231 protein-coding genes, 2 tRNA genes and 1 pseudogene (2 of these 234 running past the window's edge) are annotated in these 230686 nt (G+C 50.2%); 72 read left to right on the forward strand and 162 right to left on the reverse strand.

The annotated features are described in order from the left end of the window. Window positions 1–111 carry the 5' end (the start) of a hypothetical protein gene (locus ACNA05_RS02010; RefSeq protein ID WP_415809702.1) on the reverse strand. The gene continues 405 nt to the left of window position 1, outside the view, so the window shows 111 of its 516 coding nt (coding positions 1–111); the start codon lies at window positions 109–111; the stop codon falls past the left edge of the window. A gap of 2 nt (window positions 112–113) precedes the next feature. After that, window positions 114–2174, reverse strand: coding sequence for a conjugal transfer protein TraG (locus ACNA05_RS02015; RefSeq protein WP_415809703.1), 2061 nt, complete (start codon window positions 2172–2174; stop codon window positions 114–116). 277 nt (window positions 2175–2451) lie between these two features. Here ACNA05_RS02015 and ACNA05_RS02020 point away from each other — a divergent pair, with 277 nt between their 5' ends. Then, on the forward strand, window positions 2452–3714 hold the full coding sequence (locus ACNA05_RS02020) for a Y-family DNA polymerase (protein WP_415809704.1): 1263 nt from the start codon (window positions 2452–2454) through the stop codon (window positions 3712–3714). Then, window positions 3711–3962, forward strand: coding sequence for a hypothetical protein (locus ACNA05_RS02025; protein ID WP_415809705.1), 252 nt, complete (start codon window positions 3711–3713; stop codon window positions 3960–3962). Before ACNA05_RS02020 ends, ACNA05_RS02025 begins: the two co-directional genes overlap by 4 nt. A gap of 52 nt (window positions 3963–4014) precedes the next feature. Here the strand turns inward: ACNA05_RS02025 and ACNA05_RS02030 are convergent, their stop codons facing one another. Both ACNA05_RS02030 and ACNA05_RS02035 read right to left on the reverse strand, forming a co-directional pair. Next, the gene (locus ACNA05_RS02030) at window positions 4015–5889 is read right to left on the reverse strand and encodes a hypothetical protein (RefSeq protein ID WP_415809706.1); all 1875 of its coding nucleotides are present in this window, start codon (window positions 5887–5889) and stop codon (window positions 4015–4017) included. Window positions 5890–5900: 11 nt separating this feature from the next. After that, window positions 5901–6131, reverse strand: coding sequence for a hypothetical protein (locus ACNA05_RS02035; RefSeq protein ID WP_415809707.1), 231 nt, complete (start codon window positions 6129–6131; stop codon window positions 5901–5903). 306 nt (window positions 6132–6437) lie between these two features. Between ACNA05_RS02035 and ACNA05_RS02040 the strand changes: the two genes are divergently transcribed. Both ACNA05_RS02040 and ACNA05_RS02045 read left to right on the forward strand, forming a co-directional pair. After that, entirely contained in the window at window positions 6438–7025 is a 588-nt protein-coding gene (locus ACNA05_RS02040) for a hypothetical protein (RefSeq protein ID WP_415809708.1), read from the forward strand. Beyond that, entirely contained in the window at window positions 7018–7854 is an 837-nt protein-coding gene (locus ACNA05_RS02045; protein WP_415809709.1) for an SEC-C domain-containing protein, read from the forward strand. Before ACNA05_RS02040 ends, ACNA05_RS02045 begins: the two co-directional genes overlap by 8 nt. A 47-nt stretch (window positions 7855–7901) precedes the next feature. Here ACNA05_RS02045 and ACNA05_RS02050 read toward each other — a convergent pair whose 3' ends face one another. The 15 genes from ACNA05_RS02050 to ACNA05_RS02120 form a co-directional block, all read right to left on the reverse strand. Next, on the reverse strand, window positions 7902–9671 hold the full coding sequence (locus ACNA05_RS02050; protein ID WP_415809710.1) for a DUF2326 domain-containing protein: 1770 nt from the start codon (window positions 9669–9671) through the stop codon (window positions 7902–7904). A gap of 249 nt (window positions 9672–9920) precedes the next feature. Beyond that, window positions 9921–10736 carry an HNH endonuclease gene (locus ACNA05_RS02055; protein WP_415809711.1) on the reverse strand — a complete coding sequence of 272 codons (816 nt, stop codon included), beginning with the start codon at window positions 10734–10736 and terminating at the stop codon, window positions 9921–9923. A gap of 101 nt (window positions 10737–10837) precedes the next feature. Continuing rightward, complete coding sequence (locus tag ACNA05_RS02060) at window positions 10838–11494, reverse strand: hypothetical protein (protein WP_415809712.1); 657 nt, start codon at window positions 11492–11494, stop codon at window positions 10838–10840. A 13-nt stretch (window positions 11495–11507) separates the two neighbouring features. Beyond that, window positions 11508–13427: a DUF3363 domain-containing protein gene (locus ACNA05_RS02065; RefSeq protein ID WP_415809713.1), complete on the reverse strand. Its 1920-nt coding sequence runs from the start codon at window positions 13425–13427 to the stop codon at window positions 11508–11510. Between the two features lie 187 nt (window positions 13428–13614). Next, window positions 13615–14169: a S26 family signal peptidase gene (locus ACNA05_RS02070; RefSeq protein WP_415809714.1), complete on the reverse strand. Its 555-nt coding sequence runs from the start codon at window positions 14167–14169 to the stop codon at window positions 13615–13617. Further along, the gene (locus ACNA05_RS02075; protein ID WP_415809715.1) at window positions 14159–14641 is read right to left on the reverse strand and encodes a DUF2840 domain-containing protein; all 483 of its coding nucleotides are present in this window, start codon (window positions 14639–14641) and stop codon (window positions 14159–14161) included. The genes ACNA05_RS02070 and ACNA05_RS02075 overlap by 11 nt, the downstream gene beginning before the upstream one ends. Next, window positions 14611–14847 (reverse strand): helix-turn-helix domain-containing protein, encoded by a 237-nt coding sequence (locus ACNA05_RS02080; RefSeq protein ID WP_415809716.1) that lies wholly within the window; start codon window positions 14845–14847, stop codon window positions 14611–14613. The genes ACNA05_RS02075 and ACNA05_RS02080 overlap by 31 nt, the downstream gene beginning before the upstream one ends. 122 nt (window positions 14848–14969) lie before the next feature. After that, window positions 14970–15770 (reverse strand): DNA -binding domain-containing protein, encoded by an 801-nt coding sequence (locus ACNA05_RS02085; protein ID WP_415809717.1) that lies wholly within the window; start codon window positions 15768–15770, stop codon window positions 14970–14972. Window positions 15771–15886: 116 nt separating this feature from the next. After that, window positions 15887–16213: a DUF736 domain-containing protein gene (locus tag ACNA05_RS02090; RefSeq protein WP_415809718.1), complete on the reverse strand. Its 327-nt coding sequence runs from the start codon at window positions 16211–16213 to the stop codon at window positions 15887–15889. 758 nt (window positions 16214–16971) lie between these two features. Beyond that, complete coding sequence (locus ACNA05_RS02095; RefSeq protein ID WP_415809719.1) at window positions 16972–18741, reverse strand: ParB/RepB/Spo0J family partition protein; 1770 nt, start codon at window positions 18739–18741, stop codon at window positions 16972–16974. A 45-nt stretch (window positions 18742–18786) separates the two neighbouring features. Continuing rightward, window positions 18787–19068 (reverse strand): hypothetical protein, encoded by a 282-nt coding sequence (locus ACNA05_RS02100; protein ID WP_415809720.1) that lies wholly within the window; start codon window positions 19066–19068, stop codon window positions 18787–18789. Then, window positions 19065–19541 carry a hypothetical protein gene (locus tag ACNA05_RS02105; RefSeq protein ID WP_415809721.1) on the reverse strand — a complete coding sequence of 159 codons (477 nt, stop codon included), beginning with the start codon at window positions 19539–19541 and terminating at the stop codon, window positions 19065–19067. The genes ACNA05_RS02100 and ACNA05_RS02105 overlap by 4 nt, the downstream gene beginning before the upstream one ends. Further along, the gene (locus ACNA05_RS02110; RefSeq protein ID WP_415809722.1) at window positions 19538–19732 is read right to left on the reverse strand and encodes a hypothetical protein; all 195 of its coding nucleotides are present in this window, start codon (window positions 19730–19732) and stop codon (window positions 19538–19540) included. Before ACNA05_RS02110 ends, ACNA05_RS02105 begins: the two co-directional genes overlap by 4 nt. A gap of 1 nt (window position 19733) precedes the next feature. Next, window positions 19734–20336: an antirestriction protein ArdA gene (locus ACNA05_RS02115; protein WP_415809723.1), complete on the reverse strand. Its 603-nt coding sequence runs from the start codon at window positions 20334–20336 to the stop codon at window positions 19734–19736. Window positions 20337–20674: 338 nt separating this feature from the next. Next, window positions 20675–21019, reverse strand: a complete 345-nt coding sequence (locus ACNA05_RS02120; RefSeq protein ID WP_415809724.1) for a DUF3703 domain-containing protein — start codon at window positions 21017–21019, stop codon at window positions 20675–20677. 115 nt (window positions 21020–21134) lie between these two features. Between ACNA05_RS02120 and ACNA05_RS02125 the strand changes: the two genes are divergently transcribed. Beyond that, entirely contained in the window at window positions 21135–21311 is a 177-nt protein-coding gene (locus ACNA05_RS02125) for a hypothetical protein (RefSeq protein ID WP_415809725.1), read from the forward strand. Window positions 21312–21529: 218 nt separating this feature from the next. Then, a complete protein-coding gene (locus ACNA05_RS02130; RefSeq protein ID WP_415809726.1) occupies window positions 21530–22792 on the forward strand; it encodes a hypothetical protein in 1263 nt (420 codons plus the stop codon). 20 nt (window positions 22793–22812) lie between these two features. On the opposite strand, the gene ACNA05_RS02135 is transcribed toward ACNA05_RS02130, so the two are convergent. From ACNA05_RS02135 to ACNA05_RS02160, 6 genes are all read right to left on the reverse strand, one after another. Further along, on the reverse strand, window positions 22813–24840 hold the full coding sequence (locus tag ACNA05_RS02135; RefSeq protein WP_415809727.1) for a heavy metal translocating P-type ATPase: 2028 nt from the start codon (window positions 24838–24840) through the stop codon (window positions 22813–22815). A 54-nt stretch (window positions 24841–24894) separates the two neighbouring features. After that, the gene (locus ACNA05_RS02140; protein ID WP_415809728.1) at window positions 24895–28020 is read right to left on the reverse strand and encodes an efflux RND transporter permease subunit; all 3126 of its coding nucleotides are present in this window, start codon (window positions 28018–28020) and stop codon (window positions 24895–24897) included. Between the two features lie 11 nt (window positions 28021–28031). Beyond that, window positions 28032–29348 (reverse strand): efflux RND transporter periplasmic adaptor subunit, encoded by a 1317-nt coding sequence (locus ACNA05_RS02145; protein WP_415809729.1) that lies wholly within the window; start codon window positions 29346–29348, stop codon window positions 28032–28034. After that, entirely contained in the window at window positions 29345–30640 is a 1296-nt protein-coding gene (locus tag ACNA05_RS02150; RefSeq protein WP_415809730.1) for a TolC family protein, read from the reverse strand. Before ACNA05_RS02150 ends, ACNA05_RS02145 begins: the two co-directional genes overlap by 4 nt. 66 nt (window positions 30641–30706) lie before the next feature. After that, a complete protein-coding gene (locus tag ACNA05_RS02155) occupies window positions 30707–31063 on the reverse strand; it encodes a hypothetical protein (RefSeq protein ID WP_415809731.1) in 357 nt (118 codons plus the stop codon). Window positions 31064–31113: 50 nt separating this feature from the next. Continuing rightward, entirely contained in the window at window positions 31114–31566 is a 453-nt protein-coding gene (locus tag ACNA05_RS02160) for a MerR family transcriptional regulator (RefSeq protein WP_415809732.1), read from the reverse strand. Between the two features lie 74 nt (window positions 31567–31640). Here ACNA05_RS02160 and ACNA05_RS02165 point away from each other — a divergent pair, with 74 nt between their 5' ends. Together ACNA05_RS02165 and ACNA05_RS02170 are read left to right on the forward strand one after the other, a co-directional pair. Next, entirely contained in the window at window positions 31641–32273 is a 633-nt protein-coding gene (locus tag ACNA05_RS02165; RefSeq protein WP_415809733.1) for a cation efflux transmembrane domain-containing protein, read from the forward strand. Next, window positions 32260–32820 (forward strand): methyltransferase family protein, encoded by a 561-nt coding sequence (locus ACNA05_RS02170; RefSeq protein WP_415809734.1) that lies wholly within the window; start codon window positions 32260–32262, stop codon window positions 32818–32820. Before ACNA05_RS02165 ends, ACNA05_RS02170 begins: the two co-directional genes overlap by 14 nt. Before the next feature lie 41 nt (window positions 32821–32861). Here ACNA05_RS02170 and ACNA05_RS02175 read toward each other — a convergent pair whose 3' ends face one another. The 5 genes from ACNA05_RS02175 to ACNA05_RS02195 form a co-directional block, all read right to left on the reverse strand. Beyond that, on the reverse strand, window positions 32862–33650 hold the full coding sequence (locus ACNA05_RS02175) for a glutaredoxin family protein (protein WP_415809735.1): 789 nt from the start codon (window positions 33648–33650) through the stop codon (window positions 32862–32864). 24 nt (window positions 33651–33674) lie between these two features. Continuing rightward, window positions 33675–34202 (reverse strand): DUF305 domain-containing protein, encoded by a 528-nt coding sequence (locus ACNA05_RS02180; RefSeq protein ID WP_415809736.1) that lies wholly within the window; start codon window positions 34200–34202, stop codon window positions 33675–33677. 220 nt (window positions 34203–34422) lie between these two features. Beyond that, entirely contained in the window at window positions 34423–35268 is an 846-nt protein-coding gene (locus tag ACNA05_RS02185) for a copper resistance D family protein (protein WP_415809737.1), read from the reverse strand. Between the two features lie 8 nt (window positions 35269–35276). Continuing rightward, complete coding sequence (locus ACNA05_RS02190) at window positions 35277–35636, reverse strand: copper resistance CopC family protein (protein WP_415809738.1); 360 nt, start codon at window positions 35634–35636, stop codon at window positions 35277–35279. Window positions 35637–35647: 11 nt separating this feature from the next. Next, entirely contained in the window at window positions 35648–35920 is a 273-nt protein-coding gene (locus ACNA05_RS02195) for a metal-sensitive transcriptional regulator (protein WP_415809739.1), read from the reverse strand. A gap of 148 nt (window positions 35921–36068) precedes the next feature. On the opposite strand from ACNA05_RS02195, the gene ACNA05_RS02200 reads away from it, so the two are divergent. The 7 genes from ACNA05_RS02200 (at window position 36069) to ACNA05_RS02230 (ending at window position 45175) form a co-directional block, all read left to right on the forward strand. Continuing rightward, window positions 36069–36443 (forward strand): hypothetical protein, encoded by a 375-nt coding sequence (locus ACNA05_RS02200; RefSeq protein WP_415809740.1) that lies wholly within the window; start codon window positions 36069–36071, stop codon window positions 36441–36443. 69 nt (window positions 36444–36512) lie between these two features. Next, window positions 36513–37856, forward strand: a complete 1344-nt coding sequence (locus ACNA05_RS02205; RefSeq protein WP_415809741.1) for a TolC family protein — start codon at window positions 36513–36515, stop codon at window positions 37854–37856. Continuing rightward, the gene (locus tag ACNA05_RS02210; RefSeq protein ID WP_415809742.1) at window positions 37853–39736 is read left to right on the forward strand and encodes an efflux RND transporter periplasmic adaptor subunit; all 1884 of its coding nucleotides are present in this window, start codon (window positions 37853–37855) and stop codon (window positions 39734–39736) included. The genes ACNA05_RS02205 and ACNA05_RS02210 overlap by 4 nt, the downstream gene beginning before the upstream one ends. After that, on the forward strand, window positions 39733–42927 hold the full coding sequence (locus ACNA05_RS02215; RefSeq protein ID WP_415809743.1) for an efflux RND transporter permease subunit: 3195 nt from the start codon (window positions 39733–39735) through the stop codon (window positions 42925–42927). Before ACNA05_RS02210 ends, ACNA05_RS02215 begins: the two co-directional genes overlap by 4 nt. Continuing rightward, window positions 42924–43343 carry a copper-binding protein gene (locus ACNA05_RS02220; RefSeq protein WP_415809744.1) on the forward strand — a complete coding sequence of 140 codons (420 nt, stop codon included), beginning with the start codon at window positions 42924–42926 and terminating at the stop codon, window positions 43341–43343. Before ACNA05_RS02215 ends, ACNA05_RS02220 begins: the two co-directional genes overlap by 4 nt. A gap of 57 nt (window positions 43344–43400) precedes the next feature. After that, window positions 43401–44132, forward strand: coding sequence for a PepSY domain-containing protein (locus ACNA05_RS02225; protein WP_415809745.1), 732 nt, complete (start codon window positions 43401–43403; stop codon window positions 44130–44132). Between the two features lie 2 nt (window positions 44133–44134). Continuing rightward, the gene (locus tag ACNA05_RS02230) at window positions 44135–45175 is read left to right on the forward strand and encodes an acyltransferase family protein (protein ID WP_415809746.1); all 1041 of its coding nucleotides are present in this window, start codon (window positions 44135–44137) and stop codon (window positions 45173–45175) included. Window positions 45176–45375: 200 nt separating this feature from the next. Here the strand turns inward: ACNA05_RS02230 and ACNA05_RS02235 are convergent, their stop codons facing one another. Together ACNA05_RS02235 and ACNA05_RS02240 are read right to left on the reverse strand one after the other, a co-directional pair. After that, on the reverse strand, window positions 45376–45570 hold the full coding sequence (locus tag ACNA05_RS02235) for a hypothetical protein (protein ID WP_415810104.1): 195 nt from the start codon (window positions 45568–45570) through the stop codon (window positions 45376–45378). Between the two features lie 116 nt (window positions 45571–45686). After that, window positions 45687–45935 carry a VOC family protein gene (locus tag ACNA05_RS02240; protein ID WP_415809747.1) on the reverse strand — a complete coding sequence of 83 codons (249 nt, stop codon included), beginning with the start codon at window positions 45933–45935 and terminating at the stop codon, window positions 45687–45689. Window positions 45936–46109: 174 nt separating this feature from the next. Between ACNA05_RS02240 and ACNA05_RS02245 the strand changes: the two genes are divergently transcribed. The 4 genes from ACNA05_RS02245 to ACNA05_RS02260 are packed head-to-tail and all read left to right on the forward strand — an operon-like array spanning window position 46110 to window position 53627. Further along, a complete protein-coding gene (locus tag ACNA05_RS02245; protein ID WP_415809748.1) occupies window positions 46110–48404 on the forward strand; it encodes an acyl-CoA dehydrogenase in 2295 nt (764 codons plus the stop codon). Then, window positions 48401–49687: an acetyl-CoA C-acetyltransferase gene (locus ACNA05_RS02250; protein ID WP_415809749.1), complete on the forward strand. Its 1287-nt coding sequence runs from the start codon at window positions 48401–48403 to the stop codon at window positions 49685–49687. Before ACNA05_RS02245 ends, ACNA05_RS02250 begins: the two co-directional genes overlap by 4 nt. Window positions 49688–49689: 2 nt before the next feature. Further along, complete coding sequence (locus ACNA05_RS02255) at window positions 49690–51771, forward strand: 3-hydroxyacyl-CoA dehydrogenase NAD-binding domain-containing protein (RefSeq protein WP_415809750.1); 2082 nt, start codon at window positions 49690–49692, stop codon at window positions 51769–51771. 11 nt (window positions 51772–51782) lie between these two features. Then, window positions 51783–53627 carry an acetyl-CoA hydrolase/transferase C-terminal domain-containing protein gene (locus ACNA05_RS02260; protein WP_415809751.1) on the forward strand — a complete coding sequence of 615 codons (1845 nt, stop codon included), beginning with the start codon at window positions 51783–51785 and terminating at the stop codon, window positions 53625–53627. Window positions 53628–53649: 22 nt separating this feature from the next. Here ACNA05_RS02260 and ACNA05_RS02265 read toward each other — a convergent pair whose 3' ends face one another. After that, window positions 53650–53871, reverse strand: coding sequence for a hypothetical protein (locus ACNA05_RS02265; protein ID WP_415809752.1), 222 nt, complete (start codon window positions 53869–53871; stop codon window positions 53650–53652). Between the two features lie 352 nt (window positions 53872–54223). Here ACNA05_RS02265 and ACNA05_RS02270 point away from each other — a divergent pair, with 352 nt between their 5' ends. The 3 genes from ACNA05_RS02270 to ACNA05_RS02280 are packed head-to-tail and all read left to right on the forward strand — an operon-like array spanning window position 54224 to window position 60107. Further along, window positions 54224–55444, forward strand: a complete 1221-nt coding sequence (locus ACNA05_RS02270) for an efflux RND transporter periplasmic adaptor subunit (RefSeq protein ID WP_415809753.1) — start codon at window positions 54224–54226, stop codon at window positions 55442–55444. A 32-nt stretch (window positions 55445–55476) separates the two neighbouring features. Next, window positions 55477–58659 carry a multidrug efflux RND transporter permease subunit gene (locus ACNA05_RS02275; protein ID WP_415809754.1) on the forward strand — a complete coding sequence of 1061 codons (3183 nt, stop codon included), beginning with the start codon at window positions 55477–55479 and terminating at the stop codon, window positions 58657–58659. Beyond that, a complete protein-coding gene (locus ACNA05_RS02280; protein WP_415809755.1) occupies window positions 58656–60107 on the forward strand; it encodes an efflux transporter outer membrane subunit in 1452 nt (483 codons plus the stop codon). The genes ACNA05_RS02275 and ACNA05_RS02280 overlap by 4 nt, the downstream gene beginning before the upstream one ends. Window positions 60108–60139: 32 nt before the next feature. On the opposite strand, the gene maiA is transcribed toward ACNA05_RS02280, so the two are convergent. Genes maiA through hppD form a run of 4 tightly spaced genes read right to left on the reverse strand, consistent with a single transcriptional unit; the run spans window position 60140 to window position 63450 of the window. Next, complete coding sequence (gene maiA / locus ACNA05_RS02285) at window positions 60140–60778, reverse strand: maleylacetoacetate isomerase (RefSeq protein ID WP_415809756.1); 639 nt, start codon at window positions 60776–60778, stop codon at window positions 60140–60142. A gap of 3 nt (window positions 60779–60781) precedes the next feature. Next, window positions 60782–61801: a fumarylacetoacetate hydrolase family protein gene (locus tag ACNA05_RS02290; RefSeq protein ID WP_415809757.1), complete on the reverse strand. Its 1020-nt coding sequence runs from the start codon at window positions 61799–61801 to the stop codon at window positions 60782–60784. 6 nt (window positions 61802–61807) lie between these two features. Next, window positions 61808–62353 (reverse strand): VOC family protein, encoded by a 546-nt coding sequence (locus ACNA05_RS02295; RefSeq protein WP_415809758.1) that lies wholly within the window; start codon window positions 62351–62353, stop codon window positions 61808–61810. After that, window positions 62353–63450, reverse strand: a complete 1098-nt coding sequence (gene hppD, locus ACNA05_RS02300) for a 4-hydroxyphenylpyruvate dioxygenase (protein ID WP_415809759.1) — start codon at window positions 63448–63450, stop codon at window positions 62353–62355. The genes ACNA05_RS02295 and hppD overlap by 1 nt, the downstream gene beginning before the upstream one ends. Window positions 63451–63541: 91 nt before the next feature. On the opposite strand from hppD, the gene ACNA05_RS02305 reads away from it, so the two are divergent. After that, window positions 63542–64015, forward strand: a complete 474-nt coding sequence (locus tag ACNA05_RS02305; protein ID WP_415809760.1) for a MarR family winged helix-turn-helix transcriptional regulator — start codon at window positions 63542–63544, stop codon at window positions 64013–64015. A gap of 114 nt (window positions 64016–64129) precedes the next feature. Then, window positions 64130–64729, forward strand: a complete 600-nt coding sequence (locus ACNA05_RS02310) for a thymidine kinase (RefSeq protein ID WP_415809761.1) — start codon at window positions 64130–64132, stop codon at window positions 64727–64729. 4 nt (window positions 64730–64733) lie between these two features. Here ACNA05_RS02310 and ACNA05_RS02315 read toward each other — a convergent pair whose 3' ends face one another. Further along, on the reverse strand, window positions 64734–65675 hold the full coding sequence (locus ACNA05_RS02315; RefSeq protein WP_415809762.1) for a nucleoside hydrolase: 942 nt from the start codon (window positions 65673–65675) through the stop codon (window positions 64734–64736). A 155-nt stretch (window positions 65676–65830) separates the two neighbouring features. Between ACNA05_RS02315 and ACNA05_RS02320 the strand changes: the two genes are divergently transcribed. Continuing rightward, window positions 65831–66394 (forward strand): phosphoribosyltransferase, encoded by a 564-nt coding sequence (locus ACNA05_RS02320; RefSeq protein ID WP_415809763.1) that lies wholly within the window; start codon window positions 65831–65833, stop codon window positions 66392–66394. Here ACNA05_RS02320 and ACNA05_RS02325 read toward each other — a convergent pair. After that, the gene (locus tag ACNA05_RS02325) at window positions 66384–67250 is read right to left on the reverse strand and encodes a ribokinase (protein WP_415809764.1); all 867 of its coding nucleotides are present in this window, start codon (window positions 67248–67250) and stop codon (window positions 66384–66386) included. The two genes, ACNA05_RS02320 and ACNA05_RS02325, sit on opposite strands and share 11 nt — an antisense overlap. A gap of 111 nt (window positions 67251–67361) precedes the next feature. On the opposite strand from ACNA05_RS02325, the gene ACNA05_RS02330 reads away from it, so the two are divergent. Further along, complete coding sequence (locus tag ACNA05_RS02330) at window positions 67362–68300, forward strand: isopenicillin N synthase family dioxygenase (protein WP_415809765.1); 939 nt, start codon at window positions 67362–67364, stop codon at window positions 68298–68300. 2 nt (window positions 68301–68302) lie between these two features. Here ACNA05_RS02330 and ACNA05_RS02335 read toward each other — a convergent pair whose 3' ends face one another. Together ACNA05_RS02335 and ACNA05_RS02340 are read right to left on the reverse strand one after the other, a co-directional pair. After that, window positions 68303–69535, reverse strand: coding sequence for a NupC/NupG family nucleoside CNT transporter (locus ACNA05_RS02335; RefSeq protein WP_415809766.1), 1233 nt, complete (start codon window positions 69533–69535; stop codon window positions 68303–68305). A gap of 21 nt (window positions 69536–69556) precedes the next feature. Continuing rightward, on the reverse strand, window positions 69557–70204 hold the full coding sequence (locus ACNA05_RS02340) for a uridine kinase family protein (RefSeq protein ID WP_415809767.1): 648 nt from the start codon (window positions 70202–70204) through the stop codon (window positions 69557–69559). Between the two features lie 279 nt (window positions 70205–70483). Here ACNA05_RS02340 and ACNA05_RS02345 point away from each other — a divergent pair, with 279 nt between their 5' ends. The 4 genes from ACNA05_RS02345 to ACNA05_RS02360 all read left to right on the forward strand — a co-directional run bounded on the left by ACNA05_RS02345 (window position 70484) and on the right by ACNA05_RS02360 (window position 78255). After that, on the forward strand, window positions 70484–73510 hold the full coding sequence (locus ACNA05_RS02345; protein WP_415809768.1) for a TonB-dependent receptor: 3027 nt from the start codon (window positions 70484–70486) through the stop codon (window positions 73508–73510). Between the two features lie 90 nt (window positions 73511–73600). Further along, a complete protein-coding gene (locus ACNA05_RS02350) occupies window positions 73601–75160 on the forward strand; it encodes an alkaline phosphatase D family protein (protein WP_415809769.1) in 1560 nt (519 codons plus the stop codon). 171 nt (window positions 75161–75331) lie between these two features. Then, window positions 75332–76753 carry an AMP nucleosidase gene (locus ACNA05_RS02355; protein ID WP_415810105.1) on the forward strand — a complete coding sequence of 474 codons (1422 nt, stop codon included), beginning with the start codon at window positions 75332–75334 and terminating at the stop codon, window positions 76751–76753. Window positions 76754–76848: 95 nt separating this feature from the next. Continuing rightward, window positions 76849–78255, forward strand: coding sequence for an alkaline phosphatase (locus tag ACNA05_RS02360; RefSeq protein ID WP_415809770.1), 1407 nt, complete (start codon window positions 76849–76851; stop codon window positions 78253–78255). A gap of 85 nt (window positions 78256–78340) precedes the next feature. Here ACNA05_RS02360 and ACNA05_RS02365 read toward each other — a convergent pair whose 3' ends face one another. Genes ACNA05_RS02365 through ACNA05_RS02400 form a run of 8 tightly spaced genes read right to left on the reverse strand, consistent with a single transcriptional unit; the run spans window position 78341 to window position 84144 of the window. Then, entirely contained in the window at window positions 78341–78796 is a 456-nt protein-coding gene (locus tag ACNA05_RS02365) for a hypothetical protein (RefSeq protein ID WP_415809771.1), read from the reverse strand. Then, window positions 78793–79890: an EscU/YscU/HrcU family type III secretion system export apparatus switch protein gene (locus ACNA05_RS02370; protein ID WP_415809772.1), complete on the reverse strand. Its 1098-nt coding sequence runs from the start codon at window positions 79888–79890 to the stop codon at window positions 78793–78795. Before ACNA05_RS02370 ends, ACNA05_RS02365 begins: the two co-directional genes overlap by 4 nt. Window positions 79891–79898: 8 nt before the next feature. After that, a complete protein-coding gene (locus tag ACNA05_RS02375) occupies window positions 79899–80681 on the reverse strand; it encodes a flagellar biosynthetic protein FliR (protein WP_415809773.1) in 783 nt (260 codons plus the stop codon). Continuing rightward, window positions 80681–82765, reverse strand: a complete 2085-nt coding sequence (locus ACNA05_RS02380) for a flagellar biosynthesis protein FlhA (protein WP_415809774.1) — start codon at window positions 82763–82765, stop codon at window positions 80681–80683. Before ACNA05_RS02380 ends, ACNA05_RS02375 begins: the two co-directional genes overlap by 1 nt. Before the next feature lie 2 nt (window positions 82766–82767). Next, a complete protein-coding gene (locus tag ACNA05_RS02385) occupies window positions 82768–83031 on the reverse strand; it encodes a flagellar biosynthetic protein FliQ (RefSeq protein WP_415809775.1) in 264 nt (87 codons plus the stop codon). Continuing rightward, window positions 83031–83345, reverse strand: a complete 315-nt coding sequence (fliE, locus tag ACNA05_RS02390) for a flagellar hook-basal body complex protein FliE (RefSeq protein WP_415809776.1) — start codon at window positions 83343–83345, stop codon at window positions 83031–83033. Before fliE ends, ACNA05_RS02385 begins: the two co-directional genes overlap by 1 nt. Window positions 83346–83357: 12 nt before the next feature. Then, window positions 83358–83753: a flagellar basal body rod C-terminal domain-containing protein gene (locus tag ACNA05_RS02395; protein ID WP_415809777.1), complete on the reverse strand. Its 396-nt coding sequence runs from the start codon at window positions 83751–83753 to the stop codon at window positions 83358–83360. Window positions 83754–83781: 28 nt separating this feature from the next. Then, the gene (locus tag ACNA05_RS02400) at window positions 83782–84144 is read right to left on the reverse strand and encodes a flagellar basal body protein (protein WP_415809778.1); all 363 of its coding nucleotides are present in this window, start codon (window positions 84142–84144) and stop codon (window positions 83782–83784) included. Window positions 84145–84258: 114 nt separating this feature from the next. On the opposite strand from ACNA05_RS02400, the gene ACNA05_RS02405 reads away from it, so the two are divergent. Continuing rightward, window positions 84259–85599, forward strand: a complete 1341-nt coding sequence (locus tag ACNA05_RS02405) for a FliI/YscN family ATPase (RefSeq protein WP_415809779.1) — start codon at window positions 84259–84261, stop codon at window positions 85597–85599. On the opposite strand, the gene ACNA05_RS02410 is transcribed toward ACNA05_RS02405, so the two are convergent. The 6 genes from ACNA05_RS02410 to ACNA05_RS02435 all read right to left on the reverse strand — a co-directional run bounded on the left by ACNA05_RS02410 (window position 85596) and on the right by ACNA05_RS02435 (window position 89529). Then, the gene (locus ACNA05_RS02410) at window positions 85596–86441 is read right to left on the reverse strand and encodes a DUF1217 domain-containing protein (RefSeq protein WP_415809780.1); all 846 of its coding nucleotides are present in this window, start codon (window positions 86439–86441) and stop codon (window positions 85596–85598) included. The genes ACNA05_RS02405 and ACNA05_RS02410 overlap by 4 nt on opposite strands. A 1-nt stretch (window position 86442) precedes the next feature. Next, complete coding sequence (locus ACNA05_RS02415; protein ID WP_415809781.1) at window positions 86443–86913, reverse strand: flagellar biosynthesis repressor FlbT; 471 nt, start codon at window positions 86911–86913, stop codon at window positions 86443–86445. 1 nt (window position 86914) lies between these two features. After that, entirely contained in the window at window positions 86915–87328 is a 414-nt protein-coding gene (flaF, locus tag ACNA05_RS02420; RefSeq protein ID WP_415809782.1) for a flagellar biosynthesis regulator FlaF, read from the reverse strand. Between the two features lie 84 nt (window positions 87329–87412). Beyond that, window positions 87413–88630 carry a flagellin N-terminal helical domain-containing protein gene (locus ACNA05_RS02425; protein WP_415809783.1) on the reverse strand — a complete coding sequence of 406 codons (1218 nt, stop codon included), beginning with the start codon at window positions 88628–88630 and terminating at the stop codon, window positions 87413–87415. A 181-nt stretch (window positions 88631–88811) separates the two neighbouring features. Beyond that, entirely contained in the window at window positions 88812–89189 is a 378-nt protein-coding gene (locus ACNA05_RS02430) for a hypothetical protein (protein WP_415809785.1), read from the reverse strand. Next, window positions 89176–89529 (reverse strand): hypothetical protein, encoded by a 354-nt coding sequence (locus ACNA05_RS02435; RefSeq protein ID WP_415809786.1) that lies wholly within the window; start codon window positions 89527–89529, stop codon window positions 89176–89178. The genes ACNA05_RS02430 and ACNA05_RS02435 overlap by 14 nt, the downstream gene beginning before the upstream one ends. Window positions 89530–89602: 73 nt before the next feature. Here ACNA05_RS02435 and ACNA05_RS02440 point away from each other — a divergent pair, with 73 nt between their 5' ends. Both ACNA05_RS02440 and ACNA05_RS02445 read left to right on the forward strand, forming a co-directional pair. After that, entirely contained in the window at window positions 89603–91042 is a 1440-nt protein-coding gene (locus ACNA05_RS02440) for a flagellar hook-length control protein FliK (RefSeq protein WP_415809788.1), read from the forward strand. 9 nt (window positions 91043–91051) lie between these two features. Then, window positions 91052–91474, forward strand: coding sequence for a flagellar hook assembly protein FlgD (locus ACNA05_RS02445; RefSeq protein ID WP_415809789.1), 423 nt, complete (start codon window positions 91052–91054; stop codon window positions 91472–91474). 8 nt (window positions 91475–91482) lie between these two features. Here the strand turns inward: ACNA05_RS02445 and ACNA05_RS02450 are convergent, their stop codons facing one another. The 8 genes from ACNA05_RS02450 to ACNA05_RS02485 form a co-directional block, all read right to left on the reverse strand. Further along, window positions 91483–92055, reverse strand: a complete 573-nt coding sequence (locus tag ACNA05_RS02450) for a hypothetical protein (RefSeq protein WP_415809790.1) — start codon at window positions 92053–92055, stop codon at window positions 91483–91485. A gap of 34 nt (window positions 92056–92089) precedes the next feature. Then, window positions 92090–92836, reverse strand: a complete 747-nt coding sequence (locus ACNA05_RS02455; protein ID WP_415809791.1) for a flagellar basal body L-ring protein FlgH — start codon at window positions 92834–92836, stop codon at window positions 92090–92092. Then, window positions 92833–93204: a flagellar basal body P-ring formation chaperone FlgA gene (gene flgA, locus ACNA05_RS02460; RefSeq protein ID WP_415809792.1), complete on the reverse strand. Its 372-nt coding sequence runs from the start codon at window positions 93202–93204 to the stop codon at window positions 92833–92835. The genes ACNA05_RS02455 and flgA overlap by 4 nt, the downstream gene beginning before the upstream one ends. Before the next feature lie 61 nt (window positions 93205–93265). After that, window positions 93266–94051: a flagellar basal-body rod protein FlgG gene (gene flgG, locus ACNA05_RS02465; protein WP_415809793.1), complete on the reverse strand. Its 786-nt coding sequence runs from the start codon at window positions 94049–94051 to the stop codon at window positions 93266–93268. A gap of 36 nt (window positions 94052–94087) precedes the next feature. Continuing rightward, window positions 94088–94825, reverse strand: coding sequence for a flagellar hook-basal body complex protein (locus tag ACNA05_RS02470; RefSeq protein ID WP_415809794.1), 738 nt, complete (start codon window positions 94823–94825; stop codon window positions 94088–94090). After that, complete coding sequence (locus tag ACNA05_RS02475; RefSeq protein WP_415809795.1) at window positions 94818–96740, reverse strand: hypothetical protein; 1923 nt, start codon at window positions 96738–96740, stop codon at window positions 94818–94820. The genes ACNA05_RS02470 and ACNA05_RS02475 overlap by 8 nt, the downstream gene beginning before the upstream one ends. Next, window positions 96737–97606, reverse strand: coding sequence for a flagellar motor stator protein MotA (motA, locus tag ACNA05_RS02480; protein WP_415809796.1), 870 nt, complete (start codon window positions 97604–97606; stop codon window positions 96737–96739). The genes ACNA05_RS02475 and motA overlap by 4 nt, the downstream gene beginning before the upstream one ends. Before the next feature lie 88 nt (window positions 97607–97694). Then, window positions 97695–98666, reverse strand: a complete 972-nt coding sequence (locus ACNA05_RS02485) for a flagellar motor switch protein FliM (RefSeq protein WP_415809797.1) — start codon at window positions 98664–98666, stop codon at window positions 97695–97697. A 153-nt stretch (window positions 98667–98819) separates the two neighbouring features. Between ACNA05_RS02485 and ACNA05_RS02490 the strand changes: the two genes are divergently transcribed. The 5 genes from ACNA05_RS02490 to ACNA05_RS02510 all read left to right on the forward strand — a co-directional run bounded on the left by ACNA05_RS02490 (window position 98820) and on the right by ACNA05_RS02510 (window position 104661). Beyond that, complete coding sequence (locus tag ACNA05_RS02490) at window positions 98820–99605, forward strand: flagellar motor protein MotB (RefSeq protein WP_415809798.1); 786 nt, start codon at window positions 98820–98822, stop codon at window positions 99603–99605. Between the two features lie 105 nt (window positions 99606–99710). Next, window positions 99711–101003: a flagellar hook protein FlgE gene (locus ACNA05_RS02495; RefSeq protein ID WP_415809799.1), complete on the forward strand. Its 1293-nt coding sequence runs from the start codon at window positions 99711–99713 to the stop codon at window positions 101001–101003. Between the two features lie 57 nt (window positions 101004–101060). Beyond that, window positions 101061–102530: a flagellar hook-associated protein FlgK gene (gene flgK / locus ACNA05_RS02500; RefSeq protein ID WP_415809800.1), complete on the forward strand. Its 1470-nt coding sequence runs from the start codon at window positions 101061–101063 to the stop codon at window positions 102528–102530. 8 nt (window positions 102531–102538) lie between these two features. Then, window positions 102539–103543, forward strand: coding sequence for a flagellin (locus ACNA05_RS02505; RefSeq protein ID WP_415809801.1), 1005 nt, complete (start codon window positions 102539–102541; stop codon window positions 103541–103543). Between the two features lie 5 nt (window positions 103544–103548). Beyond that, window positions 103549–104661, forward strand: a complete 1113-nt coding sequence (locus tag ACNA05_RS02510; RefSeq protein WP_415809802.1) for a flagellar basal body P-ring protein FlgI — start codon at window positions 103549–103551, stop codon at window positions 104659–104661. Between the two features lie 63 nt (window positions 104662–104724). On the opposite strand, the gene ACNA05_RS02515 is transcribed toward ACNA05_RS02510, so the two are convergent. From ACNA05_RS02515 to fliF, 5 genes are read right to left on the reverse strand one after another with little or no spacing between them, the layout of a single operon-like run. Continuing rightward, window positions 104725–105840 (reverse strand): FliG C-terminal domain-containing protein, encoded by a 1116-nt coding sequence (locus ACNA05_RS02515; RefSeq protein WP_415809803.1) that lies wholly within the window; start codon window positions 105838–105840, stop codon window positions 104725–104727. Further along, entirely contained in the window at window positions 105840–106664 is an 825-nt protein-coding gene (gene fliP, locus ACNA05_RS02520) for a flagellar type III secretion system pore protein FliP (RefSeq protein ID WP_415810106.1), read from the reverse strand. The genes ACNA05_RS02515 and fliP overlap by 1 nt, the downstream gene beginning before the upstream one ends. A gap of 11 nt (window positions 106665–106675) precedes the next feature. Continuing rightward, a complete protein-coding gene (locus ACNA05_RS02525; protein ID WP_415809804.1) occupies window positions 106676–107020 on the reverse strand; it encodes a FliM/FliN family flagellar motor switch protein in 345 nt (114 codons plus the stop codon). Continuing rightward, a complete protein-coding gene (locus tag ACNA05_RS02530) occupies window positions 107017–107718 on the reverse strand; it encodes a FliH/SctL family protein (protein WP_415809805.1) in 702 nt (233 codons plus the stop codon). Before ACNA05_RS02530 ends, ACNA05_RS02525 begins: the two co-directional genes overlap by 4 nt. Further along, the gene (gene fliF / locus ACNA05_RS02535; RefSeq protein WP_415809806.1) at window positions 107718–109313 is read right to left on the reverse strand and encodes a flagellar basal-body MS-ring/collar protein FliF; all 1596 of its coding nucleotides are present in this window, start codon (window positions 109311–109313) and stop codon (window positions 107718–107720) included. Before fliF ends, ACNA05_RS02530 begins: the two co-directional genes overlap by 1 nt. A 141-nt stretch (window positions 109314–109454) precedes the next feature. Here fliF and ACNA05_RS02540 point away from each other — a divergent pair, with 141 nt between their 5' ends. From ACNA05_RS02540 to ACNA05_RS02550, 3 genes are read left to right on the forward strand one after another with little or no spacing between them, the layout of a single operon-like run. After that, window positions 109455–109994, forward strand: a complete 540-nt coding sequence (locus ACNA05_RS02540) for a flagellar basal body-associated FliL family protein (protein ID WP_415809807.1) — start codon at window positions 109455–109457, stop codon at window positions 109992–109994. An 8-nt stretch (window positions 109995–110002) separates the two neighbouring features. Continuing rightward, a complete protein-coding gene (locus tag ACNA05_RS02545) occupies window positions 110003–110755 on the forward strand; it encodes a hypothetical protein (protein WP_415809808.1) in 753 nt (250 codons plus the stop codon). Beyond that, window positions 110752–111333 carry a MotE family protein gene (locus ACNA05_RS02550; protein ID WP_415809809.1) on the forward strand — a complete coding sequence of 194 codons (582 nt, stop codon included), beginning with the start codon at window positions 110752–110754 and terminating at the stop codon, window positions 111331–111333. Before ACNA05_RS02545 ends, ACNA05_RS02550 begins: the two co-directional genes overlap by 4 nt. 35 nt (window positions 111334–111368) lie before the next feature. Here ACNA05_RS02550 and ACNA05_RS02555 read toward each other — a convergent pair whose 3' ends face one another. Continuing rightward, window positions 111369–112118, reverse strand: a complete 750-nt coding sequence (locus ACNA05_RS02555; protein WP_415809810.1) for a Crp/Fnr family transcriptional regulator — start codon at window positions 112116–112118, stop codon at window positions 111369–111371. Window positions 112119–112304: 186 nt separating this feature from the next. On the opposite strand from ACNA05_RS02555, the gene ACNA05_RS02560 reads away from it, so the two are divergent. Further along, window positions 112305–113927 (forward strand): alpha-D-glucose phosphate-specific phosphoglucomutase, encoded by a 1623-nt coding sequence (locus ACNA05_RS02560; protein ID WP_415809811.1) that lies wholly within the window; start codon window positions 112305–112307, stop codon window positions 113925–113927. A 24-nt stretch (window positions 113928–113951) separates the two neighbouring features. On the opposite strand, the gene ACNA05_RS02565 is transcribed toward ACNA05_RS02560, so the two are convergent. The 11 genes from ACNA05_RS02565 to ACNA05_RS02615 form a co-directional block, all read right to left on the reverse strand. Then, window positions 113952–115172, reverse strand: a complete 1221-nt coding sequence (locus ACNA05_RS02565; RefSeq protein ID WP_415809812.1) for an NAD(P)/FAD-dependent oxidoreductase — start codon at window positions 115170–115172, stop codon at window positions 113952–113954. Between the two features lie 3 nt (window positions 115173–115175). Further along, complete coding sequence (gene acs, locus ACNA05_RS02570; protein WP_415809813.1) at window positions 115176–117134, reverse strand: acetate--CoA ligase; 1959 nt, start codon at window positions 117132–117134, stop codon at window positions 115176–115178. Then, entirely contained in the window at window positions 117127–118884 is a 1758-nt protein-coding gene (locus ACNA05_RS02575) for a sodium:solute symporter family protein (protein WP_415809814.1), read from the reverse strand. Before ACNA05_RS02575 ends, acs begins: the two co-directional genes overlap by 8 nt. A gap of 4 nt (window positions 118885–118888) precedes the next feature. Next, on the reverse strand, window positions 118889–119152 hold the full coding sequence (locus ACNA05_RS02580; protein ID WP_415809815.1) for a DUF4212 domain-containing protein: 264 nt from the start codon (window positions 119150–119152) through the stop codon (window positions 118889–118891). Between the two features lie 353 nt (window positions 119153–119505). After that, a complete protein-coding gene (locus ACNA05_RS02585) occupies window positions 119506–122778 on the reverse strand; it encodes an error-prone DNA polymerase (protein WP_415809816.1) in 3273 nt (1090 codons plus the stop codon). Next, entirely contained in the window at window positions 122775–124262 is a 1488-nt protein-coding gene (locus ACNA05_RS02590) for a Y-family DNA polymerase (RefSeq protein WP_415809817.1), read from the reverse strand. Before ACNA05_RS02590 ends, ACNA05_RS02585 begins: the two co-directional genes overlap by 4 nt. Further along, the gene (locus ACNA05_RS02595; protein WP_415809818.1) at window positions 124219–124860 is read right to left on the reverse strand and encodes an ImuA family protein; all 642 of its coding nucleotides are present in this window, start codon (window positions 124858–124860) and stop codon (window positions 124219–124221) included. The genes ACNA05_RS02590 and ACNA05_RS02595 overlap by 44 nt, the downstream gene beginning before the upstream one ends. A 595-nt stretch (window positions 124861–125455) precedes the next feature. Further along, entirely contained in the window at window positions 125456–126052 is a 597-nt protein-coding gene (locus tag ACNA05_RS02600) for an SDR family oxidoreductase (RefSeq protein WP_415809819.1), read from the reverse strand. A 143-nt stretch (window positions 126053–126195) separates the two neighbouring features. Next, the gene (locus tag ACNA05_RS02605) at window positions 126196–126870 is read right to left on the reverse strand and encodes a type 1 glutamine amidotransferase domain-containing protein (RefSeq protein WP_415809820.1); all 675 of its coding nucleotides are present in this window, start codon (window positions 126868–126870) and stop codon (window positions 126196–126198) included. Window positions 126871–127002: 132 nt separating this feature from the next. After that, on the reverse strand, window positions 127003–127353 hold the full coding sequence (locus tag ACNA05_RS02610) for an integrase arm-type DNA-binding domain-containing protein (protein ID WP_415809821.1): 351 nt from the start codon (window positions 127351–127353) through the stop codon (window positions 127003–127005). 140 nt (window positions 127354–127493) lie between these two features. After that, a tRNA-Leu gene (locus ACNA05_RS02615) sits at window positions 127494–127580 on the reverse strand. Between the two features lie 150 nt (window positions 127581–127730). Between ACNA05_RS02615 and lipB the strand changes: the two genes are divergently transcribed. Continuing rightward, window positions 127731–128399, forward strand: coding sequence for a lipoyl(octanoyl) transferase LipB (lipB, locus tag ACNA05_RS02620; RefSeq protein ID WP_415809822.1), 669 nt, complete (start codon window positions 127731–127733; stop codon window positions 128397–128399). 48 nt (window positions 128400–128447) lie between these two features. Here lipB and ACNA05_RS02625 read toward each other — a convergent pair whose 3' ends face one another. From ACNA05_RS02625 to ACNA05_RS02730, 22 genes are all read right to left on the reverse strand, one after another. After that, on the reverse strand, window positions 128448–128957 hold the full coding sequence (locus tag ACNA05_RS02625) for a DUF805 domain-containing protein (protein ID WP_415809823.1): 510 nt from the start codon (window positions 128955–128957) through the stop codon (window positions 128448–128450). A gap of 72 nt (window positions 128958–129029) precedes the next feature. After that, the gene (locus tag ACNA05_RS02630; RefSeq protein ID WP_415809824.1) at window positions 129030–129539 is read right to left on the reverse strand and encodes a DUF805 domain-containing protein; all 510 of its coding nucleotides are present in this window, start codon (window positions 129537–129539) and stop codon (window positions 129030–129032) included. A gap of 54 nt (window positions 129540–129593) precedes the next feature. Beyond that, a complete protein-coding gene (locus tag ACNA05_RS02635) occupies window positions 129594–131432 on the reverse strand; it encodes a monovalent cation:proton antiporter-2 (CPA2) family protein (RefSeq protein WP_415809825.1) in 1839 nt (612 codons plus the stop codon). A gap of 2 nt (window positions 131433–131434) precedes the next feature. Further along, window positions 131435–132124 (reverse strand): ATP12 family chaperone protein, encoded by a 690-nt coding sequence (locus ACNA05_RS02640; RefSeq protein WP_415809826.1) that lies wholly within the window; start codon window positions 132122–132124, stop codon window positions 131435–131437. Further along, the gene (locus ACNA05_RS02645; RefSeq protein ID WP_415809827.1) at window positions 132124–133140 is read right to left on the reverse strand and encodes an RluA family pseudouridine synthase; all 1017 of its coding nucleotides are present in this window, start codon (window positions 133138–133140) and stop codon (window positions 132124–132126) included. Before ACNA05_RS02645 ends, ACNA05_RS02640 begins: the two co-directional genes overlap by 1 nt. Beyond that, window positions 133110–133496, reverse strand: coding sequence for a fluoride efflux transporter CrcB (crcB, locus tag ACNA05_RS02650; RefSeq protein WP_415809828.1), 387 nt, complete (start codon window positions 133494–133496; stop codon window positions 133110–133112). Before crcB ends, ACNA05_RS02645 begins: the two co-directional genes overlap by 31 nt. Window positions 133497–133580: 84 nt before the next feature. Next, a complete protein-coding gene (locus tag ACNA05_RS02655) occupies window positions 133581–134885 on the reverse strand; it encodes a replication-associated recombination protein A (RefSeq protein WP_415810107.1) in 1305 nt (434 codons plus the stop codon). A 3-nt stretch (window positions 134886–134888) separates the two neighbouring features. Further along, complete coding sequence (locus ACNA05_RS02660) at window positions 134889–136322, reverse strand: Do family serine endopeptidase (RefSeq protein ID WP_415809829.1); 1434 nt, start codon at window positions 136320–136322, stop codon at window positions 134889–134891. 112 nt (window positions 136323–136434) lie between these two features. Beyond that, window positions 136435–137517, reverse strand: a complete 1083-nt coding sequence (locus ACNA05_RS02665; RefSeq protein ID WP_415809830.1) for a hypothetical protein — start codon at window positions 137515–137517, stop codon at window positions 136435–136437. After that, window positions 137501–138445: a M56 family metallopeptidase gene (locus ACNA05_RS02670; RefSeq protein ID WP_415809831.1), complete on the reverse strand. Its 945-nt coding sequence runs from the start codon at window positions 138443–138445 to the stop codon at window positions 137501–137503. Before ACNA05_RS02670 ends, ACNA05_RS02665 begins: the two co-directional genes overlap by 17 nt. Beyond that, window positions 138442–138810 (reverse strand): BlaI/MecI/CopY family transcriptional regulator, encoded by a 369-nt coding sequence (locus ACNA05_RS02675; RefSeq protein ID WP_415809832.1) that lies wholly within the window; start codon window positions 138808–138810, stop codon window positions 138442–138444. Before ACNA05_RS02675 ends, ACNA05_RS02670 begins: the two co-directional genes overlap by 4 nt. A gap of 76 nt (window positions 138811–138886) precedes the next feature. Beyond that, window positions 138887–139360 carry a hypothetical protein gene (locus ACNA05_RS02680; protein ID WP_415809833.1) on the reverse strand — a complete coding sequence of 158 codons (474 nt, stop codon included), beginning with the start codon at window positions 139358–139360 and terminating at the stop codon, window positions 138887–138889. Window positions 139361–140362: 1002 nt separating this feature from the next. Beyond that, window positions 140363–143341 (reverse strand): isoleucine--tRNA ligase, encoded by a 2979-nt coding sequence (gene ileS / locus ACNA05_RS02685; RefSeq protein WP_415809834.1) that lies wholly within the window; start codon window positions 143339–143341, stop codon window positions 140363–140365. Window positions 143342–143477: 136 nt separating this feature from the next. After that, a complete protein-coding gene (locus tag ACNA05_RS02690; protein ID WP_415809835.1) occupies window positions 143478–144035 on the reverse strand; it encodes a hypothetical protein in 558 nt (185 codons plus the stop codon). A 51-nt stretch (window positions 144036–144086) separates the two neighbouring features. Next, window positions 144087–144467 (reverse strand): hypothetical protein, encoded by a 381-nt coding sequence (locus ACNA05_RS02695; protein ID WP_415809836.1) that lies wholly within the window; start codon window positions 144465–144467, stop codon window positions 144087–144089. A gap of 66 nt (window positions 144468–144533) precedes the next feature. Further along, entirely contained in the window at window positions 144534–145106 is a 573-nt protein-coding gene (gene folE, locus ACNA05_RS02700) for a GTP cyclohydrolase I (protein ID WP_415809837.1), read from the reverse strand. Between the two features lie 52 nt (window positions 145107–145158). Then, window positions 145159–145587, reverse strand: a complete 429-nt coding sequence (locus tag ACNA05_RS02705; protein WP_415809838.1) for a DUF1499 domain-containing protein — start codon at window positions 145585–145587, stop codon at window positions 145159–145161. 64 nt (window positions 145588–145651) lie between these two features. Next, window positions 145652–146692 (reverse strand): YheT family hydrolase, encoded by a 1041-nt coding sequence (locus ACNA05_RS02710; RefSeq protein WP_415809839.1) that lies wholly within the window; start codon window positions 146690–146692, stop codon window positions 145652–145654. A 167-nt stretch (window positions 146693–146859) separates the two neighbouring features. Next, window positions 146860–147495, reverse strand: a complete 636-nt coding sequence (locus tag ACNA05_RS02715) for a hypothetical protein (protein WP_415809840.1) — start codon at window positions 147493–147495, stop codon at window positions 146860–146862. Window positions 147496–147868: 373 nt separating this feature from the next. Then, the gene (locus ACNA05_RS02720) at window positions 147869–149893 is read right to left on the reverse strand and encodes an acetyl-CoA carboxylase biotin carboxylase subunit (protein WP_415809841.1); all 2025 of its coding nucleotides are present in this window, start codon (window positions 149891–149893) and stop codon (window positions 147869–147871) included. Beyond that, on the reverse strand, window positions 149890–150540 hold the full coding sequence (locus tag ACNA05_RS02725; protein WP_415809842.1) for a hypothetical protein: 651 nt from the start codon (window positions 150538–150540) through the stop codon (window positions 149890–149892). The genes ACNA05_RS02720 and ACNA05_RS02725 overlap by 4 nt, the downstream gene beginning before the upstream one ends. 4 nt (window positions 150541–150544) lie before the next feature. Beyond that, window positions 150545–152077, reverse strand: a complete 1533-nt coding sequence (locus ACNA05_RS02730) for an acyl-CoA carboxylase subunit beta (RefSeq protein ID WP_415809843.1) — start codon at window positions 152075–152077, stop codon at window positions 150545–150547. A 235-nt stretch (window positions 152078–152312) separates the two neighbouring features. Between ACNA05_RS02730 and ACNA05_RS02735 the strand changes: the two genes are divergently transcribed. Next, the gene (locus tag ACNA05_RS02735) at window positions 152313–153407 is read left to right on the forward strand and encodes an efflux RND transporter periplasmic adaptor subunit (RefSeq protein ID WP_415809844.1); all 1095 of its coding nucleotides are present in this window, start codon (window positions 152313–152315) and stop codon (window positions 153405–153407) included. Further along, on the forward strand, window positions 153404–156694 hold the full coding sequence (locus tag ACNA05_RS02740; RefSeq protein WP_415809845.1) for an efflux RND transporter permease subunit: 3291 nt from the start codon (window positions 153404–153406) through the stop codon (window positions 156692–156694). The genes ACNA05_RS02735 and ACNA05_RS02740 overlap by 4 nt, the downstream gene beginning before the upstream one ends. Before the next feature lie 8 nt (window positions 156695–156702). Here the strand turns inward: ACNA05_RS02740 and ACNA05_RS02745 are convergent, their stop codons facing one another. Next, entirely contained in the window at window positions 156703–157704 is a 1002-nt protein-coding gene (locus ACNA05_RS02745; RefSeq protein ID WP_415809846.1) for a hypothetical protein, read from the reverse strand. 62 nt (window positions 157705–157766) lie between these two features. On the opposite strand from ACNA05_RS02745, the gene ACNA05_RS02750 reads away from it, so the two are divergent. Then, on the forward strand, window positions 157767–158414 hold the full coding sequence (locus ACNA05_RS02750) for an LOG family protein (protein WP_415809847.1): 648 nt from the start codon (window positions 157767–157769) through the stop codon (window positions 158412–158414). Between the two features lie 7 nt (window positions 158415–158421). Here the strand turns inward: ACNA05_RS02750 and ACNA05_RS02755 are convergent, their stop codons facing one another. Together ACNA05_RS02755 and ACNA05_RS02760 are read right to left on the reverse strand one after the other, a co-directional pair. Further along, window positions 158422–158883 carry a GAF domain-containing protein gene (locus tag ACNA05_RS02755; RefSeq protein WP_415809848.1) on the reverse strand — a complete coding sequence of 154 codons (462 nt, stop codon included), beginning with the start codon at window positions 158881–158883 and terminating at the stop codon, window positions 158422–158424. Window positions 158884–158927: 44 nt separating this feature from the next. Next, window positions 158928–159920, reverse strand: coding sequence for an NAD(P)/FAD-dependent oxidoreductase (locus ACNA05_RS02760; RefSeq protein ID WP_415809849.1), 993 nt, complete (start codon window positions 159918–159920; stop codon window positions 158928–158930). Between the two features lie 306 nt (window positions 159921–160226). On the opposite strand from ACNA05_RS02760, the gene gap reads away from it, so the two are divergent. From gap to ACNA05_RS02775, 3 genes are all read left to right on the forward strand, one after another. Further along, window positions 160227–161237 (forward strand): type I glyceraldehyde-3-phosphate dehydrogenase, encoded by a 1011-nt coding sequence (gap, locus tag ACNA05_RS02765; RefSeq protein ID WP_415809850.1) that lies wholly within the window; start codon window positions 160227–160229, stop codon window positions 161235–161237. Window positions 161238–161261: 24 nt separating this feature from the next. After that, on the forward strand, window positions 161262–164087 hold the full coding sequence (locus ACNA05_RS02770) for a phosphoenolpyruvate carboxylase (protein ID WP_415810108.1): 2826 nt from the start codon (window positions 161262–161264) through the stop codon (window positions 164085–164087). 108 nt (window positions 164088–164195) lie between these two features. Next, window positions 164196–166037 carry a DUF885 domain-containing protein gene (locus ACNA05_RS02775; protein WP_415809851.1) on the forward strand — a complete coding sequence of 614 codons (1842 nt, stop codon included), beginning with the start codon at window positions 164196–164198 and terminating at the stop codon, window positions 166035–166037. A 13-nt stretch (window positions 166038–166050) separates the two neighbouring features. Here the strand turns inward: ACNA05_RS02775 and ACNA05_RS02780 are convergent, their stop codons facing one another. Beyond that, complete coding sequence (locus ACNA05_RS02780; RefSeq protein ID WP_415809852.1) at window positions 166051–166716, reverse strand: ChrR family anti-sigma-E factor; 666 nt, start codon at window positions 166714–166716, stop codon at window positions 166051–166053. Next, entirely contained in the window at window positions 166713–167396 is a 684-nt protein-coding gene (locus ACNA05_RS02785; protein ID WP_415809853.1) for an RNA polymerase sigma factor, read from the reverse strand. Before ACNA05_RS02785 ends, ACNA05_RS02780 begins: the two co-directional genes overlap by 4 nt. Before the next feature lie 153 nt (window positions 167397–167549). On the opposite strand from ACNA05_RS02785, the gene uvrB reads away from it, so the two are divergent. Both uvrB and ACNA05_RS02795 read left to right on the forward strand, forming a co-directional pair. After that, window positions 167550–169688 (forward strand): excinuclease ABC subunit UvrB, encoded by a 2139-nt coding sequence (uvrB, locus tag ACNA05_RS02790; RefSeq protein WP_415809854.1) that lies wholly within the window; start codon window positions 167550–167552, stop codon window positions 169686–169688. Further along, window positions 169688–170242 carry a rhodanese-like domain-containing protein gene (locus tag ACNA05_RS02795; RefSeq protein ID WP_415809855.1) on the forward strand — a complete coding sequence of 185 codons (555 nt, stop codon included), beginning with the start codon at window positions 169688–169690 and terminating at the stop codon, window positions 170240–170242. Before uvrB ends, ACNA05_RS02795 begins: the two co-directional genes overlap by 1 nt. Here the strand turns inward: ACNA05_RS02795 and ACNA05_RS02800 are convergent. Continuing rightward, window positions 170239–170985, reverse strand: coding sequence for a sterol desaturase family protein (locus ACNA05_RS02800; protein ID WP_415809856.1), 747 nt, complete (start codon window positions 170983–170985; stop codon window positions 170239–170241). The genes ACNA05_RS02795 and ACNA05_RS02800 overlap by 4 nt on opposite strands. An 85-nt stretch (window positions 170986–171070) precedes the next feature. Between ACNA05_RS02800 and glpK the strand changes: the two genes are divergently transcribed. Together glpK and ACNA05_RS02810 are read left to right on the forward strand one after the other, a co-directional pair. Then, window positions 171071–172546: a glycerol kinase GlpK gene (glpK, locus tag ACNA05_RS02805; protein ID WP_415809857.1), complete on the forward strand. Its 1476-nt coding sequence runs from the start codon at window positions 171071–171073 to the stop codon at window positions 172544–172546. A gap of 57 nt (window positions 172547–172603) precedes the next feature. Next, window positions 172604–172680 (forward strand) — tRNA-Ile (locus tag ACNA05_RS02810). Between the two features lie 14 nt (window positions 172681–172694). Here the strand turns inward: ACNA05_RS02810 and ACNA05_RS02815 are convergent. The 34 genes and pseudogenes from ACNA05_RS02815 to ACNA05_RS02985 all read right to left on the reverse strand — a co-directional run bounded on the left by ACNA05_RS02815 (window position 172695) and on the right by ACNA05_RS02985 (window position 194906). Next, window positions 172695–173402, reverse strand: a complete 708-nt coding sequence (locus tag ACNA05_RS02815; RefSeq protein ID WP_415809858.1) for a DUF547 domain-containing protein — start codon at window positions 173400–173402, stop codon at window positions 172695–172697. Between the two features lie 215 nt (window positions 173403–173617). Then, entirely contained in the window at window positions 173618–174532 is a 915-nt protein-coding gene (locus ACNA05_RS02820) for a DUF547 domain-containing protein (RefSeq protein ID WP_415809859.1), read from the reverse strand. 173 nt (window positions 174533–174705) lie between these two features. Further along, window positions 174706–175119: a 50S ribosomal protein L17 gene (rplQ, locus tag ACNA05_RS02825; protein ID WP_415809860.1), complete on the reverse strand. Its 414-nt coding sequence runs from the start codon at window positions 175117–175119 to the stop codon at window positions 174706–174708. A gap of 29 nt (window positions 175120–175148) precedes the next feature. Further along, window positions 175149–176165, reverse strand: a complete 1017-nt coding sequence (locus tag ACNA05_RS02830) for a DNA-directed RNA polymerase subunit alpha (protein WP_415809861.1) — start codon at window positions 176163–176165, stop codon at window positions 175149–175151. A 112-nt stretch (window positions 176166–176277) separates the two neighbouring features. Next, window positions 176278–176667, reverse strand: coding sequence for a 30S ribosomal protein S11 (gene rpsK, locus ACNA05_RS02835; protein ID WP_415809862.1), 390 nt, complete (start codon window positions 176665–176667; stop codon window positions 176278–176280). A gap of 10 nt (window positions 176668–176677) precedes the next feature. Then, complete coding sequence (rpsM, locus tag ACNA05_RS02840; protein WP_415809863.1) at window positions 176678–177046, reverse strand: 30S ribosomal protein S13; 369 nt, start codon at window positions 177044–177046, stop codon at window positions 176678–176680. A gap of 175 nt (window positions 177047–177221) precedes the next feature. Continuing rightward, window positions 177222–177839 carry an adenylate kinase gene (locus ACNA05_RS02845; protein WP_415810109.1) on the reverse strand — a complete coding sequence of 206 codons (618 nt, stop codon included), beginning with the start codon at window positions 177837–177839 and terminating at the stop codon, window positions 177222–177224. 13 nt (window positions 177840–177852) lie between these two features. Further along, window positions 177853–179217, reverse strand: a complete 1365-nt coding sequence (gene secY / locus ACNA05_RS02850; protein WP_415809864.1) for a preprotein translocase subunit SecY — start codon at window positions 179215–179217, stop codon at window positions 177853–177855. A 68-nt stretch (window positions 179218–179285) separates the two neighbouring features. Then, window positions 179286–180242 (reverse strand): 50S ribosomal protein L15, encoded by a 957-nt coding sequence (rplO, locus tag ACNA05_RS13865; RefSeq protein WP_462937951.1) that lies wholly within the window; start codon window positions 180240–180242, stop codon window positions 179286–179288. Window positions 180243–180285: 43 nt separating this feature from the next. Next, the gene (rpmD, locus tag ACNA05_RS02865; RefSeq protein ID WP_415809865.1) at window positions 180286–180474 is read right to left on the reverse strand and encodes a 50S ribosomal protein L30; all 189 of its coding nucleotides are present in this window, start codon (window positions 180472–180474) and stop codon (window positions 180286–180288) included. A gap of 11 nt (window positions 180475–180485) precedes the next feature. Next, the gene (rpsE, locus tag ACNA05_RS02870) at window positions 180486–181055 is read right to left on the reverse strand and encodes a 30S ribosomal protein S5 (RefSeq protein WP_415809866.1); all 570 of its coding nucleotides are present in this window, start codon (window positions 181053–181055) and stop codon (window positions 180486–180488) included. Between the two features lie 10 nt (window positions 181056–181065). Further along, window positions 181066–181416 (reverse strand): 50S ribosomal protein L18, encoded by a 351-nt coding sequence (rplR, locus tag ACNA05_RS02875; protein ID WP_415809867.1) that lies wholly within the window; start codon window positions 181414–181416, stop codon window positions 181066–181068. A gap of 2 nt (window positions 181417–181418) precedes the next feature. After that, the gene (gene rplF / locus ACNA05_RS02880; RefSeq protein ID WP_415809868.1) at window positions 181419–181952 is read right to left on the reverse strand and encodes a 50S ribosomal protein L6; all 534 of its coding nucleotides are present in this window, start codon (window positions 181950–181952) and stop codon (window positions 181419–181421) included. A 9-nt stretch (window positions 181953–181961) separates the two neighbouring features. Further along, window positions 181962–182360, reverse strand: coding sequence for a 30S ribosomal protein S8 (gene rpsH, locus ACNA05_RS02885; RefSeq protein ID WP_415809869.1), 399 nt, complete (start codon window positions 182358–182360; stop codon window positions 181962–181964). 12 nt (window positions 182361–182372) lie between these two features. After that, entirely contained in the window at window positions 182373–182678 is a 306-nt protein-coding gene (gene rpsN, locus ACNA05_RS02890; RefSeq protein WP_415809870.1) for a 30S ribosomal protein S14, read from the reverse strand. 85 nt (window positions 182679–182763) lie between these two features. After that, window positions 182764–183318 carry a 50S ribosomal protein L5 gene (gene rplE / locus ACNA05_RS02895; protein ID WP_415809871.1) on the reverse strand — a complete coding sequence of 185 codons (555 nt, stop codon included), beginning with the start codon at window positions 183316–183318 and terminating at the stop codon, window positions 182764–182766. Beyond that, the gene (gene rplX / locus ACNA05_RS02900; protein ID WP_415809872.1) at window positions 183311–183631 is read right to left on the reverse strand and encodes a 50S ribosomal protein L24; all 321 of its coding nucleotides are present in this window, start codon (window positions 183629–183631) and stop codon (window positions 183311–183313) included. Before rplX ends, rplE begins: the two co-directional genes overlap by 8 nt. A 2-nt stretch (window positions 183632–183633) precedes the next feature. Next, a complete protein-coding gene (rplN, locus tag ACNA05_RS02905; protein ID WP_121100254.1) occupies window positions 183634–184002 on the reverse strand; it encodes a 50S ribosomal protein L14 in 369 nt (122 codons plus the stop codon). A 49-nt stretch (window positions 184003–184051) separates the two neighbouring features. Continuing rightward, window positions 184052–184282, reverse strand: a complete 231-nt coding sequence (rpsQ, locus tag ACNA05_RS02910) for a 30S ribosomal protein S17 (protein ID WP_415809873.1) — start codon at window positions 184280–184282, stop codon at window positions 184052–184054. Between the two features lie 11 nt (window positions 184283–184293). Next, window positions 184294–184494 (reverse strand): 50S ribosomal protein L29, encoded by a 201-nt coding sequence (rpmC, locus tag ACNA05_RS02915; protein ID WP_415809874.1) that lies wholly within the window; start codon window positions 184492–184494, stop codon window positions 184294–184296. A gap of 9 nt (window positions 184495–184503) precedes the next feature. Then, entirely contained in the window at window positions 184504–184920 is a 417-nt protein-coding gene (gene rplP / locus ACNA05_RS02920) for a 50S ribosomal protein L16 (protein ID WP_415809875.1), read from the reverse strand. A gap of 17 nt (window positions 184921–184937) precedes the next feature. Further along, window positions 184938–185675, reverse strand: a complete 738-nt coding sequence (gene rpsC, locus ACNA05_RS02925) for a 30S ribosomal protein S3 (RefSeq protein WP_415809876.1) — start codon at window positions 185673–185675, stop codon at window positions 184938–184940. Window positions 185676–185779: 104 nt separating this feature from the next. Beyond that, window positions 185780–186151 (reverse strand): annotated as a pseudogene (rplV, locus tag ACNA05_RS02930) (50S ribosomal protein L22); the annotation flags it as partial. 6 nt (window positions 186152–186157) lie between these two features. Next, the gene (gene rpsS / locus ACNA05_RS02935; protein ID WP_415809877.1) at window positions 186158–186436 is read right to left on the reverse strand and encodes a 30S ribosomal protein S19; all 279 of its coding nucleotides are present in this window, start codon (window positions 186434–186436) and stop codon (window positions 186158–186160) included. 12 nt (window positions 186437–186448) lie between these two features. Then, window positions 186449–187285 carry a 50S ribosomal protein L2 gene (gene rplB / locus ACNA05_RS02940; protein ID WP_415809878.1) on the reverse strand — a complete coding sequence of 279 codons (837 nt, stop codon included), beginning with the start codon at window positions 187283–187285 and terminating at the stop codon, window positions 186449–186451. A 9-nt stretch (window positions 187286–187294) separates the two neighbouring features. Then, the gene (locus ACNA05_RS02945) at window positions 187295–187591 is read right to left on the reverse strand and encodes a 50S ribosomal protein L23 (RefSeq protein WP_415809879.1); all 297 of its coding nucleotides are present in this window, start codon (window positions 187589–187591) and stop codon (window positions 187295–187297) included. Then, window positions 187588–188208, reverse strand: a complete 621-nt coding sequence (rplD, locus tag ACNA05_RS02950; RefSeq protein ID WP_415809880.1) for a 50S ribosomal protein L4 — start codon at window positions 188206–188208, stop codon at window positions 187588–187590. The genes ACNA05_RS02945 and rplD overlap by 4 nt, the downstream gene beginning before the upstream one ends. Beyond that, window positions 188209–189024: a 50S ribosomal protein L3 gene (rplC, locus tag ACNA05_RS02955; RefSeq protein WP_415809881.1), complete on the reverse strand. Its 816-nt coding sequence runs from the start codon at window positions 189022–189024 to the stop codon at window positions 188209–188211. Window positions 189025–189026: 2 nt separating this feature from the next. Further along, window positions 189027–189341, reverse strand: a complete 315-nt coding sequence (rpsJ, locus tag ACNA05_RS02960) for a 30S ribosomal protein S10 (protein WP_271558963.1) — start codon at window positions 189339–189341, stop codon at window positions 189027–189029. A gap of 81 nt (window positions 189342–189422) precedes the next feature. After that, window positions 189423–190598, reverse strand: coding sequence for an elongation factor Tu (gene tuf, locus ACNA05_RS02965; RefSeq protein ID WP_415809882.1), 1176 nt, complete (start codon window positions 190596–190598; stop codon window positions 189423–189425). Between the two features lie 58 nt (window positions 190599–190656). After that, complete coding sequence (fusA, locus tag ACNA05_RS02970; protein WP_415809884.1) at window positions 190657–192741, reverse strand: elongation factor G; 2085 nt, start codon at window positions 192739–192741, stop codon at window positions 190657–190659. 24 nt (window positions 192742–192765) lie between these two features. After that, the gene (gene rpsG / locus ACNA05_RS02975) at window positions 192766–193236 is read right to left on the reverse strand and encodes a 30S ribosomal protein S7 (RefSeq protein WP_415809885.1); all 471 of its coding nucleotides are present in this window, start codon (window positions 193234–193236) and stop codon (window positions 192766–192768) included. A gap of 11 nt (window positions 193237–193247) precedes the next feature. Next, window positions 193248–193619, reverse strand: coding sequence for a 30S ribosomal protein S12 (rpsL, locus tag ACNA05_RS02980; RefSeq protein ID WP_121103013.1), 372 nt, complete (start codon window positions 193617–193619; stop codon window positions 193248–193250). A gap of 291 nt (window positions 193620–193910) precedes the next feature. Then, window positions 193911–194906, reverse strand: a complete 996-nt coding sequence (locus ACNA05_RS02985; protein ID WP_415809887.1) for a TerC family protein — start codon at window positions 194904–194906, stop codon at window positions 193911–193913. Window positions 194907–195083: 177 nt separating this feature from the next. Between ACNA05_RS02985 and ACNA05_RS02990 the strand changes: the two genes are divergently transcribed. Next, a complete protein-coding gene (locus ACNA05_RS02990; protein WP_415809888.1) occupies window positions 195084–195296 on the forward strand; it encodes a YnbE family lipoprotein in 213 nt (70 codons plus the stop codon). Between the two features lie 9 nt (window positions 195297–195305). Then, window positions 195306–195695: a YdbL family probable chaperone protein gene (locus ACNA05_RS02995; RefSeq protein ID WP_415809889.1), complete on the forward strand. Its 390-nt coding sequence runs from the start codon at window positions 195306–195308 to the stop codon at window positions 195693–195695. A 75-nt stretch (window positions 195696–195770) separates the two neighbouring features. Here ACNA05_RS02995 and ACNA05_RS03000 read toward each other — a convergent pair whose 3' ends face one another. Further along, window positions 195771–196265 carry a DUF2141 domain-containing protein gene (locus ACNA05_RS03000; RefSeq protein WP_415809890.1) on the reverse strand — a complete coding sequence of 165 codons (495 nt, stop codon included), beginning with the start codon at window positions 196263–196265 and terminating at the stop codon, window positions 195771–195773. Window positions 196266–196398: 133 nt separating this feature from the next. Between ACNA05_RS03000 and ACNA05_RS03005 the strand changes: the two genes are divergently transcribed. From ACNA05_RS03005 to ACNA05_RS03015, 3 genes are read left to right on the forward strand one after another with little or no spacing between them, the layout of a single operon-like run. Then, window positions 196399–197019, forward strand: coding sequence for a hypothetical protein (locus tag ACNA05_RS03005; protein WP_415809891.1), 621 nt, complete (start codon window positions 196399–196401; stop codon window positions 197017–197019). Beyond that, window positions 197012–197332 (forward strand): winged helix-turn-helix domain-containing protein, encoded by a 321-nt coding sequence (locus tag ACNA05_RS03010; RefSeq protein WP_415809892.1) that lies wholly within the window; start codon window positions 197012–197014, stop codon window positions 197330–197332. The genes ACNA05_RS03005 and ACNA05_RS03010 overlap by 8 nt, the downstream gene beginning before the upstream one ends. Window positions 197333–197384: 52 nt before the next feature. Next, window positions 197385–198734 carry an MATE family efflux transporter gene (locus ACNA05_RS03015; protein ID WP_415809893.1) on the forward strand — a complete coding sequence of 450 codons (1350 nt, stop codon included), beginning with the start codon at window positions 197385–197387 and terminating at the stop codon, window positions 198732–198734. 7 nt (window positions 198735–198741) lie between these two features. On the opposite strand, the gene ACNA05_RS03020 is transcribed toward ACNA05_RS03015, so the two are convergent. Beyond that, window positions 198742–199800: a quinone-dependent dihydroorotate dehydrogenase gene (locus tag ACNA05_RS03020; RefSeq protein WP_415809894.1), complete on the reverse strand. Its 1059-nt coding sequence runs from the start codon at window positions 199798–199800 to the stop codon at window positions 198742–198744. After that, window positions 199800–200147 (reverse strand): DUF952 domain-containing protein, encoded by a 348-nt coding sequence (locus ACNA05_RS03025; protein ID WP_415809895.1) that lies wholly within the window; start codon window positions 200145–200147, stop codon window positions 199800–199802. Before ACNA05_RS03025 ends, ACNA05_RS03020 begins: the two co-directional genes overlap by 1 nt. A 169-nt stretch (window positions 200148–200316) precedes the next feature. Here ACNA05_RS03025 and ACNA05_RS03030 point away from each other — a divergent pair, with 169 nt between their 5' ends. Further along, a complete protein-coding gene (locus tag ACNA05_RS03030) occupies window positions 200317–201630 on the forward strand; it encodes an ammonium transporter family protein (protein WP_415809896.1) in 1314 nt (437 codons plus the stop codon). Window positions 201631–201836: 206 nt separating this feature from the next. Further along, window positions 201837–202463, forward strand: a complete 627-nt coding sequence (locus ACNA05_RS03035; RefSeq protein WP_415809897.1) for a S24 family peptidase — start codon at window positions 201837–201839, stop codon at window positions 202461–202463. A 37-nt stretch (window positions 202464–202500) separates the two neighbouring features. Here the strand turns inward: ACNA05_RS03035 and ACNA05_RS03040 are convergent, their stop codons facing one another. Further along, window positions 202501–203403, reverse strand: a complete 903-nt coding sequence (locus ACNA05_RS03040) for a tetratricopeptide repeat protein (protein WP_415809898.1) — start codon at window positions 203401–203403, stop codon at window positions 202501–202503. A gap of 15 nt (window positions 203404–203418) precedes the next feature. On the opposite strand from ACNA05_RS03040, the gene ACNA05_RS03045 reads away from it, so the two are divergent. After that, window positions 203419–204237 carry a hypothetical protein gene (locus ACNA05_RS03045; RefSeq protein ID WP_415809899.1) on the forward strand — a complete coding sequence of 273 codons (819 nt, stop codon included), beginning with the start codon at window positions 203419–203421 and terminating at the stop codon, window positions 204235–204237. Window positions 204238–204278: 41 nt separating this feature from the next. Here the strand turns inward: ACNA05_RS03045 and ACNA05_RS03050 are convergent, their stop codons facing one another. The 3 genes from ACNA05_RS03050 to ACNA05_RS03060 all read right to left on the reverse strand — a co-directional run bounded on the left by ACNA05_RS03050 (window position 204279) and on the right by ACNA05_RS03060 (window position 208817). Further along, window positions 204279–205877: a lysine--tRNA ligase gene (locus ACNA05_RS03050; RefSeq protein ID WP_415809900.1), complete on the reverse strand. Its 1599-nt coding sequence runs from the start codon at window positions 205875–205877 to the stop codon at window positions 204279–204281. 82 nt (window positions 205878–205959) lie between these two features. Further along, window positions 205960–206685, reverse strand: a complete 726-nt coding sequence (locus tag ACNA05_RS03055; protein ID WP_415809901.1) for a hypothetical protein — start codon at window positions 206683–206685, stop codon at window positions 205960–205962. Between the two features lie 257 nt (window positions 206686–206942). Continuing rightward, window positions 206943–208817 (reverse strand): ribonucleoside-diphosphate reductase subunit alpha, encoded by a 1875-nt coding sequence (locus ACNA05_RS03060; protein WP_415810111.1) that lies wholly within the window; start codon window positions 208815–208817, stop codon window positions 206943–206945. 573 nt (window positions 208818–209390) lie between these two features. Between ACNA05_RS03060 and ACNA05_RS03065 the strand changes: the two genes are divergently transcribed. Further along, window positions 209391–210542 (forward strand): glycosyltransferase family 4 protein, encoded by a 1152-nt coding sequence (locus ACNA05_RS03065; RefSeq protein ID WP_415809902.1) that lies wholly within the window; start codon window positions 209391–209393, stop codon window positions 210540–210542. 8 nt (window positions 210543–210550) lie between these two features. Here the strand turns inward: ACNA05_RS03065 and ACNA05_RS03070 are convergent, their stop codons facing one another. Genes ACNA05_RS03070 through ACNA05_RS03085 form a run of 4 tightly spaced genes read right to left on the reverse strand, consistent with a single transcriptional unit; the run spans window position 210551 to window position 211982 of the window. Further along, on the reverse strand, window positions 210551–210727 hold the full coding sequence (locus ACNA05_RS03070) for a DUF4177 domain-containing protein (protein WP_415809903.1): 177 nt from the start codon (window positions 210725–210727) through the stop codon (window positions 210551–210553). A gap of 9 nt (window positions 210728–210736) precedes the next feature. Further along, window positions 210737–210916 (reverse strand): DUF4177 domain-containing protein, encoded by a 180-nt coding sequence (locus tag ACNA05_RS03075; protein ID WP_415809904.1) that lies wholly within the window; start codon window positions 210914–210916, stop codon window positions 210737–210739. Then, window positions 210909–211106 (reverse strand): type II toxin-antitoxin system antitoxin, encoded by a 198-nt coding sequence (locus ACNA05_RS03080; RefSeq protein WP_415809905.1) that lies wholly within the window; start codon window positions 211104–211106, stop codon window positions 210909–210911. Before ACNA05_RS03080 ends, ACNA05_RS03075 begins: the two co-directional genes overlap by 8 nt. Window positions 211107–211121: 15 nt before the next feature. Further along, window positions 211122–211982, reverse strand: a complete 861-nt coding sequence (locus ACNA05_RS03085) for an SPFH domain-containing protein (RefSeq protein WP_415810112.1) — start codon at window positions 211980–211982, stop codon at window positions 211122–211124. Window positions 211983–212158: 176 nt separating this feature from the next. Between ACNA05_RS03085 and ACNA05_RS03090 the strand changes: the two genes are divergently transcribed. From ACNA05_RS03090 to ACNA05_RS03110, 5 genes are all read left to right on the forward strand, one after another. Continuing rightward, complete coding sequence (locus ACNA05_RS03090) at window positions 212159–212788, forward strand: ribonuclease D (RefSeq protein ID WP_415809906.1); 630 nt, start codon at window positions 212159–212161, stop codon at window positions 212786–212788. 143 nt (window positions 212789–212931) lie between these two features. Then, a complete protein-coding gene (gene lptC, locus ACNA05_RS03095; protein ID WP_415809907.1) occupies window positions 212932–214119 on the forward strand; it encodes an LPS export ABC transporter periplasmic protein LptC in 1188 nt (395 codons plus the stop codon). A gap of 26 nt (window positions 214120–214145) precedes the next feature. Beyond that, window positions 214146–214688: an LptA/OstA family protein gene (locus ACNA05_RS03100; protein ID WP_415809908.1), complete on the forward strand. Its 543-nt coding sequence runs from the start codon at window positions 214146–214148 to the stop codon at window positions 214686–214688. Between the two features lie 47 nt (window positions 214689–214735). Further along, complete coding sequence (lptB, locus tag ACNA05_RS03105) at window positions 214736–215491, forward strand: LPS export ABC transporter ATP-binding protein (protein WP_415809909.1); 756 nt, start codon at window positions 214736–214738, stop codon at window positions 215489–215491. Window positions 215492–215509: 18 nt separating this feature from the next. Continuing rightward, window positions 215510–215872, forward strand: coding sequence for a response regulator (locus ACNA05_RS03110; protein WP_415809910.1), 363 nt, complete (start codon window positions 215510–215512; stop codon window positions 215870–215872). Window positions 215873–215945: 73 nt separating this feature from the next. Here ACNA05_RS03110 and mscL read toward each other — a convergent pair whose 3' ends face one another. From mscL to ACNA05_RS03135, 5 genes are all read right to left on the reverse strand, one after another. After that, window positions 215946–216365 carry a large-conductance mechanosensitive channel protein MscL gene (mscL, locus tag ACNA05_RS03115; protein WP_415809911.1) on the reverse strand — a complete coding sequence of 140 codons (420 nt, stop codon included), beginning with the start codon at window positions 216363–216365 and terminating at the stop codon, window positions 215946–215948. Between the two features lie 115 nt (window positions 216366–216480). Next, window positions 216481–216771: an integration host factor subunit beta gene (locus tag ACNA05_RS03120; RefSeq protein WP_415809912.1), complete on the reverse strand. Its 291-nt coding sequence runs from the start codon at window positions 216769–216771 to the stop codon at window positions 216481–216483. A 129-nt stretch (window positions 216772–216900) separates the two neighbouring features. After that, window positions 216901–218604, reverse strand: a complete 1704-nt coding sequence (rpsA, locus tag ACNA05_RS03125) for a 30S ribosomal protein S1 (protein WP_415809913.1) — start codon at window positions 218602–218604, stop codon at window positions 216901–216903. 270 nt (window positions 218605–218874) lie between these two features. Continuing rightward, complete coding sequence (locus tag ACNA05_RS03130) at window positions 218875–220326, reverse strand: catalase (protein WP_415809914.1); 1452 nt, start codon at window positions 220324–220326, stop codon at window positions 218875–218877. A 128-nt stretch (window positions 220327–220454) separates the two neighbouring features. Then, entirely contained in the window at window positions 220455–220877 is a 423-nt protein-coding gene (locus tag ACNA05_RS03135) for an iron-sulfur cluster assembly scaffold protein (protein WP_415809915.1), read from the reverse strand. A 101-nt stretch (window positions 220878–220978) separates the two neighbouring features. On the opposite strand from ACNA05_RS03135, the gene cysK reads away from it, so the two are divergent. Beyond that, on the forward strand, window positions 220979–221959 hold the full coding sequence (gene cysK / locus ACNA05_RS03140; protein ID WP_415809916.1) for a cysteine synthase A: 981 nt from the start codon (window positions 220979–220981) through the stop codon (window positions 221957–221959). Window positions 221960–221961: 2 nt separating this feature from the next. Then, complete coding sequence (locus ACNA05_RS03145) at window positions 221962–222708, forward strand: HesA/MoeB/ThiF family protein (protein WP_415809917.1); 747 nt, start codon at window positions 221962–221964, stop codon at window positions 222706–222708. Between the two features lie 15 nt (window positions 222709–222723). Here ACNA05_RS03145 and ACNA05_RS03150 read toward each other — a convergent pair whose 3' ends face one another. The 3 genes from ACNA05_RS03150 to ACNA05_RS03160 all read right to left on the reverse strand — a co-directional run bounded on the left by ACNA05_RS03150 (window position 222724) and on the right by ACNA05_RS03160 (window position 225200). After that, window positions 222724–223143 (reverse strand): hypothetical protein, encoded by a 420-nt coding sequence (locus ACNA05_RS03150; RefSeq protein ID WP_415809918.1) that lies wholly within the window; start codon window positions 223141–223143, stop codon window positions 222724–222726. 115 nt (window positions 223144–223258) lie between these two features. Continuing rightward, the gene (locus ACNA05_RS03155; RefSeq protein ID WP_415809919.1) at window positions 223259–224188 is read right to left on the reverse strand and encodes an MBL fold metallo-hydrolase; all 930 of its coding nucleotides are present in this window, start codon (window positions 224186–224188) and stop codon (window positions 223259–223261) included. A gap of 10 nt (window positions 224189–224198) precedes the next feature. Beyond that, complete coding sequence (locus ACNA05_RS03160; protein WP_415809920.1) at window positions 224199–225200, reverse strand: 2-hydroxyacid dehydrogenase; 1002 nt, start codon at window positions 225198–225200, stop codon at window positions 224199–224201. 286 nt (window positions 225201–225486) lie between these two features. On the opposite strand from ACNA05_RS03160, the gene ACNA05_RS03165 reads away from it, so the two are divergent. The 3 genes from ACNA05_RS03165 to ACNA05_RS03175 all read left to right on the forward strand — a co-directional run bounded on the left by ACNA05_RS03165 (window position 225487) and on the right by ACNA05_RS03175 (window position 229588). Further along, entirely contained in the window at window positions 225487–225999 is a 513-nt protein-coding gene (locus ACNA05_RS03165; RefSeq protein WP_415809921.1) for an SH3 domain-containing protein, read from the forward strand. A 288-nt stretch (window positions 226000–226287) separates the two neighbouring features. After that, window positions 226288–228453, forward strand: coding sequence for a TonB-dependent receptor (locus tag ACNA05_RS03170; protein ID WP_415809922.1), 2166 nt, complete (start codon window positions 226288–226290; stop codon window positions 228451–228453). A 31-nt stretch (window positions 228454–228484) separates the two neighbouring features. Beyond that, on the forward strand, window positions 228485–229588 hold the full coding sequence (locus tag ACNA05_RS03175) for a PepSY-associated TM helix domain-containing protein (protein ID WP_415810113.1): 1104 nt from the start codon (window positions 228485–228487) through the stop codon (window positions 229586–229588). A gap of 227 nt (window positions 229589–229815) precedes the next feature. Here ACNA05_RS03175 and ACNA05_RS03180 read toward each other — a convergent pair whose 3' ends face one another. Next, a protein-coding gene (locus tag ACNA05_RS03180) for an S-methyl-5'-thioadenosine phosphorylase (RefSeq protein ID WP_415809923.1) crosses the window boundary here: on the reverse strand, window positions 229816–230686 show its 3' portion. It continues 11 nt past the right edge of the window; the window shows 871 of its 882 coding nt (coding positions 12–882); its start codon lies off the right edge, out of view — the gene reads right to left on this strand; it ends in the stop codon at window positions 229816–229818.

The raw sequence follows: 230686 nt of genomic DNA on the forward strand, positions 1-230686 counted from the left end.
ATTTATGACGCGCGATTTTGTTTTCCCCATTGCGCGGGCCCGAACGTCCAAAAGCGCGGCATTTTCCGGTGTGATACGTGCACGAACGCGAGCTGTGAGATCATTGCTCATGGTTACATTCCCAAATCTATGTCTGTGCTGCGGGTCAGGTCATGTGCGCGGGCAAGCGTGGCTGTGTCTCTGACAAATTCACCAAGTTTAATTGCGGGTGTGAGTTCATCGCCCTCTGCAACATCGAGAGTCTTCTCTTTGGTCTTGGCTTGAGATGTGGAAGGCTCAGGAGCGCTAAGCTCGGGGCTGCGTTCTTTGCCGCCCTCGTCCTCATCGTAGTCAGCGTCAGTCTTCGAGTTTAACGCTGATGCGATTTTGTTCTGCTCTGACTTTTCAATTTCTGTGTAGAGACGGTCATCCACAGGCCGTGTCTCAACACCCCAGACGCAAGGCGTAGTCGGGGAAAGTCCGCCGTATCCGTCGGGGGATATTTGGGGAGGGCTGGAGACACGGCCCGTGAAATTCTTATCCGCATAGTAGCGAACTTTATCGGCTTTGATCGGCGAGAAACCTGAAAGAAGAATAAGTTCCTGATTGGATGGCAGCTGCATGATCTCGCCGGGCGTAATGAGTTGGCGCGCTGTTTCTTGGCGAGAGACCATAACGTGGGAGAGCCAAGGCGCGAGACGATGACCCGCATAGTTCCGCATGGCCCGCATTTCCGTTGTGCTGCCAATCGCGTCCGATAGGCGTTTGGCCGTGCGCTCATCATTGGTCGCAAAGGCCACTCTCACATGGCAGTTATCGAGGATTGAATTGTTCGGACCGTAGGCTTTCTCAATCTGGTTAAGGGATTGGGAAATCAGGAAGGCGCGCAAACCATAGCCTGCCATGAAAGCGAGTGAGCTTTCAAAGAAATCTAAGCGTCCTAAAGCCGGAAACTCGTCCAGCATAAGTAACAATTGACGTGTCGGTTTACTCTCGCCTGAAACAACAAGCTCTTCTGTCAAGCGGCGGCCAATCTGATTTAGGATAAGGCGAACCAGCGGCTTCGTGCGCGAAATGTCTGACGGCGGAATGACCAGATAAAGAGAGACGGGCTTATCTGCGCTTATCAAATCGGCAATGCGCCAATCACATTTTGATGTCACCTCAGCGACCGTGGGATCTCGGTATAATCCGAGAAAGCTCATAGCCGTTGATAATACACCTGAGCGCTCATTTTCAGATTTATTAAGGAGTTCACGCGCTGCTTGTGCGACCACCGGATGGACTTGTGCCCCTGTCCGGTCACCGAGATGATTGGTTTTCATCATGACACCAAGCGTCTTTTCAAAACTACGTTTTGGGTCAGAGAGGAATGAGGCTACGCGAGCCAGCGTCTTTTCGCGCTCTGCGTAGAGAATATGAAGGATAGCGCCGACTAAAAGACTATGAGCAGTCTTTTCCCAATGGTTGCGACGCTCAAGCATCCCTTCAGGGTCAACAAGGATATCGGCAATGTTCTGAACGTCCCGGACTTCATTGACGCCTTTGCGCACTTCTAAGAGAGGGTTATATTTGGCGCTCGCGGCATTAGTTGGGTCAAACAATAGGCAATGGGAGAATGTCGCTCTCCAGCCGGAGGTGAGCTGCCAATTTTCACCTTTAATGTCATGGATAACCGCGCTGTCAGTCCAGGAGAGCAGGGTCGGGATAACAAGGCCCACGCCTTTGCCAGACCGCGTCGGCGCAATCGCCATGACATGCTCAGGGCCGTGATGGCGAATATAATCAGTCTTTGTGCGCCCAAGGAAAACGCCATGGTCATCTAGAAGACCAACTTGCTTCATTTGCTTTGATGTCGCCCAGCGCGATGAGCCGAATGTGTTTAGGGCTTTTGCAGAGCGGCCGCGGAGTACAGAACCTATGACCGCGAAGATAATTCCGAGAAGACCGCCACCTGCTGAAATCTGGCCACCTCTTGAAAAAATATGAGGCGCATAGGCGTCAAATTGGTACCACCATTTGAAGAGGCTCCACGGCGCGTAAATTTTGTGATTGCCAAGCTTTGCGAATCCCGTTCCCAAATAAGCATCATAGTCAAACTGAAGCGCGACCCACTGCGTAGCATACCATGTCGATAAAATGATCGTCGCAAAAACGACGCATATTTGTCCGATCAAGATATTTTGTGGCGACATGACCTAAGTCCTTCAATTGCGGTGGACTAAGGCTGTCAGAAAAATGGATTTTTGGTCTAGTTCCTAAATAGTGAATTCGCGTGAACAATTATGACTTTCTATGAAGTTCTATGACTTTCTGTGAAAACGGTTGTTTTTTGAGACTTATTTAAAACGAGCCATAAATTCTGTTTGTTTTGGGTTATCCCCATAGAAATTAGGAATATAATCCGTTTTTACTTGACTAATGTTCCGCTTTCGTTCTTTTTCGGTCGTCCGCGCTTACCACGGACGAAACATGCGAAAACCCGAAACCATAGAAAGACTTTACCTCGACTTTGATGGCTTCTTTGCATCTGTTGAACAGCAAGCCAGACCGGGCCTGCGCGGCAAACCAGTTGGCATTGTTCCCTTTGACGGCACTGTGCATACAGTTGTCATCGCCTGCTCAAAGGAAGCTAAGGCGCGCGGCGTTAAAAATGTCATGAAACTATCAGACGCTAAGAAAGTCTGTCCTGAACTAGTTTTGCAATGCCAAAGTCCTGATTTATATCGGCGCGCCCATAATGCCCTCCTTGCCGAGATCAATAGCGTCATCCCTGTGGAGGCCGTTAAATCGATAGATGAGCTCTGCTGTAAACTTGATCCGAAAGACATTGCTGACCCGATAGGCCTATCCAAAAAACTCAAAGCGGTCATCGCGGAAGGCGTTGGCCCGTTCATAACATGCTCAATCGGATTTGGTGCAAACCGTCACTTGGCTAAGATTGCTTGTAAGATGGACAAGCCCAACGGAACCACGATTTGGCATCCGCATATGATGCCGGGGCCGATGCTCGACTTACCGTTCGATGACATTCCGGGAATTGGCGGACGCATGGAGCAACGTCTCAACCATGCGGGCATTTACAATATGAAAGACTTGCTCGCGACCGAACCCAAACAAATGCGTAAGCTATGGCGCAGTGTTACGGGTGAACGGCTTTGGTATGCGTTACATGGTTATGACGTGATGGCGCAAAAGTCCGAACGCGGCATGTTTGGACATGGCCGTGTTTTGCCGCCAGAGCTACGTAATTTCAAAGATGCGCGAGACTGCACACGGTTGCTTTTAGTAAAGGCTGCTCGCCGTATGCGCCGCGAAGGTTTCTATGCCAGCTCGCTCTATATGTGGGTGAGCCTGCGTAACCGATCCATCAAAGAGAGAGGCTGGTCTTCGCATCACAAGCTACACATGGCCAATGATGACCAAGCCTGCCTAACGGCCCTTGATGCCTTATGGGCTAAAGCCAAAGCCAAAATTCCAAGCCATTATAAAATCGTGCGTGTTGGCGTCACGCTGGGAGATTTGACAAATGCCTCAACACGGCAACTTGATATGCTCATCAACGATGACCCACAGCGCCAGCGCTGGGAATGCGTTACAAATGCAATGGATAGTCTAAACACGCGTTACGGCAAATCACTTGTAACAATGGGGCCATGGAAACTGCCACCCGGAGGAAACCTTGGCGGCAAGATTAGCTTCACCCGCATACCTCGCGCAGAGGACTTCTGGTGAGCTGGAAAGATAAATTACAGATATTAGATTTTGAAGCAAGTGACCGGCTAGAAGCCCGTTGCGCAAGTTGCGGCTACACATGGTATGAGGAGCCAGTGGTCTATTTTCACAAGAGCCATGTTCGGCAGCTATACGTCGATGAGTTTGAAGCCCGTATGCGCTGTAAGCAGTGGAAGTGCTCAGGGAAAATAGTCATATCTCAAACGCACAAAGATGAAACAGAAGGCTTTCAAGGCGGGCTTGCTTAGGGATGTTTATCCCCATTGCGGACATTAGATGACCGGATTAGTTCGAGCGATTTCAAGCAGCAGCTACTTGCTCAACTGACTCCAACTTCAACAATTCTTTTGCCCACTTTTTAGCCTCCGATATATCAGCCCTGTAAGCATCAGCTGCCATAGACAGTGACTCAGGAGATGTTGCTTTTTCAAGAGCCTCATCATTCCAGTCATCCGATAACCTTTTAGCTATTGCAAAACACACTGTTTTTCCGACGCGAAACGCCATCGATTTTATTGCTGTTTCTTTCGCTATACGACGCCCTGTCTCCGGATCTTCGGCATGACGCAAATCTTTATCCAAATCATAGGCCATGCGTTCGATAATTGGATAATTCCCATTTACATAAATGGTCTGTGTTTCTTGATAGAAGCGGCCGGCACGACCCTTCATTTCTTTTTCAGCAATTGCATCAGGATCGTGTATAACTTCAATTGTCGGTGCTCGCTCCAATGCGCGAGATTGTTTTGATGGTTTAGCTCCATGAGGCGCTATGCGACGCTTGCGTGGATGAGCTCTACGACCTCTCGACCTATCATTCGGTATTGGATTTGTATCGTCATCACCCGAAAGCATGATCTCATTATCTAACTCGTTACGAATTTTCGACTTTGTATTTGTGTCCGTACCCTCGTCATCATTAACCGCCCTTTCAGCCGAGGACATATCTGCCTTTTTCAAGGTATTTGTCGGCACTCTATGTTCATCAAGCAGTTTTTGAAGAGCTGACTGTAAGTCATCATAATTGTCATTATTCTCGGGAGATTCTTGGCGAATAACTTCTTTGACCCATTCAGGCATGGTCTCTCTGACAATGGCCGTAAATTCGTCAGCTTTCATATCGGAACGATCATCCGTCCACGTTAGTCCATTCCTGTATTGGTTAGGAAGCGCCATACCCTCTGGCACTTCAATCTCTACAGTGAGAACTTTAGACCCAAAAGCGATGCCAAAGTTAGGCGCGGCGGAAGACCATCCTTTTTTTGTTTTAAGGTCGTAACGCTCGTTTTTGTATACCAACGCACAAAATGTTGTTGAAGCTGCAGGCGGATTAGCCCGAGAACTCATACTATGACCAGACGTTTCCGCTTTAGGGTCATGAATGAAATGAATTTTCACGCCAGATTCTTCGTGTTTTACCCATTCATCATTTGAGAGACTAGGAAGGACATCTGTTAAAGTTTTCAACTGGCGAAAGCGACCCGTTTCACCCTTACCGCCACCACTGGCCATAGCAACGTCGACTCTAACCACCACATCGGTTTCGAAACGTGAAAATCGTCTGAATATTTCAGACGGTATGTAGTTTCGATCAACTTTCTTACCCATGCCAAGAGGCTCAGATACGGTATCATGTTCTGGCGCTTCCCCGTAAAGAACGACCTCGGTCCAATCAAAAGATGTATCAACACCTTCATTTATTAGAATATCCGATACATCCAAAATTGTCTCGGATCGGTCTTCTCCTAAATCATACCCAAATCGAGCATAAGTTTCCAACTCATCATCATATCCAATTTCTACTTGCGAGACTGTACCTTCGCGACAGGAGCGATATCGTATGCCTTCCGGTGACATCGTTAGGCCAGAAACTTTCGCTCCAATACCGTAATTTCCATCAAGCCCCATTTCTTTACCAATCGAGGATGATAAATCCGTTGCCCTCTTTAGTTCGATATCTGACATGCCTGGGCCGGTGTTCCAAAACGCTAACTTGCGTACACCGTCAATTTCAACGGGATAGATTTTAATTAGTTTTTCGCCGAGAACAGCAGAAGAAGCGCTTTCTTCGGCGTTTTTGAAAAACTCACGTATGAGTGTATGAGTCGGAGCTTGTTGAATTAGCCTATTTATCAAAAAGCGATCATTCTGAATATTTAAAGGTTCTGAGCGCATCTTCACAACTCCTATAATTTAAATTTGTTTGAACCGTCATCAGATGACGCGCCAAATTTACGTTCGAGGTCAGTCGTCGCCTCTTTCAAGGCCTTGATAATTTTTCTTATATCATCCTTGCTATATTCATAAGCACGTTTGTTGGACAGGTTTCCAATCTTCCGAATTCCATCAAGAGCAAGCTGAGTTCGTCCTTCAGCCAGCTTGATAAACTTCTCTCTCTTTTCTGATTTATTTCCCATGACGAATCCAAAAGTTAACACAATATGAAATTCATATCGTTGCTGACGTGAATTTTGTCAAGTTTATGTAATGAATTTCTTTGCATATTTACAATATACGTCACAATTCTTATCGTAATTTCAGCGTTATTTTATTGTAAGCACCCAACTCTCTAGCGCTAAAAGTGAATGTTTCTAACTAGAGTCGGATGTAAACCATGGAAAAATAACGAAGAAGCAGCCTACATTTATCCGCCCGGAATTTACGTGACTCAAAAACGAACACAATTAGAGTGCACAAATCAAAGCAGATTATTGGAAATGAATATGGGTGCTCTAGAAACAATATACTTCAGCGTAACGACATCGGAAGCCTCCGAAGACTTACACTATTGGGCAACGCGGGACTCTTTCAACAAAACTACACGTCAGCGCATTATGGATGCGGATATTATTCTAATTCCATGGGATCGTAAGCGGGATGAAATAGGTGATAGCTTTCCGAGTGGAACGGAAGCTTTCTTTAAAGCCATTCAAGAAAGTCTGGGCCATGGGAAAATCGCGATTGCCGCAAATGAAGGCGAATTTTCCGAACTTGCGTTACATTCTAATGAGGTCCGACTTCCAACACTTCTTGCCACCATTGTAATCCTACCAATCGCACTGAACCTATTGAGCGCACAAATTGACCGTTACGTGACGAGTCCGAAACCGCCTGCCACCATAGAAATGTCTTTAGTCATCGACGGTCAAGATGGTCATTGCGTTAAAATCGATTACAAAGGCCCGCCAAAAGACGTGATTGCGACGTTCGAGGATCAAATTAATCGCTGCTTTCCACATGTTAAAGAAGATGAAAATATTGACAGTATTATCCCGACACCGAATTTGAAACCCGAAAATACTGATGACTGAACAACAAACAGATTGGCTTCTATTTCAACAAAACCTTGGCCCTAATTGGATAAATGAAGACATTGAGTATTGGCGCTCTGCCGAGGACCAAGCTGAGGTATTTCGGCTAAATTTCATCGAAGAAAGAAAAGAAAAAGAAGCTAATGCGGCCTGGTACGTTACGAAATTATGCAAGGCCAGACGCCTATTCCTAAAGTGTTGGCAGAATATTGGCGCTGGTGAATACAAACAATCTTGGGATGATTTTGAGACAATCGAACATATTTGCTTGAGTCTATTGAAAAATGACTTTTACCCACAAATCAAAAAAGGCGTAGAACAGTTTCTGCGACAAGTTCATGTCTGGCAGAAGCTATATCCTTATAAGGTTTTCACCAGTCCTGAATTTCATATCAAAAAACGGGAATGCACTATATGTAAATCGGTACGTTCACCATGGACAGATTGCGGGCATAAAACCGGCCATGTATACATGGGAGAGATGTGCTCAGATTTGGTAACAGATGTGGCTATTGTTGGATTATCTCTTGTAACTGATCCTGTGCAAAAGTATTCTGTTATGGAACCCTATTCACACACTCTCAGTAATTCTGACCAAGAAAAGCGCTTTAAAGCGGTGAATTTCACTTATAACTTATTGCCGTCGCCTTTCACTCCATTTGATATTAAAGAAACCACTAAACTTACACCTCATTCCGATTTTCCTAACATAGCAGAAATTGATGTTTGCCCATGTGAATCTGGCCGCGCGTATGGAAAGTGTTGTCAGAACAATGATGGTGTGAGGCAGCCACATTTAATCGTACTTCCAGCGGCAATTAAAACTTAACGAACACCTGCAGTCATTAGAATTCAACTGCATTACGTACACTGACATTAGCTTTTTTCTTGAGCTGACAACCGAACACCTAAAATTCGAGTACGGTCATTGTCATCCGTGAGTCTTTGCTTGATGAGGTCATCCAAGGGCAAGTCCCCCAACTGCTCTCTTGGTAATGCACCTGCATTTAGACAGCAAATATATTGAAATCCTTCCGACTTAGCTTCCTGATAAGCTAACTGAAGCGCTAGAGCATATTGCCTTGGATCCACATCAGCAAACAAAGCACTATCATGAATAAGCGTATCAAATGTTGACGAGCGACGAGCTCGTAGGGTGGCAACCATAAGATCGAAACAGAATACCACCATTTGCTCAACTCCGTCGCTACCGTGACGGTCAATCGTAATATGAAAACTATAACCAGCTGTTTTGACCTCAACCCCAAGCTTGGCGGGTTTTCCGTAAAGGTGATTAGTATAGCTGGCAAATAAGGCAACGGCTTCATCAACGCTGTCGCGTCGGTCTTCAAGATCGTTTTTAATTACAGTCCGCGCCGCAGTAATCTCAACTGCAAGCGCATCTTTCTTTCGGTCAAATTTCTTCCGCTCATCAATACGTGATTTCAAGGCTTCTAAATCACCTGTCATATCTGTCAGTGATCGCTGCAACTGAATGAGTGAGTCGAGTGCACCGCTACTGGATAAAATTTTGAGCACCTCCGTTTTTTGGTCAGTTAAATCTTGAATTTCAGCCGACCTGTCTTTGATTTGAGCTTTAAGGCTAGCAATTTCCCCATCAAGAAATGACTTACGGTTTCTATACACTTGCTCATGAAAGACTGAAACTTGTTCGATTGACTTTAGGGCTTCTTCTTTAAAGACAGCACCTGCATCACGAAGGATAGTAATGGGGCGACTGGCGTCAGCCTCAGGTGTTTCTTTGGCACTAATGCGATAGTTCTCTAATAGTCTGTTGTCAGAATGATTGTCATTGATGAGATTGTGAAGTTGGCGATCAATACCGATGAGACGATCTTCTATTTCACCATAATCTTTCCGAACATTAAATTCTTCGACCTCAGATTTTTTTCTAAGGATCGCTTCTTCCATAACAACCCTTTCGGCTTCCAAGTCACCTAAAGATTCATGATCGGTTTCCTCGGCCGTCTTAAGAACCTTGATTGCCTTTCCTACCTCGCCACTCTTCTGCCGTTTGATATCGAGCTTTTTTTGAGCACTCCAATTGAGCCCAAGAAGATATGAGACACTCAACCGGCTAGATGGACCAGATTGACCTTGGAATACCACCTTGGGGTCAACAAAGGCCGCTTTTCCAACCCTCATATAGTAATAAGCGAGTTCTCTGAAACTTGGCGACATTAAACTCGCGATGGATTTATCAGCGTCGAGTCGCCCCAAAAATCGCAAAGTTAAGACTCGCTTCCAATCTTCATTGGTGATTGTTTTGAATTTTTCATCATGGCTAATTATGTCCAGACCTAGGTCATCTACAAAACTGCTGGAGATAGTAACCTCTTCGCCATCTTTTGCCGTATTGCGTTTAACTGAAATTATTTTCCCTTGGTAGTCGAAATCAATACCAAACATAACCGGTTTCAAGTCTGGATGGTTAAGCACCTTGTCTTTGCTCAAATCGCTCCCAAGACAAAATTGTATGATACGGATTAGAGTAGTTTTACCCAGCCCATTAGTGCTCTCAGTATCTGATGCCCCTTCGGCTCGGTCAGCAATCACGACATTCATCCCGGACTGGAATGAGGTTTCGCGAAAGTGCTCTAAATCTGAAAAAACACGCCGAATCATGAGATCAAATCTGGCACTGTTCGACGGAGCACACCACCATCTAAGATTAGAAGTCCGCCAGAGAATGCTAATGTAGCAGCATCAGCAAACCGTTCAAATGTTCGGATGCGCTGATCTCCGCTTAAACGATCCCATAATGAAGATATTGTATCGTTGGGCTGTAGAGCTTCGAGCAATATCGCTGATAGTCCAACAGTGGAATAATCGACGGTGACATATTTGTTTGGAAGTGCGCTCATAATTACTTCATTAGCTTTCAAAGACTTCGCAAAGGACGAACAAATGAGACAGCAGACATAATCCGGCTAATGCGCGCTTAGGGTCGCTGTTTGTACTGCCCGACCAAACATACAAAGCATCAAACAGGTCGTCACCCGTCAGACCTTCAGCGACGAAATCATCATATTTAGCTTGGAATCCATCACGCAATCGATCTGGAAATGTGTAATCTAGTTGAGCTGCGTTGCGGAGCATGGCCTTAACTTCATGGGACATTGCAATACCCATCTTAAGAAGCTTCGAACTACCTTGAGTTAGATTGTTCTTTTTGATTTTGTTGGCAGGTGCCATGGGCATAGATGGGTCATGGTCATCCTCGTCACCGTCAGGCTTATCACTCATCAATGCTCTTGCCGCAGTTTCTAGTTCCGAGTACCCGATATCAGATATTTTTGCGCGCAAAATATCTCCGTGTTTGCGAACATGATCCGCCTTCCATTTTAGTAACATATCAGCCGGGTATGTCTCATACTGTGTATCCACATTTGTGTGGTGGGTAGGGCAAAGTAGCATGAGATTACTATGGTGATTAAGCTCTTTTGACGTCATACCTGCCTTTCCGCGTGGCCCGTCCACGCTAAGGGCATAAATATGAGCTATATCTGCGACATTAGCGGCATCAGATTTGTTTGTTGCTGATGCTATAATGGGGTTTGAGCACTGTGGTTCCGCACATTCATTACCACTTTGCCCAAAAAGAATTTTTAAGGTCGTCGGTGTATAATACCGACTTGGCTTTTTAGTCTTTGCTTTAGTGGTAGAGCTCATTATTCCCTTATTCAACATTTAACCAATTTTGCAAAGTTTCTAAGAATTTTTCCAAGGTTGACGTAATTGAGGCTTTGAAACCCAAGGTCCGCTAAGCCCCCACTCGAGAAGTACAGGCGTCATTTCAGAACGCTATGGTGCGCCCAGCCGTTATTTGTCAGCACCAAATCATCATCTTTACTTATGCTTTCACTATTAATCCTCTCCGTCAGCCATTCAAATTGATTGGTTAGGGCTGGATCGTTCGCCCATGGGGCAACATCAACAAGCCTATATCTATATTGAACATTGCTAACCTTCGCCCCCATCGTTTCGGCTGATTCTGTAAAATTGACTATCTCAACTACTTGAGGCGTACCGTAGCAAAGTTGACGCGCGCCCGTACTAAAAGCTCCTTTGTCTAGTCTGACAGGACGCAAGAAGCTTTCACCTTTGTTTGAAAATCTATAGCCCACCCAATCGGCACTACCGGTAACTTGCCCACTAAAGTTTTTCGTGTCCTTTTGATAGGTGACTGCCTCCAAGAGCCCTAAACTGACAAGACCATTGTAGAAAAGAAGCTGTTTATCCTGAACACTACCGTCCGTTCGGAACTCTTGGATAATCCCGTCTGCGTTCGGCTTACTTCCAATTTTGACGCATTGTTTTATCTGGGCGTAGTGAGCATTCAAAGCCTTTTCAAAATTGACTTTATTCGCCGCCTTTGGGTCGTTACCGCAGGCCGAAAGCAACGCCGCTCCTGATAAGAGCAGAATTGCTTTAGTTAAATTAGTCATGATCTTCCTCCGTCTATGAAATGCTTTGTCCTCTGGTCTTTGTGAGTGTCCATGAAATCGTCTGACCTTTCACCACGCCTGAAATTGATTTACCCAAATTTCTGTCCATCGTGTCTCGCCACGGTACGAGCGTAAACTCTTTGGACTTCTCGATGACGGCATATTTCCCGCTGGGCCTCTGAATGGCCTCACGGTATATTCCAGAAATGCGTCCGGATTCAGGCGCGGCTTTGTAGGACTTGCCGATTTGCTCGCTGAGCGTTTTGCCCGCCGCATCAAGATCGATTTTTTCAAGCGTGTCTAGCGTGGTTTGCGTTACCCCTGATGACCTCTGTATGAGCTTTTGTGAAAGCAGGAACTTCTGGCGTTGTGCCTTTAGGGTTTCGACCTCTTGCCCGAACCCTGACGTATCGCTTTCGGCAGCACCCTTCGTCAACTCAGTATCAAGCCATGTCTTACCCATCGTCTGCGTCAGCTCCTTTAGCGGCGCGCGAGACCGAATGTCTAATTTAACAGGGTTTCCAAAACTGCGGGATTTTTCATACTTTACGGCGCGTTTGAGATAGTCTTTCGGAACCTTCCACGACCCGTCTGAATTTCGCTCTGCATGACCGACACGCCGCATAGCTTCTAACCGCCGCACATGCGCTTTGATAAATTCTTCGCGCGCGCTGGGGTCACTCATCTCGTGAAAAGACGGACTGTATATGCCGTCGCGTTTAGACGCGATATCAGCGATAGTCCTATCTGATGCCTTAGGCGCATAGGTTTGCGGCCCTGCGGTTACGACCATGCCCCGTTCTATTTGCGCAAGGTTAGCCTCTCGGCCAGTCTCAACAAAGAGGGCCTCGCCCTGCATCGTATCAAGAACAATATAGCTGCGATCATTCACATCATCGAGCAAGCCTTTTTCAATGACTTTTCCGGTGATGGGGCGAGCCAGTTTTTCCGCCGGATCATAAATCGGCTCGCGGTCGAGGCTGCGGTCAAGTTTGGCGCGTGCCATGGCCCGATGATAGGCTTTGAGAATATCGCTTCGGTCACCCATGCGGCGCAGCGTACGTTCAAAATTATCATCAAGCCGCCATTTGCCGAACCCAACCTTCTCGGCAAGCCCTAGGGAGCTTAGATATTTCACACGCCACTTTTCAAAGCGCTGCGACCAGTCTGACCCGTCCAGCGGCAGCTTTGACAAATCAACGATTTGGTATTGCGCCTTGGAAAGTAAGTCCCGGTCAATCGATGTGAATCGGTCATGCCTCACGGACAGTGCCAGTTTTTTCGCGACATCAATCTGTGTAGTCGGCCCAAGCTCTAAAGTCGCGATATGTTCCGCCGCCTCTCTCATGCCGTGGGAGATATAGTCTCTCGGAATGATGAGCGTTGAACCTGTTTCCGTTACGCCGCGGATAACGACATGGCTGTGCGGGTTAGCGGTGTCATAGTGATTGGCAGCCACCCAATCGAGCTTTGTGCCCAAATCGCGCTCCATCTGGGCCATGACGTTACGGGTATAGCTGCGCAGGTCACCCAATTCTTTTCCGTCTTCGGGCGAAACGATCACGCGGAACTGGTGCCGGTCATCCATACCCCGCTCGTGAAATTCTTCGCTGTCAATCATCACCTCATCACGGCTATAAAGAAGACCCGTCTCGCCCTCGCGGGCGGCACTGTCCCTTTGAATGTAGTCTAAGTGATGGCGCTGCGCATCTTTGCCGTAAGCACCCATCTTCACGAGATGGACTTTGACAATCACCCGGCGCGAGAAATACTGCTCGGCGATAACGCCCTGTTTCCTGCTGCGCCCGCCCGACGAACGCGATGATCTTTGTGCTGCTCGCCGCACTTGTCCCGCAAAGCTTACAAAGCACCCTGTACCGTTGGGCGATAATATTCTTCCGAGCCGAACGTTGAATTGATTATCGCCGCTCATGACAAAAGCCCCGAAACCCGTGCAAAATCCGCAATATCAGTCCACGTCCCGGCCTTTTTCTCAGGTTCTATGGGGGATTGCGCCGAACCCACGTCCCGGCCCAAACCCCTCGCGTCCCGCGAAAAAAGATGTGCAGACAATGGCTTAGGCCATTTTGGGCCGCGCCCTTTATCTTGCCCTCTTAAATTCACCCCTCAAACCCCACTAAATTAGGCTTTTCCGACGATTTAAGATTCTTGGGATCCTCCATATATTGAACCACACCAAGGATATTCTCAGAACGGACAGGCCCAAAATATCGACTATCAAACCCCGTCTGCACATCGGGGGATATCAACAAATATTCATCCGATTTCAGGACAATACAGCCCGACTTTTGAGGCATATCGCGTCCCAAAACATCCTGCCCCAGCACGGGAATATCAGGACGTTTTGGAACGCTAACCGATTGATTATTGTAACAGACCTCATCCCGATGGACGGCCCAGACCGTCTTTATGAGAGGGTAATCATAAGGCAAATAGCCCCGCTCATCCGCTAATTTTCTCGCCCATTCGGGGGCATAAGCCGCCACTTGCGCGCCCAAAGTCACGGGCTCTTCTGGCTGCAAGCGATACCATCCAACCTGCGCGCTATAGCTGGGATTATAAAATAGGACAGGCTTTGGCGGGAAGATAACTTGCCCTGCCGTTCCGATGACAGCGAGGGTCATCACGCCTGCAATAATGGCCTTAAACAACATTGCGCGCCTCCGAAGGCGAGGAATGGAGCAATAGTCCGTTTAGTGATTCCCGTGTTGAGAGGTCATTCTGAAAAGAGATCCAGTAAGCGTCGGGCAATGTCTCAATGGGCGCAGATAGAGTGTCCTCGACATCATCAAATGCGCTTAAGGCCCGCTTCACAGATGGCGTTCCATTGAAAGCCGCCAGCACTTTGACAGCGGGCGAAACACCCGGCACGCGGGTCAGCAGGCCTTTATTTTGCGTTTTCAAAATGAAGAAACGCCAGTCCTGTGTTCCATATTCATTGGCGCGCCAGCGAATATAGCCGAGTGTTGCGCCGGGCTTAAAGCAAGCCAATTTACGATATTTATCAAGTTTGACCGTCTTGTCAGGCGTCCCAAACCTTAGCCTGTGATTGAGCAGGCCTCTCACAAAATGGCACTGAATGACGGTAAGGCCGGTCACATCTTTGCCGCTGTGATTGTCGACCATTCCCGTAAGTCATCGCGGTGATAACAGATCGAGCCACCATGTTTGCGATAGACGGGCCCCGTTTTATTAGACCTATAATTCGCGAGCGTGCGCTCATCCAGCCTCAAGAAAACGGCAGCTTCGTCCGGCAATAGAAACGGGCTTGGCACATCATCCAGCAGTATTTTTCGTCTCGGTATATTCTGTCTTTTTAAACTCTCGCCCATGTCAATCTCACTTCATTCACCACGTCTGCGCTTGACCGCGCATGTTAATGCAACGAATCAAGACACAACCTTGAGTATTTATGGAGTCACGTTTTTGGGACGTTCAAAAAACGATACGGGCGCTATATTGTCTTCTTAGGCAGGAGGCTTTGGTAATCTTGAGCGACCATTCGCTCTCCAAATTTGAACGCGCGTACAGCGCGGGCCTTTAGAAAACCGCCATTGGAATCCCAGTTCTGCTGCACATTTTCAGCGCCAAAAAGCGCGAGGCCAACATCTTTATAAGAGCCCCCATTGGCACGAATATCATATGCGAAAAGCGCATTTCTCATCTTGGTGAACGCCTTTTGACGTCCCAATAATTTGAAGTTTTCAGACCCGTTTCGACTGAGTGATGTGAGTTGACGAAGTGCATCAATGCGCCGTCTTGCCCCTTTTCCGCCGTCAATGAGCACAGAAAAGGGCTGATCTTCACTTTCAATATCTTCGGGCTTTCCTGAAATTTGAAGCCAAAATTCAGCTGATTTAATCACACTGATACGCGTCCCGTCAGCTTTGACATAATGTTGTTTATGGCAATCAAAATTGGAAAGTTTGAATGACTTTCCATCATGATCTTGGTCCAAATCATCGTGATATTGAACAGACAACGCGCCCGGAAACGCATCCTGACGCCAGATAACGAGGGCATCTAAACCAGTTGAACTAGGCGACTCAAAACACTCTAAACCCCAGCGGTGAGCTTGTTTATCAACGTCCATTTCATAGCGGATTGATCCTTGTGCGGACGTATTGTCAAACTTATCTGACGACAAGATACTCTCAAAATCACGGGCATAGGCAATGTTGCGCCGTAAATAATCCCACGCAAATCCTGCATACGTCTCGGATGCAGGCCCTCTATTCTGGGCTTTTTCCCGCATGTTCTAATCATGAGGAATAATTGTGCTTTGCAACAACCCTACGAATGTAGGATAATGTAAAAACATAAAAATACCCACATCAGCGTGAGCTGATGCGGGTCGGGGCGCGGAAGGATTTAGTCGTCTTGCGGGTTCCAGAGGATCGCAAATTCATCCGCCTCTTTGCCGTAAGCCTGACCAAGATTGGCGTAAACTTTACGCGGGCCGAGGGTCGGATGGGCGAAGGTGAGCGAGATATATTCTTTCCCGCTGACTTCGCCGGTCTTTAACCAGCCGCCGCCAAGTTCCTGACCGCGGCTATCAACAATCCGAAAGTCGGGCTGTTTGTCGGTCTCTTTATTGTCATTTGCGACAATGTTGATGCGGGACGCGCCGCCGAGATTCAGGGTGCCTTGAAAGTTACCCACTTCATTTTTCGTTACATATCCAAGTGCTTGTGCCATGGTTTCAGTCTCCAAATTATGTCAGCGAAATCTTGGGAGCCAATCTCCCTGCTGACAAGAACCGTCCGCTCAAGTTCTGATTTGCAGAGGCGCGAAGCGTCCCGGAACGGAGTGGAGATAGGCCAAAGGGACGCTCTTTTGTTTCGCGATGAATATGTGATTTCCTTCAAAATCACAGAGAGGAAAAGAGTGACGCGACGCCTATTCGGCATAGCAGGTTTTGTGCAGGTTATTTTGACATCAGCAGGGAATTTGGCTCCTCCTATCATTTTGTTGATATGATTTTGAGACGCCCAAATCATGGTGCAGGCATTTGCATATGCCCTGACTAAACATGACGAGGGTGACTTGAAAGACATCCTTAATCTCGGCGGCCCCTTAAGCCCTAATCAACATTGCCGCTATAATGACAATGAAGAGAGCGGCTAACAGCCCTCACACTTGAGGTCTGTTGATAGCCGCGGTCAGGAACTTGGTACACTTGGCGGCTGTTTTAAGACCTGCGATGTCTGCCCTGAAAGACTATATCTCGCCAGCCTTCGTTCATCTGGTCCTTGGCCCATCGTAAAGTTTCATTCCAATCTTGATCAGGCTTTCGGCAAAGAGGCCATATGAATTTGCCCCTCTGGAACCTACAAGACGTCTCAATCCTAACGCGCTCTGACCCGTCTCGGCTCAGGCTGATGGGCGGTATTTTTAGGGGCGCAATTTGCCCGCCTTCTTAGCAAAGCCCCCGCCAGTTGGCGGGGGCTTTTCCTTTATTCTTGGCTGTCCGTTGAAGCAGGACTGAACAGTTTCTCTAGGCCGCGCGAGGCTTCTGCAGGGGCGCAACCTTTGACCGCTTTGTATGACTTGGCGGGAAAAGCGGCCCATCTCGGGAGCCAGTCAGGGCTTGCGTCCTCCACCCCATGCCCCGCCATACGGTTCTTGATAATCTGCTTTTGCATTTTTGCGGTGTCAGTCACCGCGCCATCAGCGCAAGACTTTCCCGCAATGTCTTTGACCATTAAGTTAATGGTCGGCTTGTCCCGCAAGATGTCAAAGAACGCATCGTCGGGTGACCAATAGTCACCAAAGTCTGGCTTGGTCAGAATGCCAATGGCTTCAACCTCACTACTATCCACGGCCAAAGTTTCGCAAAGGCAGAAGGCTTGAACGCGCAGGACATCTGCGTCCTCAAGCGTGAGAAGCCGCGCAAAGATCTCGCAGACATCATAGGGACTATGGTGACGGTAGTAGATTTGCGGGTGCTCCATCGACAGCCCAAGCAGGTCGCAGACCGCTTGGCGTTCTTCGCCCAGTATGGCTTCGGCCTTACTGGCTTCCACACTGGCTTGGGTTTCGGGCTTACGGCTTCGGGGGCTTTTCCCGTCAATCTTCCAGTTTCGCGCACCGCATATCATATGCGAGACTGACAAGCGCAATGCCAAATCGGGCCGCTTAATCAACTCGGCTCGTGCAATGCTATGGCGGTGCAGATTCATATAATCCGCCATAGGCCCCGACATTTCAGGTTTGCTTGTCGTCGTGGCCTTCGCGCCCTCGGTCTCGCCATTTGATAGGGCGCGGCGTATCTTTTGCGCCTCGGCGTCCGCGATGTAACCTTCATAGAAAGTGACTTCGCCGCTATCGCGGATTTCGACGTAGACCCGCCCGCCTTGCTCTTTGGGATGCAGAACGTGGTTATAGCGGGGAAAGTAATGGCCCCGCTCTCCTAAGATGACCTCTTTCCAGCCATCGGCTTTATAGGCCTCAATGGCATCGGCTATGGCCGCGTTCTGGCTTTCCCAAAAATGCTCGGTATCGGCAAATTGGCCATGCTCTCCAAAGAGGTCGGTCAAAATATCGCCGCCGTAAGTGCTGACATCAAACAAAGCTTTGTCGGTCGTAATTACGCCACCGCCCGTGAGCCATGCTTTTAACTGGTTACCTGTTGGGCAGTAATCGTCTGAATTAAACAAGGCTAGCCACTCGGCTTGCTGTTCCTCTGTGGCCATCGTTAAAGCGCGAATAGAAGCCGCGTCAATCTGCTGATTGCTGTAGGCGTCTCGCACATCGGGGATAAGCGACCCAAGGGCTAGGCGGCGCTTTACAGAATGCGGCGTGATACCAAACACGGCGGCAATATCGTCAATGCTTTGGCCTTTGTCAGATAGAACTTTAAACGCTTCATATTGCTCCATCTCCGTGGGCGCTAATCGCGCCACGTTCTCAATGATGCTTGTCTCAATGGCGAGGGCATCGTCTTTTGCGTCCATAACGCAACAGGGCACATCGGCAATTTCAATACCCTCTGCCGCGATAGCAGAAAGGCAAAAATAACGGCGGCGTCCTGCGACAATACCATATTTCGGTTTCTTGGCTGTGCCGCCCTCGCGGCGCACGATTAAAGGCTGACGGATGCCGCGCTCTTTCACGCTCGGCAGAATATCGTCAATCTCTGGGGCCGTTTCACTGTGGCGCATATTCAGTTTTGAGATATGCAAAGCGCTGAACGGGATAAATTTCAAGTCGAAGGGTTTGCTCATGGGAGCCTCCTGTTGGTTAAGTTTGGTTTTGGTTTGAAATGAGGTCTAACAAGTCGATTTGCGCACGGCGTTCGGGGGTGAGCGCTCCACTGGAGCCCTCACTTGCCCCTCACCGTAGAATAAGCCGTGGTCGCAAAGCTTCTGCCCTGCATTCGGGTTGCGTTTGGGAGTCATGGGATGCGCCGTTTGCGCGGTCAGTTTTTTGCCAATTGGTGAGACGGATAAGCAAACTGTCTGGGAGACAGTTTGCCCGTCGAACGGGCGAACCCCGTCAATCAGGCTCTGCTCTCCAACCTCTGTGGATTCATATGTGCGTGGCGCAGTCACGCGACTGCCTCGGTTTCACAGAGAATGGCACATTGCCGTTTGCGTTCCGCTTTCGCCGTCTCAAGCGCTTCGGGCAGAAGTTCATTCGCGACTTCGGTTAGATAGGCGTTATCGCTGTCGGGATAATTTGCTTCTATGCCCCATAGGCTTGCCGCATGGTCGTCTAAGACAAGCCCATCAATCGCGACTGACAGAATGACGCCGCAATAATGCCACTCGTCATTTTTCCATGCCGCCATGACGCGCTCGGCCTTAGCTTGGGCTTTATCAAAGCGATCTCGCCATCCATTCCCCGCGCCGATAAACCCCGCTTCATTGGGGTAAAGGCTCGGCCAGAATCCGTCTTGACGCTCGTCTGGCGGGTCTTGTGTGTCGTCTCGGGCAATGTGGGCTGTGATGGTGTAGCCATCAACCTCGCATGTGATGCTGTCGCCCTCACAGACAAAGTCGTCAAATTTCTTTGTAAAGGTCATGCAACCCTCCGCATCTCAAACCCTGCTTTGTCGCAAAGGGTCTGCAAATGTGCGGCGTCTTGAGCGTCTAGGTCGTCGCCCATCTGCGTGTAAATTGTGCCTTGGCGCAAAGCATTATGACGCTTAACCACATGGCTCCACCGATACGGGCCGCGCCCGTCCTCGCGGGGTTTGACTTGATAGCGGGCCATGTCAGTGCGCCCAAAAGATGTGAACACTGCCGCCGACTCTGAATGTCAGAAAGTCGCCTGATTGCTCATAGTCATGGGCCATGCGAGTGTAGTCGATATAGGGCGCAATGCTCTGGGGTATCTCTAGCCCTGATTGCTCGGTCAGTTCCTCTGAGTAGTCCGCTAGGCTGTCATATTCTCCCGCATATTCTTCAAAGCGGGCTTGAGCGTCTTCAATATTACCGCCGTAATAATTGAGGACTTGCGCCCCTAATGCGCCGCGCTCTCGGATATAATCAGCAAGTTCTACGACATTTGCAAAACTGAAATACTGGCCAACCTCCGCACCTTCAAATCCCTCATAGTCGTGAATAGCCCATTCTTCGGCGTCTTCCTCAATGGGTGACTTGGCAAGCATATCCTGCACGGCTTGCCAGATAGCGGCCTCGTCCGTGATTTCAATCCATGCACCATGCAAGTGGCCGTTATTGTAAGCGGCGAGGCAAGCCACATAGATGCGGATGGGGTCAGGGTCTGGCGTTCTCGCCGTCTCGCGGTTTGGCGGGGGTAGTCGTGGCGGCTCGTGGTCAAATGGGGTCTGGCTCTCGGCTTGGCAAAAGGTCATCGGTTTGGTCTCCAATGCCGTCCGCAGGATGCGGCGCGAAGCGCCCCATTGATGAAAGAATGGGACGCGGCACGTTCCCCCCGCAGGGGGGCGGGGGGAAGCGGCAAGAGGCCAGTCCAGCGACGGGTAAAAAGGCGCGCCGCAAGGTTTTTGGTATGACAATAAAAAGATACTCAGACGACTATGGCCAAAGGCCTTGTGGCGGGACTGCCCGTCGCCAGATTGGCCGACCGCTTCCCGCCGTCCCCCGAGGAGGGAACAAAATAAAAAAGCCGGCCCGTTAAGGGCCGACTGCCTGAATTAGTCGATATGCACCTTTAGTCTAAACTGATGATGGACTAATCATTTTCAAAGAAAAGGGCCAAGTCATGCGGGATAGGCATCGGTTTTAAAGCAGACACATTAGCCCCGCCCGTATTACCCACTGGCACCCAACCAAAAAGGCTGGCGGGGAAAACTGCTATCATTCTAATTATCTGACCGAAAATTTCGCGGATGTCTTTGCGGCCAAAGCCAATCTTCAACATCCACCAATGGGTTTCAAGATGAGTTTTAAAGTTACGTTGTCCTAAAATATGCGCTCTTTCCAAATGATAGAAAGATAGATTTAGATCGCCAGCTAAATAGGCTTTATTCATAGCCTTCATTTCATCATTAAAAGCTTCACGTAATTTAGGCTTCATAATTTTAGACAGACCTACGTTTAGTTAGATAACGTCTTTTTCTAGCTTACTATTGAAAAATTGCCAAACATAAGCGAGCGACCCCTAAAGCGAAGCGACCGGGAAGCGCGAGCGTATGCAGGCGCCAAGCGGCCCTTGGCTCGCCCCTTGGGGCGAAGCTCAAAGGCTGCGCAGGTCCGCAAGACCGTCGCCGCTTAGAGAACGGGCAGAGCCAGCCCCGGCCAAAGGTCGGGATGGTCTGACCGTGATCGGCTTTGTGGCTTTTGTAGAAAGTCACTCAGCAAGCGTGTGACGGGTTGCGGAATTGTCCGCGGCCAAGCGGACGCCTGAAATAGACCCGCGGCAGCGGGATGCGTCAGGGATGAAAGCCGAATGGCCAAGACCGCTCGCGGGCTTGGTTCACGCCAGCCCGGCCCGAAGCGCCCGCGAAGGGAGACGCCCGGAGTGTGATCCAGTTGACTGTAATCTGACTAAAATGCCAAGTTGAGCCGTTATTAAAGGCTATTGAAAATGACCGACTTACCCAAAAAACCATCCGACCATATGATGGAACAGTATGACGCTTTGAAACCGTTAGCAAAAGTACTTGGACTATTTAACAAAGACATCCGCGAAAGCGTCAAGAAAATGGATGAGAGCGCCGCTGACCTTAGAAAGTTTCAAGCCGCAACCAAAGTCTTCATTGATCGCTATTCAGGTTTGGGCTGGACATTATGCGACTCCATTTCGACAACGCATATTATCGCGGCGGTTGAGAACGAAAGCATTGATGAAGGTGAGACGGCGCTCACCAATTATTTTCTTGCGGAGACAGAATTAGAACATGCCGGATATAAATTTCATCGTGAAACTTATCGGATTTGGATGCCGCTTTTCGAACGGGCGAAAGAGCGGCTTTTAGCAGATGATTTTATCAGCGCTGTACCGCTTCTCTTCATGATTATTGACGGGATTTGCCTGAAGTATTTCCAGCGCCACCCTTTTTCGGGTGCGGCAGAGAAGGATGTATTTGATAGTTTCACATCGGGTCCGGACGCTCTGGAAAAAGCCTATGCTTTACTTGGTCAGACGCGCCGAAAGATAAATGATGATGAGATATCTATCCCGTTTCGACATGGTATTCTCCACGGCGTCGATACAAATTACGGACACCGGATTGTTGCCGCAAAAGCTGTCAACATATTGCGTGCGACGATTGATTATGTCGAAGCGAGCCTGAGCGAGACGGCTAGGATAGAAGACGCAGTGAAAGAACAGACCCCTCCCAAATGGAAGGACATCAGCGAGACCATACAGCGAACTCAAAGTCTTAAGAATGCCACTGCAGACTGGACCCCGCGAGAGGATGTTGAAGCCAAAATATTGGCTGTGTCCGGGACCCCTCACGACTTTGATAATAATAGCCCGGAGGCTATGGCCGCTGACTATCTCGCTGCAATAATTTCAAAGAATTATGGGTTTTTGGGTAGTGCCGGGGTTTTTTGGACTGAAGGCAGCCCCGGCAAACGCGCGGGAGAAATGCGTGACCAATTTGCTGAGCTTGAGATCACCGGATGGACGATAACAGGTTATACAGATACCGCGTCAGCGGCGACGAATGTCACGGCGAATGTGACGGGCATACGGCTTGGACAAGCAATTGACGGCGAGATTATCATTCGCTGCATTTACCAAGCGATTGAAGACCAAAAACCTTTAACACGAGGCATGGAAGGTGGCCGCTGGTACGTTATGCCCAATGTTCATTCTGCGATATGGCAGATTAAAACATGATGGAATAAGTTCCTGATTCCCTAAACACGGCGATCTTTATACCCCAGCAAACGCAGCGCATTAAAGACAACAATCAAAGTCGAGCCTTCATGGATGAGCACCGCAGGGCCAATGCCCAAACCAAATAATGTAGCGGGAATCAAAAAGGCCACAATGCCGAGACTCGCCCAGAGATTCTGCCGAATAATTCGGCTGGTCTGACGGCTGAGACCGACGGCAAAGGGCAAGGTTTCCAAATCATCCGCCATAAGCGCAATATCGGCGGTTTCTAAAGCGACATCAGAGCCTGCCGCCCCCATCGCAATACCAACTGTGGCATTTGCCATTGCGGGCGCATCATTGACGCCGTCGCCGACCATAGCGACGCCGCCCTGGGCTTTAAGCTCTGCAATTTTGGTCACTTTGTCTTCGGGCATAAGGTCACCAAAGGCGATATCGAGCCCAACCTCTTTCGCTACTGCATTGGCCACATTTTGATTATCACCCGAGATCATCATCATACGTTTGAGACCCAATGCGCGAAGATCTGCGATAACGGGTGTAGCCGTATCGCGCGGCGTATCCATAAGGCCAATGGCTCCCAAATAGCGCGTGCCTGCCCGAACAATAATGGTCGTGCGACCATTGGCCGATAAACCATCGACACGCGCCCGTAAATCATCCGGCAGAGGCGTTCCGGCCCCTTTATCGAACAGCGCCGTTTTACCGATATGGACAAGCTCACCGCCTACCATCGCTGATACGCCTTGCCCGATGATATTGGCAAAGTCTGACGCCTCGCGCGGATTATCGCCAAGACGGGTTTTGACATCTTTGACTACAGCTTGCGCCAAGGGATGATCGCTGAGGGCTTCCACGGCTCCGCTGATTTCCAGCAGTTCAGTTTCAGACGTGTCGCCGTAAGGCACGATGTCGACCAGATGCGGCTCACCAATCGTCAGCGTGCCGGTCTTATCAAATGCGATGGCGTCTAAGCTGCCTAAGGCTTCAAGCGGCGCGCCGCCTTTAATCAGCACACCGCCGCGCGCGGCCCGCGCAACCCCTGACAGAATGGCACTTGGCGTCGCAATCGCCAACGCGCACGGACTGGCGGCCACCAAGACCGCCATCGCGCGGTAGAAGCTTGTCGCCGGATCTTCATCCAAGACAAGGAATGAGAGACTGGTCAGAACGGCCAAGACAATCACACACGGCACGAAGATTTTCTCAAACTTCTTGGTAAAGCTCTGCGTCGGGGATTGGCGGGTTTGCGCCTCGGCCACCATTGTCATGACCCGTGCCAAAGTGGTTTCCCCGGCCAATTTTGTGACTTGGATTTCAAGGCTCCCGCTGCCGTTTATTGAGCCTGCAAAGACGCGGCCCGATGCGGACACGACTTCCGGATTTTCCAAGGCAATTGCGCTATCCTTAACCGGCATTTTATCTACCGGCGCACTTTCACCCGTAATGGGCGCTTGATTGACAGCACTTGTGCCTTTGATCACAAATCCGTCGGCAGGCAGGCGTTCATTGGAACGCACGATGACAATGTCGCCGATTACGAGGTCTTCAATCAAAACGGTCTCTGTTTTGCCGCCCCGCCGCACCAAAGCTTCATCAGGTGTCAAATCCGCAAGCGCCGCGACGGCATTTCGGGCGCGGGCCATCGCATAGTTCTCCAGCGCATGGCCAATGGCGAAGAGGAAGAGCAAAAATGCACCTTCCGCCCATTCGCCCAAGAAGGCCGCGCCCGAAGCCGCGACGAGCATCAGAAAATCGATCTGGAATTGACCTTTGAAGATTTTCCCAAGGGCTTCACGCAAGGCGTAATAACCACCGAAGAAATAGGCCGCGAGCAAGAATACAAACCCGGCTTGAGCGGGAATAAGATTAAGTTTCGGCCCGAGCCAACCTATGAGCAAACAGAGCCCGCAAAGGGCTGCAAATATGATTTCAGCCCGCCCACCCAGAAGGCGATTAAAGACGTCATCGTGGGCGTGATTATGGCCGTCATCCTGGCTGTGATCGTCGTCATGGCTCGCGTCATCGTGGTTATGTTTATCAGACATATGTCTATCCTTTTTAATCAGGCTCCGATGGAGCTAACCCATCGAAGCCATGTTTTATTCAGCGAGCGCCGGTTTGCTCTCATGTAACGTCTCAACCATGGAATGGTGCCCGCCGGGCTTCGGCGAGAACCATTTATGAAGCGCGGGCATGACAAGAAGCGTGAGCACAGTTGAGGTGACTAAGCCGCCAATGACGACGGTGGCCAAAGGCCGCTGCACTTCCGCGCCCACGCCTGTGGCGAGGAGCAATGGCGCAAGCCCCAAAGCGGTTGTCAGCGCCGTCATCAAGACGGGACGCGCCCGAAGGCCTGCCGCGTCAATGGCAAGCCTGTCACGATCTCGTCCCGCGCGGGCAAAGTCATCCATAAAGCTGACCAGTACCATGCCGTTTCCGAGTGCAATCCCGAATAACGCAATGAAGCCAACTGTGGCGGGAACCGAGACAGGCAAACCAGTGAGCCAAAGTGCCAGAGCGCCGCCTGTTAAGGCCAGTGGAATATTGAGCAAGATAAGGATGGCCGATTTCATCCGCCCGAATGTGATGAGCAAGATGAAGAACACAATCGCCAGCGTTATGGGAATAACAACGGCAAAGCGCGCATTGGCTTGTTGCTGCAATTCAAATTGGCCTCCCCATACAAGGCGGTAACCCGGCGGCAGATCAAGCTGGCTGGCTGTTAAGGCCTGCGCGTCTTGAACGAAGGAGCCAATATCACGATCCCGCACATTTGACTGCACGGTGATAAAGCGCTCACCATCTTCACGCGTGATTTGGCGCGGTCCTATGACGGTTTCAATCTTCGCAACACTCTCCAAAGGCACGCGCGCGCCTGTTGAGGATTTCAGAATAATTCGGCTAATGGCGTCAGCCGAATTTCTGTCCTCAGCGCGAAGCCGCACGACAATCGGAAATTGCCGCACGCCTTCGAACAATGCGCCCGCTTCCGAGCCGCCAACCGAGGCCCGAAGCGCGTCCAGCGCCTCTTCAACGTCAAGGCCGTAACGCCCCAAAGCCGCACGATCGACGGTAACGACAAGCTGCGGTGCCCCCGTGATTTGATCCGCTTGCACTTCCGCCGCGCCGTCGACCTGCTGCAACAGGGATTGCAGGACTTTGGACTGTTCCAGCAAAACCTCACTGTCAGGACCAAAGATTTTAACGGCGAGTTCTGCGCGTGTGCCTGTCAGTAATTCATCAACAGACATAGCAATGGGCTGCCCGATATTAACAACAATTCCCGGATAGCTTTCTAAATTTTCGGAAATTTCCGTGCGCAAATCCTCCGCGGACATACCAGCCCGCCACTGATCTTTTGGTTGGAGTTCCACAAAACTTTCAGCGCTATTGGTCGGATCGGCATGCGCTCCGACTTCGCCGCGACCAATGCGGGTGACAATGGATTTGATTTCCGGGAACGCGCCTAAGAGACGTTTTTCAATACGTGTCGTTGTCGCTGACGCTTCTGTCAGTGAAATAGACGGGGCCATGGTCATGCGCAGCAAAATGTCGCCTTCTTCCAAGGCGGGCGTGAATTCAGAACCCAACCGTGATCCGGCCAGACCACCCACCAGTAACAAGATGCCCGCCAACAAGATAGCCGCAAAGCGTCTTTTCACAAAGAGGCTTGCCGCCTTGCTGACATATTTTGCCAAAAAATCAGGCTTATCGGATTTAGCCTTGGAAGATTTGCGCATGAGGGCATTTGCCACGGCCGGCGCAATAAGCGCGGCATAGAACAGAGACCCTGTCATGGCTAGCGCAGCCGATGCGGCGAGTGGCCGAAATGTCTTACCTTCCACACCTTGCAGAGAGAACAATGGCAAGAACACGACGATAACGACAATGACGGCAGCAATCAGAGGCGCAATCACTTCAGCGGATGAACGCGCTACAACCGTGCGTGTATCTGCGTTAACATCACTCTCTGCTAATCCTCGATCAACATTTTCCGTAATCACGATGGCCCCATCCACCATCATCCCAATAGCTATCGCAACCCCGCCCAAAGACATAAGGTTCGCGCCTATCCCTAAAAACTGCATCGCGATAAAAGCAAAACCAACAGAGAAAGGAATAGACAGCACAACAACCAAGCTCGGACGCCAGCCCCCCAGAAAGATGAAGACAACAATTGCGACCAGTAAGGCCCCTTGCCATAACGCCGTTGTGACGGTGGCGGAGGCTTTGTTTACGAGCGTGCCCTGATCATAGTAAGGAATGGCTGTTACGCCTTCCGGCAAGGTCGTATTGATTTCATCAAACCGTGTCTGTACTTTGGCAATCACATCGGATGTGTTCGTGCCGTAGAGTTTCAATACAAGACCTGCCACAACTTCGCCTTCACCATTGGCCGTCGCAAGACCTTGGCGTACGCCGCCGCCAATGATGATTTCGCCCAGATCGCGCACGCGGATGGGACGGCCATCGTCAACATTGACAACGATGTCCGATAAGTCTTCAATGGAGCGTGCGAGGCCAACGCCGCGAACGGTATATTGCTCAGCACCGATTTCGAGAAATTGCGCGCCTTCGGTTTTATTCCCGCGTTCAAGCGCGCTCATCACATCGCCGATTTGAAGGTTATAAGCTTGCAAGGCATCAGGATCGAGCTGAACCTGATATTGTTTTTCATACCCGCCGAGCGACAGAACCTCTGTCACGCCCGGAACTGTTTGCAGCTGATATTTAATAATCCAGTCTTGGATTTCACGCATATCGACAAGGCTGCGCGTGCCTGTGGCGTCCTCCAGTCTGAAATAGAGAATGATACCCAGTCCCGTAGAGATAGGCCCCATTTTAGGGTCACCAAATCCGTCCGGGATATTCCCCCGCGCTTCGGTTAATCTTTCCCCGACAACTTGACGGGCAAAGTAAACATCTGTGCCGTCTTCAAAGTAAATATTGACGACGGACAATCCAAAATTAGACACTGAGCGCATGTTTTTTAGCTTTGGCAAACCTGCCATGGCGCTCTCTATCGGATAGGTCACATAGCGCTCAACCTCTTCAGGGGCGAGCCCTTCAGTCTCCGTGAAGACCTGAACCAGAGAAGGCGTCACATCGGGAAAAGCGTCCACGGGCAAAGCGCGAAAGGCGTAAATACCGCCAAGAGTAATGGCGAGCGCAGCAATGGCGGCGAGGAGCCTGCCACCTGCAATACGGTGCATAAAATTAAACATATCTCTATTCCTTAATGTCCGTGGTCATCGCCAAACGCATCTTTTTCAAGTTGCGCCTTGAGCGTGAAGGCGCCTTCGGAAACAAATCTGTCTCCGGCGCGAAGCCCTGAACGTATTTCAACATAGCCGCCGGATTCTGATCCGATCGTCACGTTTTGCGGCGCAAAGCCACCCTCAACCGGCACGAAGACTGACGCCTTTTTTTCGACTGTCTGTACTGAAGCAAGCGGAACGCGTAGAACGACCTGCGACTCTCCCACACTGATATCAGCGGTAACAAATTGCCCAGGACGCAGATTTCCATTAGGGTTATCCAAAATGACCCGCGCAGTAGCAGTTCTGGATGTCTCGTTAATGATCGGTAGAATAAAGGCGACGCTCGATTCGGCTAGAATCGTTCCTTCATCCGATTTCAAAACAACCGGTGCCTGCTCTCTGATTCGGCTAATGTCTTGCTTGTAAACGCCAATATCAGCCCACACCACATTATCATCAGCGATTGTGAATAAGGTCGCTACCCCAGCATCACCAGCGGATACAGTTTCGCCCAGCATTACGTCACGGCGAACAACCGTCCCGCTAATCGGGGCGCTTAGAAAAGAATTTGCGTTGTCGCCGTCATTTGCTGTTGCGATATTATCCAAAGCCGAATGGCTCACACCTGCTGCATGGAGTTCATTCTCTGCGGCATCTTTAGCGGCCTTTAATGCTTCAAAATTAGCGCGGGCAGCTTGGACATCAGCCTCTGCTGTAATTCTTTCGGCAAACAGTTTTTCTTCGCGCTCTAAAGCCTTAGCTGCCAAAGTGGACTGGGTCTGGGCTTTGAGCCATTGAGCTTTTAGTCCGGCAAGTTCACGGCTGGAGATTAGCGCCAATGTATCCCCGCGTTTCACAGTGTCTCCTTCGCTCTTGTAGAGTTTGGCGACAATTCCGCTCACCTTAGGTGACACATTCGCAACACGGTCTGCATCGAACCGAACCTCCGCCGGCAAACTAATCGTTTGCCCAAGCTGTCCCATTGACGCTTGCGAGATGACTATTCCGGCCTCACGAGACTCCTCGTCTGACAATTTCACAATGTCAGAGCCTTCATCTTCGTCGCCATGCTCATCATCACTATGACTATCGTCGGCATGGTCATCATCCTGATATTCGTCGCTATGAGTTTCATTGCCATGATCATCGTCTGCGTGTTGGTCTGCTTGTTGCGATGAAACGGCCTCGGGCTCTGCGGACCGTTTTTTAACACCGTCCACGTCCCCGCTACAGGCAGTTAAAAATAAAGCGGTTGTGAAAAACGCCGCGCTGAGAAGTAGATTACGTTTCATTGGATATCTCCGGTAAAAGGGGACGCGCCGGTCAAGCTGCGCAATTTCATATCTTGGATTTGTACATTGCGGGTCGCGTTGATGACGGCGATCCCCGCTTCAATCAAATTTTTGCGTGTGTCTAAGGTCGTCGTGAGATCAAATTTACCGGCTTGGTATCCTTTGATAGACGCCTCATACGCCGCTCTCGCTTCTGACAAAGCTTCAGTTTCGAGAACGTCTAACTGCTTCCGCACTGATTGAAGCTCAATGCGAGCAGCATTGTGCTGCGATAAAAGATCCGCTTCCACAGCTTGGCGATTTAACGCTTCAGCTTGGATTCGGAACCCTGCTGCCGTCACGGCATCGCGCTTTTTGTCAAAAATTGGAAAAGGGACACTGACGCCCAAAAGAAAGGCATTTTCATTGCTTTCGTCAAAGCGTCTAACCCCTGCGCTTAATGTCACGTCTGGAATTGCGGCCGATTTCGCCAGATCCTTCACGGCCTCGCTAACATCTTCTTGCGCCAATGCCATAATGACTTTTGGATGATCCCTGAGGTTTTTAAGTCCCAAGACATCATTTCCCTGCAAACTTATTTGCTCAACAATCGGCTCCGCAAATTGTGGATTCGGGTTGCCCCATAATCCAGCTAATTCAAAACGCAGTCTAAGACTTTGCGCTTTGGCCTGTTCTGAGGCCGCTTTCAGTGCCGCCGCGTCAGCTTTTACCCGTGAAAGTTCAGGCGGAGCAGCAGCGCCCGCATTGACCCGCTTTGTGACGATCTGAACAAGCTCCTCCGCTAAGCGAGCAGAATCATTTGCAAATTCAGCAACACGCAATGAAGCCTCTAGGTCAAAAAACAAAGCTGCGGCTTCGAGCTGTGATTGCCGCAATATTGCGCCGCATTCTGCTACTGCAAGTGACGCAGCAGCGCTGGCTGCCTCTCTGCGAAGGCTGCGTTTATTGCCCAACTCAAATGTTTGCGCAAATGATAGCGTGGTTTCGGATTGACCGAAGCCTGATAACGCACCCGAGCCCGCAAAGTTTTCAAATTCAAGATTGACAACCGGATTCAGGCGGCGTCCGGCCTGGTTCACTTCGGCCTGACGGGCTTTCGTTTCCAAGGCAGCACGCCTGACCTGCGGAGACGCATTTGAAATTTCTGCCATGACGGCATGCAAAGTAAGCGGCGCGCCCGGTACAATGACCGACGTCGTTGAAGTTGGCTCACCGCACGGAGCCGCGATTGCAGTACCTGAAAAGGCCGCCACAATCAGGACGCTTGCAGCGCCCCGGTATAATTTTGACATTGTAATATATTCCTCGTGATAATCTAAAGACAGATGACCAAGCGCAGCTTGGCCTTAGGCTAAAGATTAGGCACGGGGAGGACGGTAGAGCCCCGTGGGGCCCGCGCGCGGCGGGGCGTCATAGGCGTTCAAATTATACCCGAGCACATCTGCGATAGAGGGTTTCAGCGAGGCAAAATGAAGCGTGGTCGCGTGGATATGGCAACTGCCACAATTGTGGGCATGATGATCATGGGAGGCTTTGTTTGGCTGTTCAGGACTATGTTCATTTAAGACCTGCGCTATCCCGCCTTCATCCTGACAGGCGATCTCGTCCGGCTCGACGGGATGAATATCCGGCGTTACCGTGGCAAAGCTCACCATAACCGCCACGCAGACGGTCAGCCAAATCTTGGCAGAGGATATGAAGCGCGTTGCAAACATTGCGTTTAATTAGCACCTACAGTCACTAGAGGGTCAAGAGAATAATTCTCTTATGACCCAATTGGGGTAAATTCTTTGTGTGCATCATGTACGTCTAGGCATTGGTCATGGTTTGAGAGGGTTTGCAGCACTTTGCAGTCATCAATTACACCGCCCTTACAGTTTGTAATCATATTTTTAAGCTCAGCCTCTAAGGCTTCGAGTTGATTGAGACGCCGCCTGACATCAGCGAGCTGGCTTCGCGCAATGCGGTCAACGCTCGCGCAGTCTGTTCCTGGGCTTTCCTGAAGGTCAATGAGTTCACGAATAGCCTCAATTGGAAAGCCAAGATCTCTCGCATGGCGGATAAAGTTTAAACGCTCGACCGCAGCGTCGTCATAAATGCGTTGCCCGCTATCTGTTCTATCAGGCTCGCGAATAAGCCCGATAGATTCATAATAACGAATGGTCGTGACTTTCACGCCGCATTCGCGGGACAAAATACCAATCGTTTTTCGGCTCATAGTTTTTCTCTTGCCTCTACAGTGACTGTAGACAGTAGTTTATTCTCGAAATTGCACAAGAGGACGACGATAAGATGAGCGGATGTTGCGACGATAAAGTTTTTGAAGGGATGTCGGACGGCTATAAGCGCGCCTTACTGGCGGTCATTCTTATCAATGCTGTCATGTTCTTTGTGGAAATAACGGCGGGTCTCAAATCAGGGTCTCAAGCCCTCTTGGCGGACGCGCTCGATTTTGCAGGCGATAGCGCAACTTATGCCATTAGCTTATTTGTTATCGGAGCCTCCCTACGGACGCGCGCCATCGCCTCTCTGTTCAAGGGCGGCAGCCTGGCTTTCATTGCCATTATTATTTTGGGATCGTCTTTATATCGTTTTTTGGGCGATACGGTTCCCGCAGCAGAGACAATGGGAACTATCGGATTTTTAGCTTTATTAGCCAATCTGACAAGTCTGGTGATTTTAATGCGTTGGCGTGACGGTGACTCGAATGTGCGCTCTGTCTGGCTCTGTTCGCGCAATGACGCTATCGGTAATGTCGGTGTTATCATCGCCGGAATTGTGGTCGCCATAACGGGCGCGGCTTGGCCTGATCTGGTCGTCGCTATTCTGCTCGCCACACTGTTTCTGCGGTCCTCAGTCTCAATAATTTCTCAGGCGCGAGCCGAACTAAAATCCGGAGAGGTCATGCAACATGATCCATGCTGAACCATTACTCATCGGTCTTATGCTACTCAATGGATGTCTCTCGATTCCCTTTGGGATTTTTGCAAAACGCTCCTTTACGAAGAACGGTAATCTCACGCCCTTTCTTGCGGCATGGTCGGGTGTTGCGATGCACGGTCATGCTCTAATGACCTTTGCAATTGCGTGGATAAATAGAGGTACGCTTTACACGCCGCAATATTGGACGGTTCTTCCGGGATTGCTGGTCCTCGGAGCGGGCGCATATATAATCTATTTGGGTCGGAAAGCCTATGGCGATCAATCGCGCGTCTATGGCCTAAAAGAAGACGCCCTGATTACGCACGGCATTTATACACGCTCCAGAAACCCACAATATTTTGGTTATGGCCTCATGTTCCTAGGGGCCGCGATTGCCTCAGGATCAATCTTGGCCTTCGTATTCGTCGCCGTGTTTGCGCTCATGGTGCATGTCGGGATAACAAAAGTCGAAGAGCCCCATTTGGCGCAGGTTTTCGGTCAACCGTATTTAGACTATAAACAAACGGTAGGCCGATATTTTACGCTTTAGGTCCGGCACTTCGCCAAACCATTTTTTTGCATAGCGGCCCGTTAAGCCACGCCCACACCTTTAACAATCATCCAGATGCCCATGCCCATCATGGCGAGGTTTTCGCTAAGCGATACAAAGCCGAGCGGCACGTTTACCCCGCCGCCCACACAGGCGCATTTAATATCCCGCTTATCTATGTAGACAGCTTTAACGACAGAGATCGCGCCTATCGTGCCGATGAATAGGGCAATAGGCGCCGCGATGAATCCGAAAATACCGCCCGCAACCATGAGAATAGCGGCCAGCGCTTCCGCAAAGGGATAGACATAGGAATAGAGAACGACGCGCCGCGCGAGGATATCATAGCCGACAAACATATTTGAGAAGGTTTCCAGATCACGCAATTTGAGCATGGCCAGCATACCCATTGAGAAAGCGATGAACCATTCCAAAGACCGCAGGTTCAGCACGTCGCCTGATGTCGCCCAATTGGCGGCAATGGCGAGGAGAGCCGATATGTAGAAAACGACCAGAACGGGCGTGTAGGTCTTTTTATCCGGGTCTTTCACCTCATAACCAAAATGCTTGCGCAGATCATCAAAACCGCCAATGCGCTCACCGTCAATAAAAGTTTGCGGCGTTGTCTTCACATCATGCTTTTCCTTAAAAGCATCCGTGTCAGCACGGTTTGTGAGCCAATTATCCTCAACCTCAAACCCTTTGCGTTTGAGAAGGTCTACGGTCTTGATACCAAAGGGACAGATGTGTTCATCCGTGACCATGCGGTAAACGACGGCTTTTTTGCCTTGGGCCGTGTCTTTCACGGCAAGTTCTTCTGCAATACTCATATCTGTCTCCTGCCAGGCTAAACGCTAAAGCTTGCCTTCAAATTCCGGCATTGGCCGCGCGGCGGCTTCGGCGTCTGTCGCGGCTGTTCCATTTTCTTTGATGTCGTTGATCAACCATTCCATCTCTTTGATTTCACGGCGCTGGGCTTTGATAATTTCATTGGCAAGTGCCCTCACGCGCACATCGTCAATCTCGGCGCGCTCACTCGTCATGATGGCGATTGAGTGATGCGGGATCATGGCTTTCATCCAAGCTTCATCTTGGACGGTCACTTGGCTACGTACCAAGAAAAGAGCGGCTATAAAAACGAGTGCGCTCCCGCCAAAAATCGCGAGGTTAGCTTTCTTGTTCTTATACATGTTAAGCATGAAACCGAGCATGATAATGGCCATGGCAGCGCCCATATATATGGCCATATAGGTCCGAGTTTCAGAAAACCGAACGTGACTGAATTGATAACTATTCAGATACATGAGCCCCAACATGACGAGGGTTGAGGTTCCAATCATTGCGAAGAATAAGCCATAATTGCTTTTGTGTTGTGGATTCATGTTCTACTCCTTCTATACCCTATGTGGGTATTTTGTTTATACCTATATAGGGTATAATGACAAGGGACGGAAATGGTTCCGAATTTTACGCAAACCATCACGAAGGGGGCTGTAATTGAAAAAACGACTGGATGGATATACGCCGTGGAGCAAGTTTGGGCGTTAGGCAGAGGCACAGTTTAGGCGGATGAAATCAATCCTGTCTCGAAAGAATAATATCTTAATGACTATGTCCATTAGGGCCAGTCACCGTTGTTGCCCATAAGACACAAAGCAGAACGAATAGAAATAGTACGGCTTCAAGGCCTAGTGATTTGCGCAAGGCCGCACGTCCGACCAAAGGCGATTGTTGCAAAAGGATCCCAATCCGGAATTTGTTAAAGGCTCCCGCACCCAATAAGATTAGGGCGGCCACGAGTTTGACCATAAGGAAACGCTCGTAAAGCGTTGACCCGATATCCAATAGATTGCCGTTAAGTCGCCACAACAAATACAAGCCGGTGACAAATAAAAACGGCACGGCCCATATTGCGAAATGACTGAACCGTTCTGTTCTTAGGATCAGGTCTCTGTCGGACAATGTATCAGCAGGCCAGAGACTGAAGGGCGCGTAAAGCCAATATCCGGCAATAAGAATATGCGGAATGACCCATAGCGGAAGGAACGGCATGTTCTCGGCCGCTTGCGTATGCCCGGACGCCGCAAAGCCAGCGCTCAATAGGATAATCGAAAAAGCCGTAGTTATTTTTCTCAAATCACTCGGTTTTATAAAGCTGGAGAGAATGGCTAAACCCGCGCCCCCCACGAACACCAAAAACTGAGTCCCATTGGACTGCCAGACCCAGCCGAAAGTCTGTTGATTAAAGGCTTGCGACAATGAGCCTGCCAATTGCCCATTGGCAATGATCAGCTTTAAGATGGCCCCTAAGATAAGGACCGCAACGAAGGTGCGTAGCCTCTTCAGTTTTTGCTGAATCCCGAGACAAAAATGCGATAAAATACCGATTGAGACTAGAGCTCCGATATAGAGCATTAGTTTTGCAATCAGGGCCAAGGCGGTCAGCATGAAAACGCTTATTGGACTGTGAAGCTCAAGCTGCCTTTGACGACATGCCCGTCTTTAGAAACGGCTCTCCACGTCATCTCATATAACCCGCTTTTTAGCTCAGGCATTGGAATAGAGAATTTTGCTTCCCTAGATTTGGACGGCGTGAAATCAACAACAACGGCTTTTCCCTCGCTATCTTTCAGAGAAAAAGTCGCCAGCCCTACCTTTTGCGCAAACACCAGATCAAAGACATCCGGCATCGTTTGGTAAACGCCGCCGTCTTCTAATGTAGCGGACTGGACCTTAGTGTGAGCCATAGCTGTAGGAGCCAGCAAAGACGCCATGAGAAAAGCCCCAAGCGTCAATTTTAAAACCGATCTTTTCATATGTTTATCCTTCAGCGCTTCAATTTATCAAAAAGGTCTACCAATTCCGCGACTTTCTCGCGCTGCGCTGTCTCATCGCCCGACTGGATGGCCGCGTTTACGCAACCCGCCGCGTGATCTTTGAGAATTTCGCTTTCCGCTCGTGCCATCGCGGATTTCACGGCTTGCATCTGGGTCAGAACGTCAATGCAATAGCGTTCATTTTCCAGCATTTTAATAATGCCGCGTACTTGACCCTCAATTCTTTTGAGGCGGTTAATCGTCTTGGGAGAATGTGTAGACATTGTATTCCTCAATTTTATGAACACGAAAGTGTGACGCTTGCAGATGATAACATGCCCCATGGGGGTATTTACTTTCTTAATCTTTTTGGTCTATAATGCAAGGATGAGAGTCATTTCGACAGTCATCTGCTTATTCGCAGCCCTCATTATGATGGCCACGCCTGTCATGGCGTGCTGCGTGACAGGTCATGTTGATATGACTATGGACACAGGACAAGTATCTGAAACGGTATCTCCGCCTTGTCACACGGCCCCTGAAGTCAAATCAGGCGGGAGCGACACGCAAACCCCTGAAAAATATTGCTCCTCTTGTGATGACTGCGCTGTGTCTTCGGCTTTTATGGCTGACAGCGACCCCGTTACCCATGCAAAAGCAGACCTGACCTTTGTAACGCTTATCAATAATCCTACGGTTCTGCCGCGTCCCGAAGTGCGCCTTTTGAGAACAACGGGACCGCCTCCAAGGCAACCTAACGGAAGGCTTGATAGCCCTTACTCACGCTTCGACGCCCAAATCATTTAATCTCCAAGCAGACTGACTGTTCAGAGTTTTCCTCTGAGCCTATTCGCCTGTTTAATTGGAGATTTTGGGATGTTTATCCGCCACACATCATTTTATCAGACTCGGTTTCGCACCGTCACGCTTTCGCTTTTAGTTGGCGGCATGAGCGTTATGAGCTTGCAAGCTGCCGCCTTTGCTCAAGACGCGCTTTATGCACCTGAATTGTTGGGCGCGGGTCCGACGACTGCCGCGCAACAGCAGCAACCTTCGATACGGGCTATGCCCTTTTCTGAATTAGAAACGCAATTGCGCACCCATCCTTCTTTGGACGCGCTTAGCCTTAGCGCGCAAGCCAATCGTCAACGTGCAGAAAGCGCGCTCGGACTGCCTGATCCGGTCGTGTCACTCCAGTTAAATAATGTGCCGCTTTTTGATCCATCTTTTTCAGAATACCTTCCGTCCAATAAAGCCGTTGGCATTCGGCAGGCTTTGCCGAGCCGGTCTGAACGCAAAGCTAACTCGCTTAAATCCTTAAGAAGCGCCGCCCAACAAGAGCTGGAAGCCGAACAACAATATGCAAGGTTGCGCGGTCAGCTATTGGTTTACCTAATTGAGAAACAGAGCCTTGAGGCCCAACGGAGTTTGGCTCTCGCACGTCAGTCAAAATATGACGAACTTTCTGACATCATCGATATTGAAATCAATGCAGGTCGCCCATTGGTGTTCCGCCTCGCAAAAGTGGATGTGGAACGCACAGAAGTTTCTAGAACCTTGGCTGAATTAGAAGGACGTGACGCGCAGATAGATGCGGAGCTCATCAACCTCTTGGGTTTCGTTCCTGAAACGGAACTACCAGCAATTTCCAGGACGCCTTGGACCGGGAACGCGTTGGGATTTTATGCCGTGCGCGTAGCCGATGCGAATGTTGATATATCCGATGCGGATGTGCAGCGCGCAGAAGCAGACTTTAAGCCCGATTGGGGGGTTAATCTAACCTACCAACAGCGCGAGTCCGGCCAAGGCCCGCGCTCAAATTTTGACGGAGATGATTGGGTCTCGGGCGGCGTCAGTTTTACAATTCCGCTCTGGGCAGGCAAACGCCAAGAACCTAATTTACGCGCCGCCAAGATGGATAGGAATGCCAGTATGGCTCGGCGCACAGCCATTGCGCGCCAAGTCCAATCCGAGTGGTCACGCTATGAAGCCCGCCGGGAAACAGCCGTTCAAAACATCCGCATTGTTGAACAGAAAATCAGCGCGATTGAAACGCAGACAGAGGCGCAGTTGATCACTTATGAATCCGGGAATGGCGATTACTCGCCAATCATCGACGGTGAAATCGCCATTCTCATGCTGCGCGCGGAAATCGTCAAAGAACAAACCTTACGCGATCAAATGATTGCAAAAATGAATAGCCTTTTGGTGCCATCATGACTCAGTTTAAATTTGCCCTCATTCTAAGCAGCGCCCTCATTCTGGCGGCTTGTGAACCCGCATCAAAATCCCCTTCGGCTTTGGAAGCCGGACATGACCACGCGGCTATGCAAGCGGGACAATCTCAGTCATCAAAAATGGACATGCCCGCAGAGGAGGTGAGCTCTTACACCTGCCCGATGCACCCGCACTATATTTCGACTGACCCCAATGGGAGCTGTCCGATTTGCGGTATGGATCTCGTCCCGGTCAAAGATAGCGGTTCTTCAGCCGCATCGGGAAAGGGCGAGATACTCTATTACAAAAACCCCATGGGACTTCCTGATACGTCTCCCGTGCCCAAAAAAGACAGCATGGGGATGGATTATATCCCTGTTTACGAAAATGAAGGCCAAAGCGGCGGCGTGGTGGTTTCGCCCGAGATGATCCAAACCATGGGCATCCGAACGGTTACGGTAGGCACAGCGACGTTTAATCAAGCTTTGCGCGCCTACGGCACAGTCGAGCCGAATACGCGGCTGGAGTCTATGGCGGCTTCCCGCCTTGAAGGTTGGATCAGCGGCCTCACCGTGCGGGCAGAAGGCGACACCGTGCGTCGTGGGCAACGTCTTTATAGCATCTACACGCCTGAGCTCATTGCAGCGCAAAAAGACTATCTGGCCTCTCTTCAAATTGGCAATTCCCGCCGCATCGCCTCCGTCCGCCAAAGGCTCATATCCAAAGGCATGCAAGAAAGCCTCGTGGAGCGCTTGACTGAGACCCGCGAACTCATTGAGCGTGTCCCGGTCTATGCGGAAAGCTCCGGCGTTGTAACACAGCTCATGGTGCGCGACGGCGATTATCTCAAACCCGGCGACCCTATCCTGCAATTGCAGGCCTATGATAAGGTCTGGGTCATTGCTTCCTTACCAGAGTCCGACCTGCCGAAGATGGAAATCGGTAAATCCGCCAATCTGAAATTTGATAGCGCGCCTGATGCCGCAAAAACGGGCAAGGTTGACTATATCTACCCGACCATAGACCCTAAAACGCGAACCGCCCGCGTGCGGATCAGCGTTGATAATACCTCCGGCTCTTTACGACCAGGCGCCTATGCCGACATCGTCTTTCAAGCTGACGAAACCGAAACCTCTGCATCGAAGCTGTCTATTCCAAGCCAAGCCATATTACGCGACTCACGCGGGGCACATGTTATCGTCGCTTTGGGGGAAGGCCGTTTCGAGCCTCGGGATGTGACCATTGGAACAAGTGTTCGTGGTCGCACGGAGATATTATCAGGACTTGCTGAAGGCGAGCGTATTGTGGCCAGCGGTCAGTTTATGCTCGATTCTGAATCTAACCTGCGCGAAGGGCTTTCAAAACTCAACCTGCCTGCCACCGATTTTGACGAAAATACGCCTTTATCCGAGCTTCCCATAGACGGCTCTACGCTGAGCCAAATTGATCATATGGTCGATAGCGCGCTATATTTACATGAAGCCTTGATTGATGGCTATGCGATTGACCCATACTTCCTCGACCCCACCCTCAGATTAATTGAAAATCTGAAAGGCAGATTTGCAGGCTCTAAATTATCGCCGATCTTAGAACAGGCAGAAGCGGCGATAAGCGGGGCGAAAGAGAATAAGACAGGTGAGCCCTTAGCGGCCCAGCTTTCGCAGTTGATGACCGCGCTTGACCCTTGGCTGACGCTGGGCGCGCCCGCTCACTATAAGAGCAAAGGCCTCATCTTTTACAGTGATGATGAAACGGCGCGTCTTTGGCTGCAAGATGGCGGATTGCCCGCTAATCCTTATTCAAATGCAACGGCTCAAATCATTTCGTGGCCTGACCCTATGGCTGGCAATATGGCAGACGAGATGTCTGGCAGACAGCCATGAGCGAGCTTCACACTGAAAATTTAGCGGGCAATGATCCGTCTAAATCAGCCGTCGCAAAGCTGATAGCCTGGTCGGTTGCCAATCAACTCATTATCATTGTTTTGGCTATAGCCCTCGCCGTTGGTGGTTGGTTGTCACTCAAAGACATGCCGCTCGACGCGGTTCCCGACCTAACCGATACACAAGTCATCATACGAACGGAGTTTCCAGGACAGTCACCACAAATTGTCGAGGATCTAGTGACCTATCCGCTTTCAACGAACCTGTTGGGTCTCCCAAAAACAAAAGATGTCCGCGGCTCGTCCATGTTTGGCACTAGCTTTGTCTATGTCATCTTTGAAGACAATGTTGATCCCTATTGGGCGCGCTCGCGCGTCGTTGAAGCACTTTCCCGCCTGGGGTCAGACCTCCCTGAAAATGCCAATCCTCAGATTGGGCCTGATGCCACAGGTGTCGGCTGGATTTACCAATATGCTTTGGTTGATAAAACGGGGCAGACAGATTTGGCAGAGCTGCGCTCCCTTCAAGACTGGTTTCTGAAACTAGAGCTGTCCGGCGTGGAAGGCGTCTCGGAAGTGGCCTCCGTCGGCGGATTTGAGCGCGAATATCAAGTCCTCATCGATCCAAACAAACTTGAATCTTATGACGTTTCAATTGCTCAACTTGCCCAGTCTATTCGCGCTGCCAGTAGCGAGGTTGGTGGCCGCGTGCTTGAGCAAGGCGAGACTGAATATGTCATCCGCTCATCAGGCTATGTCAAAACAGCCCTCGATTTAGAACAAGTCGTGGTGTTGGCGAAAGACGGGACGCCTGTGATATTGTCGGATGTGGCCCGCATCGTTGAAGGTCCGGCCCTACGGCGCGGGATTGTGGAGCTTAACGGTGAAGGTGAAACCGTGGCAGGTATCATCGTAATGCGCGACGGCGAAAACGCCTTGGAAGTCATTTACCGTGTGAAAGACAAGCTCGCGGAATTACAGCGTGGCCTACCGGACGGCGTGGAGATCGTCACTGTCTATGACCGCGCGCCGCTCATTGAGGGAGCTGTGTCCTATCTAAAGAAGAAACTGATTGAGGAAGGCCTCGTCGTCGCCCTCGTCATATTTCTTTTCTTGCTTCACTTTAGGGCCGCCTTTGTCGCTGTGATCACTTTGCCGCTGGGCGTTCTTGGGGCTTTCATCATCATGTCAGGCCAAGGGGTGACGGCCAACATTATGTCATTGGGCGGCATAGCGATTGCGATTGGTGCAATGGTGGACGCGTCGATTGTCATGGTCGAAAACGGGGTGAGAAAACTCTCAGATTTGGGCGAAAAGCCTGACGAGCCAACGAGCAAACGAGTACTCATTGAGGCGGCGCAAGAAGTTGGGCCCGGCCTCTTTTTCTCACTGCTAATTATTGTTGCCTCCTTTCTGCCTGTCTTCGCTTTGACAGGAGAGAGTTACCGTCTGTTTTCGCCGCTCGCCTTTACCAAAACTTACGCCATGGCCTTTGGCGCTTTGTTATCGGTCACGCTTATTCCAGTGCTGATGATTTGGCTCTTACGCGGCAAGATGCGTCCAGAGACAGCTAATCCGCTCAACCGTTTCTTTGTCTGGATTTATAAACCCATCATCTGGGCCGCCCTCAAGTTAAAATGGGCGACGGTCCTCATTGCTCTCATCATTACAGCCAGCGTTATTATACCGGCTCAAAAGTTAGGCACTGAATTTATGCCTGCCTTATATGAGGGCGAACTTCTCTACATGCCGACGACCTTACCCGGCGTCTCCTCGACTAAAATGCGCGAAATCCTCGGCCAAACCAACCGCGTCATTAAAACAGTTCCCGAAGTCGAGTCTGTCTTTGGCAAGGCGGGGCGCGCCGATACAGCAACTGACCCTGCGCCGCTGACCATGATTGAAAGCTGGATAAGACTAAAACCTAAATCTGAGTGGCGCGCAGGCATGACCGCTGACGGGATTGTAGATGACTTAAACAGCCGTCTTCAAATGCCGGGCCTTGTGAACTCTTGGGGCTATCCGATCAAAATTAGGATGGATATGGTCTCGACAGGTATTCGCACGCCCATTGGCATTAAGGTGACGGGTGATGACCTCACGCAAATTGAAGCCATTGCGCGCGAGATTGAAGGTGTTGTGACGGACATCCCCGGCACGCGCTCAGCATTTGCTGACCGCGTTCTTGGCGGTAAATATCTTGAGATTACCCCTAACCGTTTGGAACTGGCGCGCCGCAATATCGATATGGGGGCTTTCCAAGGCGTTATCCAAACGGCGCTGGGCGGCATGACACTAGCCGAGTCTGTTCAGGGCCGCGAACGCTATAATATCATGCTGCGCTATGAGCGAGCTTTTCGCGAAACCGATGCTGACATTGGCAACATTCTGATCCCAACGCCAACAGGCGCACATATTCCGCTGCGCGAGGTCGCAAGCGTGGCCTATACGGAAGGACCGCCCATGATCCGGTCTGAAAACGCGCGTCTTACGGGCTGGGTTTTTGTGGACATCGCGGGTCGTGACCTTGGCGGCTATGTGGCTGAGGCGAAAGACATTGTGGCCAATGCCGTCACCTTGCCGCCGGGCTATGCCGTGGAATGGTCGGGTCAATATGAGCAATTACAGCGCGCCAATGAGCGCCTGAAAATTGCCATCCCAGCCGCCATAGGTCTTATCTTTCTTCTCTTAATGCTTCACTTTGGCCGTCTTGACCGGACGCTAATCATTATGCTGTCTCTGCCATTCGGGCTCGTTGGCGGTTTATGGGCCGTTTATTTAGCGGGCTATAACCTCTCCGTTGCGGTCGCCGTTGGCTTCATCGCTCTGGGCGGTATTGCAGTCGAAACCGCCGTTGTCATGCTGCTCTATATCGATCAGCAAGTCCGCACGGATGAGCCGACAACCCGTACAGAGCTGTTCCAGGCCGTAAGCCACGGCGCAGCCTTGCGCGTGCGCCCCAAGCTTATGACCGTCCTGACAGTCATGGCAGGTCTAGCCCCGATTTTTCTGACAGAGGGCTTAGGCTCAGATGTCATGCGGCGCATCGCTTTACCCATGCTTGGCGGGATGATTTCGACAACCGTTCTCACCCTCATAGTTATTCCGGCGATCTATTTCATCTGGGTCGGTCGCCAATTACCAAAATCACCAAAACCAAACCATGCAACGCTTGAAGGAGAAACCGCATGAAACATCTAACTCAACTCACACTTACGGCCTTGGCCGCATTAAGCTTGTCCGCGTGCGGCCGCGGCGAGATTGACCACAGCAAAATGGACGACGCGAAAATGGACCATAGTCAAATGGATCAAATGAAATCCATGGGCGATACAGGTCACACTACAGGCATCATTGTCTCCGTTAGTCCCGATGGAAAAGAAGCGACTATCGACCATCAAGAAATTGAAGGCGTTGGCATGGGGGCCATGACGATGGGATTTGGTATCACATCTGCCGTTGACCTCTCCGGATTTGCCAAAGACGACAAGGTCAGTTTCATGGTCAAGAAGGGCCGTGATGGAAGCTACCGTATTACGGCGATCTGCAACACAGACACTGATGGCAAAGACTGCCTCGACGCAAAGATGGACCATAGCGGTCACTGATAGATTGGGCCTGCGAATTACGTCGCAGGCCCAATTTAGAGGTCTGGGGAGGGCTTAATGAATAAAGCGATATTAAACCGAAATTTGCGCAAGCTTCATTTATGGTTCGGCATTGGCATTGGTCTGCAATTAGGGCTGTGGCTCATCTCCGGTCTGTTCATGACCCTTTTTCCAATTGATCAAGTCCGGGGCACGCATTTACGGGCCGAAATCTCTTCGCCCATTGTCTCGCCCAACCTAGATATTTTAGGCCCGTCAGACATCGTTTCAAAACACGCGCTTCGTCCGCAATCTCTCACGCTTAAGATACTCAATGATCAGCCCGTTTATATCGTTGCAAGTGAAGAGCAAACGCAAGTCTTTGACGCTAAATCCGGTGTTGTCTGGGAAACCTTGAATGAGGCGCTAGCCACGCAAATTGCGGTCAGTAACTATGCTGGGCGAAGTACGGAAACTGCAGCCACTTTCTTTCAAGACAAAGCCCCGCGCGAATATGGGCGCGAGGGACCAGTTTGGCGGATTGATTTCAAGAAACCGGATGCTGCCAGTTTTTACGTCGATGCCACTACGGCCGAGGTCAAAGCTGTCAGAACAGGTTTATGGCGGACCTTTGATTTCATGTGGGGCTTGCACATTATGGATTGGAGCAACCGCGAGAACTTTAATTCTTGGTGGATCAAAGCGGTTGCATCTCTTGCAGTCTTTTTCTTCCTAACGGGCTTAGCGCTCGTCGTGCTCAGGCTTCGTAGCGCCTTTAAGCGTCGCCGCAACTCAAAGTCGGGAGCCTGATCATGGTCTCAACACTTCCATCGGCACCAAACGATCCTTTATTTGGTCATAATCATTTCACGCCTATTCGGTGGGTTCTCGCAGGCCTTGTTGCCCTTGGTCATTTTTGGCTCACGACCACGGGCTATGAGCCTTTCAGAATCCACCAATGGACAGGTGGGTATATGGCCGTGAACGGTTTTTTCGTTCTCTCCGGTCTGCTTATTATGAAAAGCCTCGCAACACGTAACGATCTAAAATCATATGCCGCCTCTCGGCTTCTTAGAATTTACCCCGCTCTGATAGCGATCATGGTTGCCTTCGTTCTGGTTTTTTCGACTCTCTTTTCAAAACCCGGCGGCCTCGTAAATTTAACATCCCCTGATACTTGGTCTTACGCTTTGCGGGTTTTGCTCATGGGAGATCCACAATGGGCTCCCGGAGGCATTTTTGCAGGCAATCTTGAAGAAGACTTCAATGGTCCTCTCTGGACCATCAGATATGAGATGGCCGCATATGTCCTTGCGGCTTTGGCATTCTTTGTAGGGCTCGCTAAACGACTTTGGACGACAATCCTCATGCTTGTTGCCGTTGCCGGAATTTACATAGCTGCTCCGCTATTCTTTGACGTTTCAACCCTGCCAGCTTCAATTATGCCATTATTCCGGCTCTCAGCGTGCTTCTTACTGGGTATGACGTTATGGCACTGGCCAGCAGGCCGTAGACCGCCTTGGTGGAGTATTGCTGTTATCGCAGTCTTATTCGCTGTTTTCGGTGCAAGCTTTCTCGGTGAGCTCTTGGCAACATTGCTACTCACGGGAATTATGCTGAGGCTGGGCCTGTCTCGCCGCCAATTTAAGCCGCTACTAAAACTCCCGGATTACTCATATGGCATATACATCTGGCACTATCCGATCATCCAAGCCGTCTTGTTTCTCATTCCTGATTTGGGACCTTTTGAAGTTATGGCAATTTCCACGCCTCTGTTTATTCTCTTCGCGGGATTATCGTGGCACGTCATTGAGAAGCCCGCGCTTAGATTGAAGTCTCGCGTCTCTAGGTGAGCATAGTATGCAATAGACTTGTAAGGTAAAATCGTGCCCCAAAATGGGGGTCAAACTGTGCCCCAAAGACTGTTTGACACTCACCTAAGTAACTGTTATTTATACCTTATTGTGATAACTATGAGTCCTGCTTGCGGAGCCATTTTTTCTTCATTCTTAGATTACAATCTATGTGTTTGCATTTAAGCGGATGCTCTGGGCTAAAAGAGAGAGTTTAGTGCTGTTTCTTGATACCAGTTTACGCACGGGAACACGACTTCGTCCGGCAGATAATGTGCGTCTATCCAAGGCTGACTACTGTTAAACGGTCTTTGCTCCACCGATTGGTGCAAAAGCATATCAAGTATGCTTTGCATCCACGTGGTTTCACATTTTGGCGGTGTGACTACTACAATGTCCCCGGCGCGAAATTCGAGTTTTTCCTATGAACGGGTATCAGCGTGTCAGCTGCGAACAATTTTGGTCAGCTTCCTGATCGGTATGACAACCCCTGATGTTATAGAGATTCATTCTACGCCGTCATGGCCCCGCGAATGGGGGAAACAGGAGCGCTGTGATCAAACTTCATGAGTTCGGCTTCAGATGTGCCGCTGCGAATTTTCGTAAGCCATTCCTCCGGGTCATATTCCGTCCCCACCGGATTACTTCCGATATCTTTTCCGTGAAAATATGCTGTGCATTCTTCTTTGGTCGGGAAACAATCGACGGAAAACTCCATCTGGTTTCCATCGGGGTCGGCATAATAAAGCGACGCACTCATGCCGTGATTTGTCAGTCATCATATAAAATGGCTCAGATTTTTCTCTAGCGGTAGATATCTTGGCATCTCTGAGGCCCAGCTAAGTCTCTAAGAAACTTATACTGAATTAATGCGTAGAACTAAGGACACCGGAATTCATCCGTAATTGCTTTCGGTCCTAAATAGGAGCCAGCCTTGGGTACTTTGCGCCAAAAAACTATTACAAAACCAATTTTCAACTGGGCAAAAAAAGCCATGCCTAGCTTGTCGGAGACAGAACGCGACGCCCTAAACGCCGGAGATACTTGGTGGGATGGGGAACTTTTCACCGGAAATCCTAATTGGGAAATGTTGAGAAACACACCCCCGTCGCGTTTGACCAAAGAAGAACAGAATTTCATAGATGGCCCCTTGGAAGAACTATGCCGCCTCATAGATGATTGGAAAATCGTCTGGGAAACAGGGGATATGGAACAGAAGGTCTGGGATTTTCTTCGTGAAAATAAACTCTTTGGTATGATTATCCCAAAGAGATATGGCGGCCTTGAATTCTCGGCCTTTGCGCATTCTGAAATTGTCAAAAAAATTACAACCCGCTCCACAGTAGCGGCTGTCACAACCATGGTACCGAATTCGCTCGGCCCTGGAGAACTTCTCCTGCAATTCGGTACCGAAGATCAAAAAGACTACTGGCTGCCCCGCTTGGCAGATGGCCGGGAAATCCCCTGTTTTGGTTTAACAAGTGAAGAAGCCGGATCTGACGCGGGCGCCATGGTCGATAGTGGCGTCATTTGTGAAGGTGTGTATCACGGCGAAAAGGTACTCGGCATACGCCTTAACTGGAGCAAGCGTTATATTACGCTGGGGCCTGTTGCCACTGTCTTGGGCTTGGCTTTCAAATGCTATGACCCGGATCACCTTCTCGGAGACCAAGAAGATTTAGGGATTTCTGTTGCGCTTGTACCGACAGATCTTCCGGGCGTTGAGATCGGACGCCGACACCTGCCGGCCTTTCAGATGTTCCAAAACGGCCCGAACTCGGGGAAAGACGTTTTCATCCCCTTTGAGAATGTGATCGGAGGCAAGTCACAGTTGGGGCGTGGCTGGGCTATGCTGATGAGCGCCCTTGCGGCGGGTCGCGGTATCTCTTTACCGGCCCTCTCCGCAGCGGGCGCAACGCTAACAGCGCGCACCTCTGGAAATTATGCCCGAGTGCGCCAACAATTTGGCGTTCCGATCAGTAAATTTGAAGGCATTCAAGCCCCTCTCGCAGCACTCAGCGCCCGGGCCTACAAACTGGACGCCGCACGCTATTTAACCTGCTCGGCTTTGGATCAAGGACATAAACCTTCTGTCATCGCCGCCATCATGAAATATCACATGACCAACGCTCTAAGAGAGTCGGTCACTGATGCCATGGATATTCATGCCGGCAAGGCTGTTATGGATGGACCTTTGAACTACCTCGGCAGCTTGAACCGGGCTGTGCCAGTCGCCATCACAGTTGAAGGGGCCAATATTATGACGCGGAGTCTCATGATATTTGGACAAGGCGCAATACGCTGCCATCCCCATCTACTTGATGAAATTCTGGCATTAGAGAAAGAAGACCAATCCGAAGCTCTAAGGGATTTCGACAAAGCTTTTTGGAAACATGTAGGGCATTCTGTGAAAACCGTTTTCCGCTCCATTGGGCGGAGTTGGTTCGGTACTGGCCCGTCCCCTGACGAACCTGAACTAAAAAAATATTACAAGTCTATGAGTCGATATGCAGCGGCGCTGGCGATCGCGTCGGATATGTCGTTATTAATTTTAGGCGGAAAACTGAAATTCAAAGAAATGCTTTCCGCTCGTTTGGGTGACGTACTCTCAGAGCTTTATATGCTATCTGCGGTTCTTAAACGGTGGGAAGATGAAGGCCGTCACTCAGAGGACCTTCCTCTCGTTAGATATAACATGAAAAAAGGATTTGTGGCGATTGAGACTGCCTTAGACGAAGTTTACAATAACTTTCCAAATAGATTAGTTGCTTGGTTCTTACGGGCCATCACGCTGCCATTTGGGAAATCTCAAACTCTGCCTTCGGACGAATTGAAACGGCAATGCGCGGATCTAATTACTAGCTCAAACTCAACACGTGATAGGTTGTCCCAAGGCATGTATCTATGTGATGAACACGGCAGTGAAGGCATCTCCAGATTAGAAAGAGCCTTTGACTTTACCCTCGAAGCGGACCCGGCAGAGACCAAACTCCGGAACGCGGATTATTCTGATCCTGAGAAAGCCTTAAAGGAATCTCTTATTACTCAAACTGAATATGACTTAATTTTACAGGCTCGCGAGGCGGCAGCTCTCGTCATAGAAGTCGATGATTTCGCCGCCGATGACTTTGTACGTTATGGATGCCCCCCTGAAGATAAAGAACCGGAGGAACCCGTGCGGGAATATTTGAAAAGAACTTCGTCTAAAATTGCGAGTGCGGCAGAATGAAAGGCAGAGATGTTTACATCGTCGACGGCGCTCGGACGCCTTTTTTAAAAGCGCGCGGCGGGCCCGGCCCGTTCACCCCTGTGGATTTGGCCGTTCAATGCGGACGCCCCTTACTCCTGCGGCAGTCTTTTTCGCCGACTGAATTTGATCAGGTTATTTTAGGCTGCGTCAACGTCGTCGCAGATGAAATGAACCCGGCCAGAGTCGCAGCCCTTCGATTAGGTATGGGCTCAGAAATGGTTGCTTTTACCGTTCAGATCAATTGCGGCTCAGGCATGCAATCCATTGATACAGCCTATCGGTATATAAGAGACGGCGGGTCTGATATGATACTTGCCGGCGGAGCCGAAGCGCTCAGCCATGCGCCCCTTGTCTATCGCCGCGAAGCCGTTGAATGGTTCGGAGCTTTGGCCGGAGCCAAGTCATTGAGCCAAAGGCTGAAGCTATTCACCAAATTGCGGCCTTCCATGTTTAAACCCGTCATTGGTTTGGAACGCGGCCTGACAGACCCCATTACCTCTCTGAATATGGGACAAACGGCAGAAGTCCTCGCGCATCTCTTTAATATTTCTCGCGAGCAAGCCGATGAATATGCCGTCCAAAGCCAACTTCGCCTCGCTAAGGCGCAGGAAGAAGGATATCTGGACGAGGAAGTCCTTCCGGCTTTTTCACCAAATGGGGACGTTTTTGAAACGGATGACGGGGTTAGACCAGACTCCAGTACAGATAAACTAGCTAAGCTCAAACCCGTCTTTGAAAAACCCCATGGGAAAGTGACTCCGGGAAACAGTTCACAAATCACGGACGGCGCAAGTTGGGTCATTCTCGCCTCTGAAGAGGCCGTACAAAAACATAATTTGAAACCCAGAGCTAAACTCACGGATTCGAATTGGGCGGGTCTTGATCCGAAAATAATGGGACTTGGTCCCGTTATGAGTTCAACCCCTCTCATGCAAAAACATAATTTAAAATTGGCGGATATCGACCTCTGGGAAATTAATGAAGCGTTTGCTGCTCAAGTCCTCGCTTGTCTCGCGGCCTGGGAAGATGCAGATTTTTGCAAAGATGTTCTTGGTCTGGACGCTCCCATCGGAAAAATTAGTCAAGACCGCCTGAATATTGACGGTGGAGCGATTAGTCTCGGCCACCCTGTCGGCACGAGTGGCAATCGCATCGTCCTGCATCTGGTCAATGCCTTGCACAGGACCGGCGGCAAGCGGGGTATTGCAACGGAATGTATTGGCGGCGGCTTGGGCGGCGCCATGTTAGTAGAGAGGGTTTAGAAATGACGCGACAAAGTCCTGTCCTTAAATCTCTTATGTCTCGTCAAATGGAAATGGGAGACGTAGAAAACCTCCAAGACATGCGCCATTTTCGAATGGGACGTGACGACAACGATATTGCCTGGGTCTTTTTTCACCGACAGGGAGAGTCTGTAAACACCCTTAACAGAGCCGTCCTCGAAGACCTGTCGCGCGTTCTGGATGCGTTAGAAAGCCAACCTCCAAAAGGCGTCGTCATTCGCTCAACAAAACAGTCCGGCTTCTGCGCCGGAGCAGATATACGTGATTTCCGCGAAGCGGCCTCACCAGAAGTTATGATAGATGAACTTTTGCAAGGCAAAGTTATTCTTGATCGATTGGAATCCCTGCCCTGCCCGACAATTGCTCTTGTACATGGACACTGCCTCGGCGGCGGATTCGAACTGGCCTTGGCCTGCGATGAGCGCATTGCCATAGACGGGGCCAAATTTGGATTTCCCGAAGTTCAGCTTGGACTGCACCCCGGACTGGATGGGTCGGTTCGTTTAACGCGGTTGATAAATCCCCTCGAAGCCATGACCCATATGCTTACAGGCAAAACCGCCTACACAAAAAAAGCAAAAACCCTTGGCATTGTTTCAGAAATTGTAGAAGAGCGACATGCTAAAGCGGCGGTTCAATCGCTTGTCAAAAACCGCCCTCAAGCTGGTAAAAACGGATTTCTTGGCAGCGTGATGAAAACTGGCTTGGGCCGGTCTATTGCAGCAAAGAAAATGCGCGCTCAAACCGCGAAACAGGCTCCAAAAGCCCATTATCCTGCACCATATGCTTTAATTGATTTATGGGAGAAGCACGGCGGCAACCGAGACGCAATGTCCAAAGCGGAAACCCATTCTTTCGCTCAGCTCATGTTTTCAGAAACAGCCCAAAACCTTATTCGTGTTTATTTCCTTAAAGAGGCCCTGAAGTCATCTGCTGATAATAAATCGGAATTTGGCCACCTCCATATGATCGGCGCCGGAGCGATGGGCGGCGATATTGCCGCTTGGTCCGCGATACAGGGTTTGACCGTCACTTTGTCTGATATCGAAAATGACGCCATTGGCGTGGCCATGAAACGCGCCAAAGCCATGACACAGAAACGGCACTTAAATTCCATGCAGTCGCGGGACGCTATGGATAGGCTCATAGCTGATCCAAAACAAAACGGTGTCAAGAAAGCGGACATTCTCATTGAAGCCGGCCCGGAAGTCGAAAAAATTAAAAAACAGATTTATGCGTCTGTTGAACCGGATTTGAAAACAACGGCCGTTTTGGCAACTAATACCTCTAGTTTGCCGCTGGCCGATATCGGTCGTTCTCTTAAGAAAAAAGGACGTTTCGCCGGAATCCACTTCTTTAACCCTGTCGCGAGTCTTGATTTGGTTGAAGTCGTGAATTGGTCTGGCGCGAATAAGGTGACCATGGAGCGTTCCCGCGGCTTTATTGGCCAGATAGGCAAACTGCCCGTCGACGTTAAAAGCGCGCCCGGATTTTTAGTCAACCGCGCTTTGATGCCCTATCTCCTCGAAGCTATTCTCATGCTAGAAGAAGGCGTTAAAGCAGAAACAATAGACAAAGCCGCCGAAGGCTTCGGTATGCCTGTCGGGCCCATTGAGCTAGCCGATCAGGTCGGTTTGGATATTTGTCAGCATGTAGGAGACGTTCTTCGGGAACAATTGGACACGCCCGTCGCCGAGATACCTACCTTCGTTAGACAAAAAGTTGAGGACGGTCATTTGGGTAAAAAAACTGGTCAGGGTTTTTACAAATGGAAAGATGGCAAGGCACAGAAGGATGAACCCGGAACGCCCGCCGACGACGCCCAAGACCGTCTAATTCTACCCCTGCTGAATGCATGCGCTGCCTGTTTACGAAAAGACATTGTCGGCAGCTCAGACGAACTTGATGCCGCCATGATTTTTGCAACAGGCTTTGCTCCATTTCGAGGCGGCCCCATGAATTACGCGGCCTCGCGAGGTCATAAGGACATAAAACAATTCCTTTCCAGTCTTTCCAAAACCTATGGCCCGCGCTTTGACCCAGACCCTTTCTGGCAAGCATAAGCCAAAGCGCCATGGCTGAAAATACAGTGAATTTTACGGACGCCGGCTTACTTGCCGACGAGATAATTGAGCGCTTAGAGGGAAATATCATAATGGCCACGCCGCTCGGTCTCGGCAAAGCCAATCACGTTATTAATGCCATTTACGACCGCGTCAGGCAAAACCAGGCTTACTCACTAAAAATATACACGGCCCTTACTCTCACCACGCCCTCAGCCACGTCGGATATGGAAGGTCGGTTTCTTGGCCCCTTAAAGGATCGTCTTTATGAAGGCTATTGTGAGCTAACTTTTGCGCAGGATTTACAAAACGGCAAACTGCCTCCTAATGTGGATGTTTGTGAATTTTTCTTGGCGGCAGGCCAATGGCTCGGAAATGCAACCGTTCAAAAAAACTATATTAGCGCCAACTACTCAGATGCAGGGAGTTATATCCTTGAGGACGGAATTAATCTTGTTGTGCAGATGGTTTCGAGGAGATCAAAAGACTCAAATTATAGTCTTGCCTGCAATCCAGATATAACGCTTGATCTCCTGTCTGCCCGCGAAAGCGGAGATGCTAACTTTATCATGGTAGGAGAGATCAATAATACCCTGCCCTATATGTCAGGCGACGCCGAGATAAAGCGTGACAATTTTGAGTTCATTTTAGACGGCGAGTCTGCTGCCTCTGCACTTTTCAATATCCCCAAAAGACCCGTTGGCCTGCCGGAATACGCCGCCGGATTTTATGCTTCAGGCCTTATTCCCGATGATGGCACCTTACAGATAGGAATCGGGTCTATCGGCGACGCCGTCGCTTACGCCCTAATTTTACGCCAAAATGAAAACGAGACTTACCGCAAGGTTATGAGCGCTCTCCATACCGAAGAGGAGATGCGCGGTTTACATCTTGCTCCCTTTGACATTGGCCTGCACGGAATGAGCGAAATGTTTGTGGACAGCTTTCTCGATTTGATGGAGGGAGACGTAATCAAGCGGGAAGTCGAAAGCGTACTAGTTCACGGCGGATTTTTTGTTGGTCCCAAGTCGTTCTATCAACGCCTAAACGAGATGCCGGAGAAGTTGCGCCAGAAAATCAACATGACCCGGGTTCGGTTCATTAATGACGTGCACAGTCATTTCGAAGAAAAACAAAAACATCGGCAAAATGCGCGCTTTATAAACAATGCCATGAAAGCGACCCTGCTCGGATCCGTCGTCTCTGATGGCCTGGAAAATGGTCAGGTCATAAGCGGCGTTGGCGGGCAATATGACTTCGTGCGTCAGGCCTTTGCGCTCCAAGGCGCCCGGTCTTTGATAATGTTAAACGCTCTGCGCGACGGAACCGTAAATCCCGAAAGCAATATTGTTTGGAATTATGGCCATACAACCATCCCCCGTCATCTGAGGGATATAGTGGTTACGGAATACGGCGCGGCGGATTTAAGAGGCAAAAGTGATGCGGATGTTATAAAGGGGATGATTTCAATCTCGGACGCGCAATTCCATGGCGAATTGATAAAAAAAGCTCAAGAGAACGGAAAACTTTCGCGCGAATTCAATCCACCGACCGAATGGTCCAAAAATACGGCAGGCCACATTCAGCAGGCTCTTAGTGAATTTAGAGGTAAGGGTTATTTGCCGGAATTTCCATTTGGCACTGACTTTACCCCGGTTGAGCAAAAACTCATAAAAGCCCTGGATAAGCTAAAACCAATTTCAAAATCCAAATTCCAGATAATTAAAACATCCTGGAAAGGCTTCCGCAGTCACCCTGACGGGGATATACGCGACGCCCTGAAACGAATGAAATTAGATAAACCAAATAGCTTTGATGAACGCTCCAAAGCCTATCTATTACGAGCTGTTCTTTAAATGCAACCAGCCTCAAGACGACTTATAACTTGCCTTCGAGTATATCTTTTTCTGCCGAGAGGGCATTTTTAAAGACAAAAAAGAATAAAACGGCTAATGGTATCAGCATAAGAGCTTCGCCGCCCATTATTACGGATTGTGAGGCATGCAGAGCGTTTAAGCCCATCCACGTCAGACCTTCGATAAACACGCCGGCTTCTAGAGTCAGAAAAAGCGTTCCTACAAGTGCATTTAGGTAAATCATCTTAATATTCCTTATCAAAGAGCATCTGTTTTGCAATGCCCTGCTCGAAATGTGTGTTGTAAAGGCCAGTTTGCAAGGCTCTTGTAAGATTAATTTTGGATATCACATGCAATTTCTAATTCCCTTAGATAGTTCTGATAGGGCCGACTGCCCGACCATTCGAAGCAACATCAAGCCTCTACTGCAGACATAAATTTAGAATTTCGACGCCTCCTATGCATAAATGCATAACGAATGCGTCCAAAAGACAGGTTAAACTCCTTGAAGACCATTCTCGAGACACCTATTTGTCTGCAAGATTATTACTGTTTTTAAATTAGGTTCAGAACCATGAGCCTGACAGGAAGTTATTATGCCAGTGCTCAAATACCTCAAGTTGTCGTCCTGTATAATCCCATTAATTCTTTTGGCATGCCAAGCGACCGACAACAAAGACACGCCGTCACAGACCCAATCGGCGCAGGCGGCAAGCCAAGCTATGACGGTGCAAGCTGTCACTGTGCGCGAACATAATGTCCCAAATATTATTGAACTTCCCGGACGCGTAGAACCTGTCAGACAAGCTGAGGTTCGGGCCCGGGTAACAGGAATCGTCCAAGAACGCCTTTATGAAGAAGGCACAGATGTGACCAAGGGCCAAGCCTTATTTAGTATCGACCCTCGGGAGGTGAAAGCCAATTTAGCGCAGGTCAAAGCGAGCTTGCAACGCGCAGAAGCCACTGCGGCCAACGCCCAAGCCGTAGTAGACCGATTTGAAAATCTGGTTGAATTACAAGCAATTAGCCAACAAGAGTACGATTCGGCTGTCGCGGCGTCTCGGGAGGCTGACGCCAGTGTCATCCAGATTAAAGCCCAGATAGATGCAGCAAATTTACAAGTGGGATACACTACCGTCCGCGCCCCGATCGCAGGACGCGCCCGACGCGCCAACGTGACCGAAGGCGCTTTGGTAAGTGCCGGCGAAGCCACGCTGATGACACAAATAGAACAGCTAGATCCGGTTTACGTCACAGTGGCACAGTCGTCGTCGAAAGTTCTCGAAGTCCGTCGGGCGATAGCGGATGGTACAATCGAAGTAGATGAGAATGGCCAGACAAAAGTAGAGCTGTTTTTCGCGGATGGCACCCCCTACTCTGAACCTGGATACGTGGATTTTTTAGATTTCTCCGTAAATCAAACCACCGGAACAGTGAATCTCAGAGCCGAATTCCCTAATCCAGACAATATTTTGCTGCCGGGGGAATTCGTTCATGCCCGTTTTTATGTGGGTTCCCGCAGAAATGGCTTATCGGTACCGCAGAGCGCCGTCAGCATCGCAGAGTCAGGCGCGAGCGTTTTCGTTGTCGACACGACTGGGAAGGTGGAAGCGAAACCTATTAAACTCGGTCCTATGGACGGTCAGGAATGGGTTATTGAAACCGGCTTATCAGCTGGCGATCAAGTGATAACAAGCAATATTCAACAGCTGCGTCCCGGCACGCTCGTTGAAGTAAGCTCCGGACCGAGTTCAATGCCTTCATCGCAAGAGAGCCCTTCTCAAACACCAGATTCAGCCAAAAACGGCAATCGGTGATTATGAGCTTTTTAAAAAAGTTGGATTAAACTGTGCCACGTTTTTTTATTGACCGACCCATTTTTGCTTGGGTAATTTCGCTCTGCATTTTGCTCTCTGGGTTTATCGCCCTGCGCGCACTACCTGTAGAGCAATACCCCGAGATTGCCCCGCCTTCCCTCTCAATTTCAGTGGTTTATCCTGGCGCCGACGCGGAAACACTCGAGCAGAATGTCATTCAGATCATTGAACAGCAACTCAATGGCGTGGAAGGCTTTCTCTATATGGACTCCTCGAGCCAATCTAACGGGACAGGCTCTATAACACTGACCTTTGAATCTGGTACTGATATTGATATCGCGCAGACAGAGGTTCAAAATCGCCTTGGCACGGTTGAAGCTCGACTTCCGGAAGATGTCCGCCGTCAAGGCATTCAAGTCCGCCAAGCTAATTCTTCATTTCTTCAAATCATCGCATTGACGTCGAAAAGCGGTGATCTGAACACTACAGATCTGGGGAATGTTGCCTCCATACAGGTTATTGATGAATTGCGGCGCGTACCCGGTGTGGGCGATGTCACTTTATTTGGTTCAGAATATGCTATGCGCGTCTGGCTCGACCCGGAAAAGTTGGCGTCATACGAGTTAACACCGTCAGAAGTGCTTTTCGCGATCCGGGAACAAAACAGCCAAACAGCCGGAGGGTCTCTCGGTGCCCTTCCAAATCTGGATCAGACTCAAATTTCAGCGACGATTATTACGCAAAATAGATTCTCGACCGTAGAGCAGTTCCAGAAAATAATACTTAGAGCTGAAACAGGCGGAGCTACGGTTCGTTTGGAAGATGTCGCACGCGTTGAAATAGGCGCTCAAAGCTACGCCACGAGCACCACGCTCAATGGTCAACCTATGGCCGGTATGGCCATACAACTCGCCACAGGCGCTAACGCTCTTGCTGCTGCCGAAGGCGTCGAAAGCCGTATGAAGGAATTGGAGCCCAGCCTTCCTCCAGATGTCGAGTGGACAATCCCTTATGACACGACACCTTTCGTCCGAGTGTCTGTTAAAGAAGTCGTAAAAACACTCCTTGAAGCCATGGCCTTGGTCTTTCTCGTCATGTTTCTTTTCCTCCAAAGCTGGAGAGCGACGATTATTCCAACTTTGGTCGTTCCGATCGCCCTTGCGGGCGCTTGTCTGGGGTTATGGCTATTCGGATTTTCTATAAATGTTTTGACCTTGTTCGGAATGGTGTTGGCGATTGGTATTCTCGTCGATGACGCAATCATAGTAATCGAGAACGTTGAGAGGATCATGCGCGAAGAAGGCCTGGCTCCCAAGGAAGCCACCCGGAAAGCCATGGATCAAATAACGGGGGCTATTATCGGGATTACACTTGTTCTCGTCGCCGTATTCTTACCTATGGCATTTTTCCCTGGATCGACCGGCGGGATTTACAAACAATTTTCTGTAACCTTGGCCATTTCAATTCTGTTTTCGGCGCTCATGGCTCTAACGCTTACCCCCGCACTCTGCGCGACCTTTCTAAAACCGGTTCCCCAGAACACAGAGACTAAAGGCAAAACGAAGAAGACATCCAAATGGAATATTGGCGCTAAATTTTTTGGTGGATTCAATCGTTGGTTTGGGCGCATGACTGACCGATACGGTCGAGCAAATGATGGGATACTTTCTAGGCCAATTCGGGGTTTGGCTGTATTTTGCATCCTTGTTGGGTTGGCCGGTTTTCTATTTATTCGACTACCGACCGCATTTCTTCCTGTAGAAGACCAAGGTTACTTAGTTACCGTAGTACAGGCGCCTCCTGGAGCAACGCGCGAGAGAACCGAAGCGACGATCGAGCCCGTCTCTGACTTTTGGTTAAACCAGCCCGAGGTTGAAAATTTGGTTGTTGTGCGCGGCTTTAGCTTTTTCGGTCAAGGTCAGAACAATGCCCTCATGTTCAGCCCCCTTTATGACTGGAAGAAGCGCAAAGCTGAGAACAGCAAAGCTTCTGCCTTGTTGGGTAGAGCTATGAGCGAGTTTTCTCAACTGGATAATGCCATGGTTTTCGTTATCCAACCCCCGGCCATTCAGTCTTTGGGTAATGCCAGTGGTTTCAGCCTTAAACTTCAAGATAGAGGCGGAATGGGAAGAGAAGCTCTCACAGATGCGCGAAACCAGCTGTTAGGGCTAATGAGCCAGAGCGATGTTGTTACGAACGTCAGGCCCGAAGACCAAGCTGCTTCTCCGCAGCTACGTGTTAACATAGACCGGGTGCTTGCCCGTTCCCTTGGTCTGTCTATTTCCGACGTTAACAGCACACTGGCAATTAATTTCGGCTCGGCTTTTGCGAACGAATTTATCCGTGGGGGCCGATCACTTCAGGTTTATGTCCAAGCTGATGCGCCTCACCGTATGACCGCAGAAGATGTTCTATCTCTGCGCGTCCCAAATCAAACTGGAGAACTTGTCCCATTCAGCACCTTTGCAACGGCGGAATGGACTGCCGGTCCGCCAAGTCTCGCGCGTTATAATGGGTATCCGGCCATGACGATTTCTGGAGAGGCCGCTCCGGGCAAGTCGTCAGGTGCCGCTTTGGACGCCGTTGAGGAAATGGTCGCCCAGCTGCCCCAAGGCATTGGGTCGGAATGGACCGGTCTCAGTTTTGAAGAAAAACGCTCCGCCGGCCAAATTGGCGCGTTGCTAGGATTATCTATCTTGGTTGTCTTCCTGCTTCTTTCGGCCCTGTATGAGAGCTGGGCTATGCCAATTGCTGTACTCTTAATCGTCCCTATAGGGGTCCTAGGGGCCGTCACATTTTCAATGCTGAGAGGCTTATCGGCGGATGTATATTTCAATGTTGGACTGATCACAATTATAGGTCTCGCCGCAAAAAATGCGATTCTCATTGTCGAATTTGCCATTGAAGAAGAGGAAGCAGGAAAGTCTCCGCTGGAAGCTGTAAGAAGCGCTGCTCGTTTACGTCTCCGACCTATTATCATGACCTCCATGGCTTTTATTCTCGCCATGGTACCACTAGTCATTTCCGACGGAGCAGGCGCCAACAGTCGTATCGCCGTGGGCACCGGGGTTATGGGCGGCATGATAACGGCAACAGCCATCGGTATTTTCGTTGTTCCGCTACTCTATCTTTTGATTCGAAAGCACCTAAGTCGGAAAGACCCGACAGCTTCCGGACAAATGGAGACACATGATCAAGAAGGGAGCGCGTCATGACGCGGTTACTTAGCTCAGTCTCTTTCTCCGTTATCCTACTATCCGCCTGCTCGCACATTCAGCCGGAATATGTTTCTCCCGACCTGCCCACGGACGCTATTTATGAAAAAAGTCTTCAGGTAGAAGGGTCTGCTACCGCCAGCGAGATTAATTGGCAGGACTATTTCATTGATGAACGGCTTCAAACCTTAATCGAGGCCGCTCTCAACAATAACCGTAATCTGCGAGCCGCAACGGCAAGAATCGAACAAGCGCGTGCACGCTTTCGTATTCAAGACAGTCGGCGCCTACCCACAGTCGCCGCAACTGGCAGCGCGGTGCGGAGCCGAGTTCCGACAGATTCCAGTGGATTGGGCGGCGTAACAGGCGGCGAACAAGGCACAAATGTGCCGAGCTCTATCACGTTTAACAATTTTGATATTGGTGTGGGTGTTGCCTCTTATGAAATCGACTTTTGGGGACGCCTAAGTAATCTTAGTGAAGCCGCGCGGGCGGAATATCTAGCAACTGAGGCGGCGCAGCGCGCTTTCTATATTTCCCTAATTGGCGATGTGGCCTCCACCTATTTCGACTTGATCGAATCCAAGGCTCAAATTGCTTTGGCAGAAGACACTATGAGGTCCAGAGAAGAAGGATTGCGACTGGCTAAAATACGTTTGGAATCGGGCATCACCTCCGCTCTTGATTTTCATCAGTCCCAAGCCCTTCTAACCCAAGCTGAGCAGGCCTTGAGCAACCAAAAACTTCTTGAAGCGCAAAACCGAAATCAGCTTACTGTTCTTATCGGCGGAAGCTTTCCACAAGAACTTCCCACCGGGCTTTCGCTTGGAGAGCAAACATCTGGCCTTCGCTTAGATGCGGGTTTGCCCTCTGACCTCTTATTGGTGCGCCCGGATATCATCTCCGCAGAACAAACCCTTCGAAGCGCGAGTGCAAATATAGCTGTCGCCCGAACCGCCTTTTTCCCGACCATATCTTTGACCGGGTCAGGCGGGGTTACGTCGAGCGAGCTTGGCGATCTTTTTGATACGGATAGCCTGACGTGGCGTTTTGGCCCCTCTATTAGCCTTCCGATATTCGATGCAGGGGCCCGTAAAGCGGATCTCGCGCTTGCTCGGGCCGTCGAAGAAGAAGCCGTTGCGACCTATGATTTGACGATACAAAATGCGTTCCGGGACGTTTCCAACTCTCTAGCCGGTCGTCGTTGGCTCGCAGAACTCGTGGATGCGCGCCTCCGCAATGTTGAAGCGCAGGAGCAAATTGCCCGTCTCGCGCAATTGCAATATGATGAAGGTGTTGCAAATTATCTTGAAGTTCTCGACGCTGAACGAAATCTCTTTACCGCGCGACAAAGCCTATTGCAGGCCCGCCGGATGGAAGATCAAAATTCAGTCTCGCTCTTTATTGCACTTGGCGGCGGATTACCGAATACCCTCTCACCGAACTAAGTCGAAGCCTGTTTCAGGTGAAAACTTCTGAGTCATTTCGGGGCGTCTGTCTGAGCTTCGGGCAAAGCAGTCTTGAAAGCCTCCAGGGACTGGCAAGCATTCTCCACACGTAAAAGGTTCGGAAACCGATCCATATCGACCCCAAAACGGCGTGCATTATAAATTTGCGGCACAAGGCAGCATTCAAAAAACATCGGCGTGTCAGTATAGAAAAATTTCGTATCGGGGCTCGCCATTTTCTCAAGGCTTTCAAACCCTTTGGCGATCCAGTGAGCGGACCATTTTTTAACGCCTGCATCTTCCTGTCCATGCTCCGCCCGAATATATTTCAAAACGGACAGATTTTGGATGGGAGAAATATCGGAGGTAATAATCAAAGAGGCCGCTAAAATACGAGAGCGTAAAATTGCGTCCTCGGGCATCAGCGGATGGTTTGAATGTGTCGCGTCCAGATAATCCAGAATGGCCAGAGATTGAGTAAGGCGTGTTCCATCCTCTAACTCCAGAACTGGCAGATAACCTTGTGGGTTACGTTTGGAATGTTCGGCTAGGAGCTGTTCGCCTTCCCGGAGATTGACCGGAATATGGCGAACTTCAATGCCTTTTAGGCCCAAGGCAATGCGAACTCGATAGCTCGCAGAGCTGCGCCAATATCCGTAGAGCGTCATCATGAATTAAGCTTCTGGGCCTTCATATTTCTCGACGACATTTTCGATGCGTCCAAAAATAGATTTTCCTTCCGCGTCGTTCATCTCAATGCCGACTGTGTCGCCAAAGCGCATGAACGGGGTGATAAATTCGCCTGTCTGGATTTTTTCGATCATCCGGATTTCAGCGATGCAGCTATACCCGACGCCGCCATCTTCGATCTTCTTGCCTTCACCGCCTTCAAATTTATTTGAAACGGTTCCGGACCCAATAATGGCGCCTGCGCTCAAGTCCCGGGTCTTGGCGGCATGGGCAACAAGTTCTGACATGTTAAAGGTCATGTCCTGTTTGACATTCGCCTTGCCGAACGGCTTGCCGTTATAATCCACAAGAAGCGGAAGATCGATAGTTCCTTCGCCCCAAGCATCGCCCAATTCATCAGGGGTGACCGCGACCGGTGAAAATGCACTTGATGCCTTACCTTGTACAAAGCCAAAGCCTTTGCGAAGTTCATTTGGGATGAGTCCGCGCAAGCTAACATCATTGACGAGCATAATCAGTTTAATGTGCTTTTCGGCGTCTTTAACGGACACGCCCATTGGAACGTCATCTGTGATGACTGTAATTTCGGCTTCCATGTCAATGCCATAGGCTTCGTCAGCCGCAACAATAGGATCGCGCGGACCGATAAAGCTGTCGGAACCGCCCTGATACATCAGCGGGTCGGAGTAAAAGCTTTCCGGCACTTCGGCGTCCCGGGCCTTACGGACAAGTTCAACGTGGTTGAGATAGGCCGATCCATCCATCCATGTATAGGCGCGCGGTAGCGGTGAGTGACAAGCTGTCTGATCGAAATCAAAACTGTCCACCTTTTCGGCATTCAGCATTTCATACCTTGCGGCAAGCTGAGGCGCGTAAAGATCCCAGTCATCAAGCGCCGCTTGAAGCGTGGGAACAATATCACTCGCATCTGCCGCTTTCGACAGATCACGGGAAACAATAATTAATTGGCCGTCGCGGCCATCTTTAAGGGAAGCAAGTTTCATATCAATCTAGCTTTCGTTTTGAATTTTTTCATGAAGCCACGCCGCATGACGCGGGGCTTTTTTCGTCTCTGACCATTCGGCCAGCATCTCTGGGGCTACAGTGCGTAACTTCGTCATTTGTTCCGGCGTGTGAATATTTGCGGCCAGTTCAAGACGGTGTCCATTAGGATCGAAGAAATATATCGATTTGAAAATGCCGTGATGGGTGGGACCAAGAACGTCGATGCCTGCTGACTCGAGGCTTTCTTTCGCCTCCAACAAATCTTCGAGGGTGTCGACCCTTAAGGCGATATGTTGCACCCATTCCGGCGTGTTACGATCTCTGTCCATGTCGGGCTGTTCTGGCAGTTCGAAAAAGGCCAGAACATTGTTATTACCCGCATCCATAAAGATATGCATGTAAGGATCATAAGCCCCGGTCGAAGGTACGTGATCTTCGGCGATCGCCAGTTGGAAATCCATGTTCAAGTGGTTTTGATAAAACTCAACCGTTTCCTTGGCGTCTTTGCACCGATAGGCAACGTGATGAAATCCATCTGTCTTGATTGTCATTATGCCCTCGCTTTGGGTTTCGGATTCGCCTCCAATACGCCTCTTTCGATTTGGTCGCGTTCAATAGACTGGAAGAGAGCCTTGAAGTTCCCTTCGCCAAATCCTTCATCGCCCTTACGCTGAATAAATTCAAAGAAAACCGGCCCAATTTGGGGCTGCGCAAAAATCTGCAATAACAGGCGCGGATCATTGTCGTCAGTGCTTCCGTCGAGAAGCAACCCTCGAACTTTTAACTCTTCCGCATTCTCGCCGTGGTTAGGGAGACGCTCATCCAGCATATCGTAATAGGTGTCCGGCGGAGCCTTCATCAGGTTTACACCCGCGTCGCGCAATTTATCGACACAGGCATAAAGGTCGTCGCAAGACAAAGCGATGTGCTGAATGCCTTCGCCCCGATGCTCCAACAAATATTCTTCGATCTGACCTTTACCGTCATCGCCTTCTTCATTGAGGGGAATGCGGATTTTGCCATCAGGAGCCGTCAAAGCGCGGGACTTCAAACCCGTATATTCACCTTTAATGTCAAAATAGCGGATTTCTCGGAAATTGAACAAACGTTCGTAATATTCCGCCCAGTAATCCATGCGGCCCCGATAAACGTTATGGGTTAGGTGATCGACAACCTTAAAGCCAAAGCCTTTTGGATGTTTATCAACACCTTCTAAATATTCGAAATCAATATCATAAATGGAGAGATCATCACCATAACGATCAACGAAATAAATCAGACCACCGCCAATACCGCGTATTGCCGGAATGGAAAGTTCCATTGGCCCAACATGTGTGTCCACCGTCTCCGCGCCAAGCTCTATCGCCCGCTCATAGGCCTGTTTCGCATTCTCGACGCGAAAGCCCATGCCGCAAGCGGAGGGACCGTGTTCGCGGCAGAAATGCCCGGCGGGAGATTTATTCTCGTAGTTTGTAATTAGGTTGATGTCGCCTTGACGCCACAACTCGACATCTTTGGACCGGTGACGGGCAATTTTAGTAAAGCCCATAGTGGTAAAGATTTTTTCCAAATGGCCTTTTTCGGGCGCAGAAAATTCGATGAATTCAAAGCCGTCCAGCCCCATTGGGTTTTCAAAAAGATCAGCCATAACGCTCTCCAATTCTCTCAATATTATTAGTTGCGATAACAACTAACAGTAATTGGTTGCAATTGCAACATCTTTTTTGCATAAAGGTTGTATGTCTACTGATGAAAACACGCATATCGACCTGGAAAGTTTCTGGCCCTACCAAGTGATTGTTCTTGCCGATAAAATTAGCCGGTACACACTAGAGGTGGTTCGATCCGAGGCGGATATCAATCAAAGCCAATGGCGCGTTTTGGCGGCTATTGCTGATAAGCCCGGACGAACAGCCGCAGATGTGACAGCTGTTACCCCTATGGACAAAACTATTGTCAGCCGAGCAGTCAGCTCTCTTATCGAACAAGGACTCGTTGAAAAAACGCCTAGCCAAGGCGACAAAAGACGCTCCACGTTAGAAACTACTGCCGCAGGTCTAAAGATTTATAGCACTATAGCGAAAAAATTAGCGACCACGCTTATTCCTTCGGGAGAAGGTGATCCAAGCAACACTGAATTCGTTAGAAACTTAAAAGAGTTCAGCTCCAGAATGGATAAAATCAATCAGGCACAATCTTCGTCAAAAACTTGATTGCCTGGCTCCGCCGTCTGATCGTTTCTCAACAGCTTCGGTCAAATTTACCATTGCCCCGGAATTGCGACTCTCCATATACCCTTTTGGAACTTCCGATTCCGAGCAACTCGCATGGCAAAACTCTACTTCAACTTCTCCGCAATGAACGCCGGTAAATCGACGATTTTGCTGCAGTCGTCCTATAACTATTTTGAACGCGGCATGCACACCTTGCTGCTGAAACCTATTATCGACAACCGCGAAGATAGCGGCTCTTTGATTACTTCTCGAATTGGACTGGAGTCCGAAGCCGATACCTTTTGCGAAGAAATTGACCTCGAAAAACATATTTTAAAATCACACAAGAAGAAGCGAATTGATTGTGTTCTCTTGGACGAAGCCCAGTTTTTAACACGTGATCAAGTCTGGCAACTGGCCCGCGTCAGCGACGATCACGGCATACCTATCATGTGCTATGGATTGCGAACGGATTTTCAGGGTCGTCTCTTCCCGGGCAGCGCCGCTCTATTGGCAATTGCAGATGATATCCGAGAAATCCGAACGCTGTGTTGGTGCGGCCGGAAAGCCACTATGAATATGCGCGTAGACGCGACAGGCGGCGCAGTCACAGAAGGGGATCAAGTCGAAGTCGGCGGCAATGAGCGCTATATCACCTTATGCCGCCGCCATTGGCGGGAAAAGCTTATCAACGGACCCGCCATCGCGGAATAATGACTTAGCTATAAGTCGAGAGCTGCTTAATCAGCAAATCGAAAAAGCCCGGCGTATCAACTTCATATGCCCAGAGCGCATTTCGCGGAAGCTCGGTCGCGTACCAAAAATCGACGGCTGTATGCCCCCGGGTAAGCTCGGACTCCGTTTCGACCCGTATGTTGCAAGGTTTGAAAGTAAATATCTCCGGCTTTAATATGTATGCCATCGTACACGGATCGTGGAGCGGAGCGCCGTTAGTGCCATATTTTTCCGCATCAAAGCGACCATAATGCGTGAGCAGGCTATAAGCCGCATCCGCCACCAGATTCCCGATATTCTTGATCCGCTCCAATTCTGCATCAGACGATAGAACTTGATGAGTGACATCCAGACCAAAGACCACGAGCGGAGCACCGCTCTCAAACACAATATCAGCCGCGTGAGGGTCGACATAAATATTAAACTCGGCGGAAGGCGTAATGTTGCCGCCTTCTTTCAAAGCGCCGCCCATCAACACAATCTCTTTAATTTTAACAGAAATTTCGGGCCTTTTTTGCAAGGCCTTCGCAACATTGGTGAGCGGCCCGGTAGGCACAATCGTTATGCTCCCATCCTCGGCGGCCGTGAGGGTTTCGACAATGAAGTCGACAGCATTTTGAGACTCCAAAGCCATTTCCGGTTCAATAATATCGATCCCCTCCAAGCCCTCGCTGCCATGAACCTCTTCGGCCGTTGCCAGCGGGTATTTAAGCGGAGCATCGCACCCTGCATAAATTGGCACATCTGTTCTCCCGGCTAACTCGCAAAGAAGGCGCGCATTGCGTTGCGTCTTTTCAAGGCTTGTATTTCCGGCAACCACTGTAATGCCCAGAATTTCATACTCATCTGTTTCTGGCAGAGCGAGAAAGAGGTTTATGGCGTCATCCTGACCGGGGTCACAGTCAATTATAAGGCGTCTAGTCATAGATATCTTCCTTGGGCGTCACGGCGCCAAAATTAATTGAACGCCCTGCTTAACCCTCTCCGGCGTAAAAGAGAATAGCTGATAAGCGCTAGGCTCTTGATAGCGGCGCTTTCTTAGACTAGGCGAACCCAAATTATCTTAGTTTGAGTAGCCCCATGGAAAAATTGTTTGTCAATGCAGAAGAGCTATTGAAGGATTCCTTCGAACTGGCCTTGCAAATTTTTGAAAGCGGTTATCGGCCTTCCTTCATTGTCGGGGTTTGGCGCGGCGGCACACCTGTCGGAATTGCCATTCAGGAAGTGCTTGAACTGCTCGGCTGTGACACCGATCACTTTTCTATCCGTACCTCTTCTTACGAAGCGATGGATAAGCAATCTAAGACAGTCAAAGTTTACGGGCTCCAACATTTGGTCGACACGATTAATGTGGACGACCAGCTTTTGATTATTGATGATATCTTTGACAGCGGGCGCAGCGTTGATGCCATTATCAGCAAACTGGAAGAAAAGTGCCGCCGGAATACGCCGAGCGATATCCGCGTGGCGACCGTATATTACAAGCCAAAACGCAACAAAACAGAGCGGACACCTGACTTTTATTTACATGAAACGGATGCCTGGACGGTCTTCCCGCATGAACTGGAGGGTTGCTCCGCGGAAGAACTGAAAAAGACCAAACCTCTCCCAGACCGTATTTTCGAGCTTTTGCCTAAGTCTTAGAGACTTTCAAAAGGGTTTCGACCTCATCTCTCGTTGGGGCAGCACTCTGCGCTCCTAATTTGGTTGTTGCCAGAGCGCCGACTGTGCAGGCAAAATTCAACGCATCCGTTTCTAATTGCCCTTCAGCAAGAGCGACCGTGAGCGCCGCAGCAAAAGCATCGCCTGCTCCAGTCGTATCTATCACCTCCACCTTTGGCGGTTTGGCCGTTGCTATTAGCTTTCCATTTTTAAACAGCTCTGCTCCCTCACCGCCTAAAGTTCGGGCCAGCAGTCCTGAATACCCCTCAAGATCTGACAGATAGGCAGCATATTCGCCCTCATTTACTATAATGAGGTCTGCTCTTTGAAATACCTTTTCTACGTCAGGCGTGAACGGAGAAGCGTTCACAGCCACAAACCCGTCATAACTGTTCAGTCCTGCCAGCAGGGTCGGAACCGGAATTTCAAATTGGCTCAAGACAGCTGCTTCGGTGATGGCGCTCAAGTGATCTGGCGAAAAAACGGCATTCGCCCCAGATGCAACAGCAATTTGGTTTTCGCCGTCTTCCGCCACATTAATAAATGCGACTCCGGTGGCTTCCTTGTCTATCGTCGCCACAGATTTCAGATTTACGCCTGCCGCTCTTAAACTCGACAACGCCTCTTTGGCATAAGGGTCATTCCCTACAGCCGCTTGGAGGCGGACGTTAGCCCCCAGTCGCTGCGCCGCTAGCGCGGTATTTGCACCCTTTCCGCCCGGAGTGGAGTGGAACTTCCCCTGAGTGACAGTCTCTCCGGCGCGCGGCAGATGAGCGGTCTGGATCACCATGTCCAGATTAATGGAACCAAGAACGCAAAGTGTAGGGGCAGTCGTCATACTTGTCTTTAGGATATGCAAGCCAACTTCAAAAGCTATTTTAATTTGGGTCGCGCTCGTGCTAGTTCCGATTCCCGCTAAATGACAGGCGGAGAAAATAAGTGATCCGTTATGATAAAAATTGAGCCCATCAGCTTTAATCTCTGGAAAGAAGACAAAGAGGCTTTCGCTAAAAAATTTGGGGACTCTTTCCGCGAAACCGGTTTCGCCGTTATTTCGGACCACACCATTCCCGAAGCCGTCATCGATAAAGCGGATGACGCAGCAAAAGACTTTTTCGCCCTGCCTGAGGACGTGAAACGTCAATACGCCGATCCGGAAGACGGGCATCAACGCGGGCATTCCCCTTTCATGACGGAAAATGCCAAAGGTAAATCCCAGGCGGATTTGAAAGAGTTCTGGCATACAGGACGGGCCCTACCCGAAGGATCACCTTACCGGAAAACGATGAAGGACACGCCCTCCGTCAGAGAGCTCGACACTTTCGACGAGGATACTCGCGCGCTTTACGAAGAATTGGATAAATTCGGGGCCGACCTTTTACGGGCCGTTGCGCTCTATCTTGATCTGAAAGAAGACTGGTTTGAAGACAAGATAAATGTTGGAAACTCTATTCTGCGACTTCTTCACTACCCGCCGCAGACCGAACCGCAGCCCGAAGGCAGCGTTCGCGCAGGCGCACATGAAGACATCAATCTGATTACGCTTTTACTCGGCGCCGAAGAAGCCGGCCTTCAGGCAAAGCACCGATCCGGAGAGTGGATGGATATAAACGCACCGGAGGGTGCCGTTGTCGTCAATGTCGGAGATATGTTGCAGCGTATGACAGCTGGCCTTTTACCGTCGACGACCCACCGCGTTCTCAACCCCTCCCCCGAACGCGCGAAATTCCCGCGTTATTCCAAACCGTTTTTCTTGCATCTGAATAATGACGCTATGATAACGCCAATCGAAGGCTGTGTTGAAAAAGGCGGCAACCCAGAGCCTGCCATTACAGCAGGCGATTATCTAACAGAGCGATTGATAGAGATTGGTCTGATAAAAGCTTAGCGTCAGACCGCCACCAATATACCCGCTAAAGCCGCGCTCATCAGATTCGCGAGCGAGGCTGCGAAGACGGCTTTGACACCCATTTTCGCAATCTCTGGCATACGATCAGGGATAAGCGCCCCCAATCCGCCCAATAAGATCGCAATAGAGCTTAGGTTAGCAAACCCACAGAGGGCAAAGGTCAAAATAATAACTGTCCGCTCAGAGAGCTCATCCTGAATATTCACCAAGCTGATATAGGCTATAAATTCATTTAGGACGACTTTCTCGCCGAAAATGGCGCCAGCTTGCTGGGCCTCGGCCCAAGGCACGTTTAAAGCGTACATAACCGGCGCGAAGATAAGCCCTAAAATACTTTGGACGCTAAGATTTTCCAGGCCAAAGAAACCACCAGCCCATCCTAATAGGCCGTTACAGAGCGCAATGAGAGAAACAAAAGCCAGCAACATCGCGCCAATACTTACCGCGAGGGCGACACCGTTTTGCGCGCCCACCGCCGCCGCCATAATAACGTTGGAATGTTTAGTCGATCTGCCGAGAGAGAAAATATCTTCTTCTTTTTTGGCTCCCAGTTCCGGCGCCGGGTCTGGCATAATAATTTTCGCCATTAGCAACCCACCAGGCGCAGACATGAAACTCGCCGCGATCAAATATTCGGCGCTAATACCAAGCTGGATATATCCCGCCAGCACCGTACCGGCGATAGAGGCCAGTCCGGACACCATAATCGTGAAAAGCTCAAATCGGTTAATACTGGGAAGATAAGGTTTAAGCGTCAAAGGCGCTTCGGTTTGCCCCACGAAAATATTGGCCACAACATTGAGCGATTCAATCGGTTTGGTTCCGGTCAGAAAATGAATCGCCTTGCCGCCATATTTCACGACCAGCTGCATGAACTTCATATGGTATAACACCTCCATTAAAGAGGCGAAGAAAATAACGACCGGAAGAACTCTCACAAGAAAGCTAAAGCCAAGGCTTTCATCCGCCAAGCCGCCGAAAACCATTTCTATTCCGGCCGTCGCATAACTGAGGAGCGTTGTGACTTTCTCGGACATGGCCTGCAAAACCACTTTCCCGAACGGCACATAAAGCACCAGAACCGCAATCATCACCTGAAGGGCGAAACAGGAGAGTACGATACGCGGGCTGATTGCGCGCTTATTATTGGACGCTATAAACGCGACAAAAAGAATAAGAGCTATACCGAAAAGGCCAAAGGCAGGATGATGCATAGGGTTCGCTTTCTAATCAGCCTAAAGCGCAAGGCTCATCTGAGGAAGAGGATTTGCTTCAGTCTCTGGCAGTATATTTACCAGACGGTCAATAAGGCCAGACAGGTCGTTTATATATTCATCTTGAGTCACAACCTTATTCGCATGTTGAGCAGACGGAGCCACATAGGTTTGATGAGCCGGCTCTACGTCTTGGTGGAATTGCTTGTGAACAAACTCTTTAGTGCGTCCCCGTTCTGCAACGTCCCGGGCGAGGCGGCGCGCAAACCGTTTTTCATAGCTGCACTTCATATAGACACTATGATCAATTAACGGCCTGATTTCCTCTGCATTTAGGAGCAATAAACCTTCCACAATAATAAAGGGACGAGGCTTCAATGGCTCCGTGGGGTGACGTCTTTGATGGGTTGTAAAGTCGTAATTGGGGAGCTTCACAGGCTCTCCAGCTTTCAAAGCTGATATATCGGCGGCAAGCTGTTTGAAATCCAGGGCTTCTGGAACGTCAAAGTTAGGCAGGTCTTGTTGACTTTCTCGTTCGCGAATATCGAAATAATAGTCATCTTGTCGGATCGCGAGACAGCGCTCCCCTCCTAACCTATGTTGGAGATGACGCGCTAAAGTGGTTTTGCCTGAACAACTCCCACCGGCAATGGCAATAACAAACGACATAAACAGCGATTCTTTATGTTATAGTGGCAACCTCGACGGCGTTAAGGGCCTAAAACGAATCTGAAAAGGATGCGAGTCCTAATTCAGCAACCATCCCCAAGGAATATATGCCTCAAACTTGTGACTTTTAGGACACAGTCTGGAGTCTTTTTGGGCTACTCACAGTAATTAACCCCCTCACACCTGCCAAACATGACGACTCTGTCATAAAAGTGACAAGTGCCCCTACTAAGAGCCGCCCAACTTTCAAATGCAATCTACAAAGGTAAAGATTATATCATGAAAAACACTCTTTCATCCCTCGGCTTCAATGCCGTCATGAGCGCTTCGGCGTTCGCCCTGACGATGGGTATGGCGGCAACGGCCTCTGCCCAAGTCACAACCTCTGAAGTTCAGGGTTATGTAACAAACACAAATGGTAACCCAATTCCAGGTGCAAGTGTTACGCTTACAAACAACGCAACGGGTTTGAGCCGTTCACTTACAACTGACTCGGTCGGCGCTTTCGCAGCTCGAAACCTGCCAGTTGGCGGAACATATAACGTCACTGTTTCTGCCGACAACTATACGGGCGAACGCGTAGAAGACATTTCTTTGTCTCTCGGCGGCTCAGCCAATTTGAATTTCGCCCTCGAAGGCGGTTCCGTCACAGATGAAATCATCGTTGTTGCTCAGCGTAATGTTCTCGCTGAAGTAGCGGTTGGCCCGTCAGCCAATTTCGGTCTTGATACAATTCAAAGCGCACCGGCTATCAACCGTAACATTACCGACATTCTTCGCCTTGACCCTCGTATCTATGTTGACGAGTCACGCGGCGATATCAACGCTGTACAGTGCGCCGGACAGAGCTCACGCTTTAACTCTCTGACACTTGACGGTGTTCGAATGAACGACTCATTTGGTCTAAACTCAAATGGTTACCCAACAGAACGTCAGCCATTCTCATTCGACGCTATCGAGCAAGTTTCTGTTGAGCTCGCACCGTTTGACGTTGAGTATGGCGGATTCACAGCTTGCCAAATCAATGCGGTTACTAAATCCGGTACAAACGAAATTCACGGCGGCGCATTTATCGATTACACTGATGATGGCCTTCGCGGCGACCGAGTTGGTGATCGTGACGTGGAATTCGGCGATTTCGATGAAATTCGTTACGGATTCAACGTTGGCGGCCCAATCATTAAAGACAAGCTGTTCTTCTTTACATCTTATGAGAAACTAGAAGGCGCCAATCTTTACAACGAGCAACCTATTGGGAACGGTGCATTCCAGATTACCCAGTCACAACTGGATGACATTATCAATATTGCTCAAACTCAATACCAGTATGATCCGGGAACGCTTCCCATCAGTAACCCAAACGAAGACGAAAAAATTCTTGCCAAACTTGACTGGAACATTACGGATAATCACCGCGCTTCGTTTGTTTACAACTACAATGACGGCTTCAACACCGTTCGTTCGGATGGCGACAGTACAGAAGTCGAATTTTCAAACCACTTATATGAGCGCGGTTCTAAACTGAACTCATATACCGGCTCTCTCTATTCTGATTGGACCGAGAACTTCTCGACTGAGCTTCGTTTTAATTATCTTGATCTGGACGCTCGTGCTAATCCCATCGGCGGAACCGATTTCGGTGAATTCCGTGTCTCTGTTGGCGATGTCGATGTATATCTCGGAGCTGATGACTCTCGTCATGCAAACGTCTTGGAATACGAAGTGACCACAATGGCAGCTAAGGCTGACTATATTATGGGTAATCACACGTTCTCTGGCGGTATTGAGCGCGAAGAACTCGATGTCTTCAACCTCTTCGTTCAGCATACAGAAACAGAAATTCGCTTTGACGGAATCGAAAACTTCCGCAACGGCTTTGCTGATGCGATTTACTACAATAACGCACCGTCAAATAACCCTGCTGATGCAGCGGCTGTTTGGGGTTACGCTACAAACACAATCTATGGTCAGGACGAATATGATTTCCAAAACGGCCTGAAGGTTGTTGCGGGTCTGCGCTATGACTTCTACACAACCGATGATGCCCCTGAAGAGAATGCTGACTTTGTCGCCGATTACGGTTTCTCAAACTCAACAAATCTTGACGGCGAAGGCCTATTGCAGCCACGTCTTGGCTTCACCTATGACGCCTCATCCGAGTTGCAGCTCTTCGGCGGCGCCGGCCTTTACTCCGGCGGTAACCCGAATGTTTGGCTTTCAAACAACTTCTCTGCCAACAACGTTCTTCAATTCGGTCAACGCGGTCGCTCCTTCGGTTACACTGACGGATCACGTAGCTTGTTCGATGCTGACGTTGTCTATTCAGGCGTAGAAGACGGCGCCCCAGCAGGTCCTGGTTATGGCATACCATCTGAATTGTTTGACGCGGTAGCTAGCGGTGTGGGTGACAACTTCGAAATCAACTATCTGGACCCAGATTTTGATATTCCTTCCGAATGGAAAGCCGCAGCAGGCTTCACATGGTCACCAAGCTTCGACACTGGCGAAGATCTGTTTGGTGGTCTCTGGACATTCACAGCCGATGCTCAGTATTCACGCAGCAACAACCAAGCCATCGTCCTTCGGGCAGATTTGGAAGCTGTTGGAACAACGGCCGACGGGTACACAGACTATGACAGTGTTCGCGAGCCGGCCTTCGTTCTGACAAACGCAGACGAAGAAGCAAACTCTTATGCATTCTCTCTTGGTCTAAACCGCCAGTGGGAAAACCACGCTATCACAGCTGGTTACGCCTATACGGATGCGAATGACATTCAGCCGATGACAAGTTCTGTCGCTTTCTCAAACTACGTGAACCGTGCGTTTGATGATCCGCAAGAGCAAGTCGCGTCAACTTCCAACTATAACATCAAGCACCGCTTCACCGCGTCTTACCGTTATGAGAAGGAATTCATTGCCGATTACGCGTCCAAAGCGTTTGTCTTCTTTCAGCACAGTTCTGGCCGTCCTTACAGCCGGACAATTTCAGGAAACAGCGCGTTTAACTTTACGCCTTTCCTAGAAGGCAATAACGTTCTTGTCCCAGGCACAGAGCGTAACGAGTTCACTGGACCGTCATGGACGAAAGTCGACTTGAAATTCACTCAAGAACTACCTGGACTACGCGCTGATGATCGCGCAACTGTCTTTATGGTCATCGACAACGTCACCAACATGATCAACAGCGATTGGGGGCAACTTGATCAACCTAGCTTCCCGCGTGGATTGTTGGTTGGACAGCCGTTCTCAACTTCAAATGACGCTTCTGCTTACGAAGTTCGTTTCGGAGCGACTTACGACTTCTAGGTTTGTTATTACCTAGAGAAAACGATATGAACGGAGGGCCTTGGTCCTCCGTTTTTTTATGCAGGCCCCTACCTTGTTTGAGGAATAAACATGTTCAATACCCGCCGCCAAATTCTATCAGGCCTCAGCGCCCTAACCCTTTCCGCCTGCGCCACAGCTTCTTCACCTGCGAAAATGTCTTTGGGAGCGAGTCCTATTAAAGGTCTGGATTATTTATTCCCTCTTGGCGTGGCGTCCGGAGATCCTGTCTCAGACGGTTTTGTTTTATGGACTCGGCTCGCGCCTATGCCCCTTGCTGAGGACGGCGGATTATCGGCTCCCGTAAATGTGACATGGCAAGTCGCCGAAGACGAAAGTTTTGCCCGCATAATTAAAGCAGGACAAACAGTCGCCAATAAACAATGGGCACACAGCGTTCATGTGGAAGTTCATGGTCTTCAACCTCTGAGGCAATATTATTATCGCTTCATAGCTAATGGGCAAAATAGCCCCACAGGCCGCGCCAAAACCGCGCCCATGTTTGGGGCCCCTGTTAACTCTCTTCGTTTCGGCATCGCCTCTTGTCAGCACTATGAGCAGGGGTTTTTTAATGCATATAATGACATGATCGCGCAGGATCCCGATCTTATTGTTCATCTAGGCGACTATATTTATGAGTCCTCTTGGGGTCCTCAAGTCCGCCGACAAGCCTCAACGGAGGCCATAACCCTTACGGATTACAGACGCCTCCACGCTCAGTACAAAACCGATCCGGCATTGCAGGCAGCGCACGCTCACGCGCCATGGCTTTTCATCTGGGATGATCATGAAGTTGTAAATGATTATGCAAATCTGAACGATGAAAACTTCATGCCCTTAGAGCAGATGCGCGCCCGCCGCGCCGCTGCTTACAAAGCTTATTATGAACACATGCCGATACGTTTGCGCAGTCGTCCGCATGGCGAGAACATGCGTCTTCACGATTATTTCTACTACGGCAATCTCATGACTATGGCTCTCACGGATGGCCGCCAGTACCGCGACAATCAAGCTTGCCCGACGCCAGAAGACGGCGGCGCGCAAATGGTAAATTGTTCCGAGCTGGAAGATATGTCCCGCTCTATGTTCGGCAAAGCTCAAGAGAGCTGGCTAATGCCATCTTTTCTTCGCTCTGGTGCAACGTGGGAAGTTTTGGCTCAGCCAACCTTATTTTCGCGGCTATATCAAAAAGATCGTGACGGAAATCCGGCGTCTTGGAGCGATGGATGGGACGGATATCCGGCCACCCGCGACATGATCCTTCGCGCTGCCGAGCAGAGGCAACCTAAGAACTTTATCTCCATTGGCGGCGATATGCACAGCTGGTGGCAGGCCGACCTCAAAATGGATTACAGCAACCCTCAGTCACAGACGGTCGGGACAGAATTTGTTACAACTTCCGTGACGGCCCATAGCTATGCTTATAACCGTTTCACCCAAATGCTCCCGGACAACCCCCATATTCATTTCTTTGATGACCGCAAACGGGGCTACTCTCTGGTCAATGTGACACCGGAAAACTGGACATTTGAGATGAAAGAAGTGACCTCGGTTTATGACCCGAAAGCCAGCGCGCAAACCCGCAAAAAGTTTGTCGTCGAAAGCGGCTCGCAAGGCGCGATCGTAGTTTAGTTGGAGAAAGAAAATCAGCCATATCATTGACAGTTCTGTCTGAAATCTTTAGGACGCGGAAATTTTATTTGTGAAACGGAGAGAATCCGAGGCGCAATAATTGAACTGTGAATTAAAAGGATAGTTATTTTGAACCAAGTTGGAAGCCCCCCCGAATTTTTTGAAAATCTTATGCAGGTCGAGGATATTCCCGCGGCCATAAACGGGCTTAAAACACTGTATAACGACGCAATTGCCCAAATTAACAAGTCGTTCAGCGAATATGCCAAGACAGGCAAACGAGAAGCCTCAGCGACGCCGACTTACCCTTATCTTTTAGTCGAAATTAAAACCCGAAAAGAAGACGGTGTTTCCCCCTATGCGTTTGTGAGCATCCGGGGGCCAGGTTGGTACGGAACGTCTATCACCAGTCCAGAGATTTTCGCAGATTACTTGATAGACCAGCTTTCCAGTATCCAAGCGGCTTATGAAGTAAACTACTATGTGGGCTACTGTAATCACGCCATCCCCGTTGCCTTTGCCATTGATCCATCTGCCTTTGAAATGGATAAAGAATATAGCTCCCGCATAGGTGAGTATTTTCCGCTCCCAAATCTGAAACATATTCATGATGACCTGGCTGATGGCGCCGTAGAGCACCCAAATGATCGCCCACTTCCGTTGAGTCTCTTCCCGGCCCTAAGAACCGATTATTCCCTACAAAGACTACGACATTATTCCGGCACTCATCCGGAACATTTTCAAAAATTTGTTATATTCACCAACTATCAGAGATATGTGGATGAGTTTATTGAGCATGCAAAGAAAGTTGTCGGAAAGGGAAATTATACGGGGTTTGCCAGCCCCGGTCAGGGCGTCATAGAAAAAGCCGAGGATTACAGACCTGATCCAGGCTTTAAAGGTCCGCAAATGCCCGCCTATCACCTTATTGCGGATAACAATGAGGGTATCACTTTAATTAACATCGGAGTGGGGCCGTCTAACGCGAAAACAATTACGGATCACGTTGCTGTACTTCGCTCGCATTGCTGGTTGATGCTGGGACATTGCGGCGGCCTTCGCAGAACTCAGATTCTAGGCGATTTTGTTTTAGCCCATGCTTATTTGCGGGATGATCAAATCTTGGATGATGTATTACCTCCCGCCATTCCGCTGCCGACTATCGCCGAGGTCCAAATCGCTTTGACCGACGCTATTTCCAGCGTCATGTCACTCTCTGGTCAGATGATGAAAAGGCATGTTCGCACAGGTACGGTTGTAACGACAGATGACCGAAATTGGGAAATGCGTTATGAAAAATTACGCACTCGCCTAAATCAATCTCGCGCCATTGCGATTGATATGGAGAGCGCGACAATTGCCGCCAATGGCTATCGTTACCGCGTGCCTTACGGAACATTGCTCTGCGTCTCCGACAGACCCCTACATGGCGAGATTAAGCTTCCCGGAACAGCCGAAGCCTTTTACCGCAGCCGCGTCGCGCAACATCTCAACATCGGCCTAGAGGCCATGTCTATATTGAAAGGCGAAGCACAAAGCGGAACCCTTCATTCACGTAAACTCAGAAGTTTGGACGATCCTGTCTTTAGATAAATCGGAGCTATTGAATAATGTCATTCCACCGACTCGGCGCCTGTGCGCTATTGCTACTTTCTGCTTGCACAACTGTGCCACAGTCAACAGCACCAATGCAGCCTTCGGAACCTATCACCGTTCCGACAACTCAATATCCTGGAGAACAGGGCAGTTTTGAAATGGGCCACTTGGCTGTTCAGAATCGCCTGAATCAACCTAAAGCACAAAGGCGCGCCAAGAACATTATTCTGTTTGTTGGAGACGGGATGGGCGTCTCCACCGTCACGGCTATTCGCATACATGCGGGACAGAAACTGGGCCAATCTGGTGAGGAGCACATTCTCTCCATGGAAAGCCTTCCCCATACTGCCCTTTCAAAGACGTATAATACAAATCAACAAGTCTCCGATTCAGCCGGAACAGCGACAGCCTTTATGACAGGCCAGAAAACCAAGGCAGGGGTGATTAATGTCTCCTCTGACGTGGACCGAAATGATTGCGCGGGTTCACTCTCCGCACCATTGGACAATTTTTTACTTCAGGCGGCAGATCAAGGTTATGCAACGGGCGTAGTTTCAACGGCTCGCCTAACTCATGCCACGCCTGCGGCGACTTATTCTAACTCGCCCAACCGGGATTGGGAAGGTCTAGGGGATTTACCTGAGGTCGCTCGCAATGAAGGTTGCAAACCCATTGCCGCTCAGATGGAAACTGCCCTCACCTCTGGGCGCCTCGACATCGCTTTAGGGGGCGGAAAACGGAAATTTGAAACCGGTGTTGAACAAAGGGTGGGCGGAACCTTCGTCGAAGATAAAGCCGCGCTTAGTCAAGTAACCGCTCAAACTAAACTTCCTTTACTGGGGCTTTTTTCGGACAGCCATATGGAATTCGTGCGCGCCAAAGACGAAACCAACCAAGAACCCTCAATCGCTGATATGGCCGTGAAAGCAATTGACCGACTGGAAGCCGAGGACAACGGTTATTTCCTCATGGTCGAAGGCGGGCGCATTGACCACGGTCACCATGCCGGCAGGGCGGAACTGGCCCTGGATGAAGGCGTTGCGTTTGACGAAGCTATTGCCGCGGCACTTTCGAAAGTTGATCTGTCCGAAACACTTATAATTGTTACGGCGGATCACAGCCATGTTTTCACCATTGCAGGCTATCCAACACGCGGAAATCCGATTTTGGATGCTGTAAAAGGCAATGATGATAAGGGTCATCCGAACGGCAAACATATCCTAGGCACTGATGGTCAGCCTTATACGACACTCGGGTATCAAAATGGACCCGGCGCCGTTGAGGGCGTTCGAAACCCGGAAACACAACCAGGCGAAGTCATTGTGCAAAAAGCGGCTATTCCAACTGGTTATGTGAGTAATGGGGAACAACGCCACAGCGAAACCCACGCCGGCGAAGACGTCCCTGTTTTCGCCATTGGGCCGTCATCTGATCTGGTCTCAGGCGTCATGGAACAAAACGTAATTTACCACATTATGCGTGAAGCTATGGGCTTTTAGGTCCTACAATTAGATCCGACGACCTCAGGATGGGACGGAAGTCTCATCCTTTTTCATTTGTGGCTCAAGGAATCTCAGCTCGTTTTTAGTCTAGAGACGAAACATTGCCGGCGAACCTATTTTGGTTCAGCCAGCCTTCAAGATTGCGCTCGGCTTCGATTTCATCTTTCTCAGCCAAGGCTTTTTTCCGGATCGCATCCTGTTGAGATAAAAGCACATTTCTGCGTACAGTCTGTGATTTTACGTCCTCTACCAAAGTCTTTTTCAGCACTTCAATTTGCTGTAAATCCGATTGAAGAACAGAAATTCGTTTCATCTGCGCCGCTTTCCATTGCTCGAATACCATCACATCTGAGTGAACAGAGGAATTTTCAGATCCATCGAAAAGGGAGCGGTGATTGCGCTCCAGACCTGCTCGAATGCTTGCAATGTTATCGGAAACCTTTTTCGACGCGAACATCACATTCGCAAGTTTTTTTTCTGCTTGTTGCTTCATGATATTATTTAATTTCAGCAGTACTTCGATCTTATCGCCCATCATTCATATCCCTTGCGTTTCAAACTATCCGCAAAGTGAATAGAGGCGGCGACCGCAGCGTAGTGCTCTGGCTTAATGACGTCGCCGACTTCTACGCCCGCATAAATTGATCGAGCACAAGGCGGGTCAGAATGGATTGGAATGTTATTCTCATCAGCTTTCTTTCGAATCCTGAACGCGAGCTCATCCACGCCTTTTGCCAATAGAACAGGAACGGTCTTTTGTTCACGCTCCCATTTCAACGCAACCGCATAATGCGTCGGGTTGACGATAATGACATCCGCCTTAGCCACATCATTAATCATGGTAGCTTGCGAGAGGGCAAGTGCTCGGCGACGACGCTCCCCTTTTAAATGCGGGTCACCTTCGCTTTCTTTATTCTCGTCCTTGATCTCTTTGAAGGTCATCCGGAGCTTTTTCATATGCGCGAACCACGCATAAGGCAGGTCGACCAGTGCGATAAGGCCCAAAGCGATAATCATGAAAGTAATAAGTTGCAGGGCCGCTTTATTCATTTCCGGTATAATCAAGGCAGGCGAAATAGCGCTCATGCCGGGCAGCTCTTTCAACAAAGTGAAAAAGAAGAACATTGCAACCGACGCAATGAAGGCCAGTTTGAAGAAGCGTTTTCCAAACTCAACCATTCCCGTCGTGCCATATTTCTGTTTAGCATTCGAGATTGGGGACAAACGGGACAGTTTAGGCTTAATCTTTGACGGCGCGAAAACAACGGCTCGCTGAAGAACCAGAGAAACAACAATCGCCAGAATGAGGAGCATAAATACCGGGCCGAGAGCGAGAATAGGCTTCCACAAAAACTCAGACGCGCCGTTTTGGCCAAACCTCGCAGATTGAGAATTCAGCAAAGCATTTCCCATATCATTAGGGTGTTCCAACATACTCGAGAGCGAAACCAGAGCGTTCGTAGCAATAGCTTTCCCAAAAATAACAATCGCCACAGCGAGACCGATATACAGCATGAGCGTATTGGCCTCGGTTGATTGTGGCGTATCTCCTTTTTCACGGGTTTTCCGAACCTTGGTTTCCGAGGCGTCAAAACTCTTTTCTTCGGCGCCTGACTCTTCATTCTCGCTCATGAAGCCCCCTAACCCGCGAATTCAAAACTGACGGATTCGGTTTGGGCTATGCCCGCCCAAAGAGTCAAAATGGTTACGACAGAAAAAGCCAATAGCAAAAGTCCTATACCCAGAATGGCCGGCATACCGACGAATGAAACGAGTAATTGCGGCATGGCGCGATTCACGAATCCCAACAGTAAATTATAGATAAAATTCAAAAGGATAAAAGGGAAGGCCAGAGACAAGCTCCAGCGGAAGAGGTTCACCGCTTTATCCGTTAATTCATAGGCAAAGTTGTTAAAGTCAGGGACTGCCCCCAACGGGAAAACATCATAAGAGCGGATAAGAATTGAGAAAGCTTCAATATGAAAATTCATCGTAATCAGTAACGTCACCCCAGCCAACATGAAGAAGTTACTTAATGTCGTATTCGGCTCTGTCGCAATCCCCTCCCCGAGAGGCTGAGAAATAGACATCGCCTGAGAAATGATATTCCCGACAACCTGCAGGCCAATCACCATGAGGCGAAGTGCAAACCCGAAAAAGAAGCCGAACACAGCTTCTTTGGCTATAAGAGCTGTGGCGTCCGAGAGCTGCGTTATCGGTACTGGCTGTGTCACCACGACTGGGAGCATGAGCCAGGTCAGCATGAGCGCCAGCCCAAGCCTGACCCGAGGCGTGATAGTGCGCTCTCCGATTGTCGGCACCAAGAACATAAAAACCGACATGCGCGTAAAGACGGCCATGATCGCGAAAAGCGAATCCATATAGGGCGCTATGATAGCCGTGAAGCCATCCAGAAATTCCATCAGGCGACGCCCATTATGGCAGGACGTTCTGTCGTCCCGATCTCCTCATAAGCCACGACAGGGTTTCGCACGCCCTTGGCGTTCAATACGGACCGGATAAACCGTCGGCGCTTGGATGTGGTCGCAATAGCGGCGTAAACGCCTTGTCTTGCAGACTTATCTAATTCCTTACGCACACTCCCGGCTAAGCGGTTAAATTCGTCGGGAGGCAGAGCCACATCCCGGCGGCCACTTTCGTCTGTTGTTTCACTTGCCGAAAATTGGGTTTCCCAATCCGGGCCAATTTGAATTAAGGGAAGACGGCCGCTTTCATCGCGTAGTTTGGAGACAAATTGGTAACTCATTCTATGACGCACAAAATCCGCCAATTGTTCTGTGTTATTTATTACTGTTTTGCCTTCGGCAATAGTTTCTAGAATGAGTGGGATATTCCGAATGGAGATCCGCTCCTCCAGAAGGAGGCGGCAAACGCCTTGGAATAAATCCAACGGCACTTTATCGGGAATAAACTCTTCAATAATTTTCTTATTAGATTCTGCCCGACCTGCATCGCTCACATTTTTAAATGTATCCAGTGTTTTGCGTAGAGTGCGGCGAGTGAGCAGTTTGGTGAAGTTATCCTGTATGATTTCCAACAAGTGCGTAGCGAGGACTTCAATGGGGGCGATGACAGTTACGCCTAACATCATCAGCTCATCTTCATAATCTTTATCAATCCATCGCGCAGGCGCCTGAAAAACGGGTTCCTTGGTGTTCTCACCAGGAATGTGCGGATGATCTTCCGGGTCAATTAGCGCCAAAAGTTTTTTAGATTTGAGGCTTTGGGTCGCAATTTCCGTGCCTTGAATCTTTATCTTATAAACGTCGTCTGGCAGCAAGGCGTTATCCGTTAGTCGAATTGACGGCAGAACAAACCCGAACTCTTTAGCCACGAATTTTCTGATTTTTTGTACTCTTTGGTCAAAGCCAAACTCTTCATTCATAACGTTGGGCACGATATTTGGAGCCAGTTCGACGCTGATTTCATCAAGGTCCAATGCGTCTCCTAGCTTTTGCTCTTCAGGAATCTCTGTGACGGCATCTTCCGTCTCCGCTGGTTTTTCTGCCTCGGCTTTTTGCCGAACATAGGAAAAATAGGCGACTACAGAAAGAATAGCTGCCCCGCCTATGAAGGGCAGAAACGGAAGCCCCGGGAAAAACGCAAATATCAACATAATTCCAGCAACGGCGCTGATGGCCGCAGGGTATTGGCCGAATTGTTTGAACAAGGCGAAATCTACCGTACCTTCGCCGCGTCCTTTGGACAAAAGTAGACCTGCCGCAATTGAGATAATCACTGCAGGGATTTGGGAAACGAGGCCGTCTCCCACAGTCAAGACAGAGTAATTTTTAATCGCTTCGCTAAAGGAGATATTGTGGACGCCCACTCCGATACCAATGCCCGCAATCAAATTCAAAAGCGTGATTAAAATCCCGGCAACGGCGTCGCCTTTCATAAATTTCGACACGCCATCCAATGACCCTAGGAACGCTGTTTCTTCTTGTTCCGTCACACGTCTTTGAGCGGCCTCGGCGTGAGATATAGCGCCAGCTGCCAAATCCGCATCAATTGCCATTTGTTTGCCCGGCATCGCGTCGAGAGCAAAACGCGCGCCGACCTCGGCCATGCGGCCGGCGCCTTTGGCGATGACCATAAAGTTTACAATAACGAGGACGGAGAAAACGATAAGGCCAATAAAGATATTACCGCCCATAACAAACATAGCGAAACCTTCGATCACCCCGCCCGCCGCGTCCGGGCCCGTATGGCCCTCCCCGATGATAAGCTTGGTCGAAGAAATATTTAAAGACAGGCGTAGGAGCAAAGCCGCCAAAAGCACAGATGGGAAAGAGCTGAAATCCAGCGGGCGCTCAATAAAAAGCGTGATTGTAAAAATCAAAATCGCGAAAGCAAAGGAGGCCGAGAGTCCGACATCCAAAACCCATGACGGCATGGGCAGGACCATCATGACAATGATGAACATCAGACCGATGGCTAAGAAGACGGTCGGATTTTTTATCAATTCCCCCAGAGATTTTGGCATATTTATCCGGCGATCGCTGGTATAACGACAGAGTCAAATAGATGGATGCACATTCGGGCCATGAACCCCGCTGTTGCAATAAAAACAATCAACATCGCGCCGAGCTTAGGGACGAATGTAAGAGTCATTTCCTGAATAGATGTCAAAGCCTGCAACAAGCCAACTGCCAAGCCAACCAGCAAAGCCGTTCCTAGTAGAGGCAAAGACATAAGCGCGGCGCTCCAGAAGAACTCGCGCATAATGGAAAGGATTTCCGTCTCGCTCATTAGACAGGCATACGCAGAAGTTCTTGGTAAGCTTCCACCACGCGATTTCGTATAGTCACGGCTGTTTCCAATGCCACTTCCGCATTCGCCATGGCCTGAACAACTGAGTGAGCATCTGCTTGCCCGGAGGCCATAGCTTCCGTCGTCTTCTCGACATTTTGGAAAACTTCGGCAAACTCTTTAGCGCTTTCTGCTACAGCTCCTGTCGCCGAGCCTGCTTCTTTGGCGCCCATCTCTGCGGGTTTTGAGTTGGGGGAAAGGGCTTGTCTGGCAATTTGGTATTGGCGCATCGCGCCGAGGGAAGTCGGTTCCATGAAACGCTCCTATTAGTTTCGAAGCAAGTCTATGAGACTGCGATACATTTGAGTGGCTTGACGAAAGGTGGAGAGATTGGCTTCATAGCTTCGGCCCGCTTCGCGCGCATCCGCGAGTTCAACCATCATATCGACGTTCGAAGACATCACCATCCCATTTTCATCCGCCAAGGGACTAGCCGGGTCAAAGATTTGAGCGCCTTCACTATTATCCAAGCTGACATCGCCGATCGTCACACGGGCCATATCATTTACGCGGTCCATTTCAGTCGCGAAATTCACCTGTTTACGGTGATAACCATGCGTATCGGTATTGGAGAGGTTTTCACTGGCAATGCGCAATCGGAAAGACTGCACATTCATCCCGCTGGAGGCAGCGGCCATTGATTTTGAAATTGAGTTGTCCATCCTGGAGCGTCCTCATTTTACAGCTAAATTATAGGTTCTTACCCACGGCCATTTTCATCATTGAAAGGGATTTTCGGTAAAGCATCAGGGCGAGGGCATGATCATTCTGCGTCTCGGCTGATTTCATCATTTGTTCTTCAAGTGACACAGAGTTGCCATTAGGCGAAGATGCATCGCCCATACTAGACTCAACGACCTTGAACTGGCCGGACTCAATAGGCTTCGCACCCATTTGCGTTTCGTGAAAGACTTCGCTGAAAGCTTGAAGGTCTTTGGCTTTATATCCTGGGGTGTCAGAATTCGCGATATTTTCGGCAACAACGGCGTGACGCTGCGCAGCGTGAGAGGCCATCGCGGAAACGAGGTTCTGTAAATTTGTATTCTTCATCATGGCCCGACAATCCTTGTCTATGGTTTACCATAAGTTAAGGCGTACATCAGAGAGTTGAACGAGAAGTTAACAAACACGAACCATATATTAACTTTATTCACCATATCTGCACCTATGACTTACCTTGAAGACGGATTCGCCCAAGCGGACATTCCCGCCCCCACGCGTTATTTCGGACGCGTTGAAAAAGTCACGGACCAATCTGTTCATGTGAGCGGCCTAAATCATCGATTGGGACAAGGCGCCTTAATTGAAATTGAAAAGTCGGATGGCGCAAAGATCAGAGGTGAAGTAATAGCTCTTGAGAACACCCGCGCTATGGCCACCCTTTATACAACGACGGCGGATGTTAGAATTGGCCAACGGGTTGAACATATTCAACCAACCCAACATTACCCTTCTGCGGACTGGATCGGAAAAATTCTTGATTATGAAGGGCGCTGTATTGACGGAACGACGCCAAATAGCGGCGCAAAGAGAGCCAAGCTCGACGCGCTTCCGCCCTCTGCTATTTTGCGAAAAGCTCTTGGACCAAGACTTAATACAGGCGTCGCGGCGATTGATACGTTTTTGCCGCTCTGTCAGGGACAGCGGACTGGGCTTTTCGCTGGCTCTGGGGTCGGCAAATCCACCCTATTAGGCACTATCGCACGGTCCAATAATGCTGACGTCACTATCATTGCTCTCATTGGCGAGAGGGGCCGCGAAGTTCGGCACTTTGTTGAAAAGGTGATGGGACCCGAAGGAATGAAAAAATCCATCGTTTTTGTGGCCACCTCCGACATGTCTGCCGCTATTAAGCTAAGGACGGCTCAGCTTGCGATTTCTACGGCCGAACACTTCAGAGATGAAGGCAAGCAGGTATTGTTTCTCTTCGACTCCCTCACCCGATACGCCGAAGCGCACAGAACAATTGCTCTAAATGCCGGCGAAGTTCCGGCCCTGAAAGCCTTTCCTCCGTCTACTTTTCGCGCCTTGGCCGCTTTATGCGAACGCTCTGGCCCCGGTCTCGACAATAGCGGCGACATCACAGCCGTTTTTAGCGTGCTTGTGGCTGGATCGAATATGGAAGAACCCGTCGCCGATATGGTTCGGGGTATATTAGACGGTCATGTCATTCTGTCCCGGGAGATTGCGGAACGGGGACGATATCCGGCTTTCGATATTCGGCGAAGTGTCTCCCGCTCCCTTCCCGACGCGGCAAGCCCCGAAGAAAATAGAACGCTTCAGACAGCGCGGGAATATATTATGCGCTATGAAGAAGCAGAACCGATTATTCAGGCTGGGCTATATGTCAGCGGTACAGATCCAAAACTGGACATGGCGATTGCGGCCTATCCAGAGCTAGACGCCTTTATCGGAACAGAAGAAGTTCTCCCGATTGAAGCCGCTTTTGAAAAGCTTAGCAAAGTTCTCGGCCCTGCTCCTCGACCGGAGGCTGGTTCTGAGACTTAACCGTTGGAGAGAAGCAAATTAAACAGGCCAGACGTTCCAACGCCAGACCCTGAATTAGACTGACCTAATATTGACAAAGCGGCAAACCCTGGCGTGGACTGCGATGGACCGGCATTGATTTGTTCACGCAACAGAAAATCTTTTGTGACTTTATCCACGGCCGCTTGGTCACTAAAAACCTCAATAGACTTTCCTCCAAACGCTTGTTGCGCCTTATCCGACAAAATTTCCTTTTGTTTGTCTACATCTAAGGCTGAAAACTCTTGAGGAAGGCCAAAAGCGCCCTCCAAGACAGTTTTTATAGGGACAGACCCCATTAACCGGAACCATCCGGCGTTTTCGCTCAACCCCTGTCCAACGAAGTCCTGTATTTCCCTTTGAAAATTCAGGGCGAGACGCATGGTCTCATCAACATTCCCGACTTCTATCTCGAAATTTTGACGTTGATACTGGCTCGAAATTTTTTCTATATCAGCATTGGAAAGAGCAAGCGCGCCTGCTTCGAAATTGAATGTCTCAGCGAGTTCAATATAATCAGGGTTATTCAAACGATTAGCAAAACTACTCCGCTCAGTCGTACCCTCCTCGATAATTTTTCGAACGAAAGCCCCTTTAGATATTTCCTCGCCAAGACCAAAAGCGCCCAATGCAACTTTCAACACCTTTCGGTCTTGCATCAAGTCATCTAGCGTTTTGATATTTTGGATATTCTTTTGGAAGTATTCGATATCGCGCGCTATATCGGGCGATTTGGCAAAGACTTCTTCCTGTCGGTCCATTGTCCGTTGCAGAAATGACCATCCGGCCAATCCGCCATTCGGAATGACAGGAGTGAAGGCCATGTCAGCTCGCGCGCGCCATCAAGGCTGGAGAACCATCTGCTTCGTTAAATTCTTCAGTGATTTTTGACGGATCAGAGACCGCATTCAGCATTGCGTCTTCAATAGGAAAGAGGGATTTTAAATTATTCAGAACGGAATAGAAGTGCCCTTTAAGAAAGGCAATCTTGGCCTTTTCTAGTGTCTCACTCAGCGGAGTGCCTTCAAAAACCGCTTCTAGAGCTAGCAGACCAGAACGGACATCTTCTTCAATTTTTATTGCGTCATTATCGCCCGAGAGAATTAACTGAACGGCGTAATAAACCCGACGAACGGGAGAATTTACTTCGTTCGGGTGAAGGGCGTCGCTTAGGCGCAACACATAAACGTCGTCATCGGGCAAACAAATTTGCGACCGCTTGGAACCGTTCATCAAGAGCGCTCCATTGACAAGAAATTTTTCATTTGGCTTCAAACTGATGACGAGTCCCGACATTTTAAGCAACCTCTCTTGCAACTTCAGAACCGCTTAAAGGCGCCTTTATGGCCGTTCTTAAGCCTTCGATCACAGCGGAGTTAATTTCAATAAGGATGTCTATGCCCGCTTGCCCACGCAGAACCCGCTGGGTGTGCGACTGGGTAAATTCGGCGAGGGATATAAGATTGTTTTTCAGGTCTGCCGTCAATTTGTTTTCTGGGCCAACCAGATCACAAAAAAGAACGTTCCAGAGTTTCGCATTTGCGAGGATAGCTTCCGCCATCTCTCCATCTAATCTGTTCAAGTTTTTCTGGGCTTGGGCGCGGAGACGGCCTGTAACGGAGGAGAAGAGTTGCAACTCAATATGTTTGTCAGATGCGGTCTGGCGTTTTACCTGGCCATATCCGCGGAGTGCATTTTGTTTCTGATCCATACGTTTAACTTCTCAAATACTTTGGGAATATTAGGGTGCCAAAGCAGTAAAACCGCTTTGGCTGTATTTATAAACTGGATACTCCTACTGGAAGAGGGCCAGAAGTGATTGAGGTGCCTGGTTAGCAATCGATAGAGCCTGAACACCAAGCTGCTGCTGAACCTGTAGAGACTGAAGACGCGCAGAGGCTTCTTCGAGATTGGCATCAGTCAAGGCGCCAATGCCTGTTTTCAAGCTGTCAGATAGTGTCGTAACAAACTCGTTTTGGTTGTCGATACGGTTTTGTTTCGAACCAAAAAAGGCTGTTGCATCAATTGCCGTCTGTAACAGTGTATCAATTGTGTTCAGAGCTGTTGAGGCACCGTCAGTCGTTGAGATATCCAAATCTGCCAATGCGTTTAGTCCACCCGCTGCGACGCTGGCACTCGTTGCTGTAATCGCTCCGACAGTCACGTCATTTGCATTGCCATTTGCCGCTGCACTGTTGGTGAAAGTTAATACTCCGCCAGAAACACCCGTTGTCAAAGTCCCTGACAAACCAGCATCAGCAATAGCTGCATCAACAGCGACTTTCATACCCGCTGCAATGGCGTCTTGATCAAGACCAGCAGCAGCTTCGTAGCTCACGTCCTCGCCAGCAACTGTGAATTCATATGTAGTCGCGCTCTCAGTCGTACCGCTTGCAATTGTGATTGTCTGCGTTCCACCGTTTTCAGCGACTGTTCCATTGGAAAGCGTAGCGCCTGTAGGATCTGAGTTCGAAACTGAACCACCAGTGATCGCGTCGCCAGTCGTCAAATCCTGACGCGCAACCCCAATTGTCCCTGGAGTAACGTTACCGTCAGTATCGCGGTTCAAGGAAGAGAGAACAGAAATGTCGTCGCCGGCTTTCAAAAGATTTTGACCGTTGATAGACGCTGCATCAACGATAGACGCAATACCTTCACGAAATTCGTTTAGGTCGGTTTGATATTTAGCGCGGTCAGCATCGGTAACAGATGCGTCATTCGCGGCAACAATAGCGCTCTTGGCGCTTTTCAGAAGTTCAGTAACTTCATTTGCGGCATCGCGAGCTGTACCGACAGTCGCTGAACCCAAGTTCAAACTATCTGTAAGCTGTGAATAGCTTTCAACGTCGGACTGCATAACAGTCGCGATTGACCAGATAGCGGCGTTGTCTGTTGAAGAATTGATTTTCTTACCGGTGGAAATTTCGCTCTGAACAGAGGCAAGATTTTTGTTGATACCGCGAAGTGTATCTAGCGCCACCATCGCGCTATTGTTTGTTAGAATACTGGACATAGGTTTTTCCTTTTTTTCACCCATTCGGGCTTATACCTTTGGGCATCAGCCCCAATTGTTACGTCCCTCACGGGACACCTAAGTCATCCTTGACAATCTTTATGAACCTTTTGGTTTCTGAAAGATAAACTCTCCTGAGTTGCTATTTCGGGATACACCCCAAACGATAATTAAATGTAAATCAAACCAGTTTTTTTCTGAGGCCTTGCGAATCCGGCAAATTGATTGTTTTTCCGAACCGGTCATATGCCCCGACCTTGGCTTCGCGGTTACGAATAGCATTGATTTGCTGATAAGCAGACTTCACCGTATTGATTGCGGATTTCATGAGAAATTCGTTTTCCTTTAGAAGCTCCCGAATGATCTCCAGATGGGTAGACCGCTTTACCCCCTCTTCACCTGATGAATTCTGAGACACCAAAACATTCAGCTCAGTCAAACATTTCTGCTTTACCTCAGTCGTCTCTTTCAAAGGTCGAAACTGCCCTTTTTTTAAATGTGCATTTTCGAACTCTACGACGTCTCTAAGTTTTTGGATAATTTCATCAAGATTTGACATTGAGCGTTCCATTCATATCCGTGCCGTTACTTTGCAAGCTTAGCTTTTGATAAAATTTATCCTGAAGCCCAAAGCCGCCGCCTTCGGCCAGTTCTTCCGCAAATTTTTCTATGTAAAAATCGGTAAAGGCCGCGACATCCTCGCCGCCGCCTTTTACTAAAGCGTCTCCTAAGCCGGAGAATTTGAGCATTTGGCCGATGAAGGCCGCTTCGAAATCTTTGGCTGCCGCTCTCAAATCCGCTTCTTTCGCACTATCTGCACTTGCGCTGTTCTCCGCAAACCTCGCGGGATCAAGCGCTTGCGCCTGCGTCATTAAAGGGATGGATTCAAAAGTAGACATAATTTCCTCTCTTTTCGGCTCTAATCCATGACCCGTAAATTGTTGGTTAATTATATTTGTATACGCATTGGGTATGCAGGCTCTGTCTCTCAGTCTGTCCCCAGCAGGAAGCGGGGATAAAAAAGTTGAATTCCCCTCTGCTCCGGCGGAGGATGAGAAGGCGCGTCTTCGTTCCCCCGACAATAAAGAGACACAAACGGATTTTTCTGACAGCTTTGAAGCCGCCTCTTCAAATACAGAGAAAGATGCAGATATATCCAATACAGATCCGATAAAAACATCTGACCGAGATGTAATTACTGAGACTCCAAAAATAGAGACTAACAAAGACGACACGGTTCTGGTGGCCGCTATTGCTTCGAATGAAAATCGTGAGACAGCGATACTAACCTCTAAAGGCTCAACATCATCTTCACCTGGACACTTGTCGACAGGCTCAGACGTTTCAACCTCACAACAGGTAGAAACATCTGCTAAAGCCGCGAATACCATTCTGGTAGATTCTAAGATTACCGTCACTAATCAAGATGATGCCGATCTGCCATCGAAGGTATTGGCGGATAAGGAAGCAAAAACTACATTTGGACTGACTGGTACCAACTCAAATATAACATCCTCCAATGCGGCTCTGGAAGGTCAGGGCGCAAAGCCGAAGGATGTATCCCCTCAAACAGACGTGGACATTCCCAAAGACCAGAAACTAGCTCACAAAATAGCTGAAAAAGACACCCCTAATTTACAGGCCCTAAAAACCAAGGGCCGGGATACTCCTGCGGCCGATCTAAGAAGAAGCCAAAAGTCAGCCACTATACCTTCATCCACTATATCTGATGTCGATACATCGTCGGCTCTAAAAGAGCCTACCAATCTGGTCGAAGCAGACTCTATCGATGACGTTCTTAAAAAACGAGCTGAATTCAAAGCCTTTGGACAAATGAATTTCTCAGGACAAGCGACACAGAATTTATCTCATTCCCTTCTTCCACAGACTACGGCCGTAGCTGAAGGGAACTTGGCAATCACAACGTCCATGACGTCTCCGACACTATCGACGTCAATTGCCCCGGCGGCGCAAATAGTCATGGCCAACCCCGCCGCCATAGTAACGAATTTCAATGCCGTCTCCCAAGCCATGTTGGTTGCGAATGAAACCGCAAAAGGGGTTGCCGTTCAATTAGATCCCCCGGAGATGGGACGCGTATACATAGATTTTATCTTTAACTCTGATGACAGCGTGAATGTGGTTGTTAAATCTGAACTCCCTGAGAGCCACCTATTGCTCCGAGATCGGAGCGAACAATTTCTGGAGTTCTTAAAAGAAAGCGGCCTTGAGAATGTAAACTTGAGTTTCGAACAGGGCAGCGATCAAAACGAGTCAGATTTCGATAATGAAGACACGCCTAAGCCGCTCTATATGGCTGCCCTGACTGACGACCCGACACCTTTGCCCTCAACGCTACGTTACGCGCCCACGGATGTTCAAAGTTTCGACGGGCTAGACCTTAGATTATAGGATTTAATCATGAATGTACCTGACCTTTTTGCTCTAACGACGCAGACTAAACCTTCCTCTATTCTTCGGAAAGGGGCGCCAACGTTGCCGCAGTCAGACTTAACTAGTAAAATTTCGGGGTCACCCACAACGACAATTCAGCAAAACGGATCTGAAGTCACTGATCCAACTGCAACACAAACAAGCAACGAAACTGATAACTCCGTAACACCGCAACAGTCCGTAGGTGAAGAATTTGATACGTTTTTAACGCTCTTGACAGCGCAAATCAAAAACCAGGACCCTCTCGCCCCGCTCGACTCCACGCAGTTCGTTGAACAACTTGCGACTTTTTCCAACTTAGAATTACAAGCCGAGGGCAATAAGGTCTTGGAAGATATTGCACAAATGTTGGCACAAAACTTATACAATCAATCTCAATCGGAAAATTGATAGTGTATTTATAACTCGCTGTCCCGGCGGACAATGTCCAAAATTAAAACATTCTCAACGCCCTCTTCCAGAATACGGCGTGATGACCCGAGCAATGTCTCGCGAATAATTTCAAATGTCTTTGGGGATGTCAGATCATCGCTGAAGAGCCCCTGGTTGGAAAGTTCAAGAAGGTCGCGCATAAAAGCGTCGCGAAATTTTGGTTCTAACTGGAAACTGTCTGATGGTGCGTCTTCATTTAACTCAAGATTGAAATTCATGATCAGCAAACTGTCGATTTTTTTATCATTCATGACCGGAATGACAAATTGTCGTTTGAACTTTAGATAATCGACTTTATCGGATTTAACGGCTTCGCCGTGACCGCCTTTCGACTTACTCTCTTTCTTCTGCTTTTTGTCTTTCTTCTGCTTTTTGTCTTTCTTATGAGACTTATCGCCGTGGTCATCCTTCGTCTTATCGTGTGCGCTATCAACGACCGCAGGAGCAGATCCGATAGAGCTTTTCACAAAGCTTGCTCCCACCGCGCCGCCAATAACAGCGACGATCAGGATAAAAGTCTTAAGAACGGATTTGAACATAAATGTCTCGAAAAAATACTTCTAAGAAGCCGTCTTAGAACGGAATGATTTTCTGTAATATTTTATTGCCTGCGCGTGGTTTCACGCTGTCCGTGACGTTCCCCTGCCCACCATAATAAATTCGGGCATCGGCGATTTTGTCGTAAGTAATAATATTTTGACGGGAGATATCCTCGGTCCGGATCAGACCGCTGACTTGCAACTGGCGCACTTCATTATTGACCATAATTTGCTGCTGTCCGGCAAGTTGCAAGTAACCATTGGGCATCACATCGACGACCTGAACCGCCAAGCGAAGGGTAATGGTTTCTTCCCGCTTAATCATTCCATCACCATTCGTATTTCTGTCTCTGGTGATATCGACCGCCGGCGTGAGACTTGCGCCATTGGGCAAGTTTCTATTGATGATTTCCGGTAGGCCAAAAAACGCACCAACCCCAAAATTGTCAGAGGTCTGGCGCGTATTGGTTTCGGAGTTTTTGATTTCCGCCTCGTCTTCTATTTCAACAAGGACGGTCAAGAGATCTCCGACCTGACTGGCACGACGGTCGCCAAATAAAGATTTCGGGCTACTGCTCCAGAGAGATGTTTCCCCCGGATGCCCCGTTGTTTCGGCGCGCAATTGCGGCTTCGGGGGAGAATTATAAGAATTGTAATAAGGCGCAGAGGGCGTCGGAGAAAAAGCCGTTTTGATTGGCTTTTGCGGGCTGGACGCGCAGGCCGGAAGTATGAGCGCAGCCGCACAAGCGCTAGCGACAAGAATTTTATAGGAATATGTCATCGAGCCATCTCCACCAGTCCTGCGCCCGTCACGCGTCCTTCGACAGCATTGCGTGAATCCATATTCATGACCCGTACAATGTCGCCCTTTGCCCCTTCGGACAGCGCGCGGCCATTCGTTGAAATTTCCAATCGTCCAACCCGGTAAATCATTGTGACGGGACTATTTCTTGTTACGAGAAGCGGTTCTTGTACGTCGCGATCTCTAATTTCTGCCCCGCTATAAATCGTTCGGGTTAGCTCTTTACCGACATAGTAGGATAATACGTCTTGGGGGTTTTCACCCGCCTCAGCTTCAACAGATATATCGCTACTGGAAATCTGCGTACCGCGTGACAAGGTCGAATTTGCCGTGACCGAGGCGGCCATAGCCAAACTCGGGATTAAGGCAAAAGTACTGGAAATAGTTATTGTAATCAGCCCTCTCATCTTATCGTATCCTTGTCGTCGCGGAATACATTTCATCGGCGGCGGTGATGACTTTCGAATTAAGTTCATACCCACGCTGAGCTTCGATAAGTTCAGAAATCTCTTCAACAACGTCGACACCTGAATCTTCCAGATATTTCTGCCGCATGGTACCGACACCTTCAGTGCCGGGTTCAGCGATAATTGGCGCGCCCGACCCTGCAGTTTCGCGGAAGAGATTGCCGCCCATAGCTTCCAAACCTTTAGCGTTGGCAAACACGGACATGGAGATTCTGCCGATGGATTGCCCTTCTGTCGCATTATCGAAAAAGGCTGTTACCTCCCCGTCCAAGCTTATGGAAATCTGACGGGCATCGCTCGGAATTGTAATATTGTCTGCGAGGGCGTAGCCGTCGGAATTCACGATCAAGCCCTCGGCGTCGCGGTAAAACTTACCGTCTCGCGTATAAGCAGATTCTCCGCTTGGAAGGCTAATTTCAAAGAAGCCGCGCCCTTCAATTGCCAGGTCAAGATCGCCGCCCGTGGGGTTTAAAGCGCCCTGAACTATCTCTACAGAAACCGTCGAAGGCCGAACCCCCATACCCATCTGAATACCAGCGGGGACAATCGTTCCTGTCTGGGAACTTACCGAGCCCGGCGTGAGATGTTGTTGATAAATTAAGTCCGCAAACTCGGCGACCCTCGGCTGATACGCCGTGGTGCTCATATTGGCGATATTATTGGAAATAACATCGACCCGGGTTTGTTGCGCCGCCATTCCTGTTGCGGCTATTTTTAGAGCGTTCATCCTGAACCTCCCTTTGTTGCGGCCTAAAATCAGACCTTAAGAAACTTGCCTTATTGTTGAAATCGTTTGTTTGATCCGCTCATCTTCCATCTCTAGAAGCTTTTGACCGGCGTCATAATGACGTTGAACCTCAATCATGCGGGCAATTTCGCTGACCGGTTCAACATTACTGTCTTCAAGATATCCCTGAAGGATAGTTCCTGTTTCCAATGGCTCGAAACCGCCATTCGAAATCCAGTTATTCCCCCCTGCCCGAGACAGTTCTGTTTCATTTGCCGTCACCAGGCCTAACCGGCCCAATTCAATGCCCCCAGCGCTGAGACTGCCATCCTGAGAGATTATAATGCTATCCGCTTCCAGAGGAATCTGGATTTCACCCTCTCCCGCATCAAGAACAGCATGCCCGTCCGGATTAATTAAAAGGCCATCAGCGTTCGTCATAAAGTGCCCAGCGCGGGTCAATTGAGTTTGCCCGTCAACGTCCACCAAGAAGAAACCCTCCCCTTGAATGGCCACATCTAAGCTGCCGCCTGTTGAGCGCATTTCGCCGTCTGAAAAATTACTGGAATGAGCCGCCAGTCGGCCCATAGAGAGAGAATGGCGCGCCGTATCCGCCGCCCCAGGCGAGCCAACCGCCGCAACATATTCTGAAAAGATTGCGCCTTCTTTCTTGTATCCAACCGTATTGGCATTCGCGATATTGTTCGCGATGGTATTTAATTCTTTCATCAGACCTGACTGTCTGGAAAGATTTACGTAGCTAGCATTATCCATGATTTAAAAACGCTCTCGAAATCTTGATTTGCTCGTCCAGATCAGAAAGTTGAGAAGAGAGAGTCGCTCTCCACTTCGCGCCCGTCAAAGCCGGCGCGCCTAGGGCCGGTTTGGAAAGCACCTGCAAAATTGACGCGTCTCCCCGTGTTTTGGGAGGCACCGTCTCTGAACCTTGTTTCTCTGAGTTTACTTCTGAAATTACTTTCGAGTTGATACGCTCGGACAAATCTTGCGCTTTGGACCAATTTTGCTCTAGCCATGCGACATTCATTTCATAGGACGATTTGCGGTCATGCTCTGTCAAGTCATTTAAAGCGAGCTTAGCCAGAGCCATGTCCGAATGCATCAGGGCGTAATCTAAAATTTCAGGCTCGAGGCCTTTTAAGTTGAGCGGTGATGACGCTTGATATTCTGAGGCGCCATACGTTTTCGTCTTTAGTGATAAAAGAACTCTTGCTTTTTCGAGGCTTTGTCTTTGATCAGCATTCACAGCCTCACCATTGCTTTGAATTGCCGTCACCAATTCCGGCAAGCCAAGCTTCAGCGATGCTTTTAACGCACTTAGCTTCAGGGACTCCCAGGTTTGCACGGATTTAAGAAAGTCAGTTTCTCGCAAAAACGTATCTAAAGCCGTCGACTGCACGGCTTGGCTTTCACTTTCAAAATTCTCGGTCAATGCTGCTACGATCTCCGCCTGTGCGAGCTTGTATTCAGGGGAACCTGTTTTTAAAAAGGATTGTGTCGATTGAATGGAGTCACTTATGCGCCCTTGTTCAAGTTGGCCTTTTACGAGCTCAAAAGCAGCATCTTGACCTCCTGAAGTCTCTTTTAACTGCGTGCTCACATCTCTCAGATCTGCTTCCAGAGTTTTGCTAAGCTTTTCCCCATCACGCGACTTAATCTCAGCGATATAGCTGACGGCATTCGGCCGATACACGCTTCCGCGCTCCGATAAATATTTAAACTTCGCAGTCGCTTGAGCCGGATTCGCCGACTTCTCAAGAAGAGCAGATAAATAGAGGTAATCAAAATCGGAAGTTCGGTTCTGCGGTAGGGCGTTTCCGTTCTCCCGAGCTCTATTTTCTAGCTTTCTCCAAATATGATCTGCAAACACATTCTGATTATTTTCAGCCGCGACAATGGCGATCGTTACTAAAAGCTGACCTTTTAAAACCTCAGGAAAGTCATCGATTGCATAGAGCATGTCTCTAATTTCCGGCATACTCAACGGATCTGGAAGTTGTTCTGGTCTTTCCAAGAAGGCCCAAAGAAAGCCAATTTGGCTACAATTTTTATAATCCGAAACGACTTCATTCTTCGGACGCACTTCTGGAAACGCTACAAGTTTTGCAACCTGTTTTAAGGCCACTCCTTTTGCCGAAACATCCGACGCTAAAACTTCCATGGCCTCATCGCCTAAACCAAGGGCGATATAATGCCTAGCAAGATTAAGAGCTTTGCCGCCCTCGCCATCTGCTCTGTAGTTTGCTTTGGCGTCTGACAAGGCGTCATAATTTTTAACGTCTTCCAGGTCAGAAAAATCGAGTATGTCTGCAACATTACAGCTAAATGGCACTGTCGTTTTCACGGCTGTTTCAACAGCTAAATCTGTCTCTGCCTCTTTCTCTGTCTCAAATGCGTCACCTTCAGGCTGCGTCTCAACTGGCTTTGCTTCCTGAACCTTTTCTGTGTCAGATGTTTTGGTGCGAACAAATCCTTGCTCTTGGGCATCCTTTAAAATCGCGGCCAAAGTATCAGAAGCCGAGTCAACGGAGTAGGCTCCGAAACTGGTTGTTCTTTCCGCTTCGTCCGCTCCTGCCAACGCCCCGTTTAAAACGGAAAATGAGGCGACCGCTGAAGCGGCCCCTCTTATGGTTTTTCTGGAAAGGATATGAAGGCAAGATTTGTTCATCAAGCTGCCACTTTTCTAAGCTCTTTCAAAGCCTCTTCAATCGAGGTGAAGCTTGGGCGCTGATGTTTCGGAGCGCTACGGCGCGCCACCTCAATCGCAATTTGCGTTTCATTTTTATGAAGACTGGACACCAGAACTTCTCTTATTAGAGCATAAAAATAATGCTCCTGCTCCCGGATTGATTTCACTTTATTTGCAAAGGGGCCGACGAGGGAATAGGCAAGGAAAACGCCCAAAAACGTTCCGACGAGCGCGCCGCCAATCATTCCGCCCAAAACCTCCGGCGGCTTATCGATTGACGCCATTGTTTTAATTACGCCCAAAACAGCCGCGACAATCCCAAGCGCCGGCAAGGCGTCTGCCATGTTTTGTAAAGCGTGCGAGCCGTGAAGCGCCTCTTCCTTCATCCCCTCGAGCTGCTTGTCCAAAAGCTCTTCGACCTGATAAACATCATCAAAGTTCATAAGCATGGAGCGAATTGTATCGCAGATCAGCTCGACGAATTGTGTGGAGGCTAAAATACGCGGATATTGTTGAAATAAAGCGGACTCTTCCGGGTTTTCAATATGCTCTTCAACTTTAACCGGGCTTTCTTTTGAAATCCGGACAAGCTCATGCATCAGGCAGAGCAAGTCTTGATAGTCTGATTTTTTCCATTTCGGGCCTTTGAAGACCGCCAGAATGTCTTTCCCAGTAGACTTGATGGTGTGCATGTCGTTTCCGCACGCAAAAGCCCCAATGGCAGCCCCGCCGATAATCATCATCTCATACGGCAGAGAATGCAGAATAATTTCCAGCTTGCCTCCCGCGAGCATGTACCCACCGAAGACGCAAATCACTGTTAGAATAATACCGAAGATGGAGCTCATGATTCGAGCCTTACCATCCCAAATATTACCTATTCTTTAAGAATGTTCTGATTACGCACTTGACGAAGCTTTAAGCACATTTTTATTGTCAGCAGACAACATCACTGCGAAATTCATCGGATATGTCTTCGCTAAGTTTCACAGCGCGCCGGGTTTTATGAATCCCCAATAAACCATTGGCAACGGCAAGACGCTGATTACGCATTTCGACTTCAAGACTTATATTTTCCAATGAGACTCCGGGAAGCGGTAGAATCTGACCGATCTCCAACCGGGTGCAATCTGCAACTGACATTTGAAAACTGTCAAGCACAGCTCTGACGGACGTAACGCTTTTATCAATGTGCCGTCCCAAAAACTTCGCGTTTTCCGGCAAGAGAACGTCGTCGGCCGTTTCATTCTCAATGTGAGCGGCCTCGAGAGTTTCCTCCAAAAAGCTTTGAGGCAATATGATACTTAGAGAAACCGGTTGCGCGTCTTCGCCCTCTGCCAATTGAGCCTGAAAGCTCATTTCAATCCGGCGCCAGCTTTTGTGCTCGTCCGACATCATAAAAGCTGTCAGTTCTGTTTCTTCTTTTTGAAACTCTAAACGATTTGTCTGCGGCTTAGTTTGATCTTCCTGACCCTTGCCTTCTTCAGCCGCGCCCAACATTTTCACGAGGTCTTTTTTCAAAAACGTGATAAGAGGTTCCATTAAAAACAGATCCAGCTCTGAAACGGAATGGTCTTTCAAGCCCGATAGATCGCTTATCCGTCCGTCGATTCCGCTTTTGTTGAGGATCGCGGCTAATGTCGTGTCAAACAGGAATAGGCTTTCAGTAACTTTTTCATCTCGGCCTAACCCTGCATAGAGACCGTCTTCGGGGAGCGCTTTGGCAAGCTCCTCCCGAATTATTCCTGTCGTTGTCAAATCACTTACTGTCCAGGTCAGGTCTGGGGTCAACTCTTCCAGAAGACTTAAACACCCTTCCGTTGTGTCCTCCCAGACATAAGCCACATCCGCATCTTTGATGTCAGTGACAACAGATTGGGTCATCAATTTTTTGCGTAATACGCTCATTATAGTCTCGGTGTTCAAGTGTACCCGCCCTGAATAGATATCCAACCCTTGCAATTCTCTTAATTTTTAAGCGAATTTTAACCGTGTTTCTTACCTCGAAACTTAGACTTTCCTGTCACATTTTGTCCCAACACGAAAATGGGTTTATAAATAATGAGTGACGCGCCGCGCCCGATAATCATCAGGAAGAAGAAGGTATATGCGGCTGAAGGGCATCATGGCGGAGCTTGGAAAGTTGCATATGCAGATTTCGTAACGGCGATGATGGCGTTCTTTCTTCTGATGTGGCTTTTGAATGCCACAACCGAAGAGCAGCGCAAAGGGATTGCCGATTACTTTAATCCCAGCATTCCATTGGCTGCTGTATCCGGAGGAGGCTCAGACGCCCTTCAAGGGGATTCAATTTTTGCAGATTACACAATCGCAAAAAATGGCACTGGAGCTGACAAAAAAGCTCCTGAAAAAGCTGCCAAACAGGATGTATCAGACATAGATAAGCAGGTAGAGTCATTGAACAAAGCCTTAGCCGCAGAAGAAAACGGCCTCGCCGCGCACATGCAAATAAAGATGAGTCCAGAAGGACTAGTCATCGAATTGACGGATCAACGCGAAGAACCTCTCTTTAGATCCGGCAGCGCCAGTCCCTCCCCGGTTTTGTCGCGACTCACTCAGATTGTAGCGGAGTCTTTTAACTCGATTGCGAATGACATTAAAATTGTGGGCCACACAGACAGTTTTAGCTTTAAGGGGAGCTCTGGATATTCGAACTGGGATCTTTCCACCGACCGGGCAAATACTGCGCGTAAATTATTGTCCCAACACGGCTTTCCGCTTGAACAAATTTCGGAGGTCTCTGGGAAGTCCTCGACAGCTCCCTTATCAGACGATCCGTATTCTCCGCAGAACAGGCGAATATCCATCACTATTTTACATGGCTAAACGCCTGAATCCTTTCGCTTTCTGAAGCGCAGCCCCCTTTACACACTTTATTAACCGCGCCCGTCTAACTTTGAAGCACATACATTTACTTCAAGGATTGAACGAATGACTATATCTTCTTCCCTAAATGCAGGGGTCATGGGTCTAAACGTCAATGCGACACGCTTGGCAACGATCTCGGACAATATCGCTAACTCCGCCACTTACGGCTACAAAAGAAGCGATGTTGATTTTTCAAGTCTAGTCATCGATCAAGGCCAATCCAGCTACTCGGCCGGCGGCGTACGAGCAACTAATTACAAAGACGTTACGAGCACAGGCTCCCTTATTTCTACAGGTCGCTCTCTAGATATTGCTATCGACGGCAACGGTATGATCCCTGTCACCAATTTTGCAGGTGTCTCCCAAAATGGCGGCGAACGTGATTTCATGATGGTGCCAACAGGCGGGTTTTCTGCAGATGAAGATGGGTTCCTTCGCACAACAAGCGGCCTGTACCTTCTAGGATGGCCTACTGATGCAGCTGGCAATGTTGAGAACGCAAGCCGAGGCACTACAGCAGGCCTGCAACCTGTCAACACAAGCATTGGACAGTTCAGTGCTGAACCTACGCGTAACCTTAATCTCGGCGTAAACCTACCTGCCGATGTTAGCGGCGCAACTGATCCTTACGTCCTACCTATAGATTACTATGATGCCTTAGGTCTTGGGCAATCCCTTTCATTAACATTTGAACCCGATACATCGGTCGGAGCCGCCCCGAATAGCTGGAATGTAACTGTCACAGATAGCGCCGGTGACCCAACCGTTCCGGTCGCGTCTTTCGGAGTAACTTTTAACGGCAATACAAATGGCGGTTCAATTGCTTCTGTTACTGCCGGCGCTGGCGCTACTTATGATGCGGCCACCGGCGAACTTGCGTTTGCCGTAGAAGGCGGTCCCATGAACGCCTTTATCGGTCGTCCAAATGGTACGTCCGGCTTAACGCAGTTAGGAACCAGCTTCTCTCCTTATGACGTCAACAAAGACGGCTCGCCTGTTGGTGACCTTCAATCTGTTGAGGTAACGCCAGAAGGTTTCTTGGAAGCTGTATATAATACCGGCTTTCGCCGAACAATCTTTCAGGTTCCTGTCGCGGATGTCCCAAATGCAAATGGATTGGAAGCTTTGGGTAACCAGGCTTACACAACCTCCTCTGACAGCGGCGATGTTTACCTTTGGGACGCCGGAGACGGCCCAACCGGGAACCTCGCCGGTTACGCCTTAATGGAATCCAATACGGATATTGCGTCGGAACTGACCAACCTGATCGAAACGCAGCGCGCTTATTCTTCAAACGCCAAGATTATTCAGACGGTTGACGAAATGTTGCAGGAAACGACCAATCTCAAGCGATAGAGATAGCCATTGATAATCGTGGTTATGTCTGCTTTGAATCTTAATCAGGACGCCTAAATGTCTTTAACGCAAGCTTTATCCAGTGCCAATTCGGGCCTTGCGAGCAGCAGTCGTCGGGCAGATGTTGCGGCCTCCAATATTGCGAATGCATCCACGCCGGGCTATGTCCGGCGAAATGTCATTACGTCTGAAAATGTTTCCGGCAGCCAAGGAAATGGCGTTCGCGTATCGGCTATCGAGCGCGCTCAGGACATGGCAATTAGCCGCCTTAGGCGCGACGCTGATTCAGCGGCTGGACGCTCTTCGGTCATTGCCCAAGCCTATCAAACCTTAAATACCGAACTCGGAAGCCCCGGCGACGGATACGGCCTTTTCGCCACGCTAGAAAACTTTGAAGCGTCCTTGAAAAGTCTTGAGGCCACGCCTGAATCAGCTGCGCTTCAGAACGCTGTCTTTTCCGCCGCTAATGAGACGGCGCACCAATTCAACGCTTTGTCCCACATTGTATCTTCTATGCGGGAGACGGCTGACAGCAATATAAATCGGTCTGTGCAGAAGGTGAACGACTCCCTCTATCGCTTGCAGGAACTCAACACACAAATTAGCGGGCTGAATGAGCTCAGCGGCGAAGGCGCCGCCTTAGAAGATGAACGCCAAAGGCTCATTAACGAAATCTCTGAAATCATTCCTATTAAAGATATTCCTCGGGATAACGGTCAAGTCGATATTCTGACGAGCTCCGGCGTTTATTTACTGTCCGGTACGGTGAAAGAGCTCTCCTTTGAACGCGCCGGCGTCATTACAGAAACAGATCGCTTTGGCGAAACGGGTAGCCGTCTTTCTGGGCTCTTTGTCGGAGAACAGGAATTAACGCCCGGAACAGATGGCCGCCACGCACTTCAATCCGGCAGCTTGGCCGGCGAATTTGCTATAAGAGACTCTGTCGCCACTGACTTTTCTGATTCACTTGATGGATTAGCAGCAGATTTGATTACCCGTTTTTCAGACGACGCATTGGATCCGACCAAAGCAGCAGGCGCGCCAGGTATATTCACGGATAATGGGGCAGCCTTTGATCCGGTGAACCTATCCGGGGCAGCCTCTCGATTTAGCCTTAACAGCTCTATTAATCCTAATGCCGGCGGAGATGTGTCGCGCCTTAGAGACGGCCTCGGTGCTACGACGCCTGGCAACACCGGAAACACGTCAATTATTACGGCCATGCTTGACGCGATGAATGCGCCTCAAAACGCGCCCGCTGGAACCAAATTGCAAGGACAGTTCTCTGTCATGGGAGCAACTGCTGGGTTCACCTCTCAAATCGGCGAACAAACTCTGCGACATGAATCCATCAATGCCAGCACGACGGCACGACGGGATATCCTTAGTGACACAGAACTAAGCCAATCCGCAGTTGATACAGATGCCGAATTACAGAACCTATTGGTAATCGAGCAGGCTTACGCCGCTAATGCCCGGGTCATTCAGACCATTGGCGATATGCTTGATCGTCTGATGCAGCTTTAGGATACGATATGCAAGTCAGCAGCTATCCCGATCTCTTGTCCTATACGCGGCGCAATCGCACGACTGCGCAAATCAGAGATCGGCTTCAAACAGCCTCCGAAGAAGCCGTGACAGGATTAAAAGCGGACATGACCGCCGCCACCAAAGGGGATTTGGGGCAAGCTCATCTATTGAAAAAAGCTCAAAGCGATATTGAACAATCGCAACAAATCAACACGCTCTCAAAATCTCGGTTAAACTTGGTTTCCGGCGCTCTCACAAATACTCTTGAAACAATAGATAATATCGACAGCCGGGCCATCATTGCCCTTCATGCTGAAAATGTCTTTGGCACAGACGCCATTATCAGCGAAGCGCGGGCGAGCATCGAAAACATTATGAGCGCCCTTTCCGTAAGGCATGGCGAGCGAAACCTTTTTTCCGGCGATCAAACTGATGCGCCAACATTTGAAGATGCGGATGTTCTGCTTTCCGATATCGAAGGGTTAATTTCCAGTGCGCCCGACACGGCTTCTGCCTTAACGGCTATCGATGATTATTTTAGCGACGGCGGCGACTTCGAAACCCGTATCTATCAAGGCGGCGACGGTAACGCCCCGCTATTACCCATCGGCAATGGCCGCAGCCTTCAGGTTCCTGTCTCAGGCTCTCATGAAAGCATCAAAGATGTACTGAAGGGTTTGGCGATCATGGCAACGGCAAAGAATGCTCTCCCCGCAGGAGATAAAGAGTCATTTAATACCCTCGTCACCAATGGCGCCTCATCCATCACGCAGGCCACAAACGGCTTGGTTAAGCTGGAAGCTGAAATTGGTATCCTCAATCAAAGTTTGGAAACCGCCAGCAAGCAGAATGAAAGCGAAGCGATAGCCCTATCTACTGCGTTTCAAAATCTTTTCGGACGCGATCAATATGAAGCCGCGGCGGAGCTTCAACAGCTACAAGTGCAGCTAGAAGCCTCTTATGCGATTACGGCTCGCCTCTCCAACCTTACCCTAACGAACTATCTGTGATATCTATGCGCTCTTTTTTACATTCATTGTTGGGTCTGTTTCTGGCGGCAACAATACTTTTTCCCGTCACCGCTGAAGCGAGTGTTAAAATTAAAGACATTGTTGATGTTGAAGGCGTTAGGAGCAATGATCTGGTAGGATATGGCCTCGTCATAGGTCTGGACGGCACCGGAGATACCATCCGAAATTCCCCTTATACGGAAGAAGCCCTCTCAAATATCTTGGAGCGCCTCGGCGTAAATATTCAGGGCAGTGATTTCCGTCCGAATAACGTCGCAGCCGTTTTAGTTACGGCATCTCTGCCCCCTTTTGGTCGGCTGGGATCTAAAATCGATATTAACGTCTCATCTATCGGTGATGCCAAGAGCCTGGCAGGTGGAATGCTCGTTATGACGCCCCTTAATGCGGCGGACGGCGAAGTTTACGCGCTCGCTCAAGGCAGCGTTCTAATCAGCGGCTTCCAAGCCGAAGGGGAAAGCGCCTCTATCACCGAAGGCGTCCCGACATCCGGTACCATCCCTAATGGCGCCCGTATAGAACGGGAAATCAATTTCGATTTCGGTAAGATGAAGAGCATCCGCTTAGCTTTGCGTTCACCTGACTTCACGACGGCCGAGCGTCTGGAATCCAAAATTAATACGAGCTTGGGCGGGAAATACGCGCTCCTTCTCGACTCCGGCACGGTCGAACTGGATTTATCTCAGGTTGGCGTTTCACCGGCTCGGTTAATGGGCCGAATTGAAAATTTAACGTTACAGCCGGCACAGAAAGCGCGTGTCGTGGTGGATAAACGTTCCGGCACAATCGTGCTTGGCCAAGACGTAAAAGTCTCCTCAGTCGCGATTGCGCAGGGCAATTTGTCAATTACAATTTCGGAAACCCCTGTCGCTTCGCAGCCCAACCCATTTGGATTTGGAGATACTATTGTTTTGCCCCGCACAGATATTTCTGTTCGTGACGGCGAACCAGGAAATATTGCAATTCTCGAAGATAACGTTACTTTGCCTGACCTGGTGGCCGGACTCAACGCCCTCGGCGTTTCCCCTCGGGAGATGATTGATATCCTAAAGACCATTAAAACGGCCGGCGCCTTGCACGCCGAACTTGTTCTACAATAGGAACAAGTCTTTTGAACTTTTCACAATTGTTAAAATAAGAAGTCGGAACTGAAACCCAGATTCTTAAGCGGAGTCGTCTTCGACAGGCGCTCTCACCAGAACGATTTTCTCGGATCTTTCTAGACTGGTTACAAAGCTCATGAAGCCGTTTATGGCTTTATCAGACTCTGTATCCGTTAAGTCCGGCAGTTCCTCAATTTCTTCTTTCATCCGCTCCGCCATACGCTGCGAGATATTTGCAAAAAGAAATTCGACGCATTCAGCAGATTCAGTTTCGCCGGCTTTCAGGGCCAACAGTAAATCTTCTTTGGGATAATCCTTAAAAATAATCTGGATGGCCGTTGTCGGAAGTCGAACTGGCAGGTCTTCAAAAGTAAGCATACTTTTACGTATTGCCTTGGCCCGTTCTTTATCAGCTGCTTCAAGGTCATCCATCAATTTGTCCCGCTTACTCTTGGACACCATGGATAAGAGTTCGGCCGTATAAATGATGGCCGCATCATTCGTCGATTCAACCACGACATCCAGACACTTCTTACGGATCAGTTTTTCAATAGCGCGCTGCGCAAAAGGTGCGACGACCCGGTCTTCGGACAATATCTTTACATAAGTCACGGACATATCATCAGAAACTGTTGATAAAATTTCTCCCGCAAGGCCTGTCGGTAATTTGGAAATAATAAAGGCTGAGATTTCGTTCTTCTGTGCCAAGAGGAATTCAATAATTTGCTCGACAGGTTTGGCCGACAGAGCGCCCCAAACATCACTCTCCATTCCGCTTGAAACAGGGGCTGCGGACGTCACGGTCAATCGTTTCAGCCTGTCCGTATCCAAAACCTTTTCAGCCATCTCCATGGCGCGTTCGGGCCCCGCCATCATCGTATTTTTTCGCCCATTCATTTTTACGACGAAATCCGCCACAACGGCAAGCATATCAGAACGGGGAACTTCGTGGAGTTGCTTAAGAGCTTCGACAAATTTGCGCAGATGCGCGTCAGAGAGTTTCTCAGCAATCGGGGCGGCAAATTCCGGCCCCATAGAAACCAGAATTATAGCAGCTCTCTGCGGTAGGCTTAAATGATCAATCTGCGGGGGGCGAGCATTGTTTCGCCCTGCTCCTCTTGCATGATCAGATCCCGAATTGTAATCACGGGCCGATACTGCATCACCGTTCAACATCAAGCGACTCCATATCCTCTAAGCAGGGCTTCAGTAATCTTAAGCCACCCATCCGCCATCACAAAAAAGGCGAGTTTGAACGGCAGAGAAACCACAGCTGGCGGAACCATCATCATCCCCATCGCCATCAAAATAGAGGCGACCAAGAGGTCAATAATGAGAAATGGCATAAAGATAACAAACCCGATCTGAAAGGCCTGCTTTATCTCGGAGAGCATAAATGAAGTCACAAGGAGCGGAAGGGGAGGCTCGCTTGATAAGTCGTAGTTACGCTCTGGCATGGTGGCGGCCAAACGCTCTATCGTATCCGCTTCGACCCTCGCCTCCATAAAGCTTCGAAACGGGGTGAGCGTCCGATCAATAGCCTGCTGCTCGGTAATCATGCCGTCCATATAGGGCGACAATCCTTCATCCCAAGAGGTCGTAAATACGGGTTCCATAACAAAGAAAGTCAGGAACATGGCTAGCCCCATAATCATCATATTTGGCGGCGACTGCTGCAAGCCAAGCGCTTGCCGTAAAAAGGAAAACACTATGACCATAAACGGCAGGCAGGTAATCATCATCGCCAGACCTGGAGCCAGGCTCAACACAGTCACAATCAGGAAGAGTTGGATAACCCGGGCATCTAATCCGACGGCTCCGTCCTGACCTTCCGCATTATTATCTAAAAGTTCCCCAATAGAATCTGCAATGTCAGGAGGTGATTGAGGGGTCGGGGTTTGACCGGCAGCAATGGCAGGCACAATGACAAGCAAAGCCAGAGCCACCAACAGAGCCAGAATTCTGCGAGGCGTGAAGTAGGGTTGTAATCTAGCAGAGATCACGATTGACGTCAGGACAGCATATCTTCGGAGATATCGACTATCTCCGTAATTTTCAGACCGATTTCGCCGGTCGCCACATCTGTTTCGATCAATTCCCCTCTCGCAATAACGCGGTTGTCAATACAGACATCAACAGGGTCATTGATGGACTTATCCATTTCTAAAACCGAATCTTTTTTCAGCTTGAGCAATTCTGCGATCGTAGGCCGGGCCGTTCCAATAACAACCTGCACCGTAACCGGCAGGGCGTAAATAGAGCGCTTATAGGTCGCCCCCGCCTGGTCATCACGGCGTTCGGCCATAGGGATTTCAGCTTCGCCTTTATCTTTCGGAGCTTGATTTTTGTCTGTCATGAGGCGTCCTGCAATGATTGACTATATTCAGAGCTGGGTAATTCCTCTCCCAGCGCTTCGTCCTTATTTTTTCTATGGGTCAGCTCCTGATCCTGGCTCACCCCTAAGAGAGTAAGACAGGTCTGCGCGGTTTTAATGGGATCTATTTCAGATGTGGAACTTCCCCAAGAGAAGTGAACCGCGCTGATATCTAAATCCGCGTTTTCAACGACAGAGATGGATTTCTCAAAAGATTTCAGCAAAAAGCTTTTTCCAATATCATTTTCTGGATGAACCGAAACGAGGAGTTCGGAAGCCGCATGGGATTTAGCCGCTTCAGTTAGAACATTTTCTATTTCCTGCCGTAAGATTTGCTGGGCCAAATCGGGCAAAAGCGCATGCAAACATTGTTTCACAACCTCCCCATGGCTGGTTTCAACATCTTGTTTCAATTGTCCAATAGAGGACTTCAAGGCCTGCAAAGCGTCTTCCATCACTCGAATGGTTTGCTCATACATTTGAGCGGCTTCAGCTTTTCCTGCGTCGAAGCCCGCTTTATAGTCCGCCTGCTGGGAGGCTCTGCTGCGTCCTGATGTAAGACCTTCTCCGCCGGGATGAAATAAAGCCATATCCGGAAAAACCGCGGAACTCTCTTCAGTCGCGGGACCCGCGTCAGCCTGTCGCCTCACAATAGACTGAGCGGCAAAATGCGCAGCCATTAACTCGCCTCCGATGTATCAGCGCTTAACCAGTTTGCCAAAAGGCTTGCTGCGTCGTCAATCTGCTCGTTTGCTTTATTATTGAGCATATCAATAGGGTCAGACGACGTGGGCCCTTCAATCCCTAAAGGCGCTGCATTTGCGGCAATCAAACCTTGGCTCTGATCAGTTTGTCCATCCGGCAAGCCCGGCGCGTCGCCTTTTAGCGACATTGGGAGCAAGCCAGGAACAGCCTCTCCTGATGAATTAGGATCCCGTGTCAAAAGAGGTTTTACAACAAACAAGCCCAGAATGAGAGCAACTACACCGAGAATAAGTGACTGCACCGTGCTCCAGAGATATTGATCTTTAAATTGCGCCCATAGGCCCGGTCTCTCGATCAGGTCTGTTTCCACAGGGCGGTTAAAGGCAAGGGACTTAATTGTAAGAACATCGCCCCGCTCCTCATTGAGGCCTGACGCCGCCGCAACAAGATCTGTCAACACTGACATTTCCTCGGCTGAGCGAGGTTCTTGTGTGACCGTGCCGTCTTCGGCGACGACTTGTTCATCGCTGACTAGAACCGCAACAGTCATACGCTTAATGGCGCCGGGGGTGATTTCACGGTTTCTAAGAATTTCCGACACCTCATAAGTGACTGTTTCACTGATTTCATTGGTTTCAGATTGATTGTTACCGCCCGCGCCTGCGCCTTCAGGGAGGTTACTGGCAACCGTTACCGCTCCGCTTGTCCCATTACTCGAATTAGACACCTCAGAAGTCGTCTGCGATTTAAGCACGCGGCCTTCAGGGTCAAAACTGCGCTCAGTAAGGCTTTCCCGCGTATGGTCGATATCCAAAGAGACATTCACGCGGGCATTCCCAGCGCCGACACGGGCCTCAAGCAGGGATAAAAGATTCGATTTTAATTTCGCCGCGCGTTCAATCTCTCCGTTCCCGGCCATTTCGGATTGATCGTTCAGACCAGGGCCGGAGATCAACCCTCTGACCGTATCAATGACGGCAACGTCATCTGGGTTCAGGCCCACAATTGACAAAGCGGTTAAATACTGGATGGCCTTGGACTGTTCACTATTCAGCCCGCTAGATGTTGAGACTGTCACAGAGGCCGTTGTCGCCTTTGGCCCTTTTCGAAACCCAGTGGCTTTTTGCGTTCCAAGATGCACTCGAGCGGCGCGGATGTTCTGCATGGACAGGATAGTTCGGGTTAGCTCCCCTTCCTTGGCCCGCCAATAGGTCGCGTCAAACATCTCAGACGACATGGCGAAACTGTTCATCGTGTCAAATAATTCATAGCCGACAATAGATTGTTTCGGCAGACCTTCTCTGGCCAGTTCTAGGCGTAATGAATCACGGCGGGAGCTTTCAGTGTAGATCGCATTTCCTCTGACATCATATTTCGCATTCAGATTATCGAGCTTGGCGATCACGTCTCCGGCGGTCGCCGAATCAAGACCCGAGTAAAGTAAATCCATTTTTGGTTTGAGGGTCACAGACATCAACGTAAAAATGAGAGCCAGTGTCGCTAACACGCTCCCAATAGAAATAATCTGCTTTTGTAACGGTAGCCCCCGCCACACATTTATGATGTTCATCCTGTTGCCTTGGGAAAAATCCTGTTTACCAATTCGGCGCATCTCATGCTTTTTCAGATATTAACGAATATAATTAACAGACAGTTTACTTCTGTGTGTTTTTTAAGAGAAACCTTAACGGTGCATGTAGGAAACAAGCGAGTGGCTGAGACTAAAAACAAGCAGGAAGTGGCAGAAAATGCTGAATCGGCCAATGCTGATTCCATTCCGGCTGCGGACGCTAAGAAAAAAGGCGGGCTCGTCGGCGTCGTTCTAACTCCTCTGATTCTTGCCGCTGTGTCTTTTGGAACTGTTTTCCTGCTCCCAGCCGCTGAAACGAGTGCGCCGTCCAGCGCTCATGGCGCTGAGGCCTCTGAAAGCACCGATCTACACGACTTCATGCCGACCAATCTAGAAATCGTTGAAATGGACGAATTTGTGGTCTCCATCCGCGATGATAAGAATATTTTACGGATGAGCCTCGCTCTGGAAGTTCCAAAGCAGTTTTACGAAGAGGTTAATCCAAACGAATTACGCCTCCGGGATGCCTTTATGGGATATCTGAGAGCTGTAGAAGTCGCTGAATTGCAAGATCCGGCATTCCTCCCCCAATTACGGGCTCAACTCCTCCGCCGGTCCAGACTTGTTCTAGGGCAGGAGAAGGTCGCAGGCGTTTTGATAACTGACTTTCTGATAAGATAATGGAATTTATGTCTCAGATACCTCTCAATATGGCCTTGGTCCAAGACGTCATACTTCTCTTTGTTTCCGGTCTCGCCTGCGTCTACTGCATATTGCTCAATCGCCGCCTCAAAGGGTTAAACAACCTCAAAAGCGGAGTTGGCGCGTCAATCGTTTCACTGACAGAAGCCATTCATAATACCAATAATGCGGCTCAAAAAGCTCAGGCGTCCACCGTTGAATCGGTTAAGATGTTAAGAGGCCTTATTGAAAAGGCCGAGACGCTTTCCACTCAGTTGGAAGCCGTTACTATCGACGCCGAACGCCGCTTAAAACCCGCTCGTTCCCTCGATGCGGCCTTGGAAGAAAAGATTACAACCACTCTTCCAAATAGCGTCATGAAAGCCCAGACGACAGCGTCTAACTTGCTAAAAGTAGTAACCGACATCGAACGTTATAGAGACGACCTGATTGGAAAGCCCTCCTCCAATGTGGTTTCTATTGACGCTCCAAGGCTCGCAGCGGAAACAGAACAGAATAAAGTTCAGCAAGTTGATCTGGTTCATAAACAAGCACAGCCCAATAATGACGCCGATACCGTCGTCCCTGACACTCCGCTTTCCCCCATTCAAACGTCCGCCGATACCCAATCAGAGATGCTGACACCGGAAATGGCGAAAAACTCTATGCAGGAGCTTTTCGATGAGATGGAAGATTTGGCTGAAAAAGCCGGCATCAAAAAATCCGGTCTATTGTCCCGGCTTAAACAAGCTCGCGCATGACCAAAAAGGTTCTCCCTATAATCGCCGTAAGTTTCGGAGTGATTTTCCTGATCCAGGCTGGCAACCTGTCTTTGGCGTCTGCGGATGTTAAAACAGATATTGCTAAACCGAAATCAACAACTTCCGACACGCAGATATCCGCTGAGGAAGGTAATATTGAGAGTGAGTCCGTCTGTCTCACAGGGGCCGTGGCTGAAACGCTGATGAATGAGCGCAGCGCTTTAAATAGCCGGCAAATTGAAATAGCTAAGCGTGAAACAGCTCTCAAAGCGCTTGAAACGAAAGTCCAGAAAGATGTCGATAGTCTGGAAGTGACGCAGAAAACCATTCAAAATCAAATTGATAAAATGGAAAAGGTGGCAGAAGACGATATTTTGCATCTGGTCGAAATGTATAAAACCATGAAGCCTAAAAAGGCGGCGGAAATATTCGATAGTATGGATCCAGGGTTTGCCGCAGGATTTTTGCGCCAGATGGATAGCACTCAAGCCGGGCTTATTATGTCGGAAATGAGCGCTCGAAAATCCTATCAAATCAGCCTGATTATAGCCAATCGCGGCGCGGATTGGCGTCAATAATCCTAACGCGGCATGCCTAAGACAAAACCGCTGCCTCAGGCAGCTGTTGCGATATTGTCTCGACCGCGAAGTCTTTTGCTAAATTGAGCGTATCGATCCTTGAAATCGACCATTTTCGTCAAATCCACAGAGTTTAGAAACTCAATCCGCTGGCGTTTATATTGAATATAGCCGGAGCGCTCTAGCTCACTCATAACTTTGCTGACGGTCACATTTGTCAGCCCCAGTGAGTCAGCAATCTCATATTGTGTAAGAGGAAGAAATAAGCTTTGGCTCTCTTCTTGTGTCTTCACATCGACCTTACTTTTGAGAAGCAGCAGGAAATAAACAATCTTATGCTTCGCATCCATTCGGCTCATAGAACAAATACGTTCCTGCATTATGACGTCCTGAAGGCCGACGATTAAAAGAAAATGTTCCATTAAACTAGGCGATTCACGCATAATTTTAACAAAGTCGTCCCTCTGGACGGATACTAAAGTCGAGGCAGATAGAGCCTTAAGAGTGCTTGGCGTTTCTTTACTACTGAGAAACTCCAATCCAACCAGATCATTAGGAGTGTAAAAGTTTAAGAGTTGCCGCCCCCCATTGGCCAACACATTTAATGACGTCAGCCAACCCTGCTGAACAATATGTACATAGTTGACAGAGTCGCCCGCATTATAAACAATCTCGCCTTCCATAAAGCTGTTCTGCCGCATATCAATACTGTCAATATACTCTTTGGAAGCGTCGCTTAGAACACTCTTCGATTCTAAAACATGTTTCCCAAAGCCATTAAGCACAAAATTCTCCTGTTATTATAAGAGTTAAACCCTTTTAAAGAGAACTTCGTTCCAATCTGACTGTTAAAGTTTATCACTCTAACGGGATTGTGAACTTGAAAATTAAAGTCGAGCTAGGCACGAGAACCTGTCACGATTTTAAAAGTGATGTGTCGAGCTATGAAATAGCGCGAAAGGAATAATAGAATGATTGAGGTTAATACCACGCCCTTTGATGGACAAAAACCTGGCACGTCGGGTTTAAGGAAGAAAGTCAGCGTTTTTCAGCAGCCCAATTATCTTGAAAACTTCGTTCAATCTATTTTTGACTCTGTTCCCGAACTTAGAGGCGGAACCCTAATTGTTGGCGGTGATGGCCGATTTTATAATGACGTCGCAATACAGATAATCCTACGCATAGCTTCGGCCAATGGGGTCGCCCAAACAATTGTCGGGCAGAACGGACTTTTCTCTACCCCGGCTGTCTCAAATTTGATCCGCCTGAATGAGGCCGCTGGTGGGATAGTGCTCTCGGCCAGCCATAATCCGGGAGGGCCAGAAGGTGATTTTGGTATCAAATTTAACGGCGATAATGGCGGGCCCGCGCCGGAATCCGTCACCGACGCAATATTCGAGCGTACCCGACACATCGACCAATACAAAATCGTCAAAGAGAGCGACATTAATCTGTCAGATATTGGGGAAACACATTTAGGAGAAATGACCGTTAAAATCATAGACCCTGTCGCAGACTATCTGACGATGATGGAAGATATATTTGATTTTGACGCCATTAAAAACCTCTTGGGGGGCAAGCAAATTTGCTTTGACGCTATGCACGCCGTCACTGGGCCTTACGCCACTGCCATTTTCTGTGAGCGGCTTGGCCTGCCGGAAGGCAGCGTTATAAACGGCACACCTCAACCGGACTTTGGGGGCGGACACCCGGATCCCAATCCGGTCTATGCCAAAGAGCTTTTTGACACCATGTTTTCAGAAAACGCGCCGTTTTTCGGGGCCGCCTCTGACGGGGATGGTGACCGAAATATTGTGCTTGGCCCCAATATTTATATTTCCCCCTCAGACAGCATCGCCGTACTGGCCGCAAATGCGACGGATGTGCCGGGATATGAAAATGGTATTCCCGGCGTCGCACGTTCCATGCCCACCAGCCGCGCCGTCGATATCGTCGCCAAGGATTTAGGCATCGAGCATTTCGAGACTCCCACAGGATGGAAGTTCTTCGGCAATCTGTTGGATGCAGGCCGAATTGCGCTTTGCGGAGAAGAAAGCGCCGGAGCCAGTTCCGATCACATTCGCGAAAAGGATGGCCTTTGGGCTATACTTATGTGGCTCAATATTTTGGCATCTCGCCATCAATCCGTCGGAGATGTGATTTCTGATCACTGGCTCACCTATGGTCGGCATTACTACTCGCGTCATGACTATGAAGGGGTTGAAAAGGCGAAGGCAGATGCCGTCATGTTGGGCCTATCCGAAAAGCTGGAAAGCCTTGTTGGAAAAACATTTAAAGAAGAAACCGTCTCAAAAGCGGATAATTTTTCTTATCATGATCCGGTGGATGGCTCGGTCTCGCACAATCAAGGCCTTCGGGTCGAGTTTGAAAGTGGGAGCCGCTTTGTCATTCGGCTATCCGGGACCGGCACTGTTGGGGCTACGCTCAGGCTCTATCTTGAAAAATATGAGCCTAAAGACGGCGACTTGAAACAGGATGTGCAAACCGCGCTGCGGCCCATCGCCGAGATTGCCGAGGAGATTGCGAAGATCAAATCAACGGTGAACAGAGATGAGCCCTCACTAATTTCTTAAGCGATTTTCCAGAACAATTTGGTTTCAGATGACGGCCGTTTTTAAATCTGCGCTTTCATCTGCAATCGCTTTTTTATCTAAGGTTTTCCCTTTTCCCAAAATCATTCGGCCCAGCATAAATTCTCGAGGCGAGTTCACCGCATCGACAGCGAGAAGCTTAGCGCCGTTAAAATAAAAGGCAGCAAATTCCCGGGAGTTTTTGATATCGCCGCGAATGATGAGGTCGTCATAGCCATCTGACAGACCGGCAATTTGCAATTTCAAATCAAACTGGTCCGACCAAAACCAAGGCAGGCTGTTATAAGGTTTAGGTTGGCCGTTTATGTGCGCGGCCACAATTTTTGCTTGTTCTGTCGCATTTGGAACGGATTCGAGTCGGACGTGACGTTCATAAATTGGATTAAAATGCCAAGTCACATCTCCTGCCGCGTAAATATCAAGATCAGATGTCTGGCAAAACGCATTGACTTCGACGCCATTGCCAACCGTTAGTCCTGACATTTCAGCAAGTTCCATATTCGGTATCACGCCAATGCCGATAATTACCATGTCAGCGTCAAAATTCTGCTGACAAGAGGTAGACACATTCAACCTGCCATTTGATTTTGAAATCGCCGACGCGACTACGCCTTCCAGAATATTGACGCCCTCTTCTTGATGCACCCGTTTATAGAAACGGGATAGCTCTGGCGCGGTCACGCGCTGAAGAATACGCGGCATAGCTTCGAGGATAGTCACCTCCATGCCTTGTTTCTTTAGAGAGGCTCCTGTTTCAAGACCGATATAGCCTCCGCCAATTATAACCGCGCGTCGTCCCGGAGCGACTTGAGATTTGATTGCCAAGACATCTTTTGTATCCCGAAGATAATAGACCCCTTTTATATCCTCACCAGGAACGGGTAAATTTCTGACCCGAGCGCCCGTTGCCAAAACAAGTTTGTCATAAGGGTAAATATCGCCATCATCTGTTAGAACGGATTTCTTTTCACGGTCAATGGCCCCAACCCTGACGCCGAGTTTTAAGTCGATATTAGCTTCCTCATAAATCTCAGCAGGGCGGATAAGAATGTCGCTCATCGTTTTGTCGCCAGATAAAAAGGCTTTCGAAAGAGGCGGACGGTGATAGGGTAAATCATCTTCGTCGCCTATAACGGTAATGGAACCGTCCCAGCCGCCTTGACGCAAGGAAACACACAGTTGAGCCGCCGCATGGCTGGCCCCGATAATAATACATTTTTCGGTCATGAATTAGGCTTTGTTCATTCTATTCTCGATGAGGTCATCAACGACTTCCGGGTCAGCAAGGGTTGAAGTATCGCCTAAATTATCAAATTGATCCCCTGCTATTTTGCGTAGGATACGGCGCATAATTTTACCTGACCGCGTTTTGGGAAGGCCCGGCGCAAAATGAATAAGGTCCGGCGCGGCAATCGGACCGATTTCAGAGCGAACATGTTTTACCAGCTCTTTTCGCAAGGCCTTATCCGGCTCTATTCCAGATGTGCAAGTCACATAGGCATAGATGCCCTGCCCCTTAATATTATGCGGATACCCAACGACAGCCGCTTCGGCCACGGCCGCGTGAGAGACGAGCGCGCTCTCCACTTCAGCGGTTCCCATTCGGTGGCCGGAGACATTAATTACGTCATCCACCCGGCCCGTTATCCAGTAAAATCCGTCCGCGTCCCGTTTGCATCCATCGCCTGTAAAATAGCTCCCGGGATAGGCCGAGAAATAGGTGTCGATAAAGCGCTGATGGTCTCCGTAAACCGTCCGCATTTGGCCCGGCCAGCTTTGTTTGATAATTAGGTTTCCTTCGGCTTCACCTTCCAACTCCTGACCGTTCGCATCAACGAGAGCGGGCTCAATTCCAAAATAGGGCAATGTCGCGGACCCTGGCTTCATCGGCGTCGTTCCCGGAAGCGGGACAATCATCGCGCCGCCCGTTTCAGTTTGCCACCACGTATCGACGATGGGACAGCGCCCCTCGCCCACTACGTGAAAATACCACTCCCAGGCTTCAGGATTAATCGGCTCGCCCACCGTGCCCAGAACCCTGAGAGAGCTGCGATCTGTGGCTTTCACCGGGCCATCGCCTTCGCGCATCAGCGCGCGGATAGCCGTCGGCGCGGTATAAAAGAGCGAGACTTTATGCTTGTCGCAAACTTGCCAGAAACGGGACGCATCCGGATAGGTCGGCACGCCCTCAAACATCACTGTCGTCGCGCCGTTGGCAAGCGGCCCGTAGATTATATAAGTGTGCCCCGTCACCCAGCCGACATCCGCCGTGCACCAATAGACATCGTCTTCTTTTAAATCGAAAACATATTCATGTGTCATGGCCGCCCAGACGAGATAGCCGCCCGTCGTATGGAGCACGCCCTTCGGCTTACCTGTCGATCCAGACGTGTAGAGAATAAAAAGCGGATCTTCGGCATTCATCGGCTCCGGCGGGCAGTCGTCGGAAACGTTTTTCACCGCTTCATGCAGCCAGACATCGCGGCCATTGTCCCAGTTCACGTCACCGTCCGTCCGTCGGACACATAAAACCTTAGAGACAGGTTTGCCAGCTTTGGCGGCAATCTCGCACGCCGCGTCGCAATTGGCTTTCAGCGGAATGGACTTAGAGCCTCTCACACCCTCGTCAGCGGTGACGACAACCGTACTGTCACAATCGGTTATGCGTCCGGCTAAAGCCTCAGGAGAGAAGCCGCCAAATACGACTGAATGCACCGCGCCGATACGGGCGCAAGCGAGCATGGCGAACCCAGCTTCGGGGATCATTGGCATAAAAAGCGTCACCCGATCGCCTTTTTTCACGCCTAGATCTTTCAGCACATTGGCAAGACGGCAGACCTCTAAGTGAACTTCTTTAAAATTAAAAGTTTTGCTGTCGGACGGCTCATCGCCTTCCCATATAATGGCTGGCTTATCGCCGCGCGTTTTCAAATGCCGGTCAAGACAGTTGGACGTGACGTTCAGCACACCGTCCTCATACCATTTTATGGACAGATTAGCTTTGTCCCAATTGACGCTTTTGACCTTTGTATAAGGCTTCATCCAGTCCAAACGCTGTCCCATTTCGCCCCAAAAGCTTTCAGGGTCAGCAATCGACGCGGCATACATAGACCCGTATTGCTCCGGCCCTATATTGGCTTTTCGACTAAAATCAGTTGGAACGGGATAGGTCTTAACGTCGTCACTCATAAACTTTGTCCTTCACGGTGCCGGGAATACGGATGTCATCTACGAGGGTTTGGATAGCAAGCGGCGGCGGCGCTGTCACGAGGGAGACAATCACGCTGACAGCCAAAGACACCCACATAAAGGCAAATCCAATGCCTTCAGGCGAAATGCCGAACCACCATGCAGCCTCCGTTCCGCCCATGAACTTGAAATAACTAATATAAGACACAGTTGAAATCAGACCCGTCAACATCGCTGCAATCGCGCCTTCACGATTCATGCGTTTCCAGAAAATCCCCAAAAAGATGATTGGAAAGAGCGAAGCGGCCGCAATTCCAAAGGCAAAGGCGACCACCTGCGCCACGAAGGGCAGGCTCGACGCAAAAGCCCCGATCAATCCCGCCGCTACAACTGCGGCAGCCGCCGCGAGTCTAGCTGCGAGCATTTCCTGTTTCTCGGTCATATCGGGCGTGAAGGTCCGCTTCAAAAGATCATGCGACACGGCAGAGCTGATGACCATTAACAGCCCCGCAGCGGTGGAGAGAGCGGCGGCCAGCCCTCCGGCCACCACCAAACCAATCACCCATCCCGGCAACTGCGCAATTTGCGGATTTGCCAAGACGAAAATATCGCGGTTCGGGTCTACTTCATTATCAAGGCCGTCCGGTGCATTCGGCCCGCGATACTGCATAATACCGTCTTGGTTTTTATCTTCAAAAGATAAGAGCCCCGTTTTCTCCCAGTCCTTATACCACGCCGGAACAGGCTTACCGCCCTCGGATTTAATCTCTGCCGCCCGCGCCTCATAGTCCTCGCCGTCCTCAATATAGGTCGCTTCATTCACTGTCTCGACAAAATTCATTCGCGCAAAAGCTCCGACAGCCGGAGCCGTTGTGTAGAGCAAAGCAATGAAGACGAGTGCCCACCCAGCAGATTTTCGTGCCGCCTTTGCGGAGTTGACCGTAAAAAACCGTATAATCACATGCGGAAGACCAGCTGTGCCAAACATAAGCGCCGCCGTGATACAAAAGACATCAATCTTGGATTTATTTGTCGAGGTATATTCAATAAAGCCCAGATCCGTCAGAACAGTATTTAGCTTGTCCAACATGGACACATCTGTTCCCACAGCATTTCCGATGAAGCCTAATTGCGGAACGACGCTTCCAGTGATGATAAGCGAAATAAAAATCGCCGGTACGGTATAGGCGAATATCATCACAACATATTGCGCGACTTGCGTATAGGTGATGCCCTTCATGCCGCCCCAAACGGCATAGACGAACACAATCGCGGATCCGATAAAGATACCGAGATTAAAATCGACGCCGAGGAAGCCGGAGAACGCCACACCGACGCCTTTCATCTGCCCGGCGATATAAGTAAAGCTTACCATGAGCGCGCAGATAACCGCAATGACGCGGGCTAGTTTCGAGTAATACCGATCGCCAACGAAATCGGGCACGGTGAACTTGCCGAACTCCCGCAAATAGGGCGCAAGCAAGAGCGCCAACAGGACATAGCCGCCTGTCCACCCCATTAAATAAACTGAGCCGCCATAGCCGAGAAAAGCAATTAATCCGGCCATAGACAAGAAGCTCGCCGCGCTCATCCAGTCCGCGCCCGTGGCCATGCCATTCAGGGCAGGGTGAACGTCATGTCCGGCCACATAAAACTCATCGGTGGAGCCAGCCCGAGCCCACACCGCAATGCCAATGTAAATCCCGAAGGTCAGGATGACGAAGAAATAGGTCCAGAGGGTCTGATCCATGATCTTAGCCCTTTATCCCGTATTTACGTTCGAGACGCGTCATCTGAATACAATAAATAATGATCAAAAGAACGAAGATATAAATCGATCCGTTCTGCGCCATCCAAAACCCCAATGGCGCGCCCCCAATAGAGAAGTTATCAAGCGCTTCGCGGAACAAAATCCCGGCCCCGAAGGACACTAGAAACCAAACGAGAAGCAGGGAAACGGTGAGCTGCTTTGTTGCCCGCCAATAAAGTGCGCGGTTCTTAATCTGATCATCCGTCATATCTTTTCCCCTCTATATTGGAGAGTGTAGCAATCGTGGACGAGATGGCTATGAAGAAATTATGAGATTAACACTGTCTTATCCCCAAAGCATGCGCAATTGGACAGACTGATTGCGCGGTCAAGATGAGGCGATTTCGACTAGTTCGACTAATAAAATCCGGGGGCGTAAATGCGGCACTGTCACAGTTGCCCACAAGTTCAGCGAGACGCTCCACACACCAATCCGAAACATGCATGTAGCGGCAATCACAAACCAATCGACTCCGGATAGAAGGGTAATTCAGGAAAGAACAGAACCATCAAATTTAAGGAAACTAGGAATTTGATACGACAAACCAGTTACGGAAGTCTTTAATGAAAGTCGCGACTTGGAAATAGTTTATTGGCTTGTTGGCGTGGATGACGTGCCCCTCCGCCGCTATTGTAATATCCACTAATGTTCCTCCGTTCTCCTTTGGAGCGGGCCAGCGGATTTGTTGGCTTTCTCTCTCCCGCGCGCACGCTTTCTTTGGCCGGAACGGGTCTGCGGGCTTCATCGGCATTATCATGAGTCGGGTTAATGTTCCCTCCGGCGCTGTTTGCGTCCCCTAAGGTATCAAGGAGGTAAGAGAGGTCTGTGATTTGATCGGCAACCACATGACAAACAATTCCCTCTCGTTGTAATTTCCCCCGTATTTTGAGCAGTCGCCCTGCCATGACCGCTTTGCGGCACTGCTCAAACATATTGGGCCAAACCACAATGTTCGAAACACCTGTGCCGTCTTCTAATGTTAAAAAGATTACCCCGCTGGCCGTACCGGGCCGTTGGCGAGTAATTACCAAGCCAGCAACCTCTACCCGCTTCCCATCCTCTGTATTGCGTAATTCATTGGATGGAAGGGTTGAACCAATATCCTCTTTCAACAAATTAACTGGATGTTCCCTCAAGGTCAGGCGTGTTCCAATATAGTCTTCAAAGACTTGTTCGCGCAATTCCATCGTGGGTAAGTTAGCTTGTAAATCCGGCAACCCTTCCCCTAAGCTCTCGAATAAAGGCAAAGGCTTCTCGCCGCCTAATCCTTTTACTGACCAGAGAGCGTCCCGCCGGTTTATGCCATATTCTGCAAAAGCGTCTGCTTGGGCAAGCCGTGAAAGCGCCGTTCGGTCCAGCCCGGCCTTTCTCCACACAGCCTCAATAGACCGGTACCCATTTCCCCGCGCGGCAGAAAGCCAATGGCCGTCCTCTTCGCGAAATCCTTTTATTTGCCGAAAGCCCAAGCGCACAGCAAGCTGGCCATTACCGGCAGGTTCCAGAATATTATCCCAATAGCTGTGCTCGACACAAATGGGCCGCACAGGCACGCCGTGCTCTTGCGCGTCTCGAACAATTTGCGCAGGGGCATAAAACCCCATAGGCTGGGAGTTTAGCAGGGCGCAACAAAACACCTCTGGATGATGACACTTTAGCCAGCTGGAGACATACACCAAAAGGGCAAAACTGGCGGCATGGCTTTCAGGAAATCCATATCCTGAGAATCCTTCCAGTTGACGAAACACCGCACAGGCAAAGTCCTCGTCATAGCCGTTTTCAATGCACCCAATTATAAATCGGTCCTTGAACTTCTGGATCGTGCCCGGGCCCCTCGCTGTGCCAAGCGCGCGCCGTAACTGGTCAGCCTCAGACGGGGTAAACCCCGCCGCAACAGACGCAATTTGCATAGCTTGTTCCTGAAATAGCGGAATGCCCAAAGTTTTTCCCAAGACAGGTTTTAAAGCGGCGGAAGGATAGATAACCTCCTCCTCTCCGCGCCGGCGTTTTATATAAGGATGCACCATATCCCCTTGAATGGGGCCAGGCCGGATAACCGCCACTTCAATAACGAGGTCATAAAATGTGCGAGGGCGCATTCTTGGCAAAAAGTTCATTTGCGCGCGGGACTCCACCTGGAACACGCCCAATGAGTCTGCGACACACAGCATATCATAAACCTTGGGGTCTTCTTGCGGAATAGTCGCAAGCGCGTAATTCTCCCCCTTCCAATCTCCGAGCAAATGCAAGGCTTTTCGGATGCAAGTCAGCATGCCCAAGGCCAAAACATCTATTTTCAGCATACCAATTTTATCAATATCGTCCTTGTCCCATTCAATAATTGTGCGGTCTTCCATCGCAGCGTTTTCAACAGGGCACATTTCGTCGAGCCGTCCTGCTGTGACAACAAAGCCTCCGACATGCTGGGACAAATGGCGCGGAAAACCAATAATCTCATGCGTAAGCTCTATCGTCTGCCGCAGACGTGAATTGGCAGAATCGAGACCCGCCGCTTTGACGCGATCATCTCCAACGCCCCGGCTATTTGTGCCCCAAACTTGAGAAGAAAGCGCCGCGACTGCGTCTTCTGACAGCCCCATTGCCTTTCCTACCTCGCGAATGGCGGCGCGGCTGCGAAAATGAATAACGGTCGAACAAATACCCGCCCGGTGGCGCCCGTATTTTTGATAGATATGTTGAATAACTTCTTCACGTCGCTCATGCTCGAAATCAACATCTATATCCGGTGGTTCCCCGCGCACTTCAGAAATGAAACGTTCAAAGACCATTGAGATCGTTTCCGGCGAAGCTTCGGTAATTCCCAACGCATAACACACTACAGAATTGGCCGCGCTCCCTCGCCCCTGACAGAGAATGCTCTTGGATCGCGCAAAAGCAACAATATCATAAACTGTCAGAAAGTAGCGAGCATAGTTTAATTCCGCTATGAGCTTAAGTTCCTTTTCGACCATCGCCCGTATGCGCAGAGCGACGCCGTCGGGGTATCTCCAGACAAGCCCTTCCTCGGTTAAGCGGCGCAAACGTGTGTCTGCGTCTTCTCCATCAGTCACTTCATCCGGATATTCATATTTCAGCTCATCTAATGAAAACCCACACCGCGAGACGATGAGTTGGGTGTTAGCGAGAGCTTCCGGATAGTCCCGAAATAATCGCCGCATTTCAAATTCTGACTTTAAGCGCGCTTCCGCATTGGGTTGCGCGAGCCGCCCAAGTTGATCAATTTTGACTTTCTCGCGAATACAGGACAGCACATCAGCCAACCGCCTGCGCCGCCCTATATGCATGATAACGTTTCCCATAACGACCAAAGGGATATTCATATCTCTGGCAAGGTCCGCCCGGGCCGCAAACCGGGTTTGGTCATCTCCATCGTAAAAGGGAGTCATGCCTAAAAAAACGTCCTCCCCAAAGGCCGCTTTCATGACCTCTGCATGCTCGGTTTTTCGAATTAAAACGAAAAGGTTTTCTCCGCCCCATTCTAACACATCGGAAATGTCCAGATTACATTCCCCTTTCGCGGCGCGCCGTTTTCCCAATGTTAGTAAGCGACACAAATTTCCATAGCCTTTGCGGGTTTTGGAATAGGCGACAATTTCCGCTCCGTCACGCAATATCAAACGCACCGCGACGACATAGGTCAGACCCACTTCTTGCGCAGCCGCATGTCCGCGTACAATTCCCGCAAAGGTATTTGTATCTGCAATTGCAATAGCGGACAGACCAAGCTCGCTCGCACGAATAATTAATTCCTCCGCATGTGAGGCTCCCTTCAGAAATGTGAAATTAGAGATACAATTCAGCTCGGCATAACTCATGGGAACCGACCTGCAAAATACCAGACCGGTTCGTCTGAACCCGGATAAGTCAACAACCAGAAACGGGGGCCGCTCTCTGTTTGAACCTGCCAGTAATCTCGCACCGCTCCCCCGCCCTCCTGCCACCATTCACTCGAAAGCCGTTCGGGACCTTTGGCTTTATAGGTTGAGTAGACAGACTTCCGCCACTGAAACCGCTTTGGTGGACGGCCTGGCTCTAAAATCACTAACCTTTCAGGTTGGTTGAAAAGTCTTATTGGGCGCTCTCTCGGGGCAGCGTGCCAAATAACAACTTCCCGGCGGTCAATCGCCTCCACTTGAACAAACTCACGTTCCGGCAAATGACTTTGAACGGGCATAAACTGGCGGACCCGATCAAATCCCAACCGGTTACCCAAAGTCGAAATAACTCGGGAAGTGTCATCTTCGGCTTGCTTGTGTTGATCGAGACTGATTTGAAAAGGCTGAATGGGTTCAATATGCGCGGCTTTAAGCCGGAACCAGTCTGCTCCGAACTCTATTTTTAATTCCTCTAATGGACGTTCAAATTGCTGCATAATCGCTGCTTGCTCATAGCTCGGCCGCGCAAAACCAATTTGAAGCGTATGGTCTCCTGTATCTACACAACGCACCGTCAAATAGTAACGCCGCGCACCTTTGGCATCCGCCTCAAGTCGCTTACAGACGGATGCCGTCAGACGTTCTAAAACGTGCTTTAAATCATCTTTAAACCCGATAGGGTCGGGGAGGGTCATACGCGCGGCATAAAGAGTATCGGCAGACTTCGGTGAAACAGGGTCGGGAGCATATCCCAAAGCGGTTGATAACGATTTTGTCAGGCTCAATCCAAATCGTCTCGATAGCTCTGCAGATTTTATATCCGAAAGCTGACCAATTGTTTTTAGACCCGTCCGACGTAAATCGGAGCTTAATTTTGGCTCTAGACGGAGCCCTTCCAAAGGAACGTGGGAGAGAGCTTCTTTGGTTTGCCCCGCTCTTGCTATCTGAATATCTGTTGAGCAGTACCGCGCTAAGGCCCACGCAGCAGTTTTGGTGTCCGCGATCCCGATATTTGACGTTATCTGCATATCACTGAGCCGGGTTTGGGCAAATTCTCCCATTTCCTTTTCCCCGCCAAACAAATGAGCGCATCCTGTAATATCTAAAAACAAGCCGTCCGGCGGGTCAGGTGAGACCCAAGGGGAGAGCGTATCGGCCCATCGCCAAAGCGCCCGCAACAAAGCGTCTTCGCGCGTTCTATCAGAGGGTTCCGTTAATAAGGTTGGGCAAATCGCCCGGGCATCGGGTAAAGACAACCCAGGGGTTAGGCCCGCCTGTTTTCCCGTCTCATTTAAATGGGTAATTCGCCATGCATTCTTTATTTCTGATATGATCGCAAATGGCGCCTCCAGACGCGGATCCTGTTTGCGAATTCGCAAGTCAAGCGGCAGTTGCGGCAGCCAGATGTATAACACCCGTCTCATATGCCCCTCCCCTTTTTAAAGGATTACTCCACTGCACACGCCACGCCCCGAGTTCACCTTTCCTGTTTTTAGTAAGAGACCAGACCCATATATTTGGTCCTGCTTTGGAGGGCTCGCAATGCCAGCGTGTTTCGCAAGCAGAAGTCTGAACGCGACCACTCGCTAAAACCAGACCTATTCCGCCGCCTTCTTCCGAGGCGATTTGCAAACGGCGGGACTCTCGTAAATTCGGCCCGCTTGAAATCTCGATTACAACGCATTGCGTGCCGGAGGCACGTAAACTTTGCTCTGCTGCCCAGAGCACTTCTTTACGACTAATGCATTCAATCAAGATCAACCGGGCGGGATCGATGAAGTTCTGTAAACCCGTTGGTGAGAGCGAGTTGATTTCTCGGGACCGACCGATCCATATGATTTGGCCCCGCAAGCGAGACGCCGCCAAAACGGCAAACATATCGGCGCTCCCCCCGGTCACCTCATGAACACGTCCTTTTTCCAGAGCAATAGGCCCCGCCAAGCAAAGCTCTTCTCGAACGCGCAAGCGGATAGATGCAAACGTCCCTATGTCAGGACGGTTTATAAGATGAGTGACAGACATTATGTTCCTATTTTGTTCTAAACGCTCGCAGAGAGTCAAGAGCTAAGGAATTTAGTCCTAATTTTCCATGTGGACAGTTTATTCGCCTTACAAGAACAATTTCAGAAATGCGCCCTATTCGGTCAAATGCCTCACCATCACTATTCCTTTAGCTTGCTTCTAAATACGAATATTGAAGCCATCCGGCCAAGATCGCACCGCCGGTTATTCTTTCACAAATTAACAAGCCAGACCCAAAATTAAGTCCGCCAAACTGATGTCGGTTTGTGTCAGCTTCAATCTTCCCGCGAATCCCTTAAGAAGCGGCGAGCAGGATTTTGGCCTCTCACGCTTTTGACATTTGAAACCCTCCTGCTGTTCTCCACTTTTTAAGTTTAACGAAATAGGTGCATGAAGGACCACACTGTAGGTTTGACCAGTTCTAATCGGAAGGGACTGTGAGCAAGTTGAATTTCATGTTATTGCAAAGATCCGTTGCCTCTTTGTGATGAGCAAGTCCTTAGGAAAAGGGGATGAATTGTTCGAGCACTGAACATTAAACCCGAAGTGGGAATTGGGCGCGTCAAGCACTTGCCTCCACCGTAAAAGAACTCTCTTACAAAGACTCCATAAGAAATGTTTTTCCAACCCAGTCTGTGTCATCCGCGGCGCGGGCTAGAACGTCGGCTACGTCGCCTCGTGCGGCCTTTCCCTTTGGATCCACATCGTCTCCGAAACGAATGTCATTCGTGCCATCGTCCTCAGTCAAACTAACTGGACGGACGATGACGAAATCCAGACCAGAGGCCTTCAGATACTCATCAGCCTCGTGCTTTGCTTGAAGATAATGTGCGAGCTCGCTGTCCGGATCTGGATTGCCGGCGCCGACGCTGCTAAGCATCACGAACCGCGAGACATCTGCCTTAGTAGCAAGATCAATCAACCGTTTTGCACCATCGCGATCCACTTTATCGGTCATCTCAGGACCAGTTGAACCACCCGAGCCCGCAGCAAAAATAACTGCGTCGCATCCGTCACAAACCCCGTCCTGAAGATCAGTGAGATCGCCTTGACGAAGTTTGACATCAGCGCCGAGAGCAGAGGTGTCCGAAGACTGGCGTACTAACGCTATAGGGGTATGGCCATTAGCCTTCAGTTTTTTGACTAAGCGTAGCCCGGTATTTCCGGTTGCACCAGCGACAAGGATTTTCATGGTAGACTCCATTTTCAATTTATCTTGGGTTTTGCACGACTCAGCCCATCAGAGACGGGCCGCATAGTTTTGAGGTCAAGGCTAACATTCTCGGCAACCTTGCGGACTTCGATCAACCGCGCAGACACCTGTCAGCAAGCGGTTTATAGTAGGTCGAGCAGTTTGCGCGCGGCTTCCTCGGATGAGGCAGGATTTTGCCCCGTTACGAGCTTTCCATCCACGACCACGAACGAGGCCCAATCATCGCCTTTAGAGTAATCTCCGCCTTTGCTAATAAGCATATCTTCGACAAGAAAAGGCACAACATCCGTTAGGCCGACACCTTCTTCCTCGGTATTCGTGAACCCAGTCACGCGCTTGCCGGACACAAGCGGTTTACCGTCCTTACCCTTGGGATGCTTAAACACCGCCGGCGCATGACAAACAGCGCCGATAGGACGGTCTGCAGCTGCGAAGGCTTCTAGAAGTGCTGTACTATCTAGGTCTTCGGCCAAATCCCACAGCGGACCGTGTCCTCCGGGGTAGAATATGGCGTCAAATTCATCAGCCTTTATAGTCGAGAGAACATCAGTATTGGCCAGCGCCTTCTGCGCAGCTTCATCGGCTTTAAAACGCTTGGTTGCGTCGGTCTGGGCATCATCGGTATCACTTGACGGATCAAGAGGTGGCTGCCCGCCCTTTGGTGAGGCCAACGTGATCTGCGCGCCCGCATCAGCAAATACGTAGTACGGCGCTGCAAATTCCTCCAGCCAGAAACCAGTTTTTTTGCCTGTGTCACCGAGCTTATCATGTGACGTTAAAATCATCAGAATCTTCATTGAATTTTCCTTATTCAGGTGCGGACTTAGCTGTTTAGCCGGACAACCCCGCTTGCCGAACGCTCCGCAGCGAAACACATTAACGAAAGCGGCTAGCGCTTGTTCCAATCTGAGTAACTTTTTCCACCATTATTAAGACGTCTTCTCAGACTGCCAATTGAGGTCTCTGATTTTCATATAGCGCTCGGCGGCTTCACGGAACGTTACGCTCTCCGTCGAGGTGGAGGCTCTGGCTGGAGGGTGCCCCTCCGCTACGGCTGCGCGGCATGCGGCCGCTTTCTCTCTGGCTTGCGCCAGGGTGAGAGTATCAAAGCCGCCCAAGCCATAATCACGCCGCCGGTCGTTCTCTCGATAATTAAACACCCAGCTTTTAGAGCCAGACGGGCGAATACGCAGCTGCAGGCCTCCGCCGTCACTATGTCGACCGGGCGTCGTAAGGGCCTTCGCCCGACAGGCGGTCAATGTGTTAAGAGTCCCAGCCATCAGTCTCGGCCTACCACTCGGCCTACCAAATCTGCGTCAAGCTGTGTCATCCTCAGTGTATTCAATACGCAGAAAACGCAGGTTTAATGGGGAAAGGATGTCCACCCCTGACTTTACCTAACCTGTTGTGAATTTCCAATTGGTGCGGCTGAGAAGACTCGAACTTCCACCCGTGTTACCGGACAGCGACCTCAACGCTGCGCGTCTACCAATTCCGCCACAGCCGCACATCGAGGAAAGCGCCGTATAGCGGCGCTTTATTGAAAAGAAAAGCCTTATCGACAGGCAATTTCAGATTTTCACCAAGACGCTTGGAGTGCTATTCCAAGCTGATTTTTAATTGGTTAAATTAGTAGCTTTTGTGGCATAGCCCGGTCATGACGATGAAGATATACAGCCCCTCCCCGGTTCAATGGCGCGTAAGTGACGGGCTCACGCCCTATCCCGCGGCGCATGACTATATGAAAAACAAGGCACTTCAAGTTGCCGTAGAGGGCGCGCAAGAAGAGGTCTGGTTATTGCAACATCCGCCGCTTTACACGGCGGGAACGAGCGCCGACCCCAGCGACCTAGTCGATGCCAATCGGTTTGATGTCTTCGAAACAGGGCGGGGCGGCCAATATACCTATCACGGGCCGGGGCAACGCGTTGGCTATGTCATGTTGGATCTAAGAAAACGCGGACGGGATGTCTCTGTCTTTGTTCGCACTCTGGAGCAGTGGATTATCGATACCCTCGCAGAGTTTGACGTGAAGGCCGAGCGGCGCTGCGGTCGTGTCGGTGTCTGGGTGGTTCGGGAAGACGGCCGCGAGGAAAAAATTGCCGCCATAGGAGTGCGGCTAAAAAAATGGGTGAGCTTCCACGGCATCTCGATCAACCTGAACCCGGATCTATCCCATTTCGGCGGAATTGTGCCTTGCGGCATTACAGAACACGGGGTGACGAGCCTGCAGGATTTGGGCAAGACCGCAACACTGTCTGATCTAGATCAGGCGCTTGAAAAACATTTTGCAAGGCTCTTCAGCCCGATTGAAAAGCAAGCATAAAAAAACCGCCCTATGAAAGGACGGTTTCATTTTTATTTTTCGGCAGGACTACATGCTAGGCGTAGCCGGACCGAATTGGTTGTCATGCGGATCGCTTTTGATCATATTGTTGAAAACGAAAGCCACAAGATAAGCGACAACAGCGTTTACAAGGGCAAGGATAAATATCCCGGCTTTAGAAACGCCGCCCCCGGACATCGCCATTTCCATAACCGCGCCCAAATCACCCGATGCTGCCGCTTCTTCGGATCTCGCTGCGAATTCCGGATCAATGAACATAGGCTGCAAAACCAGACTGATAACAATTGACGCTACGATAAAGACGATGATCGGCACAAGACACATCCATCCGGACTTTCCGCCATCATGGTATCGTTTGATCCATAACACGATCCAACACCACCATAAAACAATACCGATAATTCCCAACATGCCTAGGGCTGCACTGAGTGCAGGCAAAATTGACAATATAAACCCGATAACGATTAGGATTGTCGCGCCTTTCATGAAGGGGGTTGGCCCAACACGCCCTGACGGTGAAAACAATAAATTACCCATAAAACTCCCCCTCTTGTTGTTTAACAATAAGAGAGTGGCAGAGAATTAAAAAAAATCAAGCTATTTTGGAAATTATCCGGAGATAACTGGCCCGTATTTGTTTGCATCCGCTTGCGGCTTGGCGACGCCAAGCCAAAGTGTGAAAGCCGCCCAGAGACTTAAGATTAGATATTTAGCAATAGTTTCAGCAGGTTTCATTTTCATTTGATATTCTTTGATTATGGCCTCTCTAACTACAGGATCTATATCTTCCTTCCGTTGAAAATTAGAGAACTCCGAGAAATATTCTGCTCCACCGTTAAACAACATCACGACAATTAGAATTACGAAAATTAAAACTATCATCCCTGTTAAGGGCCAATAACTGTAGCCAATGTCATGCAATCTCTTCCCGCAAACTGAATAAAGCATCTGAAATAGCAGAACTAAAACAATCAAAAATATCCAAAAATATGACATCGAATTGGTCATTGCATCTAATAAATAATAGGCACCAGTACAGAATAGAATAAAGCCGGCAACGCCAATCCAAAAATTGCGACGCCCCATTCGGCCCGCCGGAGAGAGAAAAAGTTTTATCATGGCCGTCTCCTGATGGGCGCGGCCGCAAATATCAAGCGCAAAAACTGTCGCGGCTTACACATTGTTACCATCATCGTCCGCTTGTGATTGATAAAGAACATCCCCGGACAAGGTATCTTTGAGTAGCTCATGACCGCTTTTAGCCCTCGAAATCAACGCGTCCATATCGGAACGGTGTTCGAAGGCTTCCATCGCCAACTCAAAGTCCATCTCCAGGAATTTATCCGATAGCTGCATCGCCTTTTCTTCCGAGAATCCTAAATAGGTAAGCGCTTTGCGTCCCATGGCGAGACTACTGCGCGCTGTTTCTCGTTCAGCGAAGTCCACGTCTTCTGCCAAAAGATCAAAAAGATGCGTCCGGTTTCTAGCGCGAGCAATAATTTTTGCTTCGGGGAAATGTTCTTTTATTTCTTGAACCGCTTTGGTCACTTTGTCGCTATCGTCCATGGCAATAATTATTACCTTCGCTTCTGCAGCTCCGGCAATTCTCAGTATTTCAACGTCTGATGTGTCACCATAATAAACTCGATGACCGAATTGCTTGAGCAATTCAATATGATCCCCGTCATTGTCTATGATTGTGGCGCCTATATTTTGGGTTTGAAGCAAGCGTCCCGCTAATTGCCCTACCCGTCCAAATCCAAGAATTAGGACAGGGTTGTGTTCATTCAACGGAGACTCCCCAGTCAGGGACTGAACAGTAAATCGCGGCGACAAAACTTTGTCATAGAACAAAATTATAAGCGGCGTCAGAGCCATGGTTATCGCGATGACAGCCGTCAGTATTTCGCCCATTTCCGAAGAAAGAGCGCCTTCTTGCGCCGCGAACTGGAATAACACAAAACCAAACTCCCCTGCCTGACAAAGTAGCGCTGCAAATATGACGCGGCTCGACTGAACCAATTTAAATATGGTCCCAATCAAATAGAGAACTGCAAATTTCAAACATAGAAGGCCTACGACGATTGCGACGATCGTGACGGGTTGTTCGCCGAGAGTTACGAAATTCAACGACATTCCAACCGAGATAAAAAATAGGCCAAGCAACAAAGCTTTAAATGGCTCGATATCGCGTTCCAATTGATGACGGTACTCAGAGTCAGCCAGCACTACCCCGGCAATAAAAGCCCCCAACGCCGCGGACAGGCCAAGCCATTCCATCAACAAGGCAGCGCCAATTACAAGTAGTAGCGCCATAGCGGTGAAGGTTTCCCGGACCTTGCTCTTAGCAATTAATCGGAAGATCGGGCGTAAGAGTAGCCGCCCCGCAACAATCATCCCGGTAAAAACACCAATGATAGATGCCGCAAGCCAAATCCCTTCGGGCCTATAATGTTCGCCGCTATGTGTGTCAGCGACCTCGGGGCTAAACCCGCTCATCAGCGCCAAGAACGGTAAGGCGGCAATCATGACTATTACGATGACATCTTGAAATAGGAGAACCGAAAAGCCGGACTGCCCAGCCGTCTCCCGCATCATTCGTCGGTCTTGCATAATTTGCAGCGAAATAGCCGTGGATGACAGGGATAACGCCATTCCGATAACAATTGCTTCTCCGAGGGGGCGACCCAAATAATAGGCGGCCCCTGTCATTAACAGAGTTGTCAAACCAACTTGCAAGCCGCCCAACCCAATGAGCCGCAATCGCATATTCCAGAGCTGTCGAGGCTTTAGCTCGAGCCCGATTAAGAAAAGCATCATCACGACGCCGAATTCGGAAAAATGAAGGATGGTCTCTGGATCGTTGATCGCCCCCAAAATATGAGGGCCAATAATAACGCCCGCAATCAGATACCCAATCACGGAACCTAATCCTGAAAGTTTTGAAATTGGCACCAAAATACAGGCCGCAGACAAGAAAACAAAAACGGAAAGAAGAAGATTGCCGTCCATATCTATAAGAGGTCCAAAACAGTCCCGAGACTGACAGTTTCATTCCGAAGATCTCTAGCGATTTCGGCCGCCTCTTCATCTTCTCCCCAAAGTTCATTTTGGTAAAGGATATCTAAGCGCGAAAGGTCAAAAGCCTCCCCGGCAGTCAAAGCCTTTTCAATGACCGCCATCGCCAAAACGACCGATCCAAAAACAGCTGTGAAATGCATGAAAAGTGTGAGGCGGATATCGTCCAAACCTTCTGCATAAGCGGCGATAGAATCATACGCGCTCTCTGGCTGAACCGTGGCAATCAAGGACTGAGTTGAGACGAGGTCAACACCTCTGGATTTTGCCCAAGCAAGCCATCCATCCCATCCTTCTGATTGCCGCTCAACTAGTATGCGGGGCTCGGGCGCGCGGTAGCAAAGCAAATCTGTACTGGTGTAACGTTTTGCTTCTTCCAACAGTTCTGGACGTCGCGAAGGTGTTTGCTCCAACGCCACGTTCAAAAGCCGCGTTACCGGCATTTTTGCGGGCTCGATTTTATCTGTTTGCGCGTCCCATTCTTTCGCGACCGCCTTTGCGAGAAGCTCTGTCGGAAGACAGAACGCCATTTTTCCCGGAGTTTTTAAGACGCGTTCGTCAAGAAGGACATGAAAACGACCGCTTATTTCTCGCGTCGAAACGGATTTATAGAAACGATTAGCCATTAGCTTAGTTCGTCCCAATCGACGTCGTCATTTTCCGGGTTGAAGCCGAGCATTTTAAAGGCGTTTTCCATATGCTCCGGTAAAGGCGCTTGGAAAGATAGGTCTGGTTTGCCGTCGCGCGGAATTGTCAGTGACCGCGCATGAAGATGCAAAGATGTCTCAATGCCGCCCGGCAGCGGCCTGTCTGTCATATATTTTGGATCTCCTGCAATAGGCGCGCCGAGAAGCTGCATGTGGAGGCGGAGTTGGTGTGTGCGTCCGGTGAGAGGCATCATAATAACCCAAGCCGCTTTTTGTCCCGCTTGCGCTTTCACGTCATAAAGCGTTTTCGCGTGTTTACCGCCGTCCGCGCCGTGGCGAACAGGAACCATCAACTCCTTGCCTTCATGAACATTGCCAAATCGGTTGTCCAATCGGCCTTTAGCCATATAGCCTTTGATCTCCCCAGATTTGGGTTGAGGGACGCCATTTGTGATGCCCCAATAGATTTTCTGCGCCCTCCGGCTCTGAAAGGCTCGCCCGGCCCATTTTGCGCTATTAACTGACTTTGCAATCAAAAGAACCCCTGACGTGTCGCGGTCAAGACGGTGCACCAATCGGCACCCTTCCCCCAATGCCGGTAACATTCCGTCGATATGGCGGGTGGTTTTTGATCCGCCCTGAACGGCTATGCCTGTCGGTTTATTCAACGCGATCAAATCGTTATCTTCATAGATCACGAGACTGCGTATAAACTTCTTATCGTCTTTATTGACGGGCGGTGTCTCGCTCATGTCGGACGGATCCGGCAGAGGCGGGACGCGAATAGTCTGGCCCGCCTCAAGCCGTAAATTGCCTTTCGCGCGTTTGGCGTCCACACGAATTTGGCCTGTCCGCAGAAGTTTTTCAACACGACCATGTGGGACATGCGGAAACTGTTTTTTGAACCAACGATCCAGGCGCGAACCTTCATCCGTTTCGGGAACAGTCAAATTATGCACACCACTCATGACGAAAACACCATACGAGAAATCCATAACCCCAGAGCCAAGGCGGCGATGGAGATAAAAAAGGAAGCGCCAATATACCCTAAAAAGGCTCCGAAAGCTTTTTTCTCGAGCATCAAATAACTCTCGAGAGAAAACGCGCTAAACGTTGTGAATCCACCAAGTAGGCCAACACCCAAAAACAATCTAATGCTCTGAGCATTTTCCGCACCGCGAAAAGCTAACCACCCGACCAAGAGGCCCATGGCGGCGCTGCCGATAATATTGGCCGCCAACGTGCCCATAGGAAAGCCCGGTCCAAACTGGCGCAAACTAAACGCAGATAAACCATAACGGCCACTCGCGCCCATCGCCCCGCCAAGCGCGACCAGGAATAAATTATACATGGTGAACTCTCATGACTTTCACATAGACGCCTGCGCTATGAATGGCAAAGAAAAGGAATTTTTGTTCTCAGCAGAATTCCCTAATTATCCTGACTTTGCTTTTCGAATATCCCGCCATTTGGTTAGGCGGTTTTTAATGTCACTCTCATTTCCGTCGCCCTTTGGGTTATAGATATCCACACGTCCCATCCCATCCGGAAAATAATCCTGCCCGGAAAAGCCTTCGGGTGTATCCGGGTCATACTGATAACCGTCTCCATACCCCAAATCTTTCATGAGCGCCGTCGGCGCGTTCAGAATATGGGCCGGCGGTGAAAGTGAGCCCGTCTCATTCGCCAGTCTTTGAGCGGCCTTGAACGCCGAATAAACCGCATTGGATTTTGGCGCGGACGCTAGATGCACCACGGTTTGCGCCAGAGCTAATTCGCCTTCCGGCGTACCAAGAAGCTGATAGGCGGAAAGGGACGCCATCGCCGCCGGAAGCGCCGAAGTGTCAGCAAGACCGATATCTTCACTTGCCATCCTCACGAGACGCCGAGCAATATAAATCGGATCCTCGCCGCTTGAGAGCATTCTCGCCAGCCAATATAGAGCGGCATCAGGGTCAGACCCCCTTACCGATTTATGTAGAGCAGAAATTAAGTTATAGTGCTGTTCGCCGCCCTTGTCGTAGTGGGCGCGCCGCTTTTGGAGTATTTGGGCGACGCCCTTTTCGTCAAATTCAGTCTGGCCGGAATAATCAAATAAAATCTCAGCAAGACTTAACGCATAACGGCCGTCGCCATCGGCCATATCTCTAAGAGCTTGCCGCCCCTCTTCCGTAACAGGCAGTGATTTATTTAAATGCGTTTCGGCCCGTTTCAGCAGCCCGTCAATCGCGTCCTTGTCGAGACGTTTTAATACATAAACTTGGGCTCTGGAAAGCAAGGCGCTATTGAGTTCAAAACTTGGATTTTCAGTGGTCGCGCCGATTAGCGTAATCGTGCCATTCTCCACATAAGGAAGAAATCCATCTTGCTGAGCTTTGTTAAAGCGGTGGATTTCGTCGACAAAAAGAAGCGTTCCGCGTCCTGTACTTCTCCGCGCTTTTGCCGCTTCAAAGACTTTGCGTAAATCCGCAACGCCTGAGAAAACGGCCGAGAGCTGGACAAATTCCATATCGGCATGATCGGCGATGATACGGGCCAGCGTCGTCTTTCCAACGCCGGGCGGCCCCCATAAAATAAGGGAGCTGAGCCGTCCACTGGCGAGCATTCGAGCAAGTGGCGCCTCTTTGGAGAGTAGATGGTCCTGCCCAATAACTTCGGACAGGGTCACAGGGCGCAATTGATCCGCGAGCGGGCGCGGCGCCGCTTTTTCTAAACCCGCAGATGAAAATAAATCGGAGATAACTTATGGCTCGCGCGGGAGATATCGGGTCGGAAGAACGCCAATTCGGCCATTGCGGTCGATAGACAGCTTCCACCCTTCGTCAGCCTCAACCGTCTCGAGAAGCGATTCAAACTGCCGGGTTGAAGTAATGTCTTCGTCATTTAACCCAATCAGAAAATCACCTGGTCTTAGGCGGTTATAATTCGCCGCGCTACCGCGTTCGATTTTCAAAACCATGACACCCGAAATAAAGGGGTCAAAGCCAAGCTCTTCTCCAAGTGCTGGGCTCATATTTACGATGGTGGCCCCATCAAATGGGTTCATACCTTGAATTTTACGCTCGTCTCTTTCGGGCGATTCCTGCGGAATATCAGTTTCAACATTCACTGTCCGCTCTGAACCTTCCCGGAAATAGCGAATGGCCACCTCTTCGCCTTTACGCAGCGTCGCAAGCTTAAACCGAAGACCGCTATCATCATTTATCGGGGTGCCGTCCACGGAAAGAATAACGTCGCCTTTTTCAAGCCCGGCTCTATCGGCAGGGCCTTGCGGCAAAATTTCATTTATGACCGCGCCTTTTGAACGATCCAACCCCAAAGCGGAGGCCATGGTCGCATCCACAGCATTTGTACGCGCGCCAATCCACGGACGAACAATTCGCCCTTCGGAGAGCGCGCTGTCTACAGCCCGGCTGACAAGTTCTGACGGGATTGCAAAGCCGATCCCATTAGACCCACCAGAACGAGAAAATATCGCCGTATTTACCCCGACAAGTTCGCCGGAAAGATCAACCAGAGCTCCGCCTGAATTTCCCGGATTCACGGCAGCATCTGTTTGAATAAACGAAGATAAATCGGTCACATTTGTTCGCCCCAAAGCCGAAACTATACCGCTCGTCACGGTTTGCCCGACACCGAAGGGGTTCCCAATGGCCAGAACAATATCCCCAATTTCAAGATCATCACTTTGGCTTTGTATCGCGAGCGCTGGAAGGCGCTCTCCATTTGTTTCAACCCTCAAGACCGCAACATCAATTTCTTCATCCTGAGCCACAATCTCGGCCGGGAATTCCCGTCGGTCATTCAAAACGACTTTCAACTCATCCGCGCCTTTGACGACGTGGGCGTTGGTAACAATTATCCCGTTCGAGCGAACGATTACGCCTGACCCCAAAGAGCTCTCTACTCGTTCCTGCGGCGCGCGCTGCATTCCAAACATACGTTCAAAAAAATCGGCGCCGCTACGCGTTCTCACGGTCCGAGACGTATACACATTAACGACTGCCGGAGCCGTTTGCTTGACGACAGGGGCGTAGGACAATTGAACCTGTAATTGCGACTCCGGAACAATCCGTTCAGGTGGGCCGTCTAGGAACTGGGCTTGTGCCGCACTTCCGAACAATCCAGGGGCAATGACGCAAGCACTTGCGAGAAGAGAGAGAAATGTCTTTTTCATGCTCATACAAATAGGACGGACCTTGGCAATAACCAAGCCCCGCCCGCATTTATGAGGAATTATTTAAGTTCCAGATGTAAATTCAATTTGCCTTTAAACAGTAATTCGTAATTTACTCGCTGGCTTTTTCTTTGTTTTTTAAACGCAGCTGCGCGTCCTCCAAAGCTTTTCGCGCTTTTGTAAGCTCTTTGCGAGTTTGTTTCAGCTCTTGTTCCGAGTCCTCCAGACTATCAATATCCTTGAGCATAGACTCCACAGACTCGAGCATGGTCTTGGCGGCGGCCAATTTAGCTTCCGCCATTTGCCCCTCTCCGTCCGTTATGAAAAAGCGGTTCTTATCATTCATTTTGAGATGGAGAGGCGCTTTCCCGTCCAGCAACTTACTGTCGGAAAAGATAAAACTCCGAGCCACCGATACATCTCCGTCTTCATTTTTAAACCCCGGCGGAAGAGGAGGCTCCGGTGGTTCGGGCATTTCGCCGTTCCAAACGAACACCTTGGCATGCTCGGACTCCAGCGCTTTTAATTCGTCCAGGCTCTCGACCCTTTCGAGCATTTTCTCGATTTTGAGTTTTTCCGATGCCTCTAAACCTTCCAGGTCAGAAAGCGATTCCAGGTCTTCCAAATTCGAAAGTACTTTCAACCCTTCCAATCTCTTCAGATTTTCCAACTTCGCCAATTCCGGAAACCGTAACATCCTGACCTGACCTTTTGAGCCCAAGGCAATATGTTTTCCGGAATTAAATTTTAGCTGATTGTCCTCTCCAACTGAAAATGCCCAAGACTTGGATTTCTTGGCGTCTTCAAGATTAAAACCCTCAATCTCGGAGGCCTCGACCTTCCGCTTGTTTCCATCTTCGTCAAATTCGTAAGCTTCGAATTCATCGCCATTGATTTCGATTTCATAGTGCTTCTTGATTTCGTTGCCGTCATCATCGGTTTTGTGAATTTTAATTACAGATTTGTTGCTGTTCGTCGTCACCACGGTGTCTTCGAGCGTATTTTCCGGATGGCTCTCGGCGATTGTCAGCGGGGCTGATATCGTCGCGACGCCGAGGATCAACGCGGCTGTTGCCCCCTTTGCCCATGTGTTACTCACTTTCGGGCTCGCCAAAGTTTCCAGTCGATCCGCTAACGGGTGGGCCATGCCCAGCGCCAAGGGGTGGGACATACCCAAATCAAACCATTTCGTCATTTTTGTCTCCTTTTGAAAAATCTTCCATCGGATCTGGCTCATACAAAGCTAGGCCGAGAGGGGATTGTTGACCGGACTGTGTCGATGTTCTTGCTGCGTGGACCAGTGTCTGCGCGTAGGAATGGGTGGCGTCGCCTCCGCCTGTTCTGGCGACAACCGCTGCGTCGCAAGCAGCCTCTTGATCAATGCGCATTTTGTTTGCCGCGTAATGGACTAGCGGATTAGGCAAGAACAGCGCGCGAAAGCCGAGCACAATAAGAGCGACCCAGAGATCGCCGCGTTTGATATGCGACATCTCATGCACGAGGGCGAAAATCTGTTGCTGACGATTAAACCGAGATTCAAAATCCTGCGGCAGCAATATCAGAGGGCGGGTCAAACCCGTCACCATCGGGCCCGAGACGGCGCGGCTCAACCGAATAGTCGGGAGCCTGCGTAGGCCTGTCACCTCTCCGGCGCTCTTAATGTTTGACGAGAGTTGGTCAGAAACAGGGGTCGAGTTTGTCCGCATATGCGCCATGAAAACGCGTTGCCGAACAAGCTGAAATCCGAACCATATGATTGCGACGCTCAGCCAGATAACGGTAATAACGGTCCAGATTGAAGGGATGGACATATGCGAAGACGTCTCTGCGAAAGTGTTCGGGTCTACGGTAAAGGTTGGCAGAGTCTCGGACGGCATGTTGCGAAAGACCGGTTCCGACGTTGGGCCCAGTGGTTCAAAGTTTTCCGGCGCGGGACGGCGCAGAAATGGCACGGTCACGGTTGGCATAAGGAGGCGTAAAGCGGGCAGCAACCAAAGAGCATAGGCCGCCCCCGCCCCAAAATAGCGCGCAAACGGGCGCCGGATAATCAGCACCAGTCCGATCAAGAAACTGACTACCAGCCCCGTCTGCAACCCCCAATCTGCCACATCTGCCAAGGTCATTTTTTTAACCTCGCCAGAAGGGCTTCAAGCTCTTGAATATCGGTATCGCTCAAGCCGTCTCCTTGAGCGAGATGTGCCACGAGCGGCGCAGCGCGACCGCCAAATAAACGCTCCGACAGACTTTTGGCGGCGTGAGAGGCGTAGGTTTCTTTGGCAATCAGCGGCGTATATAAATAACGCCGGCCATCGGCCTCAGTGGACAAGGCGCCCTTTTCGACCAGACGCGAGAGGAGCGTCTTAACCGTTCGACTGCTCCAGTCTTTATCATTGTCCAATCGTTCGACAACATCGCTCGCGGCCATTGGGCTTTTTTCCCAAAGGACGTTCATAATGTCGAGTTCAGATTGTGATATCCGCTGAGCCATAACTTCCCTATCAATTACGTTTGTAATCGATAAGGTTGATTACATTTGTGGTCAATAGAAAATTTGACGCCGCAAATTAATTTCCGGACAGGCTTTTGGACTCAGTTTTTAAAACGGCGGCGTAAGGAAGTCCAAGAAATATCGGATCAAGGTATCTATCGCGGCCGGTCGCTTCCCAGTCCGGGACGTTTTTAATACAAAACCTTGTGGCCGCCGGAGGCTCACCTTGCGCTTCTCGTCTGGTTTCGACCTCTTGGAAATTTTCGATTTCAGCCAAAGTCGCCGCCGCGCCGGCCTGACATTTGGCGATGGTTTCAGGAGGGGTTTCGTCGGCAATCTGTGCGAATTCTGATCTTGTATAAGCTTTGTAAGCTACACTCACTTTCGGGCCAGAAAGATATTTCACCAAGATCATGCGGCGGTAATCAGGGTTATCCGAGGGAAGAGACTCTATGAGCAAGACAGGGCTGCTATTTGGGGACTGCGCCGCCGCTTCGCCCGCTCCAAACAGAGCGGCGCTCATTAAGGCAGATAAGAAAATAGCTTTCATCTTGATCACACCTCCTTGTTCCGTTCCGGGATAATAGCAAAAGCCCGGCCCGTTCCTAGTCACTCAATACAGTTAGGCGCGTGAAAGGGTTTCACTCTATTTCTGTCAGTTCCGCACGTAGCTAAGCGAAAATGCGTGCGCTCTGCGGAATGACAGGATAAATTCAAATTGTGCATCGCTCATGCGCTTTCACCCACTTGCCATTTGATCATTCGAACGCGGCACCGCGAAGCGGGGTTAGTGAGGATGCAACCGCAATTTCTGAATTGTGCATCACCCACACCTTTCGTCCGACTCGCAATCCAGTGCAGAGCCTTTCTCAGGGTTTCCAATAAAGTGGACAGCCCGCAGAGCTTCGGCTCCTACCGGAGACCGAAAAATATAAAAATGTTTCGCAGGTAGCTAAAGCTCTGCGGCAGCGATTTTCTAATGGAACGGCCTTGACCATCCGAACGCGGCACCGCGCAGCGGGGTTAGTGAGGATGCGAGGATATTACTTATGTACTGCAACTATCCGCCACCTTCGGTGTCGGCGCTGCATTGTAATCAATCCCCCGGATTGATTACGGACATTGCGCGTCTCCGACAGTCGCGCTCACCGGGTTTATTTCAGCCCGACACTGCACGGTACGGCAGGCTAACACATTCCACCAGGCCCGGCACAATCAGATGTGTCACCACCCGATGCTCAACCTCGCTGTCCCCTGAACCAGAACCTGACGCGTTCCTGTCCGTGTTCAGAAGAACGAGCTTAGAATATCATGGATTTGTAGGGTGAGGACGGAGTTTTTAATTAGATTTATGAAACAAGGGGATAGCGAAAAATAAACATGGATTGTTTTTCCTCCACCGCGAAAGCGGGGGAGGTGTCCGATAGGACGGAGGGGGTGCAGCGCGTCTGCGCTGCCTAAAGATTCTTTCCACTTTAACGCTTCGCCTACCCCCTCCGACCCCTTCGGGGCCACCTCCCCCGCCCCGGCGGTGGAGGGAGTCTCTTTTTAGCTACCCCTTATCAAATAACGCAACAGCGGCGGCGTCTCTTGGCGTAATTTCGCCTTCGCCTTGGAAATATTTCCAGCTGCGTTCGCATTTCTTATAGCCTTCAGCGTCTTTCAAATCGGAGACAGACAGACTGCCGTCGTCCTGGCTTGCGCTGAGCTCGCAATGGCTGACAATTAAATAATCCGCCAAGCAATCCCGTGGGTCGCTTGGGTTTGCATATATATTGTCATCCGTGACTCCGAGCGCTTTCATTGGACCTGAAAGGCCGGCCTCTGCTGCCTTTACCGAAGCGTCGAGAGAAGATTTAATAACGCCCTCTCTCCGCAAAGGCTCAATCGCTTCCTGGGCTTTTACTCTGAAATCGCGAACAGCTTGGATATGCGATGCCAAATCCTCATTCCTCCACTCATCCGGACAGCTTCGGAACAGCTCCAAATGCACAGAGCCGTCTTCGGACGGATGCCTTGCTTGCCAGACCTCTTCCATGGTGAAGCTCATGATCGGCGCGAGCCATGTTGTCAGGCGCTGGAAAATTTCATTCATGACCGTGCGGCAGGCGCGTCGGCGGGTGCTATTCAGAGGGTCGCAATAGAGCGCGTCTTTCCGAATATCGAAATAAAAGGCTGACAAATCCACCGTGCAGAAATTAAATAGAGTACTGAAGATTTTTTTGTGATCGTGATTACGAACCCAGCCTTCATGCTCTGCCGTGATTTCAGACAGACGATGCAGTACCCATTTTTCGAGCGCCGGCATATCGGCGTGTTCCACTGTGTCAGAGCCATCGAAACCGTCCAGCGCGCCGATCATATAACGCAGCGTATTCCGAAGTTTGCGGTAAGCATCCGCGCTCGTCTGGATGATTTCCTTGCCGATTTTCAGATCATTTGCCCAATCGGAACTGGCCGTCCAGATGCGCATGATTTCTGCGCCATATTGTTTGGAAATATCTTCCGGACTCATTGTATTGCCGAGCGATTTCGACATTTTAAAGCCCTTTTCATCCACGACAAAGCCGTGGGTCAACACGCCTTTATAGGGCGCTTCGCCGTAGATTGCGCAGCTTTCCATGAGCGAGCTCTGGAACCAACCGCGATGTTGGTCTGACCCTTCAAGATAAAGGTCAGCGCGGTCCGGCAAATCGTCGCGGCGTTTCAAACAAAAGGCATGAGTGGAGCCGGAATCAAACCAGACATCCAGAATATCTGTGACCTTTTCCCAGCCCTCATTGTCCTCTGGCATGAACTCTTCGAGAGGCGTGTCGAACCAGCCATCCACGCCCTGCTCTTCCACCTTGGCGAGAATACGGGAATTAATAGCGTCGGCGTCATTCCGTTCTGTGTGAAGCTTTCCGTCCTTATCCACGATAAGCGTAATCGGAACGCCCCAGTTTCTCTGCCGGGAAATCAACCAGTCTGGGCGGTCGGCGACCATGGTGCCGATACGGTTGCGGCCGCGGTCCGGCCAAAAGGCGGTATCGTCAATCGCTTCCAATGCCTTGTCGCGCAGGCCATCTTTGGACATGGAGATAAACCATTGCGGCGTGGCGCGGCGGATAACGGGGGCTTTGGAGCGCCAGCTATGCGCGTCGCGGAGCATCATGATACCGCGCGCCATGATATTGCCTGTTTCCATCAAGGCTTTGATGACTTCTGCATTGGCTTTGCCGTCCTGTCCGCGTTTCTTGCCGGAAGTGCGGATAACGTCGAGACCTTGCAAACGGGCCGGCATGACATTGGTGTAGCATCCCGCATCATCGAGCGTCATCGGAACAACCGGGTCAACGCCTATCTCTTCAAGCATTTTTTGGTTGGAAACCCAGATTCCGTAATCATCCTCACCATGGCTCGGCGCCGTATGGACAAAGCCCGTACCGGCGTCTGACGTGACATGAGAGCCGCTCAACAACGGAACAGCATAATCAAATTTACCTTCGGCGCCTTCCATGTCTTTGAGCGGGTGATCGCAAAGCATCCCTGTCAGCAGACGGTTATGCACGTCTTGAAGGCGTTTTGACTTGGAGATCAGACCGGCTTTTGCGACGTCTTCCCAAAGGTCATCCGCGACGAGGAGTTTATCCCCGGGGCTGGACCAAGGCTCAAACTCGCTCTCGGCGAGCTCTTCCACTTCATAGAGGCCATAAGTGATTTCGCTCGAAAAACTAATCGCGCGGTTGGCAGGAATTGTCCAAGGCGTGGTTGTCCAGATGACAATGGATGCGCCTTGTAATGCGAGGATCTCTTCCTCGAGTTTATCCGCAGCCGTGCCCTTCACAACATAATTTACGGTGGCCGCTTTCCGCACCGGAAACTTCACATAGATCTGTGTCGCCTTCTTATGCTGATATTCAACTTCGGCTTCAGCGAGTGCGGTCTGTTCGACCGGGGACCACATGATAGGTTTAGAGCCGCGATAGAGCTGACCTGTTCCGGCGATTTTTAAAAGCTCTCCGCAGATAATGGACTCGCTCTCGAAATTCATGGTTTTATAAGGATTGTCCCAATCGCCGATGACGCCGAGGCGTTTAAACTCTTCGCGCTGAACGTCGAGCCATTCGGCGGCGTATTCGCGGCAACGGGTGCGAAATTCAGATCCCGGGATGTCCTCTTTCTGGCGGCCCTTCCCGCGGAATTCCTCTTCAACTTTCCACTCAATCGGAAGGCCGTGACAATCCCAGCCCGGAACATAATTTGCGTCATGGCCGAGCATTTGATGAGAGCGATTGACGATATCCTTGAGGATTTTATTAAGCGCCGTGCCCATATGAATATGCCCATTGGCATAGGGCGGACCGTCATGAAGCGTATAGGGCCCCTTGGCATTTTCGGCTCCGCGTTGTTTTTTGTAAAGGCCTATCTCGTTCCAGCGCGCAATCCAATCAGGTTCGCGTTTGGGCAGGCTCGCCCGCATAGGAAAATCGGTTTTTGGCAGGAATAACGTCTCGCGGTAATCGCGGGTCGTCTCAGTTGAATCAGTCATGGATGTCTCGGATAAAATAGGGCGTTAAAAATCGGGTGGAATTTCCCGGCACGCCTTTAGCGTACCGGGCAAATAATTCGTATTGTCATAACCCGTTTAAACATGGTTTTCGCCTATCACACCGGACTTAAGTCGTCTAGGTGAGACTTAGCTCCTCCATGTCTTCCAGACCGAAGTAAATCCCGCGCTCTGCTGCGTGTAAATCGATCAGGTGGCGTATGTCCCGCGCCTGACTGAGGGTTGAAAGCGCAAAGAGCGATATACCAATAACGAGCGTCGCAACAATTCCCCCTAGAATCCCCATAAATAACAGTTCGTTCGCATATATGGCGGCAATTAAAGCGCCCAGCCCTTCGGGGGAAAGTTGATGTAAAAGAGCCAGAAAACCAACCGGAACAGTTACATTCGTCACCATGGTCACGCGAAATCCGGCCGTGGCTTGTTCCTGATTTATAGCCGCAAACGTCCGGAGCGCTTTCACATCCCGATTGGGTAAATCATTCAAAATTGCTTTGAGTTTCAGAGCCTGTTTCGTCTGCCGCAGGAGAGTGACCCGGTTTATATCCAAGCGGGACGTCAGACCCATGCCCCAATATTTATGCGGCCGGAAAGCAGAACGCGTTTTAAACAAGGCTGTTATCTCTTCCCACTTTTGTGTGAGATGCGTCGTCGGGGGTTTATCCGGAGCGGTCATGAATTTGAATTGCCACAGAGGAGGACGAAGTCAAGCGCGCAAAATCCGTTTTCAACCGAGCCGTTTAGACTTTTTCTTTCGTTCTTCCAGCATGAGTTCGCGCTTAATCCGCGCCAGAGTAAACCCGACATTGCGGCGCCGAATCTGCCCGCGCGGGATATAGCCGAGCTTTTCGGCGTAGCCTTCGGGATATTTCTTGAGCAATTCGGCGTGCAGACTCCGAACCATTAAGAGATGCCCGCCCCGCACAAATACAAAATAGAGAGAGAAAAACCCGACGATGAGGGCGTTTTGGTTCAAATCCGCGGCGTTATCTGTCAGCCCCCGAAACAGGAGCAATATCCCAATCAAAATGGCGGCGCTGGGCAGCACGCAGCGTGTTAGCCAGTAGCGTAAAGACAGCCAATCACGTCGGAGAAGCTCTGGGGTCATGCGGTGATTATAACGCAAATGAAGGCTCGGCGCGATGAGCCATTACAGCGCGGGCTTATTTCCTATTCAGATACCGGCATCGATCATGCGAAGGAACTCCATACGCTGTTCAGACTGATGGAACTTACCAGATAAGGCTGTGCTGATCATACGATGCGGCGTCTTGATACCGCGCATGGTCATGCAGAGGTGCTCGCCCTTGGCCATGACGGCAATATTTTCGGTGCCGAGAATATCTTTTAACTCATTGGCAATATCAGATACCAACTGTTCCTGAAGCGTCAGCTTATGCGCATGTTTATGAGCAATCCGCGCAAATTTTGACAAGCCCAAGACCTTATCCTCGGCGATATAAGCGATAGAAACATCGCACCAGAATGGGAGCATATGGTGTTCACACATTGACCAGACTTTCATGCCTGTGACAGCCACCATCTGGTTATGCTTGACCGCGTCAAAGGTCGTATCAATTTTTCCCGTGTCATACTCAATAAACTCGCGCCAGAAATCCGCGATCCGGCGGGGCGTTTCCACCAGCCCTTCCCGGGTCGGGTCTTCGCCAAGGGCTTCCAGTAATTCCGTCGTCAGAGCTTTCACCCGGGCGTGATCAATTTTTTTTCCGTTCGTAGAATCTGACATGAATAGTCCTTTAGTGCACTCTCGGCATGTTTCAATGGGCGTCGTAAATCTTTTAAAGCGCGGCCCGGATGGCGGCAACTCGCTTTCGGTTTGCGCCGCGATCAGAATATCCGACGCGAGAGGCAGATCGAATGTGACAGAGCGCCCCATCGGCTCTCACTTCAACATCATCCACAAATTTAAACACCGCACTCATATAGGTCGCGGAAAGATATTTATCACTATGGGAGGTTATTACGCCGCCCGTATCTTTAATGGCCTGCAAGACATCTTCAAGTTTTGCCTGCAAGGGCTCTACGTATTTTTCAGGCTGCGTGCCCGGCTCTGAGCTGACGGCATTAGGCGAGGCTGGACACTCGGCCAAACGGCCGTTCACAAGGCCCTTGGATTTTCCTTTCTGGGAGAGCAGGCCTAAAAGAAAGAACAAAATCGACCCTCCAAGCGTTAAAATCAGAGCGAGCTTTATAATCATACCAAACATGTGGCGTGATCTAAGGGGTTCACCCATAAAGCGCAATCAGAATAGGGGGACATGAAGCCTGTTGTTAGTCGCCTCCAAAAACCATTTCGCTGATATAATCATCATACCAGGTCGGGCCCATCAGGCTCTGGAAGAAACCGTTATGGCCGCCGTGGTCATGAATAATGCGTCGGGCGTTTTTGTTTAGAACCAACTTCTCAATATCTTCTTCCGGTATCATGCCGTCATCGGCCGCAGTGATAATCGAAATCGGCAGCGGACAATATTCAAGATCATGCGGGTCGACGCGGTATGCGTTAAAATAGCTCTCCATATCCGGATAATCCGAATAGGCAGGCAAGAGTTTCTGAGTGATATCCAGAACCCGGTTTTCCGCCAGGATCGTGCTGAAATCATAGATATGCGGATAGAGCTCTTCTTTTTTACGAAGCGACTTCGTCCATTTCTTCATAAAGTAACGACGGTAGAGCCAATTCTGGTCCACTAAAGGCGACGCGCCCCATGGGTCGACAACCGGACTGATCGCCACGATATGTTTGAGGTTTCGAATTGTCAGGTCGCGGAGAGACCGCGCAATACGAAGGGCAAAATTCCCGCCTAGCGAAAAGCCGACGACATAAACTGGCACGCCGTCAGCCAGTAAAGCGGCCTGTTTGACGGCGTCGAAAACCTCGTTGAACAAAGTCGAATAAAATACGCCTTCATTTAAATGATGGCTATTTCCGTGATCGCGGTAATTGAGCCGAAATACGGACGCGCCCTGTTCATACATGTGCCGCCCGCTAGAGACGACATAGGTCGAATCTTGCGACCCTTCCCACCCATGGAGGAAAATGATGAGGGCTTTGTTCTCTGGATTGCGAGAATAGCTCCCTAAAAGACGCACCCCGTCATCACAGTTTATAATGCGTTCCTCCGCTGCGTCGAGCATCGGGTTTGGTCCGCGTTTACGAAATTTCATACTGGCAATGGCGGTCTGTACAAAGGCGCTACGCATCCAGATAGGAGGCTCAAACGGCGTTATTTCCGGCAATGGGTCGGCCTGGGCAAATGAATCATCCGCCTGTAAATTTTCGGACCGGGGCTGTTGAACAGTAGCTGTCATAGTCATGGCTCAATAAGTGCACACATTGCGACCTGCAAGTTTCCCAACAAGTCTAAACACAGTTTGTATCAAAACGCTTAAGACTCGTGCGCTCTAGTAGATGTGGGAATTTCAATAAAAAAGCCCGCAAAAAAGCGGGCCTTTTAAATCTTGGGTTTGAATTAGGCCTAGAGACTCTGTGACCGGAATTGCGTCAAAAAGGCTCCGTAATTTTGGTTTGCCCGGGGTTTAAACCCAAAGCGTTTCAAAGCCGCCAGAACTTTATCAGACGATTCAGAAGAGATTGCAATTGTTGTGAAGTCCTGTTCGTCCAATTTCATGGAAGAGACTTCGATCCGCAATTCATCGCTTTCAAAAATGCGGCGATTTAGCTCTGTCCGGTAAAATTTACTCTTTTTGGACAAGGCGTCTGTCAGGCTCTCGGCATCTGCCACCGAGGAACAACAACCGCGGAAGCGCGGAATATAAGTTCCGATCATGGAAGACGTTGTTCGCTTTAGCGGGAAATCGGTTTTAATAGACCGCTCCCACTGCTCTAGGGGGCCATCTGTGCTAATCATGGAGCGGATTTCAAGTTGGTCGGAATCCGTCATACGCGTAATCATATTGCTTCGGCCAGGAACGATGAAATATTTGTCGTGACGTGTGTCTTCGGCTTGAAGTTCAAACTCTTCTTCGATGAGGTCCAGCGCTTCCGGGCGGTCCTCAAAAAAATTGCGCCACTGGTAAAACCGATCAGGACGATTGGCGTAACGGTGGGCAGCTGTTTTGGAAGAAATCGGACGAGAGTTATGGTAAAGCATGGGAACCTTTTTATTTTTATTTTGGGGGGCGGGTCGCAATAGGGGCAAAGCGCAACCGGGTCAGGACGAGGTCAAGCTTTGCAAAAAATAAAGCGTTAAAAAACGATCGCGCGAAAACGGGGGGCTATCGGACGTATTTTAAAAGTAAGCATAAAACTGCGAGTACCACAGCGTTAAGAAAATTGCAAGTTTTCTCCACAATTAGGCGCGTCAAAGTTAAGATAAGGTCAAATTAATTTAGTTTAAGAGCAAGATTAAAAGGTTTACCTACTTTTTCTGTCGTGCCCGGCGACCCCCAATTGAAATCGCTCCTGCCCGAAATGACAGGTAACCGCACCGAGCAGGCGTCGCCTGCGTCGGCGTGACTTTAAAGCTATTCCGTGACTTCAAATTCCATGATCACTTCGTCCACAGCGAGATTATCTCCTGGCGCGGCGTTGATTTTTGTGACCTTGGTTTTCTTCTCGGCGCGAAGGGTATTTTCCATTTTCATAGCCTCGACCACAGCAAGGGCTTGGCCGTCCTGCACTTCCTGCCCCTCTTCCACGAGGATGGAGACAATAACGCCCGGCATGGGGCATAGGAGCAGGTTGGACGTATCCGCCTCTTCCTTGATCGGCATGACTTCGGAGAGTTCAGCGGCGCGCGGCGTGCGGACGGCAACCTTGAACTCGACGCCGCGGTGACGGACGCGGTAGCCTTCGGGAATAGGCTCGGCCTTGAAGTTAAACGGCTTATTATCGACAAGCGCGATCACAAGCGGCTGACCCGGTTTCCACGCAGTCAGAACTTCCATCTCAATGGCCGCTTTCTCGCCGTCGCCTACGACGATTGTACGGAGACCTTTTTCGCCATTAATGTCGGCTGTGTAATTCAGATCACCGACCTGCACCGCCCATTCGTCGGGTATATGGCGTTGATGGTTCGGCAGGCTGCCTGAGATATTGGCGGCGCGGTGTTCAGTGATGTCATGCATCAAGGCGCAAATCGCGCCAATTTTTCGTGCATGGCCCGGATTGATGTCTCCGCCTTCAAACCCGTCAGGGTATTCGTCGGCAATGAAGGCCGTTGAAATGTCGCCACGTTCGAAACGGTCATGGTCGTAAACGGCCTGCAGGAACGGAATATTGTGGCCGATGCCTTCCAGCTCGAACAGATCCAGTGCGTGCTGCATGGCGTCCAGCGCGACCCCGCGATCTTCGCCCCAGGTACAGAGCTTGGCGATCATCGGGTCGTAATACATGGAGATTTCGCCGCCTTCAAAGACGCCGGTATCGTTACGGATAATAGCGCCGTTTTCTTTCTTGCCTTCGATGGGCGGGCGGTAGCGGGTCAGGCGGCCAATAGACGGCAGGAAGTTACGGAAGGGATCTTCCGCATAAATCCGGCTTTCAATCGCCCAGCCCTTCAATTTGACATCGTCCTGCGTCATGTTGAGTTCTTCGCCCTGTGCAGAGCGGATCATTTGCTCCACCAGATCGACGCCGGTAATTAATTCCGTGACGGGATGTTCCACCTGCAAGCGCGTATTCATTTCGAGGAAGTAGAAATTCTTATGCTTGTCGACGATGAACTCGACCGTGCCGGCGGAATCGTAATCCACGGCTTTGGCCAGCGCGACGGATTCCGCTCCCATGGCGGCGCGCGTTTTTTCGTCGAGAAATGGCGACGGCGCTTCTTCGATGACTTTCTGGTTGCGGCGCTGAATGGAGCATTCGCGCTCGCCGAGATAAATCACATTGCCGTGCTTGTCGCCCAGCACCTGAATTTCAATGTGCCGAGGCTCTTCGACAAATTTTTCGATAAAGATACGGTCATCGCCAAAGCTGTTCGCGGCTTCGTTTTTGGAAGACTGGAATCCTTCGCGGGCTTCTTCGTCATTATAGGCGATGCGCATGCCTTTGCCGCCGCCGCCAGCCGACGCCTTGATCATGACAGGATAGCCGACTTTTTGCGAGATTTTGACGGCTTCTTCGGCGTCTTCGATCAGACCCATATGGCCCGGCACGCAGGACACGCCCGCTTCTTTCGCCAGTTTTTTCGACGTAATCTTATCGCCCATGGCCTGAATGGCGTGCGGGTTCGGGCCGATAAAGGTGATGTTTTTCTTGGCCAGTAATTTGGCAAATTCGGGATTTTCCGAGAGGAAACCATAGCCGGGATGGACGGCGTCCGCGCCGCTCTCCTCTATCGCCGCCATGATTTTATCCATCACCAGATAGGACTGATTGGCTTGCGGTGGGCCGATGTGAATGGCTTCATCCGCCATCGACACATGTAGGCCATCTTTATCGGCGTCCGAGTACACCGCCACCGTATCAATGCCGAGCCGCTTGGCCGTTTTAATCACGCGGCAAGCAATCTCGCCCCGGTTCGCTATAAGTATTTTTTTGATCATGAAATTATGACTCTTGTTCTATTTGGCGCAATTTTGGAGAGATTTACATCTGCAAAATTTAGTTTCGCACTTATCGACTGCATCAAATTTTTTAGCTCTGAGAACAGATAATCGGTACCAAAATTCTGCAAAATCCCATTTTCTCTGTCGTATCTTTGAATGACGCAGTGACTTCTGTCGTGCTTCTGCCCCTCTAATGCGCGCCAAACGATTTCTCGTGAGGCTGTTTTATCGCTCTCAAAGAACCAAATATCCACGTCTTCGTCAAAATGTATGAACCTATTTCTTGCGTCTCGCATTGTAACCCAATTGTTTTGAGAGAAATTCAATAAGAAAAGTGAACGGAGAGCTTCCCCTCGTTTCTTACTAAATTCTTTTTTCTCTTTCTTTCTCTTAGGGTTTTTTTCTGTAATATCTCCTCGACAATTTGGAGCAAATATATTTGCTGTTTGCGCACATGACCTGCACAGTAACTGGACAGAGTCCCAAACTTTATCTAATGTCAGATTAGAAGTTTTTTGCTCGCTATTTTTTCGCAACACTTCGTAAGAAAACACAAAATCGTCCATGCAGTCTCGGATTTTTAATAAGTAGAAACTGAGCAGCATTTCGTTCTCAATAACAAACTTTTCATCTAAATCCTTCATAGCCCTAAAGCGGCAAATTCCCGTGCTTCTTCCACGGATTGTCGAGCTTTTTATCCTTGAGCAGGGCAAGGGCGCGGCTGACGCGTTTTCTCGTGCTGCGGGGCTGGATGACCTCGTCGATATAGCCGCGTTCGGCGGCCCTAAACGGCGACAGGAACATCTCTTCGTAATCGGCGGTATGCTTGGCGATTTTATCGGTGTCGCCGAGGTCTTTGCGGTGGAGGATTTCCACCGCGCCCTTGGCGCCCATCACAGCGATTTGCGCCGTTGGCCAGGCATAATTCAAATCGCCGCGCAGGTTTTTCGGGGCCATGACACAATAGGCGCCGCCGTAAGCTTTGCGCGTAATGACGGTGACTTTTGGCACGGTCGCTTCGCCGTAAGCGTAAAGCAATTTCGCGCCGTGTTTGATAACGCCGCCAAATTCCTGAGACGTTCCCGGGAGGAAACCCGGCACATCGACGAGCGTCAGGATCGGAATTTCGAAACAGTCGCAGAAGCGGATAAACCGCGCCGCTTTGCGGGACGCGTCCGAATCGAGACAGCCCGCGAGGACCATGGGCTGGTTGGCCACAACGCCGACCGTTTGACCCTCTATACGGACAAATCCGCAGAGAATATTTTTGGCAAAGTCGCGCTGAATTTCAAAGAAATCGCCCTCATCCGCAATTTTAGTGACAAGCTCTTTCATGTCGTACGGAATGTTCGGATTGGCCGGGATGATGGTGTCGAGGCTCTCGTCAATGCGGTCATGCCGATCAAAGAACGGACGCACTGGAGAGCGGTCACGGTTATTGAGCGGCAGGAAGTCGAACAGGCGGCGGATTTCCGCCAGCGCTTCCATATCATTGTCAAACGCGCCGTCCGCGACGGAGGATTTTGTCGTGTGGGTTTTCGCGCCGCCCAGTTCCTCGGACGTTACGACTTCGTTGGTGACCGTTTTCAGAACGTCAGGGCCGGTCAGGAACATGTAAGAGCTGTCGCGCACCATGAAAATAAAATCGGTCAGCGCCGGAGAATACACCGCGCCGCCCGCGCTCGGGCCCATAATGACGGAGATTTGCGGCACAACGCCGCTGGCCATGATATTGTTCTGGAAAACGGAAGTATAACCGGTCAGCGCGGCCACGCCTTCCTGGATACGGGCGCCGCCTGAATCCTGCAGGCCGATAATTGGCGCGCCCTGCTTCATCGCCATTTCCTGCACTTTGCAGATTTTCTGGGCGTGGGTTTCAGAAAGCGAGCCGCCAAAAACGGTGAAGTCCTGTGCGAAGACGAAAACCTTACGGCCGTTAATTGTCCCCCAGCCGGTAACAACGCCGTCGCCCGGAATGTGTTTTTTCTCCATGCCGAAATCGGTGGAGCGGTGTTTGACGAACATGTCAAACTCTTCAAAACTCTCGGGATCTAGCAAAAGCTCGAGCCGCTCCCTGGCGGTCAGCTTGCCTTTGGCGTGTTGCGCGTCGATGCGGGCCTGGCCGCCGCCCATTTTAGCTTCGGCGCGTCTCGCCGTCAGCTGTTGAAGAATATCGCTCAAACCTAACCCCCGGTCAGTCAAAATCTCTAAAAAAACCACGTTACTAAGCATAACAATAAAGGCAAGTGTGATTTCGCTCAATCCCAGCTATCTATTTGACTAGATAAAAGCACACATTCAGTTTCGTTGCCCGTCTTTACAGGATTATCATTAGAACTGCGCGACTTTATGTCTTATGCACCGCCGCACAGGGACGGGCCAGAATGCCGTACCCATAAAGGCGAAAAGCAGAGCCATGAAGCTTAATAAATCATTTCTTATTGCCGGGGCCCTTTTGGCCTTCATTATCATTTGGTTCATTGTGAATAATCTCAATGAAGAGCCGCCGGCTATCGGAAAGACTCAGGCCGAAATTCAGAGTGAGGCCCAAACGAAAATCCCAGCGGTTCAAGTAAAGTCTATCCAAGCTCAAGAGCATGAAAATGTGCTGGAACTCTACGGCCAAACCGAGAGCGCGCGCGAAGTTACGGTCAAGGCGCAAACTTCCGGCCTCGTGGTGTCTGTCCCCGCCGCAGAGGGCCGCATCGTAAATAAAGGCGCGCTCGTCTGCCGTCAGGATGTCGACGCCCGCGCCGCCATGGTGGATCAGGCGCGCGCCAATCTGAAATCCATCGAGAATGATTTGCGCGGAGCGCGTGTCTTGGCGGAAAAAGGCTTTCAATCGGAAACGCGCGTTATCGGGTTCGAAGCCCAAATGGACGGCGCGAGAGCAAGCTTAAAACAGGCCGAAATTGAACTGGATAATGTGAACATCCGCGCGCCTTTCCAAGGCGTTTGGGAAGAACAATTGGCGCAAGTCGGCGATTATCTGTCTCCGGGGCAGCCTTGCGGTCTTATCGTGGATTTATCACCTCTGAAAGTGATTGCTCAGCTGACAGAAAAACAAGTCGGTTTGGTCTCTCCGGGCGAGACGGCTATTATTGAACTCGCCACCGGCGAGACCGTCGAAGGTAAAATCGACTTCATCGAAGCCAAATCCGACACCGCCACCCGCACATTTCGCGCTGAAATCCTCGTCCCGAATGAAGAGTATAAGCTTAAGGCCGGCGTGACCGCGACAGTACGTATTACTGCCGGTAAAACGACAGCCCAACGGATTCCGTCTAATATCCTGACTCTTAACGATGCGGGCGAAGTCGGCGTACGCTATCTTGATCGCAGTGATGTTGTGCGCTTTGCTCAAGTTAAGGTTATTGATGAAACGCCGGACGGGTCATGGGTGACTGGCCTGCCTGACGAGACGCGTATTATTATTGAAGGGCAGGATTACGTGGCGGTCGGCCAAACGGTTGAGCCGAATGCCAATTATAATCAGGCGGCCACGCAATGAGCGATCCAGACGATCTCGGCCCCGCCCAGCGAAATGACGGGATGTCGCCAAATGCCAAAGGCTTTCCAGGGATAGTCGGATTTTCAATTCGCAACTGGCGGATGACGCTGGGGATTATGCTGTTCGCCGTGATTGGCGGAATGCTCGCCATGAGCCGCCTGCCTTTGGACGCAGAACCGGACATTCCCGTCCCCTTTATTAATGTTCAAGTTGTCCTACCGGGTATCTCGCCAGAAGACGCAGAGCGTCTCCTCATTCGGCCCATGGAGACCGAACTTAAATCCATTGACGGCCTGAAAGAAATGAACGGCATCGCGGCGACCAATGTCGCCTATATCGTTATGGAATTTGAAGCCAGTTTCAATCAGGACCAGGCCATGTCCGATGTTCTGGAGAAAGTCGACCGGGCCCGGGCCGAGTTTCCGCAGGAAGCGCAAGAACCCGTTGTCGAAGAAATCAGCACATCTTCTCTGCCCATTATTACGGTAAACCTCTGGGGGGACGCGCCGGAGCGCGAGCTTCAAAAACGCGCTAAAGATTTGCAAAGGCGGCTGGAAAGTCTGCCATCGGTCTTGGAAGCCAACATCTCGGGTGAACGGACAGATGTTTTGGAAGCCGTTTTAGATCCGGCCCGAATAGAAAGCCTCGGCATTACCTATGACGAAATTTCCGCCGCTGTCGGGCAAAACAACGCCCTTGTGCCAGCCGGAGCATTGGAAACTGAAAGCGGCAAATTTAACGTCAAAGTTCCTGGATTGATTGAAAACCCGGAGGATATGAGCGAGTTGGTTATAAGGCGCAGCGATGGCGGTGCGATTGTTAAACTCGGCGATATAGCCGAAGTTCGGCGGGGCTATAAAGATGTCTCTACTTTCGCGCGGTTTAACGGACGGACGTCTGTCTCTTTAGAAGTCTCAAAACGACAAGGTGAAAACATTCTAGATACGTCTGATCGGGTTCAGGAACTGGTTGACGAAGTGATTAGTGCCCCTGAATGGCCGAACACGATTAATGTCTCCTACAGCCAATCCCGTTCGACCTATATTAATGATATGATGAGCGAACTTTCCGCCTCTATTGTCAATGCGGTTATCTTGGTCTTTATCGTTTGTATTGCCGCTCTGGGCTGGCGGTCCGCCCTCTTTGTGGGATGGGCTATTCCGGCCAGTTTCCTTATCGCTTTTGCTCTATTCTACATCCAAGGCGAGACGATCAATATGATGATTCTGTTCGGCCTTATTCTCTCGGTCGGAGTTTTGGTGGATAGCGCGATTGTTATTGTCGAATTTGCCGACCGGAAAATGGATGAGGGGCTCGAGAGGCTTGAAGCCTTTAAAATGGCGGGCGAGAGAATGTTCTGGCCGATCATGTCCTCCACGGCGACAACACTGGCGGCGTTCCTCCCGCTTTTGTTCTGGGACACGCTAACCGGTAAATTCATGGCCTATTTCCCTCGCACCATGATTTATGTGCTCTCGGCCTCGACACTCATGGCGCTTATTTTTCTACCGACCTTGGGCGCTAAAATCGGCTTCCGCGGGAAAAAGAAAAAAAGTGACAATGCCGCGCTTCTGGCCGCCGGCGAAGGTGACCCAGGTAAACTGAGCGGCATAACAGGCGTCTATGTCGGCATTATCCAAAAGCTTGTTCGCGCCCCGCTTCTGGTCGTGACAGGTATGATTGCCGCCACAGTTTTCATCATTTTCGCCTTTGGCGCCAGCTTGAAAGGCCCGCCGCCAAAGCCTGTTGAGTTTTTTACCCAGACCCCGTCAGATCAGCTTTTCATTCTTGCGCGGGCGCGCGGCAATACAACCCCGCAGCAAGTGCTGACCATCGGCAAAGATATTGAAAACCGCATAAAGGACATTCCCGGAATTGAATCTGTTTACACCGTGGCCGGGGACGGCGCGATAGGACGCGGGGGCGGCAGCGCCCTGACCGGGCCCTCCAACGTACCGTCCGATACAGTTGTTAAAGTCTATACCGAGCTTTTGCCCTTTGCCGAACGCCAGAGCATTCCGGATATTGTCTCTGATCTGGAAAGCGCAACGAGCGGCATTCCCGGGGTTATCACCGAAGTCACCGCAATCGATCAGGGACCGCCCATCGGGAAAGATATCGGGATACAAATTTCGACCGAAGATAAAGACGCCCTAGTGAAAATCACCAAACAAGTTCGCGAAAAATTAGAATCCATAGAGGGCGTCGTTGATATCGAAGACACACTTCCTCTGCCCGGAGTGGATTGGGAAATTGTCGTTGACCGGGCCGAGGCCGGACGCCTTGGCTTGGACATTGGGCGCATCGGGGCGGCCGTACAGTTTGTCACCGAAGGCGCTTTAGTCGGTCAGTACCGCCCCCTTGACGCAGAGGAAGAAGTAGACATTCGCGTCCGCTATCCAGCCTCTGCGCGGGATTTGGCGGCGCTCGATAGTCTGCGAATCCAAACGCCATCCGGCGCGCTTCCCTTATCCACCGTAGTGACCCGGGTTGCTAAATTCAGGCAAGACCAGATTGAGCGGAGAGACCTTCTCCCGTTCTATGTGGTTCAGGGAAATACGCAGAAAGGCTACGCCACCAATGTTCAAGTCGATGAGCTGACCCGTTGGTTTAACGAAGAAGCCGATCTCCCGCCCACGGTAAAATGGAAATTCCTTGGCCAGCAGGAAGAAAATGCCGAGGCCGGGCAATTTGCTGCCACCGCCATGCTTGCTATCCTTTTTATGATGGGCGTTATTTTGCTCCTGCAATTTAACAGTTTCTATCACGTCTTTTTGACTCTGATGGCCGTCATCTTGTCAGTCTTCGGCGTGATATTGGGACTGACATTTTATCCCTATATTTCAATGATCCTCACTTTGACGGGGGTAATCGCTCTGGCCGGAATTGTGGTGAACAACAATATTGTTCTTATTGATGCGTATCAGCGCTTTCGCGAACATGGCTACGAGCCAGTGGACGCCGCCGTGCGCACAGCGGCCCAACGTCTTCGCCCTGTTTTTCTGACGACGCTGACGACCGTTGTCGGGCTCATGCCGCTTATCCTCGGGTGGGGCGCGAATATATTCACCGGAGAACTTGACACGCGCGGGACGAGCACGTCCGAAATCTGGGCCCCTATCTCTTTTGTGGTGGCCAGCGGCCTGGGCTTTGCAACCATTTTGACCCTAATCGTTACGCCTGTCCTACTAGCAGCTCCAACGGTCTTGGACGAAAGAGCCAAGCGGTTTTACGGGAAGTTAAAAGATTACAGAGCTAACAAACGCGCCGCTGAACCCGCGGAGTAATTAGGCTCTTACCCTTTGGGCGGCACAATGGCGTCAGCGTCGCGGGGCGCGAATATCACCGTATTCTGAGCTCCCCCGCCCAATAGGGCCCGGCGCACTTGCCAGCGAAACGGTTCAAATTGAACCATCGGAATATTGGCTTGTGGTAAAGTGACAGGAGGGAGTCGTTCAAACGGCACAGTCACTTGCACGCGCTCCGCATCTGGCCTGATAAGTTCAGCCCTGACTTCATATTCTCCCATAGGCAACATTCGGCCCGCAATGAAATTCCACCTTCCGCCTGCCCCGACACGTGTATCACCAATGACGGCCTCGCCGGCATAGAGACGCACCCGGCCTTCCGCGCTGGTCGTGCCGGAGAAAATCACCCCCCCTCCATCATCATATTCTATCGGTCCCATAGTGAGCGGGCCTTCGGTTGGACTACCGCCAAAGGGGGATCTGACAATGCGTGTTGGTCCTCCCGGAACGCTAACCATGATAAGTGTCGGTCTCGCATCCGGTAATGAAACGGGAAGAAATTCGTTCTCCCCCGTTATGCTTGGTGCAATATCTTGGGGCGCAAGCTCTTGGGTGGTTCTTGGCAAAACAATGCGATAAACTGTTTCGTCTCCCCGGATAGTTACGCCGCTTTCGGTAAAAAGCACGGCCTCTATGACCATCGGCTGGTCGTCAATCGCATCAATCGAGACGACCCAATTGCCGTTAGAATCCGATTTGATTTGTCGCACTCTTTGTCCGCGATTGGAAATAATCACGACCGTATCAGGTTGAGCCGTGCCAGAAAGGCGCAGCTTCTTGGTATTATTCTCCTGATATTCAATGACATCCTGAAACAAAGTCGGTGCAAGGCCGATCGGGTCCGCAGTCTCGGCTATAACCGGCGGTGGGTTTGGCGAGTCCGTATCCGACAAACGGGATAACACATCGAGCATTTGCAAAATCACAATAAGAGCGACCGCTAGAAAAAGCCCTCCAATAATGATCCATATAATGCGGGCCCTGAACATTTATCGGTATCCTCTTTCACAGACGCTTGATTGCCTCGGTCATCAAGGCATAAGGGTCGATGATGACAAATAAAACTGAAAAATCCGAAAGCGCTCAGAAAACAGGCGCTATGACCCTTTGTGTGTTTTGCGGCGCGAGCCCCGGCAATGACCCGAAACACATGGCGTTAGCCAATCATTTGGGCGCGGAAATCGCGCGGGGCGGGCACAAACTTGTTTACGGCGGAGGCGGGCTCGGCCTGATGGGGGCGGTCGCCAGGTCTGCCCATGAAGGCGGCGCGCATGTAACAGGCGTTATGCCGAACTTCTTGAAAGAAGCCGAAAAAACTGTGGCGGGCATTGAACACGAATTCGTCGAAACCATGCACGAGCGGAAAATTTCAATGTTTGATCGGGCCGACGCTTTTATAGTTTTACCCGGCGGGATTGGAACATTGGAGGAAGCGGTCGAAATTCTGTCTTGGCTGCGCCTGAACTTGCATGTGAAGCCAATTATTTTCCTGAGCGATACAGGCTATTGGGAAACGCTACTCGCGACATTTCATCATGTCGTCGACGCTGGCTTTGCCTCTGCGTCGACGCGGGATGATCTTCTCTCTGCCACTAGCGTCAAAGAGGCGTTTGAAATTGCCGAAAGAGAAATAGCACAGCCGCGCCCACGCGAGCCGCTTAAATTGGATGATAAAGACGAGCTGAAAAAGCGCGTTTAGCAGCGCGTTACGCGTGCAAAATGTCCGCGATAGCCTCAAGGCCTTTTTGATCCTCGGCGTCAAATGAGTTCAAGGAGGTGCTGTCCACATCCAAAACAGCGGCCAGCTCTCCTTTTCTATTCAATACAGGAACGACGATTTCAGAATTTGTCTGGCTGTCACAGGCGATATGTCCGGGAAAGGCATGAACATCGTCCACAATGAGCGTCTTTTTTTGTGTCGCACAGGCGCCGCAAACCCCTTTGGAAAAGGGTATACGGAGACATCCCAATGTACCCTGATAAGGCCCAACAACAAGTTCGTTTTCCTTAAGCGGGTCGACTTCGTAAAACCCGGTCCAAAAGAAATAGTCAAATTTCTGAGCCAACAGGCATGAGGCCGTGGCGTAACGCGCCGTCATAGACGTTTCGCCCTCAATCACGGCTTGGATTTCTTCGAGGGTCTCTTGATATTTTTGAGCTTTCGTCATGAGCGGGCAGATAAGGCTTAGTCAGCCGACTTGCAAGATGCGCCTCACCTCTTTTGAAGAATATAATCCGCAACAGCAAAGCCTGACATCGCCGCGCCCTCAACCCGTCCGCCTTGGCACCAGTCACCAATGGCAAAAAGATTTTTATGCGGGTCACTGAGAAACGGTTGTTCAGGCGAGGTTTCGACACTCGCATAGAGCCAACGGTGCAGGCTGATATGCTCTGGCTGGGTCAAATCAAGCCGGGTCAAAGCCGCTGTAATTTCCATCATTATTGCACGTACGTCCTCCGGATTTGTCTTAGCATGCGCATTAGACCATTCCGGTGCGGCGTGAACCACCAATGTCCCTAAATTATTGGCCCGGCCCGGCTTCGCACTATTGATCGCTAACCAGGCCACCGGCAAATCGCTTACCCGCAAGCTCTCCCAGCCGAGATCAATAGGGCTTTTTAGTCCAACCATCAGGGCGAAGCAGGCGTTCATCTTGGCCGAAGCCAGCAGCTCTCGATCTTTGAAATTTTCAGGAAGTAACTTAACAGCCTGTTCAGGCGGCGCCGTACAAATGACCATATCAAAGCCGCTTCGGTCCTGACCTGCCCCGCCGTCTGAATCCTCAAAGCCGACCGTCCAGAGGCCGTTTTGATCGCGATTGAGCGACGATACTCTATGAAGTTTTATGATATCTAGCCCCTTGGCCAGATGTTTGGCAAAGCTGTTCATTCGCGGCGCACCAACCCATCGCTCCCCTCCGGTATCGGTGGTGAGTAGCCCTTTTTTTAAATAGAGGGCCCGCCCGTCCCATCGGTCAACGGCGCGGTCTTTTTTCGCCTCGCTCAAAAGTTCACGAAACCTGTCTTGCGTGGCTGTGAAATATTGCGCGCCGTGATCATACTCAAACGGACCGTTATAGCGGGTGGATAGACGTCCGCCGACGCCGCGCGACTTTTCGAAAAGGGTCACGCTCAGTCCGGCATTGGTCAGTTCTTTCGCAGCGCACAAGCCGGAAACGCCGGCGCCAATTATTGCAACTCTCATTTTGAGCCTCTTATAAATTCAGTCTTGTCAGATTTTTCATTGTCTACCAGTTGATACGGAGTAGGGCTTAAAATGGGCAAATAAATAGCATTGGTTAGTCCAGTAACACTAATTTACATTCTTTAATTTTCTCAACGCCCCGAAACACGAGATTGGCCTTGACTTAAATGACGTCGTATAGTGGAACAAAATGCAGTTTCGGACATAAATTTCCGTAATGAATGACAGCGCTGTCAAGATAATATATTGCGTGTAAAAACGATTCTAAAAATTTAATCGCGTTTTTAGCTTTTAAAAGGAAATAGTATGACCACTCGCCTCGCCATTAATGGATTTGGACGCATTGGCCGCAACGTGCTGCGCGCCCTTTATGAGCAAGGCCGGGATGACCTCCAAGTCGGTGCGATTAACGATCTGTCGTCTACGGATAATTTGGCCCATCTTCTGAAATACGACTCCGTTCATGGGCGGTTCCCCGGCACAATCAAAGCCACGGAAAATAGTTTGGATATTGGTCAGGGGCCTATTCAAGTCACGTCCGTGCGCAATCTGGAAGACCAAAACTGGGCGGATAATCAAGTCGATATCGTTTTGGAATGTACCGGAATTTTCACGGCCCGCGACGCAGCGGCAAAGCATCTCGACGCCGGCGCGAAGCGTGTGCTTATCTCCGCCCCCGGAGCCAATGCTGACAAGACGATTGTTTACGGCGTTAATCACGGCACTCTGACCAAAGACGATCTGGTAGTTTCAAACGGGTCCTGCACCACCAATGCGCTCGCGCCTCTGGCAAAAGTTCTCAATGACTCATTCGGAATTGAATCGGGGTTCATGACCACTGTTCATTCCTATACGGGTGATCAGCCTACGCTCGACACCATTCATCGCAAAGATTTCAACCGGGGCCGCGCCGCCGCGCTTTCCATGATTCCAACCTCGACCGGAGCCGCCAAAGCCATCGGTCTCGTTATGCCGGAACTGAAAGGTAAGCTCGATGGCAAAGCTATACGCGTTCCCACCCCGAATGTGTCCGTTGTGGATCTGGTGGTAAACACCACCAAATCCGCTTCGGTCGAGGACGTCAATGCAGCCTTCACCGAGGCCGCCAATGGCCCGTTGAAAGGCATTTTACAAGTGATTGAGGATCAGACCGTCTCGATCGATTTCAACCACGACCCGCACTCTTCCAGCTTCCTGACTGGCGAAACCGTCGTCATGCATGAAAAGATGATCCGTGTCCTCAGCTGGTATGACAATGAATGGGGATTCTCCAACCGTATGCTTGATACCGCTGCGGAAATAGCGAAATTTTTATAAGGTACTAAGATCATTACACGCGCAATAAAATCCGACGAACTTCTAAAGCGGCTACAAGAACGGCTCGCCGAACACAAACAAGACATGAATGAGGATCCGCAGGCGAATGCTGTGAAGGTCCTTGCCTATGACATCTCCAAAGATGTCGAAGAGCGTAGAATTGCCTTTCGGCATATTGAAGAACTGGTCAAACAACTCTCGGATAGAGGCGCCATAGAGCGTATTCGACGCCTTCGACGCCGCTCAGGACTGGATCAAATCGATGCCTTGGAAGCGGCCGTTTCGGATATTGCCAAAGCGCAAGCTGCGAATGGCTGGGAGAGCTTCAAACTCTGGGCCGAAAAACCCGGCTTGGGTATTGTGTTGACCGCTCATCCTACTTTCTCGCTTTCCCGCGATATCCGGAATTGCCTTGGCGCCCTCGCCTCCAAAGAGGACGGTGAATTTGACGAGGAAGCGGAAGAGTTAAAGTCTTACCCCTATCTTCCGAAACGCGCCCCGACGCTGACTGAGGAGCATGAAGATACACAAGCGACTTTAGAGCGCATTCAGGGCTCCCTGAACCGAATTAATCGTAAAGTCCTTGATATTGCCCGCGAAAGCTTTCCCGACAGCTGGCAAGACCTGACCCCGCATTTGGCAGATGCCTATAGCTGGGTTGGATATGACATTGATGGGCGCACGGATATTTCATGGGGAGATGCCTTGCGTCTTCGCCTTTCGGAAAAACATACCCAGCTCGGGCGTTATCTGAAAATGGCGCAGGACCTTCAATCCAAAGGCAAACTCGAAGCCAAAAGTGAAGCCGCTCTTGAAACGCTTATCGACAAGTTGTCGGATGCGCAGTCCAGCGCCAAGCGCGATCTGGCCCTGTTTGAAAAAGATATCACCCAGCCGGAAAATCTGGTGGCTGCGGCGAATAATCTGACCCGCAGTTCCAACCGCCGATTTACAAATCTTGATCTGGCAATTGAGTTAATCGACAAAGCCATTGCCGGAGCAGATGAGGATTTGGCGTCCAGCCTTATCATTCTGCGGGCCCAAATGGTCGCCTTTGGATTAGGAACCGCGCGGATACATTTCCGATTGAATGCACGCCACGTTATTTCGGCGATCCGGCCTATTTTTGGGATGGATCAACAATCATCCGATAATAGGACTTTGCTCAATAAAGCGACTAAGCTGACAAAAGCTGTCAAAGCCCAACCCGTTAATTTCGCCTCGCTGGCTCTCGAGAAAAGCACCGCCCATGAGAAGATGATTCTCTCGGCGCAAATGCACAAATATATTGATGACAAGACGCCTATCCGCTTGTTGATCGCGGAAACGGAAGACAGTCTCGTCCCGCTAGGCGTATTATATCTGGCACGTCTCTACGGTCTGGAAAATCACCTTGATATCTCTCCGCTTTTTGAAACGGCGGATGCGCTCAATAATGGCGGGCGGATAATCGGCAAGATGCTGAGCAATCCGGTTTACAAAGACTATGTGAAATCTCGCGGCGTTTTTGCAATCCAAACGGGCTTTTCAGATGCCGGGCGGTTCATGGGACAAATTCCTGCGACCCTCGCAATTGAGCGGCTTCACTCCCATTTTGCCCACCAGATGGCGAAAAATGAAATGAAAGACGTTACGGCGCTCGTCTTTAACACTCACGGCGAAGGTCTTGGACGGGGCGGACATCCGGGAAATATTCAAGAACGGGTTGATTATGCCATGAGCCCTTGGGCCGTGCGCCAGTTTGAAAAACGCGACATCCATTTATGTCATGAAGTAAGTTTTCAAGGCGGAGACGGATTCCTCTGGTACCAGACTCCTTCGCTCTCTGATGCAACCGCTCAGTCTCTCGTGGCAGCGCGTTACGCCGATCGGAGCGAAGCCGAGGACGACAGCTTCTATACCGAAAATGATTTTTCTTGGGATGTGTTTCGAACCATTGGATCAGAACAGGACAGTCTTTACCGCGACCCGAACTACATAACAATTCTTGGCGGATTTGGTCAGAACCTCCTCATCCCGACAGGCTCTCGCGCCGTTAAACGGGCCGCCCCAGGCAGCGGAGCAGATATGTTCAATCCGCGCCAATTACGCGCCATCCCGCATAATGCCATTTTGCAGCAATTTGGAGCGCCGGCGAATATTATTTTCGGCATTGGCCGGGCCGCCGCAATTGACAGCGAGAAATTTGAGAACCTGCTGGAAACCTCCGCGAGAGCGCGGTCTATTTTCGGGCTTGCTGCCACATCCATGAGCCGCACCCAGCTTTCTGCGCTCACGGCCTATGGCCGCCTATTCGATCCAGGCTTCTGGATCAGCCGCGCGCTTTCCGGCAATGAGCCTATTCTGGCAGACCGGTCTTTGATTGTGGCGGAAACGCTTAGCCAATCTGCGTGGCGCTCGCAAATAATGGACTTGGCCAACCGCCTTCGCATGGATCAATTTAATGCTTTGGCGACCCTAGGGAAAAGCGATCTAACCTGCACGGATTGCGATCCGGAAACACTCAAAATATTGCATGCGCTGCGCTTAGCTGTCGTCATGAAAATGATGATTATCGCGACGGATTTGCCCGCCATCGGAGATGACAATACGTCTCAAATGAATGTGTTACAGAGGCTGCAAACCTTCCAGATTGATTCCATTCTGGAAGACCTACGCCAGCGTTATCCTGAAAAACGAGACGCGCTGAGCTGGACCGAAGATCTGGTTGAGAAGTCAGGCGTCAAAGTCGGCGGCTCCGGCGGCTATCCGCATATCTCGGAAACAATTATCGGACCGCTTCAAAGAGCGTCCGAATTGGTGCGCCAGATTACGATTGCGATCACGCACCATTATGACGCCTACGGTTAGAGCTCGACCACGGGGCAAGCTTTTATAAAATGCGCCTCTCCGAGCGTTTGATTTGCTCGGACAAGCGTGGCAGATATTCGAAGGTCTGAAGCTTTATAAAGGCCTTTTATGTCTGTTTCCCGTCGTACCCTTCTTCAAACCTCTGCAGCGGCCGCCGCAACATCCGCCCTCGCCTTTACCGGATGCGCCACGCAATCCACCGGAACGGCGCCGCAGTCCGATATGGATTTGATGGATCAAGCGACAGATCTTATTCTGAATGCCTACCCCGAGACAGCTTCGAGCGCCGGAATTGATACGGGTAAATATCGTTATCTTAAATCTCAATTGACTGACAGGTCGCCCGCCGGACAAGCGGCGATTGAAAGTGATGTGCGGGCTATGCTCGCCAAATTAAATCAGGTTGATACGGCGGCATTGCCAGAGGATGAAGCGCTGACATTTGATGTGGTTCGATCCGTATTTGAGACGACGGCAGAAGGATTTGATCTGCCTTACGGCGATGTCGCCTTGCTGAATTCAAACTGGTCTTATCGAAACAGTCCCTATGTCGTCGCCCAAAATACCGGGGCCTTTGTTGAAATTCCCAGCTTTTTAGATTCGTCTCACGCCATAGAAGAACATTCTGACGCGGATAGTTATCTCTTGCGGATGGAAGCGTATGCCCAGCAACTGGACGGAGAGACGGCTCGCGTTCGGGAGAACGGGGAGAAAGGCGTAATCCTGCCAGACTTCCTGATGGAAAAGACACTTGGACAATTAAGAGACACGGATGCTAAACCCGCCAAAGACTGGAGTATTGTCAAAACGCTTGCGACGAAAACCGCAGAATTCGGCACGCCCTTCGGGGAAAGAGCGGCGCTTTTGGCAGAGCAAAAAATCCGTCCCGCTATCAAACGCCAAATTGCGGCTCTGGAAAACCTTGCCCCGCGTGCAACGTCCAATGCGGGCGTTTGGGCTCTGCCGGACGGTGACGCCTATTATGATTGGGCTCTGAAAGCCAGTACGACAACAAATATGTCCCCGGAAGAAGTCCACCAAATGGGGCTGGACGAGCTTAAAGAACTTCACGCTCAAATGGATCCCATTCTTCGTTCAGCGGGTTACACCACCGGGTCAGTCGGCGAGAGAATGACGGCTTTGTCCAAAGACCCACGTTACCAATTCTCTGAAGGCGATAAGGGTCGGGCCGAGATCATGGCCTTCATTGAAGAGACCCTCACGGATATTCGCGGGCGAATGCCGGAAGCGTTCGAAACCCTCGTTCCGGGCTTTCTCGAGGTCACGCGAATTGCCCCCGAAGTCGAAGCGGGCGCCCCGGGCGCATATGGCGGTGCGGGGTCAATCGACGGCAAGAAACCCGGGCATTTCTGGATTAACCTTCGGACCACAGATCTGCACAGCAAATTCAGCCTACCCGATTTGACCTATCACGAAGCCATTCCTGGCCATGTCTGGCAGGGCGAATATACATTCAAACAGCCGCTCATCCGGTCCCTCTTGGCGTTTAATGCCTACTCCGAAGGTTGGGCGCTTTACGCCGAACAAATTGCTGATGAGCTTGGCGTATATGACGACTTCCCGATTGGGCGCTTGGGTTATCTTCAATCGCTGGCCTTCCGGGCTTGCCGCCTGGTGGTCGATACGGGACTTCATGCCAAGCGTTGGACGCGGGAAGAAGCCATCGATTGGTTTGTCACAAATAATGGGTCAAACCCCGAAGAAGTTCGGAGCGAAGTCGATCGTTACTGCGCCTGGCCGGGACAAGCCTGCGGGTATAAGGTCGGACATAGCGCTATCGTCGGACTGCGTGCCAAGGCGAAAGCCGAATTGGGTGATAAGTTCGACTATAGACGCTTTAATGACGCCGTTGTTCTGGGCGGCAGTGTCCCGATGACCGTGCTCGGCGAAGTTATCGACAAGTATATTGAGCGGGAAAAACGCGCTTGATTAAATACATGAATTAAATCCCGACGACCTTCTGCACGATTTTCGGGATCCAGCTTTTCATTACCAGCGGACCTTCGGTCATCACAAGGCAGATACAGTCGTCACCCTCATCAATATGGGGGGCGTGAGTGACTGTATCATCTTCGATATGGAGGTCGCCGCGGCGATAGGTTTTATCGCCGATACTATAGCTTCCGGTCAGGATCAGAGACCATTCTTCACCTTTATGCGAATGTTCAGGCATTTTCATGCCACCTTTAGCCTTTAAAAGGTAAAGCCTCTCGCCGTCCTCATACCGGCGGTTGCCCAGAACATCATGTACGGCGACGCCCGGAACCATGGACCGCCATTTCATCTCTTGTAGGCCATGCCCTAAAACAGATCGCAGGGTTTTCGGAGCCAAGCCCTGCCCTATGGTCTGAGCCTCGTCACCGCTCTCGCCCTTGGGCAGATTAGCCACCACCCCTTCCAAAAATTCGGGAGACAAAGGCTTAGCGTCCGTTTGTTTTAAAAAGCTTGTCGCAATTTCTTCCTGAAAAGAAACCTCTTTGGCTACTTCTTCAGAAATTTCGCTTTGACAAGCCATTATTATATGTTTGGCGGGGCTAAGATTCCCTAGGGCGTAATCCGTAATGTACGCCTCGGACGTCACGACATTATTGTCCAACTGCAAGCTCATCGCATATTTCCTATCTGTCGAGCCATATTCGATTTTAAAACTTGAATAGCGCTTCGGATACGCGTTTTAACAGTACCTAGCGGAACACCGATTTCCGAGGCAATTTCTTTGTGCGTCTTAAATTCCATATAGGCCATACGGATCGCCGTCTGTTGTGGCTTAGACAAACGCGCAATTTGTCCTTTTAAAATGTCTGAATTTTCCTGTGACATGAAGTTATGTTCCGCCGACGGAACTTCATCATCTGCGATAATTTTCATGAGTTCAGGGTCACGAACATCCATGCGCCCATTTTTGCGTTTGTGATCTATCCAGCGATTGCGGGTCATTCTGTAAACCCAAGTTGCAAAACTGGCTTTTGACGGATCAAATTTATGGGCTTTCGTCCAAACCTTTATCATAATGTCCTGAACAATATCCTCAGCCGTGCCGTCTCCAACGCCTCTGGCCATAAGCCAGCCTTTTAGCTTGGGGCCATAAACTTCGAAAAGGTCCGAAAGGGCTTTCGCGTCTTTTCTTTCGGCAATATTATGCAGCCACTGTGCATCCCGGCGCGCAGCGCTGATACTCTTTTTAGAAGCTGTCCGGCCATAATTCTGGCCGGGTCCGGGGATGGGCATGTAAGTCTCTTCTGCCTTTGGTGGTTCCGAAGTCTTATCTTCCACAATCGACAAAGTCATGACAAATCCAAGCTGACAAATTGAAATACTCTATAAAACTTACGTGTAGCTAGAGGCCTTGGATGTTTCTTTTCTACTCTATTTCAAATTTTGTGACCTGTCCGCCGCATATAGCCACCTTGCCAAACCTCACACTATGACCATATTGGGCCTATGGCGAATGTCACTCAGCTCCATCCGGAACAAAATCTGTCCATGTGGCAGCCACACCGTCCCGACAGACCAGACAAATCCGAAGGCGGGAAGCGATTTCGGCTTGTTTCGGAATATGAGCCCAAGGGCGATCAGCCGAAAGCGATCGAAGAACTCTGTGATGGGTTGAACTCGATAGAACGGGATCAGGTTCTGCTTGGCGTCACGGGGTCCGGTAAAACCTTCACCATGGCCAAGATCATTGAGGCCACCCAGCGCCCTGCTCTGATTATGGCGCCGAATAAAACGCTCGCGGCGCAGCTTTATTCCGAATTTAAAAGCTTTTTTCCGGACAATGCGGTCGAGTATTTCGTGTCTTACTATGATTACTATCAGCCCGAAGCTTATGTCCCGCGTACGGACACATTCATCGAAAAAGACTCCAGCGTAAACGAACAGATTGACCGGATGCGCCACGCCGCGACCCGCGCTATTTTGGAACGTGATGATTGTATTATCGTCGCCTCGGTCTCTTGTATTTACGGTATTGGGTCGGTTGAGACCTACACAGCGATGACCGTGGATCTGAAAAAGGGCGAGGAGATGGACCCCCGGTCTCTCATGGCGCAATTGGTCGAGCTGCAATATCAGCGCAATGACCTAGCGTTCCAGCGCGGCTCATTCCGCGTTCGGGGCGACACCATCGAACTTTTCCCGGCCCATTATGATGATACGGCCTGGCGGTTTGACTTCTTCGGAGACGAAATAGACTCAATTACTGAGTTTGATCCTCTGACAGGGAAAACCAAACGCGACATCGATAATGTCCGCGTTTACGCCAATTCGCATTATGTGACTCCCCGCCCGACCGTGCAAAGCGCGATGAAGGGTATCAAGAAGGAACTCGGCGAGACGCTCACGAGATTTGAAGCCGAGGGAAAATTACTCGAAGCCCAGCGTATTGCCCAGCGCACCGAATTTGATCTGGAAATGATGGCGGCCAGCGGATTTTGTAACGGCATTGAAAACTACTCCCGTTATCTCACAGGCCGCGCGCCAGGCGAGCCGCCGCCCACATTATTTGAATATCTCCCCGAAGACGCGCTTCTTTTCATGGATGAAAGCCATGTCTCTGTGCCGCAAATCGGCGCGATGAGTAAGGGCGACTTCAGCCGGAAATCCACATTGGCCGAACATGGTTTTCGCCTGCCGAGCTGTATCGATAACCGCCCGCTGAAATTTGAAGAATGGGACGCTATGCGCCCTCAGACCGTGCATGTCTCCGCCACGCCAAGTGATTGGGAAATGGAGCGAACGGGCGGCGTTTTTGTCGAACAGGTTATTCGCCCCACCGGATTGATTGACCCGCCCGTTGAAATTCGCCCTGTTGCCAAAGACGGCGCCAATCAGGTCGATGACGTGATCGACGAAGTTCAGAAGGTTGCCGCGCGCGGCTATCGGTCTCTGGTCACGACCCTCACCAAGAAAATGGCCGAAGACCTGACCGAATATATGAACGATCAGGGCATCCGTGTGCGCTATATGCATAGCGATGTGGATACGCTTGAGCGGATCGAAATTATCCGTGATCTGCGCCTCGGCAAATTTGATGTGCTCATTGGTATCAACCTGCTCCGCGAGGGACTCGACATTCCTGAATGTGCCTTTGTCGGTATTCTGGATGCGGATAAGGAAGGTTTCCTTCGATCCGAAACAGCTCTTATCCAGACCATTGGCCGAGCCGCGCGAAACAGCGAAGCCAAGGTCGTCCTCTATGCAGATAAAATTACCGGCTCTATGGAACGGGCGATAACCGAGACGGATCGCCGTCGGGACATCCAAGTCGCTCATAATGAAAAACATGGAATTGTTCCGCAAACCGTTCTTCGCGGCGTGGCCGATATAGTCGGTGACAGTGAAGCCGCCGGGAAAATCAAGGATGACGCCAATAAATACACGCCGAGTGGCCAGATTAAAAAGAAATATCTCGAAGCGGCCGAGGGCGAGCAGGAAGCCTATATGGGCGGGAATATGACCGCGGTTATGGCCGACCTCGAAAAACGTATGTTCGAAGCCGCCGAAAATCTTGAATTTGAAGAAGCGGCGAGATTGCGGGATGAAATGGCGCAGTTGAAAAAGGCAGTCGACGCGGCGGAATAATGTTCAGATTTATCCTATCGATATGCTTCGGCGTCTTCCTGTCCTCCTTTTCCGAAGTTTCGGTCGCGGAAGAGAAGGAGAATAAGGCGCTACACAAAGCCCATGTGTCTATTGTGAAGGATCACCGCACTGTTCGGCACATAGGCGTAAAGTCGGCCGTAGAGTTAGATACCAAGGACACCTTATTCTTTGATGTTCGGGAGAAAAAAGAATTTGACGTCAGCCATATCGTGAACAGTGAACACGTCGACCCCGACCTTTCCGCTTCGGATTTCATGGCCCAATTTGATCAGGATTGGACTGGCAAAACGCTCGTCTTTTACTGCTCAGTCGGAAGGCGCTCTTCTATTTTAGCTGAAAAAGTTCAAGCCGAATTAAAAGCAGCCGGCGCAAAAGACGTCTATAATCTGAAAGAAGGAGTATTTGCTTGGCATAATGCGGGGCTCCCCCTCGAGAACGCCGCTGGACCGACGGATTTATTGCATCCCTTCAACGCCTTTTGGGGCCGTATGATTAACCGCAAGGATTTGGTGGCTTATAAAGCGGTGGATTAAACCAGACCCTTATCCGTCCCGCAGACCTTATCCCAGAACCGGAAATATAATCCATAATTTCCCTTGAATTTCGTGTGATGCAGGTTGTGGTGGCTGGCTGTGATGATGTGGCGGCCCCACCACCCCTTCACCCATTTGTCCGGATAGACTTCCCACCCTGCGTGATTGAACACGGCGTTGATGGTCATCACCATAAGCAGCGCAAACGCGACGCCGACATGGAGCGGGATGAACAGCGCCATAACCGGGAGGAGCCACGCCGCGCTGATGGCCTCTATGGGGTCGAAGGAAAAGCTTGCCCAGGGCGTCGGCTGGACAGAGCGGTGGTGGCCATCATGCGTGTATTTAAATAATTTGCGATGGTGCATGAGGCGGTGCGTAAAATAAAACCATGTGTCCTGCGCGAAGAGATAAATCGCCGCGGATAGGAACAGGTAGCTCCACCCCCAGACACTTTCCGGCATGGCGCTATAGAGCGCCGTCCCGCCCGCCTTCCACATCTCGAGGACGATTGCGGCGGGCAGCGCATAAATAAAGGCGCTGATTGTCGAGAGCCGAATCTCATTGCGGATCGTCGCGCGGGTCGGCTGTCGTTTTGACAGGCGGCGCGCCTTTCTCGGCGCGCGTTTCCACAGCGCCCAGTGGATAGGGCCGACAATGATGAAATACCGCGCAATAATAATAGCCGTGAACGCCAAATAGGTTACAAGGGTTTGCCCCAAAGGTATCGGCCAGCCGTCCATAGGCTGGATATAGACTATGACGCGTCTCTGGCCAGTCTGAATGTAAGGTGATTGACGGCGCGCTGCTTGGCATTAGATTGTCGATATGAGCACAGTTATCCTTTCCATCGATCAAGGCACGACGTCTTCCCGGACGCTTGTCTTTTCTCCGCGCGGGCGCATCTTGTTTACAGCGCAGGAAGAGTTTCCCCAAATCTATCCGCGAGACGGATGGGTGGAGCATGATCCGGAGACGATTTGGGACACAGTTTTTAAGACTCTTAAACAGGCCTGGAACTTTGCTGAAGCAAACGATCACAATGTCGCGGGCATCGGAATTACCAATCAGCGGGAAACCACCCTCGTTTGGAATAAAGAAACCGGAGACTGCCTCTATAATGCCATTGTCTGGCAGGATCGACGAACGGCGGCAGCCTGTCGCGAAATGGCAAAGAAGATGCCCGTCAAAGAGATCAACGCCAAATCCGGCCTCATCCATGATCCCTATTTCAGCGGAAGCAAGATCGCCTGGATTATAGACAATGTCGACGGCGCGCGGGATCTCGCCAAAGCAGAGAAGCTCGCCTTTGGAACCGTGGACTGCTTTCTCATCTGGCGCCTGACGGAAGGGAAAAGCCACGCCACAGACGCGACAAATGCCAGCCGCACCAATCTGTTTAATATCCACACGCAGGAATGGGATGAGGAGCTTTTGGAGTTGTTCAACGTGCCGCGCTCCGGCCTACCAGAGGTGAAAGACTGCGTCGATGACTTCGGCACCTGTTCCCTTTTAGGCGAGGACATTCCGATTTTGGGTGTCGCAGGTGATCAGCAGGCCGCCGCGATTGGGCAGGCCTGTTTTGAAGAAGGCGATATCAAATCCACCTATGGCACAGGATGTTTTGTCATCCTCAATACGGGGGAAACCTGCGTCACCTCCGACAACCGACTTTTGTCCACGATTTGCTATCGCTTCGACGGGCAAGTCACCTATGCGCTCGAGGGCTCGATATTTATCGCCGGGGCCGCTGTTCAATGGCTTCGTGATGAAGTTAAAATCATTGACCACGCCAAAGACACGGAAAAGCTCTGCCGGAGCCTCGACAGCAATAAAGGGGTTTATCTTGTCCCCGCTTTTACCGGGTTGGGCGCGCCACATTGGGACCCGGATGCGCGCGGCGGGCTGTTTGGCCTGACGCGCGATACAGGCCGCGCAGAGATCGTCCGCGCGACGATTGAGAGCGTTTGTTACCAAACTTACGATTTGTTCAAAGCCATGGCGCAGGACGGCGTAGAGCCAAAGATACTTCGGGTCGATGGCGGCATGGTCGCCAATGATTGGATGGTTCAATATCTGGCAGGCGTGCTGAACATTCCCGTGGAACGGCCGAAAGTCTTGGAAACAACGGCGTTTGGGGCCGCCGCCCTCGCCGCAATCGGCGCCGGAATATTTCCCTCTCTGGAGACCATTAAAGAGGTCTGGAAGCTCGACACCCATTTTGATCCGGAAATGGACGCAGAGACACGTAAGACCGTTCTCGCCGGGTGGAAAACGTCCGTGCAAAAAGTCCTGACAGATTGAGCAAAGAGGGTTTGCAGGACGGTTCTTGAGCGTTATAGAAACCTCACGCCCAGAGATGGGGGGATAGCTCAGTTGGTTAGAGCCACCCGCTCATAACGGGTTGGTCGGGGGTTCAAGTCCCTCTCCCCCTACCATCTAAACACCCAGTTTACTTCGCGACATTCAACGACCAGTCATAGTCGTAATCTTCGATTTTATTTGCCTCTTGGAGCGCTGCTTTTTTATCGCCCTCGGCGTAAGTTGCGAGATAGGAAATGACGTCTGCTTCGCTGTTTCCAAAGTCGTCCTTATACCATTTAAAAATGCTAGAGGCGGTAATGTCACCGTCTGCTTCAACGCGTACGCCGCGGGGGCTCGCGATATAATCCATTGCCGCTTGGGTAAGATCAGCGTCTAAAGTCTCTGCGTCCCATGCGGTGGTTTTAAGGTTTGGGCATCCGATAGAGGCGCAATTGAAAGCAAAGTGGACACGCGGTTCATCATAGCTTTCCCGAACTATATCATGCTCAATATTATTCAGGCTCATATCCTCCCCTCGGACGGTCAAAATATCTTTGTCCCAAGGTCCGCTGAAAAAACCAATTTTTTTGATCGATTTCACCGGATAATTATCGAGGATAAGGTCGACCGTTTTAGCGTTATAAAGGTTGAACCAGTAAGCCAGGAGCTGTTCATCTGTGTAATCCGAAATATCCGCCGCAGAAAGGGTCTCGATATAGCCTTCCAACTTCCCTTCGTCTTCGTCGGTCACTTTGCCGTAAGCGACGAGATTGATCCCGTTTTCGGGCGTCACATATTTGGAAAGAAACGCATTATAGGGCGCGTTTACATCGGAGTTTGAAGGGTCGGCAGTCATGCTTTGCCCCATTGCAAGAGAGGGAGAAAATACAATTGCAAGAATGATAGGTGCTAAACACGAACGGGTCGTCATAATGTTTCCTCGGCTTATTTTGGTTGGATACTTTATGCCAGAATCAGGCCATGGACAGGGTCAACTATCAGACACGAATTAGTGACTGATTCCAGTATTCAGGCATTAAAAAAGCCCGCGAATGGCAGGCTTTTATCAATCTAATTGGCGATATTCAGTGACCAATCATATTCATAGTCACTTATCTCGTTTGCATTTTGCATAGCGGTCTTTTTTTCGCCCGAAGCAAATTGGGAGAGATAAGTCAAAACTTCTTCATCATTTTCTCCGAAGTCTTCTTCGTACCAATCAAAAATTTTAGAGGCCCGGATCTCTCCGTTGTTAACCATTATCCCGCGCGGGCTTGAAATATAATCCTTTGCCGCCTGTTGTAGGTCTGCTTCCAGGGTTTCGGCTTCCCACGCGGTTGTTTTCAAGTTCGGGCACCCAATGGAAGCGCAGTTTACGGCGAAATGTATACGGGGTTCGTCATAATTTTCCCGCAGCGTTTCATGCTCGATTTCATCCAATGTCATGGTGGCGCCGCGCACATTGACGAGCTTCTGGCTCCATGGGTCCTGGATATCTTTGATTGACTCCACCGGGTAATTATCAAGAATTAGATCGAGCGTAACGGCGTTATACAAATTGAACCAATAGGCCATCAATTCAGCATCGGAAAATTCCGAAGTTTCAATATTTGCGAGATTCTCAATATAGGTTTCCAACGCTGCTGCGTCGGTATCTGTCACATCGTCATATGCCACTAGGTTTACGCCGTCTGTCGGTTTTACATAGGTTCTTAGGAAGGCGTTGTAAGGCTCATTCAGCTGCACCAGGGTGGCCGACTCAGCTTCGTTTGCGTTCTCTGATGACGTCGATCCGACTGAGGTGGCCGCCTGAGAGCTTTTTATCGTCGTCAGAGAGCTCATTTCTGCGTCATCTTCGCTGCTGGTCGGGATAGGCCGTGCGTTAGACGCTTCAGATGCGGCAAAAGTCTCGTCCTGTCCGGCGCAGGCTGAAAGAGATAAGGTTACTGTGGCAATTAATGTGGCGAGTTTCAATGAGTGTGTCATGCCAATTCCTTCGGGATTATTATCGTTTTGTTATGTTGTTAAACGAGAACGTGACCTTAATCGTTCCCTTCCAGAGCAGCTTATCGTCCTCTATTCGCGCCTTTTATCTGTTGCAGAGAATAAAAAAACCCGCCTCAAGGGGCGGGTTTTTAGAATAATTCTTAGGCGGCGCTTTATGCGTCTTCGACCTCGGCCATTCGTTCCCGGTCAATTTTGCCTTTGGCTTCAACGTCGCGGTCAACGAATTCGATAACGGCCATAGGCGCATTGTCGCCATAGCGGAAACCGGCTTTCATGATGCGGATATATCCGCCCTGACGGTCCGCATAACGGGGTCCGAGGACGTCAAAAAGCTTTTTGGACTGCTCTTTGTTCCGTGTGCGGGCAATCGCGATACGGCGGCTGTTTAAGTCACCTTTTTTAGCAAGCGTTACAAGCTTTTCTACGAAAGGACGAAGTTCTTTCGCTTTCGGAAGCGTTGTCACGATTTGCTCATGCTCGATGAGGCTGGATGACATATTAGCGAACATAGCTTTGCGATGGCTCGCAGTGCGGTTCAGTTTACGATGGGCCATTTTATGACGCATGGCTTTATCCTCTTAGTGTTCTGGGCGACCTAAATGTGGTCGTCGTATTTCTTTGCGAGATCTTCGATGTTTTCCGGCGGCCAATTCGGGGCATCCATACCAAGATGCAGACCCATTGCGGCGAGGACTTCTTTAATCTCGTTCAGGGACTTGCGACCAAAGTTCGGAGTACGGAGCATTTCAGCTTCGGACTTTTGAATCAGATCACCGATATAAACAATATTGTCGTTTTTCAGACAGTTTGCAGACCGCACAGACAATTCCAGCTCGTCCACCTTGCGAAGAAGGGCCGGGTTGAAGTCAAGTTCGGGCTTCTCTTCACCGCGAGACATATCTTCCGGATCATCGAAATTAACGAAGACTTGGAATTGGTCTTGAAGGATACGGGCCGCAACAGCGACAGCATCTTCAGGAGTAACCGCCGCGTTGGTCTCAATGTCGATAATCAGTTTATCATAATCAAGAACCTGGCCTTCACGGGTATCTTCGACGCGGTAGGCCACGCGCTTTACAGGAGAGTAAAGAGCGTCAATTGAAATCAAACCGATCGGAGCGTCTTCTGGACGGCTGTCAGCGGCAGGCACATAGCCTTTACCGGTTGTAACCGTCAATTCCATACGGATGTCCGCGCCTTCATCAGCCGTACAAATGATATGGTCTTTGTTAAGAACTTCAACGTCAGCTGTCTCTTCAATGTCGGCGCCTGTGACAGGGCCAGCACCGGTTTTGCGGAGCAATAGTTTTTTGGGGCCCTCGACATGCATGCGGACAGCCAAACCTTTGAGGTTCAGGACAACATTTGTCACATCTTCGCGGACACCGGGAATAGATGTAAATTCATGAACGATACCGTCAATCTGAACAGCCGACACAGCAGCGCCCTGCAAGGACGACAGCAAAACACGACGCAGTGCGTTTCCGAGGGTCATACCAAAGCCGCGCTCTAGCGGTTCAGCGGTGACGATTGCTTTACGCTCAGGATCACGACCGGGTTCAATCTCTGGATTGATCGGGCGGATGAGTTCTTGCCAGTTTTTCTCAATCACAATCTTTGCCTTTTCTTATCAGTGTCGGCGCGTCGGTGTCAGCCCTGAATGAGCGGACGTCGCGCCGGAAATAGTCTGCCTTCAGGAAAGGCAGACCGGCTTTGCCTGCAAATTAAACGCGGCGACGTTTAGGCGGGCGACAGCCATTATGCGGAATTGGGGTCACGTCACGAATAGTCGTGATTGTAAATCCAGCAGCTTGCAAAGCGCGAACTGCGCTTTCGCGGCCAGACCCAGGACCGTTCACATTGACTTCCAATGTTGTCATGCCGTGATCAGCGGCTTTACGGCCTGCTTCTTCCGCTGCGACCTGAGCCGCGTACGGTGTGGATTTACGTGAGCCTTTAAAGCCCATGCCACCAGCAGAGCACCATGCTACGGTATTGCCTTGGGCGTCCGTAATGGTGATCATTGTATTGTTGAAAGTCGAGTTCACATGCGCGACACCGGACGTGATATTTTTCCGTTGAGCGCGGCGAATACGGGCGGGTTCTTTAGCCATCTGAGCTTACCTACTTCTTCTTGCCGGCAATGGCCTTTGCAGGGCCTTTGCGTGTACGAGCATTAGTGTGTGTGCGCTGACCGCGAACCGGCAGACCACGACGGTGACGGAGACCGCGATAATTGCCCATGTCCATCAAGCGCTTAATGTTCTGGGAGCGCTCACGACGCAAATCGCCTTCAACCTGATAGGTTGAATCAATCGTCTCACGGATTTGCAGGATCTCCTGATCCGTCAAGTCATGCACACGGCGGTCTTGCGCAATCCCCACTTTTTCGCAGATCTCAGCCGCCGTAGAGGGACCGATACCGTGAATATAACGCAGAGCAATTTCTACGCGCTTATTAGTCGGGATGTTTACCCCAGCAATACGAGCCACTTTTGGCCTCCTAATCAATCCTGCTTGCAGTCGGTCCTGAACGCTTAGCTCACCCCATAGCAAAAGGGGCGAGCGATAATCGAACCGTCCGCGAAAGCGGGTTACTTAGTCTCAACCCCTCCTGCCGTCAAGCAGGAGCAGCCATAGATTCATGAGATTCTTCAGCCTTTTCTCTTTAAGAGAAGAGACGCGCGAAGAATCCTTTCTTTTTTGGGGCTTTTGCCCCCTCATCCGCGAATAAAACGCGGTTAACATTTGACGACACCGTTTCAATGTCCGCCATTCCGTCTACTTCGCTCAATTTTCCCTGAGCTGCATAGTAAGGCAGCAACGGCGCTGTCTGTTTATTGTAATTTTCCAACCGAATCGCGAAAGTTTCAGGATTGTCATCCTTACGACCCTCATCCTCGAATCGTTTTGTGATTCTTCTCATCAAGGCATCGTCATCGACGCGAAGACGAATAACCCGGTCAACGGCATGTCCACGTTTTTCTAGCGCAGCATCCAAAGCCTTCGCTTGAGCAACAGTCCTTGGAAAACCGTCGAAAATAAATCCATTAGAGGCCGGGTGAGAATCCAATTGCTCTTCGATAAGAGCGATAACAATCTCGTCCGAAACCAAATCGCCGCGGTCCATGATGCCGGCAACTGTCTTTCCTAGCTCTGTTCCGGACGCACGGGCCGCCCGAAGCATATCGCCTGTGGAAAGCTGTATCAAGCCGCGCTCTTGCACGAGCCGTTTTGCTTGTGTGCCTTTTCCGGCGGCCGGAGGGCCAAAGAGGATTAGATTCATCATAGCAAGCTGCCTATCGGTTCCGTCGGCGCATCCGGGATTTTTTGATCAATCCCTCATATTGGTGAGCCACCAGATGTGATTGGATTTGCGCCACTGTATCAAGCGTCACAGATACGATAATCAAAAGGCTCATCCCGCCAATTAACATCGCTACAGAAGGAGGGATAGCGCCGCCCTGACGCGCAATGATCAATTCCGGTAACACACAGACAAAGGCCACATAAACAGCGCCGATAAAAGTCAGCCGAGAGAGAACATATGACAGATACTCTGCGGTTCGTTTGCCTGGACGAATGCCAGGAAGGAATCCACCATTCTTACGAAGGTTATCTGCAACATCGTCAGGTTTGAAAACATAAGGCACATAGAAATAGCAGAAGAAGATAATCAAAATCCCATACAGCGTCAGATACAGAGGCGAGCCATAGGAAATGAAAGCCAAAATTGTTCCGACAATACCGGTGCCCTCTTCCGTATTATTATTCATCATAATTGGGCCAAGCGTTGCCGGCAGGAGTAATAATGAACTTGCGAAAATCGGGGGGATAACGCCCGCTGTATTCAGTTTTAGCGGCATGAAAGAACTTTCACCGCCAAAGGTTTTTCCGCCCGCCATTTGTCGCTTAGGATATTGAACCAGTAATCGTCGCTGCGCTCTTTCGACATAGACAATCAACATTGAGAGACCGATAAACAGAACAATAAGGAAAAGTAAGAGCAGTTCAGAGACTGTACCTTGCTGGTTTAACTCAAAGGCTTGGAAAATTGCTTTTGGTAACTCCGCAACAATCCCGGCGAAAATAATCAGCGAAACACCGTTGCCGACGCCGCGCGCTGTCACTTGTTCCCCCATCCACATGAGGAACATCGTGCCGCCTACGAGGGTAATAACTGTCGACGCTTGGAAGAAAAGCCCTGGGTTAATAACCGCGCCAGGTGTTCCCTGCAGAGCCCGAGCAATTCCGAAGGCCTGGAACGCCGCTAAAAAGACGGTCAGATAACGTGTGTATTGGTTGATTTGCTTACGGCCCTGCTCGCCGTCCTTATCAAGCTCTTTGAGAGACGGGATCGACCCCTTCATCAAAGTCATGATAATAGAGGCTGAAATATAAGGCATTACGTTCAGCGCGAAAATCGCCATACGCTCAACAGCGCCGCCGGCGAACATATTTAAACGTGTGAGAAGCCCCCCGCCACCGGCAGAAAATGCCGTCTGGAACGCGGCCATGTCCATGCCCGGAATCGGAACAAAAGTTCCGAGACGGTATATGATTAGAATGCCGAGTGTGAAGAGGAGTCTGTTCTGCAACTCTTTGGCCTTGGCAAAAACGCCAAGGTTCATATTCGCTGCTAATTGTTCTGACGCTGATGCCATTAAACGTCTCCCGCCTTCTAAAGAAAGTTAAACCCTATCCGATACAGATAGGGTCTTGATGAAGGCGTTTAAAGGTCGCCGAGCTTGCCTTCGTTTTTGGCGAGCAAGTAATAGAATGTTACACGGTTCTTCATGCGTGTCGGCTTCATAGTTTCGCAGACAGCTTTGACCTTTTCCATAGCCGCATCTTTGTCTTCTACGCCGAGCTTCTTCTTCATGAAGCCTTTGACAATTGTATCAAGTTCGGATTCGTCTGAACAAGAGACATACTTGCTGTCACGGTTAGAAAGGGACGCGCCGAGATATTTCTCAATCTTGGTCACCACGGCATTGTCGGCATCGGCGTCATACTCCTGCGTCGGCTCAAGGTAATCAGACACGTCGTCAGATTTCTCTGCCTTCTTCGCTGTGTCTTTTTGAGCCGCAGCCTTTTTAGCAGGCTTCTTAGCCGCCGGCTTTTTCTCTTGTTCCGCAGGCGCAGCAGAAGCTTTCGCCGCTTTTTTGTCTGCTTTAGAAACTTTATTGGATCTGTCAGCCTTCACGCCTTTTTCGCGGCGCTCCATCTTATCTTCAACAACAGTTACAGTTCCTTTGGCATCCTCAACAGCTTTCGTTGCCGCAGGCGTGGCGCCGGATACAGTCAATTTGACCGCTTTGGACACCGTGCCGTTACCGATGAGGCGAACGCCGTCGAATGAGCGGCGAAGGACGCCGGCTTCCACAAGAGCAGCTGCATCCATATCGGATTTGCCATCAATTTTGCCGGATTCGATCGCGCGGTTAAGTGACGCAATTGAGAGCTCGGCGAAACGCTTACGGTTCGGCTTGTTAAAGCCTCGCTTCGGCAAGCGCATGTGAATTGGCATTTGACCGCCTTCAAAGCCTTTAATAGCCACACCTGAGCGTGACTTTTGACCTTTGACACCACGGCCACCTGTTTTGCCTGTACCGGAACCGATACCACGGCCAACCCGCTTACGCTCTTTAGTGGCGCCGGGATTATCTGAGAGTTCGTTCAAACGCATTTGTTTTCTCCAAGAGGTTTCATCTACCCAATAGGGCAGAAGACTACTCTTCTACAATTTTCACCATGTGAGCGACTTTGGCAATCATGCCGCGAACGCTAGGTGTATCTTCCAATGTGCGAATTTTGCCGATGCGGCCGAGGCCGAGACCGACAAGAGTTGCACGCTGATCCGGTTTACGGCGAGTGGCCGAACCGGTCTGACGGACAGTCAATGTTGTTTTCTTCGCCATGATCTTCGTCCTTAAGCTTCAAGCGCTTCAGGTGCAGAGGCACCGTCTTTACGGCGCTCGACAATTTCGGCGACTTTCTTGCCGCGCTTATTGGCGATTGTCCGAGGGCTTTCCATACGCTTCAGCGCATCAAAAGTCGCCCGCACCATGTTATATGGGTTAGACGTGCCAACAGATTTACCAACCACGTCCTGAACGCCAAGACATTCCAAAACAGCCCGCATCGGACCGCCGGCAATAACACCCGTTCCGGGAGGCGCTGAGCGCATAACGATCTTGCCGGCGCCGTGGCGGCCGCGAACGTCATGATGCAAAGTGCGGCCTTCCCGAAGAGGAACGCGGATCATTGTCTTCTTAGCTTCTTCAGACGCCTTACGGATAGCTTCAGGAACCTCACGGGCTTTACCCTTACCAAATCCAACACGGCCTTTTTCGTCGCCAACAATTACGAGAGCGGCGAATGACATGTTGCGGCCACCTTTTACAGTTTTAGCAACACGGTTAATGTGAACCAAGCGGTCGACGAATTCATTGTCCTGATCGTCATCGCGGCCACGGCGATTATCGTTATTACGTGCCATCATCGACCCCTTAGAATTTCAGTCCGGCTTCGCGAGCCGCATCTGCCAGAGCTTTCACCCGGCCGTGGTAAAGATATGCACCCCGATCGAAAACAACTTCACCGACTTTGGCTTTTTCAGCCCGTTCAGCGATTAGCTTTCCGATGCGGCCTGCGGCTTCGACATTAGAGCCTTTTTTCGACTTGTCTTCGAGCGTTGAGGCTGAAGCAAGCGTTGTGCCTGTCACATCGTCAATAATCTGAACAGAAATATTCTTGTCAGACCGGAAAACAGACAGACGCGGACGCCCTTGGGCGTGTTTTTTGAGGCGGCGACGAACACGTTCGGCGCGGCGTATCATAGATTTGCGAGCAGATTTCATGGCTACTTCTTCTTACCTTCCTTGCTGCGTACAAACTCGCCCAAGTAACGTACGCCTTTGCCCTTATAAGGCTCAGGTGTCCGGAACGAGCGGATTTTTGCGGCAACTTGACCGACTTGCTGCTTATCGATGCCGGACACGATAACTTGTGTCGGCTTCGGCGCTTCGATTTTAATGCCCTCGGGCGGTGTAAAATTCACGTCATGCGAGAAACCGAGCTGCATGGACAAATCATTGCCCTTCATAGAAGCTCTGTAACCCACGCCGCGAAGCTCAAGCTCTTTCGTGAAGCCGTTCGTAACACCTTGGATCATATTTTCAACCATTGTGCGGCTCATGCCCCACATGGCACTGGCGTTTTTCGCGCCTTCTACTGGTGTAAGTGTAAACTCACCATCCTTAAGATTGCCGTTAACGGCGTCTGGAAGTGTGAAACTCAACTCACCTTTGGGTCCTTTGACGGAAACGAGTTGACCCGTAGAGGTCAATGTAACGCCGTCAGTGACAGGAACCGGTCTTTTACCAATACGTGACATAAAACTCTCCTATGACACCTGGCAAAGAACTTCGCCGCCGACATTGTTTTCACGTGCCGCCGCGTCGCTCATGACGCCTTTAGGGGTGGACAGGATGGCGATGCCAAGTCCGTTACGGACCTGCGGAAGTGTTTTCACGGAAGAATAAACGCGGCGTCCAGGTTTGGAGATACGTTTGATTTCACGAATAACAGCTTCGCCTTCGAAATATTTCAATTCAACATTAAACGCCCGGAAACCGGCTTCGTCTTTTGTTTCTTCGTAGCCGCGGATAAAACCTTCATCCGCAAGCACGTCAAGAACGCGGCCACGCAGGTTTGACGCAGGCGTCGTGACAGAAGAACGATTCCGGAGAATAGCGTTACGGATACGTGTGAGCATATCCCCAAGAGGATCTGAAAATGACATGGTGTCTCCCCCCTACCAGCTTGATTTTACGAGGCCGGGAATAAGGCCCATGGATCCCAATTCGCGCAAAGCGATACGGGACATTTTCATTTTGCGATAATAACCACGCGGGCGACCGGTGACTTGGCAACGGTTGCGAATACGGGTTTCAGCAGAATTACGGGGTAGAGCTGCGAGTTTCAGTTGCGCTTGAAAGCGCTCCTCAACTGGCAAATCTTTATTACGAGCGATATCTTTCAGCAATGCACGTTTGGCAGCATATTTTGCCACTAGACGCTGACGCTTTAGATTGCGCTCGACTGCGCTTACTTTAGCCATTTATTTGTCTCCTATTTGCAGGATCGTCAGCATGATTGCCATCCGATCCGCTTAGCTTGTTGCGTTCGCTCTAATTCCAGTCAGATTAATTTCTGAATGGGAATGAGAACGCGGCCAACAATGCTTTGGCTTCTTCATCTGTTCGGGCGCTAGTTTGCACCACAATGTCCATACCGCGGACGGAATCGACTTTATCATAATCAATTTCAGGGAAAACGATGTGTTCCTTGAGGCCCATAGCGTAATTACCATGACCGTCAAAGCTCTTACCGTTCAGACCTCGAAAGTCACGAACACGTGGCAACGCAATGTTGACCAAGCGGTCGAGGAATTCATACATTTTATCGCGGCGCAAAGTCACTTTCGTGCCGATAACCATACCGTCCCGAAGCTTAAAGCTGGCGATAGATTTTTTTGCAACACAAGGAACAGGTTTTTGACCGGCGATAAGCTCAAGCTCTTCCATAGCGGCTTGGACTTTTTTCTTGTCGCCAACACCTTCACCAATGCCCATGTTCAACACGATCTTTTCGATACGCGGAACTTGCATCTCGGAGGTATAGCCGAACTGTTCTTTCATCTTCGCACGGACTTCATCACGATAGACCGCCGCGAGGCGTGGTTCATACGGTTTAGCCATCTATGACTTCCCCTGATTTTTTGGCGACGCGAACTTTTTTGCCGTCTTTCAACGTTTTGAAGCCCACGCGCGTGGGTTTATCTTCTTTTGGATCAAGATGCGCCACGTTTGACACGTGAATAGGCGCTTCGAATTCCTTGATGCCGCCGTCCGGGTCCATTTGGCTCGGGCGCACATGACGCTTAACCATACGAACGCCTTTGACAACGACGCGCTCTTCTTTTGGTGACACCTTCAGGACTTCGCCCTTACGGCCTTTATCCTTACCGGAGATAACGACGACATAATCGCCTTTTTTAATCTTCGCAGCCATGGTTAGAGTACCTCTGGAGCCAGAGAGACGATCTTCATATGGTTTTTAGCGCGAAGTTCACGAGGAACCGGGCCAAAAATCCGTGTGCCGATCGGCTCACCATTATTATTGATGATAACGGCCGCATTGCCGTCAAAGCGGATAACTGATCCGTCGCGGCGCTGTATATCTTTCCGCACGCGAACAACAATAGCTTTCCGCACATCGCCTTTTTTCACTTTGCCGCGCGGGATGGCTTCTTTGACTGAAACCACAATTGTATCGCCGACATGGGCATAGCGTCGCTTGGAACCGCCAAGCACTTTAATGCACTGTACGCGGCGGGCGCCGGAGTTATCGGCCACTTCTAGGTTTGTCTGCATCTGAATCATGAGACGTCTCCTTGTTTATATGAGAAGGTTCAACGAGAGGCGAAACGCCTTACGCTGAGACCACTTCCCACCGCTTTAATTTTGACTTTGGCGCACATTCGCTAATGCGAACAATATCACCAACCTTATGTGCACTCTTTTCGTCATGCGCATGATAGCGCTTTGAACGACGAATCGTCTTTTTCAACAAAGGGTGCAAATAGGCGCGCTCAACTCTGACCACAACCGTCTTTTCACCTTTATCTGACACGACTGTGCCCTGAAGTATGCGTTTTGGCATCTCGACCTACCTTAAGCCTTCTTAGCGGTTTTATTTTCCGCCATGATTGTTTTAACGCGCGCAATATCGCGACGCACCTGGCGTACGCGGGCGGTCTTTTCTAACTGGCCGGTCGCATCCTGAAAACGCAGATTAAACTGCTCTTTCTTCAGCTTCAGCAACTCGTCATTGAGTTGATCGGCACTCATGGCTCTGACGTCAGTAGCTTTCATCATCGCCTCCTATTGCTCGCCCGGACGTGTGACGATTTTCGTCTTCACCGGCAATTTGGCAGCTCCGAGACGAAGCGCTTCACGCGCAACGTCATCCGGCACACCATCAATTTCAAACATGATCCGACCTGGGCGGACTTTCGCAGCCCAGAATTCAACAGAACCTTTACCTTTACCCATCCGAACTTCGGTTGGCTTTTTAGTGACAGGCACATCTGGGAAGATGCGGATCCAAACACGACCAGCCCGCTTCATGTGACGGGTAATCGCCCGGCGTGTCGCCTCGATCTGACGCGCTGTGACGCGCTCAGGTTCCATGGCTTTCAAACCGTAAGACCCGAAGTTCAGAGCAGAGCCACCTTTGGCTAGACCCTTGATCCGGCCCTTATGGGCTTTCCGGAATTTTGTACGTTTTGGCTGTAACATTGTGTTTCGCCTCTATCTTAATTGGCACGTGCCGGACGACGTCCGCCACGATCACCACGATCATTACCGCCGCGTGAGCGTGTATCGCCCTGCTGCGTCATGCGCTTCTCATGTGCATATGGGTCATGCTCCATGATCTCGCCTTTATTGATCCAAACTTTAATACCGATAATGCCCATTGCCGTCATTGCACGTGCGACACCATAGTCGATGTCAGCCCGCATAGTATGAAGCGGAACGGAACCTTCCTGATACTGTTCAACACGGGCAATCTCTGCCCCGCCAAGACGCCCACCGACTTTAATCTTACAGCCTTCTGCACCCATGCGCATTGCAGACTGCATAGACCGTTTCATGGCGCGGCGGAATGAAACGCGGCGCTCAAGCTGTTGGGCGATCCCGTCCGCTACGAGGTTCGCGTCGACTTCCGGCTTGCGGACTTCAACCAAGTTGATGAAGACTTCACCGTCGACCATTGAGGCGACCTTCTTGCGAAGAACTTCGATGTCGGCGCCTTTTTTACCGATCACTACACCCGGACGCGCCGTGTAGATTGTGATGCGGCATGTTTTGTGTGGACGCTCAATAACAACACGAGAGACAGAAGCGTTTTTCAGCTCTGAGGCCAAGAAAGCGCGGATAGCGAGATCTTGATGTAAAAGATCGCCATACTCAGATGTGTTTGCATACCAACGTGATGACCAAGTCCGGTTAATACCGAGGCGCAGGCCAATTGGATTAATCTTCTGACCCATTACGCAGCCTTCTCTTTTTTCTTCTCGGCCTTTTTCGGCGCGTCTTTCTTCTCAGCTTTCTTTTCAGACTTTTTCTCAGTCTTCTCAGGAGCTGGAGCGACGTCTTCGTCCTGCTCACGCACAACGATTGTCAGCTCGGAAAACGGCTTCAAGATACGAGCACCGCGACCGCGAGCCCGGGCACGGAAACGCTTCATGACGAAGTTCTTTCCGACATAGGCTTCGGAAACGATCAGGGAGTCGATATCGAGACCATGATTGTTCTCAGCATTAGCGATAGCGCTTTCGAGAACCTTCTTCACTTCACCGGAAATCCGTTTGTGCGAAAATTCAAGATCCGCAAGGGCTGTCTCGACCTTTTTACCGCGGATAAGCTGAGCAACCAGATTCAGCTTGATTGGGCTGATCCGGATCATGCGCAGCTTGGCGCGTGCCTCTTTGTCGCCAACGCGACGTGGATTTTTCTGTTTTGCCATGGCTATCTACTTCCGTTTGGCTTTTTTGTCGGCCGCATGACCGTAATAAGTGCGTGTCGGCGCGAATTCGCCGAGCTTGTGACCCACCATGTCCTCATCAACGAGAACCGGGACAAATTTCTGGCCGTTATGGACCTGAAACGTCAAACCGACAAAGTTCGGCATAATGGTAGACCGGCGCGACCAAGTTTTGATCGGCTTATGGCGACCCTCAGCGCGAGTGGCTTCGGCTTTTTTGAGCAGATACCCGTCAACAAACGGGCCTTTCCAGACTGAACGTGGCATACTCCGCGCTCCCTAACGTTTTTTCTTCGCGTGGCGCGAACGAATGATGAATTTGTCAGTCGCTTTATTAGAGCGAGTACGCGCGCCTTTAGTCGGCTTACCCCAAGGTGTCACTGGGTGACGACCCCCGGAGGTCCGGCCTTCACCACCACCGTGCGGGTGATCTACCGGGTTCATGGCGACGCCGCGAACCTGCGGGCGCTTACCAAGCCAACGTTTACGGCCAGCTTTACCAAGATTGATGTTCATGTGATCCGGGTTAGAAACCGCACCAACAGTCGCCATACAAGACTGGTGAACCATGCGCATCTCGCCTGATTTGAGGCGTACCTGAGCGTAACCTTCCGAGCGACCTACGAGCTGAGCATAAGCGCCAGCCGAACGGGCCATTTGGCCGCCCTTGCCAGGCTTCAATTCCACATTGTGGATGATTGTTCCTATAGGCATTGCGCGAAGAGGCATTGCATTGCCGGGCTTTACGTCGCCTTTAGCAGAGGACAGAACCTTATCGCCTTCTGACAAACGCTGCGGCGCAAGAATATAAGCCTTCTCACCGTCTTTATACTCGATCAAAGCGATAAAAGCCGTCCGGTTTGGATCGTATTCCATCCGTAGGACAGTTGCTTCCATGTCCATCTTGTTCCGCTTAAAATCGATAACACGATAGAGACGCTTGTGACCGCCGCCTTGACGACGTGATGTGATGCGACCGGTATTGTTACGGCCACCTGTTTTCGTCAGACCTTCGGTCAGTGACTTTTCAGGGCGACCTTTATGCAATTCGTCACGATCAACCTGAACCAGGTGACGGCGCGAAGGGCTGGTCGGATTAAATGTCTTTAAAGCCATTTTCTTTTCCTACAGTCCGGTTGCGATGTCGATGCTGTCGCCGTCTTTCAACGTAACAACAGCTTTCTTGACATCATTGCGTCGACCGGGACGTCCCCGGAAGCGCTTGGTTTTACCTTTGACGCGAAGCGTGTTCACGGCCGTCACAGAAACCTTGAACAATTGCTCAATAGCTTCTTTGATTTCCGGCTTAGACGCGCTTAACGGCACTTCAAAAACAACTTGGTTGTTCTCAGAAACGATCGTCGTCTTTTCCGTGATGATCGGAGAGACCACCGTGTCATAATGGCGGGCAGCTACACTCATTTTAGACGAGCCTCCAAATCTGCGACAGCCTGTTTCGTCAAGACAAGTTTGTGACGTTTCAGAATGTCATATACGTTTGCACCCTGGCTTGGCAGAACATCCAAGTTAGGGATGTTTTTTGCCGCCTTGGCAAAATTCTCTTCAATAGCGTTACCGCTCACGATAAGACCGTTTGTTATACCTAATGCGGCTAACTGCTTCCGGAGCTCAGCTGTTTTAGCTGATTTCAAAACAGCATCATCAATGATGATAAGCTCTTTTGCGCCGGCTTTAGCAGACAAAGCATGACGCAAAGCCAAAGCCCGTAGCTTTTTCGGCAAGCCGTGAGCGTGGGAACGAACGCGTGGTCCGTGCGCTTTTGCACCGCCGCGGAACTGGGAAACAGATCCGTTACCGTGACGCGCGGTGCCGCCGCCCTTTTGCCTGCCGATACGCTTATTTCGCTTAGAAACATCGCCGCGTTCCTGAACTTCGTGAGTTCCAGCCTGACGACGCGCTAATTGATAACGCACCATACGGTGTAGAATGTCTTTTCGGGGCTCATTGGCAAAAATGGAATCGTCGAGATCGACGGAACCGGAAGCCTTACCCGCAAGTGTTTGGACGTCGAGTTTCATTTAGCCTTCTCCGCCATCTTCATCTGTTGTGGCTGCCATGGCTGCCGCTTGCTCTTCCGCAACACGCTTGGCTTCGGCTTCTGCTTCGGCGAGCGCCGCTGCTTCAGCTTCATCCGCCGCTTTCAGAGCTTCCTTACGATCTGTCATTGTCGCTGCCGGGAAGATAAGGCCTTCCGGTTGCGGCTTTTTCACAGCATCGCGAACCTCTAACCAAGTCCCTTTTGCGCCTGGCGTTGCACCTTTAACAAGGATCAAACCATCTTCAATTTCGATACGCGCGATTTCAAGGTTTTGGTTCGTCCGGCGAACGGCGCCCATATGGCCTGCCATTTTCTTGCCTTTGAAAACCTTACCCGGATCCTGACACTGACCAGTAGAGCCGTGCGAACGGTGAGAGATAGACACACCATGTGTTGCGCGAAGACCGCCAAAGTTATGGCGCTTCATCGCACCGGCGAAGCCCTTACCGACTGTAATACCGGAAACGTCAACCAGTTGACCAGGAAGGAAGTGACCTGCGATTAACTCTTCGCCAACTGAAACGAGGTTTTCTTCGTCTACACGAAACTCAACCAGCTTTTTCTTCGGCGTAACAGATGCCTTCGCAAAGCGCTCACGCTCAGCTTTGGAGACGCGCTTAGGCTTGGCTTCACCAGCGCCCAGCTGAACAGCTGAATAGCCGTCACGCTCTAGCGTTTTCTGGGCCACGACCTGACACCCTTCTAGGGCGAGGACAGTAACAGGTACATGATTTCCCAATTCGTCATAGACGCGGGTCATGCCCAGTTTTTTTGCTAATAGACCTGTACGTAACATGCCTATGCTCCCAATTTAATTTCGACGTCAACACCGGCGGCGAGGTCGAGCTTCATCAGCGCGTCCACGGTTTGCGGTGTTGGGTCCACGATATCGAGCATACGTTTATGCGTACGGATCTCGAATTGCTCGCGAGATTTCTTATTAACATGTGGTGAGCGGTTTACAGTAAAACGCTCGATCCGAGTCGGCAGCGGAATGGGCCCGCGCACGGTTGCACCGGTGCGCTTAGCCGTAGAGACGATCTCCTTGGTAGAAGTATCGAGAATACGGTGGTCGAAGGCTTTCAACCGGATGCGAATATTTTGACGATCCATAACAGGGCCTAATCTTTACGCTTCAAACAACAACCCGACGCCGCCTATGTGGCGCCGGACAAATGAGTTACTTAAACTGACTTAGTCAGTAATTTTTGACACAACGCCGGCGCCGACTGTGCGTCCACCTTCACGGATAGCGAAGCGAAGCTTCTCTTCCATAGCGACAGGCACGATAAGCTCGACATCAATGTTCACATTGTCGCCCGGCATAACCATCTCTGTGCCAGACTTCAAAGTTACAACACCGGTGACGTCAGTTGTACGGAAGTAGAACTGCGGGCGGTAATTATTAAAGAACGGCGTGTGACGGCCACCCTCTTCTTTCGTCAGGATGTAAGCTTCCGCTTCGAACTTCTGGTGAGGCGTAACAGACCCTGGCTTACAAAGAACCTGGCCACGCTCAACACCTTCACGGTCAACACCGCGAAGCAAAGCGCCGATGTTGTCGCCGGCCTCTCCTCGGTCGAGGAGCTTACGGAACATTTCAACACCTGTACATGTCGTCTTCTTCGTATCCTTGATACCAACGATTTCAATTTCGTCGCCGACGTTAACCGCACCGCGTTCAACACGGCCCGTTACAACCGTACCACGGCCGGAGATGGAGAACACATCTTCGATAGGCATCAAGAAAGGCTGATCAATCGCGCGCTCAGGCTGCGGAATGTAGGAATCAACAGCTTCCATCAACTTCTTGATAGACTCTTCACCGATTTCAGGTGTTTCGCCGTTCATTGCAGCCAAAGCAGATCCTGCAATCACAGGAATGTCGTCGCCCGGGAAGTCATAAGAGCTCAGAAGTTCACGGATTTCCATTTCGACAAGCTCTAGAAGCTCTTCATCGTCAACCTGGTCAACCTTGTTCATGTAAACAACCAGAGCCGGAACGCCGACCTGACGGGCAAGCAAGATGTGCTCACGTGTCTGAGGCATTGGGCCGTCGGCTGCGTTCACAACCAAGATAGCGCCGTCCATTTGAGCCGCGCCGGTGATCATGTTCTTAACATAGTCAGCATGGCCCGGGCAGTCGACGTGAGCGTAGTGACGGTTTTCCGTCTCATACTCAACGTGAGCTGTAGAAATGGTGATACCACGCGCTTTTTCTTCCGGCGCGCCGTCAATCTGATCATAAGCGCGGAAGTCACCGAAATACTTCGTGATCGCCGCCGTTAGCGTCGTCTTGCCGTGGTCAACGTGACCAATCGTGCCGATATTGGCATGCGGCTTATTACGCTCGAATTTCTCTTTTGCCATTTTTTTCTCCGTTCTCTTCTAGGAGGTCAAAACCATTATACTTATTATTAAGACCGACTTAGTTGCCGCCCTGCTTAGAAATCACTTCATCAGCGACAGCCTGCGGCGTCTTAGCGTAGTGATCAAATGTCATTGTAAATTGCGCGCGGCCCTGTGTCTTGGAACGCAAATCATTCACGTAACCAAACATGTTCGCCAAAGGCACCATAGAGTTGATGACATTCGCGTTTCCGCGCATCTCAGTTCCCTCAATCATACCGCGGCGTGAGTTTAAGTCACCAATTACGTCGCCCATATACTCATCAGGCGTCACAACCTCTACCTTCATGACAGGCTCTAGAAGGTCGATACTGCCTTCGCTCTTGATTTCACGGAAAGCAGCACGAGCTGCGATCTCGAACGCCATAACAGAGGAGTCAACATCATGGTAAGCCCCATCATAAAGCTCAGCCTTGAAGTCGATGAACGGGAAGCCGGCCAAAAGACCTGTTTCCGCCATGGAGCGAATACCTTTTTCAACACCCGGGATATATTCCTTAGGAACATTACCGCCGACAACTGAGTTTTCGAATTCAATACCAGAACCAGGCTCAAGCGGCGTAAAGTTGATCTTTACGCGACCAAACTGACCAGAACCCCCAGATTGCTTTTTATGCGTGTAATCAATTGTAACAGGCGCGGCGAGTGATTCACGGTAAGCCACCTGAGGCTGACCAATATTCGCCTCAACACCGAACTCGCGCTTTAGACGGTCGACAAGAATATCCAAGTGAAGCTCACCCATCCCCGCCATGATTGTCTGGCCGGATTCGATGTCTGTTGTGACGCGGAACGAAGGATCTTCTGCAGCCAAACGCTGCAAGCCAACACCGAGCTTTTCTTGGTCAGCCTTGGATTTCGGCTCAACGGCAATTTCAATCACCGGATCCGGGAATTCCATACGCTCAAGAATAACAGGGTGTTTTGGATCACATAGAGTGTCACCCGTTGTTGTCTGCTTCAAGGACGCAACAGCGATAATGTCGCCAGCATACGCCTCTTTGATGTCTTCACGGTCGTTGGAATGCATCATCATCATGCGACCAACACGCTCTTTATTCTCTTTAACGGAGTTGAGGATGGTCGAACCCGCCTCAAGAACGCCAGAATACAAGCGGCAGAATGTCAAAGTACCAACGAAAGAGTCGTTCATAATCTTAAAGGCAAGCATTGAAAGAGGCTCATCATCAGACGCCGGGCGAGTTGTTTCTTCGCCTGTCTTGACATCGATACCTTTAATAGCCGCGATATCCAGCGGGCTTGGCAAGTAAGCCACAACCGCATCCAGAAGAGGCTGAACACCCTTATTCTTAAAGGCTGTTCCGCAGAAAACCGGCACAACTTTGTTTGCAATTGTCGCCTTACGAACCAAGTCTTGGATAGTTTCAGTCGAAGGCATCGTACCCTCAAAGTAAGCTTCCATGACTTCATCGTCCATGTCAGCTACAGCTTCGATCAGTTTTTCACGGTACTCAGCGGCTTTTTCCACCATATCAGCCGGAATATCGACGATATCGTATGTGGCGCCCAAATCGGCTTCTTTATCCCAAACGTAAGCAACGTTCTTGACGAGATCGACGACACCTTTGAAGTTTTCCTCGGAGCCAATAGGAAGCTGCATTTCCAGCGCGTTTCCGCCCAAACGGTCTTTCACAGACTGAACTGACGCGTAGAAGTCGGCGCCAAGCTTATCCATCTTATTGATGAAGATCATGCGAGGCACTCTGTACTTGTCAGCCTGACGCCAAACAGTTTCAGTTTGAGGCTCAACACCAGCGTTTGCATCCAGAAGCGCAACCGCGCCATCGAGAACCCGCAAAGACCGCTCAACTTCAATCGTGAAGTCAACGTGACCCGGTGTGTCAATAATATTCAGACGCTTACCAGCCCAGAAACAAGTTGTCGCAGCGGATGTAATTGTAATTCCGCGCTCTTGCTCTTGAGCCATCCAATCCATTGTGGCCGCACCGTCATGAACTTCAGCAATTTTGTGATTCTTACCTGTGTAATACAGAATCCGCTCTGTGCAGGTTGTTTTACCCGCATCGATGTGAGCCATGATGCCGAAGTTACGGTAATCTTTAAGTTCGTAGTCGCGTGCCATGATTGGTCTCTTAACTCTTTCGGTCTACCAGCGGTAATGTGAGAAGGCGCGGTTAGCTTCAGCCATGCGGTGCGTGTCTTCACGCTTCTTCACGGCAGTGCCACGATTGTTTGATGCATCGAGCAGCTCACCAGCAAGGCGCTCGCGCATAGTATTTTCATTGCGTGAACGCGACGCGTTCACCAACCAACGGATAGCCAGAGCCTGGCGGCGTTCAGGGCGCACTTCAACAGGCACCTGATAGGTCGCACCACCAACGCGGCGAGAGCGAACCTCTACGGCTGGCTTAATGTTTTCCAGCGCATCATGAAAAACGCGGATTGATTCTGTTTTTGCTTTGTCCTCGACGATATCCATCGCGCCATAGACGATTTTCTCAGCCGTAGACTTTTTTCCGTCCAACATGATGGCGTTCATGAACTTAGCGAGAACCAAGTCATTAAATTTTGCATCGGGAAGAATAACCCGTTTTTCTGCGCGGTGACGACGTGACATGACTGACTACCTTACTTAGGACGCTTCGCGCCGTATTTAGAACGACGTTGCTTACGATCTTTAACGCCCTGAGTATCCAGAACGCCGCGAAGGACGTGATAGCGCACACCCGGCAAGTCTTTCACACGACCGCCGCGGATTAGCACAACACTATGCTCTTGCAGGTTATGGCCCTCACCCGGGATATAAGACAAAACCTCAAAGCCATTCGTTAGGCGCACCTTGGCCACTTTACGAAGCGCTGAGTTAGGCTTCTTTGGAGTGGTTGTGTAAACACGTGTACAAACGCCGCGCTTCTGAGGACATGCCTCAAGAGCCGGAACCTTATTCCGTTTACGCTTGTCTTTGCGCGGCTTGCGAATGAGCTGCTGAATTGTTGGCATGGGCCGTATTTCCTGCACAAAATGCAAACAGCCCCGCATTCAAGCCCCATGCCCGAGTGCCGGATGTCTGCAAAAGACCATCCCTTGCCGCGAAAACTCCGCAACCGAGATGACTAAGTTATTCCAATTTTGCCTTAAACAAGGTTTCTAAGGTGACCCTCAGACAGCATGTTCATCAGCGTGGGGCGCCATATACGAGGGCGGATGGGTTCCGTCAACAGCAGATATGCGGTTTTTTCAGGCGATAACGGGATTCACAGCGAGAGTTGGGTCTGGTCGAAGCCTGTCTCTCTAGTGAGCCGCGTTTTTCTTCTTTGCCTTATGAGCATCGACGGCGGCAAGCCCTGCTTTAGCAGAATCAGGGCCTCGAATCTCGGCTTCTTTCTGTGCCCAGAGGCGCTTTTGGTACCCATTCGAGAGGACGTCCGTGACGATTAACACACCCACGACGAGGTAGAAGCTCGACTTACTCATCGCGTCAATTGCGAAACCGAAGATCTCAAGATGCGCTAGATGTGCGCCTTCTGTGACCAAAAGAACGCCTACCAGGAATAGAATGAAGAGCCCGAGCACTTCATACATGCGATTCTTCTTGATGAAATTCGTTACAGCGTCAGCCATAAAAATCATAGCCAGCCCGGAGAGAACAATCGCGATGACCATGAGCGGCACCTGATAAGACTTGGTCGGCTCACATCCGACGGCCCCTGCCACCGGATCGGCGATTAGCGCAGCCTTACATTCTACGATACTGCCTTGGAATACCCCGAGCGTCGCGCCCGCACTATCGACGATATTTGCTGCATCGATACTTGCGATCGCCATAGCCGAGAGAATCGAGTCGAAAGAGAACACCAAGTTCATAATAACGATAAGGGCAATGGCTTTGGCGACAGATCGCTTCCCAGACCCTTCTGAATTCTCGATATGGTCGACTGTCAGAAGGTGATGAATTTCTTTGATCGCCGTATATATAATAAAGCCGCCGCCGCCGAGCGTCACAAGGCTCTGAAGGGTAAACTCTCCCTCAAGGATCCCTTCGAAGGGAACCGAGAAAAGCGGCGCCGCCATAAGACCGAACAAACCTACAATAACAAAGAGAAGAATAATCCGGAAGACGACCGCGATTCCAATTCCCCATTTTCGGACCTTCTTTGCGTCTTTAGGGTCTCCGACCTTGTTACTTTCGATCGCGATATAGAGCAGATTGTCAAAACCGAGCACGGCCTGAAGCAGAATCAGCATGAAAAGCGTAAATAGAGCTTCGAGTGTCAGATAGTCAGCCAAAAGAGCCTCCGATTATGGCAATGCCCTGGAAAATGTTTTCGGGCGTTTTCTAGTCTCTAGCGGTCGATTCGCAGGCTTTCAAGAAAATCTCGCGCCGAAGCGCCGCGGCGTTAAAATCTGATTGCCAGGCGGGTTTGTTAATGTCAGGTTCAGCCGGAATTAGGTATAAGGTCAACTATGAAGTATTCAGGTTTGAAATCCGTGTTGCTCAGCGCAGCTTTTCTCACCTCCTTGGGAGGCGGGCTCTCGGCCTGTACGCCCACGGTGAAAATCGAGCCCTCCGACAAACCGATCAAAATCGATCTGAATGTCAAAATTGATCAGGAAGTCCGCGTCCGGCTCGACAAAGATGTTGAAGAGCTCATCGCAGATAACCCAGACTTGTTTTAGGAGGTTTATATGAAAACCGTATCAAAGATTATCGCATTAACCGTAACTGGTGCGCTTTTGGGCGCAGGCGCTATTGCGCTCAATACACAAGGCCTTAACGCCGCACAGGCGCAATCCGCCTCCGCAAAAGCGACGGTGGATAGTGCTAAAGCCGCCGGCAAGATCGGCGAAACCGCTGCCGGTTATTTGGATGCTGTCAACAATCAGTCTCTGGACGCGGCCACCAAAGCAGCCATGAAAGAAATCAATATTGCCCGTAAAGCCCTCTATACACGCTTGGCCAATGAGCAAAATGTGAAGACAGAAGTTGTTGCCGCCCTAACCGGTGAAAAACAAGTCGCGAAAGCTGGCGGCGGCGAATATGTGCTCAAATCTTCCGGGAGCTGGGTTAAAAAGTAGCCAACTCGACATTTAAAACGAATTAAGCCACCGACTTTCATCGGTGGCTTTTTTGTTACCTACTATATCAAAAGGCTAGTTAGCCGGATATCTCATTTCGACGGGCACAGTCGCGCCAGACTCATCGACCTTTATCTGTACATCGTCAAACGTGGGCTCACGATCTTCCGGCGCATTCCCAGACGCGCCCCATCCGTCGAGGATTTTATAATCCTCTGTCATTGAGAACCGGCCATCATCATCCAGATCATGCCAGACAGACACAGCATAGTTTCCGGGTCTTTCGACTTTGAAGGTCTGAGTAATATCTCCGAGAGTTAGCTCACTTAAAACGCCGCCAAACCCTTTCATTGAGCGGTAATTCTCCCGCGTCTGGATTGAGACATATATCGGCCCTTCGGTTTTCGTAATGCTTTTCAGCGTGACGGTCACAGGGATTGTGCCGTCTTTAGTTTTCCAGTCCGGCGCCTCACCCGCCCAAGCAGGGCTAATCCCGAGGGCACCTAGAGCATAAAGCGCGCAGATAGCGCCTCCAGTAGCAACACTCAATTTTTTAAACTTAACAAACATAATAGCCTCCTTTCAAATTAGTTTGTATTTCAAACTTGACACATTGAGGTTTGTAATGCAAACATATTTTTAGAAAAAATGAATTTGCCTTTTCTGGGCAGATAGAGGAAGCCACTTTATTAAGGAGACGAAAATGTCGAAGGAAAACATCATTGCGGATTTGGATTATGCGAGCCAACTTGCGAAGGAAGGCGCCGAGACGCCTCTTCTCGGCGGGCCCATTGGATTATTGTGGGGCGTCTTGCTCACATCAATATTCTTTTATCAATGGGGTGTTCTGTCTGGGACATTTGGGCTCTCTGAAACAAGCCTCGCCATCGCTTGGTTAGCGTTTGCAGTCATTGGGGGGTTAGGCAGCTACGTAATGGGAGTAAAAATCGATAAAAAAGCTGGATCAAATTCTGCCGCTAATCGAGTCGAATCTTATGTTTGGACAATGTTTTCGGGAATGTTGGGCACGCTATTTATCGGAATTATTCTAAACATGGTCTTTGCAGAAGGCACTTATAAACTCTTCGACTTAGTCATGATTGTTGGTTTTGCCGGACAGGGCCTTGCGTATGGTGTTGTCGCCAAAATGAGTAAAATGAGGATGCTGCATGTTGCCTCCTTTATCGGCTTTACAGCGTCCGCGGTCTGTTTTTCCTTTTATGGCCAGCCAGTCGTTTATCTGATCGGATCTATTGCCACAATTTTCACAGTAATTCTTCCGTCTCTTCTGACTATGAAAAAGGCCGGAGGGTCAAATGCCTAATGAGACAGATGAAAATGATATAGACCTCGACCTCGACGCCGTAGATGACATTATTCACGGCCGTCTCAGGATGGGAATTATGGCCTATCTCTCAGCCGTCAACCCCGCGAGCTTTCCGGAGCTTTTAGAAAAGACGGGCACGAGTAATGGCAATCTTTCGACTCATTTGACCAAGCTAGAAAGCGCGGGTTTTGTGGAGCAAGAAAAAGGCTTTAAAGGCAAACGCCCCCAAACTTTGGTTCATTTGACGAAACCTGGAAGGCAAGCGTGGATTAATTATCTTGAGGCGATGAAAAACATCCTCGGCACGTAGAATCCATATTTAAAGAATGACAAAGGGGGCGCTATTCTGTAGCGCCCCCTTTGTGTCAAACGAGACAATCATAAAAGGCAATCTAAGCCGGAAAAAGGTTTTCAACCAGAGCTGGCCGATCATGCTCGCCAATGGCGCGGCTCCAATTGTGGGACTAGTTGATACTTTTGTTATTGGACGTTTTGTCGGGACAAGCGCTCTCGCCGGAATTGGCCTCGGCGCTGTCATTTACGGCATTTTCTATTGGGGTTTTGGATTTTTACGTATGAGCACGGCAGGCCTCGTCGCGCAAAGCGACGGCCAAGGCGCCGAAGCGGATGTTCAGTCCCATATCCTCCGCGCTCTGCCTATCGGACTTTCCATCGGGTTATTCATTCTGCTGATACAGGGCTGGCTCCTTCCGCTTGCTTTCAAAATCTATACCGCCAATCCGGATATTGAAGCTTCGGCCACACTATACATACAAGCCCGGCTTTGGGGCTTACCCGCCACACTCGCCAGTATCGCTCTTATGGGATGGTTTGTCGGTATCAGCCGGTCTGGCCTCGCCCTCGGAATGCAAGTGGTTCTAAATTTAACGAACCTATTCCTATCCCCTCTTTTCGTGCTCGGTTTTGGCGCCGGTCTTTACGGGGTCGCGCTCGCATCATCAATTGCAGAATGGGTTGGCTTGGCTGCTGGCCTTTGGCTGGCCTACCGCGAAATTAAGCGACGCGGCGGCTTCCGCTGGGAAGCTATTAGCCGGAAAACTTTGCTGGCCAAGGAAGCTCTGTCAAAACTCGGCGTGACCAATTCAAATATTTTCATCCGAACTTTAACTCTGACTGTCGGATTTAATTTTTTCGGCAATGCCGCGGCAGCAGAAGGCGAAACGTTCCTGGCGGGCTATCATGTTTTGATGCAGTTTATCACCATGTCGGCCCTTGTTCTCGATGGGTTTGCCCACACGGCAGAAGCTGTGACCGGAGCGGCGTATGGCGCAAAAAATAAGTCCCGCTTTGCCAGGGCGGTCAAGCTTACCACAGAATTTTCGGCGTTTTTTGCCTGTATTTGCGGCGCTCTGATCTGGTTTGGCGGACCTTACATTATCAACCTCCTGACAACCGATCCGGCTGTTCGGGCCAGCGCTCAAGCTTATTTGGCCTATTGCGCCCTCGCTCCAGTGCTCGGCTTTATGGCGTATCAGCTGGACGGCGTGTTTATCGGCACCACAAGAACAGCGGCAATGCGCAATGCCGGTATCGTTTCGGTCATTATCTATATCGGCGCGCACTACCTCCTCTACCCAGGACTTGGAGCCGCCGGGATTTGGATCGCATTTTTAGTCTATTATGTGTTGAGAGCCGTCACGCTTGCTGTCGCCTATCCGGCGATTACAAGGCATTTGGAAGCTAAGATATAGAGCAGATCTAAGCCGTGCCGACTGCCTCGGCAATATTCGAAAAACCATCCGCCTTCAGCCGCGCCGATAAATCTTCGCAAATTTCCTGCACCAATTGCGGGCCGCGATAAACAAGCGCGGAGTAGAGCTGCACGGCTTTTGCTCCGGCCTTTATCTTGGCATAGGCCTGCGCGCCGCTCCCAACACCGCCAACGCCGATCAAATCAATCCGCCCATCGGCGGCGTCAGAAAATTCCTGTAAAAGCGCGGTGGATTTTTTGAAGAGGGGTTGTCCCGAAAGACCCCCACCCTCTCCGCGATGGGGGCTGGTCAAACTGTCCGGACGTTCAATTGTCGTATTGCTGACGATAATCGCATTCAGGCCATAGGTTCGAGCTTGTTCAACGACTCGTTCTACATCAGAAAAATCTAGGTCAGGGGCGACTTTCAAAAACATGGGATAGCTCGGTGAGTCCCCTGAGAGCTTGGCCCGGGTCTCAGACAAGCGCCCCAACAATTCATCCATTTCCGTACTGCCCTGAAGGTTCCGAAGTCCCGGCGTATTTGGCGAGCTAATATTGATCGTGAAATAGTCAGACATTCCCCAGAGACGAACAAGCCCTGTCACATAATCCGCAATACGATCTTCACTGTCTTTATTAGCGCCGAGATTGGCCCCGATAATCCCGCTATTTTCGCGCCGCGCCCGCAGACGCTCCGAAAAATGGTCGAGGCCTTTATTGTTAAACCCCATTCGGTTGATAACCGCTTCATCCTCCGTCAGACGGAATAGCCGAGGCTTGGGGTTTCCGGCCTGAGGCTTAGGAGTTACCGTCCCGCATTCGACAAATCCGAACCCAGCGTCGAGCATAGCGTCCGGTACGTCGCAGTCTTTGTCGAACCCAGCGGCTAATCCTACGGGGTTGGGTAAACTAAGACCGCCGACATTGACAGCAAGTTCCGGAAAGGCCTGAGCGTTTGCTTTCGGTCCAAATCCGGCCCGCAAAGCTTTAACAGTGGTTATATGCGCCCGTTCCGTCGGAAGCTTTCGCAGTACCGACGTGCCCACCTTGTAAAAAAGACTCATTAATTTGCCTCGAATACATACCGCCCGTTACGGTCTGGCAGAAGTTTTCGATATGACAGAACATCATCCATTGTCAGGTCAGAATAGGCATGTGGAAATTTCTCGCCATTACGCGACTCTTCCCATTTGATTTCCAGCTCCGGCCTCTCAAGAGAAAGTTTGACGATGACGATCGTCCCGCCGCCAGTAAAATGGGTATGCAGCGTTTCTTGGACCTGATCCTCCGCGGACAGGTGAATAAACCCATCTTGAAAGTCCAATTCTGTGCCTTCAAACTCCATGTCCTGAATGAATTCACCCCATTCGGCCTGGGTCAATATCTTATAGGCAATCTTAATTTCTGACATATTTACTTTATAAACAACCTCGCCGCACAAGAACAGGGCATAAACGAATTAACAGCGCACAGATTCTGACTCTGTCCCGTGAGTCCCCATTTCCGACGCCCGATTCCATTTCATGCACACAAAATCATCGCCAAAGAGGAGGCACAAGAAAACTGGAAGGGAATCCGTTATGTCTATGCGCAAATTTGCGAAAATCTTTGGGGGGGCCGCTATGTTCAGTGCTCTACCCGCAATAGCGGCGGCGCAAGACGCCCCGACACTCGAGAGTCTGGCGGCAAATGACGCCTTTGTCTTTAATACATTACTCTTTTTGATTGGCGGCTTCCTCGTTATGTGGATGGCGGCAGGCTTTGCCATGCTAGAGGCGGGCTTTGTCCGTACTAAAAACGTTTCGATGCAGTGTCTGAAGAATATTAGTCTTTATTCTGTGGCCGGACTGATGTTCTGGGTCATTGGTTATCAGCTTATGTATAATGTTTCCGGTGATGGCGCTGGTCTATTTGGAATGCCAGGCATAATGAGCTTTGGCGGCCCAAGTACGGACACCGGCTACTCAGATTATTCTGACTGGTTTTTCCAGATGGTCTTTTGCGCGACAACGGCCTCCATCGTTTCAGGAACAGTTGCTGAGCGCATTAAGTTCTGGCCTTTCATCATTTTCGTCGTAGTTCTAACCGGCTTTATCTATCCGGTTGTGGGGTCTTGGGAATGGGGCACAGGCTTCCTTGACCGCATGGGCTTCTCTGATTTTGCCGGTTCTACACTGGTTCACTCCACAGGCGGCTGGGCCGCTCTGGTGGGCGCGATTATTCTCGGCGCCCGTAAAGGCAAATATGTTGACGGAAAAGTGAATGCGATCCCCGGCTCTTCCATGCCTTTGGCAACACTCGGTGTATTCATATTGTGGCTCGGATGGTTCGGGTTTAACGGCGCCTCACAACTTGCACTCGGCACTATTGCTGACGCAGACTCAGTGGCCAAAATCTTTGTGAACACAAATATGGCCGCTGTCGCCGGGGTTATCATGGCGGTGCTCTACACTCAGATCCGTTATGGTAAAATTGATCTGACAATGGCGCTTAACGGGGCTTTGGCAGGTTTGGTGGCGATTACCGCTGAACCTCTTACACCGAGCGTTCCAGTTGCTTTGCTGGTCGGCGGTCTCGGCTCACTCTTAGCATGCCTCACAGTACCACTCTTGGATAAGCTAAAAATCGACGATGTTGTCGGCGCTGTTCCGGTTCACTTGGTGGCTGGTATCTTCGGCACGCTGGCTGTCGCTTTCACTAACCCTGATGTGACCTTCATGCCGCAGCTTATCGGTGTTCTTGCCACAGCCGTCTTTGTCTGTATCGCCTCGACCATCGTCTGGTTTGCCCTGAAATTCACCATCGGACTACGGGTCAGCGAAGAAGACGAATATATTGGACTGGACCAAGCTGAAATTGGCGTCCCAAGCTACCCTGAGTTTGTGGCCACCTAAGACTTATGAGGCGCGGAGTTTATCGCGCGCCTCACAAAACTGACTTTCCCCTCGCGCTTTGCTAAGGTTAGCGGTGCGAATACCTTCCCCGGCCTGTTTTAATAAACAGTGTCGGGTTTTTTATGAATTGCGCTGTTTATTCATCCCGCCTCGCTAGGACGGCTTTCCATTTGACCGCTTAGGCTTTTTTTCCTAAGCAGGCTTTTATGTTCTCCCATACCGATATCTGGAATGCCCTGGATCGACTTTCTCAATCTTTGTCGACAAGCCCGTCCGGCCTGGCGCGACAAGCCGGTCTCGACCCGACGACTTTTAATAAATCCAAGCGCCAGTCGGCCTCTGGTAAGAATCGCTGGCCATCTACGGAAAGCCTCTCCAAAGTCCTGGGCACGGTCGGGATGAGCTTTGAAGATTTCGCGCGTTTTGCGGATCAGGCCGGCGCACATGGTCCGTCCATACCTGTTATTGGTCTGGCGCAGGCGGGCAGCCAAGGGTTCTTTGATGATGCTGGATTTCCCGTCGGGGGCGGTTGGGAAGATGTCCGAGTGCCAGGCGTCAGAGACGAAAATGTCTATTGCCTACAAATTGCTGGTGACTCCATGTCGCCCGTTCTACGCGCAGGAGATAAAGTTCTTGTCGCCCCGAACGAGACAGTGCGGCGGGGCGACCGTGTGGTTGTGAAAACCAATGAAGGGGAGATTATGGCGAAAGAACTTCGCCTAATTAATGAAACCCGCATAGAGCTCATCTCTCTCAACCCGGAATATGACAACAGGGATTTTGCCAGACGAGATATTCAATGGATTGCCCGTATCGTCTGGGTATCGCAATAATAGCGAAAACAAAAACAGGCTTTAAACGCACTATACTTTAGGTCGGTTCGCCTTCTAAAAAGGCGTTTACATAGTCTTTCAAGGCGTCTGGATCTTCAAATAAACTCTCGGCAATTTTGGCTTTTTGGAACATTTTTTGACTGAGATCGTCTGAAGTCTCTTCCAATTCTAAATCTGCCAGAATCGATTTGGCCCTTGTTAAATCACTCTTTTTTATCGCCCCCTCATGGGACAATGCAATTATGGCAAAGGCATAATTGACGCGCATAATTAAATCTGTTGGGTCTCGTTGAAGGGCCTGCTCGAAAAAGCCTTTGCCATAATCTATGCGCGCGCCGAACCATTTCTCGCCGTTTTCAGCCCCGGCCTTGCGGGCAATTTCCAAGTGCCAAGCTCCCATAAGTGCATCTCCCCTGGCTTCCTGCGGAAAGTCGGTTCGGTAAGCTTGAATATGTTCCAAACTCTTTTGTGGGAGTTTCTTAAACCACGCCGCAACATCGCCAGTATACCGCGCGACGAACCCATCGGTTACAACATATTGAAGGCGCGCATTGGGATGGTCCGGATTTAATTTAAGCGCTCTTTGCGCAAGGTCTCTGGCTTGTTTCGCCCTTAATTGCGGTGCGTCTGACTCCCCTAACATGATTTGCCGCGCCAGCGCTTCGGACGCTAGCGAAAGCGAGTCAGCGGTTTTCAACTCCCTTCCCAGTTCGAGAGCCTGCTCATATTGACCGGATTTTATATAACTCTGTACATCCGATTCCGCTTGCGCCGAAGCAGAATTAGGGAAAAAACTAATTCCGCAGAGCAGAAGGAGGAATGTAAGGTATCGCAACCAGACCATATCTTTTGCTACCATTATCCCTATGGCGCGCCTAGCAAATTTAACGGCCCAATTTCGTGTAACGGTATTTGTGACTTGTGCGGTCAGGCGGTTCACGCTTAATCTTGGTATATGCCCAATAAAGTTGCTCTATTTCCAGCCTACGCTCTGTTAGCTTACATTTTGCTGTCTTTCTTCAACGTTTCGGCTTTTGCGGTTCAATGCGATAGCAGGGTTTATCTGGACGGCGTGAAATCTACCGAAGGCGGAAGCCGGGAATTTGACGGTTATCCGTTCTATCCTGAAAAATCGATCCCCACAGCAGAAACCGTTTGCGTGAAAGATAAAGAAAACGGAAATATACGCCGATATGTGGTCGAGAGAGTTTTGGTTGGAAATGTACGCATAACCCTCACCCATGATTTTACAAATGTCTCCGCGCGGGCCTATCCGGATACTTTGGATATTGATCCCAAAACACGGTCAAGTGAGCATGTCGTAGCCAAATGTTCAGGCCCAACAGCCCAGTATCGCTGCGATGCATTTCCTGATCCGATGAGCATGATAAAAGTCTCCACCTATTACTTCAACAGAACACCGGGAAATATTGAGTTCACTCTAAACGCGCCTCGCCGAGAGATTCGCAGAGCCTTCAAAATTGACCATGCCACCTCAACTAAAGCGGCCACAATGCAGCTACCCAACGGAAAAATTATACTGTTTCCGTATAATCCCGATGGCGGCTTCCGGCCTGCGTCCAACTCCGAAGACACAGTATACAGCTTTCTTCGACAAGCCCCCGATGAGGCTATCATGAAAATAGCTGTCCCCGTCACCCTCGCCAATGGCGATTCAACGCTAATGAAAACAGAAATGTCGGTGGGACAAATTAAGCTTGCGTCGCAAATCAGCGATTATAGCGGGCAATATTACGCAAAACGCCCCAAATAGGGGCGCACGCTTTGTATATTCCTTTTGGTCGTAAAGCGGGATTAACCGAGCTTTCCCGCAAGCGCATTTTCTATCAGCTCCGCTGTTTCGTCCGGGCCATATATGGCTACGAAAGATCCGAAACGCGGGCCTTGGCTTTGGCCCAAACAGACTTCGTAAATGGCCTTGAACCAATCCCGTAAGTTTTCGAACTCATGGTCTTTTCCAACAGAGAAAATAAGAGTTTGGAGGGCCTCGCCATCCGTCTTTTCAGCCTCTTCCACCTCTCTAAGGCGACCGGCAAGGTCAACCAACGCTGCCCGTTCTTGATCACTGGGATCGCGGTAAGACTTATTCGGTTTCACAAAGTCTTGATAATACCGAACGGCAAAATCAGCCAGCTGGTCCAAAACGGGATTTGTCTCGGGTGTTGCCTCTGGCTCATAACGTTCAATGAAGCCCCAAAGAATATCGCGGTCCGACGCATTCGCTGCACTCACAAGATTTAGAAGAAGCGCAAATGTGACGGGGGGGATATGTTTTGGCGGATTTCCGTTGTGAATGTGCCAAACAGGATTGTTCGCCTGCGCTTTTTCGTCCTGTTTGTGATAACCGGCCAAATGCTGGAAATACTCATCCACTGTTTTCGGAATGACATCGAAATAAAGCTTTTTCGCCGCCCGCGGTTTGGCAAAATTAAATAAGGACAGGCTTTCTTGGGGCGCGTAAGCAAGCCAATCTTCGACAGAAATGCCATTTCCTTTTGACTTGGATATTTTCTCGCCTTTTTCGTCTAAGAAGAGTTCGTAAACATACTGCACCGGAGGTTCCCCGCCGAGAATTTTACAGATACGCGAATAAAGCGGCGCATTGTCCTGATGGTCTTTTCCGAACATTTCGAAATCGACGCCAAGCGCCGCCCAGCGCATCCCGAAATCAGGCTTCCATTGCAATTTCACCTGCCCGCCTGTGACTGAGACGGTCACTTCCGTACCGTCTTCATCATCAAAAGTAATGGTTCCAGCCTTAGCATCAACCGATTTCATAGGGACGTAGAGTACGCGCCCGGTACTTGGAGAAATAGGCAGAAATGGCGAATAGGTAGCACGTCTTTCTTCGCCGAGAGTCGGCAGCATAACAGCCATGATGTCATCAAACTTCTCTAAAGCCCGTAACAGATAATCATCATATCGGCCTGTGCGATATAAATCGGTGGCGGAAAAAAACTCGTAATCAAACCCGAAACTGTCAAGGAAGGTGCGTAGGCGTGCATTCATATGCGCGCCGTAGCTCTCATGTGTCCCAAACGGGTCCGGCACATCCGTAAGGGGCTTCTGCAGATAGGCTTCAAGCTTTTCGGGGTTTGGCACGGTTGACGGCACCTTCCGCATTCCGTCGAGATCATCCGATACACAGATGAGCTTGGTCTCAATCTTGCCCTCTGTTAGGGCGATAAACGCATTGCGTACCATAGTCGTTCGAACGACTTCGCCAAATGTACCGATATGCGGTAGGCCGGACGGACCATATCCTGTTTCAAAAATGACCGGTCTATCGCCGCGGTCAATTCCGCGACGCTTTTCAATGTCCAGACGTTTTAATATCAGACGCGCCTGTTCAAAGGGCCAAGCTTTGGATTTGAGGTAAATTTCTTCGGTCATAGCGAGGCGTTAAGCGCAACCTGTCAAAACGTCAAGAACGCACCGATTTGGATACTGCCTAGAAGCAGGTCTAGAAGTTATTTTATCTCTTCCAAGTGAAGGAAAGAGCGGCAGCATCCTCAGAATAGCTGAAGTCCTGGGCTGTTGCCTCGCGGCGCATATAGGAAAGCGAAACATCTGCATCGCCTAAACGGTACCCAACACCTGCTTGGGCGTCCCCGACTATGATGCGGTCTTGTAAGTGGAACTGCCCGCTTGTTAGACGATCTATTGAATTTGGAGAATATGTTAGGGCTTCAGCATCGGCCCCTGCAAAAACATACCAGGTATTGCTTTCAAACTCCGAACCCTCGCGCAGGTCTTTTCCGATTTCCACAACCGCGCCGACAAGTGTTGACGACTCATTGTCGTTTCTCCGCATAGACGCGCGGGGCGTTAAGGAGAAATCGAGCCCTTTGGTGACGCCGCTTGTGAATTGTTTTGCTGCGCCCAGATTAACTTGCTCGTCACGGCGCAAACAACTTCCTGTCCCGGTGAGGCATTTTGGGTCGGATATATCCAGCTTGAAAATCGTCGATCCGACGCTGTTTGCTGGAAGGTCAATGAGCCCCTTCTGCGTTTCAAAGCCGCTCGCATATTCTGGGTTTACCGTTGAGCCCAAGTTTAAACTAAGGCCATCCGTCGAACCCTTGGAACTAGAGGGAGTGTCTTGAGCCGAAGCTGAGACAGAAAAAGAAAAAACGGCACACACAGATAGCGCTGTCACGCTGAGATGCTTGATCAAAGTGTGCTGTTTTATTTTCAACACGGATCTGCGCCTTTTCTTTCTCTTATCTACGACTAACATCTAGCCGTGATTCTACCACTATAAGGTGTATGACGATATCATTAGTCACCTCTCACATCAATATGACAGTATTATGCCAATGGGATAGATATGTTTTAAATTTAGCGTAAATTTTTTCTTAATGTGACCGGAAAGCCACAAAAATGGCCCGGTTTTACAAACCGAGCCATTCATTACTTAAATCATTTAAAGTTATACTTAAGACACTTTAAACCGCATTACTGGCAGGCGAGGCATTCCTCATAATCGGTCGGGGCCGCCGCCTCCATAGCTTGTTCGATTTCAGATTTATTTTCAGCACCTGCAAACCCAGCGCGGGCGATGGATTTGGAACGGCAGTAATAGAGCGATTTAACGCCTTTTTCCCAAGCCTGCCAATGCAACATATGAAGATCCCATTTATCGACATCGCCCGGAATGAAGATATTCAATGACTGGGCCTGACAAATATGTGGGGCGCGGTCTGCGGCATGTTCAATAACCCAGCGCTGATCGATTTCAAACGCCGTCCGGAAAACGGCCTTTTCATGCTCATCCAAATCGTCAAGATGCTGAACAGACCCTTCATTTTCCAAAATAGTAGCCCAAATTCCGTCTGAATTTAGTCCTTTCTCCTCGAGCAAGGCTTCCAAGAACTTATTCCGAACCGTGAAGGAGCCAGACAGAGTCTTGTGAGTGTAGATATTCGCCGGGATTGGTTCAATACCTGCTGACGTCCCGCCGCAAATGATCGAGATAGAGGCCGTTGGGGCCACAGCCATTTTATGGCTGAAACGTTCGTCTGTGACGCCCATATCCAGCGCATCAGGACACGCGCCGCGCTCGGCGGCTAGTGTGTTAGACGCCTTGTCAGCCTCTTTGCGGATGTAAGAGAACATGCGGTTGTTAAAGCTTTTAGCCATCGCACTTTCAAACGGGATGTTCTTGGACTGCAAGAGCGAGTGGAAGCCCATCAAGCCGAGGCCCACGGAGCGTTCGCGCATGGCGGAGTATTTCGCTTCGGCCATTTTATCCGGCGCATTGCGGATGAAGCTCTCTAGAACGTTATCGAGGAAACGCATAATGTCTTCGATAAAGCCCTCTTGGTCTTTCCACTCATCCCAACGTTCGGCATTGAGAGACGAAAGACAACAAACAGCTGTCCGCTCTTTATTATATTTGTCTTTGCCTGTCGCGAGCATGATTTCGGCGCAAAGGTTAGACTGCTGCACCTTCATACCTGCGTCGCGTTGATGTTTGGCCAGCGCGTTATTCACCGTATCGGAGAACACCATATAAGGTTCTCCGGTTTGGAGACGCATTTCCAGAATTTTCTGCCAAATTTTACGGGCATTGACGGTTTTGATGACCAGATTCGTATGCGGGCTGCGCAGGCCGAATTCGGCGCCTGAGGCAACAGCTTCCATAAACTCATCCGTGATGTTCAAACCGTGATGAAGGTTCAAGGATTTGCGGTTGAAGTCGCCGGAGGGCTTGCGGATTTCAAGAAACTCTTCGATTTCTGGGTGATGAATATCAAGATAAACAGCGGCAGAGCCACGGCGGAGTGAGCCTTGGGAAATCGCCAAAGTCAAAGAGTCCATCACGCGAATGAACGGGATAATACCTGACGTCTTACCCGCGCGGCCAATTTTTTCGCCGATGGAGCGCACATTACCCCAATAGGTTCCGATGCCGCCGCCATTAGACGCGAGCCAGACATTTTCGTTCCAGATATCAACAATCGAATCAAGGCTATCATCGACAGAATTTAGAAAGCAGGAAATCGGTAAGCCGCGATCCGCTCCGCCATTGGACAGGACAGGTGTCGCTGGCATGAACCAGAGCTTGGACATATAGTTATATAGACGCTGCGCATGCTCTGTATCATCAGCATAGGCGCGAGAAACGCGGGCGAACATGTCCTGATAGGTTTCTTCAGGCAGAAGATAACGATCCACGAGAGTTTTCTTGCCGAAATCCGTCAATAGAGCGTCGCGCGCCCGAACTGTCTGAGGGCGCTCCACATCAACATTAAGCGGCTGAGCTGTTTTCTGCTTCTGAGTCTGCACTTTTGGCTCTACAGTCGCATCTGTCGGCTCTGAAAGCTCCATCAGATCTATGTCGGCTTCACTCATCGCGTTAAATTCGCTTTCGTTATTCTCTGTCATGATCCTTCAACCCTCCCAAGGTGTTATTTTCAACGCCATCTTTCAAGTGTTTAGCGGACTCAAAAACAGTCCCATCGGGACTGTCCCCCACATCTCTCCCGTAAACACAAAACCGAATGGCTTCGACTACATATTGTGTGTAATTCGGCTTTCACGTCAATACTTAGTAGTCCAGAAATGGGTCGAAAAAGGTTTATGAATCGTTAAGCCTTTGGAAATACGCGGAATTTTTTATAAAACTGTCACACGGATTTTCGGCCCGAAATCCTCGTATTTTAAAGCACAATAAATCACCGACGGATCGGCTCGAGCTAACTCCTGAATAGGGAACCTCAGACATAAAAATAGAGGTAAAACCCGCTGATTCTGTGCACAGATTATGTATAAGCCGGATTCGCGCTGGCCTCGCATCCGACAAGTCGCCAAAGCGCGGAAAAAACGCCGTCAAGAATCATGGCCGGCTGTGATAATTTTTATATATTGAACTGATAATCCTTTTGGGTAATGCCAGAAACTATGAAAATCCTGATAATAACTGATGCTTGGCATCCGCAGGTCAATGGGGTTGTCCGAACCCTCACGCAAACAGTCGAAGCTTTGCGGGAGAACGGACATGTCGTCGAAGTCATTGCGCCGTCGGATGGCTACTTCACTTTGCCGCTTCCCACATATTCAGATATTCGTCTCGCCCCCTTCGCGTTTAACAGCGTTAAAAAACGTATCACCGACTTTGGACCCGAAGCCGTCCACATCGCGACTGAAGGCCCCTTAGGGCAAATGGCCCGAACCCTTTGCTTGCGATGGGGAATGCCTTTCACGACCAGCTACCACACTAAATTCCCAGAATATATCAAGGCCCGCTTTCCGTTCATTCCCTTGAGCTGGCCATATAAACTTGTGAGGGAGTTTCATAATTCGGGCGGGCGTACCATGGTAACAACGCCGTCTATGGTCGAGTTTCTTCGTGAGCGCGGCTTTACCAAATTGGCCCCCTGGGCGCGGGGCGTGGATATGGAAATTTTCAATCCCGGTCGCCGCTTCGCTCCGGAAGATGTCTATAAAGGGCTAGAGCGGCCCATCTGGATTAATGTCGGCCGCATCGCCGTCGAGAAAAATATTGAGGCCTTTCTGTCTCTAGATCTCCCGGGCTCTAAGGTCGTCATCGGCGATGGGCCGCAATTGGAACAGCTTAAAAAGAAATATCCCGGCGTTACCTTTCCCGGGTCAAAATTCGGCGAAGACCTAGCGCGCTATTTTGCCGATGCGGATGTCTTTGTATTTCCGTCCAAAACAGACACATTCGGACTGGTCATAATCGAATCCATGGCATCTGGAACGCCTGTGGCCGGATATCCTGTTTCCGGCCCTATCGACATAATCCCGGGATCTAGGGCCGGGTCTGTCAATGAAGATTTGAAAACAGCCTGTTTGGAGGCGTTAGAAATGTCGCGACACGCCTGTGTGGCCCACGCCCAGAAATATAGCTGGGAAGCCGTCTCTGAAGTTTTTTATGACTATCTCACGCCCGAATACACGCCTGTCTCGCGGAAACGCTGGCGACGCGTGAGGCGGCTTGCCCGATTAGCGAGTAGTCCCTATCACCTCTCCAAACGTACGCTTCGGCGCATTTGGAGAATATTGCGGGGCAAATCGGTCCCTAAAAGCTGAGTTCTTTGTCAGCGTTTCAAATATAGATGGCGCTGTTGACCATAAAGGACGACATTGACCAATTCCCATCCCTCAAGACCCAAACGATTCAAACGCTCTTCAATTTGAGCGTTTTGCTTATCCGTCGTACCGAATACAGCCGGCTTCACCCGCTCTACCTTATATTCCCATTTCTTTTCCCGCACGCACAGCTCCTATAGTTTTCTCTTGAGATAAAACACACAAGGATGGACATCCGTTTTTACGTGGTAACATTCCCAACCCTCTTGACCGTGTTTATTCAAAAAACTCGTACTATGGGCCCGAATGTCTGCGCCAGTGATACCGTCGCCTTTTTCCGGCTGAACGATTTTATACTCCCAAAGCTCACTCATCTTCAGTCTCCTGTTTTTGTCTATTAAGCCGGCCGCGCTGTCTCAGGGCTTCGCGAAGAATAAATTCAATCTGTCCGTTTACAGATCGTAATTCATCCTCCGACCATTGCTTCACGGCCTCTAAGACCTCTGCATTCACTCGCAGAGGAAAAGATTTCTTGACCGGTTTATTTTGTGTCTTGCGGGGCAACTGGCGCGAATAGCTTTAATATAACGATCCGGTATTCACGACAGGCTGCGTCGCTTTATCGGAACAAAGAACGACCAGAAGGTTGGACACCATGGCGGCGCGGCGCTCCGGATCCAGATCGATTATGTCTTTGTCTTTGAGTTCGGCCAAAGCGTCTTCGACCATACCCACCGCGCCTTCGACAATTTTCTTACGGGCGGCGATGATTGCGCCGGCCTGTTGACGCTGAAGCATGGCTCCAGCGATTTCAGGGGAATAGGCAAGGTGAGAAATCCGCGCCTCGATAACATTAATCCCGGCCTTGGCGAGACGGTCTTGGATTTCGTGACGTAGGCGGTCGGAAATTTCCATAGGGTGCGACCGCAGGCTGATTTGATCCGCTTCGTGTTGATCATAAGGATAGCTCGTCGCCATAGATCGAATCGCTGCTTCTGACTGGATTTGAACAAAACTCTCATAGCTATCAACGTTAAAAACAGCTTCCGCAGAATCGTTGACCTCCCAAACGACAATGGCCGCAATTTCGATAGGCGACCCATCCAATTCATTGACCTTTAGCTTCCCGCTCTCAAAATTGCGCACGCGGAGACTGATTTTCTTCTTTGTATAAAATGGATTGTTAAATCGCAGACCGGGTGTACGAACAGACCCGATATATTTCCCGAACAGGCTAAGCACAGCAGATTGGTTAGGCTCGACTTTGTAAAGCCCTGAAAAGGCAATGAGCAAAATCGGCACTCCAATCACCATGACAGCAATCCTCATAGCTTTGCTCATATCAATCGCAACAAATGCCAAAATCGCAACGATCGTTAAAGCCAGTAAAATCAACAAAAGCGGAATGCCGCTAACAGACTTGACTTCTTTTTCTCTAATATCACTCATACTATAAACTCCCTCACTGCTTCTTAATACATTATGATATCATTTTGTATAAATAGCAAGGTATCAGCCATTTTTGCCGAATTTGGGATTGCCCATTGTTTTTACGGTTTGAATTGAATACCCCCGCCCTTGAACACTCCGCCCCTTACAAATCACAGGGAATATTTATGACCGTCCATTTTCATAAAGGGGATCTCCCCGCAGATGTCGACCTGGGTAAGACCATTGCCGTAGATACGGAGACACAAGGTCTCTCCCTAGTTCGCGACAAATTATGCCTCGTGCAACTGTCAAGCGGAGATGGAGACGCTCATATTGTCCAGATGAATCGGGAAACTTACGACGCCCCGAATTTGAAAAAAATGCTATCTAATCCAGAGGTGGAGACGCTTTATCATTTCGCCCGTTTCGATGTGGCTATTTTAAAACGTGACCTCGACATTGATTTGGGTCCGATTTTTTGTACGAAAATTGCTTCAGGACTGGTGCGTACCTATACGGATCGGCACGGGCTAAAGGACATTTGCAAAGAACTTTTGAACGTCGACTTGTCCAAACAACAGCAAAGCTCCGATTGGGCCTCGGATGAATTATCTGAAGCACAGCTAAACTACGCCGCCTCGGATGTACTTTATTTACACCAGCTCAAGACCATTTTGTCGGCCCGTCTCTTACGTGAAAAGCGCTACGACATGGCGAAAGCCTGTTTTGACTTCTTGCCTACGCGCGCGGCGCTTGATTTGGGCGGCTGGCATGATGTGGATATTTTCTCTCATAGAATGCGCCGGGCGGATTAGCGGCTAAGTCGGAACAAATAGATCCCCGACCCTTCTGACATCATTCACTGGCAGTGTTTTGGCTGAAAAACTGCCTTAACAAGTCGTCATTTGCAGGATTTCCTCCTACACTTTGTGTTTGCTCTCCCCTATAGCGTAAAGCCATGAATGCTGTCAGTTCATCACCGTCCTCCCCCTCACGCGAAAACAGCGTGGCGGATGCGCTTGGCTTGTGGGAGCCCAAGCGCACTTTAACGCTCGAGGCAGCGCGTCGTCACACTCAGCGAATTCAAAGGCTGCGTAAAATCCTACTTGGCTTGGCCGGATTACTCGTTCTGTTTCTGATCTTTCAATTTGTTGGGAGCGGAACGAATACTTTTAACGACCCTAATCCAACTGAATCCGTAAAAATGGTCAATCCCCGTTATAGTGGCCGCACGTCTGACGGACTGCCCTTTTACCTGACAGCGGACACGGCCACCCGCACAATGGAAAACCCAAGCGAAGTCGCGCTCGTCAAACCGGTTTTGGAATTCATTCGCGCCGATGAGGCCGCCTCCTCATTTGTCCTCGCCGAAACCGGGACTTATGACGACATGGACAAAGTTCTTAATCTCCGCTCGGATGTGAACCTTGAAACGGATGACGGCTATATTTGCGACACTCTTCACGCCCGTATCTTCGCCCGCGACAAGCGCATTGAGGGCGACGAGCCCATTGCCTGTGTCGGGAATTTTGGAACAGTCAATGGCCGCGCCTATGAAATCAATAACAATTACACTGAATTTGTTTTCAAAGACGGAATGGACGCGACCATTAAACAGGATCCGGCGCAACAAGAGGCAAGCCAAACGGAAAGGGCTGCTACCGGCGAAAATTCTGACGAGGCGGCCTCCGGTTTCGCCTTTGGCGGAGACGGGCCTATCAACATCACTGCAGAACGCGCGGTTTATGTTGGGGGGAAAACAGAGCTCTTTGACGATGTAGTCGTGGTGCAGGACGAGGCGACTTTGTATTCCGACACAATGGATATTTTCCGGCGTGAGGCGACTTCCGAAGCTGACGGGTCTCTGCGACTCGGGGAAGTCAACAAAATCATCGCGACGGGCAATTTCCGTTACAAAACAGCGGAAAATGATGTGACTGGCAATCAGGGTGTTTACGAACGGGATAAAAACCTTATCACAGTCACTGGGGACGTTCTTGTCAAACAACCTGGCGGTAATACGGCGAAAACGGATAAGCTGACCTTCAATACGATCACGGAGACCATCCGGTTTTCTGGGGATTGTCAGGGACGGGAATGCGGAAGTGGCGGGCGGACCCGCGTTGTATTACAAAACGGGAATTAGAAACAGGCAAAGTGAGTAAGATGACTATGCGCAAGATTATATCCATTTTCGCCGCGGCCTTGGCCGCCAGTGCCCTCTTTGCCTCGCCAGCTATGGCGCAATTTGCAGGCAATTCAGGCGCACCAATTACGATTGACGCCGATGACAGCCGTCTCGAGGGCGGACTCGCCATTTTCTCAGGCCAAGTGGATGCACGTCAGGGTGACGTTCGTATCTTAACGGATGAAATGACTATTACAGGTCGTCAGAATGGCGGCTCCGGCATAAATTCCGCCATGGGAGATATCGAAAAAATCGTCGCTGTCGGGAATTTCTATTACATAACGCCCACGCAGGAAGTTCGCGGCGAGCGAGGTGTTTACACTCAAGCTGATAATAATTTTACCGTGACGGGCGACGTCATCCTTTTACAGGACGACAGTGTCGTAACGGGCGACAAACTCATTTATAATCTGGATACCGAAGAAGCCCGCGTCGTTAGCGAATGCCAGGGCCGAAAATGCGGAAACAAGCAACGCGTCCGCGTCCTCATCAAAAGCACAGGCGCAACGGAACAACCGGCGACATAAAACGCCGGTAAAAATCTGTAAACCTAATCAAGTCTTAAAGAAGTCACATGGCTGAAACACCAACATCAACGATAACGCCCCCTGCCACAGGGCTCGCCGCCAATAATATTGGCAAGGCTTATCGCGGACGTGTGGTTGTCAAAGATATTACTTTGACCGTACAACGCGGCGAAGTCGTTGCGCTTATGGGCCCGAACGGCGCCGGTAAGACCACGAGTTTTTATATGATTATGGGGCTGATCGAAGCCGATCGCGGCATGATTACGCTGGACGGCCAAGACATTACGTCCCTGCCCATGTATCAACGCGCGCGTCTCGGCGTGGGGTACCTACCCCAAGAGCAAAGTATTTTCCGCGGACTGACTGTCGAAGAAAACATTCGCGCCGTAGTACAGCTCACCGAAAAAGATAAATCCAAATGGGCAGACACCGTTGATGCGCTGCTCGACGAGCTTAATATCGGCCACATCAAAGACAGTCCGGCTCTTGCTCTGTCAGGCGGGGAACGCCGACGGGTCGAGATTGCCCGCGCCCTCGCCTCACGACCAAGCTTCATGCTCTTGGACGAACCCTTTACGGGTATCGACCCGATTGCCATCGCGGATATTTCGGAACTGGTTCTTTATTTGAAAAAGCGCGGCATCGGCATTTTAATTACCGATCATCGCGTTCGGGAAACTTTGGATATTGTGGATCGCGCCTCCATCCTCTTTCAAGGCGAAGCGCTATTCGAAGGCACGCCTGATGAAATTCGCGCAAACAAAGACGTGCGCCGCGTTTATCTCGGCGAGAAATACGCCTAAACATGGGCAGAGATAGTTATGACTTTAAGCATTAAACGATCTCTGCTGGTGGAAGATAACGCCATTATCGCTATGGATTGCGAGGAAATGTTACGTGAGTTGGGCGCCGAGACCGTAGAGGTGTGCTCAACGGTTCAAAGCGCTCTGGCTTATTTATCTAAAGATAGCGTCGATTTTGCTATGCTCGATGTCAATTTGGGCTCCGAAACGAGCGCTCCGATCGCCGAACGCCTTTCGGAACAAAGCATTCCGTTTTTATTTGCAACAGGACATGAAGATGTTCCGGACGTCGCGTCACCCCACGCACAAGCAAATTTTGTTCAGAAGCCCTATTCCGTTCAGACAATTGAACAAGCAATTAGCCAGTTGAAGTCGGACTAAGTCTTCTAATTACAGCCAAAAAAAAACCCGCTCGTAAAAAAGCGGGTTTTTTATTTTATGTCTAATATCTAGTTTAGGACTTGGAATTCTGCCGCGCGAGAAGGTCGCGAATTTCAGCTAGTAGAACTTCGTTTGCAGGCGGGGCAGCCGGAGCAGCCTCTTCTTTTTTCTTTGCGCTATTCATGGCTTTGATGATCATAAACATAACAAAAGCTACGATGATGAAGCTGATGGTAGCATTGATAAACAGGCCATAATTTACGACCGCGGCTTCTTTTACAACTTCGCCATTTTCGACAATAGCTTCACTCATTGTGTAAGACATGTCACCTACATCAACTCCGCCCATAACTGGACTTAGGAGCGGCATGAATACGTCGTTGATAAAGGACGTTACGACAGTCGCAAAAGCGCCGCCCATTACAAAGCCGACCGCCATGTCGACAAGATTGCCCTTCAAAGCAAACTCTTTAAACTCTGAAATCATTCCCATGAGATACCCTTCTTTCAGTATAATCTGACGCTCAAAGCGTCAAAATTCTTACTGCACAAAGAGCGAAAGCCCGTCAATATTTTAATTAATTTGAAAAAGCTGGGGTTTGTCAGGACTAATTGTCTTTTGACGCATCAATATTTTCACGCAAATCTTTACCCGTTCTGAAAAAGGGAACGTGCTTTTCAGGGACGAACACATCTTCACCTGTGCGAGGGTTGCGTCCAGCGCGAGCTTTCCTATGGCGAACGGAAAAGGCGCCGAAGCCACGAAGTTCCACACGTGCGCCGCGCTCTAATGTCTGGGTAACAGTTTCCAAGACGACCGCGACAACGCGTTCCATATCATTTCTTGTCAAATGAGGGTTTTCGTCGTGGAGTTTGTCAATCAATTCAGAACGAAGCATAGCGGTCTTATAACGCTATCGCCCTGCCTCCCGTCAAGGAGATTCCTAAAAACGGTCGCAATTAGTTAATAAAAAACCCGCCCTCTAAAAGAGAGCGGGTCTTTGTTCATAATGTGACCTGAAAGAGGTCTAGTTGTCGCCTTTAAGGGCGGCGCCGAGGATATCCCCGAGAGACGCACCTGAGTCAGCAGACCCGTATTGTGACACAGCTTCTTTTTCTTCAGCGATTTCGAGCGCTTTGATAGAAAGTGTGTAGCTGCGCGTCTTGCGGTCAACACGGGTGATCAAGGCATCAACCTTGTCGCCAACAGCGAAACGCTCAGGACGTTGCTCAGAACGCTCACGGGACAGATCACCCTTACGGATAAAGGCTGTTGTTTCCGCATCGTCTTCACCAAAGGTAACTTCAATGCCGCCAGAGTTCACTTCTTTCACTGTACAAGTGACAGTTGCGCCGCGGTTTGCGCCGCTTGCGCCGGCTGGCATTGTGTCTTTGACGAGTTGCTTAACACCCAAAGAGATACGCTCTTTTTCGATGTCGACTTCAAGGATTTTGGCTTCAACCATGTCGCCTTTTTTGTAGTCCTGAAGAGCTTCTTCGCCGGACTTCTCCCAAGAGAGGTCGGACAAGTGAGCCATGCCGTCAATGTCGCCGTCGAGACCGATGAACAGACCGAACTCTGTGACAGAGCGAACTTCGCCCTTGATTGTAGAGCCAACAGGGAAACGATCTGTGAAGCTGTCCCAAGGGTTCTCTTGAACCTGCTTGATACCGAGAGAGATACGGCGCTTTTCCTGATCGACTTCAAGGACTTCGACCTCGATTTCCTGAGAGGTAGAAACGATTTTACCAGGATGAACGTTTTTCTTTGTCCAAGACATTTCAGAAACGTGCACAAGGCCTTCAACGCCTTCTTCCAGCTCAATAAATGCACCATAATCGGCGATGTTTGTCACTTTGCCCATATGACGGGTTCCGACAACATATTTCGCAGAAGCGGCGTTCCACGGATCTTCCTGCAATTGTTTCATGCCGAGGGAGATGCGCTGTGTTTCCGGGTTAATACGAATGATTTTGACTTTGACTGTATCGCCAACATTCAGAACCTGAGACGGGTGGCTAACGCGGCGCCAGCTCATATCTGTAACATGGAGCAATCCATCAATTCCGCCGAGGTCAACGAACGCACCGTAATCAGTGATATTCTTGACAACGCCTTCGCGTGTTTCGCCTTCAGCCAATTGACCGACAAGCTCTGCACGTTGCTCTGCACGGCTTTCCTCAAGGATAGCACGGCGGGAAACAACGATGTTTCCGCGAGAGCGATCCATTTTTAGGATCATGAAAGGTTGGTCTTCGTTCATCAGAGGGCCAACATCACGTACTGGGCGAATGTCAACTTGTGAGCCCGGCAAGAAGGCATTGATGCCGCCGAGGTCAACTGTGAAGCCGCCTTTAACGCGGCCAACAATAGCGCCTTTGACAGGCTCTTCGGCCTCAAAGAATTTCGCCATTTTGATCCAGCTCTCTTCGCGGCGCGCTTTGTCGCGCGACAGAACAGCTTGACCTAGAGCGTTTTCAATACGCTCAAGATAAATATCAACTTCATCGCCAACGGCGATTTTCTTGTCGTCGCCCGGTGTGTAAAATTCACGTAGGTCAACGCGGCCTTCAGTTTTAAGGCCAATGTCGATGATGGCCGCATCTTTTTCGATTGCGGTTACGACACCTTTGACAACTGTGCCCTCTTCCATTGAATTCGTCTCGAAAGACGCTTCAAACATAGAGGCAAAATCATCGGTGGATGGATTCATGGATTGAGCTTCGCTCATGAGTGGAACTCCAAAATAAGGTCCTGCCGACGGGAAACACCCGCGGTCTAGCCCGGCCAATCCGGGCGTCAATGAAAACGTGAAAGGGAGGGGATAACCGCCAGTTTCGCGCTGATGTCTGTCAGCCTTTGGAAAAGCCGGAGAAATCGAGGGGCGTATAGGCGGGTCGAGGGGAGATAGCAAGGGGGTTGGACAGGGTGCGTAGGTTGCGAGCCAGCGCCGTAACAATGGGCAGACAGGGCCTGCCCATTGTTAATCTTAGTTCAAATCTTAGCTCTTAACAGCTTTGGCCACTCGGTCGCCCAAGTCGGCGTCCACATTATGCCAATATTCGAGCGCGCGTTCCAATACAGGTTCAGAAACCCCTGCCTTGAGGTGCCCTGCAATGTTATTGACGAGACGCTCCCGAGCGGCATCATCCATCACCTCGCGAACCAAAATTCCGGCTTGCGTCCAATCATCATCATCTTCGCGAAGCGTGTAGGCCTTGCGCACCATATCCCCGTCCGCGTGCCATAAACCACCATCATCTGTCAGCGACGGATCGGCAGACGGGCCGCCTTTGGAATTTGGTGCGTAAACAGGGTCGGTGACATTTTCCGTCCGGCCGGCACCGTCCTTGCTGTAGCTGTGCACGGGCGATTTCGGTTTGTTGACCGGAATCTGCTTGTAATTCACGCCAAGCCTTGCCCTGTGAGCATCAGCATAAGCGAAACCGCGTCCGAGCAACATTTTGTCAGGGCTCAGTCCAATTCCCGGCACCAGATTATTTGGCTCAAAGGCGGCCTGTTCAATCTCTGTATGGAAGTCAGTTGGATTGCGCGTAAGCGTTAGCTTACCGACCTTGATCAACGGATAATCATCATGTGGCCAGACCTTGGTTAGATCGAACGGATTTAACCGATAAGTCTTGGCGTCTTCAAACTCCATGATCTGCACGGACAATGTCCAGCTTGGATGATCGCCATTTGCAATAGAGTTAAAGAGATCGCGGCGGTGATAATCACTATCCTCACCCGCCAGCTTGTCGGCCTCTTCCTGCGTCAGGAAGTCATTTCCCTGATCCGTTTCAAAGTGATATTTCACCCAAAACTTCTCGCCCTTTGCATTGATCCACATATAGGTGTGGCTGGAAAATCCGTCCATGTGGCGATATGATTTGGGAATCCCCCGATCGCCCATCAGCCAAGTGACCTGATGCGCGGACTCGGGAGACAGGGTCCAAAAATCCCACTGCATGTCATGGTCACGCAGACCATTATCCGCTCGGCGTTTTTGCGAACGAATGAAATGCTGAAACTTCATTGGATCGCGGATGAAAAAGACCGGCGTATTATTGCCGACCATGTCGTAATTGCCTTCGGAGGTGTAGAACTTGATCGAGAATCCGCGCGGGTCACGCCACGTATCCGGACTTCCGCGCTCGCCGGCGACAGTCGAGAAACGCATTAATGTATCTGTCTTGGTGCCCGGCTGGAAGACGGCGGCTCTTGTGTACTGACTGACGTCTTCGGTGACTTCGAAATGCCCGAAAGCGCCGCTTCCTTTGGCGTGGGGTTGACGCTCAGGGATTCGTTCGCGATTGAAATTCGCCATTTGCTCAATCAGGTAGTGATCGTTCAAAACGATCGGGCCGTCGCGGCCTACGGTCAATGAGTGCTCGTCGCTAGCGACCGGGATTCCTGCATCAGTTGTCGTGGGGGGCGTTTTCTTATCAGTCATGGATGGGCTTTCTTTCTAGAGGTCAAGCTATAGATTAACGAGCCACCGTAAAAACCGTTCCTGTCTCAATCCGATTTAGTTCGAACACACAGAGAGATGCGAGGTGCGTTAGGTCTCACCCCAGATAATTATTTTTCGAGAGCCACTTTCACGGCCTCCACCGCCGCTTCAAACGCCAGAAGTGTGGACGTATGCCGCGCCGGATAGGCGGAGACGCCTTTAAGCAATTCGAGCCGGGTAAAGCGCCCTTCAGGGGAAGGGCCGCCTGATTTCAAAATGGCTTTCAACGAATTCCGTGCCTCTATCAATTCCGGCAAAGTCGCGCCGACAATCTGCTCTTTCAAAATCGCCGCGCTCGCCTGCCCCAAGGCGCAAGCCTGAACCCGCAGAGCCGCCTCGCCAACTGCGTCGCCATCCATATTGACGTCAATTTCCAGCCAAGACCCACAAAGTTTGGAAACTTTGCGAGACGTGCCGTCAGGCTCTTCCAAACGCTCGTTTCGAAGGCTCGAAGACAAAGTCAGAATATCGCTATTATAAAGGTCATCCATAGAGACCTCTATATAGGCAGGTCTTTCAATTTATCCATATACCTTTCACTTTGGCGCAGCTTTCCCATATAGTTGATATAATTCAAGCAGGAGAAACTCTTATGCCTTCAGCCGCCCGTGGAAAAATTTACGACAATATTCTGGAAACGATGGGCGGCACGCCTATCATTCGCCTGCCCCGAATAACCGAAGGCATTTCGGCTGACCTCGTGTTCAAGCTTGAATTTTTTAATCCAATTGCCTCTGTCAAAGACCGCATTGGCATCGCGATGATTGAGGATTTGGAAAAATCCGGCAAGCTTAAGCCGGGCGGGACGATTATCGAACCGACCTCTGGCAATACCGGTATCGCCATCGCTTTCGCCGCCGCCGCTAAAGGTTATAAAGCTATACTCGTCATGCCCGAAAGCATGTCAGTTGAGCGCCGCAAGATGATGAAACTGCTCGGCGCAGAACTGGTCCTGACAGAGGCCTCCGGCGGCATTCCCGGCGCTATCGAGAAAGCTGAAGAGCTGGTGAAAAATACACCTGGGGCGGTGAAAGCCGGACAGTTTACCAATCCCGCCAACCCAGCGATTCATTATGCCACCACAGGCCCTGAAATTTGGACGGATTGCGACGGCAAGGTTGATGTCTTTATCGCAGGTGTAGGCACAGGCGGGACGCTCACGGGCGCGGGACGCTATTTGAAAGAGAAGAATCCCGACTGCCAAGTTATTGCCATTGAGCCAACCGACTCTCCCGTGATTTCGAAAGGCGAAAAAGGTCCGCATAAAATCCAAGGCATTGGCGCAGGCTTCATTCCGGACGTTCTGGACAAAAGCCTTATCGACGATGTCGTTCTAATTGAAAACGACACAGCCTTTGCCACGGCCAAACAAGTGGCCTCGAAAGACGGCGTGCCTGTTGGCATTTCTTCGGGCGCAGCTATCGCAGCAGCGCTGAAAGTCGGGGCGCGGCCCGAAATGAAAAGCAAACGGATTGTCACCATCATTCCAAGCTTTGCTGAGCGCTATCTCTCAACCCCTCTTTTTGACGATGATGTCCCTGCCGCTGACGGCAAAAAGTCTAACGCGCCCTAAACATGCGTCCGGATCAAATTGACCGTTATGCCCGGCATCTGGTTTTAAAAGAAATCGGAGGGCCGGGTCAGGCGGCTTTACTTGACGCAAAAGTCGCTATTATCGGCGCCGGAGGCCTTGGCGGCCCGGCGGCGCTTTATTTGGCGGCGGCAGGTGTCGGGCACATTACGCTCATTGATGATGATGAGGTCGATCTTTCTAATTTACAGAGGCAGATTCAATTCTCCGAAGCTGACATTGGAAACGCCAAGGTTGATAGCTTGGCCAAACGGCTCTCAGGCCTCAACCAAGACGTCTTTATTCGGCCAGTTCGGGAAAAGCTTACGCAAGAAAATGCTGCGGAGCTTTTACGAGGACATGACCTAATTTTGGATGGCGTAGATGATTTTGAAACCCGTTTCGCGGTCAATGAAGCCAGTCTGAAATTGAACACTCCTCTCATCTCGGGAGCCTTGGGACGCTTTAAGGGACAGATTAGTTTATTCAATGCGGACCTAAGCGCCCCCTGCTACCGCTGCTTAGTTCCGGACATTCCGCCTGACGCAGAAACCTGCGCGCAAGTTGGAATTGTCGGCGCTCTCGCCGGGATTATCGGCGCACAAATGGGGTTAGAGGCGATTAAATATATTACCGATGCGGGACAAAACCTGTCAGGGCGGCTCTATCTATTTGATGGTTTAAAACACGAAAGCCGAACCCTCACTTTGAGCAAGGATCCGGCCTGTTCTGCCTGTAGCAGTGCCCCCTAGACTTAGCAGGCAGAATTAGTTTCTAACGTAATGGCGTCTCGCTTCGGCCCGCAATTTTGTGCGGTCATATCCGGTTCCAAAACGATTAAATCCGTATCCATTGTAAGTCGAAAATCGCGAGCCGACTAAAGTGCGGCTGCGGCGACGAATAAGGTCCCGTTCCAAAGCCAGTTGTTCGCGCTCTTCCACATTTATGAGGCGGGATTGGAGCTGCGTATTGACCAAGGCCTGTTGACGCGCGGCCTCTACGGCGTTGCGTTGACTGTAAGCCGCTTGACTCGTCCGAGGCATAACGGATTTGGTATTGTGTCGGTAAACCTGAACGCCCTTTTCACAGCTGACTGAGTAAGGGCCGCTGACGGTGCCGCAGGCCGCCATAGCCTGCATTGGAAATAACAAGGCAGACGCCGCGAGAATCAAAATGGTGGTTTTCATACAAAACTCCTATCAGGAGCCTGTTTTCACACTTTGTTAACCATTTCCACGCTTTGCAAGTAAGAGGCGAGAGAGACGGAAGTTTTACATACACCTCTCGAACACATTTTGCAGATTAATTACCTAAGGAACGGTAGGCTTGGGCCACCATACCTTTTTGATCAATAAAGGATGAGAGGTCTTTATACTCGTCTAAAGTCACAGCCTCTTGAGCCTCTTCTAGGGACATGCCGCTGTCCTTGGCCGTTCTAACCTGAGCTAAAATGTCTACCAGAATATCCCGGCTCGCCTCTAAATCTGCCTTCGTCGCCATCGGGCCGTGTCCTGGAATAATTTTTGTCTCATCATCCACCATGGACAGCACTTTCTTTTGCGCCGCGATCATGCCTTCAAGATTGCCGCCGGAGTCGATATCGACAAAAGGAAAGAGGCCGTTGAAATAATTGTCCCCCATATGGACAATATTGGCAGGCATGAAGGAAACCATGCTGTCACCGTCGGTATGAGCCTTGGGGACGTGATGAGCCGTGGCGGTTTGCCCATTAAAATGTAGTGTGGCCGTTTCCGAAAACGTCAAAGTTGGCCACACCTCTTCGCCCGGAGCTGGACGTTCCGTATCAGGCGTATTTTTCTCAAAATTGGACACCATGCGCGCGCGAACATTATCATGCGCGAAAACGATCGCGCCCGTTTCTTTCATCTCGGCATTGCCGCCGCTATGGTCGCCGTGCAGGTGCGTGTTCAAAACAAAACGAACCGGTTCATCCGTAATTTCGCTAATGCGGAATAGGATTTGGTCTGCAAACCGCGAGAATTTATCATCAATAAGGTAAACTCCGTCCTCCCCGGCGCTAACGCCGATATTTCCTCCCGGCCCCGTGAGGACGTAAAAATTATCAGCAATCATTTCCGCAGAGATATCCGGCGCCGACATTGTTTCAGACGCCTCGTCTTGATGACTTTCTTGGTGGCTGTCATGGGCTAGGGCGTAGGTTGAGGCTGTCAAAGCCAAGATACAAAGACTCGTTGTAAAAATTTTCGTCATCTTAATCTCCTTAGGATGCCAATGAGAGGCGAGCGCCGGGGGGCAAAACGCGGTCCGGACAGGCATGATGATCCATCATAGCGCGAATATTGATCAGGACTTTTTCGCCCATTTCCTGACGGCTTTCAAATGTGGCTGATCCAATATGGGGGGCAAGGATGGCGTTTGGTAGGTCAAACAATGACGGATGAGGCGCGGGTTCATCTTCGTAAACATCTAGTCCGGCCCCCGCGATAAGACCGTTGGATAACGCCTCTGCCAAGGCCGCTTCGTCAATTATCTCGCCGCGTGAGGTGTTTACGATATAACTGTCCGCGCCCATAAGTTTCAGACGGTCTTCATCAATCAGGTGATGCGTATCGGGCGTCGAAGGACAGTTAACCGATACGATATCGACGGCTGCCAACATACTGTCGAGATCATCCCAATATTTTGCGCAAAGACTGTCTTCAATACCTTTGGGGACGCGGTGGCGATTGTGATAGTGAACAGACAAGCCAAAGGCATGAGCACGCCGGGCAATCGCTTGCCCAATACGCCCCATGCCAATAATGCCCAGCGCCTTGCCGCGCACGCGGTGGCCCAGCATATGGGTCGGCGTCCACCCTTTAAACTCTCCGGCGCGCATCCTACGATCCCCTTCGACCAGACGGCGCGGGAGGGCGAGAATGAGGGCCATGGTAAGGTCCGCTGTATCTTCGGTCAAAACACCTGGCGTGTTGGTAACGGTTATACCCTTGGCATAGGCAGCAGCGACATCAATGTGATTGGTTCCCGCGCCAAAATTCGCGATAAGTTTAAGTCTGGAAGAGGCCGCCTCTATCACGTCCTTTGTTATATTATCGGTAACGGTCGGCACAAATACGTCGCAATCGGAAATAGCGGATTTAAGCTCTGCCGCGCTCATCGGTGTATCTTCGGCGCGCAAACGTGCCTCAAAGAGATCACGCATACGGTCCTCAATACTGTTTGGCAGGCGGCGAGTGACGTGAACAATAGGGCGTTTTTGCATAGAGTGTCCTTATGAGCCAATTACGCATTTTTACAACGCAAAACTCAAGTCTGATACCGGGCTCGCGCCCCGCGAATATTTGTGTTTTCAGCCCCTACGAGTCTTTTAAAGGCTCGTTTAGCACATTCAAACCCCAAGATTTAACGACTGATTAACCCAAATCAGGTCAGGTCGCGTCATGGGCAATTTTCATTTTAGCCGCCCTTTTCTGGCGGGACTGATTTCAGTGTTTCTTATCGCAGGTTCGGCTGCGGCACAACTCAGCACGTCCTCAGCAGACATCCCAATGGCGTTACCATCGCCGGCAGAAACGCCGGCGCGGCGTATCGTTGTGAATCCCGTACCCGAGGCTCCTTCGGAGGGTTTCTTTCGCAAAGCCGCTCATCAAACCCCTTCCGGGTTCGAAGTTCCTCGTTATGTCAGCTTAAAGTTCGGCAAAGTGAATGGCCGCACCGGGCCAAGTCGGAATCACTCCATAGCCTGGCAGTATCGCCGGCGCGACTTACCGCTGATCGTCGTTGCTGAGACAGAAATGTGGCGTAAAGTTCGCGACATAAACGGAGACGAGGCCTGGGTCAGAAAACCCGCCTTGTCCGGAGAGCGATTTGTTATGACGATCGGCGAAGCCCTGGTATTGTCAAAACCCGATCCGAATGCTCGGCCAATTGCAAGAGGCGAAACAGGGGCTTTGTTTAAGCTTGAAACCTGTAATGAAGATGGCTGGTGCTACGTTAAATCCAGAAATGGTCTCAAAGGCTGGATTTCCGACCGTCAGCTTTGGGGGGCCCAAACCCTTTGAACCGTCAATCGATCCAAATCGGAGGTCTTGTGTTAAGTGTTGTATTTCTTGGAATTGTCCTGACAATAATTGCTTCTATCTTCGTTGGCGCTGTTTTTGAACCTTCTTAATTCGGGTCGTCTCTTAATATCTTATCTTTCATAATATCGATGTTTCTCATGAGCCTCTAGGCAAAACAAAGTCTTGCCCCCTCCTCAGACGCAAAAATAACGAAACCAGGTGATAGTTTTCCTTGTTCCTAATAATGACTTGCATTAACGGTCGTTCAAAATTGGAATAGGAAATAGCATGCCTTTTAAACGTCTCGGAACACTCGCCTCAACCGTTGCTCTCAGCGCCCTCAGCACGGCGGCTTTTGCCCAATCCTCCGACGGGGAGATAGATGAGGTGATAGTCACCGGACAAGCCTCTCAGGTTGAGCTCACAAATGAATACGCTGGCGATCAGGTGGCGCGCGGCGGCAGAGCTGGATTATTAGGAAATTTGGATTTTCTAGACGCCCCGTTTGCAGGAACGGCCTATACCTCTGATTTGGTCATTGCCCAACAATCAGAGAGTATCGGTGATGTTCTGCAAAATGATCCGGTCGTGCGCGTGGCCAAAGGCTTTGGTAATTTTCAAGAAGTTTATATTCTGCGCGGTTTCCCGGTTTTTTCCGATGATATTACCTTAAACGGCGTTTATGGCATATTGCCCCGCCAATTTGTGGCCGCCGAATTACTGGAACGGGTCGAGGTCTTCCGCGGCGCAAACGCTTTTATTAACGGCGCGGCCCCGGGCGGGAGCGGCGCAGGCGGGACCATTAACCTGGTTCCTAAACGCGCGCCAGCAGACGGCATACGGCGCGTTACACTTGGGTTTGAAGGTGATAGCCAATATTCTGGAGCGGTCGATCTAGGCCAGCGTTTTGGCGAGGGGGATAATTGGGGCGTCCGAGCAAACGGCGTTTTCCGCGACGGCGAAGGCGCGATTGAAGGACAGGAAACGAACTTAAAGGTTCTCTCCCTCGGTACGGATTATTCCGGACCGCAATTCCGGTTTTCCGCTGATATTGGATATCAGGATAATCATATCGACGTCCCGCGTCCGCAGGTTAGACCTCTTGGCGAAATCCCGGAGCCGCCGGATGCCAGCGGTAACTACGCGCAGCCTTTTACTTTCTCGGATGAAAAACAACTCTTTGCCGCGGCCCGCGGTGAATATGATCTGACCGATTCTGTTACAGCCTGGATTGGGGGCGGCTTCCGCGAAGGCGAAGAAGACAATGACCTTTCTAATCCCAGAGTTGCCGCTGACGGCACATTGACGTCATCGCGTTTCGTCAACACACGCGAAGATTCCATCCGCTCTATTGATGCGGGCCTTCGAGCAGAATTTGACACCGGGTCCATAGGCCACAGCGTCGTTGCCTCGGGGACTTTTGTTGACCTTGAATCCAAAAACGCATTCGTCTTTGCAGACTTTGGCGGATTTCCCGCGGGGACTCTGAGCAATCCCGTGGCCTTTGCGCCGCCTCCCACAGATGCTTTTATTGGCGGAGATTTAGCCAACCCACTTGTCACCGAGGCCTCTCAGAATACAAGTTTTGCAATTGCGGATACTCTGTCCTTTGCAGAAGGTCGCTTTCTCGCGACATTTGGGTTGCGCCATCAGAACATCGAAACCCAGTCCTTTGACGCGACCTCTGGAGCTTTGTCTTCCGGCTATGATGAAAGCAAGGTCACGCCAGCTGTCGGTCTGGTTTGGAAGGCCACATCGCAGCTCTCTGTTTACGGTAATTATGCTGAAAACCTGCAACCGGGCGCAACAGCACCGAATGTAAGCGGCGGCCTTCCTGTCGAGAATGGCGGGGACGTATTAGAACCCTTTGCGGGCGAACAAATTGAGGCCGGTTTAAAATATGACGGCGGTAATTTCGGCGGCACACTTAGCGTCTTTTCTGTCAATCGCCCGAACGGAATTGTCGAAAATCAAATCTTTTCCGCCGATGGAGAGCAAAGAAATAAGGGCATTGAGCTTTCCGTCTTTGGCGAACCTGTCACAGGACTTCGAGTCCTTGGCGGCGCGACAATCCTGGATAATCAACTTGAGAAAACACAAGACGGAGTCAATGAGGGCAACACCTCGGTTGGGACGCCCGAATTTCAGGGCAACATAAATGTGGAATATGACATTGCCGCCCTTCCCGGACTGACCGTGGATGGTCGTGTGGTTCACACTGGCAAACAGTTCACCAACGCCGCCAATTCGATAAACGTGGATGCTTGGACGCGATTGGATTTGGGCGTGCGTTACTCATTGGACGTGAATGAAACACCTGTCACCCTGCGGGCGCGACTTGAGAATGTTACGGATAATGATTACTGGGCCTCGGTCGGCGGTTTCCCAGGGTCCAATTATCTCATCCTTGGAAATCCGAGAACTTTGTCCCTGTCGGCCTCTGTCGATTTTTAATTGAGGCCAGCATATCAAAAATAGGAATGGTATAAAAACGTCCACAGTGAGGGCATGGAGCTGGATTCACAAGTGGACCAGCTTGATCTGTACGCTCTTCCTGCTCATGCTCTGCCTGACAGGGCTTCCGTTGATATTTCATTCGGAAATTGACAGCGCGCTCAATCCGCCGGACTGGCAACCTGCCAATCCCGGCGGTGAACTTCTCAGTCTGGACGACATTCTGGAAAAGGCCGTGAGCGAAACAAGCGGCGCCCGGCCCGTCTTCATGAGTTTTGATACAGATCGTCCGGTCGTCAATGTCACGACCGAAGCAGACCCGGCCACTTCCGGGTCCGAATTTGTATTTAATTCTTTTGATTCAACCAGCGGCGATATTGTTCCGCCTGCCGACAAAGGCGGGGTCGTCATGGATTTTATTTTGCAGCTGCATACAGACATGTTTCTCGGCCTACCGGGCATGTTGTTTTTAGGGTTTATGGGATTATTATTTGTCGTGGCCGTTGTGTCAGGCGTCGTCCTCTACGCGCCGTTCATGCGAAAGCTGGACTTTGGAACGGTTAGAACGAAACAATCGACGCGTCTCAAATGGCTCGATTACCACAATCTTTTGGGTGTGGTCACGGTAGCTTGGGTTTTGGTTGTCGGTATCACCGGTATTATCAATACCCTTGAAGACCCTATTGTCGAAACATGGAAAGCCAATGACCTGAAAGATCTTATTGCCGCCCATCAGACCGGAGAGGTCGTGGCGGCGCAAGCCTCTCTCGATGCAGCTGTGAAACAAGCCGTCGCGACAAGCCCGGATAAAATCCTCCAATTCGTCGCTTTTCCGGGAAGCTCTTATTCGACGAACTCCCATTACGCGATATTTCTCCACGGGAATACGCCCTTAACAGAGCATTTGATTACGCCCGTCCTTGTGGATGCGGTTAGCGGCGATTTTGTTGGATTGCGAGAAATGCCTTGGTATTCCAAAGCGCTTTCCCTTTCCCGCCCCCTTCATTTCGGAGATTACGGCGGGCTTTTCCTGAAAATTCTCTGGGCCATATTGGATGTCCTGACAATCATTATTCTCGTATCGGGACTTTATTTATGGCTTAGTCGGCGCGGGCGGAAAGTGGTTGTACCATGAGTCATCCTCTCTCGCCTAAAATCTACCCGTCTCTCAGAAGACGACCGCGGAAATCGCTCTTTCAGATATTTGTAATCCCTCTCGCCTTGTTCGTTTTCGGATTATTTGGGCTCATTTTGGCTCTATTGGAAACGGGCTGGATAGATATCCTGGCGGGATTGGCCATCAGCACGAGTCTGGTAGCCATAATATGGGGTCGGTTTGTGAAGAGATTAATTCGTTAATCCTTACGCCTTCAAAACCCGTCCGGCGACGGCGTCCAATTTCGCCAATAGCTTTGCCTCGCGATTTTCAGGCGATGTAATAAGCGCCACATCCAGATTGGTTTCTATTCCTTGAGGGCCGTTTTCCCTTTCCGTGCCAGAGAGGGAATTGACCAGAATACGCACCGTCTCGCGGGCCTTATCCGCATTTCTCAATAACACCTCAATGACCGCTGCGACATCAACATTGCCGTGCACGTCGTGCCAACAATCATAATCCGTGACCATGCCAATCGTAGCATAAGGCAGTTCAGCTTCGCGGGCGAGCTTCGCTTCAGGCATATTTGTCATCCCGATAATATCGCAGCCCCATTGGCGATAAAGTTGGCTTTCGGCGCGGGTCGAAAATTGCGGCCCTTCAATCGCCAGATAGGTTCCGCCGCGATGCACTGTGGCGCCGGCCTGCTCAGCGGCATTGGCAGCCAGTTCAGCAAGTCTTTCACACACCGGGTCCGCCAAACTGACATGCGCCACACACCCTGCCCCAAAGAAAGATTTTTCCCGTTTGAAGGTTCGGTCAATAAACTGATCGACGACAACGAAATCTCCCGGCGGGTATTGCTCTTGCAGAGACCCGACAGCCGAGAGTGATAGTATATCCGTACACCCGGCCCGCTTTAACGCGTCTATATTGGCGCGGTAATTCACGTCAGACGGAGACAAAGCATGGGCACGGCCATGGCGCGGTAGAAACCGAAGCTTAATCCCGTCTAGCTCGGCGAATAATATTTGATCGGACGGTTTGCCCCAAGGCGTGTCAATTTCAATCCACTCCCGGTTATCCAGCCCGTCAATATCGTAAAGGCCTGACCCGCCCAGAATGCCTATCACCCAA

The sequence above is a fragment of the Litorimonas haliclonae genome, from assembly GCF_965138505.1.
GTDB classification, from domain to species: domain Bacteria; phylum Pseudomonadota; class Alphaproteobacteria; order Caulobacterales; family Maricaulaceae; genus Litorimonas; species Litorimonas haliclonae.

Coding starts and splice junctions, on each gene's coding strand:
- ACNA05_RS02360 (WP_415809770.1), top strand. CDS start 76,849: ATGCAGCCTTCGGAACCTATCACCGTTCCGACAACTCAATATCCTGGA.
- ACNA05_RS02065 (WP_415809713.1), bottom strand. CDS start 13,427: ATGAGCGGCGATAATCAATTCAACGTTCGGCTCGGAAGAATATTATCG.
- ACNA05_RS02325 (WP_415809764.1), bottom strand. CDS start 67,250: ATGACGACTGCCCCTACACTTTGCGTTCTTGGTTCCATTAATCTGGAC.
- ACNA05_RS03110 (WP_415809910.1), top strand. CDS start 215,510: ATGACTTTAAGCATTAAACGATCTCTGCTGGTGGAAGATAACGCCATT.
- fusA (WP_415809884.1), bottom strand. CDS start 192,741: ATGGCACGCGACTACGAACTTAAAGATTACCGTAACTTCGGCATCATG.
- glpK (WP_415809857.1), top strand. CDS start 171,071: ATGAGCACAGTTATCCTTTCCATCGATCAAGGCACGACGTCTTCCCGG.
- ACNA05_RS03120 (WP_415809912.1), bottom strand. CDS start 216,771: ATGCTTCGTTCTGAATTGATTGACAAACTCCACGACGAAAACCCTCAT.
- ACNA05_RS02725 (WP_415809842.1), bottom strand. CDS start 150,540: ATGAAGGATTTAGATGAAAAGTTTGTTATTGAGAACGAAATGCTGCTC.
- ACNA05_RS02240 (WP_415809747.1), bottom strand. CDS start 45,935: ATGAGTGCGTCGCTTTATTATGCCGACCCCGATGGAAACCAGATGGAG.
- ACNA05_RS03160 (WP_415809920.1), bottom strand. CDS start 225,200: ATGCAAAAACGCCCTATTGTTCACGTCACTCGCCGCCTGCCAAACAGT.
- ACNA05_RS02095 (WP_415809719.1), bottom strand. CDS start 18,741: ATGAGCAAACCCTTCGACTTGAAATTTATCCCGTTCAGCGCTTTGCAT.
- ACNA05_RS02125 (WP_415809725.1), top strand. CDS start 21,135: ATGCAGGCGCCAAGCGGCCCTTGGCTCGCCCCTTGGGGCGAAGCTCAA.
- rpsC (WP_415809876.1), bottom strand. CDS start 185,675: ATGGGTCAGAAGATTAATCCAATTGGCCTGCGCCTCGGTATTAACCGG.
- ACNA05_RS02385 (WP_415809775.1), bottom strand. CDS start 83,031: ATGAGCGAGACGGAAATCCTTTCCATTATGCGCGAGTTCTTCTGGAGC.
- rpsL (WP_121103013.1), bottom strand. CDS start 193,619: ATGCCAACAATTCAGCAGCTCATTCGCAAGCCGCGCAAAGACAAGCGT.
- ACNA05_RS02045 (WP_415809709.1), top strand. CDS start 7,018: ATGACTGAACAACAAACAGATTGGCTTCTATTTCAACAAAACCTTGGC.
- ACNA05_RS02610 (WP_415809821.1), bottom strand. CDS start 127,353: ATGGCTGGGACTCTTAACACATTGACCGCCTGTCGGGCGAAGGCCCTT.
- ileS (WP_415809834.1), bottom strand. CDS start 143,341: ATGACTGATTCAACTGAGACGACCCGCGATTACCGCGAGACGTTATTC.
- ACNA05_RS03050 (WP_415809900.1), bottom strand. CDS start 205,877: ATGACCGAAGAAATTTACCTCAAATCCAAAGCTTGGCCCTTTGAACAG.
- ACNA05_RS02705 (WP_415809838.1), bottom strand. CDS start 145,587: ATGTTTGGTATGATTATAAAGCTCGCTCTGATTTTAACGCTTGGAGGG.
- ACNA05_RS02160 (WP_415809732.1), bottom strand. CDS start 31,566: ATGAGCCGAAAAACGATTGGTATTTTGTCCCGCGAATGCGGCGTGAAA.
- flaF (WP_415809782.1), bottom strand. CDS start 87,328: ATGGATCAGAAACAAAATGCACTCCGCGGATATGGCCAGGTAAAACGC.
- ACNA05_RS02575 (WP_415809814.1), bottom strand. CDS start 118,884: ATGGATCAGACCCTCTGGACCTATTTCTTCGTCATCCTGACCTTCGGG.
- ACNA05_RS02990 (WP_415809888.1), top strand. CDS start 195,084: ATGAAGTATTCAGGTTTGAAATCCGTGTTGCTCAGCGCAGCTTTTCTC.
- ACNA05_RS02290 (WP_415809757.1), bottom strand. CDS start 61,801: ATGAAACTTGCTTCCCTTAAAGATGGCCGCGACGGCCAATTAATTATT.
- cysK (WP_415809916.1), top strand. CDS start 220,979: ATGCCTTCAGCCGCCCGTGGAAAAATTTACGACAATATTCTGGAAACG.
- ACNA05_RS02270 (WP_415809753.1), top strand. CDS start 54,224: ATGCCAGTGCTCAAATACCTCAAGTTGTCGTCCTGTATAATCCCATTA.
- ACNA05_RS02995 (WP_415809889.1), top strand. CDS start 195,306: ATGAAAACCGTATCAAAGATTATCGCATTAACCGTAACTGGTGCGCTT.
- ACNA05_RS02670 (WP_415809831.1), bottom strand. CDS start 138,445: ATGACCTTGGCAGATGTGGCAGATTGGGGGTTGCAGACGGGGCTGGTA.
- rplF (WP_415809868.1), bottom strand. CDS start 181,952: ATGTCACGTATTGGTAAAAGACCGGTTCCTGTCACTGACGGCGTTACA.
- ACNA05_RS02755 (WP_415809848.1), bottom strand. CDS start 158,883: ATGACGAAAGCTCAAAAATATCAAGAGACCCTCGAAGAAATCCAAGCC.
- ACNA05_RS02590 (WP_415809817.1), bottom strand. CDS start 124,262: ATGAGACGGGTGTTATACATCTGGCTGCCGCAACTGCCGCTTGACTTG.
- ACNA05_RS03060 (WP_415810111.1), bottom strand. CDS start 208,817: ATGGAGCTTTCAGAGCCGACAGATGCGACTGTAGAGCCAAAAGTGCAG.
- ACNA05_RS02640 (WP_415809826.1), bottom strand. CDS start 132,124: ATGGCTAATCGTTTCTATAAATCCGTTTCGACGCGAGAAATAAGCGGT.
- ACNA05_RS02715 (WP_415809840.1), bottom strand. CDS start 147,495: ATGCTTTACCATAACTCTCGTCCGATTTCTTCCAAAACAGCTGCCCAC.
- ACNA05_RS02320 (WP_415809763.1), top strand. CDS start 65,831: ATGGAAAAATTGTTTGTCAATGCAGAAGAGCTATTGAAGGATTCCTTC.
- ACNA05_RS02040 (WP_415809708.1), top strand. CDS start 6,438: ATGGGTGCTCTAGAAACAATATACTTCAGCGTAACGACATCGGAAGCC.
- lptC (WP_415809907.1), top strand. CDS start 212,932: ATGAATGCTGTCAGTTCATCACCGTCCTCCCCCTCACGCGAAAACAGC.
- ACNA05_RS02205 (WP_415809741.1), top strand. CDS start 36,513: ATGTTTATCCGCCACACATCATTTTATCAGACTCGGTTTCGCACCGTC.
- ACNA05_RS02135 (WP_415809727.1), bottom strand. CDS start 24,840: ATGTCTGATAAACATAACCACGATGACGCGAGCCATGACGACGATCAC.
- rpsK (WP_415809862.1), bottom strand. CDS start 176,667: ATGGCTAAAGAACCCGCCCGTATTCGCCGCGCTCAACGGAAAAATATC.
- ACNA05_RS02660 (WP_415809829.1), bottom strand. CDS start 136,322: ATGAAAAAGACATTTCTCTCTCTTCTCGCAAGTGCTTGCGTCATTGCC.
- ACNA05_RS02130 (WP_415809726.1), top strand. CDS start 21,530: ATGACCGACTTACCCAAAAAACCATCCGACCATATGATGGAACAGTAT.
- ACNA05_RS02070 (WP_415809714.1), bottom strand. CDS start 14,169: ATGTTGTTTAAGGCCATTATTGCAGGCGTGATGACCCTCGCTGTCATC.
- rplN (WP_121100254.1), bottom strand. CDS start 184,002: ATGATTCAGATGCAGACAAACCTAGAAGTGGCCGATAACTCCGGCGCC.
- crcB (WP_415809828.1), bottom strand. CDS start 133,496: ATGTATAATTTATTCCTGGTCGCGCTTGGCGGGGCGATGGGCGCGAGT.
- ACNA05_RS02530 (WP_415809805.1), bottom strand. CDS start 107,718: ATGGCTGCGCATTTTGCCGCTCAGTCTATTGTGAGGCGACAGGCTGAC.
- ACNA05_RS02350 (WP_415809769.1), top strand. CDS start 73,601: ATGTTCAATACCCGCCGCCAAATTCTATCAGGCCTCAGCGCCCTAACC.
- ACNA05_RS03010 (WP_415809892.1), top strand. CDS start 197,012: ATGCCTAATGAGACAGATGAAAATGATATAGACCTCGACCTCGACGCC.
- rplO (WP_462937951.1), bottom strand. CDS start 180,242: ATGCGTTTGAACGAACTCTCAGATAATCCCGGCGCCACTAAAGAGCGT.
- ACNA05_RS02055 (WP_415809711.1), bottom strand. CDS start 10,736: ATGTTGAATAAGGGAATAATGAGCTCTACCACTAAAGCAAAGACTAAA.
- ACNA05_RS02265 (WP_415809752.1), bottom strand. CDS start 53,871: ATGATTTACCTAAATGCACTTGTAGGAACGCTTTTTCTGACTCTAGAA.
- ACNA05_RS03065 (WP_415809902.1), top strand. CDS start 209,391: ATGAAAATCCTGATAATAACTGATGCTTGGCATCCGCAGGTCAATGGG.
- ACNA05_RS02155 (WP_415809731.1), bottom strand. CDS start 31,063: ATGTTTGCAACGCGCTTCATATCCTCTGCCAAGATTTGGCTGACCGTC.
- ACNA05_RS02485 (WP_415809797.1), bottom strand. CDS start 98,666: ATGAGCGTATTACGCAAAAAATTGATGACCCAATCTGTTGTCACTGAC.
- ACNA05_RS03030 (WP_415809896.1), top strand. CDS start 200,317: ATGTCTATGCGCAAATTTGCGAAAATCTTTGGGGGGGCCGCTATGTTC.
- rpsS (WP_415809877.1), bottom strand. CDS start 186,436: ATGCCACGTTCAGTCTGGAAAGGCCCGTTTGTTGACGGGTATCTGCTC.
- ACNA05_RS02800 (WP_415809856.1), bottom strand. CDS start 170,985: ATGGACGGCTGGCCGATACCTTTGGGGCAAACCCTTGTAACCTATTTG.
- ACNA05_RS02635 (WP_415809825.1), bottom strand. CDS start 131,432: ATGGACGGCAATCTTCTTCTTTCCGTTTTTGTTTTCTTGTCTGCGGCC.
- ACNA05_RS02200 (WP_415809740.1), top strand. CDS start 36,069: ATGATGGCCACGCCTGTCATGGCGTGCTGCGTGACAGGTCATGTTGAT.
- rplQ (WP_415809860.1), bottom strand. CDS start 175,119: ATGCGTCATAAAATGGCCCATCGTAAACTGAACCGCACTGCGAGCCAT.
- rpsA (WP_415809913.1), bottom strand. CDS start 218,604: ATGAGCGAAGCTCAATCCATGAATCCATCCACCGATGATTTTGCCTCT.
- ACNA05_RS02760 (WP_415809849.1), bottom strand. CDS start 159,920: ATGAGAGTTGCAATAATTGGCGCCGGCGTTTCCGGCTTGTGCGCTGCG.
- rpsN (WP_415809870.1), bottom strand. CDS start 182,678: ATGGCTAAAGTAAGCGCAGTCGAGCGCAATCTAAAGCGTCAGCGTCTA.
- hppD (WP_415809759.1), bottom strand. CDS start 63,450: ATGGCTGATCTTTTTGAAAACCCAATGGGGCTGGACGGCTTTGAATTC.
- lipB (WP_415809822.1), top strand. CDS start 127,731: ATGACGATGAAGATATACAGCCCCTCCCCGGTTCAATGGCGCGTAAGT.
- ACNA05_RS02775 (WP_415809851.1), top strand. CDS start 164,196: ATGTCTGTTTCCCGTCGTACCCTTCTTCAAACCTCTGCAGCGGCCGCC.
- fliF (WP_415809806.1), bottom strand. CDS start 109,313: ATGAACATCATAAATGTGTGGCGGGGGCTACCGTTACAAAAGCAGATT.
- ACNA05_RS02250 (WP_415809749.1), top strand. CDS start 48,401: ATGAAAGGCAGAGATGTTTACATCGTCGACGGCGCTCGGACGCCTTTT.
- secY (WP_415809864.1), bottom strand. CDS start 179,217: ATGGCATCAGCGTCAGAACAATTAGCAGCGAATATGAACCTTGGCGTT.
- ACNA05_RS02645 (WP_415809827.1), bottom strand. CDS start 133,140: ATGGATTTCTCGTATGGTGTTTTCGTCATGAGTGGTGTGCATAATTTG.
- ACNA05_RS02430 (WP_415809785.1), bottom strand. CDS start 89,189: ATGTCAAATCTTGATGAAATTATCCAAAAACTTAGAGACGTCGTAGAG.
- ACNA05_RS02365 (WP_415809771.1), bottom strand. CDS start 78,796: ATGATGGGCGATAAGATCGAAGTACTGCTGAAATTAAATAATATCATG.
- tuf (WP_415809882.1), bottom strand. CDS start 190,598: ATGGCAAAAGAGAAATTCGAGCGTAATAAGCCGCATGCCAATATCGGC.
- ACNA05_RS02210 (WP_415809742.1), top strand. CDS start 37,853: ATGACTCAGTTTAAATTTGCCCTCATTCTAAGCAGCGCCCTCATTCTG.
- ACNA05_RS03130 (WP_415809914.1), bottom strand. CDS start 220,326: ATGACTGATAAGAAAACGCCCCCCACGACAACTGATGCAGGAATCCCG.
- ACNA05_RS02225 (WP_415809745.1), top strand. CDS start 43,401: ATGAATAAAGCGATATTAAACCGAAATTTGCGCAAGCTTCATTTATGG.
- uvrB (WP_415809854.1), top strand. CDS start 167,550: ATGGCGAATGTCACTCAGCTCCATCCGGAACAAAATCTGTCCATGTGG.
- ACNA05_RS02495 (WP_415809799.1), top strand. CDS start 99,711: ATGACTATATCTTCTTCCCTAAATGCAGGGGTCATGGGTCTAAACGTC.
- ACNA05_RS03135 (WP_415809915.1), bottom strand. CDS start 220,877: ATGGATGACCTTTATAATAGCGATATTCTGACTTTGTCTTCGAGCCTT.
- ACNA05_RS02945 (WP_415809879.1), bottom strand. CDS start 187,591: ATGAGTGTAGCTGCCCGCCATTATGACACGGTGGTCTCTCCGATCATC.
- lptB (WP_415809909.1), top strand. CDS start 214,736: ATGGCTGAAACACCAACATCAACGATAACGCCCCCTGCCACAGGGCTC.
- ACNA05_RS02605 (WP_415809820.1), bottom strand. CDS start 126,870: ATGAAGATTCTGATGATTTTAACGTCACATGATAAGCTCGGTGACACA.
- ACNA05_RS02120 (WP_415809724.1), bottom strand. CDS start 21,019: ATGAAGCCTAAATTACGTGAAGCTTTTAATGATGAAATGAAGGCTATG.
- ACNA05_RS02505 (WP_415809801.1), top strand. CDS start 102,539: ATGCAAGTCAGCAGCTATCCCGATCTCTTGTCCTATACGCGGCGCAAT.
- ACNA05_RS02845 (WP_415810109.1), bottom strand. CDS start 177,839: ATGAATCTAATCCTCTTTGGCCCTCCGGCCGCCGGAAAAGGCACACAA.
- ACNA05_RS02585 (WP_415809816.1), bottom strand. CDS start 122,778: ATGAGTTATGCCGAGCTGAATTGTATCTCTAATTTCACATTTCTGAAG.
- ACNA05_RS02380 (WP_415809774.1), bottom strand. CDS start 82,765: ATGCCAAAATCTCTGGGGGAATTGATAAAAAATCCGACCGTCTTCTTA.
- ACNA05_RS02175 (WP_415809735.1), bottom strand. CDS start 33,650: ATGAGTATTGCAGAAGAACTTGCCGTGAAAGACACGGCCCAAGGCAAA.
- maiA (WP_415809756.1), bottom strand. CDS start 60,778: ATGATGACGCTCTACGGATATTGGCGCAGCTCTGCGAGCTATCGAGTT.
- ACNA05_RS03035 (WP_415809897.1), top strand. CDS start 201,837: ATGTTCTCCCATACCGATATCTGGAATGCCCTGGATCGACTTTCTCAA.
- ACNA05_RS02345 (WP_415809768.1), top strand. CDS start 70,484: ATGAAAAACACTCTTTCATCCCTCGGCTTCAATGCCGTCATGAGCGCT.
- ACNA05_RS03170 (WP_415809922.1), top strand. CDS start 226,288: ATGCCTTTTAAACGTCTCGGAACACTCGCCTCAACCGTTGCTCTCAGC.
- ACNA05_RS02215 (WP_415809743.1), top strand. CDS start 39,733: ATGAGCGAGCTTCACACTGAAAATTTAGCGGGCAATGATCCGTCTAAA.
- ACNA05_RS02710 (WP_415809839.1), bottom strand. CDS start 146,692: ATGACAGCTACTGTTCAACAGCCCCGGTCCGAAAATTTACAGGCGGAT.
- rpsG (WP_415809885.1), bottom strand. CDS start 193,236: ATGTCACGTCGTCACCGCGCAGAAAAACGGGTTATTCTTCCCGATGCA.
- ACNA05_RS02105 (WP_415809721.1), bottom strand. CDS start 19,541: ATGACCTTTACAAAGAAATTTGACGACTTTGTCTGTGAGGGCGACAGC.
- rplP (WP_415809875.1), bottom strand. CDS start 184,920: ATGTTACAGCCAAAACGTACAAAATTCCGGAAAGCCCATAAGGGCCGG.
- ACNA05_RS02400 (WP_415809778.1), bottom strand. CDS start 84,144: ATGATGAAGAATACAAATTTACAGAACCTCGTTTCCGCGATGGCCTCT.
- ACNA05_RS02190 (WP_415809738.1), bottom strand. CDS start 35,636: ATGAAAAGATCGGTTTTAAAATTGACGCTTGGGGCTTTTCTCATGGCG.
- ACNA05_RS02665 (WP_415809830.1), bottom strand. CDS start 137,517: ATGACGAAATGGTTTGATTTGGGTATGTCCCACCCCTTGGCGCTGGGC.
- ACNA05_RS02340 (WP_415809767.1), bottom strand. CDS start 70,204: ATGTCGTTTGTTATTGCCATTGCCGGTGGGAGTTGTTCAGGCAAAACC.
- acs (WP_415809813.1), bottom strand. CDS start 117,134: ATGAGTGACGACGTTAAGACCTATCCCGTTCCAACTGATTTTAGTCGA.
- rplR (WP_415809867.1), bottom strand. CDS start 181,416: ATGAAATCTGCTCGCAAATCTATGATACGCCGCGCCGAACGTGTTCGT.
- ACNA05_RS02470 (WP_415809794.1), bottom strand. CDS start 94,825: ATGGATAATGCTAGCTACGTAAATCTTTCCAGACAGTCAGGTCTGATG.
- ACNA05_RS02785 (WP_415809853.1), bottom strand. CDS start 167,396: ATGACTTTGTCGATTGTGGAAGATAAGACTTCGGAACCACCAAAGGCA.
- ACNA05_RS02565 (WP_415809812.1), bottom strand. CDS start 115,172: ATGACCGAAAAATGTATTATTATCGGGGCCAGCCATGCGGCGGCTCAA.
- ACNA05_RS02280 (WP_415809755.1), top strand. CDS start 58,656: ATGACGCGGTTACTTAGCTCAGTCTCTTTCTCCGTTATCCTACTATCC.
- ACNA05_RS02090 (WP_415809718.1), bottom strand. CDS start 16,213: ATGGCACAAGCACTTGGATATGTAACGAAAAATGAAGTGGGTAACTTT.
- ACNA05_RS02515 (WP_415809803.1), bottom strand. CDS start 105,840: ATGTTGAACGGTGATGCAGTATCGGCCCGTGATTACAATTCGGGATCT.
- ACNA05_RS02750 (WP_415809847.1), top strand. CDS start 157,767: ATGACAAATAAAACTGAAAAATCCGAAAGCGCTCAGAAAACAGGCGCT.
- rpsH (WP_415809869.1), bottom strand. CDS start 182,360: ATGTCATTTTCAGATCCTCTTGGGGATATGCTCACACGTATCCGTAAC.
- rpsQ (WP_415809873.1), bottom strand. CDS start 184,282: ATGCCAAAACGCATACTTCAGGGCACAGTCGTGTCAGATAAAGGTGAA.
- folE (WP_415809837.1), bottom strand. CDS start 145,106: ATGTCAGATTCTACGAACGGAAAAAAAATTGATCACGCCCGGGTGAAA.
- ACNA05_RS02050 (WP_415809710.1), bottom strand. CDS start 9,671: ATGATTCGGCGTGTTTTTTCAGATTTAGAGCACTTTCGCGAAACCTCA.
- rpmD (WP_415809865.1), bottom strand. CDS start 180,474: ATGGCGAAGAAAACAACATTGACTGTCCGTCAGACCGGTTCGGCCACT.
- fliE (WP_415809776.1), bottom strand. CDS start 83,345: ATGGAACCGACTTCCCTCGGCGCGATGCGCCAATACCAAATTGCCAGA.
- ACNA05_RS02525 (WP_415809804.1), bottom strand. CDS start 107,020: ATGACAGACAAAAATCAAGCTCCGAAAGATAAAGGCGAAGCTGAAATC.
- rpsJ (WP_271558963.1), bottom strand. CDS start 189,341: ATGGATCGTCAAAATATTCGCATCCGGTTGAAAGCCTTCGACCACCGT.
- ACNA05_RS02545 (WP_415809808.1), top strand. CDS start 110,003: ATGTCTCAGATACCTCTCAATATGGCCTTGGTCCAAGACGTCATACTT.
- rplX (WP_415809872.1), bottom strand. CDS start 183,631: ATGGCTGCGAAGATTAAAAAAGGCGATTATGTCGTCGTTATCTCCGGT.
- ACNA05_RS02560 (WP_415809811.1), top strand. CDS start 112,305: ATGATTGAGGTTAATACCACGCCCTTTGATGGACAAAAACCTGGCACG.
- ACNA05_RS03025 (WP_415809895.1), bottom strand. CDS start 200,147: ATGTCAGAAATTAAGATTGCCTATAAGATATTGACCCAGGCCGAATGG.
- ACNA05_RS02630 (WP_415809824.1), bottom strand. CDS start 129,539: ATGATAAAACTTTTTCTCTCTCCGGCGGGCCGAATGGGGCGTCGCAAT.
- ACNA05_RS02820 (WP_415809859.1), bottom strand. CDS start 174,532: ATGACACACTCATTGAAACTCGCCACATTAATTGCCACAGTAACCTTA.
- ACNA05_RS02510 (WP_415809802.1), top strand. CDS start 103,549: ATGCGCTCTTTTTTACATTCATTGTTGGGTCTGTTTCTGGCGGCAACA.
- ACNA05_RS02075 (WP_415809715.1), bottom strand. CDS start 14,641: ATGGTCGACAATCACAGCGGCAAAGATGTGACCGGCCTTACCGTCATT.
- ACNA05_RS02165 (WP_415809733.1), top strand. CDS start 31,641: ATGAGCGGATGTTGCGACGATAAAGTTTTTGAAGGGATGTCGGACGGC.
- ACNA05_RS02745 (WP_415809846.1), bottom strand. CDS start 157,704: ATGTTCAGGGCCCGCATTATATGGATCATTATTGGAGGGCTTTTTCTA.
- ACNA05_RS02180 (WP_415809736.1), bottom strand. CDS start 34,202: ATGAATCCACAACACAAAAGCAATTATGGCTTATTCTTCGCAATGATT.
- ACNA05_RS02170 (WP_415809734.1), top strand. CDS start 32,260: ATGATCCATGCTGAACCATTACTCATCGGTCTTATGCTACTCAATGGA.
- ACNA05_RS02335 (WP_415809766.1), bottom strand. CDS start 69,535: ATGCATCATCCTGCCTTTGGCCTTTTCGGTATAGCTCTTATTCTTTTT.
- ACNA05_RS02060 (WP_415809712.1), bottom strand. CDS start 11,494: ATGACTAATTTAACTAAAGCAATTCTGCTCTTATCAGGAGCGGCGTTG.
- ACNA05_RS02030 (WP_415809706.1), bottom strand. CDS start 5,889: ATGCGCTCAGAACCTTTAAATATTCAGAATGATCGCTTTTTGATAAAT.
- ACNA05_RS02020 (WP_415809704.1), top strand. CDS start 2,452: ATGCGAAAACCCGAAACCATAGAAAGACTTTACCTCGACTTTGATGGC.
- ACNA05_RS02675 (WP_415809832.1), bottom strand. CDS start 138,810: ATGGCTCAGCGGATATCACAATCTGAACTCGACATTATGAACGTCCTT.
- ACNA05_RS02490 (WP_415809798.1), top strand. CDS start 98,820: ATGAGTGACGCGCCGCGCCCGATAATCATCAGGAAGAAGAAGGTATAT.
- ACNA05_RS03045 (WP_415809899.1), top strand. CDS start 203,419: ATGCCCAATAAAGTTGCTCTATTTCCAGCCTACGCTCTGTTAGCTTAC.
- ACNA05_RS02445 (WP_415809789.1), top strand. CDS start 91,052: ATGAATGTACCTGACCTTTTTGCTCTAACGACGCAGACTAAACCTTCC.
- rplC (WP_415809881.1), bottom strand. CDS start 189,024: ATGTTACGTACAGGTCTATTAGCAAAAAAACTGGGCATGACCCGCGTC.
- ACNA05_RS02580 (WP_415809815.1), bottom strand. CDS start 119,152: ATGACGGATGATCAGATTAAGAACCGCGCACTTTATTGGCGGGCAACA.
- ACNA05_RS02415 (WP_415809781.1), bottom strand. CDS start 86,913: ATGTCGGGACTCGTCATCAGTTTGAAGCCAAATGAAAAATTTCTTGTC.
- ACNA05_RS02450 (WP_415809790.1), bottom strand. CDS start 92,055: ATGTTCAAATCCGTTCTTAAGACTTTTATCCTGATCGTCGCTGTTATT.
- ACNA05_RS02035 (WP_415809707.1), bottom strand. CDS start 6,131: ATGGGAAATAAATCAGAAAAGAGAGAGAAGTTTATCAAGCTGGCTGAA.
- ACNA05_RS02595 (WP_415809818.1), bottom strand. CDS start 124,860: ATGTCTGTCACTCATCTTATAAACCGTCCTGACATAGGGACGTTTGCA.
- ACNA05_RS02720 (WP_415809841.1), bottom strand. CDS start 149,893: ATGATCAAAAAAATACTTATAGCGAACCGGGGCGAGATTGCTTGCCGC.
- flgG (WP_415809793.1), bottom strand. CDS start 94,051: ATGAACGCTCTAAAAATAGCCGCAACAGGAATGGCGGCGCAACAAACC.
- ACNA05_RS03100 (WP_415809908.1), top strand. CDS start 214,146: ATGCGCAAGATTATATCCATTTTCGCCGCGGCCTTGGCCGCCAGTGCC.
- rplB (WP_415809878.1), bottom strand. CDS start 187,285: ATGGCTTTAAAGACATTTAATCCGACCAGCCCTTCGCGCCGTCACCTG.
- ACNA05_RS02255 (WP_415809750.1), top strand. CDS start 49,690: ATGACGCGACAAAGTCCTGTCCTTAAATCTCTTATGTCTCGTCAAATG.
- ACNA05_RS02185 (WP_415809737.1), bottom strand. CDS start 35,268: ATGCTGACCGCCTTGGCCCTGATTGCAAAACTAATGCTCTATATCGGA.
- ACNA05_RS03075 (WP_415809904.1), bottom strand. CDS start 210,916: ATGAGTGAGCTTTGGGAGTATAAAATCGTTCAGCCGGAAAAAGGCGAC.
- ACNA05_RS02330 (WP_415809765.1), top strand. CDS start 67,362: ATGATAAAAATTGAGCCCATCAGCTTTAATCTCTGGAAAGAAGACAAA.
- ACNA05_RS02780 (WP_415809852.1), bottom strand. CDS start 166,716: ATGAGCTTGCAGTTGGACAATAATGTCGTGACGTCCGAGGCGTACATT.
- ACNA05_RS03150 (WP_415809918.1), bottom strand. CDS start 223,143: ATGAAAACCACCATTTTGATTCTCGCGGCGTCTGCCTTGTTATTTCCA.
- ACNA05_RS02115 (WP_415809723.1), bottom strand. CDS start 20,336: ATGACCTTTTGCCAAGCCGAGAGCCAGACCCCATTTGACCACGAGCCG.
- ACNA05_RS02295 (WP_415809758.1), bottom strand. CDS start 62,353: ATGACAATCAAGACAGATGGATTTCATCACGTTGCCTATCGGTGCAAA.
- ACNA05_RS02690 (WP_415809835.1), bottom strand. CDS start 144,035: ATGACCGCTCCGGATAAACCCCCGACGACGCATCTCACACAAAAGTGG.
- ACNA05_RS02740 (WP_415809845.1), top strand. CDS start 153,404: ATGAGCGATCCAGACGATCTCGGCCCCGCCCAGCGAAATGACGGGATG.
- ACNA05_RS02140 (WP_415809728.1), bottom strand. CDS start 28,020: ATGTTTAATTTTATGCACCGTATTGCAGGTGGCAGGCTCCTCGCCGCC.
- ACNA05_RS02315 (WP_415809762.1), bottom strand. CDS start 65,675: ATGACTAGACGCCTTATAATTGACTGTGACCCCGGTCAGGATGACGCC.
- ACNA05_RS02150 (WP_415809730.1), bottom strand. CDS start 30,640: ATGTCAAAATTATACCGGGGCGCTGCAAGCGTCCTGATTGTGGCGGCC.
- ACNA05_RS03165 (WP_415809921.1), top strand. CDS start 225,487: ATGGCGTTACCATCGCCGGCAGAAACGCCGGCGCGGCGTATCGTTGTG.
- ACNA05_RS03155 (WP_415809919.1), bottom strand. CDS start 224,188: ATGACGAAAATTTTTACAACGAGTCTTTGTATCTTGGCTTTGACAGCC.
- rpmC (WP_415809874.1), bottom strand. CDS start 184,494: ATGAAAGCTACTGACGTCAGAGCCATGAGTGCCGATCAACTCAATGAC.
- ACNA05_RS02195 (WP_415809739.1), bottom strand. CDS start 35,920: ATGTCTACACATTCTCCCAAGACGATTAACCGCCTCAAAAGAATTGAG.
- mscL (WP_415809911.1), bottom strand. CDS start 216,365: ATGGGAATGATTTCAGAGTTTAAAGAGTTTGCTTTGAAGGGCAATCTT.
- ACNA05_RS02015 (WP_415809703.1), bottom strand. CDS start 2,174: ATGTCGCCACAAAATATCTTGATCGGACAAATATGCGTCGTTTTTGCG.
- ACNA05_RS02405 (WP_415809779.1), top strand. CDS start 84,259: ATGACTTACCTTGAAGACGGATTCGCCCAAGCGGACATTCCCGCCCCC.
- ACNA05_RS02305 (WP_415809760.1), top strand. CDS start 63,542: ATGTCTACTGATGAAAACACGCATATCGACCTGGAAAGTTTCTGGCCC.
- ACNA05_RS03000 (WP_415809890.1), bottom strand. CDS start 196,265: ATGTTTGTTAAGTTTAAAAAATTGAGTGTTGCTACTGGAGGCGCTATC.
- ACNA05_RS02310 (WP_415809761.1), top strand. CDS start 64,130: ATGGCAAAACTCTACTTCAACTTCTCCGCAATGAACGCCGGTAAATCG.
- rplE (WP_415809871.1), bottom strand. CDS start 183,318: ATGGCTAAACCGTATGAACCACGCCTCGCGGCGGTCTATCGTGATGAA.
- ACNA05_RS02110 (WP_415809722.1), bottom strand. CDS start 19,732: ATGGCCCGCTATCAAGTCAAACCCCGCGAGGACGGGCGCGGCCCGTAT.
- ACNA05_RS02260 (WP_415809751.1), top strand. CDS start 51,783: ATGGCTGAAAATACAGTGAATTTTACGGACGCCGGCTTACTTGCCGAC.
- gap (WP_415809850.1), top strand. CDS start 160,227: ATGACCACTCGCCTCGCCATTAATGGATTTGGACGCATTGGCCGCAAC.
- ACNA05_RS02425 (WP_415809783.1), bottom strand. CDS start 88,630: ATGTCCAGTATTCTAACAAACAATAGCGCGATGGTGGCGCTAGATACA.
- ACNA05_RS02440 (WP_415809788.1), top strand. CDS start 89,603: ATGCAGGCTCTGTCTCTCAGTCTGTCCCCAGCAGGAAGCGGGGATAAA.
- ACNA05_RS02375 (WP_415809773.1), bottom strand. CDS start 80,681: ATGGAATTTCTGGATGGCTTCACGGCTATCATAGCGCCCTATATGGAT.
- ACNA05_RS02735 (WP_415809844.1), top strand. CDS start 152,313: ATGAAGCTTAATAAATCATTTCTTATTGCCGGGGCCCTTTTGGCCTTC.
- ACNA05_RS02435 (WP_415809786.1), bottom strand. CDS start 89,529: ATGTCTACTTTTGAATCCATCCCTTTAATGACGCAGGCGCAAGCGCTT.
- ACNA05_RS02145 (WP_415809729.1), bottom strand. CDS start 29,348: ATGAAACGTAATCTACTTCTCAGCGCGGCGTTTTTCACAACCGCTTTA.
- ACNA05_RS02625 (WP_415809823.1), bottom strand. CDS start 128,957: ATGGGTAATTTATTGTTTTCACCGTCAGGGCGTGTTGGGCCAACCCCC.
- rpsE (WP_415809866.1), bottom strand. CDS start 181,055: ATGGCACGTAATAACGATAATCGCCGTGGCCGCGATGACGATCAGGAC.
- ACNA05_RS02680 (WP_415809833.1), bottom strand. CDS start 139,360: ATGAAAGCTATTTTCTTATCTGCCTTAATGAGCGCCGCTCTGTTTGGA.
- ACNA05_RS03020 (WP_415809894.1), bottom strand. CDS start 199,800: ATGAGTCTTTTTTACAAGGTGGGCACGTCGGTACTGCGAAAGCTTCCG.
- ACNA05_RS03145 (WP_415809917.1), top strand. CDS start 221,962: ATGCGTCCGGATCAAATTGACCGTTATGCCCGGCATCTGGTTTTAAAA.
- ACNA05_RS03090 (WP_415809906.1), top strand. CDS start 212,159: ATGACCGTCCATTTTCATAAAGGGGATCTCCCCGCAGATGTCGACCTG.
- ACNA05_RS02395 (WP_415809777.1), bottom strand. CDS start 83,753: ATGGACAACTCAATTTCAAAATCAATGGCCGCTGCCTCCAGCGGGATG.
- flgK (WP_415809800.1), top strand. CDS start 101,061: ATGTCTTTAACGCAAGCTTTATCCAGTGCCAATTCGGGCCTTGCGAGC.
- ACNA05_RS03005 (WP_415809891.1), top strand. CDS start 196,399: ATGTCGAAGGAAAACATCATTGCGGATTTGGATTATGCGAGCCAACTT.
- motA (WP_415809796.1), bottom strand. CDS start 97,606: ATGAGCTCCATCTTCGGTATTATTCTAACAGTGATTTGCGTCTTCGGT.
- ACNA05_RS02230 (WP_415809746.1), top strand. CDS start 44,135: ATGGTCTCAACACTTCCATCGGCACCAAACGATCCTTTATTTGGTCAT.
- ACNA05_RS02455 (WP_415809791.1), bottom strand. CDS start 92,836: ATGACATATTCCTATAAAATTCTTGTCGCTAGCGCTTGTGCGGCTGCG.
- ACNA05_RS02795 (WP_415809855.1), top strand. CDS start 169,688: ATGTTCAGATTTATCCTATCGATATGCTTCGGCGTCTTCCTGTCCTCC.
- ACNA05_RS02085 (WP_415809717.1), bottom strand. CDS start 15,770: ATGCGGGAAAAAGCCCAGAATAGAGGGCCTGCATCCGAGACGTATGCA.
- ACNA05_RS02355 (WP_415810105.1), top strand. CDS start 75,332: ATGCAGGTCGAGGATATTCCCGCGGCCATAAACGGGCTTAAAACACTG.
- ACNA05_RS02410 (WP_415809780.1), bottom strand. CDS start 86,441: ATGGCCTTCACTCCTGTCATTCCGAATGGCGGATTGGCCGGATGGTCA.
- ACNA05_RS02080 (WP_415809716.1), bottom strand. CDS start 14,847: ATGGGCGAGAGTTTAAAAAGACAGAATATACCGAGACGAAAAATACTG.
- ACNA05_RS02220 (WP_415809744.1), top strand. CDS start 42,924: ATGAAACATCTAACTCAACTCACACTTACGGCCTTGGCCGCATTAAGC.
- ACNA05_RS02815 (WP_415809858.1), bottom strand. CDS start 173,402: ATGACTGCCGACCCTTCAAACTCCGATGTAAACGCGCCCTATAATGCG.
- ACNA05_RS02370 (WP_415809772.1), bottom strand. CDS start 79,890: ATGAGCGAGAATGAAGAGTCAGGCGCCGAAGAAAAGAGTTTTGACGCC.
- ACNA05_RS02695 (WP_415809836.1), bottom strand. CDS start 144,467: ATGACCCCAGAGCTTCTCCGACGTGATTGGCTGTCTTTACGCTACTGG.
- rplD (WP_415809880.1), bottom strand. CDS start 188,208: ATGAAACTCGACGTCCAAACACTTGCGGGTAAGGCTTCCGGTTCCGTC.
- flgA (WP_415809792.1), bottom strand. CDS start 93,204: ATGGCCGCCTCGGTCACGGCAAATTCGACCTTGTCACGCGGTACGCAG.
- ACNA05_RS02550 (WP_415809809.1), top strand. CDS start 110,752: ATGACCAAAAAGGTTCTCCCTATAATCGCCGTAAGTTTCGGAGTGATT.
- ACNA05_RS02600 (WP_415809819.1), bottom strand. CDS start 126,052: ATGAAAATCCTTGTCGCTGGTGCAACCGGAAATACCGGGCTACGCTTA.